209 protein-coding genes, 1 tRNA gene and 3 pseudogenes (2 of these 213 cut by a window edge) are annotated in these 225,925 nt (G+C 66.4%); 130 read left to right on the forward strand and 83 right to left on the reverse strand.

From position 1 onward, the window contains the following. The 5 genes and pseudogenes from C3B78_RS00525 to C3B78_RS00545 all read left to right on the forward strand — a co-directional run. On the forward strand, positions 1-94 hold the 3' end of the coding sequence (locus C3B78_RS00525; protein WP_104996334.1) for a methyltransferase. It extends 536 nt beyond the left edge of the window; 94 of the gene's 630 nt are visible here — the last part of the coding sequence; the start codon falls outside the window, past its left edge; the stop codon is at positions 92-94. A 20-nt stretch (positions 95-114) separates the two neighbouring features. Next, complete coding sequence (locus C3B78_RS00530; protein WP_104996335.1) at positions 115-894, forward strand: NAD(P)-dependent oxidoreductase; 780 nt, start codon at positions 115-117, stop codon at positions 892-894. 79 nt (positions 895-973) lie between these two features. Next, a pseudogene (locus tag C3B78_RS00535) lies at positions 974-2,310 on the forward strand (TRAP transporter large permease subunit). Between the two features lie 13 nt (positions 2,311-2,323). Next, on the forward strand, positions 2,324-2,578 hold the full coding sequence (locus C3B78_RS00540) for a hypothetical protein (protein WP_104996336.1): 255 nt from the start codon (positions 2,324-2,326) through the stop codon (positions 2,576-2,578). Then, entirely contained in the window at positions 2,575-3,564 is a 990-nt protein-coding gene (locus C3B78_RS00545) for a cyclase family protein (RefSeq protein WP_104996337.1), read from the forward strand. Before C3B78_RS00540 ends, C3B78_RS00545 begins: the two co-directional genes overlap by 4 nt. Positions 3,565-3,597: 33 nt before the next feature. Here the strand turns inward: C3B78_RS00545 and C3B78_RS00550 are convergent. The 5 genes and pseudogenes from C3B78_RS00550 to C3B78_RS00570 form a co-directional block, all read right to left on the reverse strand. After that, positions 3,598-3,802 (reverse strand): annotated as a pseudogene (locus tag C3B78_RS00550) (short-chain dehydrogenase); the annotation flags it as partial. Positions 3,803-3,978: 176 nt separating this feature from the next. Further along, positions 3,979-4,551: an MOSC domain-containing protein gene (locus C3B78_RS00555; protein ID WP_104996338.1), complete on the reverse strand. Its 573-nt coding sequence runs from the start codon at positions 4,549-4,551 to the stop codon at positions 3,979-3,981. Positions 4,552-4,557: 6 nt separating this feature from the next. Then, positions 4,558-6,948, reverse strand: coding sequence for an ATP-binding cassette domain-containing protein (locus tag C3B78_RS00560; RefSeq protein WP_104996339.1), 2,391 nt, complete (start codon positions 6,946-6,948; stop codon positions 4,558-4,560). 24 nt (positions 6,949-6,972) lie between these two features. After that, entirely contained in the window at positions 6,973-7,395 is a 423-nt protein-coding gene (locus C3B78_RS00565; protein WP_104996340.1) for a VOC family protein, read from the reverse strand. Further along, on the reverse strand, positions 7,383-7,841 hold the full coding sequence (locus tag C3B78_RS00570) for a helix-turn-helix transcriptional regulator (protein ID WP_104996341.1): 459 nt from the start codon (positions 7,839-7,841) through the stop codon (positions 7,383-7,385). Before C3B78_RS00570 ends, C3B78_RS00565 begins: the two co-directional genes overlap by 13 nt. 263 nt (positions 7,842-8,104) lie before the next feature. On the opposite strand from C3B78_RS00570, the gene C3B78_RS00575 reads away from it, so the two are divergent. Further along, a complete protein-coding gene (locus tag C3B78_RS00575) occupies positions 8,105-8,479 on the forward strand; it encodes a CBU_0592 family membrane protein (RefSeq protein ID WP_104996342.1) in 375 nt (124 codons plus the stop codon). A 35-nt stretch (positions 8,480-8,514) separates the two neighbouring features. Here the strand turns inward: C3B78_RS00575 and C3B78_RS00580 are convergent, their stop codons facing one another. The 7 genes from C3B78_RS00580 to C3B78_RS00610 are packed head-to-tail and all read right to left on the reverse strand — an operon-like array spanning position 8,515 to position 15,788. Next, the gene (locus tag C3B78_RS00580) at positions 8,515-9,642 is read right to left on the reverse strand and encodes a Gfo/Idh/MocA family protein (protein WP_104996343.1); all 1,128 of its coding nucleotides are present in this window, start codon (positions 9,640-9,642) and stop codon (positions 8,515-8,517) included. Next, on the reverse strand, positions 9,627-10,325 hold the full coding sequence (locus tag C3B78_RS00585) for a ThuA domain-containing protein (protein ID WP_104996344.1): 699 nt from the start codon (positions 10,323-10,325) through the stop codon (positions 9,627-9,629). The genes C3B78_RS00580 and C3B78_RS00585 overlap by 16 nt, the downstream gene beginning before the upstream one ends. Positions 10,326-10,379: 54 nt before the next feature. Next, positions 10,380-11,384 carry a sugar phosphate isomerase/epimerase family protein gene (locus C3B78_RS00590; RefSeq protein ID WP_104996345.1) on the reverse strand — a complete coding sequence of 335 codons (1,005 nt, stop codon included), beginning with the start codon at positions 11,382-11,384 and terminating at the stop codon, positions 10,380-10,382. Positions 11,385-11,411: 27 nt separating this feature from the next. Beyond that, on the reverse strand, positions 11,412-12,602 hold the full coding sequence (locus tag C3B78_RS00595) for a Gfo/Idh/MocA family protein (RefSeq protein ID WP_104996346.1): 1,191 nt from the start codon (positions 12,600-12,602) through the stop codon (positions 11,412-11,414). A gap of 12 nt (positions 12,603-12,614) precedes the next feature. Next, a complete protein-coding gene (locus C3B78_RS00600; RefSeq protein WP_104996347.1) occupies positions 12,615-13,520 on the reverse strand; it encodes a carbohydrate ABC transporter permease in 906 nt (301 codons plus the stop codon). A 1-nt stretch (position 13,521) separates the two neighbouring features. After that, a complete protein-coding gene (locus C3B78_RS00605; protein WP_104996348.1) occupies positions 13,522-14,460 on the reverse strand; it encodes a carbohydrate ABC transporter permease in 939 nt (312 codons plus the stop codon). Beyond that, entirely contained in the window at positions 14,457-15,788 is a 1,332-nt protein-coding gene (locus tag C3B78_RS00610) for an extracellular solute-binding protein (protein WP_104996349.1), read from the reverse strand. Before C3B78_RS00610 ends, C3B78_RS00605 begins: the two co-directional genes overlap by 4 nt. Before the next feature lie 230 nt (positions 15,789-16,018). Between C3B78_RS00610 and C3B78_RS00615 the strand changes: the two genes are divergently transcribed. Further along, positions 16,019-17,062 carry a LacI family DNA-binding transcriptional regulator gene (locus tag C3B78_RS00615; RefSeq protein ID WP_104996350.1) on the forward strand — a complete coding sequence of 348 codons (1,044 nt, stop codon included), beginning with the start codon at positions 16,019-16,021 and terminating at the stop codon, positions 17,060-17,062. A gap of 42 nt (positions 17,063-17,104) precedes the next feature. Here C3B78_RS00615 and C3B78_RS00620 read toward each other — a convergent pair whose 3' ends face one another. Both C3B78_RS00620 and C3B78_RS00625 read right to left on the reverse strand, forming a co-directional pair. Next, the gene (locus tag C3B78_RS00620; protein WP_104996351.1) at positions 17,105-18,211 is read right to left on the reverse strand and encodes a GTP pyrophosphokinase; all 1,107 of its coding nucleotides are present in this window, start codon (positions 18,209-18,211) and stop codon (positions 17,105-17,107) included. A gap of 174 nt (positions 18,212-18,385) precedes the next feature. Continuing rightward, positions 18,386-18,712 carry a GYD domain-containing protein gene (locus C3B78_RS00625; RefSeq protein WP_104996352.1) on the reverse strand — a complete coding sequence of 109 codons (327 nt, stop codon included), beginning with the start codon at positions 18,710-18,712 and terminating at the stop codon, positions 18,386-18,388. Between the two features lie 118 nt (positions 18,713-18,830). Between C3B78_RS00625 and C3B78_RS00630 the strand changes: the two genes are divergently transcribed. After that, on the forward strand, positions 18,831-19,631 hold the full coding sequence (locus C3B78_RS00630; RefSeq protein WP_104996353.1) for an alpha/beta hydrolase: 801 nt from the start codon (positions 18,831-18,833) through the stop codon (positions 19,629-19,631). Between the two features lie 25 nt (positions 19,632-19,656). Here the strand turns inward: C3B78_RS00630 and C3B78_RS00635 are convergent, their stop codons facing one another. Next, a complete protein-coding gene (locus C3B78_RS00635) occupies positions 19,657-20,382 on the reverse strand; it encodes a GntR family transcriptional regulator (protein WP_104996354.1) in 726 nt (241 codons plus the stop codon). 149 nt (positions 20,383-20,531) lie between these two features. On the opposite strand from C3B78_RS00635, the gene C3B78_RS00640 reads away from it, so the two are divergent. From C3B78_RS00640 to C3B78_RS00670, 7 genes are all read left to right on the forward strand, one after another. Then, on the forward strand, positions 20,532-21,914 hold the full coding sequence (locus C3B78_RS00640; protein WP_104996355.1) for an MFS transporter: 1,383 nt from the start codon (positions 20,532-20,534) through the stop codon (positions 21,912-21,914). Then, entirely contained in the window at positions 21,911-22,948 is a 1,038-nt protein-coding gene (locus C3B78_RS00645) for an L-idonate 5-dehydrogenase (protein ID WP_104996356.1), read from the forward strand. Before C3B78_RS00640 ends, C3B78_RS00645 begins: the two co-directional genes overlap by 4 nt. Before the next feature lie 93 nt (positions 22,949-23,041). Continuing rightward, the gene (manD, locus tag C3B78_RS00650) at positions 23,042-24,253 is read left to right on the forward strand and encodes a D-mannonate dehydratase ManD (RefSeq protein WP_104996357.1); all 1,212 of its coding nucleotides are present in this window, start codon (positions 23,042-23,044) and stop codon (positions 24,251-24,253) included. Between the two features lie 35 nt (positions 24,254-24,288). After that, on the forward strand, positions 24,289-25,245 hold the full coding sequence (locus tag C3B78_RS00655; RefSeq protein WP_104999554.1) for a PfkB family carbohydrate kinase: 957 nt from the start codon (positions 24,289-24,291) through the stop codon (positions 25,243-25,245). A gap of 77 nt (positions 25,246-25,322) precedes the next feature. After that, positions 25,323-26,702: a mannitol dehydrogenase family protein gene (locus tag C3B78_RS00660; RefSeq protein WP_267895236.1), complete on the forward strand. Its 1,380-nt coding sequence runs from the start codon at positions 25,323-25,325 to the stop codon at positions 26,700-26,702. Beyond that, positions 26,695-27,318 carry a bifunctional 4-hydroxy-2-oxoglutarate aldolase/2-dehydro-3-deoxy-phosphogluconate aldolase gene (gene eda, locus C3B78_RS00665; RefSeq protein WP_104996358.1) on the forward strand — a complete coding sequence of 208 codons (624 nt, stop codon included), beginning with the start codon at positions 26,695-26,697 and terminating at the stop codon, positions 27,316-27,318. Before C3B78_RS00660 ends, eda begins: the two co-directional genes overlap by 8 nt. 55 nt (positions 27,319-27,373) lie before the next feature. Continuing rightward, positions 27,374-28,315: a carbohydrate kinase family protein gene (locus C3B78_RS00670; RefSeq protein ID WP_104999555.1), complete on the forward strand. Its 942-nt coding sequence runs from the start codon at positions 27,374-27,376 to the stop codon at positions 28,313-28,315. A 174-nt stretch (positions 28,316-28,489) separates the two neighbouring features. Here C3B78_RS00670 and C3B78_RS00675 read toward each other — a convergent pair whose 3' ends face one another. The 4 genes from C3B78_RS00675 to C3B78_RS00690 form a co-directional block, all read right to left on the reverse strand. Next, positions 28,490-29,671, reverse strand: coding sequence for an ABC transporter substrate-binding protein (locus C3B78_RS00675; RefSeq protein WP_104996359.1), 1,182 nt, complete (start codon positions 29,669-29,671; stop codon positions 28,490-28,492). A gap of 171 nt (positions 29,672-29,842) precedes the next feature. Then, positions 29,843-31,141 (reverse strand): Y-family DNA polymerase, encoded by a 1,299-nt coding sequence (locus tag C3B78_RS00680; RefSeq protein ID WP_442778251.1) that lies wholly within the window; start codon positions 31,139-31,141, stop codon positions 29,843-29,845. Next, positions 31,134-31,565: a LexA family protein gene (locus C3B78_RS00685; protein WP_104996360.1), complete on the reverse strand. Its 432-nt coding sequence runs from the start codon at positions 31,563-31,565 to the stop codon at positions 31,134-31,136. Before C3B78_RS00685 ends, C3B78_RS00680 begins: the two co-directional genes overlap by 8 nt. Positions 31,566-31,643: 78 nt before the next feature. Next, positions 31,644-31,838, reverse strand: coding sequence for a three-helix bundle dimerization domain-containing protein (locus C3B78_RS00690; RefSeq protein ID WP_157239914.1), 195 nt, complete (start codon positions 31,836-31,838; stop codon positions 31,644-31,646). A 311-nt stretch (positions 31,839-32,149) separates the two neighbouring features. Here C3B78_RS00690 and C3B78_RS20270 point away from each other — a divergent pair, with 311 nt between their 5' ends. After that, positions 32,150-32,635, forward strand: a complete 486-nt coding sequence (locus tag C3B78_RS20270; protein ID WP_324778320.1) for a hypothetical protein — start codon at positions 32,150-32,152, stop codon at positions 32,633-32,635. Positions 32,636-32,674: 39 nt separating this feature from the next. Beyond that, complete coding sequence (locus C3B78_RS20275) at positions 32,675-33,097, forward strand: endonuclease domain-containing protein (RefSeq protein ID WP_324778321.1); 423 nt, start codon at positions 32,675-32,677, stop codon at positions 33,095-33,097. An 18-nt stretch (positions 33,098-33,115) separates the two neighbouring features. On the opposite strand, the gene C3B78_RS00700 is transcribed toward C3B78_RS20275, so the two are convergent. The 8 genes from C3B78_RS00700 to glyA all read right to left on the reverse strand — a co-directional run bounded on the left by C3B78_RS00700 (position 33,116) and on the right by glyA (position 43,237). Next, positions 33,116-34,150 (reverse strand): AAA family ATPase, encoded by a 1,035-nt coding sequence (locus C3B78_RS00700; protein ID WP_104996362.1) that lies wholly within the window; start codon positions 34,148-34,150, stop codon positions 33,116-33,118. A 204-nt stretch (positions 34,151-34,354) separates the two neighbouring features. Further along, positions 34,355-35,251: a formyltetrahydrofolate deformylase gene (gene purU, locus C3B78_RS00705; RefSeq protein WP_104996363.1), complete on the reverse strand. Its 897-nt coding sequence runs from the start codon at positions 35,249-35,251 to the stop codon at positions 34,355-34,357. A 3-nt stretch (positions 35,252-35,254) separates the two neighbouring features. Then, a complete protein-coding gene (locus tag C3B78_RS00710) occupies positions 35,255-36,628 on the reverse strand; it encodes an L-serine ammonia-lyase (RefSeq protein ID WP_104996364.1) in 1,374 nt (457 codons plus the stop codon). After that, positions 36,629-37,267, reverse strand: a complete 639-nt coding sequence (locus C3B78_RS00715) for a sarcosine oxidase subunit gamma (protein ID WP_104996365.1) — start codon at positions 37,265-37,267, stop codon at positions 36,629-36,631. Beyond that, complete coding sequence (locus tag C3B78_RS00720) at positions 37,260-40,205, reverse strand: sarcosine oxidase subunit alpha family protein (protein WP_104996366.1); 2,946 nt, start codon at positions 40,203-40,205, stop codon at positions 37,260-37,262. The genes C3B78_RS00715 and C3B78_RS00720 overlap by 8 nt, the downstream gene beginning before the upstream one ends. Continuing rightward, the gene (locus tag C3B78_RS00725; protein WP_104996367.1) at positions 40,202-40,627 is read right to left on the reverse strand and encodes a sarcosine oxidase subunit delta; all 426 of its coding nucleotides are present in this window, start codon (positions 40,625-40,627) and stop codon (positions 40,202-40,204) included. Before C3B78_RS00725 ends, C3B78_RS00720 begins: the two co-directional genes overlap by 4 nt. 37 nt (positions 40,628-40,664) lie before the next feature. Further along, entirely contained in the window at positions 40,665-41,885 is a 1,221-nt protein-coding gene (locus tag C3B78_RS00730; protein ID WP_104996368.1) for a sarcosine oxidase subunit beta family protein, read from the reverse strand. Further along, complete coding sequence (gene glyA, locus C3B78_RS00735; RefSeq protein WP_104996369.1) at positions 41,882-43,237, reverse strand: serine hydroxymethyltransferase; 1,356 nt, start codon at positions 43,235-43,237, stop codon at positions 41,882-41,884. The genes C3B78_RS00730 and glyA overlap by 4 nt, the downstream gene beginning before the upstream one ends. A gap of 155 nt (positions 43,238-43,392) precedes the next feature. Between glyA and C3B78_RS00740 the strand changes: the two genes are divergently transcribed. Together C3B78_RS00740 and C3B78_RS00745 are read left to right on the forward strand one after the other, a co-directional pair. After that, the gene (locus C3B78_RS00740; RefSeq protein ID WP_104996370.1) at positions 43,393-44,064 is read left to right on the forward strand and encodes a GntR family transcriptional regulator; all 672 of its coding nucleotides are present in this window, start codon (positions 43,393-43,395) and stop codon (positions 44,062-44,064) included. 150 nt (positions 44,065-44,214) lie between these two features. Next, complete coding sequence (locus tag C3B78_RS00745; RefSeq protein WP_104996371.1) at positions 44,215-45,498, forward strand: M20 family metallo-hydrolase; 1,284 nt, start codon at positions 44,215-44,217, stop codon at positions 45,496-45,498. 61 nt (positions 45,499-45,559) lie between these two features. On the opposite strand, the gene C3B78_RS00750 is transcribed toward C3B78_RS00745, so the two are convergent. The 3 genes from C3B78_RS00750 to C3B78_RS00760 are packed head-to-tail and all read right to left on the reverse strand — an operon-like array spanning position 45,560 to position 49,840. Continuing rightward, positions 45,560-46,825 (reverse strand): ArgE/DapE family deacylase, encoded by a 1,266-nt coding sequence (locus tag C3B78_RS00750; protein ID WP_104999557.1) that lies wholly within the window; start codon positions 46,823-46,825, stop codon positions 45,560-45,562. An 8-nt stretch (positions 46,826-46,833) separates the two neighbouring features. Beyond that, complete coding sequence (locus C3B78_RS00755) at positions 46,834-48,159, reverse strand: MFS transporter (protein WP_104996372.1); 1,326 nt, start codon at positions 48,157-48,159, stop codon at positions 46,834-46,836. 1 nt (position 48,160) lies between these two features. Then, positions 48,161-49,840, reverse strand: a complete 1,680-nt coding sequence (locus tag C3B78_RS00760) for an amidohydrolase (RefSeq protein ID WP_104996373.1) — start codon at positions 49,838-49,840, stop codon at positions 48,161-48,163. Between the two features lie 125 nt (positions 49,841-49,965). Here C3B78_RS00760 and C3B78_RS00765 point away from each other — a divergent pair, with 125 nt between their 5' ends. After that, positions 49,966-51,165, forward strand: a complete 1,200-nt coding sequence (locus tag C3B78_RS00765) for a PucR family transcriptional regulator (RefSeq protein WP_104996374.1) — start codon at positions 49,966-49,968, stop codon at positions 51,163-51,165. A 39-nt stretch (positions 51,166-51,204) separates the two neighbouring features. Here C3B78_RS00765 and C3B78_RS00770 read toward each other — a convergent pair whose 3' ends face one another. The 5 genes from C3B78_RS00770 to C3B78_RS00790 form a co-directional block, all read right to left on the reverse strand. Further along, positions 51,205-52,296 (reverse strand): LacI family DNA-binding transcriptional regulator, encoded by a 1,092-nt coding sequence (locus tag C3B78_RS00770; RefSeq protein WP_104996375.1) that lies wholly within the window; start codon positions 52,294-52,296, stop codon positions 51,205-51,207. A 38-nt stretch (positions 52,297-52,334) separates the two neighbouring features. Next, the gene (locus C3B78_RS00775; RefSeq protein WP_104996376.1) at positions 52,335-53,240 is read right to left on the reverse strand and encodes a carbohydrate ABC transporter permease; all 906 of its coding nucleotides are present in this window, start codon (positions 53,238-53,240) and stop codon (positions 52,335-52,337) included. Beyond that, positions 53,237-54,118, reverse strand: a complete 882-nt coding sequence (locus C3B78_RS00780) for a carbohydrate ABC transporter permease (RefSeq protein ID WP_104999558.1) — start codon at positions 54,116-54,118, stop codon at positions 53,237-53,239. Before C3B78_RS00780 ends, C3B78_RS00775 begins: the two co-directional genes overlap by 4 nt. 91 nt (positions 54,119-54,209) lie before the next feature. Then, positions 54,210-55,541 carry an ABC transporter substrate-binding protein gene (locus C3B78_RS00785; RefSeq protein WP_104996377.1) on the reverse strand — a complete coding sequence of 444 codons (1,332 nt, stop codon included), beginning with the start codon at positions 55,539-55,541 and terminating at the stop codon, positions 54,210-54,212. Positions 55,542-55,594: 53 nt separating this feature from the next. Beyond that, positions 55,595-57,031, reverse strand: a complete 1,437-nt coding sequence (locus tag C3B78_RS00790) for a GH32 C-terminal domain-containing protein (protein ID WP_104996378.1) — start codon at positions 57,029-57,031, stop codon at positions 55,595-55,597. 277 nt (positions 57,032-57,308) lie between these two features. Here C3B78_RS00790 and C3B78_RS00795 point away from each other — a divergent pair, with 277 nt between their 5' ends. Next, positions 57,309-58,865, forward strand: a complete 1,557-nt coding sequence (locus tag C3B78_RS00795; RefSeq protein ID WP_104996379.1) for a glycoside hydrolase family 32 protein — start codon at positions 57,309-57,311, stop codon at positions 58,863-58,865. Between the two features lie 92 nt (positions 58,866-58,957). Here C3B78_RS00795 and hxlA read toward each other — a convergent pair whose 3' ends face one another. Together hxlA and hxlB are read right to left on the reverse strand one after the other, a co-directional pair. Continuing rightward, complete coding sequence (hxlA, locus tag C3B78_RS00800) at positions 58,958-59,581, reverse strand: 3-hexulose-6-phosphate synthase (RefSeq protein ID WP_104996380.1); 624 nt, start codon at positions 59,579-59,581, stop codon at positions 58,958-58,960. A gap of 46 nt (positions 59,582-59,627) precedes the next feature. After that, the gene (gene hxlB / locus C3B78_RS00805) at positions 59,628-60,245 is read right to left on the reverse strand and encodes a 6-phospho-3-hexuloisomerase (protein ID WP_104996381.1); all 618 of its coding nucleotides are present in this window, start codon (positions 60,243-60,245) and stop codon (positions 59,628-59,630) included. A gap of 193 nt (positions 60,246-60,438) precedes the next feature. On the opposite strand from hxlB, the gene C3B78_RS00810 reads away from it, so the two are divergent. Then, a complete protein-coding gene (locus tag C3B78_RS00810) occupies positions 60,439-61,662 on the forward strand; it encodes a helix-turn-helix transcriptional regulator (RefSeq protein ID WP_104999559.1) in 1,224 nt (407 codons plus the stop codon). Between the two features lie 94 nt (positions 61,663-61,756). Continuing rightward, on the forward strand, positions 61,757-62,569 hold the full coding sequence (locus C3B78_RS00815; protein WP_104996382.1) for an IclR family transcriptional regulator: 813 nt from the start codon (positions 61,757-61,759) through the stop codon (positions 62,567-62,569). Positions 62,570-62,593: 24 nt separating this feature from the next. Here the strand turns inward: C3B78_RS00815 and C3B78_RS00820 are convergent, their stop codons facing one another. Beyond that, positions 62,594-63,280, reverse strand: a complete 687-nt coding sequence (locus C3B78_RS00820; RefSeq protein WP_104996383.1) for a GntR family transcriptional regulator — start codon at positions 63,278-63,280, stop codon at positions 62,594-62,596. A 107-nt stretch (positions 63,281-63,387) separates the two neighbouring features. Here C3B78_RS00820 and C3B78_RS00825 point away from each other — a divergent pair, with 107 nt between their 5' ends. The 4 genes from C3B78_RS00825 to C3B78_RS00840 are packed head-to-tail and all read left to right on the forward strand — an operon-like array spanning position 63,388 to position 69,077. Continuing rightward, a complete protein-coding gene (locus tag C3B78_RS00825; protein WP_104996384.1) occupies positions 63,388-64,146 on the forward strand; it encodes a LamB/YcsF family protein in 759 nt (252 codons plus the stop codon). Between the two features lie 58 nt (positions 64,147-64,204). Then, positions 64,205-65,557 carry an MFS transporter gene (locus C3B78_RS00830; RefSeq protein ID WP_104996385.1) on the forward strand — a complete coding sequence of 451 codons (1,353 nt, stop codon included), beginning with the start codon at positions 64,205-64,207 and terminating at the stop codon, positions 65,555-65,557. Between the two features lie 15 nt (positions 65,558-65,572). Continuing rightward, positions 65,573-67,291 (forward strand): 5-oxoprolinase/urea amidolyase family protein, encoded by a 1,719-nt coding sequence (locus C3B78_RS00835; RefSeq protein ID WP_104996386.1) that lies wholly within the window; start codon positions 65,573-65,575, stop codon positions 67,289-67,291. A gap of 7 nt (positions 67,292-67,298) precedes the next feature. After that, positions 67,299-69,077, forward strand: a complete 1,779-nt coding sequence (locus C3B78_RS00840; protein ID WP_104996387.1) for an ATP-binding protein — start codon at positions 67,299-67,301, stop codon at positions 69,075-69,077. Between the two features lie 57 nt (positions 69,078-69,134). Here the strand turns inward: C3B78_RS00840 and C3B78_RS00845 are convergent, their stop codons facing one another. Then, positions 69,135-70,067 (reverse strand): LysR family transcriptional regulator, encoded by a 933-nt coding sequence (locus C3B78_RS00845; RefSeq protein ID WP_104996388.1) that lies wholly within the window; start codon positions 70,065-70,067, stop codon positions 69,135-69,137. Positions 70,068-70,226: 159 nt separating this feature from the next. Between C3B78_RS00845 and C3B78_RS00850 the strand changes: the two genes are divergently transcribed. The 7 genes from C3B78_RS00850 (at position 70,227) to C3B78_RS00880 (ending at position 80,681) form a co-directional block, all read left to right on the forward strand. Further along, on the forward strand, positions 70,227-71,531 hold the full coding sequence (locus C3B78_RS00850; RefSeq protein WP_104996389.1) for an aromatic ring-hydroxylating oxygenase subunit alpha: 1,305 nt from the start codon (positions 70,227-70,229) through the stop codon (positions 71,529-71,531). After that, entirely contained in the window at positions 71,528-72,943 is a 1,416-nt protein-coding gene (locus C3B78_RS00855; RefSeq protein ID WP_104996390.1) for a ferredoxin reductase, read from the forward strand. Before C3B78_RS00850 ends, C3B78_RS00855 begins: the two co-directional genes overlap by 4 nt. A 255-nt stretch (positions 72,944-73,198) precedes the next feature. Next, positions 73,199-75,175 (forward strand): BCCT family transporter, encoded by a 1,977-nt coding sequence (locus tag C3B78_RS00860; protein WP_234005479.1) that lies wholly within the window; start codon positions 73,199-73,201, stop codon positions 75,173-75,175. Positions 75,176-75,184: 9 nt separating this feature from the next. Continuing rightward, positions 75,185-76,162 carry a formyltetrahydrofolate deformylase gene (gene purU / locus C3B78_RS00865; protein WP_104996391.1) on the forward strand — a complete coding sequence of 326 codons (978 nt, stop codon included), beginning with the start codon at positions 75,185-75,187 and terminating at the stop codon, positions 76,160-76,162. A gap of 35 nt (positions 76,163-76,197) precedes the next feature. Beyond that, positions 76,198-78,705 carry a GcvT family protein gene (locus tag C3B78_RS00870; RefSeq protein ID WP_104996392.1) on the forward strand — a complete coding sequence of 836 codons (2,508 nt, stop codon included), beginning with the start codon at positions 76,198-76,200 and terminating at the stop codon, positions 78,703-78,705. Positions 78,706-78,819: 114 nt separating this feature from the next. Next, a complete protein-coding gene (locus C3B78_RS00875; protein ID WP_104996393.1) occupies positions 78,820-80,265 on the forward strand; it encodes an HNH endonuclease signature motif containing protein in 1,446 nt (481 codons plus the stop codon). 203 nt (positions 80,266-80,468) lie between these two features. After that, complete coding sequence (locus C3B78_RS00880; RefSeq protein ID WP_104996394.1) at positions 80,469-80,681, forward strand: hypothetical protein; 213 nt, start codon at positions 80,469-80,471, stop codon at positions 80,679-80,681. A gap of 86 nt (positions 80,682-80,767) precedes the next feature. On the opposite strand, the gene C3B78_RS00885 is transcribed toward C3B78_RS00880, so the two are convergent. The 3 genes from C3B78_RS00885 to C3B78_RS00895 all read right to left on the reverse strand — a co-directional run bounded on the left by C3B78_RS00885 (position 80,768) and on the right by C3B78_RS00895 (position 84,955). Beyond that, positions 80,768-83,122 (reverse strand): FdhF/YdeP family oxidoreductase, encoded by a 2,355-nt coding sequence (locus C3B78_RS00885; protein WP_104996395.1) that lies wholly within the window; start codon positions 83,120-83,122, stop codon positions 80,768-80,770. A gap of 112 nt (positions 83,123-83,234) precedes the next feature. Continuing rightward, a complete protein-coding gene (locus tag C3B78_RS00890) occupies positions 83,235-83,855 on the reverse strand; it encodes an MBL fold metallo-hydrolase (RefSeq protein WP_104996396.1) in 621 nt (206 codons plus the stop codon). Beyond that, positions 83,855-84,955, reverse strand: a complete 1,101-nt coding sequence (locus C3B78_RS00895) for an S-(hydroxymethyl)mycothiol dehydrogenase (protein ID WP_104996397.1) — start codon at positions 84,953-84,955, stop codon at positions 83,855-83,857. The genes C3B78_RS00890 and C3B78_RS00895 overlap by 1 nt, the downstream gene beginning before the upstream one ends. A 476-nt stretch (positions 84,956-85,431) precedes the next feature. Here C3B78_RS00895 and C3B78_RS00900 point away from each other — a divergent pair, with 476 nt between their 5' ends. The 6 genes from C3B78_RS00900 to C3B78_RS00925 all read left to right on the forward strand — a co-directional run bounded on the left by C3B78_RS00900 (position 85,432) and on the right by C3B78_RS00925 (position 91,235). Continuing rightward, positions 85,432-86,802: an MFS transporter gene (locus C3B78_RS00900; RefSeq protein WP_104996398.1), complete on the forward strand. Its 1,371-nt coding sequence runs from the start codon at positions 85,432-85,434 to the stop codon at positions 86,800-86,802. 60 nt (positions 86,803-86,862) lie between these two features. Then, positions 86,863-88,116 carry an aminopeptidase P family protein gene (locus C3B78_RS00905; RefSeq protein ID WP_104996399.1) on the forward strand — a complete coding sequence of 418 codons (1,254 nt, stop codon included), beginning with the start codon at positions 86,863-86,865 and terminating at the stop codon, positions 88,114-88,116. 82 nt (positions 88,117-88,198) lie between these two features. Then, positions 88,199-89,038, forward strand: a complete 840-nt coding sequence (locus C3B78_RS00910) for an IclR family transcriptional regulator (RefSeq protein WP_104999560.1) — start codon at positions 88,199-88,201, stop codon at positions 89,036-89,038. 131 nt (positions 89,039-89,169) lie between these two features. Next, entirely contained in the window at positions 89,170-89,988 is an 819-nt protein-coding gene (locus C3B78_RS00915; RefSeq protein WP_104996400.1) for an HAD family hydrolase, read from the forward strand. 120 nt (positions 89,989-90,108) lie between these two features. Next, positions 90,109-90,357 carry a hypothetical protein gene (locus C3B78_RS00920; RefSeq protein WP_104999561.1) on the forward strand — a complete coding sequence of 83 codons (249 nt, stop codon included), beginning with the start codon at positions 90,109-90,111 and terminating at the stop codon, positions 90,355-90,357. 74 nt (positions 90,358-90,431) lie between these two features. Continuing rightward, positions 90,432-91,235 (forward strand): glycerophosphodiester phosphodiesterase, encoded by an 804-nt coding sequence (locus C3B78_RS00925; RefSeq protein WP_234005480.1) that lies wholly within the window; start codon positions 90,432-90,434, stop codon positions 91,233-91,235. 19 nt (positions 91,236-91,254) lie between these two features. Here the strand turns inward: C3B78_RS00925 and C3B78_RS00930 are convergent, their stop codons facing one another. Next, complete coding sequence (locus C3B78_RS00930) at positions 91,255-91,683, reverse strand: hypothetical protein (RefSeq protein ID WP_104996402.1); 429 nt, start codon at positions 91,681-91,683, stop codon at positions 91,255-91,257. 140 nt (positions 91,684-91,823) lie between these two features. Here C3B78_RS00930 and C3B78_RS00935 point away from each other — a divergent pair, with 140 nt between their 5' ends. After that, positions 91,824-92,090, forward strand: a complete 267-nt coding sequence (locus tag C3B78_RS00935; protein WP_104996403.1) for a DUF6480 family protein — start codon at positions 91,824-91,826, stop codon at positions 92,088-92,090. A gap of 75 nt (positions 92,091-92,165) precedes the next feature. On the opposite strand, the gene C3B78_RS00940 is transcribed toward C3B78_RS00935, so the two are convergent. The 3 genes from C3B78_RS00940 to C3B78_RS00950 all read right to left on the reverse strand — a co-directional run bounded on the left by C3B78_RS00940 (position 92,166) and on the right by C3B78_RS00950 (position 96,596). Then, positions 92,166-93,227, reverse strand: a complete 1,062-nt coding sequence (locus tag C3B78_RS00940; RefSeq protein ID WP_234005481.1) for an EAL domain-containing protein — start codon at positions 93,225-93,227, stop codon at positions 92,166-92,168. Positions 93,228-93,392: 165 nt separating this feature from the next. Further along, positions 93,393-94,934, reverse strand: coding sequence for a putative bifunctional diguanylate cyclase/phosphodiesterase (locus C3B78_RS00945; protein WP_104996404.1), 1,542 nt, complete (start codon positions 94,932-94,934; stop codon positions 93,393-93,395). Positions 94,935-94,952: 18 nt separating this feature from the next. Further along, positions 94,953-96,596 carry a sensor histidine kinase gene (locus C3B78_RS00950; RefSeq protein WP_104996405.1) on the reverse strand — a complete coding sequence of 548 codons (1,644 nt, stop codon included), beginning with the start codon at positions 96,594-96,596 and terminating at the stop codon, positions 94,953-94,955. A 246-nt stretch (positions 96,597-96,842) separates the two neighbouring features. On the opposite strand from C3B78_RS00950, the gene C3B78_RS00955 reads away from it, so the two are divergent. The 4 genes from C3B78_RS00955 (at position 96,843) to C3B78_RS00970 (ending at position 100,637) form a co-directional block, all read left to right on the forward strand. Continuing rightward, the gene (locus C3B78_RS00955) at positions 96,843-97,607 is read left to right on the forward strand and encodes a class I SAM-dependent methyltransferase (RefSeq protein ID WP_104996406.1); all 765 of its coding nucleotides are present in this window, start codon (positions 96,843-96,845) and stop codon (positions 97,605-97,607) included. A 575-nt stretch (positions 97,608-98,182) separates the two neighbouring features. Beyond that, a complete protein-coding gene (locus tag C3B78_RS00960) occupies positions 98,183-98,602 on the forward strand; it encodes a hypothetical protein (RefSeq protein ID WP_104996407.1) in 420 nt (139 codons plus the stop codon). A 20-nt stretch (positions 98,603-98,622) separates the two neighbouring features. Further along, positions 98,623-99,432: an SDR family oxidoreductase gene (locus tag C3B78_RS00965; protein WP_104996408.1), complete on the forward strand. Its 810-nt coding sequence runs from the start codon at positions 98,623-98,625 to the stop codon at positions 99,430-99,432. Positions 99,433-99,512: 80 nt separating this feature from the next. After that, on the forward strand, positions 99,513-100,637 hold the full coding sequence (locus tag C3B78_RS00970; protein WP_104999563.1) for a glycerate kinase: 1,125 nt from the start codon (positions 99,513-99,515) through the stop codon (positions 100,635-100,637). A 93-nt stretch (positions 100,638-100,730) separates the two neighbouring features. Here C3B78_RS00970 and C3B78_RS00975 read toward each other — a convergent pair whose 3' ends face one another. Together C3B78_RS00975 and C3B78_RS00980 are read right to left on the reverse strand one after the other, a co-directional pair. Next, complete coding sequence (locus C3B78_RS00975) at positions 100,731-101,396, reverse strand: DUF6766 family protein (protein ID WP_104996409.1); 666 nt, start codon at positions 101,394-101,396, stop codon at positions 100,731-100,733. A gap of 2 nt (positions 101,397-101,398) precedes the next feature. Next, on the reverse strand, positions 101,399-101,920 hold the full coding sequence (locus C3B78_RS00980) for a DUF6328 family protein (protein ID WP_104996410.1): 522 nt from the start codon (positions 101,918-101,920) through the stop codon (positions 101,399-101,401). A 210-nt stretch (positions 101,921-102,130) separates the two neighbouring features. On the opposite strand from C3B78_RS00980, the gene C3B78_RS00985 reads away from it, so the two are divergent. The 5 genes from C3B78_RS00985 (at position 102,131) to C3B78_RS01005 (ending at position 106,023) form a co-directional block, all read left to right on the forward strand. Further along, positions 102,131-103,030 (forward strand): SDR family oxidoreductase, encoded by a 900-nt coding sequence (locus C3B78_RS00985; RefSeq protein WP_104996411.1) that lies wholly within the window; start codon positions 102,131-102,133, stop codon positions 103,028-103,030. 79 nt (positions 103,031-103,109) lie between these two features. Further along, the gene (locus tag C3B78_RS00990; protein WP_104996412.1) at positions 103,110-103,448 is read left to right on the forward strand and encodes a hypothetical protein; all 339 of its coding nucleotides are present in this window, start codon (positions 103,110-103,112) and stop codon (positions 103,446-103,448) included. Between the two features lie 198 nt (positions 103,449-103,646). Beyond that, positions 103,647-104,138, forward strand: a complete 492-nt coding sequence (locus C3B78_RS00995) for a glycosyltransferase family A protein (protein ID WP_104996413.1) — start codon at positions 103,647-103,649, stop codon at positions 104,136-104,138. Positions 104,139-104,230: 92 nt separating this feature from the next. Then, complete coding sequence (locus tag C3B78_RS01000) at positions 104,231-105,133, forward strand: GAF domain-containing protein (RefSeq protein WP_104996414.1); 903 nt, start codon at positions 104,231-104,233, stop codon at positions 105,131-105,133. Then, entirely contained in the window at positions 105,130-106,023 is an 894-nt protein-coding gene (locus C3B78_RS01005; protein WP_104996415.1) for an SGNH/GDSL hydrolase family protein, read from the forward strand. Before C3B78_RS01000 ends, C3B78_RS01005 begins: the two co-directional genes overlap by 4 nt. Here the strand turns inward: C3B78_RS01005 and C3B78_RS01010 are convergent. Beyond that, positions 106,020-107,372, reverse strand: a complete 1,353-nt coding sequence (locus C3B78_RS01010) for a uracil-xanthine permease family protein (RefSeq protein ID WP_104996416.1) — start codon at positions 107,370-107,372, stop codon at positions 106,020-106,022. The two genes, C3B78_RS01005 and C3B78_RS01010, sit on opposite strands and share 4 nt — an antisense overlap. A gap of 206 nt (positions 107,373-107,578) precedes the next feature. Here C3B78_RS01010 and C3B78_RS01015 point away from each other — a divergent pair, with 206 nt between their 5' ends. Next, complete coding sequence (locus tag C3B78_RS01015; RefSeq protein ID WP_104996417.1) at positions 107,579-108,184, forward strand: malonic semialdehyde reductase; 606 nt, start codon at positions 107,579-107,581, stop codon at positions 108,182-108,184. Between the two features lie 171 nt (positions 108,185-108,355). Further along, positions 108,356-108,868, forward strand: a complete 513-nt coding sequence (locus C3B78_RS01020; RefSeq protein ID WP_199775382.1) for a 2'-5' RNA ligase family protein — start codon at positions 108,356-108,358, stop codon at positions 108,866-108,868. Here the strand turns inward: C3B78_RS01020 and pgm are convergent. Then, the gene (gene pgm, locus C3B78_RS01025) at positions 108,858-110,531 is read right to left on the reverse strand and encodes a phosphoglucomutase (alpha-D-glucose-1,6-bisphosphate-dependent) (RefSeq protein ID WP_104996419.1); all 1,674 of its coding nucleotides are present in this window, start codon (positions 110,529-110,531) and stop codon (positions 108,858-108,860) included. The genes C3B78_RS01020 and pgm overlap by 11 nt on opposite strands. A 243-nt stretch (positions 110,532-110,774) precedes the next feature. Between pgm and C3B78_RS01030 the strand changes: the two genes are divergently transcribed. Then, the gene (locus C3B78_RS01030) at positions 110,775-111,683 is read left to right on the forward strand and encodes an NERD domain-containing protein (protein ID WP_104996420.1); all 909 of its coding nucleotides are present in this window, start codon (positions 110,775-110,777) and stop codon (positions 111,681-111,683) included. 52 nt (positions 111,684-111,735) lie between these two features. Continuing rightward, a complete protein-coding gene (locus C3B78_RS01035; protein ID WP_104996421.1) occupies positions 111,736-112,284 on the forward strand; it encodes a DUF4190 domain-containing protein in 549 nt (182 codons plus the stop codon). A 108-nt stretch (positions 112,285-112,392) separates the two neighbouring features. Here C3B78_RS01035 and C3B78_RS01040 read toward each other — a convergent pair whose 3' ends face one another. Together C3B78_RS01040 and C3B78_RS01045 are read right to left on the reverse strand one after the other, a co-directional pair. Then, positions 112,393-113,823 (reverse strand): FAD-binding oxidoreductase, encoded by a 1,431-nt coding sequence (locus tag C3B78_RS01040; protein WP_104996422.1) that lies wholly within the window; start codon positions 113,821-113,823, stop codon positions 112,393-112,395. Positions 113,824-113,995: 172 nt separating this feature from the next. Beyond that, a complete protein-coding gene (locus C3B78_RS01045) occupies positions 113,996-114,694 on the reverse strand; it encodes a FadR/GntR family transcriptional regulator (RefSeq protein ID WP_104996423.1) in 699 nt (232 codons plus the stop codon). Positions 114,695-114,827: 133 nt separating this feature from the next. Here C3B78_RS01045 and C3B78_RS01050 point away from each other — a divergent pair, with 133 nt between their 5' ends. From C3B78_RS01050 to C3B78_RS01060, 3 genes are read left to right on the forward strand one after another with little or no spacing between them, the layout of a single operon-like run. After that, positions 114,828-116,192, forward strand: coding sequence for an SLC13 family permease (locus C3B78_RS01050; protein WP_104996424.1), 1,365 nt, complete (start codon positions 114,828-114,830; stop codon positions 116,190-116,192). Positions 116,193-116,246: 54 nt separating this feature from the next. Further along, positions 116,247-117,458 carry a CaiB/BaiF CoA transferase family protein gene (locus C3B78_RS01055; RefSeq protein WP_104996425.1) on the forward strand — a complete coding sequence of 404 codons (1,212 nt, stop codon included), beginning with the start codon at positions 116,247-116,249 and terminating at the stop codon, positions 117,456-117,458. A gap of 1 nt (position 117,459) precedes the next feature. Then, entirely contained in the window at positions 117,460-118,968 is a 1,509-nt protein-coding gene (locus tag C3B78_RS01060; protein WP_104996426.1) for a carboxyl transferase domain-containing protein, read from the forward strand. Positions 118,969-118,985: 17 nt separating this feature from the next. Here the strand turns inward: C3B78_RS01060 and C3B78_RS01065 are convergent, their stop codons facing one another. From C3B78_RS01065 to C3B78_RS01080, 4 genes are all read right to left on the reverse strand, one after another. Next, positions 118,986-119,426, reverse strand: a complete 441-nt coding sequence (locus C3B78_RS01065) for a LapA family protein (protein WP_104996427.1) — start codon at positions 119,424-119,426, stop codon at positions 118,986-118,988. 236 nt (positions 119,427-119,662) lie between these two features. After that, positions 119,663-119,875 (reverse strand): hypothetical protein, encoded by a 213-nt coding sequence (locus tag C3B78_RS01070; protein WP_104996428.1) that lies wholly within the window; start codon positions 119,873-119,875, stop codon positions 119,663-119,665. A 116-nt stretch (positions 119,876-119,991) separates the two neighbouring features. Further along, positions 119,992-120,219 (reverse strand): hypothetical protein, encoded by a 228-nt coding sequence (locus C3B78_RS01075; RefSeq protein WP_104996429.1) that lies wholly within the window; start codon positions 120,217-120,219, stop codon positions 119,992-119,994. A 136-nt stretch (positions 120,220-120,355) separates the two neighbouring features. Further along, positions 120,356-121,831 carry an amidase gene (locus C3B78_RS01080; protein ID WP_104999564.1) on the reverse strand — a complete coding sequence of 492 codons (1,476 nt, stop codon included), beginning with the start codon at positions 121,829-121,831 and terminating at the stop codon, positions 120,356-120,358. Between the two features lie 194 nt (positions 121,832-122,025). Between C3B78_RS01080 and C3B78_RS01085 the strand changes: the two genes are divergently transcribed. The 3 genes from C3B78_RS01085 to C3B78_RS01095 all read left to right on the forward strand — a co-directional run bounded on the left by C3B78_RS01085 (position 122,026) and on the right by C3B78_RS01095 (position 123,644). After that, positions 122,026-122,352, forward strand: a complete 327-nt coding sequence (locus C3B78_RS01085; RefSeq protein ID WP_104996430.1) for a rhodanese-like domain-containing protein — start codon at positions 122,026-122,028, stop codon at positions 122,350-122,352. A 13-nt stretch (positions 122,353-122,365) separates the two neighbouring features. Next, complete coding sequence (pheA, locus tag C3B78_RS01090; protein WP_104996431.1) at positions 122,366-123,304, forward strand: prephenate dehydratase; 939 nt, start codon at positions 122,366-122,368, stop codon at positions 123,302-123,304. 136 nt (positions 123,305-123,440) lie between these two features. Continuing rightward, positions 123,441-123,644: a hypothetical protein gene (locus tag C3B78_RS01095; RefSeq protein WP_104996432.1), complete on the forward strand. Its 204-nt coding sequence runs from the start codon at positions 123,441-123,443 to the stop codon at positions 123,642-123,644. A gap of 3 nt (positions 123,645-123,647) precedes the next feature. On the opposite strand, the gene C3B78_RS01100 is transcribed toward C3B78_RS01095, so the two are convergent. Beyond that, positions 123,648-124,703, reverse strand: coding sequence for a diacylglycerol/lipid kinase family protein (locus tag C3B78_RS01100; protein ID WP_104996433.1), 1,056 nt, complete (start codon positions 124,701-124,703; stop codon positions 123,648-123,650). An 89-nt stretch (positions 124,704-124,792) separates the two neighbouring features. On the opposite strand from C3B78_RS01100, the gene serS reads away from it, so the two are divergent. Continuing rightward, on the forward strand, positions 124,793-126,073 hold the full coding sequence (gene serS, locus C3B78_RS01105; protein ID WP_104999565.1) for a serine--tRNA ligase: 1,281 nt from the start codon (positions 124,793-124,795) through the stop codon (positions 126,071-126,073). 72 nt (positions 126,074-126,145) lie between these two features. Here serS and C3B78_RS01110 read toward each other — a convergent pair whose 3' ends face one another. Further along, positions 126,146-127,141 (reverse strand): hypothetical protein, encoded by a 996-nt coding sequence (locus C3B78_RS01110; protein WP_104996434.1) that lies wholly within the window; start codon positions 127,139-127,141, stop codon positions 126,146-126,148. Between the two features lie 258 nt (positions 127,142-127,399). Here C3B78_RS01110 and C3B78_RS01115 point away from each other — a divergent pair, with 258 nt between their 5' ends. Together C3B78_RS01115 and C3B78_RS01120 are read left to right on the forward strand one after the other, a co-directional pair. Further along, positions 127,400-128,257 (forward strand): HAD family hydrolase, encoded by an 858-nt coding sequence (locus tag C3B78_RS01115; RefSeq protein ID WP_104996435.1) that lies wholly within the window; start codon positions 127,400-127,402, stop codon positions 128,255-128,257. Positions 128,258-128,282: 25 nt separating this feature from the next. After that, the gene (locus C3B78_RS01120; RefSeq protein WP_104999566.1) at positions 128,283-128,867 is read left to right on the forward strand and encodes a histidine phosphatase family protein; all 585 of its coding nucleotides are present in this window, start codon (positions 128,283-128,285) and stop codon (positions 128,865-128,867) included. A 15-nt stretch (positions 128,868-128,882) separates the two neighbouring features. Here C3B78_RS01120 and C3B78_RS01125 read toward each other — a convergent pair whose 3' ends face one another. Next, on the reverse strand, positions 128,883-129,482 hold the full coding sequence (locus C3B78_RS01125) for a hypothetical protein (RefSeq protein WP_104996436.1): 600 nt from the start codon (positions 129,480-129,482) through the stop codon (positions 128,883-128,885). Between the two features lie 135 nt (positions 129,483-129,617). On the opposite strand from C3B78_RS01125, the gene C3B78_RS01130 reads away from it, so the two are divergent. Next, the gene (locus C3B78_RS01130) at positions 129,618-132,026 is read left to right on the forward strand and encodes a phosphoketolase family protein (protein ID WP_104996437.1); all 2,409 of its coding nucleotides are present in this window, start codon (positions 129,618-129,620) and stop codon (positions 132,024-132,026) included. 131 nt (positions 132,027-132,157) lie between these two features. Here the strand turns inward: C3B78_RS01130 and C3B78_RS01140 are convergent, their stop codons facing one another. Both C3B78_RS01140 and C3B78_RS01145 read right to left on the reverse strand, forming a co-directional pair. Then, the gene (locus C3B78_RS01140) at positions 132,158-133,486 is read right to left on the reverse strand and encodes a carboxylesterase family protein (protein ID WP_396136698.1); all 1,329 of its coding nucleotides are present in this window, start codon (positions 133,484-133,486) and stop codon (positions 132,158-132,160) included. 87 nt (positions 133,487-133,573) lie between these two features. Next, the gene (locus C3B78_RS01145; RefSeq protein ID WP_104996439.1) at positions 133,574-134,062 is read right to left on the reverse strand and encodes an inorganic diphosphatase; all 489 of its coding nucleotides are present in this window, start codon (positions 134,060-134,062) and stop codon (positions 133,574-133,576) included. Positions 134,063-134,216: 154 nt separating this feature from the next. Here C3B78_RS01145 and dacB point away from each other — a divergent pair, with 154 nt between their 5' ends. From dacB to C3B78_RS01235, 18 genes are all read left to right on the forward strand, one after another. Next, complete coding sequence (dacB, locus tag C3B78_RS01150; protein WP_104999567.1) at positions 134,217-135,767, forward strand: D-alanyl-D-alanine carboxypeptidase/D-alanyl-D-alanine endopeptidase; 1,551 nt, start codon at positions 134,217-134,219, stop codon at positions 135,765-135,767. Between the two features lie 400 nt (positions 135,768-136,167). Continuing rightward, the gene (locus tag C3B78_RS01155; protein WP_234005482.1) at positions 136,168-137,148 is read left to right on the forward strand and encodes a hypothetical protein; all 981 of its coding nucleotides are present in this window, start codon (positions 136,168-136,170) and stop codon (positions 137,146-137,148) included. Positions 137,149-137,234: 86 nt separating this feature from the next. Continuing rightward, positions 137,235-138,368, forward strand: coding sequence for a zinc-dependent metalloprotease (locus C3B78_RS01160; protein ID WP_104999569.1), 1,134 nt, complete (start codon positions 137,235-137,237; stop codon positions 138,366-138,368). A gap of 54 nt (positions 138,369-138,422) precedes the next feature. Next, complete coding sequence (gene tilS / locus C3B78_RS01165) at positions 138,423-139,505, forward strand: tRNA lysidine(34) synthetase TilS (RefSeq protein WP_311217095.1); 1,083 nt, start codon at positions 138,423-138,425, stop codon at positions 139,503-139,505. Positions 139,506-139,535: 30 nt separating this feature from the next. Next, positions 139,536-140,087, forward strand: a complete 552-nt coding sequence (gene hpt / locus C3B78_RS01170; RefSeq protein ID WP_104996440.1) for a hypoxanthine phosphoribosyltransferase — start codon at positions 139,536-139,538, stop codon at positions 140,085-140,087. Positions 140,088-140,324: 237 nt separating this feature from the next. Then, positions 140,325-142,388 carry an ATP-dependent zinc metalloprotease FtsH gene (ftsH, locus tag C3B78_RS01175; RefSeq protein ID WP_104996441.1) on the forward strand — a complete coding sequence of 688 codons (2,064 nt, stop codon included), beginning with the start codon at positions 140,325-140,327 and terminating at the stop codon, positions 142,386-142,388. A gap of 10 nt (positions 142,389-142,398) precedes the next feature. Beyond that, the gene (folE, locus tag C3B78_RS01180) at positions 142,399-143,043 is read left to right on the forward strand and encodes a GTP cyclohydrolase I FolE (protein ID WP_104996442.1); all 645 of its coding nucleotides are present in this window, start codon (positions 142,399-142,401) and stop codon (positions 143,041-143,043) included. Between the two features lie 10 nt (positions 143,044-143,053). Further along, entirely contained in the window at positions 143,054-143,974 is a 921-nt protein-coding gene (gene folP / locus C3B78_RS01185; RefSeq protein ID WP_104996443.1) for a dihydropteroate synthase, read from the forward strand. 8 nt (positions 143,975-143,982) lie between these two features. Continuing rightward, positions 143,983-144,390, forward strand: a complete 408-nt coding sequence (gene folB, locus C3B78_RS01190; protein ID WP_104996444.1) for a dihydroneopterin aldolase — start codon at positions 143,983-143,985, stop codon at positions 144,388-144,390. Further along, complete coding sequence (gene folK / locus C3B78_RS01195) at positions 144,387-144,932, forward strand: 2-amino-4-hydroxy-6-hydroxymethyldihydropteridine diphosphokinase (RefSeq protein ID WP_104996445.1); 546 nt, start codon at positions 144,387-144,389, stop codon at positions 144,930-144,932. Before folB ends, folK begins: the two co-directional genes overlap by 4 nt. Beyond that, on the forward strand, positions 144,929-145,501 hold the full coding sequence (locus tag C3B78_RS01200; protein WP_104996446.1) for a DUF3180 domain-containing protein: 573 nt from the start codon (positions 144,929-144,931) through the stop codon (positions 145,499-145,501). Before folK ends, C3B78_RS01200 begins: the two co-directional genes overlap by 4 nt. Beyond that, positions 145,482-145,994, forward strand: a complete 513-nt coding sequence (locus tag C3B78_RS01205) for a PH domain-containing protein (protein ID WP_104996447.1) — start codon at positions 145,482-145,484, stop codon at positions 145,992-145,994. Before C3B78_RS01200 ends, C3B78_RS01205 begins: the two co-directional genes overlap by 20 nt. Continuing rightward, complete coding sequence (locus C3B78_RS01210) at positions 145,991-147,571, forward strand: PH domain-containing protein (RefSeq protein ID WP_104996448.1); 1,581 nt, start codon at positions 145,991-145,993, stop codon at positions 147,569-147,571. The genes C3B78_RS01205 and C3B78_RS01210 overlap by 4 nt, the downstream gene beginning before the upstream one ends. Then, entirely contained in the window at positions 147,564-148,457 is an 894-nt protein-coding gene (locus tag C3B78_RS01215) for a Rossmann-like and DUF2520 domain-containing protein (protein ID WP_104996449.1), read from the forward strand. The genes C3B78_RS01210 and C3B78_RS01215 overlap by 8 nt, the downstream gene beginning before the upstream one ends. Positions 148,458-148,459: 2 nt before the next feature. Next, the gene (gene panC, locus C3B78_RS01220) at positions 148,460-149,377 is read left to right on the forward strand and encodes a pantoate--beta-alanine ligase (RefSeq protein ID WP_104996450.1); all 918 of its coding nucleotides are present in this window, start codon (positions 148,460-148,462) and stop codon (positions 149,375-149,377) included. A 171-nt stretch (positions 149,378-149,548) separates the two neighbouring features. Beyond that, positions 149,549-149,815 (forward strand): hypothetical protein, encoded by a 267-nt coding sequence (locus C3B78_RS01225; protein WP_158677164.1) that lies wholly within the window; start codon positions 149,549-149,551, stop codon positions 149,813-149,815. Between the two features lie 117 nt (positions 149,816-149,932). Next, positions 149,933-150,628 carry a GAF and ANTAR domain-containing protein gene (locus tag C3B78_RS01230; protein WP_104996452.1) on the forward strand — a complete coding sequence of 232 codons (696 nt, stop codon included), beginning with the start codon at positions 149,933-149,935 and terminating at the stop codon, positions 150,626-150,628. 9 nt (positions 150,629-150,637) lie between these two features. Then, positions 150,638-151,348 (forward strand): GAF and ANTAR domain-containing protein, encoded by a 711-nt coding sequence (locus C3B78_RS01235; RefSeq protein WP_104996453.1) that lies wholly within the window; start codon positions 150,638-150,640, stop codon positions 151,346-151,348. A 49-nt stretch (positions 151,349-151,397) separates the two neighbouring features. On the opposite strand, the gene C3B78_RS01240 is transcribed toward C3B78_RS01235, so the two are convergent. Beyond that, positions 151,398-151,661 carry a hypothetical protein gene (locus C3B78_RS01240; protein ID WP_104996454.1) on the reverse strand — a complete coding sequence of 88 codons (264 nt, stop codon included), beginning with the start codon at positions 151,659-151,661 and terminating at the stop codon, positions 151,398-151,400. Between the two features lie 124 nt (positions 151,662-151,785). On the opposite strand from C3B78_RS01240, the gene C3B78_RS01245 reads away from it, so the two are divergent. Then, complete coding sequence (locus C3B78_RS01245; protein ID WP_104996455.1) at positions 151,786-152,406, forward strand: TetR/AcrR family transcriptional regulator; 621 nt, start codon at positions 151,786-151,788, stop codon at positions 152,404-152,406. Here C3B78_RS01245 and C3B78_RS20280 read toward each other — a convergent pair. The 4 genes and pseudogenes from C3B78_RS20280 to C3B78_RS01255 form a co-directional block, all read right to left on the reverse strand. Beyond that, positions 152,403-152,903 carry a LacI family DNA-binding transcriptional regulator gene (locus C3B78_RS20280; RefSeq protein WP_324778344.1) on the reverse strand — a complete coding sequence of 167 codons (501 nt, stop codon included), beginning with the start codon at positions 152,901-152,903 and terminating at the stop codon, positions 152,403-152,405. The genes C3B78_RS01245 and C3B78_RS20280 overlap by 4 nt on opposite strands. After that, a complete protein-coding gene (locus C3B78_RS20285; protein ID WP_324778443.1) occupies positions 152,878-153,327 on the reverse strand; it encodes a hypothetical protein in 450 nt (149 codons plus the stop codon). Before C3B78_RS20285 ends, C3B78_RS20280 begins: the two co-directional genes overlap by 26 nt. Positions 153,328-153,354: 27 nt before the next feature. After that, positions 153,355-153,432: pseudogene (locus tag C3B78_RS20290) on the reverse strand (LacI family DNA-binding transcriptional regulator); the annotation flags it as partial. After that, complete coding sequence (locus C3B78_RS01255; protein ID WP_104996456.1) at positions 153,411-155,171, reverse strand: glycoside hydrolase family 13 protein; 1,761 nt, start codon at positions 155,169-155,171, stop codon at positions 153,411-153,413. The gene C3B78_RS01255 and the pseudogene C3B78_RS20290, both read right to left, overlap by 22 nt. A 234-nt stretch (positions 155,172-155,405) precedes the next feature. Here C3B78_RS01255 and C3B78_RS01260 point away from each other — a divergent pair, with 234 nt between their 5' ends. The 6 genes from C3B78_RS01260 to C3B78_RS01285 all read left to right on the forward strand — a co-directional run bounded on the left by C3B78_RS01260 (position 155,406) and on the right by C3B78_RS01285 (position 163,454). Then, positions 155,406-156,686 carry a sugar ABC transporter substrate-binding protein gene (locus C3B78_RS01260; protein ID WP_104996457.1) on the forward strand — a complete coding sequence of 427 codons (1,281 nt, stop codon included), beginning with the start codon at positions 155,406-155,408 and terminating at the stop codon, positions 156,684-156,686. A 79-nt stretch (positions 156,687-156,765) separates the two neighbouring features. Next, entirely contained in the window at positions 156,766-158,382 is a 1,617-nt protein-coding gene (locus tag C3B78_RS01265) for an ABC transporter permease subunit (protein ID WP_104996458.1), read from the forward strand. A gap of 119 nt (positions 158,383-158,501) precedes the next feature. Next, on the forward strand, positions 158,502-159,311 hold the full coding sequence (locus tag C3B78_RS01270; RefSeq protein ID WP_234005483.1) for a sugar ABC transporter permease: 810 nt from the start codon (positions 158,502-158,504) through the stop codon (positions 159,309-159,311). Further along, positions 159,308-161,137: a glycoside hydrolase family 13 protein gene (locus C3B78_RS01275; RefSeq protein ID WP_199775303.1), complete on the forward strand. Its 1,830-nt coding sequence runs from the start codon at positions 159,308-159,310 to the stop codon at positions 161,135-161,137. Before C3B78_RS01270 ends, C3B78_RS01275 begins: the two co-directional genes overlap by 4 nt. Positions 161,138-161,274: 137 nt before the next feature. Then, a complete protein-coding gene (locus C3B78_RS01280) occupies positions 161,275-161,841 on the forward strand; it encodes a type 1 glutamine amidotransferase domain-containing protein (protein WP_104996460.1) in 567 nt (188 codons plus the stop codon). A 137-nt stretch (positions 161,842-161,978) separates the two neighbouring features. Next, positions 161,979-163,454 carry a DHA2 family efflux MFS transporter permease subunit gene (locus tag C3B78_RS01285; RefSeq protein ID WP_104996461.1) on the forward strand — a complete coding sequence of 492 codons (1,476 nt, stop codon included), beginning with the start codon at positions 161,979-161,981 and terminating at the stop codon, positions 163,452-163,454. Positions 163,455-163,535: 81 nt separating this feature from the next. On the opposite strand, the gene C3B78_RS01290 is transcribed toward C3B78_RS01285, so the two are convergent. Together C3B78_RS01290 and C3B78_RS01295 are read right to left on the reverse strand one after the other, a co-directional pair. Further along, a complete protein-coding gene (locus C3B78_RS01290) occupies positions 163,536-164,372 on the reverse strand; it encodes an alpha/beta fold hydrolase (RefSeq protein WP_104996462.1) in 837 nt (278 codons plus the stop codon). 88 nt (positions 164,373-164,460) lie between these two features. Beyond that, positions 164,461-165,129 (reverse strand): TetR/AcrR family transcriptional regulator, encoded by a 669-nt coding sequence (locus C3B78_RS01295; RefSeq protein WP_104996463.1) that lies wholly within the window; start codon positions 165,127-165,129, stop codon positions 164,461-164,463. A gap of 218 nt (positions 165,130-165,347) precedes the next feature. On the opposite strand from C3B78_RS01295, the gene C3B78_RS01300 reads away from it, so the two are divergent. The 5 genes from C3B78_RS01300 to atzF all read left to right on the forward strand — a co-directional run bounded on the left by C3B78_RS01300 (position 165,348) and on the right by atzF (position 174,134). Beyond that, complete coding sequence (locus C3B78_RS01300; RefSeq protein ID WP_104996464.1) at positions 165,348-166,850, forward strand: amino acid permease; 1,503 nt, start codon at positions 165,348-165,350, stop codon at positions 166,848-166,850. Positions 166,851-166,940: 90 nt separating this feature from the next. Continuing rightward, positions 166,941-167,825, forward strand: coding sequence for an urea amidolyase associated protein UAAP1 (locus C3B78_RS01305; RefSeq protein WP_104996465.1), 885 nt, complete (start codon positions 166,941-166,943; stop codon positions 167,823-167,825). Next, on the forward strand, positions 167,822-168,499 hold the full coding sequence (locus C3B78_RS01310) for an urea amidolyase associated protein UAAP2 (RefSeq protein WP_104996466.1): 678 nt from the start codon (positions 167,822-167,824) through the stop codon (positions 168,497-168,499). Before C3B78_RS01305 ends, C3B78_RS01310 begins: the two co-directional genes overlap by 4 nt. Before the next feature lie 14 nt (positions 168,500-168,513). After that, complete coding sequence (gene uca, locus C3B78_RS01315) at positions 168,514-172,278, forward strand: urea carboxylase (RefSeq protein ID WP_104999572.1); 3,765 nt, start codon at positions 168,514-168,516, stop codon at positions 172,276-172,278. Then, positions 172,275-174,134, forward strand: a complete 1,860-nt coding sequence (gene atzF / locus C3B78_RS01320; protein WP_104996467.1) for an allophanate hydrolase — start codon at positions 172,275-172,277, stop codon at positions 174,132-174,134. The genes uca and atzF overlap by 4 nt, the downstream gene beginning before the upstream one ends. On the opposite strand, the gene C3B78_RS01325 is transcribed toward atzF, so the two are convergent. Beyond that, positions 174,131-174,985, reverse strand: coding sequence for an alpha/beta fold hydrolase (locus tag C3B78_RS01325; RefSeq protein ID WP_104996468.1), 855 nt, complete (start codon positions 174,983-174,985; stop codon positions 174,131-174,133). The genes atzF and C3B78_RS01325 overlap by 4 nt on opposite strands. Before the next feature lie 74 nt (positions 174,986-175,059). Between C3B78_RS01325 and lysS the strand changes: the two genes are divergently transcribed. The 11 genes from lysS to C3B78_RS01375 all read left to right on the forward strand — a co-directional run bounded on the left by lysS (position 175,060) and on the right by C3B78_RS01375 (position 188,221). Beyond that, entirely contained in the window at positions 175,060-176,592 is a 1,533-nt protein-coding gene (gene lysS / locus C3B78_RS01330) for a lysine--tRNA ligase (protein WP_104996469.1), read from the forward strand. 2 nt (positions 176,593-176,594) lie between these two features. Next, on the forward strand, positions 176,595-176,771 hold the full coding sequence (locus C3B78_RS19805) for a hypothetical protein (protein ID WP_199775304.1): 177 nt from the start codon (positions 176,595-176,597) through the stop codon (positions 176,769-176,771). Between the two features lie 133 nt (positions 176,772-176,904). Next, entirely contained in the window at positions 176,905-177,234 is a 330-nt protein-coding gene (locus tag C3B78_RS01335) for a histone-like nucleoid-structuring protein Lsr2 (RefSeq protein WP_104996470.1), read from the forward strand. A gap of 237 nt (positions 177,235-177,471) precedes the next feature. Then, the gene (locus C3B78_RS01340; RefSeq protein ID WP_104996471.1) at positions 177,472-179,319 is read left to right on the forward strand and encodes a PxKF domain-containing protein; all 1,848 of its coding nucleotides are present in this window, start codon (positions 177,472-177,474) and stop codon (positions 179,317-179,319) included. A gap of 143 nt (positions 179,320-179,462) precedes the next feature. Continuing rightward, positions 179,463-181,955 (forward strand): ATP-dependent Clp protease ATP-binding subunit, encoded by a 2,493-nt coding sequence (locus tag C3B78_RS01345; RefSeq protein WP_104996472.1) that lies wholly within the window; start codon positions 179,463-179,465, stop codon positions 181,953-181,955. Positions 181,956-182,357: 402 nt separating this feature from the next. Then, positions 182,358-184,481: a S9 family peptidase gene (locus C3B78_RS01350; protein ID WP_104996473.1), complete on the forward strand. Its 2,124-nt coding sequence runs from the start codon at positions 182,358-182,360 to the stop codon at positions 184,479-184,481. A gap of 407 nt (positions 184,482-184,888) precedes the next feature. After that, positions 184,889-185,398: an amino-acid N-acetyltransferase gene (locus C3B78_RS01355; RefSeq protein ID WP_104996474.1), complete on the forward strand. Its 510-nt coding sequence runs from the start codon at positions 184,889-184,891 to the stop codon at positions 185,396-185,398. Positions 185,399-185,624: 226 nt separating this feature from the next. Then, a complete protein-coding gene (gene dhaK, locus C3B78_RS01360; protein WP_104996475.1) occupies positions 185,625-186,626 on the forward strand; it encodes a dihydroxyacetone kinase subunit DhaK in 1,002 nt (333 codons plus the stop codon). Between the two features lie 2 nt (positions 186,627-186,628). Continuing rightward, entirely contained in the window at positions 186,629-187,261 is a 633-nt protein-coding gene (gene dhaL, locus C3B78_RS01365; protein ID WP_104996476.1) for a dihydroxyacetone kinase subunit DhaL, read from the forward strand. After that, on the forward strand, positions 187,258-187,950 hold the full coding sequence (dhaM, locus tag C3B78_RS01370; RefSeq protein ID WP_104996477.1) for a dihydroxyacetone kinase phosphoryl donor subunit DhaM: 693 nt from the start codon (positions 187,258-187,260) through the stop codon (positions 187,948-187,950). Before dhaL ends, dhaM begins: the two co-directional genes overlap by 4 nt. A gap of 94 nt (positions 187,951-188,044) precedes the next feature. Then, the gene (locus tag C3B78_RS01375) at positions 188,045-188,221 is read left to right on the forward strand and encodes a hypothetical protein (protein ID WP_158677165.1); all 177 of its coding nucleotides are present in this window, start codon (positions 188,045-188,047) and stop codon (positions 188,219-188,221) included. 46 nt (positions 188,222-188,267) lie between these two features. On the opposite strand, the gene C3B78_RS01380 is transcribed toward C3B78_RS01375, so the two are convergent. Both C3B78_RS01380 and C3B78_RS01385 read right to left on the reverse strand, forming a co-directional pair. Further along, a complete protein-coding gene (locus tag C3B78_RS01380; RefSeq protein ID WP_104996479.1) occupies positions 188,268-188,756 on the reverse strand; it encodes a hypothetical protein in 489 nt (162 codons plus the stop codon). Between the two features lie 157 nt (positions 188,757-188,913). Further along, positions 188,914-189,849, reverse strand: coding sequence for an A/G-specific adenine glycosylase (locus tag C3B78_RS01385; RefSeq protein ID WP_104996480.1), 936 nt, complete (start codon positions 189,847-189,849; stop codon positions 188,914-188,916). Positions 189,850-190,023: 174 nt separating this feature from the next. On the opposite strand from C3B78_RS01385, the gene C3B78_RS01390 reads away from it, so the two are divergent. Then, a complete protein-coding gene (locus C3B78_RS01390; RefSeq protein WP_104996481.1) occupies positions 190,024-190,716 on the forward strand; it encodes a hypothetical protein in 693 nt (230 codons plus the stop codon). A gap of 69 nt (positions 190,717-190,785) precedes the next feature. On the opposite strand, the gene disA is transcribed toward C3B78_RS01390, so the two are convergent. Continuing rightward, positions 190,786-191,862 carry a DNA integrity scanning diadenylate cyclase DisA gene (disA, locus tag C3B78_RS01395; RefSeq protein WP_104996482.1) on the reverse strand — a complete coding sequence of 359 codons (1,077 nt, stop codon included), beginning with the start codon at positions 191,860-191,862 and terminating at the stop codon, positions 190,786-190,788. Between the two features lie 271 nt (positions 191,863-192,133). After that, positions 192,134-192,349, reverse strand: a complete 216-nt coding sequence (locus C3B78_RS01400) for a hypothetical protein (protein WP_104996483.1) — start codon at positions 192,347-192,349, stop codon at positions 192,134-192,136. A 261-nt stretch (positions 192,350-192,610) separates the two neighbouring features. Between C3B78_RS01400 and C3B78_RS01405 the strand changes: the two genes are divergently transcribed. Then, the gene (locus C3B78_RS01405; RefSeq protein WP_104996484.1) at positions 192,611-194,224 is read left to right on the forward strand and encodes a peptide chain release factor 3; all 1,614 of its coding nucleotides are present in this window, start codon (positions 192,611-192,613) and stop codon (positions 194,222-194,224) included. Between the two features lie 6 nt (positions 194,225-194,230). Next, positions 194,231-195,475, forward strand: coding sequence for a beta-ketoacyl-[acyl-carrier-protein] synthase family protein (locus C3B78_RS01410; protein ID WP_104996485.1), 1,245 nt, complete (start codon positions 194,231-194,233; stop codon positions 195,473-195,475). A gap of 108 nt (positions 195,476-195,583) precedes the next feature. On the opposite strand, the gene C3B78_RS01415 is transcribed toward C3B78_RS01410, so the two are convergent. Continuing rightward, positions 195,584-196,057 carry an NUDIX domain-containing protein gene (locus C3B78_RS01415; protein WP_104996486.1) on the reverse strand — a complete coding sequence of 158 codons (474 nt, stop codon included), beginning with the start codon at positions 196,055-196,057 and terminating at the stop codon, positions 195,584-195,586. A gap of 118 nt (positions 196,058-196,175) precedes the next feature. Between C3B78_RS01415 and C3B78_RS01420 the strand changes: the two genes are divergently transcribed. Next, entirely contained in the window at positions 196,176-196,445 is a 270-nt protein-coding gene (locus C3B78_RS01420; RefSeq protein WP_104996487.1) for a hypothetical protein, read from the forward strand. Here C3B78_RS01420 and radA read toward each other — a convergent pair whose 3' ends face one another. Beyond that, complete coding sequence (radA, locus tag C3B78_RS01425; protein WP_104996488.1) at positions 196,446-197,819, reverse strand: DNA repair protein RadA; 1,374 nt, start codon at positions 197,817-197,819, stop codon at positions 196,446-196,448. Between the two features lie 231 nt (positions 197,820-198,050). On the opposite strand from radA, the gene C3B78_RS01430 reads away from it, so the two are divergent. From C3B78_RS01430 to C3B78_RS01440, 3 genes are read left to right on the forward strand one after another with little or no spacing between them, the layout of a single operon-like run. Next, a complete protein-coding gene (locus C3B78_RS01430) occupies positions 198,051-199,967 on the forward strand; it encodes a beta-glucoside-specific PTS transporter subunit IIABC (protein ID WP_104996489.1) in 1,917 nt (638 codons plus the stop codon). 43 nt (positions 199,968-200,010) lie between these two features. Further along, positions 200,011-201,432 carry a glycoside hydrolase family 1 protein gene (locus tag C3B78_RS01435; RefSeq protein WP_104996490.1) on the forward strand — a complete coding sequence of 474 codons (1,422 nt, stop codon included), beginning with the start codon at positions 200,011-200,013 and terminating at the stop codon, positions 201,430-201,432. Between the two features lie 26 nt (positions 201,433-201,458). Next, the gene (locus C3B78_RS01440; RefSeq protein WP_104996491.1) at positions 201,459-202,337 is read left to right on the forward strand and encodes a PRD domain-containing protein; all 879 of its coding nucleotides are present in this window, start codon (positions 201,459-201,461) and stop codon (positions 202,335-202,337) included. A gap of 13 nt (positions 202,338-202,350) precedes the next feature. Here the strand turns inward: C3B78_RS01440 and C3B78_RS01445 are convergent, their stop codons facing one another. Beyond that, on the reverse strand, positions 202,351-203,478 hold the full coding sequence (locus C3B78_RS01445) for an FUSC family protein (RefSeq protein ID WP_104996492.1): 1,128 nt from the start codon (positions 203,476-203,478) through the stop codon (positions 202,351-202,353). Positions 203,479-203,735: 257 nt separating this feature from the next. On the opposite strand from C3B78_RS01445, the gene pstS reads away from it, so the two are divergent. From pstS to C3B78_RS01470, 5 genes are all read left to right on the forward strand, one after another. Beyond that, the gene (gene pstS, locus C3B78_RS01450) at positions 203,736-204,857 is read left to right on the forward strand and encodes a phosphate ABC transporter substrate-binding protein PstS (RefSeq protein ID WP_104996493.1); all 1,122 of its coding nucleotides are present in this window, start codon (positions 203,736-203,738) and stop codon (positions 204,855-204,857) included. A gap of 107 nt (positions 204,858-204,964) precedes the next feature. After that, entirely contained in the window at positions 204,965-205,897 is a 933-nt protein-coding gene (pstC, locus tag C3B78_RS01455; RefSeq protein ID WP_104996494.1) for a phosphate ABC transporter permease subunit PstC, read from the forward strand. Next, positions 205,898-207,010 carry a phosphate ABC transporter permease PstA gene (gene pstA, locus C3B78_RS01460; protein ID WP_104996495.1) on the forward strand — a complete coding sequence of 371 codons (1,113 nt, stop codon included), beginning with the start codon at positions 205,898-205,900 and terminating at the stop codon, positions 207,008-207,010. It abuts the gene before it with no gap. Between the two features lie 81 nt (positions 207,011-207,091). Continuing rightward, positions 207,092-207,871 carry a phosphate ABC transporter ATP-binding protein PstB gene (gene pstB, locus C3B78_RS01465; protein ID WP_009357830.1) on the forward strand — a complete coding sequence of 260 codons (780 nt, stop codon included), beginning with the start codon at positions 207,092-207,094 and terminating at the stop codon, positions 207,869-207,871. Between the two features lie 173 nt (positions 207,872-208,044). After that, positions 208,045-208,365 carry a hypothetical protein gene (locus C3B78_RS01470; protein WP_158677166.1) on the forward strand — a complete coding sequence of 107 codons (321 nt, stop codon included), beginning with the start codon at positions 208,045-208,047 and terminating at the stop codon, positions 208,363-208,365. A gap of 1 nt (position 208,366) precedes the next feature. On the opposite strand, the gene C3B78_RS01475 is transcribed toward C3B78_RS01470, so the two are convergent. The 4 genes from C3B78_RS01475 to C3B78_RS01490 form a co-directional block, all read right to left on the reverse strand. Next, positions 208,367-208,774: a hypothetical protein gene (locus C3B78_RS01475; RefSeq protein ID WP_104996497.1), complete on the reverse strand. Its 408-nt coding sequence runs from the start codon at positions 208,772-208,774 to the stop codon at positions 208,367-208,369. Positions 208,775-208,976: 202 nt separating this feature from the next. Next, positions 208,977-209,990: an inorganic phosphate transporter gene (locus C3B78_RS01480; RefSeq protein ID WP_199775305.1), complete on the reverse strand. Its 1,014-nt coding sequence runs from the start codon at positions 209,988-209,990 to the stop codon at positions 208,977-208,979. Between the two features lies 1 nt (position 209,991). Beyond that, positions 209,992-210,609: a DUF47 domain-containing protein gene (locus C3B78_RS01485; protein WP_104996498.1), complete on the reverse strand. Its 618-nt coding sequence runs from the start codon at positions 210,607-210,609 to the stop codon at positions 209,992-209,994. A gap of 316 nt (positions 210,610-210,925) precedes the next feature. Next, positions 210,926-211,585: a hypothetical protein gene (locus C3B78_RS01490; RefSeq protein ID WP_104996499.1), complete on the reverse strand. Its 660-nt coding sequence runs from the start codon at positions 211,583-211,585 to the stop codon at positions 210,926-210,928. A gap of 189 nt (positions 211,586-211,774) precedes the next feature. On the opposite strand from C3B78_RS01490, the gene C3B78_RS01495 reads away from it, so the two are divergent. Further along, positions 211,775-211,847 (forward strand) — tRNA-Lys (locus C3B78_RS01495). A 632-nt stretch (positions 211,848-212,479) separates the two neighbouring features. Then, positions 212,480-212,866 (forward strand): DNA-directed RNA polymerase subunit alpha C-terminal domain-containing protein, encoded by a 387-nt coding sequence (locus C3B78_RS20195; RefSeq protein ID WP_267895237.1) that lies wholly within the window; start codon positions 212,480-212,482, stop codon positions 212,864-212,866. 297 nt (positions 212,867-213,163) lie between these two features. Here the strand turns inward: C3B78_RS20195 and C3B78_RS01505 are convergent, their stop codons facing one another. Further along, positions 213,164-213,469, reverse strand: coding sequence for a metal-sulfur cluster assembly factor (locus C3B78_RS01505; protein WP_104999574.1), 306 nt, complete (start codon positions 213,467-213,469; stop codon positions 213,164-213,166). Between the two features lie 768 nt (positions 213,470-214,237). Here C3B78_RS01505 and C3B78_RS01510 point away from each other — a divergent pair. The 7 genes from C3B78_RS01510 (at position 214,238) to C3B78_RS01540 (ending at position 219,901) form a co-directional block, all read left to right on the forward strand. Beyond that, on the forward strand, positions 214,238-214,441 hold the full coding sequence (locus C3B78_RS01510) for a (2Fe-2S)-binding protein (RefSeq protein WP_104996501.1): 204 nt from the start codon (positions 214,238-214,240) through the stop codon (positions 214,439-214,441). Then, a complete protein-coding gene (bfr, locus tag C3B78_RS01515) occupies positions 214,428-214,919 on the forward strand; it encodes a bacterioferritin (RefSeq protein ID WP_104996502.1) in 492 nt (163 codons plus the stop codon). The genes C3B78_RS01510 and bfr overlap by 14 nt, the downstream gene beginning before the upstream one ends. Before the next feature lie 698 nt (positions 214,920-215,617). Next, the gene (locus C3B78_RS01520) at positions 215,618-216,643 is read left to right on the forward strand and encodes a LacI family DNA-binding transcriptional regulator (protein ID WP_104996503.1); all 1,026 of its coding nucleotides are present in this window, start codon (positions 215,618-215,620) and stop codon (positions 216,641-216,643) included. Positions 216,644-216,740: 97 nt separating this feature from the next. Next, positions 216,741-217,574 carry a DUF4397 domain-containing protein gene (locus tag C3B78_RS01525; RefSeq protein WP_104996504.1) on the forward strand — a complete coding sequence of 278 codons (834 nt, stop codon included), beginning with the start codon at positions 216,741-216,743 and terminating at the stop codon, positions 217,572-217,574. 116 nt (positions 217,575-217,690) lie between these two features. Then, on the forward strand, positions 217,691-218,464 hold the full coding sequence (locus C3B78_RS01530) for a class F sortase (protein ID WP_104996505.1): 774 nt from the start codon (positions 217,691-217,693) through the stop codon (positions 218,462-218,464). 50 nt (positions 218,465-218,514) lie between these two features. Beyond that, complete coding sequence (locus C3B78_RS01535; RefSeq protein ID WP_104996506.1) at positions 218,515-219,093, forward strand: RNA polymerase sigma factor; 579 nt, start codon at positions 218,515-218,517, stop codon at positions 219,091-219,093. After that, on the forward strand, positions 219,080-219,901 hold the full coding sequence (locus tag C3B78_RS01540; RefSeq protein ID WP_104996507.1) for an anti-sigma factor: 822 nt from the start codon (positions 219,080-219,082) through the stop codon (positions 219,899-219,901). Before C3B78_RS01535 ends, C3B78_RS01540 begins: the two co-directional genes overlap by 14 nt. On the opposite strand, the gene C3B78_RS01545 is transcribed toward C3B78_RS01540, so the two are convergent. Continuing rightward, on the reverse strand, positions 219,863-220,402 hold the full coding sequence (locus C3B78_RS01545; RefSeq protein ID WP_234005486.1) for a hypothetical protein: 540 nt from the start codon (positions 220,400-220,402) through the stop codon (positions 219,863-219,865). The genes C3B78_RS01540 and C3B78_RS01545 overlap by 39 nt on opposite strands. 140 nt (positions 220,403-220,542) lie before the next feature. On the opposite strand from C3B78_RS01545, the gene araB reads away from it, so the two are divergent. Genes araB through araA form a run of 3 tightly spaced genes read left to right on the forward strand, consistent with a single transcriptional unit; the run spans position 220,543 to position 224,578 of the window. Then, a complete protein-coding gene (gene araB, locus C3B78_RS01550) occupies positions 220,543-222,300 on the forward strand; it encodes a ribulokinase (protein ID WP_104996508.1) in 1,758 nt (585 codons plus the stop codon). Beyond that, a complete protein-coding gene (locus C3B78_RS01555) occupies positions 222,297-223,010 on the forward strand; it encodes an L-ribulose-5-phosphate 4-epimerase (protein WP_199775306.1) in 714 nt (237 codons plus the stop codon). Before araB ends, C3B78_RS01555 begins: the two co-directional genes overlap by 4 nt. 47 nt (positions 223,011-223,057) lie before the next feature. Next, on the forward strand, positions 223,058-224,578 hold the full coding sequence (gene araA / locus C3B78_RS01560) for an L-arabinose isomerase (protein WP_104996509.1): 1,521 nt from the start codon (positions 223,058-223,060) through the stop codon (positions 224,576-224,578). A 24-nt stretch (positions 224,579-224,602) separates the two neighbouring features. On the opposite strand, the gene C3B78_RS01565 is transcribed toward araA, so the two are convergent. Next, positions 224,603-225,547, reverse strand: coding sequence for an ANTAR domain-containing protein (locus tag C3B78_RS01565; protein ID WP_104996510.1), 945 nt, complete (start codon positions 225,545-225,547; stop codon positions 224,603-224,605). Between the two features lie 233 nt (positions 225,548-225,780). On the opposite strand from C3B78_RS01565, the gene arfA reads away from it, so the two are divergent. After that, on the forward strand, positions 225,781-225,925 hold the 5' portion of the coding sequence (gene arfA / locus C3B78_RS01570; protein WP_104996511.1) for an arabinosylfuranosidase ArfA. It continues 1,382 nt past the right edge of the window; only the first 145 of its 1,527 coding nucleotides appear in the window; its start codon is at positions 225,781-225,783; its stop codon lies beyond the right edge, outside the window.

Consider the following 225,925-nt stretch of genomic DNA (forward strand, 5'->3'; position numbering starts at 1 on the left):
CAGGGAGCAGGCAGCCGCCGTCGCCGAGGCCGCCGAAGCAGTGTTCGCCGATGAAACCAACCGCCGCCAGGCCATCGTCGCCGCCCGCGGTTAAGCAAGAAAGACAGGAAAACCATGACAGCGGTAACCGTTATTGGCCTCGGCGAAGCCGGGGCCACCTATGCCGCGGCGCTCCACGCCGCCGGCCACAAAGTCACCGGATTTGACCCCGTAGCACCCACCACCCCTGCAGGTGTCACCCGCGCAGCCACTGCAGCCGAAGCCTGCGCAGGAGCGGACCTCGTCCTGGTGATGACGGGAGCAGCCGCCGCGCGCGGCGTCGCCGGGGAGTGCCTTCCGGTCCTCGAAGAAGGCAGCTGCTACGCGGACTTCACCTCCTCCTCGCCCGGAGTCATGCAGGAACTCGGACGGCTGCCAAGCAAAGCCGACTTCGCCGACGTCGCCATCCTCGGGCCGGTCTCCGCGCTGGGGGAGAAGACGCCCCTGATGGTCAGCGGACCCGGAGCCCGGGCGGTGGCGGACCTCCTCTCCCCGCTGGGGGTCGACGTCGAAATCGCCGCAGGTGAACCCGGCGCCGCCATGGCCCACAAGCTCCTCCGGAGCGTCCTGATGAAGGGGCTGGCCTCGGTGGTGGTGGAGGCCGTGGCCGCCGGCCGGGCAGCGGGCCTCGAAGAGTGGATCCGGGCCCAGATCGCAAGCCAGCTTGCCGGTGACGGGCAGGCCGTCATCGACCGGTTCCTCACCGGAACTGCAAAGCACGCCCTCCGGCGCTCAAAGGAAATGCAGGACACGGCCAGCTACCTTGGCGACCTTGGAGTGCCGGCCGAGATGACCGCCGCCTCAGCCGCCGCCCTTGGCCGCATCGCCCGGGAACCGGCGCCGGCCTTGCGCTGAGCGCAGAGTCGGGCAGAATCAGGAACAGATCTTAAGTGACCCACCACATCACCGGCGTCCCGCCGTCAGGAGCAGCAGCATGACCGGCATCTGGGCACTCGGCGCCTACCTTGCCGTCATCCTGCTGTGGACAACCGTGCTCAAGCGCAGCGTGGGGGAGGCCATGATCCTCGGCTTCCTGGCGGTGCTGCCGTTCACGGGGGCGGCCGCGGCGCGGATCGGCTGGGATGCGCTGTACTCGGCCATTACAGACGAGATTGTCTACGCCACCATGGCCTTCGTTTTCATGGGCTACATGCTGGACAAAACCGGCGTGCTGGACCGGCTGATCGACCTGCTGAATTCCCTGATCGGCGGGGTCAAGGGCGGTCCGGCCTGGGTCTCCACGGTGGCCTCGGCCGGACTGGGCAGCGTGGTGCACAACCAGGCCGCCATTGCCGCCACCGTGGGGTCGGTGACCATCCCGTGGATGGAAAAATCCAAACTGGACAAGCCCTCCGCGGCCACGCTTGTTGCAGGGAACGCTGGAATGGGCATCACGTTTCCGTTCAGTGCCTCGATGTTCGTGCTGGTCGGTTCCACCACGGTGGGGCCCCTTCTGGACATCAACGCGCTGATCCTCCCGTTGCTGTTCGGCGGGCTGTGGTGCTTCCTGCACCGGCTGATCGTCACTTGGCTGCTGGTCCGCAAGAGCGGCATGGCACCGCTGGACGCCGCGCACCGGCTGCCGGTCCCGGCCGCGTTCGGCCGCGGCTGGGCCACACTGCTGCTGTTTGTTATGGTGGCCATCCCGCTGCTCATCACGTCCGGGGCCATCGCCGCGGGGCTCTCGGACTGGACCGGGAGTGATGTCACCAAGGCCGTCAGCGTCATCATCTGGATCCCGGTGGTCCTGATCATCACAGGCCTGCTGCTGGGCCGGAAGAAGCTGCCCGCCGACGGCCGGGGGTGGTGGACGCTGCTGGAGAACTCCGCGCCGCGCTTCGGCATCGTGGGCGTCACCGTGGTGTTCGCGTTCGCCGGCGCCAATGCCCTCGCCGCCACCGGCCTGCCCAAGCAGATGACCGAACTGCTCAACGGGATGAACCTCCCGCTGTGGCTCCTGGCCATCCTGATCGGCCTGATTGTCATCGCGGTGGCAGCGCCCCTGTCCGCAACGGCCACCATGGCTGCCGTCGGCACCGTGGGCGTCGCCGCGCTGGTGGCAGCCGGTGTCCCGGCCACCACGGCAGCCGTCGCCGTCCTGGTCTTCTCCTCCTGCGAGGCGGCGGTCCCGCCGGGAGGGCCCCGCTGTACGTGGCATGCGGCATCGCGGACGTGGACCCGATCACTACGTTCCTCCGGCTGCTGACCCACTACGCCCTGCCGCTGCTGGGCATCGGCGTCCTGATCATCCTCGGCATCCTGCCCATCTAAAGGAAACAGACACATGCACACCATCCGAAGGGCCATCGAAGTCCTCTTCGTCCTGACCCTGGCAGCGCTGCTGGCCGGCGGGGTCGTGTTCGTGGCCGGGCAGGCCATCGCTCTGGCGGCCGGCCAGGGAGAGTGGCTCACACTGCTCAACGGCACCATCAAGGCGCCCATCTGCATCGCCGCCTCCATCTGTGCCGTCGCCGGGTTCCTGCTCAGCTACAAACGCCGCCAGGACCAGGATCAGCCGCAGGAAGCGGGGGCACGGTGAGTCCGGCCGCCAAAGGCGGAAGCTACCCGACGTTCGCCGGACTCCTCCGCCGGGAGGGCGCATTGGCCGGGACCTCCTGGGGCCTGTTTCCGGACCCAACCCGGGGGACGCCGTCGTTCATCACTCCCCAAACGGTGCGGGACGCGCGGGACTGCATCCGGACCGGAACTGCCTTTGGCCTGGACTATCCGGCCGATGCCTTCGACCCGGGCATGTCCCTTAAGCGCAGCGCCCCCCGGCACACCATCTACTCCTCGCACCCGGCCCACCGCGACGATTATCTTGACGGGTACTACCTGCAGGGATCCAGCCAGATCGACGGGCTGCGCCACCGCCGGGCGGACGACGCCGGCTTCTACAACGGCACGCCCGATGACCGCATCAGCGAGGGCACGCCGGACCTCGGCATCCAGGAATGGGCGGACAGTCCCATTGTGGGGAGGGGAGTGCTGGTGGACCTGGCCGGGTACCGTGAGGGGAAGGCCGCTCCGATCGACCACGCCGCCGGTGAACCCTTGGGACTGGACTTGATCGAGGGGGTACTGGACGCCCAGGCCGTGAGCCTCCGGCAGGGCGACATCCTCATGCTGCATACGGGCTGGTGCGAATGGTTCCTTGGCCTGCAGCCGGAGGAGAAGCAGCGCATGCGGGACAGCAGGCGGGCCACGGGCGTTGCCCAGTCGAGGGAATTCGTCGCGTGGGCCTGGGACCAGCGGCTCGCGCTCCTGGCGGCGGACAACTTTGCCCTCGAATGCCTGCCCGCCCTGCCGTCCAGTCCTTACCGCGATTCAGCACCGAACGACCACGGCATGATGCACCAGCAGCTGCTCGCCAAGCTGGGCATGCCGCTGGGGGAACTGTGGCGGCTGGGTCCGCTGGCCCGGCACATGCGGGCTGCCGGCCAGTGGGACGCCTTCATCAGCATCAAGCCGCTGAACATCATCGGGGGAACAGGTTCACCTGCCAACGCCATTGCGGTGATGTGATGCCGGGGCGGGCTTGTTGGGTCAGGCCAGCCGCCCGCCGCTGGTGAGGGCCTCCGGGTCGTGGCTGGTGGCCAGCCACTCCTGCGTCAGGTGGCCGAGCCGGAGATCGTCCGGGGACCCGGCGCCGCCCATCCTGGTGGGCACCCAGCCCGGATCCGACGGCATTGCTGCGGACGTCCGGCCACAATCGGCCGACGGCGGACGCCAGGGCCGTGAGGTAGAGCTTGCCGTCGGAATAGGGTGGCCCTGCCAGCACCCGTTGTGCAATCAGGTGTGCTTGCGCTGGCCAGCTCTCAAGGCGTCACGCAAAACACGCTTTTGGGGAACGGCCGACGGCGGCGGCGCGGATTTCCGGGGGCCCGCGGCCGAAGGTGGGCCAAAAGCGTGCTGTATGTGACGCCGTCGGAAGTGGAGCTACGGCAGCCGGCCGGGCCGCAGCAGGGAGGGAACGCCCGCCTGCCCGGGATCCAGCGGAACAGGGCTGACCAGGACCGCCGGGCCCCGGTGCAGGACGCCACCCGATACAGCGCGGCAGCGGACCCCGCCCCTGCCGCGCATGGCGGCATGGCCCCCCGGAGCCAGCACCTCGTTCATCCAGGCGCAGGGATGCGCCGGGCGCCCGCCATGGAGCTGGACCCGGGACCCGCGCGATTCCAGCACAAAATCCTGCCCCAGCAGCGGGGCCAGGTGCGCTCCCCGGAGGATAACGTTCCGCCGGGTGGCCAGAGGATCGAACGGCCCGGCGCCGAGTTCTGCCGCCATTGCTTCGAGGGCCTCGACGGCGAACAAAGTCACCGCGGCGTCCATGTGTGCGGCCTTGCCGAAGAAGCGGTCACCCACGATGCCCTTGCCCGCCACAACCTCCGCGCTCGCCGCGTCGGCGGTGGGGACATTGGCGGCACCGTCCCGTGCCCGCCCGAAGTAGGCGTGCCCCGGCGACACCAGCAGGTGCAGGATCTCGACGTCGTAGCTATAGGTTTCGCCCATTCCAGCCTAAGAACTCACATACGCGGCCAGGTGCTTGCCGGTGAGCGTCGAGGCATCAGCCACCAGCCCAGCCGGCGTGCCCTCGAAAACGATCCGGCCGCCGTCGTGCCCTGCTCCCGGACCCAGGTCGATGATCCAGTCCGCGTGCGCCATCACGGCCTGGTGGTGCTCGATCACGATCACGGACTTGCCGGAGTCAACCAGCCGGTCCAGGAGGCCCAGCAGGTTCTCGACGTCGGCAAGGTGCAGGCCGGTGGTGGGCTCGTCCAGCACGTAGACGTCGCCCTTCTCCGCCATCTGCGTGGCGAGCTTGAGCCGCTGGCGCTCGCCGCCGGAGAGCGTGGTTAGCGGCTGGCCGAGGCTGAGGTAGCCCAGCCCCACGTCGTCGAGCCGGTCCAGGATGGTCCGGGCCGCCGGCGTTTTGGCCTCGCCCTCCGCGAAGAAGGCGGCAGCTTCCGTCACGGACATGGCCAGCACGTCGGCAATGTTCCGGCCGCCCACCTTGTACTCCAACACCGCGGCCTGGAAACGGCGGCCCTCGCAGTCCTCGCACGGTGACTCCACCGTGGCCATGACGCCCAGCTCGGTGAAGATGACGCCGGCGCCGTTGCAGGTGGGGCAGGCGCCCTCGGAGTTGGAGCTGAACAGTGCCGGCTTGACTCCGTTGACCTTGGCGAACGTCTTGCGGATGGGCTCCAGCAGGCCGGTGTAGGTGGCAGGATTGCTGCGGCGGGAGCCGCGGATGGCGCCCTGGTCGATCACCACCACGCCCCCGCGCCTGGCCACCGAGCCGTGGATCAGCGAACTCTTGCCCGAGCCGGCCACCCCGGTGACCACCGTGAGGACGCCCAGGGGGATGTCGACGTCGACGTTCTGGAGGTTGTGGGTTGACGCGCCGCGGACCTCCAGGGCCCCGGACGCCGTCCGGACCGTCTCCTTCAGGGAGGCGCGGTACCCGAGGTGGCGCCCGGTGATGGTGTCGCTGGCCCGCAGACCATCCACCGTGCCCTCGAAGCAGACCTCGCCGCCTTTGGTGCCGGCCCCCGGACCGAGGTCGACGGCGTGGTCCGCGATGGTGATCATTTCCGGTTTGTGCTCCACCACCAGGACGGTGTTGCCTTTGTCCCGCAGCTGCAGCAGGAGCTGGTTCATCCGTTGGATGTCGTGGGGGTGGAGCCCGATGGACGGCTCGTCGAAGACGTAGGTGACGTCGGTGAGCGAGGACCCGAGGTGCCGGATCATCTTGGTGCGCTGGGCCTCGCCGCCGGAGAGGGTGCCGGCGGGCCGGTCCAGGCTGAGGTAGCCCAGGCCGATGTCGGAAAAGGAGTCGAGCAGGTGCTGGAGGCCCTTGAGCAGGGGAGCCACGGAGGGGTCCCTCAGGTCCCGGATCCACCCGGCGAGGTCGCTGATCTGCATCTGGCACAGCTCGGCAATGTTCTTTCCGTTGATTTTTGAGGACAGCGCCTGATGGGTCAGCCGGGTCCCCTTGCACTCCGGGCAGGTCTGGAACGTCACCGCGCGTTCCACGAACCGGCGCACGTGCGGCTGCATCGCCTCCGGATCCTTGGACAGCATGGACTTCTGGATCTTGGGGATGATCCCCTCGAAGGTCAGGTTGACGCCCTCCACCTTGATCTTGGTGGGCTCCGCGTAGAGCATCGTGTCCAGCTGCTTCTTGGTGAACTTGGAAATCGGTTTGTCCATGGGCAGCGCCATGCCCTCGAACAGGCGCCCGTACCAGCCGTCCATGGAGTAGCCCGGAACAAGCAGGGCGCCCTCGCTCAGGGACTTTTCGTCGTCGTACAGCGCTGTCCGGTCAATGTCGCTGACGTTGCCCATCCCCTCGCACCGCGGGCACATGCCGCCGAGGTAGACGGCCTGCTGGACCACGGCCCTTTCCACCCGGCCGCCCTTCTCCGTGGACATCACGCCGCTGGCCTTGCGCGTGGGCACGTTGAAGGAATAGGCGGTGGGCGGGCCCACGTACGGCGAGCCGAGCCTGCTGAAGAGGATGCGGAGCATTGCATGGGCGTCGGTGGCCGTCCCCACGGTGGAGCGCGGGTTGGCGCCCATCCGCTCCTGGTCCACGATGATGGCCGTCGTGAGCCCTTCCAGGAAGTCCACCTCGGGGCGGGCCAGCGAAGGCATGAAGCCCTGGACGAAAGCGCTGTAGGTTTCGTTGATCAGGCGCTGGGACTCTGCGGCGATGGTGGCGAACACCAGGGAGCTTTTGCCGGAGCCGGAGACGCCGGTGAATACGGTCAGCCGGCGCTTGGGCAGCTCGACGCTGATGTCCTTGAGGTTGTTTTCCCGCGCGCCCTGCACGCGGATGAGGCCGTGGGTGTCAGCGATGTGCACGCCGTTTGTTTCAGTATGGGTCCCGGTGTCCGTACTCATGCGTCTCCCTAGGCTTGCTGCGACTTACGGCTGCTGGTTGATGCGGACGGTGTTTCCTGCCGGGTCGCGGAACGCGCAGTCGCGGATTCCGTACGGCTGGTCCACCGGCTCCTGGACGACGTCGGCCCCGCTTGCCTCCACTTTTGCGAAGGCTTCGTCCACGTCCGGTGCGGAAAGGATGACGGTGGCGTAGGTGCCCTTGGCCATCATCTCCGCGATGGTGCGCCGCTCGTCGTCAGTGATGCCGGGGTCAACGGCCGGCGGGTGCAGGACGATGGACACGTCCGGCTGGCCCGCGGGGCCCACGGTGATCCAGCGCATGGTGCCGCGCCCAACGTCGTTGCGGACTTCGAAGCCCAGGGCATCGCGGTAGAACGCCAGTGAGGCGTCCGGATCGGTGTGCGGAAGGAAGCTTGAGGAAATGCTGATGTTGTTCATGGCAGCCATGCTAGTTGCGGCTCCGGCGCGGTTGCTTCTCGATTCCTGACCGGTCTGGTGACCTGTTTCGCCACGCACGCAGGGATGCCCGCCGTCGTCATCGCCGCCTCCTGTTTGTACACGCTGGGCGGCATCCCGACGAGTTCCGTGAAGCGGGTGCTGAACGTCCCCAGTGAGGAACAGCCGACGGCGAAGCATGCCTCCGTGACGGAAAGGTCGCCACGGCGAAGGAGCGCCATGGCCCGTTCGATGCGCCGGGTCATCAGGTAGCTGTAGGGGCTTTCCTGGTAGGCGAGCTTGAATTGCCGGCTCAGGTGCCCGGCCGACATGTGGACTCCGCGTGCCAGGGATTCGACGTCCAGCGGCTGCGCGTACTCCCGGTCGATCCGGTCCTTGACGCGGCGGAGGTCCCTGAGTTCGCGCAGGCGGGCATCGGAGACGGGGCTGGTGGTCACCTTTCAGATGGTGCTACGGAGCTGGGGAGTTGTCCAGAGGGCGAAAGCCCGGGCTGCGGGCGACAAAGAGCAGGCTCCCCTGCAGAGTATGATTATCCCGCCGACCAACAAATGAGGTCCTCGCCCGCTTGCGGGCTCGAGTAAACGGTTTGTCCGGCAGCCTGATCCAGCCAGCAGTGGCCTCCGGCAAAAGACACCCCGAAAACCCCGTCAACAATCTTGCCCGGCCTCTGCCTGCCGGGCGCCACCCTTGAGAGGTCTCCATGGAACTGCTGTGGGAAATCGCCGGCTGGGCCGGTGCGGTTGCTATCCTCAGTGCCTATCTTGCCGTTTCCATGGGCTGGATGAAGGCCGGCAAAGGCTTCCAGACTGCCAATCTTTTTGGCGCCGTTGCCTTCATCATGAACGGCACGGTCCACGGGGCCTGGCCTTCCGTGGTGACGAACGTGGCCTGGTTCCTCATTTCCGCCGTCGCGCTTGTCCGCATGCGGCAGGCGGGCCAGCCGCCGGTGATGCCCGAAGACGCTCCGCAGGTCCAATTCCCGGGCGTCCCGGACACCACCGGCCAGCTCGCTGTTGTTGAAGTACTTACTGGTTCCGTCCACGGCGACGACGACGGGCGCCGCCCCCTTCGCTGACGGCACGGCACTCGCCGGATGAACAACGGAAAGGCCTAGGAAGCAGCTTCCTGGGCCTGGAGTGCGTCCACGTCATTGGCCAGGCCGGCCAGTTCCACGCTCGCCGGCCGCTCAACGGTGCTGTTGATGCGTACTGCCGTGCCGCTGTGCGCTGACTCGAGCACGGATTCCATGACGTCCAGGGCGTGGTAGGCCATGGCCCCGCCCGCCCGGGGCTCAGCGCCCTCAGGGGTGGAAGCCAGGTCTGCGATGCCGAAGCCTCTGCCGGAATCGACGTAGCCGGCGGACACCGGAAGGGTCTCCCAGTCCTCTGCCCCGAGCGAAAACAGCTGGACGTCGCCGTCGAAGTGGTTCGGGTCCGGCACCACCAGGGACCCCAGCTCCCCGTGGATCTCGATGTTGGGCGACTTGGACTTCACGGCGTCGAAGCTCATGAACAGGGTGGAGAGCGCACCGGAGGCGTGGACCAGGACGCCGGTGACGTGGGAATCGATGTCAACGGGGACCTTCTCGCCCTGGCGGGGTCCGGAGCCGATGGTTCGTTCGTTCCGTGTGTGGCTGGCGGCGCCGATGACCGAGACGACGGGGCCCAGCAGGGTAACGAGGGCGGTCACGTAGTACGGGCCCATGTCCAGGAGCGGGCCGCCGCCGGGCTGGTAGTAGAAGTCCGGGTTGGGGTGCCAGCGCTCATGCCCCGGGGTGACCATCGTGGCGCTCGCCGAGATGGGTGCGCCGATCAAGCCGTCGTCGATTGCCTTGCGCGCGGTCTGGATGCCGGTCCCCAGTACCGTGTCCGGCGCGCAGCCGACGGCGACGCCCGCCTCGCGTGCCGCGTCCAGCACCTGGCGTGCCTCGGCAGTGGTGGCGGCGAGGGGCTTCTCGCCGTACACGCTCTTGCCGGCGGCAATGGCCTTCAGCGCCACCTCGGCGTGGGCGGCGGGGATGGTCAGGTTCAGCACAAGTTCGACGTCGTCCGCGGCGAGGAGTTCGTCCACGGACATGGCGCGGACACCCTCGTACTCCTCCGCCACGGCCTGGGCGCGTGCGGGGTCCAGGTCCGCCACGGCCACCAGGTCGATCTGTCCGAGTTTGCGGAAGTTGGTGAGGTACTGCGCGATGATGGCTCCGCAGCCAATGATTCCGACTTTCAACGGCTTGCCCACAGCAGGCCCCTTTCGATGATGGTGCGGACGTTGGCGTCCTGGAGGATTTCGACCCGGTGGCCGGGGGTGGCGACAAAGATGCGGCCTTTGCCCCACTGGCGGGTCCAGATGGCCGGTGACGTGACTTCGCGGTTCCAGGGGTCCCACTCCCGGACCTTCTGGGTGGTGGTGGCCAGGACGTCGATGTAGTCGTCGGAGAGCACCCAGTACTGCTCGGTGACCAGGTCGAAATCGGAGATGCCCATGGTGATCGGGTGTTCCGCGGCGGCCGGGAGCATGTTGACCGTGTAGGGGACGTAGTTGTCCGACTGCTCGCCGACGCACTCGTCCGGGTGCTTGCCGGGATGGCAGGCGAACTGGCCGCCGATCAGGTGCAGGTAGTCAGAGTTGTTGCGGTATGAATCGGCGATGCCGCCGTGCCAGCCGGCCAGGCCGGTGCCGTTTTCGACGGCGGTCCGCAGCCCGGCGAACTCGTCCTTTTCGATGGTGGTCATGGTCATGCACTGCATGATCAGGTCCACCCCTGCCATGTATTCGGCGTCGGCATAGACCTTGGGGGATTCCTCGACGCGGACGTCGTAGCCGTTGTCCTTGAGGTAGGGGATGAAGAGTTCCGTGGCCTCGTACGGCTGGTGGCCATCCCAGCCGCCGCGGACCACCAGGGCGTTCTTGCGTTCTGTCATGTCGGGGTTTCCTTTTGTTTGGCTGCCGGCACCGGAGGGCCGGGGAAAAATGGGTCAGCGGCTGGCGAAGGCGGCGTCGAAAGCGGCTGCAGGAGGCGCGATCCGGGCGAGTTCCTTGACCATGGCCAGCGCCTGCGGTGCGCCGACGAGCCGGTCCATCCCGGCGTCCTCCCACTCGATGCTGGTGGGGCCGTCATAGCCGATGGCGTTAAGGGTCCGGAAGATCCGGTTCCACTGGACGTCCCCGTGCCCTGCGGTGACGAAGTCCCAGCCCCGCCGGGGATCAGCCCAGGCCAGGTGGGAGCCCAGGCGCCCGTTGCGGCCATCGAGCTGGCGGACCGATTCCTTGACGTGGACGTGGAGGATGTGTTCCGCGAAGTCCTGCAGGAACATCACCGGGTCCAGGTCCTGCCAGATGAAGTGGGACGGATCGAAGTTAAGCCCAAAGCTCTTGCGGTGCCCGATTGCCTCCAGGGTGCGCTGGGCGGTCCAGTAGTCGTAGGCAATTTCGGACGGGTGGACCTCCAGCGCGAAACGGACCCCCACCTCGTCGAAGACATCCAGGATGGGGTTCCACCGGTCAGCGAAGTCCTGGTAGCCGGCGTCGATCATTGCCTGGGAGGCGGGCGGGAACATGGCCACGGCCTTCCAAATGGAGGAGCCGGTGAACCCAGTCACGGTCTTGACGCCCAGGCGCGCGGCTGCCCGTGCTGTGTCCTTCATGGATTCTGCGGCCCTGCGGCGGACCCCTTCAGGATCTCCGTCGCCCCAGATTTCAGCGGACAGGATCCCCTGGTGCCGTTCGTCGATGGGGTCATCGCAGACGGCCTGGCCGGTGAGGTGGTTGGCGATGGCGAAGACCCTAAGGTGGTTCTTCTCAAGGATGTCCAGCCGGCCCTGGAGGTAGTTGTCGTCCTCCGCAGCCCTGCGGGGGTCCAAGTGGTCTCCCCAGCAGGCGATTTCCAGCCCGTCAAAGCCCCACTCGCCGGCAAGCCGCGCCACTTCTTCAAAGGGCAGGTCGGCCCACTGGCCGGTAAAAAGCGTGATTGGTCGTGTCATGGTGTTCCTTCTCCTGTGTTCACGTTCCTAGACCTTCTGCCACTGGCTGGAGTTCGCGGCGCTGGACTCCACCGCCGCGAGGACCCGCTGAACCTGCAGGGCATCGGCAAAGGACGGTTCGGGCTGGCGGCCTTCACCGATCGCGGTGACCAGGTCCACCACCTGGTGGGTGAAGCCGTGCTCGTAGCCCAGTCCGTGGCCGGTGGGCCACCAGTTGCCGACGTACGGGTGCTCGGGTTCGGTGACGAAGATTTTCCGGAAGCCGGCGTCCGGGGATTCGGCGGCGTCGTAGAAGGACAGCACGTTCATGTCCTCGAAATCGAAGGCGAGGGAGCCTTTGGTGCCGTTCAGTTCCAAACGCATGGCGTTCTTGCGTCCCAGCGCGTACCGCGTGGCTTCAAAGACGCCGATCGCACCCGCGGAAGCGCCGCCGTCGAACTTTGCGCTGAAAATGGCGGCATCGTCCACGGTGACCTTCCCACGGGGCGCGTCACCACTGAGGTCGCCGTGGCCGCCCAGGCCCACGAGGTCGCCGGCCAGCGGGCGTTCCGGGACAAACGTTTCGAGCAGCGCCGAGACGCCGGTGATGCTCTGGCCGGTCACCCACTGGGCGGCGTCAATGCTGTGCGCCCCGATGTCGCCGAGGGACCCTGACCCGGACTTGCTCTTGTCCAGTCGCCAGGTCATGGGCGCATTGGCGTCGGAGAGCCAGTCCTGTAGGTACTGGGCCCGGACGTGGCGGATCTCGCCCAGCCTGCCCTGCTCCACGAACCGTTTGGCCAGCGCCAGCGCGGGGGTGCGGCGGTAGCTGAAGCCGCACATGGACATGACTCCCTGCTTGGCAGCGGTCTCCGCCGCGAGGGCCATCCGCTCGGCTTCCTCCACGGAGTTCGCCAGCGGCTTCTCGCACAGCACGTGCTTTCCGGCCTCAAGGGCTGCGATGGCGATCTCGGCGTGGGTGTCGCCGGGGGTGCAGATGTCGATCAGGTCGATGTCGTCGCGCTCGATCAGGCGGCGCCAGTCCGTCTCCACGGAGTCCCAGCCCAGCTTGTCCGCGGCTGCCCTGGCGGCGTCTGCGTTCCTGCCGGCCACGGCGGTGAGTTGGGGCTGCAACGGCAGGTCGAAAAACCGGGGGGCGGTGCGCCAGGCGTGCGAGTGGGCTGCGCCCATGAAGGCGTAACCCACCATGCCAACACGCAGGGGCTTTGGTTGTGTCATCGGAAGTCCTTTCTATTTGCTGAAGCCGGCGGTCAGGCCGCTGAGCAGCTGCCGGCGGCCCACTACATAGAGCACCAGGATTGGCAGCGTGCTGAGCACCACCGAGGCAAGCACAGCCGGGATGTTGACGCTGTATTCGCCCTGGAAGGTCCACAACGCCAGGGGAAGGACGCGCAGTCCCGGGCTCTGGGTGAGGACCAGCGGAAGCAGGAATCCATTCCAGACGTGCAGGCCGTTGTAGATCGCGACGGTCACAATCGCGGGGCGGGTCAGCGGCAGGGCAAGCCGCCACATGGTCTGCCATTCACTGCAGCCATCCAGCCGCATCGACTCGAACAGTTCGTTCGGGACGTCGCGGATGAAGTTGGACAGGATCAGTACGGTCAGCGGGATGGCAAAGGCTATGGAGGGAAGCATGAGCGCCAGCAGGCTGTCGTAAAGGTTCAGCCGGATGATCATCAGGTAGATGGGGATGATCGTTGCCTGCAGCGGGATCGCCAGTCCCATCAGGAACACACCGTTGACCAGCTTGAGGAACCGGCCCTTGCCCCGGACAATCGCGAACGCGGCCATAAAGGAGACCAGTACCGTCGGAATGACAGCACCCAGCGTGACGAGGGTGCTGTTCATGAAGTACTTCGCGAAATCCGCCTCGAGGACCAGCTGGTAGTTTTCCAGGGTCGGTGATGTGGGAAGTGCAAGAGGATTCTGGCCGAAGTACCCTTCCTGGGTCTTCAGGCTGGTGATGACCACGTAGTAGACCGGAATGATGATGATGGCCAGCCAGATCCAGCCGCCGAGGCCTGCCGGGACGTTCAGCCTTCTCATCCGGGATCCCAGCCCCCGCTTTGGCGCGGTGGAGGTGACCCGGGAGCCGGCGGGAACTTCCTCAGTGGTGCTTTTCAGGACGGTGCTCACCCTACATACCTTCCAATTGGCTGCCCTGCTTGTCCTTGCCTCCAAGGCGCTGGAGGAACAAGGCGAGTGCAAGGCCGATGAGTACGAGAATGACGGCGATGACGCTGGCCGGGCCCATAAGGTTGGCCCGGAAGCCCCGCAGGTACATGTCCAGGGCCAGGATCCGTGTGGAGTTGCCCGGGCCGCCGCCGGTGAGGACGAAGATCAGGTCGAAGTACGTCAGGGACCCCACGACCATCAGGGTTGACGACGTGATGATGGTGTACTTCAACTGGGGGAGGGTGATGTGGAAGAACTGCTTGATGGTTCCTGCCCCGTCGATCTCGGCCGCTTCATAGAGCGACTTGGGAATCTGCCGTACTCCACCCTGGTAGATGAGGGTGTGGAACGGCACGAATTGCCAGGCGATCACAAAGATGACCAGCCCCAGGGCCAGGTGGGGGACACCCAGCCAGTCCTGCGCCAGGAAGGGCAGCCCCAACCCGGTGGCCAGGCCGAAGTTCGGATCCAGCAGGGCCTTGAAGGCGATGGCGACTGCTGCCGATGACAGCAGCAGCGGCAAGAAGTACAGCACGGCCAGGGCGGCCCGGTAGCGCTGGCTTCCCGCGGTGAAGACCCCCAACAGGAGGCTGATGGGCGTCTGGACCAGCCAGGAGGCGATCATGATCAGGAAGGTCAGTCCCAGGGCGTTGTACAGCCCGGGGTCCGCGAGCACGGAGAACCAGTTGCCGAGCCCTGCTGACCCGATGGCACCGATGCCGTCCCAGCTGGCGAAGCTCAGGATGAGGACGCCGGCCAGCGGGACGACGGCGAAGACCAGGAAGAAGAACAGAGCAGGAACTGTCAGCCACGCGAGGGCCGCATTCCGCTGTCCGCCTTGCCCAGCAACGGTTCTGGCGCCGGCCCCAGTCCTAGGGGCTGTGGAGACGGTGTTACTCATTTCCCGAGGGTGCCATTCATGTTCTCAGCGAACTGCTGCGGGGTGATGGACTTCAGGAACAGCTGGTCGATGTTGTTCAGCAGGGTTTCGGCGGCGGTGGGGCTTAGGGCCTGGTCCCAGGACTGCTGGAAGTTCGGGGCGTTCTTGGCCAGATCGTAGACGAAGTTCAGGAAGTCCTTGTCTGAGGATGTGTTGAGTTTGTCTTCGATGCCGTTGACGATCGGGACGGAGCCGGAATTGATGTAGGTATCGATGACCGTCTCGGTCAGGATCCCGTCTTTGAGGAACTTCTTCGCCGTCTCCTTTTCCTTATCTGTGGCCTTAGAGGAGATCGACATGTACGCGGCCGGGTTTCCCACGCCGTTCTTTGGGTCGCCCTTGCCGCCGGCAACGGTCGGGAACTGGACGAAGCCCAGTTTCCCGTTCTGGACGAAGTTCTGGCCGCCCTTCTTCATGGCGCCGTAGGTCCAGGAACCATGCAGCATCATGGCTGCCTTGCCTGTGAAGAGGAGTGCCTGGTCGGCGTTGGAGTCTGCGGCGATGGAGGAGAAGCCCTTGATGAATCCGTCGGCGGAGACGAGCTCCTGGATCTTGGTGCCGGTCTCGATCACTGCCGGATCCATCCAGGCATTGGGCTTGCCTTCGAAGATGGCGGTGAATACTTCGGCGCCCCCGATGCGGTCAAGCAGGTATTCAAGCCACATCATAGAGGTCCAACGCGACTGTCCACCGAGTGAGAAGGGAGCCACGCCCATGTCGTTGAAAGTCTTGACCAGAGACATGACGTCGTCCCAGGTCTTTGGCGGCTGGACGCCGGCCTTCTCGAACAGTTCCTTGTTATAGAACAGGACGATCGGGGCGACGTACTGGTTGGGCACGGCGTAGATCTTCCCGTTGACGGTGGCTGCGCCGAATGAGGCGGGGAAGAACTTCTTCTTCAGATCCGGATTGTCATTGAGCCAGCCGGTCAGGTCCTCTACCTGGTTGGCCTCGGCATACGTCTTCAGGGTGCCGCCGCCCCAGCCATAGATGATGGTGGGGGCCTGGCCGGCGCCGATGGCAGTTTTGATCTTCGTCTTGTAAGCGTCGTTCTGGAAGTATGTAACGGCGATCTTGTCGTCCGGGTTTGCCGAACTGAAGGTGTCCACGGCCTTCTGCATGGTGGTCTGGTTCGGCTCACCGGACAGGTACCACATGCTGGCGCCGCCAGCCGCGGCACTTGAGGTACCCGGTCCCGACGTCCCGCACGCGGTGGCAGTCATGGCGGCAAAGGGAGTAAGGGCAGCAAGCGCGAGGAAAGAGCGGCGGGAGGTCTGGGATTGCTTCATTGCTTCTCCATCTGAAATTGCTTCGTTGCAAAGGTTGAGGGTTCGTGAACGGTACAAGTTTCGAAATATTTCGAATCGGTGATTTAGGTCACGCTCTAAACTAAAGGCCACGATCATGGGAGTCAAGAGGCGTATGAAAGTTCTTTATGCCTACTTCGGGAGTTCCTTGACCAGGCGAGCGCGATTCTAGAGACTGTATTCACCGAAACTTTTCGAAAGGCTGCAAACCTATGGCACCGAAGATCGCTGAGCGGACGAGGCCAACGCTCGCCACCGTGGCCCGGCAGGCCGGTGTTTCTGCGCCTACGGTATCCAAGGTTGTTAACGGCCGCGAGGATGTGTCGCCGGAAACCCGGGCCCGCGTGCTTGCCGTCCTGGAGCAGGCCGGGTATCAGTCCCCGCTGCAGCGCCGTGCCGCCGGGGAGACCGGCACGGTGGTTGAGGTGGTCATCGATGTCCTCGATTCCGCGTACACCATCCAGGTGCTCAACGGCGTGCTGCAATCCGCGGCCGATGCCGATGTCGAGATTCTCGTCAGCGTCACCGGTCCGGCGAGCCAGGGCCGGCGCAGCCCCGAGCGCCGCGCACAGCGCATGATGGACGAGGGCAGGGCCGGAATGATCGTGGTGACGTCAGCCTTCAGCGAGACGCAACTGCACCCTTTCCGGCGCCGTCAGATTCCCGTCGTCGTGATTGATCCGCTGAACCCGCCCTCCGCTGACGTGGTCAGCATAGGTGCCACCAACTGGGCAGGCGGCAAGGCGGCCACGGAGCACCTGCTGGAGCTGGGGCACCGCCGCATCGCGTACATCGGCGGCATAGAGAAGGCCGAATGCAACCAGGCGCGGCTGCACGGCTACATGGCCGCGCTCATGGCGCACGGCGTGCCGGTGGACCCGCAGTACATCCATTCCGGCGGCAGTTTCCGCCGGGAGAGCGGCGTCAAAGGCCTGAAGGCGCTGATCGAGCTGGACAAGCTTCCGACGGCGATCTTTGCCGGCAGCGACACCATCGCCCTAGGCATTCTCGGCGAAGCAGGCCGGCTCGGTATCCGGGTTCCCGACGAGCTAAGCCTTATCGGTTTTGACGGTACAAACCAGGGCGAGGAGTCCGTGCCGTCGTTGAGCTCCGTAGCCCAGCCGCTGGAGGAGATGGGGCGGGCAGCGCTTCGGTCTGTGCTGCGCCAGGCACGGGGGGAAGTCCTGGATTCGCACCGCGTTGAGCTGGCCACGCATCTGATAGTCCGCGATTCCACGGCGCCGCCCGCGGCCTGAGCTGCGGGGTGCCCGGCGCCAAGCCCCGGCGCGCGCCGCGCCCTACTTTTTCGTCAGCCTGTAGCGCTCGATCTGCCTCAACCGCCGCAGCAGGCTGTCCCGCCGGGGGTGCGGTACGGCGTCGGCCGCTTCTGCGGTGAGGTCGATGTGCCTGGTGCCGTACTGCCACAGCAGCAGGTCGTCGAGCAGCCGGTCGGGCCCGGGGGAATAGCGGTGGTCCAAGGCTTTGCGGACCTCGGTGATGCGGTTGGCGCTGAGGAGCCCGGCCAGCTGCATGGTCTGGTTCAGGCCGTGGGCTGCGAGGAGTTCGGCGGCCCAGCCCCAGTCGTCGTCCACCTTGCGGTCAACGTGGGGGAGCAGGGTGCGCCAGACGTCGCGGATCCGGTTGGGTGTCAGCGGAGCAGCACCTTCGCCGTCGGCGTCCCAGAAACTGCGGACTTCCTCGTAGCGCTCGTGCAGGTCGGCGAACGCGGTTTCCACTGTTTCCAGCATGGCTGCGGTGGCGGTGAACTGCCGGTCGAAGTGGGGTGTCCAGGCCCGCGGGTCCTCGGCCTTGAACCGGATGTCATGCTCGATCTCGCTCCACGCGTGGGCGAAAATGGTCCGGATCTGGCATTCGAAGAAGTAGCTGCCGTTGGGCACGGCATCCGGGTTGAAGACCGACTGGTACTCCTTGACGGCCTCGTTCTGGATGGTGCGCAGGATCAGGTGCCGGCTGGAGTATCCGTAGGTGCCCGATTCAATGGAGCCGATGTCCTTTTCCCGGTCCCCGCGGCAGTCGAAGAGCTGCCGCTGGTGTTTGATGATGTTGGCCACCAGGGCATTCTCTGCGGGCAGTTTGGTGATCACGCGGATGCCCACCATGTCATTCAGGGTCCGGAACGGGTCCGGGAACTTGAGGGCAGGGGGCGCGCCAGGCTCCAAGGGTTCCTCGATCCGGGAGATCTTCTCCTTGAACGATTCCACGGTCTTGGTGCGGCCCGTGACGAACAGGGGCGTGACCTCGGAGTCCTTCAGCATGTCCCGAAGGGTCAGCAGGACGTCGCGGGTGACCAGCTTCAGGGCAGGGCGGACCCGCTCATAGATCTCCACGTTCTGCTCCACGGATTCGCGGAGGCTCGCGTCCAGGCTGTCCCAATGACTCGGCATGGTTCCAGCTTACGGCGGAGGCCCGGTCGTGATCCGCGCACCGCCTTCGCGCCATCATTATGTTGCCTGGTGCCGGCTTGCGATTCCATCGAGTGCTCCGTACCTGCCGTTTTCACGTCCCAAAAGGGCCGGTACGGAGCACTCGATGAAGGGGAGGCGTGCCCGGTGGGGTTCTCAGGCGCCCGGAGGCTGGTATTTGATCTCGGCCGCCTTCTGCAGGGCCTCCATGGTCTCTTCGACGCTCATCAGCACCGTGGTTTGGAACGAACTCAGGGCCCCGCCCCCGCTGATGGCCAGTGCCACCGCCGCCATGGACACGTTGTCCGGCGCCTCCCAGAGGTTGTAGCCATCGTGGCTGCCGAAGGCGTACCAGAACCCATGGAGCTTTCCGCCCACCGATTCGATGTACGCCTGCGCGGCTTTCCGCCGGTCCTCCGGGTTGTTGATCAACCGGCCCCAGGTCTCCGGCGTGTAGCTGAACCTTGACAGATAGAGCGGCATTTTCCCATCCTTTCGGTCGGTGGCGCGGGGTAAGGTCCACCCAGAATGGCACTGTGCTGTCCGCCCGGCAACGGCCTGTGCTGAGGCCCGGCAATGCACTGCGCGGTACGCTCGGCAGATGGCAACGCGGCATAGGTATTACTACGGCGATGACCCCAGCCAGTGGGGCGAGCTGTTCCTTCCCGGGCAGCCAAGAGCCGCCGCCCGCCGCGGCGTGGTGGTGGTGATCCACGGCGGCTACTGGCGGTCGAAGTACGGTGCCGGCCTGGGGGAGCCGCTGGCCGGGGACCTTGCCGGGCACGGGTTTGCCGCCTGGAACCTCGAGTACCGCCGGGCGGGCAACGGCGGGGGCTGGCCGCACACTTTCTCGGACATCCTTGCGGGCATCGACAAACTGCAGGAGCTCGCAGGGCCCCACGCCCTGGACTTGGCCAACGTGGTGGCCCTGGGCCATTCCGCCGGCGGCCATCTCGCAGTGTGGGCGGCGGGCCGGGACCGCCTGGGCCGGCTGGGGCTGGAGGCCGAGCACCGCGAGGCCCGTGGCAGCCGCGACGGCGTCCGCCTCACCGGTGTGGTCAGCCAGTCCGGCGTGCTCAACCTCGCGGCAGCGGAGGATCTGAACCTCAGCGATGGTGCGGTGGCCAACCTGCTGGGCGGGCCGTCGTCGGACTTTCCCGGCCGGCACAGGTACGCGGACCCGATGGCCGCGCTGCCGCTCAGCGTCCCCGTCTACGCCGTGCATGCAACGGACGACGCCGACGTGCCGCCGGGCATGTCAGTGTCCTATGTGGAGGCGGCCAGGTCCGGACCGGTCCCCGCGCAGCTGGTCATGGTGCCGGGGGACCACTTCGCGCTGATCAATCCCACAACGGAGGCGTACGCGAAGTGCCGGGAGCTGGTGGGGGAGCTGCTCGGCTGAAACAGCGCGCTGCCGGCAGGCGGTGCTAACCCAGCCGCGCGACGCTCCGCCTGGTGGGGCGTGCTACGGCGCCGTCGGAAAAGAGCTCGGGGGTGGATTCCTGGATGCGCTGCACATCCTCGAAAACGCCGCGGAGGTGGAGTCGGAGGGAGCTGTCGGCATCCGCGAGGTTGTTGGCTTCCAAGGCGTCCACCACGGCCGTGTGCTGCTCAATCAGCGTGGACACCGGGCGGGTGTCCAGCAGGCTCAGGCGGCGGGCGCGGTCCAGATGCGCCTTGGCCGAATTGACGGCCGCCCAGGCCGATTCATGCCCCGCCAACCGCAGGAGCTCCCGGTGGAAGTCCTCGTCGAGCCGGAAGAATTCCTCCACATCGCCGTCGGCGTCAGCCCGGGACTGGGCTTTCAGGATGTCCCGGAGGCCCGCAAGGCCGGAGCTGTCCACTGCAAGGTCGCGGAGGGAGGCGCACTCAATGGCCTCGCGGACGAACTGGGCCTCCGAGACCCGCCCCAAATCCACCAGTGAAACAAAGGAACCGATCTGCGGGAAGACCTGCACCAGCCCCTCTTCGCGGAGCAGGATCAAGCTCTCGCGGACCGGCGTCCGGCTGACGCCCAGTTCCTGCGCCAGTTCATTCTCGGAGAGCGGCTCACCGGGCGGCAACTGAAGGGAGATGATGCGGCGGCGGATTGTCTCGAGCGTCTGGTCCCGCACGGAGAGCCGCGGTGCTGAGGATCTCTTTTCGGTTGCCATGACTCCAGTGTAATTGGTTGACACACTAGAATGGTAGTGCTTGTATGGTAGTGGTGACGGGGTCCTGCCGATCATATTTGCGATCCTCCGCCCCAGCTTCTTCCGTTCACTCTCCCCTTCGTTTTTCATCGCCTGCAAAGGAGCATCAGATGACTGAGAGCATCGCGCCGCCCACGACCAAGCCGGAAGCCAAACCCACCCGCGAACTGGCCAAAGTCGCCGTCTCCGGCTGGCTGGGGACGGCCATGGAGTTCATGGACTTCCAGCTGTACTCGCTGGCAGCCGCCATCGTGTTCAACAAGCTTTTCTTCCCCGATGTCAGCCCCGTCATCGGCCTCATCGCCGCCATGGCCACCTACGGCGTGGGCTATGTTGCCCGCCTGGCAGGCGCCGTCTACTTCGGCCGCATGGGTGACAGGATCGGCCGCAAAAAAGTCCTCTTCATCACCATCGCCCTGATGGGCGCCTCCACAACGCTGATCGGTGTCCTCCCCACCTACGCGATGATCGGCATCTGGGCCCCCATCCTCCTGGTGGCACTGCGCCTGGCCCAGGGCTTCGGTGCCGGTGCTGAGATCGCGGGCGCAACCGTGATGCTCGCAGAGTTCGCCCCGGCCCGCCGCCGCGGCCTCATCGCCTCCCTCGTCTGCCTGGGCACCAACTCCGGAACCCTCGCCGCCTCCGCTATCTGGGCCATCCTCGTGTCCACGCTGTCCGAAGCGGACCTGCTCAGCTGGGGCTGGCGCATCCCGTTCCTGTTCAGCTTCGTCCTGATGATCTTCGCCGTGTGGGTCCGCCACCACGTCAAGGAAAGCCCCGTCTTCGAGGAGCGGGCAGACGTCGTCGACGGCGTTGCGCTGTCCAAGCGCGAAATCGCCGCTGCCGAGGAACTGGCCAGGACCAGCACCATCGAGGCTGCGCTGCACCAGCGCAAGGGCAAGGCGTTCCTGATCGCCCTGGGCCTGCGCTTCGGCCAGGCAGGAAACTCCGGGCTGGTCCAGACCTTCCTGGTGGGCTACCTCGCCACCGTCCTCCTCGTCGATAAGAGCGTGGGCACCACCGCCATCATGTTCGGCTCCATCCTGGGCTTCCTGACCATCCCGGTCATGGGCATGCTCGGTGACCGCTTCGGCCGCCGGCCGCTCTATCTCGCCCTGAGCTCCCTCACCGCCCTGTTCGCCATTCCCATGATGCTGATGGTCACCAGCGGCAACACCGTCCTCATCACGGTCGCCATGGTCATCGGCCTAAACCTGGGCGTGCTCAGCCTCTTCGCCATGGAAAGCGTCACCATGGCCGAATTCTTCGGAGCCCGCACCCGCTTCACCCAGCTCGCCCTGGCCAAGGAAATCGGCGGCATCCTCGCCACCGCCATCGGCCCCCTGCTGGCAGCAACCCTCACCGCCATCACCGGCCACTGGTGGCCGCTGGCCGCGATGGTCATCGCCTACTCGCTGATCACCCTCATCTCGGCCTTTGTTGGACCCGAGGTCCGTGGTCGCGACATGGTCCGCCTGGAAGACGCCGTATGAAAGCCGTTGTCGTCCACGGCGTCAATGATCTCCGCATCGACGAGCGGCCGGAACCCGTTGCCGGCCCCGGGGAAGTAGTGCTCGACGTCGAATGGGGCGGCATCTGCGGATCCGACCTTTCGTACTGGCGCCACGGTGCCTCGGGGACCGCGGCACTGAAGTCGCCGCTGGTCCTCGGCCACGAGGTTGCCGGACGCATCGCCCAGCTCGGTGCCGGCGTCGTCAACCTGGAAGTTGGCCAGCCGGTCACCGTCCACCCCGCGGAACTCGTGGGGGACGGCACCATGCCGGAACGCCTCACCGGCCGCACCAACCTCTACCCGCAGATCCGGTACTTCGGATCCGCAGCCTTCGATCCGCACACGGACGGCGGCTTCAGCGAACGCAAGCTCGCCAAGGCGTCCCAGATCCGGGTGCTGCCCGACGGCGTGGACACGCTCCGCGGGGCACTGGCCGAACCGCTCGCCGTCGCCATGCATGCGGTCAGCCGCGCCGGTGACCTCACCGGCCGGGACGTCCTGGTCAACGGCGCCGGGCCTATCGGCTCCCTGGTGGTGGCAGCCGCCAAGTACGCGGGAGCCAGGACCGTCATTGCCGCCGACATCAGCGATGCTGCCCTGAAGATCGCCGCGGCCATGGGCGCCGACGAGGTCCGCAACGTCTCCACCGGCGGAAGCCTGCCGGCGGACATGGAGCTCGTCTTCGAGGCGTCCGGCATCCCCGCCGTGCTGGGCGGAGTCCTCCGCGCCACGGCCCGTGGCGGGACCCTGGTCCAGGTGGGGAACCTTCCGGGTGCCCCGGCCCCGGCTGCCCTGGGGGACCTGGTCACCCGGGAGATCACCTGGGTCGGCTCCTACCGCTTTGTGGATGAAATCACCGATGCGCTCCGCGCCATGGCCGGTGGCCTGGACGTATCCCCGGTCATCACCCATAAGTTCGGCATCGACCAGGCAGCCGAGGCCATGCGGGTCTTCGGCGATCCGACCTCCGGCAGCAGCAAGGTCATGCTCAACCTCACCCCGCCTACGGCCTGACCCAACTAAGTAGCAGTAAGTGTCGTTTTGAGGGCTCAAAACGACACTTACTGCGACCTACATTTCCGCTCAACACACCTGAAGGACCAACCAGTGAAGATCACCGACGCACGGGTAGTGGTTTCGTCGCCCGGACGAAATTACGTCACGCTCGTTATCGAAACCGAGGACGGTATCACCGGCATCGGCGACGCCACCCTTAACGGGCGCGAGCTGGCTGTGGCGTCCTACCTGTCAGAGCACCTGTGCCCGCTGCTGATCGGCCGCGATGCGCGCCGGATCGAGGACGCCTGGCAGTACTTCTACAAGGGCGCCTACTGGCGCCGCGGACCGGTGACCATGACCGCGATCGCCGCCATCGACGTCGCGCTGTGGGACATCAAGGGCAAGGCCGCCGGCATGCCGGTCTACGAACTCCTCGGCGGTGCGGCCCGCGAGGGCGTTATGGTATACGGGCACGCCAGCGGGTCCAGCCTCGAGGACCTCAGCGCCGACTTCCAGCACCACCTGGACCTCGGCTACAAGGCAATCCGCGCCCAGGCCGCTGTACCCGGGCTGGAGAAGACCTATGGCATCGCCCCCGTGGACGGCAAGCTTTACGAGCCTGCCAGCGGCAACGTGCCCCAGGAAGACATGTGGGAGACGACGGCGTACCTGGACTTCGCGCCGAAGATGATGGCCCATGTGCGCGAAGAGTTCGGTTACGGCGTGCACGTCCTGCACGACGTCCACCACCGGCTGTCCCCGATCGAGGCGGGCCGTTTAGGCGCCTCGCTGGAGCAGTACCGGCCGTTCTGGATCGAGGACCCGACGCCGGCCGAAGACCAGTCGGCGTTCCGCCTGATCCGCCAGCACACCACCACGCCCGTCGCCGTGGGTGAGGTCCTCAACTCCATCTGGGACTGCCAGCAGCTGATCACCGAACGGCTGATCGACTACATCCGCACCTCGGTTTCACACGCCGGCGGCATCACCCACCTGCGCCGGATCTTCTCCCTCGCAGACCTCTACGGCGTGCGCTCGGGCTCGCACGGCGCGGGCGACCTCTCGCCCGCCTCCTTCGCCGCTGCCCTCCACGTGGACATGAGCATCCCCAACTTCGGCATCCAGGAATACATGGGCCACCGGGAGCCCGCCAACGAGGTGTTCAGCACGTCCTACACCTTCAGTGACGGCTACATGCATCCAGGGGACGCGCCCGGCATCGGCGTAGAGTTCAACGAGGAAGCCGCCGCCCGGTTTCCGTTCGACCCCAAATACCTGCCCGTCAACCGGCGGCTCGATGGATCGGTGCATGACTGGTGAGTGAGGCAGTGCAGCAACAGTTCGACGTACTGGTGATGGGCGAGATCCTCGTCGAGGTGGCCACCGACCAGGCCTTCGGCCACGGCGTGCCGGCGCAGCTTGGCATCTCGGGTGACGCGCTTAACGTTGCGGCGTCGGCCGCGGCGGCCGGCGCCCGCGTGGGCCTGCTCGCGGTCCTGACCGACGACGACCTTGGCCGCGCCATCGCCGCCCGGATCGTGGAACTCGGCGTTTCCCCGGAGCTGCTCAGGTTCCGGCCGGGACAGCAGGGCGTGTACCTGGTGCACTGCGACCCGGACGGGCAGCGGGAGTTTTCCTACGCACGCAGCGGCAGCGTCGGGTCCACGCTGGGGCCGGACGACGTGGACCCCGCAGTCTTTTCGGCCGCGGGCGCCGTGGTGGCCGGCGGCATCGCCTGCGCCATTTCGACGACGGCGCGCGCCGCCGTCGTCAAGGCCGCCTCCGTGGCCCAACGCTTTGTCTTCGATCCCAACTTCCGCCCCCGGCTCACGTCCGTGGAGGATGCGACGGCGGCCCTGCTGCAGCTCGCGCCCCGTGCGTTCCTGGTCACCCCCTCCTTCCCCGGCGAGACGGGCGCCCTCCTGGGCACCTCCACCCCGACCGAGGCCGCCGCGCGGCTGCGCGGCCTTGGTGCCCGGAACGTCGCGGTCACCTGCGGCGCGGACGGAATCCAGCTTGACGGTGAGGGCCGGGACGGCGCAGCCGAAACCGCCTGGATCGACTCCATTCCGGCCCCCGCCGTGGTGGACCAGACCGGCGCCGGAGACGCTTTCGTAGGCACCCTGACCGCACGGATGATCCTCGGGGACGGCTTCGCCGAGGCCGCCCGTTGCGGCGCCGCCGCGGCATCGCTGGTGGTTGGCGGCAAGGGAGGCACCGGGTTCATCCCCACGCTGGAACAGACCCGGGCCCACGCAGCGGGATCTCCCGCCCGCCTTGCCCGCGAAGGAGCAGCGCCATCACACGCCTGAATGCCGCGGCCCTCCCCGCGCACGGCAAGCACCGCGCACCCCTGGCAGGCTCTCCCATCAGCCCCGGCATCGTCCACCTGGGCCTCGGCGCTTTCGCCCGCGCCCACACCGCAGTGTTCACCGAGGACGCCATGCTCGCCACCGGCTCAGCGGACTGGGGAATCATCGGGGTGACCCAGCGCTCGGACACCGTGGCACGCCAGCTGGCACCGCAGGACGGGCTGTTCTCCGTGGCGGAACGGGGCACTGGCGCCGCTCCGCTGCGCGTGGTCTCAAGCATCGTGGAGGCCATTTCCGGGAAGGACCGGCCGGATGCAGTGGTGGACCGGATCGCAGCCGAAACCACCAAGGTAGTGACGCTGACGGTCACCGAAAAGGGCTACCGCATCGACCCGCACACCGGCTCGCTCAACACCGCCGACGAGCAGGTTGCGGCGGACCTCGCCGGCAGGCCGCCGCTCACCGCCGTCGGACAGATAGCCCGTGGCATCCAGAAGCGCGCCCGTTCCGGGGGCGGTCCGCTGACCGTCGTCTCCTGCGACAACCTCCCCGGCAACGGTGAGCTGACCGGCAACCTGGTGCGGGCATTTGCCGGGGCCCTTCCGGACGCGGAGTCCGCGCCGCTGCTCGCCTGGCTGGGGCAAAACGTCACGTTCCCCAACACGATGGTGGACCGGATGGTGCCCGCCACCACGGAAGGTGACCTGGCCGCCGTCGAACGTGACCTGGGACTCCGGGACGAGGCCGCCGTGGTGGCTGAACCCTTTATGCAGTGGGTGATCGAGGACAAATTCGCGGCGGAGCGCCCCGCCTGGGAGCGCGCCGGCGCGCTGTTCAGTGAGGACGTCGCGGCCTGGGAGGCAGCCAAGCTGCGGCTGCTGAATGCGAGCCACTCGATGCTTGCATACCTGGGCCTGGCAACGGGCAAGGCGACCATCAGCGGCGCCGTGGGGGAGGACGCCTTCCGGACTGCCTGCCGCCTGATGATGGCTGATGACGCGCTCCCCACCATCAGCCTTCCAGCCGGCCTGGACGGCGACGAATACTGCGGCCAGGTGCTTGAACGGTTCGCCAACCCGGCGCTGGGCCACACAACGGCCAAAGTGGGCAGTGACGGGTCGCAAAAGATCGGCTTGCGGCTGCTGACCACCGTGAACACAAACCTTGAAACCGGCCGCGAACCGCGCTGGGCTGCGCTTGCCGTCGCTGCGTGGATGCACCACGTGGCCTCGACCCCGGCGTCGGAGCTGAACGATCCCCTCGCCGCGGAACTCCAGGCGGCCCTGCCGGCCGGACGCACGGCGGAAGCCGTTGTCCCTGCGCTGCTGGGCATGCGGAGCATCTTCGATCCGGCGCTCGCAGCCAACACCACCTTCGCGGACCTGCTGACGCACTGGTACCGCACCATCGACATCGACGGGCTGGACGGCCTGAGAAAAGAGATCATCCATGGCTGACGCAACCAGCGTCCTGCACGTTTCACCGGTCATCCCGGTGGTCACCATCGCCGACCCGCAGCACGCCGTTCCGGTGGCGCGGGCACTGGCCGACGGCGGGGTCCGGATCATCGAGCTCACGCTGCGGACCGGCAGCGCCCTTGAGTCGATGAAGCGCATCGCCGCTGAAGTGCCGGAGATCCTGCTGGGTGCCGGAACCATCCTTACCCCGGCCCAGGCCGATGCCGCCGTGGCCGCAGGTGCGCAGTTCCTGGTCAGCCCGGGAGTGACGCGTTCCCTGCTGGACCACATGCTGCAGCTTGGCGTGCCGGTGCTGCCCGGCGTGGCCACGGTCGGCGAAGTGATGGCCGTCCTGGAGCGCGGACTCAGCGCCATGAAGTTCTTCCCGGCCGGCCCGGCGGGCGGACCGAAATACCTCGCGGCCATCGGCGCGCCGATCCCGGAGGTGCAGTTCTGCCCCACCGGCGGGGTGAGCCTGGAATCCGCCCCCGGGTATCTGTCCCTGCCCAACGTCACCTGCGTGGGCGGCAGCTGGCTCACACCGCGGGCCGCGGTTGAGGGCGAATACTGGGCGGAGATCACCCGGCTGGCACGGGGAGCGGCTGCACTGGGCTAAGCGTCATCGTGCTTAGCAACGTGCCGGTTAGCCTCTCCTCTGGCAGAGTATGAGCATGCTCACAGTTATAGGCGAAGGCCTCGTCGACGTTGTCCAGCGCGCCTCCGGAATCGAAGCCCACGTGGGCGGCAGTCCCCTGAATGTCGCAGTGGGCCTGGCCCGCCTCGACCACCCGGTGCAGTTCATCGGCCGGTACGGCCGGGACGCCTATGGTGATTCCGTCGCGGCGCACCTGCGCGCCAGTTCCGTGATGCTTCCCATGGGGCCGGACGACCTGCCCACCAGCGTGGCCACCGCGCTGATTGACGACGACGGCGCCGCCACCTACACGTTCGACCTCACCTGGCAGCTTCCCGGCATCGCCGACCGGCTCGCGTTCATGCTGCAGGGAACCACCCTGCTGCACACGGGGTCCATTGCCACGATGCTGGCGCCGGGCGCCACCGAGGTGCTTGCCGCCGTCGAATTCGCCCACCCGCACGCCACCATCAGCTTCGACCCCAACTGCCGGCCCAGCATCATCACCGATGTGGATTACGCGCGCCGCCACGCGGAGAAGTTCGTGTCCCTGGCGGACGTTGTGAAGGCGTCCGATGAGGACCTCGCCTGGCTCTACCCGGACCTTGACGTGCTGGACGCCGCGCGCCGCTGGCTGTCCCTGGGCGGGGAGGAAGGGCCGGCGCTGGTGGTGGTCACGCGCGGAGCAGACGGGCCGTGGGGTGTGTGCCGGGCGGGCGAAGCCCAGGTGGAGGCTCCCAAGGTTGAGGTGGCGGATACCGTGGGCGCCGGTGACTCGTTCATGGCGGCGCTGCTCTCCGGCCTGGTGGACCGCGGCCTGGACGGAGCCCAGAACCGGAAGGACCTGCGCGAACTCCCGGCGGAGGGACTGGAGGGACTCCTGGCCCATGCGGCGAAGGCGGCGGCTGTTACGGTGTCCCGGCCGGGCGCGAACCCGCCCACGCGGGCTGAGTTGAACGGGGCGCCTGCTGAGGGGTAGCCAGGCTAGTTCGGCTGCTCCGATGCGACGCTCTCTCACTTAACGCGCTTAAATGGCCAGCGCTCTCTCATTTAATGCGCCTAAACCGCCAACGCTCTCTCCCTTTCTAAAGAAAAGTGAGAGAGCGTGCGGCCAGGATGGCGCATTAAGTGAGAGAGCGTGTTGGCTGGGGACCTATTCCTTGCCGAGCCCCGCGGCCGAGGTCTTATCGCCGGCGACGCCGTTGAGCGCCCGCAGGTCGAAGATGCCGTTGATGTCCGCCTGCTTAGTGGTTCCGGCGGTCACGCCGTCGGCCAGGAGCTTCTGGTAGGTTCCGGCCAGCGGGTCCACGGTGAACACGATGTTCTTCAGGGACCGGTCGATGACGTCGGGTTTCAGCTCGGCGCCCGCGGCTTCCTTGAGGGCGGCGTTGATGACGCTGGCCTTCTCGCCGTCGGCTGCTCCGTTCAGCCACTCGACCGACTTCACGTGCCCTTTCAGGAGGGCCTTCACTGTGTCCGGGTGGTCCGCGGCGAACTTCTGGTTCACGATCAGGATGGTGGTGGGGAACTCGCCCGGCTTGCCGGACAGCGCGCCGTCCCACAGGTCCTTTTCGTCCACCAGCACCTTGGCGCCGGCGGTCAGCACCAGGCGGGAGGCCCAGGGCTCGGGCAGCCACGCGCCGTCGAGCTTTCCGTCCTGGAACAGCTTCAGGGTCTGGGCGTTCTCCGTGGGGTTGATGGCAACGTCGCCGCTGCCGTCAACGTTGGTCTTGTAGCCCTGCGAAGCCAGCCAGGCGCGGAGGGCGACGTCCTGCGTGCCACCGAGCTGCGGGGAGGCGAGGGTCTTGCCCTTGAGGTCGGCGACGGAGTTGATGTCCGACTTGACCACCAGCTGGGCACCGCCGGCTGCAGCGCCGGCGATGATGTTGATCGACTCGCCGCCGCTCTTGACGAACGAGTTGATGGCCGGATTGGGGCCGATGTAGGTGGCGTCGATGGCGCCGGCATTAAGTGCCTCAATGGCTGCCGGCCCGGCGTTGAATACCTGGGTGCTGAGCTTGGTGTCGCCCAGTTCGCCGGCGATGTAGCCCTGGCTGACGCCCACCAGGGCGGGCGCGTGGGTGACGTTGCCGAAGTAGCCAAGCTTCAATTCGGCGGCGGGGTTCCCGGCGGGTGCGGTTTCCTGCACGGCAGCGGGAGTGCCGCCGCTGTTCACCGCCGCCGCGATGGCGGCGCCTCCGCCCAACAGGGCGAGCAGTGCAGCGCCGATGCCGATCTTCCTGCCGAGGGAGCGCTTGGGAGCGGCGGACTGTCCGGCCACGATGCGCGTGGAGGCGGGCTGGTTCCTGGGGCTCTTGTTCGAAGGGTCTGACATGGGAATTTCCTTTGCTGGGGGCGGATGCTGAGACGAGATTACGGAGCGCCCGGCAGCCCCACAATCATTCCCGTAGCGGGCGTTCACGGAAGGTCGCGAACGCTCAACAGGGCGTAGCGGGGCGTCAAGAAACGTCGCGGGGCGTCTTTGGGGCGGCCCCGGCAGGAGCGTCTACGCAGCCCTGACGAGGGGGAGCTCGTCCCAATGCGTCGTGTACCGGGGCGACCGCATGGTGCGCTTCATGGTCCAGTCCAGGCCGGACCTGATGCCGGCGTGCCCCAACCCGATGGAGGCCCGGCCAAAACGGTTGCTGACGTCTTCAAGCAGGGTGCCGATGTGGCGTTCCTCGTGCGGGTTCTCGAACAGTTCCAGCGGGGACTGGTTGCCGGAGGGGCGCAGGTCCGTGAGCATAAGCCCCACTTTGACGTACTTGAGGCCGTCCCGGATGGTGGGCAGCAGGGCGTGCGCCGCCTTGGTGAGCAGGAGCGGATCCGCCGTGGGCATCGGCAGTACGACGCACACCGACGGGTGGGCCTGTTCGTGCCCGCTGAAGGGGGACGTGCCAGCGGATGCGGTGAGGACTTTGGCCTGCAGCCCGTGATTCGCGAGCCGGGCGCTCGCATGCTGGCCGTAGACGCTGAGGACCTGCCGCAGCCCGGCCGCGGTGGTGACCGGAGCGGAGAAGGAGCGGGAAAAGATCAGCTGGTCCCGGCCGATGCGTTCCTCTTCCATGGGGATGCAGGGCGTGCCGTTCAGTTCCAGGACGGTGCGCATCACCACAACGGAGAACTTATCCCGGATGGCAACAGGGTGGGCCCGGCTGAGGTCCAGGATGGAGTGGATGCCGATGGCGTTCAGGCGCCTGGTCAGGCGCCCGGCGATGCCCCAGATCTCCTCCACGGGCAGGCGCCTCAGCAGTTCCTCCCGCAGGGGCGCCGGGACGCTGTCCCAGTGGCAGACCCCCGCAAACACGGGATTGTTCTTGGCCCACTTATTGGACAGCTTGGCCAGCGTTTTGGTGGGCGCAATCCCGACACACACCGGCACGCCAACGTTCCGGCGGACTATATCCTTCATGGTCCTGCCCAGCGCCAGCAGCTGCTCCGGGCTGCCCTTCACTCCGAGGAAGGCTTCGTCGATGCTGTAGACCTCAAGCCACGCGGAATACCTGGCCAGCAGTTCCATCACCCGGGCGCTGATGTCGCCATAGAGCTCATAGTTGCTGGACCTGGCCACCAAGCCCCATTCCTTGGCGCGGGGTGCGAGCTTGAACCAGGGCTCTCCCACGGCAATGCCTAAGGCTTTGGCTTCGGGGGAACGGGTCACCGCGCAGCCGTCGTTGTTGGACAGGACCACCAGCGGCTTGCCCTCCAGCGAGGGATCGAACGCGCGCTCGGCGGAGGCGTAGAAGCAGTTCACGTCCACATGGGCGATCTGCGGCATCTGCCGCATGAGGCCCGGCCTAGACATGGTGCAGGCACCTGGTTGCAACGCCCCAGATGGTCAGTTCGGACAGCGCCTGGACCCGGATATCCGGGTACCTCGGGTTCTCGGCCTGCAGCACCACCCCGGTCCCGGTGAGGCGCAGGCGCTTGACGGTCAGCTCGCCGTCCAGGACGGCGACGACGACGGATCCATCCTTGGGTTCCAGTGCCCGGTTCACGATCAGCTCATCCCCGTCGCTGATCCCCGCGCCTTCCATCGAGTCGCCGGTCACCCTGACAACGTAGGTGCTGGTGATGTCCTTGATCAGGTGGGCATTGAGATCGATCCGGCCATCGAAGTAGTCCTGTGCCGGTGACGGAAAGCCCGCGGCCACCGGCACGGGCGAGATCAGCACCGAGAATAATGAGACGCCCGCATCTATCACGCGGGGACCGACAATTACGCCCACAACACACCCTAATTCGAATATATGTTCGATCAGTTCAGTGTAGTCCCTGGCCCGGACAAAGCTTAAGAGCGATGTCCGCTAATGCTGGGTCAAACGGAGCCTTGCAGCCCGTTCCACCAGGACCGGCACGTAGTCCCGGATAGGGCCGTCATCGAGGACGCGGTGTTCTTCGGCGACCACGTTTTCAATGACGGAGCGCGGTTCCTCGGGGAAGCGCTCCGCCAGCCGATCGACAACAGCCATGAGGGCCCGCACTTCGGGTTCGTTTGTCATTCCCAAAGCTTCGGCCTGGCGGGGAGGAGAGTCAACCATCACTTAGTCGTCCCACGTCAGCGCCCTTTGGGTATCGTTCCTCGGATTCCGTTCTGTGCGGGTTCAGCCGGCGGCAGCCACCGGCCACGACTCGCGGACGGCCGACGGCGTGAACCTCGCCCCGGTGTTGGGGAAGCGTGATGTCGGTTTTTTGACAACGCTCTCTCACTTAATGTCGGTTTCGGGGCATCCCTCTCTCACCTCCCGCGCCGCGACGGCAGGCCTGTGGATAACTTCTGCAGCGTCCTGCCGTATCGGGGCACAATGCCAGCATGCGAAAGCAAGTCCTGCCCCTGCCGTTGGCAACGGCTCCCTTCACCTTCGGCGCTGCCCGGGCTTCCGGCGTCACCGTAAACCGGCTCCGGCGCAAGGATGTGATTAACGTGGGCCGCGGCCTCTACCGCCCTGTGGACTGGGACTTTGATTTGGAAGGCGCGGCCAGGGCGTTGTCGGCTGCGTCGCCGGGAGCCTGGATCTCCCATGTGACCGCCGCCCGGCTTCGCTGCCAGGTACTGCCTCCGTGGCTTGCTGATTCCACGGAACTGCATCTCAGCAAGCCGCGTTCGCTGCCATCAGTCCGCCGGAAGGGCGTGTTCGGCCATACCGTGCTGGCACGTGAAGACGAGATCGAACTTGTCGACGGCATCCGCCTGAGCACGCGGTCCCGCACCTGGCTCGACTTGGCACGCGTGCTGCCGCTCCATGACCTGGTCAGCATGGGTGACCAACTGGTCCGCGTCCCGCGGGTGGATTTCTAGGGGAGGACGGAGCCCTATGACACCATCGCGGGCCTTCGGATGCTGGTGGGCCGCCACCCGAATTTGCAAGGCGTCGTCCGCGCCCGTGAAGCGCTGGATCTGATCCGGGTGGGTGCAGACTCCGCGCCGGAAACGTTGCTTCGCTTGGCCATTGCCGACGCCGGGCTGCCGGAGCCCGGACTCCAGGTGCCGTTGCGCGCGGGAGACGCGCGGTCGCCGTCGGCCGATCTGGGCTACCGTCATCGCCGCCTTGCGATCCAGTACGACGGCGGACATCACCTCGGTGAGGCACAGATCCTCAGCGACAGGAGGCGGGACAAGGCCTTCGAATCCGCCGGCTGGACCGTCCTGGTCTTCGATAAGGACGATCTTGCGGACGAATTTCAGCGCGCAGTACAGAGGATTAAGCGGGCGCTCCGGAATAGCTGGCTTGATCACCCTCAGGCGTCCGGGTTCGCCTGACAGCCGCCGTAGATGCGGTCAGGCCAGCCAGCGCCACCAGCGTGGCTGTTCCGGTTCGGGCCTCGGTTCCGGTTCCGGCTCCTCGCCCAAGGCCAGCGCGGCCTCAACGATGTCGTCCGCGGTGAGCGTCATGACGGCCTCACGATCGAGCGCGTCGAGACTTTGTTCCTCGTCGCGCGACAGTCTCAGCGCCTGACGGTTGAGTGCCTGCTCGAACAGCGTGCGGGCGAACCGTGCATTACCGGAGTCCTCGCCCGCGTGGAGCCCGGTGAAGATGCGGCGCAGCATCTGGTCCGCACCCGGCTCCAGCCTGTACTCGTGCTGGGCCAGCATCCGGTGGAAGATCGTCTGTAGGGCGTCAACGGAGTAATCGGGGAACGTGATCTCGCGGGCGAACCTGGAGCGCAGTCCGGGGTTCGAGAGCAAGAAGGACTCCATCAGCCGCGGGTACCCGGCCACGATCACGACCAGGCGGTGGCGGTGGTCCTCCATCCGCTTGAGCAGGACCTCTATCGCCTCGGGGCCGAAGTCCATCCGGCCGTCCTCCGGGGCCAGTGCGTAGGCCTCGTCGATAAACAGGACGCCGTCCAGCGCACGCCGGATCACCCGGTCCGTTTTGATGGCGGTCGTGCCGACGTACTGCCCCACCAGGCCTGAACGGTCTACCTCGACCAGGTGTCCTTTCTGCAGCAGACCGACCGCGCGGTACATCTCGGCCAGGAGCCGCGCGACGGTGGTCTTGCCCGTGCCCGGGTTTCCGAGGAACACCAGATGCTGTGACGTGGCCACCTCCGGCAGGCCGTGCGCCTTACGGCGGGCCTGGACCTGGAGCAGTGCGACGAGCGCCCGCACCTGTTCCTTCACTGTCTCCAGCCCGACCAGCGCGTCGAGCTCGGCCTGCACCTCGGACAGCGGCCGGGCCGGCCCGGGCCTCGCAGCCATGAGATCGCCGACCAGGTCGTCGACGCGTTCCGAACCAGGCAGCTTGAGCTGATCGGCCAGACGGCCGATGGTTTCGCGCAGGTCGTCGAGCGGATTGCGGCTGGCAGCCATGCATCCACTGTAGTACTCGATTCCCGGCCGGGGAGGGGGCTCCCAGAACAGCTACGGCAATGATCCCCCAAGGTGAGAGAGGGTCGCCCGAAAACCCACATCAAGTGAGAGAGGGTCACCCGAAAACGCACATCAGGTGAGAGAGGGTCGCCCGAAAACCCGCGTTAAGTGAGAGAGCGTCGGGTGGGGAGGGCGGGTCAGCGGCTACCGCAGCACCACGGTGCGGTTGCCCTGCAGGATCACCCGGCCCTCGCAGTGCCACCGCACGGCGTTGGACAGGGCCTTGCACTCGGTGTCGCGGCCGGCGGCCACCAGGTCCTCGGGCCCGTAGGTGTGGTCCACCTCCACGGTCTGCTGCGAGATGATCGGGCCCTCATCCAGCTCACTGTTGACGTAGTGGGCCGTCGCACCAACGGTCTTCACACCGCGCGCGTACGCCTGGTGGTATGGCTTGGCGCCCTTGAAGCTGGGCAGGAACGAGTGGTGGATGTTGATGGCCTTGCCGTCGAGTTTGCGGGTGAGGTTGTCGCTGAGCACCTGCATGTAGCGGGCCAGCACCACGAGCTCCACGTCGAACTCGTCCACGAGCTCCAGCAGGCGCGCCTCGGCCGCAGGCTTGCTGTCGGGCGTGACGGGCACGTGGAAGAACGGGATCCCGTGCCACTCCACCAAAGCCTGGTGGTCGGTGTGGTTGGACACCACCGCCACCACGTCCACCGGCAGTTCGCCGATCCGCGCCCGGAACAGGAGGTCGTTGAGGCAGTGCCCGAACTTGGACACCATGATCAGCACCCGCCGCTTGGAACCGTGCGGCTCCAGCCGCCAGCGCATCCCAAAGCGCTCCGCAACGGGACCAAACGCGGTCCGCAGCGTGTCCGCGGTGGAGGCATCGCCGTCGGACGCAAAATGCACCCGCATGAAGAAGTGCCCTTCGGAACGCTCGCCGAACTGCTGGTTGTCGATGATGTCGCAGCCGTGCTCCAGGAGGAAGCCGGACACGGCGTGGACGATGCCCGGCGACTCGCTGCAGTCCAGCGTGAGGACATGCTCCACTGTGGTCACCGGCGTGGAAAGGGAAGTTTCAGTCTCAATGGCAGTCATGGCTCAGCACTCGATCACATTCACGGCAAGGCCCCCTCGGGACGTTTCCTTGTACTTGGTTTTCATGTCGGCACCCGTCTCGCGCATCGTTTTGATGGCCTTGTCGAGGGAAACCTTGTGGCTGCCGTCGCCGTGCAGGGCAAGGCGGGCGGCGTTGATGGCCTTGACGCTGGCGATGGCGTTGCGCTCGATGCAGGGGATCTGCACCAGCCCGCCCACGGGGTCGCACGTCAGGCCCAGGTTGTGTTCAATGCCCACCTCGGCGGCGTTCTCCACCTGGGCGGGCGTGCCGCCCAGGACCTCGCAGAGCCCGGCGGCGGCCATGGAGCAGGCGGAACCCACCTCGCCCTGGCAGCCCACCTCGGCACCGGAGATGGAGGCGTTGATCTTGAACAGGATTCCGACGGCGGCCGCGGCCAGCAGGAAGCGGACCACGCCGTCGTCGTTGGCGCCGGGCACGAACTTCACGTAGTAGTGCAGCACCGCCGGGACGATGCCGGCCGCGCCGTTGGTGGGCGCGGTGACGATCCGGCCGCCTGCGGCGTTCTCCTCGTTCACGGCGAGGGCGAACAGGTTCACCCACTCCATCGCCCGGAGCGGATCGGTCACGCCGGTGTCCGCCGTCAGGGTCTGGAACAACGACGGCGCGCGGCGGCGTACGTTGAGGCCGCCCGGCAGGATTCCTTCCGCGGCGCAGCCGTTGTCCACGCATTCGCGCATGACGGCCCAGAGCTTCAGCAGTTCTTCCCTCAGTTCCGCTTCCGTCCGCCAGGTCAGCTCATTGGCGAGCATCACGTCCGAGATGGACATGCCTTCACGGCTGCAGATCTCCAGCAGCTCGTCCGCCGTCGTGAAGGGATATGGAAGGACCGTGGCGTCAGCCACCACGCGGTCGCCGGCGTCGGCGTCCCCGTCCACCACGAAGCCGCCGCCAATCGAATAGAAGCTCCGTTCGCTCAGGACAGCCCCGGTGTGGTCCAGGGCGCGGAAGGTCATGCCGTTGGGGTGGGCCGGGAGGGACTTCCGCCGGTGGAGGACCACGTCCTCGTCCCAGTTGAAGTCCACCCGGTGGTCGCCGCCCAACCACAGTTCGGCGTCGAGGGCGGCCGCAGCCACCTGGTCATCCGCTGTCGACGTATCCACGGTTTCGGGGTCCAGGCCCTTGAAGCCCAGGACCACGGCCTTGTCCGAACCGTGGCCCCGCCCGGTGGCGCCCAGCGAACCGAACAGTTCGGCCTGCACGCGCCGGGTGGAGCTCAGGAGTCCGTCGCCCTTGAGTCCGTCGGCGAACAGCTTCGCCGCCCGCATCGGGCCTACCGTGTGTGACGACGACGGCCCGATGCCAACGGTGAACAGGTCCAGGACGCTGAGTGCCATTTAGGGGACCTCAGGCGAGGCGTATTCGCGCATGGCGTCCAGGAGCCAGCGGCCCAGGAAATCGGCGAACGAGGCGCGGGGGAAAATCCGGTAGCTCTCGTCGCCGGTCTTCCACAGGACCACGGGGATGTTGCCGACCTCCGTCGAGAGGGCTGTTCCGGCCTTCAGGACGCGCGGGTGCAGGTCCAGCGAGCAGCCCTTTTCCAGGACGGCGCGGGCCCGCGGCCCGGTGAGCTCGAACGTGGTGCGGTTTGCGGAGAGGTCCACCACCTGGCCAGCGCCATCGCCGAGCGCTTCCCGGAGCGCCTGGATCAGGTCGCCGCCAAGGGATTCGTGCGCTTCCCTCGGAGCCACCACCAGGAACTCTTCCGGGCCGAGCCACAGCACGGACGTCTCACCGGCGCCGGCCACGCTGCCGCACTTTTCGGGCAGGCCGCCGGTGACGGAGGCGATGCGCTGTCCGGCGTCGCTGTCCCGGTTGGCCCGGAGGCCCACCATGGTCAGGAATGCCACTTCGCTGATCTCCACCACGCCGGGGACGGACCCGGTTTCAAAGTCTGCCCGGAGCCGGGCGGCAGGGCTGACGCGGAGTGAGAGGTTCTTCTGGTAGGAGGTTGCGGGTGCTGCTGTTTCAGCCATCTTTGCGGGTCCCTTCGGGGTCAAAAAGTACGGTTTCGGCGACGACGACGTCCACCAGCTGGTCGCCGGCAGCAGCCACGAGGGTTTCGCCGATGCGGTTGCGGCCGTTCTTGATCAGGGCCAGGCCGAAGGACCTGCCGAGTGCCGCGCTGTGGTAGCTGGAGGTGACGAAGCCTTCCATCGGGACCGGCCCGTAGGCCGGGTTGGTGGAACGGCCCTTCTCAACGAGCTGGGTGCCTTCGGGCAGCCGCAGCGTCCCGTCCACCGGCAGCACGCTGACCAGGTGCTTGCGGTCCTCGCGCTGGCCGTCGGCCCGGGCGTAGGAGCGCTTGCCGATGAAGTCCTTGGCCTTGGAGACGATCCATTCCATGCCCGCGTCCTGCGGGGTGACGGTGCCGTCCGTGTCCTGCCCGACGATCGGGTAGCCCTTCTCGGCGCGGAGCACGTGCATGGTCTCGGTGCCGTAGGGGGTGATGTTGAACTCGGCCCCGGCGGCGGCCACGGCTTCCCAGGTGTTCAGCCCGTACCAGGACGGCACGTTGATTTCGTAGGCCAGTTCGCCGGAGAAGGAGATCCGGCAGACCCGGGCGCGGACGCCGGAGGCCAGGGTGGTTTCGCGGAAGGTCATGAACGGGAAGGCTTCGGCCTCCAGTCCGCCGTTGGCGGCCAGTCCCGGCGCCACCTTCGCGAGGACTGCGCGGGATTTGGGTCCGACGACGGCAATGGTGCTCCACTGTTCGGTCACCGAGGTGCAGTGCACGTCCAGTTCCGGCCACTCGGTCTGCAGCCATTCCTCCAGCCAGTCCAGCACCTTGGCGGCGCCGCCGGTGGTGGTGGTCATGAAGTAGGTCTCCTCGTCCAGGCGCAGGGTCACGCCGTCGTCGAAGATCATGCCGTCCGCCATGCACATCACGCCGTAGCGGGCGGAACCCGGGGCGAGCTTCTTGAAGGCGTTGGTGTAGATCCGGTTCAGGAACTCGCCGGCGTCCTTGCCCCGGATTTCGATCTTGCCCAGGGTGGTGGCGTCCATGAAGCCCACGGAGTCGCGGACGGCAGCGCACTCGCGCAGCACGGCCGTGTCCATGTCCTCCCCGTCCTGCGGGTAGTACCAGGGCCGCTTCCACTGCCCGACGTCCTCGAACAGGGCACCCTTGGCCACGTGCCAAGGGTGGATTGAGGTCTTGCGGGCGGGATCGAACAGCTCGCCCCGCTGGCGTCCGGCCAGTGCCGCGAACGCCACCGGGGTGAACGGTGCGCGGTAGGTGGTGGTGCCGATGTCGCCGATGCCGCGGGATGCTTCACCGGCGGTCCGGAGGGCGGCGGCAATGACGCCGATCGCGTTGACGCCGGAGGTCTTGCCCTGGTCGTTGGCGGTGCTGATGGAGGTGTAGCGCTTGATGTGCTCCACGGACCGCATGCCGGCTCCGGTGGAACGCAGCACGTCAGCCACGGACTGGTCGCGCTGGAAGTCGACGTAGTGCTGGTGCCAGTCATCCGGGGTCCCGGTCTCGCCGGGGACGAGCCACAGCTGGCGGGTGGGGGCGGAGGCCTTCGGCTCCGCCAGGACGAGAGGAACGACGGCGGACGCGAACCCGGCAGCGATGGCTGCGGAAGCGCCGGCGGAGACGCCCTCGGCGAGGCAATCCTCCAAGGCGAAGCTCCCGCGGCCCGAGCCGATGGTCTGCTGGTTGGGAACCACGGTGCTCGGCACAAAGGCGGCCAGTTCGTCGTCCCAGCGCAGCTTGCCCTGCCGCTGGGAGTGCAGGTGCACCAGCGGGCTCCAGCCGCCGGAAACAGCCAGGAGATCGCAGGCGATCTGTTCGACGCCCGAGGTGAGCTCGCCGTCGGCGTTAATGCTGCGGACGGTGACGCCGTCCACGCGGCCGTCTGCCGACTGCGAAGACGTGTTGGCCACGGCACTGCCGATCAGCACCCGCGTGCCGGCTTCGACGGCGGCAGCGGCCACCGCGGTGAGCTGCGGACGGGCGTCCACCACGGCGGCGAGCTTCACGCCGGCGGCGCGGAGGTCCGCGGCCAGGGCGTAGGCGCTGTCATTCGTGGTGCTGATGACCACGCGCCGGCCGGCGGCCACTGCATAGCGGTTGAGGTAGCTGCGGACTGCGGAGGCGAGCATGATGCCGGGCCGGTCGTTGTTCTCGAACACCAGCGGGCGCTCGTGGGCGCCGGGGGCCAGCACCACCTGGTTGGCACGGATGTGCCAAATACGCTGCCGGGAGACCCCGGGGGCGGCGGGGGAGGACAGGTGGTCCGTGCGGTTCTGCACGGCGATCACGTAGTTGGCGTCGTAGGCGCCGAAGGCCGTGGTGCGGTTCAGGACGGTGGACTCGGCACCGGAGACGAGCTCGGCTTCGACGTCCGCCACCCACTCCAGGGCGGGCTTGCCCTCGATGGTCTCAGCCAGTTCGGGTGCCGTTGATCCGGAGAGGAGGGATCCGCCCAGCTCGGGCTGGTCGTCCAGGAGCATCACGCGGGCGCCGGAACGGACCGCTTCACGGGCCGCGGCCAGGCCGGCAGGGCCGCCGCCGACCACCAGGACGTCGGTGTGGACGTACTTCTTGTCGTACTCGGCGCGGTCCTCGGCCGGGTCGAGCTTGCCCAGCCCGCTGAGGAGTTCCGCCTTCAGGCCGTCCACCAGGGTGACGGTAGTGGCGGGAAGCATGGATTCGGCCACGTCGCCGGGGAAACGCGCGGCGATCTTCACCATCGCGTTGGATTCCTCCACGCCGGCGGACATGATGCCGCGGGGCCGGTCCTCGTAGAGGGAGTTGCCGGCGTTGATGCGGCCGTTGGCGATCAGGGCCGAGGCGAGGGTATCGCCGGGGTGGCCGGTGAACTCCTCGCCGTCCACGGTGAAACGCCAGGAGATGGTGCGGTCGATGCGTCCGCCGGCGGCGAGGCGGGCGTTCTGGGAAGTCACTTGGTTGCTCCTTCCGGGGCGGTGGTGCTGGCGGAGGTTGTGCTGGTGCCGGACATGCTTGTCCCTGAAATGCTGGGTGCCGCGGTCCCGGTGGTTGTGCTGTCCGGGGCCAGGCTGGCGGTGCCCGTTTCGGCGGTCAACTGACCGGCGGCATCCGGCCGGGGCGTGCCCATCGGGTAGATCGCCTGGATCTCGTACGTGACGGTATCGCGGAGCATGTTGAACCACTGGCGGCAGCCGGTGCTGTGCAGCCAGCGTTCGGCGAAGGCGCCCTTGGTGTTATCCCGGTAGAACAGGTACTCGGCCCATTCGCGGTCGTTCAGCTCGTTCGGGTTTTCCGGGTACGGCACGTGGGCCTGGCCGCCGTAGTGGAACTCGGTCTCGTCACGGGAGCCGCAGTTGGGGCAGGAGATGAGCAGCATGTGCGTCTTCTTTCTAAAGTGCAGTGTTCGCTGGCGGCTAGTGGGCCACGGCGGCGGCGCCGTGTTCGTCGATCAGCGCGCCGGTTTCGAAGCGTTCCAGCGCAAACGGCTTGTTCAGCTTGTGCGGAGAGCCCGTGGCGATGTTGTGCGCGAAGGTAAGCCCGGCCGCGGGGGTGGCCTTGAAGCCGCCGGTGCCCCAGCCGCAGTTCACGAACATGTTTTCCACCGGCGTATTGCCCACGATGGGGGAGGCGTCCAGCGTGGTGTCCACGATCCCGCCCCAGGTCCGGAGCACGTGGGCCCGGGCGAAGATGGGGAAGAGCTCGACGGCGGCGGCCATCTGGTGCTCGATCACGTGGAAGGAGCCGCGCTGGCCGTAGCCGTTGTAGGAGTCAACGCCGGCGCCCATCACCAGTTCGCCCTTGTGGGCCTGGGACACGTAGACGTGCACGTGGTTGGACATGACCACCGTGGGGTGGACCGGCTCGTGCAGTTCGGAGACCAGCGCCTGCAGCGGGTGGGACTGGATGGGGAGCCGGAAGCCGGCCATTTCGGCCAGGACCGAGCTGTGTCCGGCGGCGGCGAGGCCCACCTTTTCGGTGTTGATGGTGCCGCGGTTGGTCTTGACGCCCACTACGCGGTTGCCGTCCTTGACGAAGCCGGTGACTTCGCAGTTCTGGATGATGTCCACGCCCATTTCGTCGCACTTGCGGGCGAACGCCCAGGCCACGTGGTCGTGCTTGGCGATGCCGGCGCGGGGCTGGTAGGTGGCGCCCATGACGGGGTAGCGGATGTTGTCATTGATGTTCAGGATCGGGCAGAGTTCCTTGACCTGCTTGGGGTCCAGCCACTCGGCGTCCACGCCGTTGAGCTTGTTGGCGCCCACGCGCCGTATGCTTTCACGGACGTCGCCCAGCGTGTGGGCCAGGTTCATGACGCCGCGCTGGCTGAAGAGGAAGTCGTATTCCAGCTCCTCGGGCAGGACTTCCCAGAGCTTGAGCGCGTGCTCGTAGATGGCGGCGCTCTCGTCCCAGAGGTAGTTGGACCGGATGATGGTGGTGTTCCGGGCCATGTTGCCGCCGGCCAGCCAGCCCTTTTCCAGGACGGCGATGTTGGTCATTCCGTGGTTCTTGGCCAGGAAGTACGCGGTGGCCAGGCCGTGCCCGCCGCCGCCCACAATCACGGCGTCGTAGGAGGACTTGGGCTCCGGGTTGCGCCAGAGGAAATCCGGGTGCTCGGGGAGGAGGTCTGCGCTCACTGGGCTGCTCCAATCAGGTCTGCTTCAAGGGCGGCAACTTCAGTGCCGTTGCTGAGGTGGGGGTAGAGGGGGAACTTCTCCGCCAGGGCGGTGACGCGGGCGCGGAGTTCGACGGCGGTGTTGTCGCCCAGGGACGTGGTCCCGGAGGCGGCGTTGCCCGCAGCGGCGATGAGCGCCGTCGCAATAACGTCGGCTACCTCCGTGAATTCCTCGGCGCCGAAGCCGCGGGTGGCCAGGGCCGGAGTGCCGATCCGCAGTCCGGAGGAGACCATCGGCGGGCGGGGGTCGAAGGGGACGGCGTTGCGGTTCACCGTGATGCCGATGCGGTGCAGGGCGTCCTCGGCCTGCTGGCCGTCCAGCTCGGAGTTGCGGAGGTCCACCAGGACCAGGTGCACGTCGGTGCCGCCGTTGACCACGGAGATTCCGGCCGCGGCGACGTCGTCGCGGAGGAGCCGTTCGGCCAGGAGCTTGGAGCCCTGCAGGACGCGTTCCTGGCGTTCCTTGAATTCGGGGCTGCCGGCGAGCTTGAAGGCCACGGCCTTGGCGGCGATCACGTGCTCCAGCGGGCCGCCCTGCTGGCCGGGGAAGACGGCGCTGTTGATCTTCTTGGCGTACTGCTCCTTGGCGAGGATGACGCCGCCGCGCGGTCCGCCGAGGGTCTTGTGGGTGGTGGTCGTGACGACGTCGGCGTAGGGGACCGGGTTCGGGTGCAGGCCCGCGGCCACGAGTCCGGCGAAATGTGCCATGTCCACCATGAGGTACGCGTCCACCAGGTCCGCGATGCGGCGGAACTCTGCGAAGTCCAGCTGGCGGGAGTAGGCGGACCAGCCGGCCACGATGAGCCGCGGGCGGTGCTCAAGGGCCAGGGCTTCCACCTCGGCCATATCGATCCGGAGGTCGGATTCGCGCACGTGGTAGGGGACTACGTTGTAGAGCTTGCCGGAGAAGTTGATGCGCATGCCGTGGGTGAGGTGGCCGCCGTGGGCCAGGTCCAGGCCCATGATGGTGTCGCCCGGGTTCAGCAGGGCGAACATGGCGGCTGCGTTGGCCTGCGCGCCGGAGTGCGGCTGGACGTTGGCGAACTCGGCACCGAACAGTGCCTTCACGCGGTCGATGGCAAGCTGCTCCACCACATCAACGTGCTCGCAGCCGCCGTAGTAGCGCTTGCCCGGGTAGCCCTCCGCGTACTTGTTGGTGAGGACGGAGCCCTGCGCCTCCATGACGGCGGACGGGGCGAAATTCTCCGAGGCAATCATTTCCAGCGTGGACTGCTGGCGCACCAGCTCCTGGGCAATGGCCTGCTGGACCTCTGGATCGACTGCGGAAAGTCGCTCGTTCAACTGCTCAACCACGGGTGCTCCTTTGAAATACCACTTGTTCAATGACTGATATATCAGTGTGGGAACAATGGTATGATTGGAATCACAGCAGAGTCAATAGCTGCACGGAAAACGGCTTTTAGCTACCGTTTGGGGATCCGGCGGGTATCAAAGATTGGAGCGGCGCCTTGAATGCACTTCTTGCCCTGACCCCTGCGGAGGAGGAAGCTCCGTCCCAGGCCGAGGCAGCGTACCGGCAGCTGCGGGACAAGTTGATCATGCTGGAGATCCGGCCCGGGGAGCCCATCAATGACGGGCAGCTGGCTGCGGAGCTCGGCTTCAGCCGCACTCCCGTGCGAGAGGCAATCAAGCGCCTTGAGGTGGACCACCTGGTGATCTCGTATCCGCGCCGGGGGACTTTCGCCACCAACGTCGACTTCACGGAGCTCGCCGACGTCTCCGAAATCCGGGAGTTGCTGGAGCCCCTCGCTGCCCGCCGCGCGGCGGACCGGGCGAGCGAAAGTATGCGGCGGGAACTGCTGCAGGTGGCTGATGCCATTGCCGGGCTTGAGCCTAGTCCGGGGGAGTCCCGCGACCTGATGCGCTACGACCTCATGGTGCACCGGCTGATCTACAAGGCCGCCGCCAACCCCCATTTGGAAGACACCCTGATCCGCTACGACAACCTGGCCACCCGAATCTGGTGCGTGGTCCTGGACAAGGTGCCCTCGGTAACCGGCCACATCACCGAGCATGTGGACCTGCTCAAGGCGGTGGCCGCCGGCGACGCCGATAAGGCAGGCGAGCTGGCCCTGCACCACGTCACCAGCTTCGAGGAAACCATCCGCAAGGTGCTGTAGCCCAAGCCGCGCTACCGCCATTGGTTCCTTGCCCGATGTGCAGATTCACAATGCCCCGGGCTGAAATGGTTGTCCGGTCCCAGTGCCTCCGGCACCCCGTCCTGAGACGATTGTGTACATCATTAATCCAAGCGTGAAGGACAAGCAGTCATGAGCAACGGAGCCGTGCCCGAACCCGATCCCACGAAGTTCACGGGAGCTGACGCCGTGTTCCTCCAGGACTTCGCCACACTCAGCGCCTTTGGTGCCACTCCCGGCGGGGGTGTGGAGCGGCAGGCGGGTTCGCCGGCAGACGGGAAACAACGGGCCTGGCTGTCCGCCATCCTTCGCGACAAGGGGTTCAACGTATCCTTCGACCAGGTCGGAAACCAGTTCGGCCTGCTGGACGTGAACCCCGGTGCGCCATACGTGCTGGTTGGCTCCCACCTTGATTCGCAGCCGACGGCGGGACGGTATGACGGTGCCTACGGCGTGCTCGCCGCCGCCCATGCAGCATTCAGCCTCGCTGCCGAATGGCGTGCCGCAGGGACAATTCCCCGGTACAACCTGGCCGTCGTGAACTGGTTCAACGAGGAAGGTGCCCGCTTCAAGCCGTCCATGATGGGCAGTTCCGTCTACACGGGAAAGATGACACCCGAGGAAGCCCTGGCGACGGCGGACCATGGCGGCACAACCGTTCGCCAGGCCTTGGAAGCAACCGCATCGCTGGGCGAGGGCACAGGGCCGAACGCAGCCTATGCCGCCGAAATCCACATCCAGCAGGGCCGCAGCATGGAACGCGACGGCGTCACCGTCGGCGTCGTCGATTCCAACTGGGCGGCCAACAAGTACCAGTTTGAGGTCCGCGGCGAGCAGGCGCACACCGGCTCAACGGTCATCGCTGACCGGCGCGACGCCCTCCTGGGCGCGTCGATGCTCGTGGTCGCCGCGAGGGAAATCGCAGACCACTTTCCAGGCGGGGCCGTCCACACCTCGGTAGGCCAGCTTGACGTCTATCCCAACTCGCCCGTCGTCGTCCCCTCGCTGGTTTCCTTGCTCCTTGACCTGAGGTCGGCCGACGAGGAACTCCTCGCCGACGCCGACCAGATGCTCCACGACCGCATCGGCCAGATCGAGCGGGCTGCCCGGGTGGAGATCAGCAAGACGGGATCCCACTGCTGGCCGGTTACCCCTTACCAGCCGGAAGGAGTGGCACTGGCCGAAAAGACCGCTGCAAACCGCGGATTGGCCTATTCGCGGGTCAAGACGCTGGCCGGACACGACTCCACCAACCTGAAGGACATCGTTCCCACGGTGATGCTGTTCGTCCCGTCGGTGAAGGGCATCTCCCACAACGAGCACGAGTACACCACGGACCAGGACATCATCAGCGGCCTGCACGTGCTCACCGACGTTGTCCGCAGCCTCTGCCTCGGGGAACTCGACCCCCGGTAGGCACCACAACACGCAGAAGGCGCCCGGCCAATGGCCGGGCGCCTTCTGCGTACCGTAAGGATCATGGTGCCTCGGTGACACCACACCAGTCGGCGATGAACAAGGCGATGGTCTTGGTCACCTGGCGGACGGACTCGATGTTCACACGCTCATCGAACCCGTGAATCGCCTCTGAGACGGGCCCGTAGACCAGCGCCGGGATCCCCGCGTAAAGGGTGAAAACCCGGCCGTCCAGGTAACCGGGCGTCGTGAAGCTCTGCAACGCCGAACCGAAGACAGCCTCGTGCGCCGTGGCCAGCGCCGCTTCCGCTTCCGATCCCTCCTCCAGGACGTAGCCCTCGGAGAAGAAGCCCGTCCGTTCGGCCGAGACAGATGCGCCCGCCCCGGCCGTCTGCAGGCACTCCAGGATCTCATTCCACGCATCCACGGCCGGGACCCCCGGATACAGGGCTGCCCGGACATCGAACTCACACCAGGCCGGCACGCTTGAAGGCCAGTCGCCGCCGGAAATCATGCCGATGTTGACGTTGATCGGATGGTCGGTGTCCTCGAAGTGCGGGTGGCTGCCCTTATCTGCGTTCCACTTGGCTTCGAGCTCCCGCAACGCACCCATGACGGTGTAGGCGGCGTCGATGGCGTTGAAGCCTGACGCCATCTCCCGTACATGGGTAGGCCTGCCGGAAACACGGACCCGGAACCAGATCACCCCCACGTTTGCCCGGACCAGCATGTTCTCTTCCGGCTCGGGGATGATGACAGCATCCGCGGTGTAGCCGCGCTGCAGCGCAGCCAGCGACCCGTTGCCTGTGCACTCCTCCTCCACAACTGACTGGAAGTGGATGGTCGAGGCCGGGGCGAAGCCGGCGGCCCGGACGGCGTCGAAGGCGAACAGGTTGGCAGCGAGCCCGGCCTTCATATCACCGGCCCCGCGGCCGTACATCCAGCCGTCCTTCACCACGGCATTCCAGGGGCTGCGTTCCCACACCTGCTCAGGCCCGGTGGGAACCACATCGACGTGCCCGTTCAGGATGAGCGAACGGCCCTTTTCCTCCGGGGGAGTGTAGGTGCCCACCACGTTGGTCAGGTCCTCGAAGGCGACCGTGCTGGGACCGTAACCCACATGCGAAGCGAGGGCTTCGCCGTCGAGCGTCCAGCGGTCCATGGCAAGTCCGCGGGCCTCAAACTCTGCGAACATCAGGTCCTGCGCCCCGGCCTCGGCTGTCCTCAGCGAGGGATGCCTGACCAGTTCCGCGGTGAATTCAAGCTGGCGGTCAAAAGCTGCATCCACGGCGTCGGTAATACGGCGCGCGGTTTCCGGGTTCAGCATGGGGCTCATTACCGTACGATCGCTTTGTCCTTGACGCGGAGGCGCTCGCCGAAGAATCCACCGGCTGCGGTAATCAGCGACACGACGATCAGCAGCAGGGAAGCGGTCCAGGACGCTCCACCGGAAACACCGAGCAGGGCGACGGCGATCAGCGGCAGGAACCCGCTCAGGGCACCGGCCAGGTTGTAACCCAGCGCGACGCCGCTGTAACGCAGCTGGGGCGGGAACATCTCGGTCAGCAGGGCTCCTGTGACCGAGTAGGCCACGGAAAGCAGAGCGATGCCGAGAGTGACGGCGAGGACGATGGCGAACGGATTGCGGGAGTCGATCATCCAGAAGAGCGGGAACGCTGCGGCAGCGGTCACGAGGCCGCCGATGAAGGTCATCCGTCCCGGGCCGACCTTCTCACTGATGCGGCCGATGACCAGGATGACGCCGATCTGCACGACGGCGGCGACCAGGGTGGCGTTGACCATGAGTCCACGGTCCAGGCCGAGGGTTGCGGTGCCGTAGCTGATGACGAAGGTAGTCATGATGTAGAAACCGCCGACGCCGAGGAAAGCGGCGGCGATAGCAACGATCAGCCGGCCCCACGCCTGACGGAAGACATCGACTGCCGGAATCTTGGCGCGTTCCTCCAGCTTGACCAGTTCACGGAAGATCGGTGATTCCTCAACCTTCAGCCGGATGTACAGTGCGACCAGCAGCAGCGGGAATGCCGCCAGGAACGGCAGGCGCCAGCCCCAGGAATCGAAGACCTCGGAGGGCATGAGCAGTACCAGTGCGAAGGCGCCGGAGGACATCAGCGTGCCCACGGGCGAACCGACCTGCACCAGGGCGGCATACCGTCCACGCTTCTCAATGGGGGCGTGTTCGACGGCGATGGTCATGGCGCCGCCCCACTCACCGCCCACTGCGAGGCCCTGCACCAGGCGCAGGATGGCCAGCATGATGGGTGCGGCGAGGCCGATGGTGCCGAAATCAGGCAGCACCCCGATAAGGCCCGTAGCCACGCCAATCGCGACGATGGTGATCAGCAGCGCCGGACGCCTCCCGACGCGGTCACCGATGTAGCCGAAGAGAACGGCGCCGAGCGGACGGGCAGCGAAACCGACACCGAATGTGGCGAAGGCTGCCAACGTTGCAGCCGTCGGATCCAGCGATGTGAAAAACAGCCGGTTGAAAACGATGGCTGCAGCGGTGCCGAAGAGGAAGTAGTCGTACCATTCGAGCGCAGTGCCTACGAAGGCCGCGCGGGCGATTTTGCCGGCGTCGGCTCCGCTGACAACTGGTACGGCTGCTTCTTCTTCCTGGGTGGCGTCATGTGGTTGCATGCTAGGTGCCTCTCAATGTGGGAGTGGGGTGGGACGATGCGGTGCTTTGGAGTTTCTCGATGTAGCCGTGCCCGAAAACGCAGGCGCCGTCGAGCAGGGTCGCCAGCACGCTGATCTGGCCGATCTCGTGGGGCGGTACGTCTGCGGGGTGGGCGGAAAGGAACACGAGATCGGCGAACTTTCCCGGTTCCAGCGTTCCCCGGCGGTCTTCCTCGCCTGCCATCCACGCGGTGTCGACCGTGTAGGCGCGCAGGGCGGTCCCGGCGTCGACCCGTTCCTGTGGGCTCAGCGTTGCGCCGCCGGAACTGGCGCGCGTCACCATGGATTGCATGCCCAGCAGCGGCGCCCCGGCCGCTACCGGCCTGTCCGAGCTGCCGGGAACGCGTACGCCGGAGTCCAGGAAGGACTTGTGGCGGTACAGCCACGGCGTCCGCTCCTCGCCCACCGCGTCCACCATGGTCTCGCCCACCTCATACAGGAAGTGCGGCTGCGGAACGGGTGTGACGCCCAGCGCTGCGAACCGGGGAAGCTGGTCCGGACGGACCATGCCGGCGTGCTCGATGCGGTGCCGCGCGTCGGGCCGAGCCAGCTTCCGGTGCGCGGCCTCAAAAGCGTCCAGCGCGACGTCGACTGCCGAATCCCCGATTGCGTGCGCTGCGACGTTCCAGCCGGAGCAGTGTGCGTCGATAATGCGCTGGGCCAGTTCCCCGGGGGAGAGCTGGAAGCTGCCGCTGCCGTGATCATGGTCGCAAAACGGCTCGCTTACTGCTGCAGTGCGGCCGATCAGGGAACCGTCGATGAATATTTTCATGGCGCCCAGCCGGATGTGGTCGTCCCCAAAGCCCGACGTGATGCCGAGGTCCAAGCCGAAGCTAATCCCGTCCGTGGCATTGGACTGGAGCGGGTGCAGGGCATCGCTGACGGCCATCATCTGGACCCGGGTTTTCAGCAGGCCCCGGCGTCGTGCTTCAACATAGGCAGCGAGTTCAACAGCGCTACGGCCGATCCAGCCCGACCCGATGCCGGCCTCCACAACATGCGTCAGGCCTTCGGAAGCGTAAACCTCGCTTGCTGCGCCAATCGCGTCCGCGAGGTCCGTGACCGGGTAAGGCACAACAAGCGCAGTGACCAGTTTCTGGGCCTGCTCCTCAAGCAATCCGGTAGGCCCCCCGGAATCCTCCACCACCGTGCCGCCCTCGGGAACAGTCGCCGAGCCGTCCAGAACGCCCGTGCGATCAAGCACCTCGGAGTTTACGGCGCACATGTGCCCTGAGCGGTGCTTGAGCCATACGGCACGGCCGGGAGCGGACCGGTCCAGGCCGCTCCGGTGCGGATGACCCCCCAGGACGGTGTCGTCATAACCCGATCCCACCACCCACGCGTCTTCAGGGAGACCGCGCGCGAAGCGGGAGACTGCGTCGTACAGTTCCTCGAGGGTCCGGCAGCCGGACAGATCGAGTTCGGCGAGGGACTGCCCAAACCACGCCATATGGTTGTGCGAATCACCAAAGCCGGGGACGACGACGGCTCCGCCGCAGTCAAGCGTCCGCCGAGCCGGGAGGTCCAGGACGTCGTCGTCAAACCCGATGATCCGTCCGTGGAGCACTCCCATGGCGTGGGCTGTTGAACGGGCATCGTCCATCGTGAAGATGCGGGCCTTGACAAGTTTCAGATCGAGCATGGGCCTCGACGGCGGTCCTTTCCGGATACGGGCGCGAACTTACAGAACACCTCCTTCAATGGTGGGATGGATCACGTGGGGAAACAATGGACGAACACAGTGCAGTCCGGTCCTAGAATGGGCATATGCCCAATACAGCGTCCGCGGACAGGACCCCGGCGTCTGCTGGAGCCGCCAGCCGCTCGGTGGTGTCTGACCTGGTGTCCGACTGCCTCGCCGACATCGACCGGATCGCGCACGAGTACCTTCTCGAGGTGCAGAAGATTGACGATTATGCAGCCTCTGCGGTGACTGCCCAGGATCTGGAAGAGACAGCCGTAGCCTCGATAGAGCTATTGCTGCGGCTGGTGGGAAGCCTTCCAATACCCGACCGGCTCGCGGGTATGTCCGACGCACTGGGACACCGCCGCGCGCAGCAGGGCCTGCCCTTGGAATCCCTGCTGCGCGCAGTGCGCATGGACTTCCGGGTGCTCTGGACGGCAATGCTGGAGAAGGTTCCACCGTCGTCCCTGCCGGAGTTGACCAAGGATGCAGTGCGCGTCTGGGAAGCGGTGGAGTTCCACACCATCCGGGTGCACGCAGGCTACCTCGATGAGCTCGCCAGCATGGCGCAGGAAAAAGAGACGCAGCGCGCGTTCCTCCTGTCGCGGCTGCTCAATTCGGACGGTAAGGATCCGCAGGTGCTGGGACAGGCTGCCCGCGCGCTCGGCGTGGCGCCGGAGAGCAACTTCATCGTTGCCGTTGCCGCCGAATACGCCCAGAAGGCATTCCGTGCGGAGGCGCTTCGTGCCGGTGCTGAACACTTCCTCCACGAGCGCGACGGCGCACTGATCCTCATTCTTGAGGACGTTCCCGCCCGGGCCGGACGGGAGCCGGAGGGCACCCGCCCGTGGTTGTCCCGGCTGGACTGCTTTGTGGCGCCTCCCGCCCGCTCCTTGGCCGACGTGCCCCGGATGCTTCGGATCGCCCTGGAATCGCTACCGGTGGTGACGCCGCAGCGCCCAGGTCAGCGGACGGTGCGTGAGGCATGGGGGCATGTTGCCATGACCCGGCTGGGAGAATACGGGACCGTCCTGGCGGACACCGTGCTGGGCCCGCTTGCTACGATCTCCACGCATGAACGTGACCGGCTGATCGAGACGGTCCAGGCGTACCTCCGTACCGGATCGGTGTCAGAAACTGCCGGGGAGCTGTACTGCCACCGAAACACTGTGCTGAACCGCCTTGCCCGGTTCGGGCAACTCACCAGCTTCGATCCCGCTAATCCCCAGGACGCCGCTACGGTAATTGCCGCTCTCCACGTCCTCTTCCCGGCATCAAGCTAAGGAAAGGCGGACGCCGTCCGGGGCTGTAGCAGCTCTGGTTCAGGCGTGCGCCTGGGCCCGGACGGAGGCCCGTTCCACGGCGGGGCAGTGGATTTTCGCCACCCCGTCTGCCGCAGTCGCGGGTGCGTTGTCCGGCCCCAGCAGCATCCGGACACCCGCCGCACCGAGTTCATAGTGGGGGAGTGAGACGGTGGAGAGCGGGGGGCGCAGATGGGCGGCAATGACTTCCTGGTTGTCGAACCCCACCACAGCCATGTCCTCAGGAATGGACAGGCCGTGCTCGCGCAGGCCGTCGTAGAGGCCCATTGCCATCCGGTCGTTGTAGCAGTACACCGCAGTCACGCCGCGCCTGAGGAGTTCCGGAGTGGCCCCGTAGCCGCCTTCCTGGTCCGGATAGGCCTCCAGCACCAGCTCCGGGTCAAACGGAACACCTGCCTTCTCCAGTGCTTCGCGGTACCCCTGGAGCCGCCCGTCCTTGGCCGGGGCGGGGATGGTGGCATTGATGAAGGCGATCTTCCGGTGGCCGTGCCCCAGCAGGATTTCGGTGGCCGAGCGGCCGCCCTGCACCTCGTCGGGCACCACGGCCCGGGTGCCGGGCTCCTTGGAGAAGCAGTTGACCAGGACGAAGTCGGCTTCCCGGAGCGGCGTCGGAATGTCCGTCTGGCGGTGGAACCAGGTGGAGTAGAGGATGCCGCGGACCTTGTATTCGAGCATCATCTGGATTGCGTCCTGCTCCAGTTCGCTGTTGCCTTCGGTGTTGGCGATGAGGAGGGCGTATCCGTGCTTCCAGGCCTCGTCCTGTGCGCCGTGGATGATCTGGCCGGCGAAGGGCGTGGTGGCAACTCCGTCAGCCACCAGTCCGATGAACCGGGACGTGCCGCTGACCAGCGTTTTGGCCATCGCATTGGGGCGGTAGCCCAGCGTCCGGATGGCGTCCTGCACCCGCCGGCGGGTATCGTCGGCAATCCGGGCGGCCTTCTTCTTGTTGACCACCAGGGACACCGTGGCCGTGGAAACTCCGGCCGCTTCCGCCACGTCGCGAAGGGTGACCGGGTGCGCGCGCTCCGGGGTTTTTGCTGCCGCGGAGGCTGCCGGGGCAGGCATGTCCGCCCCATTCTCCATTGAACTCATCTGCCCTCCTTGAGGAGTATATCCACCCGCTGTTGCCGTCATCCCTTCGTCGCCCCGCTTTCAAGTCCCTGGATCATGGCCTTGTTGAGCACCAGGAACACCAGCAGCAGCGGGGTGATGGTCACGCACACTGCGGCGAAGGTTGCCGTCCAGTCCACCTTGCCCATGGCGCCGATGTAGTTTTGCAGGCCCAGCGGAATGGTCTTCAGGTCCTCGGACAAGACGAACGTGTTGGCGAAGATGAAGTCGTTCCAGATGAAGATGCTGTTGACCAGGACCACCGTGACCACCGTGTTCAGGGACAGCGGCATGGTGATCAGCCCGAAGATCCGGTACGGGCCGGCGCCGTCCAGGGAGGCTGCCTCATACGTTTCCTTGGGGATGTACTCGTAGAACGAGCAGAAAAGGTAGATGGACATGGGCAGCGAGAAACCGGCCAGCGGAATGATCATCGACTGGTAGGTGTCCAGCAGGTTCACGGCCGAATAGTCGATGAACAGGGGGACCAGGGCGATCTGGACCGGGACGATGATGCCGATCAGGAACAGTCCGCGGACCAGTTTGCTGAGCCGGAAACCGAGGACCTGGATGGCGTAGGCGGCCATCATGCCCAGCAGGACAATCAGGATGTTCGCCCCCATGGTGACGATGAAGCTGTTCAGGATGTTCCGCCCCAGGTCGCCCGTTTCGAACGCCCGGGCATAGTTCTCCCAGGTCAGGGAGCCGGGCAGGGCAAAGGGATCACCGGTGGCGAAGTCCTGTTCCGTGCGGAGGCTGGTCAGGAAGAGCCACGCCAGCGGGTAGACCTGCATGATCACGATGAGCATGACCAGCACGCGGGACAGCGTCCGGAACAGGTCGGGCCTGCGCCGGCGGCGCTTTCCGGACGGCCGGACAGGTACGACGGCGGCGGGCGGGGTGGGAGGGGCTGCCTGGGTGATCATGAGTCTGCCTTCCGCTTCAGCAGGAACAGGATGAGGCCGACGGCCACGAGGCACTCAACCACGATGAACACGGAGATGGTGCTGGCGTAGCCGAAGTCCGTGCTGGTGAACGCCGTCTTGTACATGTAGGTGGTGAGCAGTTCCGAGGACTGCCCCGGACCGCCGTTGGTCATCAGGTATGGGATGTCGAAGCCGCGCAGCCCGTAGGTAGTGGCCATGATGGTGGTGGTGATCCACACCGGGCGGATGTACGGGAAGCGGATCTTGGTGAACAGCGTCCACCGGGACGCGCCATCCAGGACGGCGGCCTCCTCAAGCTCCTTGGGCACTGCGAGCAGGGCGGCGTAGATGATGAGCATGTACAGCCCGGTGAAACGCCAGCCCTCCGGTGCTGACACCGCCGCAAGGACCGTGTTGACGTCCGAGAGCCAGGGCCGTTCCAGGCTGCCAAGACCAAGCCAGTGGAACAGCTGGTTGAGCAGGCCCACGGGCTCCAGGGAGTAGATCCGCACGAAGAGGAAGGCGATGGCCACCGTGGAGATAACGGCCGGTAGCAGGTAGAGGGTTTTGACCAGCTCGCGTCCGCGGCGGAGCGACGTGAGGAGGCTGGCCACCACCAGGGCGCCGCCGAGCTGCAGTACCAGGCAGATGGCCAGGTACACAAGGGCGTTCAGGAACGCCCGCCAAAAGATATCGTCGGCTGCGAACATCCGGACATAGTTGTCCAGCCCCACGAATTCCATGTCGCTGATGCCGTTCCAGGAGAAGAAGCTGAGGAACAGGGACTGGACGATGGGGAAGAGGACTGCTGCGCCGTAGAGGAGCAGCGGTGGAAGCAGGAAGACCAGGACCGAGGTCCGTGACCTGTTGGGCAGCATCCTGTTGGATTGCATGGCGGGGCCTTTCGGGGCCTTGCGGCGGGGGACCTCTGAGTTCCCCCGCCGCGTTGGTTTCGTGAGGAAGCAGTGCTTACTTGAAGAACTTGGGGGCGTTCTGCGCGATGGTCTTGTCCATGGTTTCGGTGAACTGCTCAGGCGTGATGTTGCCCTGCACCAGCAGGACCAGCTCCTGCTGCAGCCGGCCGTTGGTGGTCGGGTCCAGCTGCGTGTCCCACGGCATGGCCTGCTTGGAACCAAGTTCCTTGGCCTGGTCCAGTGCCTTCCGGTACAGCGGCGTGGCGTTGGCCGGGACAACGGTTTCGACGTCGGTGGTGGGGGACAGTGCGCCGGTGGCGGCATATTCGGCCGGGTACTTTTCCAGGGCGAACTTCAGGAAGTCGCTCACCAGGGGATCGTAGGTTTTGGCGTTCACCGCCATGCCGATGCCGGACGGGGACACGAATTCGTTGGCCGCCGTCACGGAGTTGGCCGTGGTGGGCAGGGTAAAGAAGTCGATGTCGTTGCGGACCGCAGGATCCAGCTTCTCCGTGGCCAGGCTGGGCAGTTCCCACGTGCCGATGTTGTACATGGCGGCCTGTCCGGAAGTGAACTGGTTTTGCGCGTCGGAGTAGCCCTGGGCGGAGAAGCCGTCCTGGAAGCACTTGGCCTTGCCCAGTTCCGCCATCCAGTTCACAGTCTTCTGGCCGGCGGGATCGCTGAACTTCGCCTCGCCCTTCTTCAGCTTCTGGACGAAGTCCGGGCCGGCTTCCCGGAAGGGCTGGTAGGCGACGTAGCGTTCCAGCGGCCACTGGTCCTGGCCGTCGATGGCGATGGGGGTGATGCCGGCGCTGCGCAGGGCAGTGCACATGGCCGGGATGTCGTCGAGCGAGGTGGGTACTGCGACGTCGGCCTTCTGCAGCAGTGCCTTGTTGTACCAGATGAATTCCAGCTCGAACTGGAACGGGATCATGTACAGGGAGCCGTCGTCGAAGCGCTGGTAGTCCAGCGCGCCCGGACGGTAGTCGTCGTAGACGTTGAGCGACTTCAGCAGCTTTTCGGCGTCCACCATCTTGCCCTGCTTGGCCAACTCCTGGGCGAAGGGTGTGGCGTCGGTGTCGAACAGTTCGGGCAGCTTGTTGGCTGCCGCCAGGGTCTCGAGTTTCTGGATGTAGGAGGGACGGTCCGGGGTGGTGATCAGGTTGAGCTCAAAGCCCGGGTGGTCCTTGGCGTAGTCGTCGGCCAGCTTTTTCATGATGTTGATGACCGCGCCGTCGGCGGGCCGGGAGAGCAGCCACGAGATCTCGCGCGGCTTGACCTCACCGGTGGGGCTGACGTTGGACGGATCGGTGGAGCTTGCGCCGCCACAGGCGGTCAGCGCCAGGGCGGTAACGGCTGCGGCGGCAGCGCGGAACAGGTTCTTCATTGGTCAATCTCCCTTGATTGGAACGGAGGATGGGGGTTGCGGGGGGGGGGTATTCAGTTGTCGGTGCGCTTGCGTACTTCGAAATCTGTGACGGTGACGGATCCTTCGCCGGCGAACACGCCGATCCCGCCCGCGGGGAGGTCGTAGATCCGGGCGCTGAGGGCCACCTGGCGGTCCACGACGGCGACGCACAGGTCGCCGTCGACCACCACTTCCAGCGTGTGGCTGCCGGGCGGGAGGTGGCAGGGGCGTTCCAGTTCGATGGCGTAGGGAACGTCGCCGGAAACATGCCACTGCGCCTCGCCGGTGACGGTCCGGGGCCACCGGTCGAACACCAGGCGTCCACGCTTCGGTTCGAGGCGGAGGACGTAGGAGTGGTCGCCGTCCGGGCTGGAGCGCAGCAGGATCCCGCATTCCGTGGTGCCCGGCTGGATGTCCAGCACCGCCTTGGCATAGAACTGCGTGGGCAGATCGTTTGCTGCCACGGCGGCGCTGTAGGAGTCCGGCACGTCCAGGCTGATGGGCAGCAGGCTCGCCAGCTCGAGCGGGACCCCGTCCCAAAAGCTGTCCACAAGCTCGTCCACGAGGCCGAACGCCAGGGTCCCGTCGGGGTTCTGCCGTGCCTCCAGGACGGACATGGTGCCCGCCCACTGCCAGGCGCCGTCGTCGCAATTGCCTTCCTTGCTGGCAATCCAGCCGAAGAAGAACCGACGGCCGTCCCGCTCCGCCGTCTTGGACGCGTAGAACGCACGCCCGTCGATGCTGTCCAGGCAAGGAACTGTCCACGGCCCCGTGGGGCTCTTGGCCATCCGGTACCGGGTGGTGAACGTTTCGGAAAACTCGGAGTAGACCATGTACCACCAGCCGCCCCATTCGAACACGTCAGGGCATTCATGCGTGATGTACCTGCGGGGATCCCAGAAGGGGTCCGTGTGCTCCCACGTCATCAGGTCTGCGGAGACGCACTGGGCGATGACCCCCCGGCGGCGTTCGGGGCCGTCGGAGTGCCGGGCCGCCAGGAGCATCCGCCACAGGCCGGCCGCCTCGTCACGGAAGACGAAGGGGTCCCGCCAGTCCGCGGACTCAAAACCGTCCGGCGCACCGAACGTAAGCTCCGGGTGCTTGACCCACGTGTTCATGCCGTCCGTGCTGGTGGCGTGCATGACCAGCTGCAGGGGCAGGCCGTCTTTTCCGAGGTTGCCCGGGTTCTGTCCCGTGTAGAACAGGTGGTGGACGCCTGAGTCGTCAGCAATGACGCTGCCTGTGTAGCAGTTGAAGTCAAGGTCGTCTGTGGTCCCGTGGGGGAGGGCCACCCCGTGGTCCTGGAACTGGGTGAGGTCCTTGGTGGTTACCAGGTTCCAGGCCGTTCCGGGCTTCGGGTCGGCGCGGACCTCGGAGAGGTAGAAGAGCCAGAACTCCCCGTCCTTCTGGAAAGGGATAAGGTCTCCAACCCAGGCATCGGCGGGCTGGAAGAAGACTGGGTAGCTCATCGGCGTTGATGTCCATTCTGCTAAAGCGTTTGATCACATGAAGCTAGCGTGGTTTTAATTAGCGATCAAGCGTTTTAGCAAAAATAATCCCGGCACTCTTTCCCGGCCCGTTTATGACGGCAGCAATTTTGCTGAAACGCTTGACCGCACCGTTTGCCGTTGGGTATCTTCTTCTGCTAAAGCGCTTAAGCAACCGGTGATCCGATCAGCGAACCACCGAAGGTTCCATCACTCCGAGCGCCCGGCGGAGCAGCCGCCCCCTGAGAGGAAGTCAACGATGACATCTGCCTTATCCCGACGACATGTCCTGCAGGGCACCGGAGCAGGAGCACTCGCCCTGCTTATGGGCGGCACTATCCCTGCCGCTCCGGCCTGGGCCAAGCGCTCACTGCGGGCGGCCTATCACATGACACCGCCCTCCGGTTGGCTGTGCGATCCGCAGCGCCCGGTGTTCCTGGGCGGTAAGTACCACCTCTACTACCTGCACTCCACGCAGAACAACGGCCAAGGCTGCTGGGATCACGCAACCACAATCGACGGGGTGGCCTTTAGCCATCACGGCGACGCGCTGCCGCTGCAGCCGGACTTCCCCGTGTGGTCCGGATCGGCAGTGGTGGACACCGCCAACACGGCGGGCTTCGGCGCGGGGTCCATCGTAGTCCTTGCCACCCAGCCCACCGGCGGCATCCGCAAGTACCAGGAGCAGTACCTCTACTGGTCGACCGACGGCGGCTACACGTTCACTGCGCTGCCGGACCCGGTCATCGTGAACACGGACGGAAGGGCGGCCACCACGCAGGCGGAAATCGACAATGCCGAATGGTTCCGGGACCCGAAGATCCACTGGGATGCGGTGCGCAACGAGTGGGTGTGCGTGATCGGGCGCGCGCGGTACGCAGCGTTCTACACTTCCCCGAACCTGCGTAACTGGCAGCTGAAGCGCAACTTCGACTTCCCCAATCCCGCGCTGGGCGGCATAGAGTGTCCTGACCTCTTCGAGATGACAGCCGACGATGGCACCCGCCACTGGGTGCTGGGCGCCAGTATGGATGCCTACAGTGTCGGGCTGCCCATGACCTACGCCTACTGGACCGGAACCTGGGATGGGGAGCAGTTCCTCGCCGACGACGTCAGCAATCCCCAATGGCTGGACTGGGGCTGGGACTGGTACGGCGCGGTGACCTGGCCGGCTGCAGAGGCGCCGGCAACCCGGCGGTACGCCATCGGCTGGATGAACAACTGGAAGTACGCCGCCCGCGACGTTCCCACGGATGCGTCCGACGGGTACAACGGGCAGAACTCGATCGTCCGCGAACTGCGCCTCGAACGCCAAGGCGGCGGCTGGTACAGCCTGCTCAGCAGCCCGGTCGGGGCGCTCGCGAATTACGCCGGCTCCACCACCACATTCCCGGACCGCACGGTCAACGGCAGCACCGTAATGCCTTGGTGCGGCCGCGCCTACGAGCTGGAACTCGATATTTCCTGGGAGGCAGCCACGAACGTGGGGATCTCCGTGGGCCGCTCCGCTGACGGCGCCCGCCATACAAACATCGGAAAGTACGGCAACGAGCTCTATGTGGACCGCGGGCCGTCGGACCTGGGCGGCTTCTCGCTGGTGCCGTACACTCGTGCGGCAGCGCCCATCGACGCTGCCGCGCGGTCAGTGCACCTGCGCATCTTCGTGGACACCCAGAGCGTTGAGGTGTTCGTCAACGCCGGTCACACCGTGATCTCCCAGCAGGTGCACTTTGCGGAGGGAGATAACGGGATCTCCTTCTACACGGACGGCGGCCCGGCCACCTTCTCAGGCATCACCATCCGGTCCTTCCAGTAGCCGGCCACGCGAAGCGGCGGCCCCCACGCGTCAGTGGGGGCCGCCGTCGTGAGTGCGGCCGGCTCACCCGCCGGCCGCAGCTGGCGGAGCTGCTAGATGATCGCGGCCCGCAGTTCCTTGGCAGCGACGGCGGGATCGTCGGCGCCGTAGATGGAGCCGCCGACGACGGCCACGTCGGCGCCTGCGCGCTGTACGGCTTCGATGGTGGACAGGTTCACGCCGCCGGCGACGGAGAACGGCACGCGGGCCTCTTCGCCGGCGTTCAGCAGCACGTCCAGGTTGTAGCCGGGCTTGGCCTGCTCATCCAGGCCGGCATGGAACTCGATGAACTTTGCCCCCAGGGCACGGGCTTCCCGGGCGCGGGCCACCTTGTCCGCAACGCCGATCAGGTCCACCACGATGCCCTTGTTGTGGGCCTTGGCAGCCTTGACGGCCCCGGCGATGGTGGAATCGTCGGCGCTGCCCAGGACGGACACCAGGTCTGCGCCCGCGTTGAAGGCGATTTCGGCTTCGAGTTCGCCGGCATCCATCGTCTTCATGTCCGCGAACACGATCTTGTCCGGGTGGGCGGTCTTGACGGCCGTGACGGCGGACAGCCCGGCGTTCTTCACCAGCGGCGTGCCCAGTTCGATGATGTCCACGTACTCGGCGACTTTGCCGGCCAGGTCCAGTGCGGCTTCGACGGTAAGGACATCCATGGCTACTTGCAGTTTCATGTTCTATCTCTTTCGGTGGGAATCGGATTTGTTGGGGGACGCGGGCTTACTCGAGGTTCGCGTGGCGCTGCCAGAGGTCCTCCGGGGCGGCGGCGTCCTCGTCCCACAGGCTTTGGAACACCGCCTCGGTGGTGGCAAAAAGCACCTGCTCGAAGAGGCTCCCGGAGTACTGCCGGGTCACCGCCGAGCCGTGGTCCGTCTTCTGTGCAGCCGGGATGAGGACGACTGCGGCGGCAGCGGCCGCGAGCGGGGAACCAGTGCTGGTGGTGTAAGCGGCCACGCGGGCGCCTTGGGCGACGGCGGTTTCCGCCGCTGTCACCACGCCGGCGGTGGTGCCGGAGCCTGAAGCTGCGAGCAGCAGGTCCCCGGCGCGAATGGCCGGTGCCGTGGTTTCGCCCACCACATGCACCGTCAGGCCGAGGTGCATCAGCCGCATCGCCGCCATTTTCAGGACCAGGCCGCTGCGTCCGGCGCCGGTGACGAAGATCCTGCCGGCCAGCCGAAGCTCGGTCACCAGGGCTGCGATCTCTGCGGCGTCCACGTGCTGGAAGACGCTGCTGACCTCGTCCAGGACCAGGGCCCGGTTGTGGTCAAAGGCCCGGGCTGTGCCGGTCAGGGCTGGACCAGCCAGGGCTGCAGGGCCTGCTGGTGCGGTGGTGCTCATGCTCGTACCTCCTTGGACGTTGTGACCCTTCAATGCTCGCCCGTCCGTTGGGTGGGCCCAACGCCATGAATGGGCGGTCGTGGCTACCCAAAGAGGTAGGTCTCCTGCGTCCGGCCAGTACACTGGGCAGGTGGAACGCGCGAACAACACTGACCTTCTCGAAGCAGTCGCCGCCCTGGCCACGGCTCCCCTGATGGATACCGCCCACCGGCTGCGGGCGGCCCTCGGCCCCTACTGGGAATCGAGTGCCCTGGTGATTTTCACGGAAGACTGCACCGGCCGGCCGCAGAAGAAGGCCGGCGCCGAGGCCGTCATCAGCCGCGTGTCCACCGCGGAACTGGACGCCATCCGTACCCCGCTCACCGCTGACGGGTCCGGGGCGGACGGCGCCGCCTGGCACGGTGAGGCCGTGTTCGGCGGCGAACTGCGCCCGGTCCTCGCGGTCTCCTCACCCAGCAACGCGCTGCTGGTCCTCTCCGACCCCCGGCCAATCCCGCCAGCCGGGGCCGGTCCGGACCCGCAATGGGTCCTCCACTACCTCTGGGCGCTGGCAGCCGAGCGGATCCGCGAGAAGGTGGCTGATGCGCCGCCGTCGTACCTCATTGAGTCCCGCGCGGCCTCGGCAGAGCGCCTGCGGGTGACCGCCGAGCTGGTGGACCGGCATTCCACCACCCTGGAAACACTGCTCGCCGCGCTGAGATCGCCTGCGCTGGCTGACGGCGCCGCCAGGACGGCGGCAACCGACGTCGCGGCCAAGGCCCTGGTGGGGCTCCGTACGCTCAGCGACCGCACCACGGACCTGGTGGAGGAGCCCGTTGCGTCCGCGTTCCAGCGCCTGCGCGAGGACCTGCGCCCGCTGATGAACTTCAGCGGCATCGACGTACAGTTCGTCGAGCCGCCGGTTAACGGCCGGGCACTTCCCGGCGAGGTGGCGCACGCCGCCAGGGCGATCGTCCGCGGCCTGGTGCTGGCCATGGTGGACCAGCAGGGAGTGCGCCGGATCCGCACTCAGTGGGATTGCGACGGCGTGAACCTCCTGGTCAATGTGCGCGACGACGGTCCCGGCGAACTTTCCGCCACCGCCCCCGCCGTGGCACGCCTCGTCCAGCGAGTGGAGGCCCTCAACGGCAGCATGGGCGTGGATGTCATGCCGGGCTGGGGCGCCGATGTGGCCGTCACCCTCCCGCTCGACCCACCCAGCCGCCCGCCGGCCGACATTGCGGGCTGGAACCTGGGGGAGCGGGAGCTGGAGGTCCTCCAGCTCCTGGCGGCCGGCCAGCGGAACCGGGGCATCGCCGCGAAGCTCCACATCAGCGAAAACACCGTGAAGTTCCACCTCCGCAACCTCTACCGGAAGATCGGCGCCTCCTCCCGCACCGAAGCCATGGCGCTCGCGCACAGCAACGGCCTGCGCTGACCTCCAGTTCGCTGGATGCCCGTGCGCCAGTCCTCGCCCGGCGGGTCCCGGTGCGGTGATTTCACGCTGCGCAGGCTACTTGAGAGTATTAGTCATGGCTTCGAACAAAGATCGCGAACCCGACGTCGATGCTGAGGCGGGCCAGCACGGCGGCGTCCAGTCCGTTGACCGCGCCCTCGCCGTCCTGGAGATCCTGGCGCGGGACGGCCATGCCGGCGTGAGCGACATCGCCGAGGAGATGGGCATCCACAAGTCCACCGTCTCCCGGCTGCTCGGTTCGCTGGTGAGCCGCGAAATGGTCCACCAGAACAGCGACCGCGGAAAGTACCAGCTGGGCTTCGGCATCCTGCGGCTGGCCAGCTCCATTCCGGGGCGGCTCAGCCTGGTCCGGGAGGCCCGGCCGGTCCTTGAGGCCCTGGCGGAGGAATTCAAGGAAACGGTGAACCTCGCGGTCCTTCGCTCCAACTTCGCCGTCAACGTGGACCAGGCCATGGGCCCGTCCACCCTGGCCACATATGACTGGGTGGGCAACCTGACGCCGCTGCATGCCACCTCCAGCGGGAAGGTCCTGCTGGCCGCCTTGCCGGCGGAAGACCGGGACCGCATCCTGAAGGAGACGGGACTCCCGGCGCGGACGCCCCGGACCATCACCAACCGGAAGGAACTCGAAACCCAGCTGATCGACGTCGCCCGCGAGGGCTACGGCGTGGTGCGGGAGGAGTTCGAGATCGGGCTGACTGCGGTTGCCGTTCCGGTCTACAACCACCTGGGTGCCGTGATCGGGGCCATCAGCATTTCCGGGCCGGCATTCCGCTTTGATCCGGAAACGGCCCCGGGGCTTATCGAGGCGCTAAAGCAGGGCGGGCTCCAGGTCAGCGCCAGGATGGGTTACACCGGGCGCCGGTGATTGGCGCCGCTGCGGCGGCCTAATTCACTCCGGGTTGTCCCCGTGCACGTTGCTGAGGTTGTCCTCGGAGCGGTCCAGGTACGCCAGCAGGAGATCCGCGGCGCGGTCCAGTTCGCCGGACTCCAGCGCCGCGCAGATGGCCTCGTTGTCAGCCAAATAGTGCTGGTAGAACTGCGCGTCCACCGTGGCTTTATGGAAGAACAGCCGCATCTCCGCCAGGACCTGGCTCATGATGCTGTTTAGCCGCGGACTCCTGGCCATGGCAACAATGGCGCCGTGAAAATGCTGGTTCGCGGTGCCCAGGGCTTCATTGTCTCCAGCCGCGGCGGCGCGTTTTCCTTCCTCGACGGCGGCCCGGACGGCGGCGACGTCTTCCGGACTCCCGCCCGCCCGCAGGGCGCTGACCTCGATGGCGCGGCGGACCGTGTAGACGTCATGGACGTCCGCAGCCTCAAGGCTGGCCACAAAAACGCCCCGGTTGGGGTGCCGGACCACCAGCCGCTCGCTGGCCAGTTCCGCGAAGGCCTCCCGCACCGTGTTGCGGGAAACGCCCAGGTCCTCCGCGATGGTGGATTCGGTGAGGCGCGCCCCGGGAAGCAGGGCCCCCTCCGCCAGTTGCAGGCGGAGTTCGTCAGCCACCCGTTCAGCCACGGAGGGGACGGCCACCCGGAGGCGGCCTGCGGAGCGGAGTGTGGTCTCTTGAGCGGGCATACTTCAGAATTTACACGATCGTCACATCGTGGAATCGAAGGATTGTTGAACAATCTGTAGATTTAGTGCATCCTAGTAGGGACCGCTCAATGAGATGGAGATCACAAGTGGCAAGCATCGACCTGAACAGCGACGTTGGCGAGTCGTTCGGACACTGGACGCTCGGTGACGATGCCGCCATGTTCCGTTCCGTCACCAGCGCAAACGTGGCCTGCGGATTCCACGCCGGCGATCCCAGCGTGATCCGCCGCACCTGCCGCGAAGCGGTTGCCGCCGGCGTAGCCATCGGTGCGCACGTCGGCTACCGGGACCTCGCCGGTTTCGGCCGCCGCTTCCTGGACATCCAGCCCAATGAACTGGCCAATGACGTGGTGTACCAGATCGGTGCGCTACAGGCGCTGGCCGCCGCCGAGGGAGCCCAGGTGCGTTACGTTAAGCCGCACGGCGGCCTTTACAACGCGATCATCCACCACACCGCCCAGGCCCGGGCCGTCGTCGACGCCGTGAAATCGGTTGACCCGGGCCTGCCGATCATGGGCCTTCCCGGTTCCGAAGTCCTGCGGCTTGCAGGGGAAGCGGGCCTGCGGGCGGTTCCCGAGGCGTTCGCTGACCGCGCGTACAACCCGGACGGAACGCTCGTCTCCCGGTCCCAGCCGGAAGCGGTCCTATCCGACCCCGCCGAAGTGGCGGAGCATGTATTACGGATGGCCACCGAGGGGTCCGTCAGGACAATCGACGGTTCCATCCTGAAGATCCGCGCGGAAAGCATCTGCGTGCACGGTGACTCGCCCGGGGCCGTAGCCATGGCCGCTGCAGTGAAGTCCGCTCTCAAGGACGCCGGTGTCAGCATCGGTTCGTTCCTCTAAACCCGTTCCCGGCCGTTCACCGGCCTCCGCACCACCCCCTCACCCCCGGAGGAAAGACATGACCAGCACTAACAAGGCAGCAAGGACCGCGGCAAGGAAGCCGCCGGCCGGCGCGCTCAAGGCCTACATCGCCAGCCTCACCGGCACCTCGCTCGAGTACTACGACTTTGCCATCTACTCCGTCGCCTCGGCGCTGGTGTTCCCCAAGATCTTCTTCCCCTCAAATGACGAGTTCGTTGGGCTGCTGCTGTCCTTCTCGGCTTTCGCGGTGGGGTACCTGGCCCGTCCCATCGGCGGCGTGATCTTCGGCCGCCTCGGCGACAAGATCGGCCGCAAGTACGTCCTCGTGTTCACCCTGGTACTGATCGGCGTCGCCACCGTCCTCATCGGTGCCCTGCCTGACTACTCGGTCATCGGCGTCGCAGCCCCCACCATCCTGGTGCTCCTGCGCCTGGCCCAGGGCATCGGCGTTGGCGGTGAATGGGGCGGTGCGGTACTGCTGTCCAGCGAATTCGGCGATCCCAACAAGCGGGGCTTCTGGTCCTCGGCTGCGCAGATCGGCCCGCCGGCCGGCAACCTGATGGCCAACGGCGCCCTGGCTGTCCTGGCGGCCACGCTCAGCACCGAAGCCTTCCTCTCCTGGGGCTGGCGCGTAGCCTTCCTCGCCTCGGCCATCCTGGTGGTCTTCGGCCTCGTGATCCGCCTCAAGCTGGAGGAAACCCCTGTCTTCAAGGCCATCCAGGCCAAAGGCGACCGCCCCAAGGCCCCCATCAAGGAGGTTTTCACCACCGAACCCCGGGCCCTGGTTTCCGCAGCCCTCTCGCGCCTCTGCCCTGATGTCCTCTACGCGCTGTTCACCGTGTTCGTGGCCGTGTACGCCACCAAGGAACTGGGCATGACCACGGGCAACGTCCTGGCGGCCATCCTCATCGGATCCGCCTTCCAGCTCGTCCTGATCCCGGCCGCCGGCGCCCTCACCGACCGCCTCAACCGCCGATGGGTGTACGGCGTAGCTGCCGCGGCTACTGCCGCCTACATTCCGTTGTTCTTCCTGATGATCCAGGGCAAATCCGTAGTGATGCTGACCATCGGCGTGGTGATCGGCCTGGCCCTGCACGCCTTCATGTACGGCCCGCAGGCCGCCTTCATCACCGAGCAGTTCCCGGCCCGCCTGCGTTACGCCGGCAGCTCGCTGGCCTACACCCTGGCCGGTGTCATCGGCGGCGCAGTGGCCCCGCTGATCTTCACCGCCCTGTACGGCGCAGCAGCCGGCGGCTGGCACCTGATCGCCGGGTACATCCTGCTGACGGCCATCATCACCATTGTGGGCATGCGCCTGGGCCGCGACCCGCAGCCGGAAGCCGACCTCCGCCTGCTCCACAACGGCCACGCGCAGGAGAGCCACGCCTGACCGGCGCGGATTGCCATGGAAACAGTCACCAACCCCACCACCGCGCGCGTCCTCGCCGGCCGTGTGCTGTCCGTCAAGCCGGTGGGTACGACGGCGGTGCTCGCCGAACTCTCGGGGCTCCATGACGTGCTGGCGCTGCAGGCGCTCCTGCTGGAGCACCCGCTGCCCGGCCAGGTGGAGGTCCTCGCGGCCGCCGAAACCGTGATGGTCACGGCGGATTCGCCCCGGGCCGCACGGCGGATGCCGGCCCGGCTGCTGGAGCTGGACCTGGCGGTCCGAGCGCAGGCGGAGGGCAAGCTGGTGGTCATCGAGGCCGTGTACGACGGCGAGGACCTCGCCGACGTGGGACGGATCACCGGCCTCGGCGTTGAGGGAGTCGTGGCAGCCCACACGGGGCAGGTCTGGACCGTGGCCTTCGGGGGCTTCGCCCCCGGCTTTGGATACATGGTGGGGGAGAACCAGCTGCTGGAAGTCCCGCGCCGCAGCTCCCCGCGGACTGCGGTCCCCGCCGGATCCGTAGCCCTTGCCGGCAACTATTCCGCCGTCTACCCCCGGCAGTCCCCGGGCGGATGGCAGCTGATTGGCCGCACCGCCGCCCGAATGTGGGACCTGGCCCGCGAACAGCCCGCTTTGGCTGCCCCCGGAGACCGGGTGCAGTTCCGGGCGGTGCGGGAACTGGTGGAGCTTTCCGGCCCGCAGGCTGGTGCAGCGGATCCGGAAGTGCCGGCCACCCGGGAGCAGGCCGTCCGCTCCGGACTGCGGATCCTGTCACCGGGGCTCCAAAGCCTGGTCCAGGACCTTGGCCGGCCCGGCTACGGCGGCCTCGGCGTCTCGGCTGCCGGTGCCCTGGACCGTTCCTCCCTGCGCCGCGCCAACCGCATCGTGGGCAACGAGCCGGCTGCCGCCGTGGTCGAAACCGTTGCCGGCGGCCTGCGCGTGCAGGCCGTGGGAGACCAGGTGCTTGCGGTCACCGGGGCGCCCTCGGCACTGACTGTTGCCACGCCGTCGGACGTTCCCGCCGGTTCCGATGCTGAAAATGCGGACGACGCCGGCCGGCCGGAGCGCGTACGCGAGGTGCCCATGGCCACGGCATTTGCCCTGCTGGATGGCGAAATCCTGACCATCGGCGCACCCGAACGGGGCTTCCGCACCTACCTTGCCATCCGGGGCGGCGCGGACGCCGAAGCCGTGCTCGGCAGCCGGTCCACGGACACGATGTCCGGGATCGGGCCTGCGCCGCTGGCCCCGGAGCAACTGCTTGCCGCCGGAGCCGCCACGTCCTCCAACGTGGTGGGCAATCCTGAGGTGCAGCCCGACTTCCCGGACACGGGAGTGACGGTCCTGGATATCGTTCCCGGTCCGCGGGATGACTGGTTTGATGATGACGCGCTGGAATCGCTCTGCACCCAGGACTGGACGGTGACTCCGCGCTCCAACCGGGTGGGCATGCGCCTGGACGGTCAGCCGCTCAAACGGAGCCGGGACGGGGAACTGGCCAGCGAGGGGACCGTGTCCGGAGCCATCCAGGTCCCGCCGGAAGGGGAGCCCGTACTGTTCCTGGCGGACCACCCCATTACGGGAGGCTACCCCGTGATTGGCGTGGTGGTGGACCACCAGCTGGACATCGCCGCCCAGGTGCCCATCGGCGGCCGCATCAGGTTCCGCCGGGCCCCCGGATACGCCCGGCCCCTTGAACCGTCCAGCACTTCCCTCAACGTTTCCCTGAAAAAGTGAGCAGCACATGCGCAAGATCCTGATTGCCAACCGCGGAGAAATCGCCGTCCGCATCGCCCGCGCCTGCGAGGACGCCGGCCTGGAGTCCGTCGCCGTGTACGCGGACGTGGACGCCGACGCCCTGCACGTCGGCGCCGCCACGGAGGCCTACAGCCTCGGCGGCAACGCGCCGTCGGAAACCTACCTGGATATCCCCAAGCTGCTGGCTGTCGCCAGGGAGTCCGGAGCGGACGCCGTGCACCCGGGATACGGGTTCCTGTCCGAGAACGCCGACTTTGCCCAGGCCGTCCTGGACTCCGGCCTGACCTGGATCGGGCCGGCACCGCAGGCCATCCGGCTGCTCGGCAACAAGATCACCGCCCGCGAAATCGCCGTCCGGGCAGGTGCGCCTTTGGTGGCCGGCAGCGACGGACCGGTGGCCTCGGCTGGTGAGGCACGGGCCTTCGCAGAAGAACACGGCCTGCCCATCGCCATCAAGGCAGCCTTCGGCGGCGGCGGACGCGGGCTCAAAGTGGTCCGTGAAATGGACCAGATCGGGGAAGCCTTCGACTCGGCGGTCCGCGAAGCGGTGGTGGCCTTCGGCCGCGGCGAGTGCTTCGTGGAGCGGTACCTGGACCGGCCCCGGCATGTGGAAGCGCAGGTCCTGGCGGACCGGCACGGCAACGTGGTGGTGGTGGGAACGCGCGACTGCTCCCTCCAGCGCCGGCACCAGAAGCTGGTGGAGGAGGCCCCGGCGCCCTTCCTCACAGAACAGCAGACGCGCCAGATTTACGCCGCCGCCAAGGCAGTCTGCCGCGAAGCCGGCTATACGGGGGCGGGGACGGTGGAGTTCCTGGTGGCCGCCGACGGCACGGTGGCGTTCCTCGAGGTGAACACGCGCCTGCAGGTGGAACACCCCATCACCGAGGAGACCACCGGGGTGGACCTGGTCCAGGAGCAGCTGCGGATCGCTGCCGGTGAGCCGCTGCGCCTCGCAGCCGATCCCGAACCCCGCGGGCACTCGTTCGAATTCCGGCTCAACGCCGAGGACGTGGGGCGGGGGTTCCTGCCCTCCCCTGGAACCATCACCACGTTCAGTGGCCCTACGGGCCCGGGCATCCGGCTGGACTCCGGAGTCCGCGCCGGCTCCATTGTTGCGCCGCAGTTCGATTCGCTGCTGGCCAAGCTGGTCGTCACCGGCGCCGACCGTCAGCAGGCGCTCCGCCGGGCCCGCCGCGCCCTGGCGGAGATGGAGGTTACCGGCGTCGCAACCGTCCTGCCGTTCCACCGCGCCGTGGTCCAGGCGCCGGACTTCACCTCGGAAACCGGGCTCCGCATCCACACCCGGTGGATCGAAACGGACTTCGCGGGATCCATCCCGGCGGATCCGGAGTTCAGCACAACCGCTCCGGACGGTTCCAGGCGCACCATCACCGTCGATGTCGACGGCCGGCGCCTCGCCGTCGGTCTTCCCGCGGCCCTGCTGGACGGCTGGGCACGTTCCGGCGCGGGCCTGCCGGCAGGCGTTTCGATGGCCGGGCACACTTGGAAGGGGGAGCACGACGGCGGCGCCGCGGCTCCCGCTGTGGACCCCGGTGAGCTGCGGGCGGACATGGCGGGAACGGTGGTGAAGTGGCTCGTGGAGCCGGGCGCCGAAGTGGCGGCGGGGGACCCCGTCGTCGTCCTTGAAGCCATGAAGATGGAAACCCAGGTTGCCGCCCACCGCGGCGGCACCGTCACGGAGATCCGGGCGGAAGCGGGCGGCGTAGTGGGTGCCGGGGCAGTCCTGGCGACGATCGCGGGTTAATCGAGGAACATACGCGGAACCGTGGGAGGCCAACCCGCGGCTGCGCTTTCGCAGCGCTCAGAGGTTCTCTTCGGGCCGGGCGGTGAGGATCCGATTGGCGTTGACCTGCAGGATGCCGAGCGACTCCTGGATCAAGGGTGAGGCGATGCTGCCCCTGCGCACCGCGGCGACAATGCGGCGCGTGGGTTTCGCCTGACCGGTGATGCGCAGCCGAACCACGTTTTCGGCACCATGCAAAGGCGCCAGCCGGGGCAGCAGGCCGACGCCCAGCCCCGCACCCACGAACGCGATGTGGGTTTCCCATTCAACGGCCTCATGGGCAATCCGCGGTGTCACCCCGAGCGCCGTGAACGCCGCGGTGAAGAGGGAATGGTAGGTGGAACCGGCGGCCTCCGTGATCCAAGGTTCCGATGCCAGCTCTTCAAGCGTCGCGCTTTGGCGTGATGCCAGCGGATGGTCACCGGGAATGATCACGTCCAGTGGATCGTCGAGCAGGACTCTCTGCTCAAAGCGCGGATCGTCCTCACCATAACTGTCGGACTGCATGGCGACAATGACTGCAAGGTCGATTCGTTCCGCAACCAACAAGTCGAAGCAGCGGGCCGGATCAGCCTCAAGAACCTGCACCTCCAGCAGGGGGCGTGTCGAGCGCAGGGTGGCGGCCAAAGGCGCGAGCAACTGGGCGGCTGCAGAGGAGAATCCGCCGAGGCCAAAGTGGGTCTGCACCTGGTCGCCGGCCTCCATGGCTGCGGCGCGCAGGCTCTCCCACTGGGCAATGAGGGGATCCGATCCCGCCACGAGGAAGCGTCCCGTGGCGGTAAGCCGGACCCCCCGGCCGTCTTTCGTCAGCAGCTGCATTCCAAGCACGCGCTGGAGCTCCCGCAATTGCGCGGAGACGGCAGACGGAGAATAGCCCGTGAGCTCCGCGGTCGCGCCGATTGTGCCGCAGCGGGCGAACACACGGAGTGTGGTGAGCCTCGGATCTATCATGCATCAATTCTGCATGGTTATCTTCAAAATCTTGCGCTTTTGTTGCAGTTGATGTGTCCCTAATCTCATCATTACAAGTTCTCCGACCATGCCGTTAGCACCCGCGCACCCGTGGTCAACACGCAACACCCACTACCCATGCCTCCCGGGAGGAAACCCATGACCGCTCCAGTGAACGTGCCCCTCAATTCACGCGGAAAACTCGCTGCATCATTGCCTGCCGAGCAGCTGGCAGAAATTACCGCGTTGTTCGAGTTCCGGCGCACCGGCTACTCCCTCGATGCACCCTTCTACACCGATCGCTCAATCTTCGCCATCGACATGGAGGCTATTTTCGGCCAGCACTGGATCTTTGCTGCCAGCACCGCCGAACTGCCGGAACCGGGCGACTACGTCACGGTCGACTACGGGCCTTACTCCCTGATTGTGCTGCGCAACGACGACGGCGGCGTGAACGTGCTGCACAACGTATGCCGCCACCGCGGCGCCCGCGTTCTGACCGAAGCTGCCGGCTCCACCGGAAACCTGGTATGCGGCTACCACTCCTGGACCTACTCCCCGGAGGGCAACTTGATCCATGCCTCGTCCCCGGGGGAGACGAAGTTCGACAAGAACTGCTTTGCCCTCAAGCGCGCCCACGGCCGCGAGGTCGCCGGACTTATCTTCGTCTGCATTGCGGACGAACCGCCGGCGGACTTTGACGAAACCGCAAAGATTTTCGAGCCCTACCTGGCGCCCCACGATCTCTCGAAGACGAAAATTGCCTACCAGCAGAACATCATCGAAGAGGGCAACTGGAAGCTCGTCATGGAGAACAACCGCGAGTGCTACCACTGTGACGGCCACCCTGAGCTCGCCTGCTCCCTCTTCCCCACCTGGGGCCTCACGGAGGGGCTGATCCCGACCCACCTTGAGGAAGTGTGGGACCGGAACAAGGAGGCCCAGTCCTCCCTTGAGGAGCGTTGCCGCCGCTACGGCCTTCCCTACGAGGTGGTGGAGCAGCTTGACACGCGCATCGCGGGAATCCGCATCTCACGGGAATCACTCGATGGAGAGGGGGAATCGTTCTCCGCGGACGGGCGCAGGCTTTCCAAGAAGCTGCTGGGTGACTTGCCCGACTTCCGCCTTGGCCGCTGCTCGATGCACCTGCAGCCCAACAGCTGGTTCCATTTCCTCGGAGACCACGTCATCACGTTCGGCGTCTTCCCCATCAACGAACACCAGAGCCTGGTACGCACCACCTGGCTGGTGGCTGACGACGCCGTGGAAGGCGTCGACTACGACCTGGAGAAGCTCACCTACACCTGGAAGCAGACGAACCTGCAGGACAAGGCGTTCGTGGAGCTGTGCCAGCAGGGAGCCGGCAGTCCCGCCTACGAGCCCGGGCCCTACATGAAGAGCGAATACCAGGTCGAGGCATTCATCAACTGGTACGTGCAGCGCGTGCAGGAGCACTTGGCGTGATTGAACTCCTCACTGAAACGGCAATCCAGGAACCACAGCGTATCCGCGGTCTTGAGATGCCGTGGAACAGGGTGATGGGAAGCACTGAGACACCCGCCCGGGCAGCCCGTGCACTGGGTCCATGGCATCCGCAGGAGTTCATGGCCGAATGCGTCGAGACCGTTCCCGAGGCCGGCGCCATGATGACCTTCGTGTTCCGCCGATGCGACGGTGCGCCCCTGGCGTTCCGTGCCGGCCAGTACGTGAACGTCGCATTTCCCGTGAATGGCGAGGACCAGGAACCGGTGGACCGCAGCTACTCGCTGTCCAGCTCGCCCACCGAGCCGTGGACCTTCAGCATTACCGTCAAGTGCGACCCCACGGGACTGGTTTCGCCCTGGGTGCACGAGAACGTCAAACCCGGCACCGTTCTTGAGATGCTGGGACCGGTGGGAGCATTCCACCTGCCCGACGCCGACCGGCGGGCACGGTATCTCTTGCTTGCTGCAGGGGCAGGCATCACTCCCATCATGTCCATGGTGCGGACCATCCACTCCCTGCCCGGACACGCCGATGTTGTGGTCCTCTACCACGGCTCGGATGCCGGAGGCTTCGCCTTCCACCGGGAATTGGCCTACATCGCCTCCGTGGACTCGCGGGTCCAGGTCTACTACTCCCTGGGCGACCGCAGCGTGCCGGAGGGGTGGGGAGGGCTGAGTGGAAGGCTGACGGCGGCCATGCTCGAGGAGGTGGCTCCCGACGCCAACGGCCGCCAGGTGTACGCATGTGGTCCCGAGGGTTACCTGAACACGGCCACGGAGCTCCTCAAGAAGGTCGGTGTCGACGACACTTCCATTTACATGGAGTTCTTCTCGGGAGACCGCCAGACGCTCCTTGAATACCAGGCGGAGGTGGCGCTTGCAGCCGACGTGGCGGAGGAAATCGCCGAGGAAATCGCCGAATCCGCCGAGGACTACTTTGAAAGCCAGCCCGCCGCATTCGGGCTCTACGAGCCTGGCTACGACGCTGGCGGGACACTGCAGGCCTCCGGCCTGCCGCTGGAAATCGCCCACCCGGACACGCCCGGCTCCGACCCCTCCGCCGACAGCCCGGGAGGGGAGCCGGAAGCCGGTTCCCCTGATGCCTCGAGCTTCGACACGGTGGGAACGGGCAGCCTCACCATGTCCTTCATGCGTACCGGCATCAATGTGCGGATCGACCCCACCGAGCGCATCCTCGAAGTGGCCCAGCGCGCGGGCGTCAGGATCGGCGCGAACTGCAAGGAAGGCATGTGCGGCTCCTGCAAGGTCGTCAAGCTGTCAGGGGAGGTCGAGATGAACCATCAGGGCGGGATCCGGGCGCGGGAAATCTCTGCAGGCAAGTTCCTGCCCTGCTGCTCCGTGGCCCAGACGGACCTGGTGATCGATGCCTAGCCCCTGTTCCGGCCGGCTGTCAAGGCGCAGCCGGAACCCCTGAAATAGGGCTTAAGACTTCACAAAAACCTTGACACGCGACTGTGATACAGGCCACGCTGTTGCTTATTACGAGACGTGTTGATCTTTACGGAACAACCGCCAGTCAAAGAAAGCTGACTCTGATTACCGAATGCCAGGAAGTTCAACCTTCCGTCCGGCCCGGGGACGCCGGAGTACAACGCCATCCCATGAATTCAAACCAAAGGACTTGACATGGCTTTGAACAGCGACATCCGCCCGGATGCCCAACCCCCCCTTGAGCTGGAGGAGCCCACACTCGTTCCTGCACCGGAGCACGCTCCTTCCTCCCACGACTCCCACGACGCGGAGGACACCGAACAAATCATGCAGGAACTCCGCCAGACCAAGGCCGAACAGGCTGTGGCAGAACGGCGGAACCGTAGGCTTACCCTCGACAAGGCTACTTTCGGCATCACTGGTGTCCTCGCCCTTGCCTTTGTGGCCTGGGGCTTCCTGGGCCGGGACAGCCTGGCCGCCACCTCAACACTCGCCCTGGACTGGGTCATGGAGTACACCGGCTGGCTCTTTATGGTCCTGGCCTCGCTGTTCGTTGTTTTCGTCCTCTGGCTGGCCCTGGGCAAGTGGGGCAACATCCCCCTCGGCAAGGACGGCGAAAAGCCCGAGTTCCGCACCGTTTCATGGATCGCCATGATGTTCGCGGCCGGAATGGGCATCGGCCTGATGTTCTACGGTGTTGCCGAGCCGCTCTACCACTACATTTCGCCGCCGCCCGGCACCGTGGACGGACGGACCCCCGCAGCCATCCAGACGGCCATGGCCACCTCCATCTTCCACTGGACGCTGCACCCGTGGGCGATGTATGCGGTCGTTGGCATCGCCATGGCCTACGGCACATACCGCCTGGGCCGCCGGCAGCTGATCTCGGCAGCGTTCACGTCGCTGTTCGGCATCAGGACGGTGGAAGGCCCGGTGGGCAAGTTCATCAACATCCTGGCGATCTTTGCCACGCTGTTCGGCACGGCCGCTTCCCTGGGCCTCGGCGCACTCCAGATCGGCAGCGGACTGACGTCCAACGGGTGGATCGGCGAGATCGGCACACCTGTCCTGGTGGCCATCGTTGCCATCCTGACCGCCTGCTTCGTCGCCTCGGCAGTGTCCGGCATCAGCCGCGGCATCCAGTGGCTGTCCAACATCAACATGGTCCTCGCCGTGATCCTGGCGCTGATCGTCTTCGTGGCCGGGCCCACCCTGTTCATCCTCAACCTCATTCCAGCCGCAGTGGGCGACTACGCCAGGGACCTGGCCGAAATGTCCTCGCGGACCGAAGCAGTGGGGGACGAGGCGCTGCGCACCTGGATGTCCGGCTGGACCATCTTCTACTGGGCCTGGTGGGTTTCCTGGACGCCGTTCGTGGGCATGTTCATCGCCAGGATCAGCCGCGGCCGCACCATCCGGCAGTTCGTCACCGGCGTCCTGCTGGTTCCCAGCATCGTGAGCGTCATCTGGTTCGGGATCTTTGGCGGCTCGGCCTTCAAGGTCCAGGAAGAGGCGGACAAAGCGGGCACCCCGGGCCTGGTGTCCATGGCCAGCGGAACACCCTCCATCGACTTCGACGGAGCCCTGTTCGACCTGGTCCGGAACATGTCCATGCCTGCCTGGCTGACCGCGGCCGTTATTGTCCTCGCCATGGTCCTGGTGGCCATCTTCTTCATCACCGGTGCCGACTCGGCGTCGATCGTCATGGCGTGCCTGAGCTCCAACGGGTCCTCCGACCCGAAGCGCGGACTGGTCATCTTCTGGGGGCTGCTCACAGGCGCAGTAGCCGCCGTGATGATGCTGGCCGGCGGTGATGAGCCTTCGGAGGCGCTATCCGGCCTGCAACGCATCACCATCGTGGCCGCCCTGCCGTTCGTGCTGGTCATGCTGCTGCTCTGTTTCGCCCTGGTCAAGGACCTGCGGCGGGACCCGCTGTCCCTGCGGCGGCGGTTGGCCGACTCCGTAGTGGAGCGCGCCATCCGTACCGGGGTAGACCAACATGGCGGCGTCCAGTTCGACCTCGTCACCAAGCATGAATGCGGCGAACGCTGCCCGGACGGCACCTGCCGGGGAGACAGTCCGGGCAGTGATGCAACCAGCAGCGATTCCCCGAAAGCCGGCACCGCCGCCGGCGAACCCGTCGACGCCATTAAACCGGCACCCACACTTTAGGAGCACACCATGACCATCGTTATCGAGAACATCCCGTCAGTCAGCGCCACTGCTGGCGCCCCCGCCGGCAGTACCGCCGCAGCCGCCGCTGCAACGGCGGGCCCCACCACGCGCCAGGCCCAGTTCGTCCTTACCCTGTCCTGCCCGGAGCAGCCCGGCATCGTCCGGGCAGTCACGGCCTTCCTGGCGGACCGCGGCTTCGACATCGTGGAGCACCAGCAGTTCGACGACCACGTCAGCGGCAAGCTCTACCTCCGCACGGCCTTCACTCTTGGCTCCGACATCCACCAGGAGAACGGGCTCAACCACCAGGACGTGGAAAGCCTCAGCTCGGCCTTTGCGCCCATCGCCGGGGAGTTCGCCATGGACTTCACCATCAACGACGGACGGCCGCAGCGGCTGCTGGTGATGGTCTCGAAGTTCGGCCACTGCCTTAACGACCTCATCTTCCGGTGGCAGGCCGGGAGCCTTGGTGCGGAGATCGCCGTCGTGGTTTCCAACCATGAGGACCTGCGTCCTATGGCGGAAGCCGCCGGGCTGCCCTTCATCCACGTCCCGGTGACGTCGGCCACCAAGCCCGAAGCCGAGGCCCGGCTCCTGGAACTGGTGGCCGAGTACAACGCGGACCTGGTGGTCCTGGCCCGCTACATGCAGGTCCTGTCCAACGATCTGTGCGAGAGCCTCCGTGGCCGCGCCATTAACATCCACCATTCCTTCCTCCCCGGCTTCAAGGGCGCCAAGCCGTACCACCAGGCCTATGACCGCGGAGTGAAGCTCGTCGGGGCCACCGCCCACTACGTGACGGCAGACCTGGATGAGGGACCCATCATCGAGCAGGAGGTGTTCCGGGTGGACCACAGCCTCGACGCGGACGCCCTGGTGACCGTGGGCCGTGACGCCGAAACACAGGCGCTGGCCCGGGCCGTCAAATGGCACTGCCAGCACCGGGTCCTGCTCAACAACACCCGCACCGTCGTCTTCCGCTAACGCCAACGCCCGCAAGTTAAACAGGAGAACTACTTATGAGCGCATCACCACGCGTTGTCATTATCGGCGCCGGCATTGTCGGAACCAACCTTGCCGACGAACTCGCCACCCGCGGCTGGACCAACATCACGGTGGTGGAACAGGGCCCGCTGGAACTTGCCGGCGGCTCCACGTCTCACGCTCCGGGCCTGGTGTTCCAGAACAACCCGTCACGGACCATGACCGAATTCGCCACCTACACGGTGAACAAGCTGCTGGCCCTGAGCAAAGACGGCCAGTCCTGCTTCAATCAGGTGGGCGGCCTGGAACTGGCAACCACCCCCGAGCGCCTGGCCGACCTCAAACGCAAGATGGGCGTCATGACTTCCTGGGGCGTCGAAAGCCGGATTGTCGACGCCGACGAATGCGAAAAGATCTACCCCCTCCTGAACACCGGCAAGCTCACCGGCGGCCGCGAAGTCCTGGGCGGCCTGCTCATCCCCACCGACGGCCTGGCCCTGGCCGCCCGTGCGGTGCAGCTGCTGATCGAGCGCTGCAGCGAGCGTGGCGTGAACTTCCTCGGCTCCACTACGGTGACCGGCATCGCCCAGGAGGGCGGCAAGGTGACCGGGGTCGAGACCGGCAACGGATTGATCCCGGCGGACATCGTGGTGTCCTGCGCAGGTTTCTGGGGCCGTGAACTCGGAAAGATGGTGGGGCTGGAAGTCCCGCTGCTGCCGCTGGCCCACCAGTACGCCATCAGCGAGCCGCTGCCCGAACTCGAGGGCGTCAACGAGCTCCCCAAGGGTGCCAGCAAGCCAATCCTGCGCTACCAGGACAAGGACCTGTACTACCGCGAATGGGGCGACCGCATCGGCATCGGCAGCTACGCCCACCGCCCCATGCCGGTGGACATGTCCGCCCTGCCGAAGGTCTCCGCAGAGGAGATGTCGGACCACCGCATGCCCTCCCGCCTGGAGTTCACCCTGGAAGACTTCCTGCCCGCGTGGGAGGACAGCCAGGACCTGCTGCCGGCACTGCGCAGCTCCTCGATCCAGGACGGCTTCAACGGCATCTTCTCCTTCACTCCGGACGGCGGCCCGCTCATGGGTGAGGCGCCTGAGCTTTCCGGCTTCTTCGTGGCCGAGGCTGTGTGGGTGACGCACTCCGCAGGTGTGGCCAAGGCGATGGCGGAGCTGCTGGTGGACGGCCACCCCCAGACGGACCTGCACGGCTGCGAGCTCACCCGCTTCGAGAAGGTGCAGACCTCCGATGCATACGTCAGCGAGACATCCCAGCAGAACTTTGTAGAGATCTACGACATCCTGCACCCGCTCCAGCCCAAGGAATCTCCAAGGGACCTGCGCGTGAGCCCGTTCAACGTCCGCCAGAAGGAACTGGGAGCGTTCTTCCTGGAGTCCGCCGGCTGGGAGCGGCCGCACTGGTTCGAGGCCAACCGCGGCCTGCTTGAGGAGCTGCCGGCCGAGTGGCAGGCGCCGGAGCGCGACCCCTGGTCCGCTATGTTCTCTTCCCCCATCTCCGCCGCCGAGGCGTGGAAGACGCGTACCGCCGTCGCACTTTTCGACATGACGCCGCTGAAGCGGCTGTCCGTGGTGGGCCCGGGCGCGCAGGCGCTGCTGCACCGGCTCAGCACGGGCAACATTGCCAAGAAGCCGGGTGCCGTGACCTACTGCCTGCTGCTGGAGCACGACGGCGGCATCCGCAGTGACGTGACGGTCGCACGGCTGGCGGAGGAGGACTTCCAGCTGGGTGTCAACAGCAACGTGGACTTCGACTACCTCCGGGTGGAGGCCCGGAAGCAGTCCGCTGCCGACCCAAGCCAGTGGGTGCATGTCTCCGACATCACCGGCAGCACCTGCTGCATCGGGCTGTGGGGCCCGCTGGCACGCGAAGTGATCGGCAAGGTCAGCTCGGACGACCTCACCAACGACGGCCTGAAGTACTTCCGGACCAAGGAAATCTCCGTGGGCGGCATCCCGGTCACCGCCATGCGCCTCTCCTACGTGGGTGAGCTCGGCTGGGAGCTCTACACGACTGCCGAGTACGGGCTGAAGCTCTGGGACCTGCTATTCGAGGCGGGCCAGGAGCACGGCATCATCGCCGCCGGCCGCGGCGCGTTCAACAGCATGCGGCTCGAGAAGGGCTACCGGCTGTGGGGCACGGACATGACGTCCGAGCACCACCCGTACGAGTCCGGGCTGGGCTTCTCGGTGGCCAAGGACAAGACCGGCTTCGTGGGTTGTGACGCCCTTGCGGCACGCAAGGAGCAGCCGGGCACGCGTGCGCTGCGCTGCCTGACGGTCGACGACGGCACGTCCATCGTGCTGGGCAAGGAACCGGTGTACGTGGCCGGTTCTGCTGCCGGGTACGTGACGAGCGCCGCCTACGGCTACTCCGTCCACAAGCCGATCGCCTACGCCTGGCTGCCCGCCTCGGTGTCCGTCGGTGATTCGGTGGAGATTGAGTACTTCGGGAAGCGCATCGCTGCCACCGTCACCCCCGAGCCGCTCTTCGACCCGGGCATGGAGCGCCTCCGCGGCTAGTTCGGAACCTGGATTGAGGTCTCAACCGGGGGCTGCCAGACTGGCAGCTCCCGGTTTTCCGCGTGCCCGCTCCTTCCCCGCAAAAATGTCACACCCTCCCACCATGATGGGTATATGGCGAAAGCGGCGGTGGTGAAGGCGTTTGAGGACATCACTGCCGCTCTTGCCGTGCTCAATGCGGAGGCGGGTGGGTGCGGTTCCGAGCTGTTCTCGGCTGCTGATCCCTTGGCCGGGCTGGCCGATGGCTGCTTGGACATCCTTGCCGGGGCCGCCGGCGTCCAGGCCCGAATCGCTGGATTGGTGGCCAACGCTGCAGGGACATACGCCAATACTGCACGGGCGGCCGCTCCTTCGGACATGCCCGCCCAGGCGCTCGAAATGGCTATCGCCGCGGAGATCAGCTCTGTCATGGCCATCGGTGACCGGGCGGCGGGCGCCCTGCTGGCCCGGTCCCACGCCCTGGCCACCTCCCTGCCCCGCACGTTTGCAGCCCTTCACAACGGGACGGTCTCCTGGCAGCACGCCACAGTCATGGTGGACGAGGCCGCCACCCTTGACCCCGCAGGCGCCGCCGCCCTGGAAGCCCACTTCCTGGACCCGGACACACCAAGACCAGCCACGGCCGCCCCGATCGGCGAGATGCCCGCCTACCGGTTCCGGGCCAAAGCCCGGACCTGGCGGGAACGCCACCACGCCGACTCCATCGAAAAACGCCACGCCAGGGGTATGGCTGACCGGCGGGTCGAATACCGGCCCGACCAGGACGGCATGGCCTGGCTCGCCGCCTACCTGCCCGCCCACCAGGCCACCGCGATCTGGAACCGGCTCACCGCCATCTCCCGGGGGATGCAGGGACCGGACGAGGCCCGCACCCTGACCCAGCTCCGCACTGATCTCTATGCCAAGTGGCTCCTCGCCAGCGGAGGCAGCGGGACTGCCTCGCCCCGGGCCGAGGTCCTGGTCACCGTGCCCGTGTTCTCCCTGCTGGGCCTCACCGGAGAACCGGCCATGCTGGACGGGTACGGGCCCATCCCGGCGTCCATGGCCCGGGATCTCGTCGCCGGCGGTGCGAACTCCTTCTACCGGGTGCTGGTGGACCCGCGGGACGGGGCGCCGCTGGAAATCGGCCGTACCAGCTACCGGGTGAGCAAGGCGATGCGGAACTGGCTCAGGCTGCGGGACGGCAAATGCCCCTTCCCCGGCTGCAGCAACCACTCCATGGACAACGAGGCCGACCACCTCCTCGCCTGGCACAACGGCGGCACCACCGGGGTATCGAACCTCGGACAGCCCTGCCCGAAACACCACAAACTCCGGCACACCAGCGGCTGGAAACCCACCCCCGCCACCAAGGACGAACCACCCGGCTGGACCTCACCCACCGGCCGGCACTACAAAAGCGAACACCAAGACTGGGAACCACCCCACTGGCCCCAACAATCAGGGTCCGTGACTAGCGAATCAGAAGCCGTGACCGGCGGGCCGCCGGACTATGCCTACATCGGGCTGTCCCCGGGAGAAGAAGCCCTGGAACGGTTCCTGCACGCCCCGCCCGCCTGAACGGACACGGATCCTGCCTGAGTTCTGAAAGCCGGACCAAGCGGGGCTCACCCCCCCCGTGCCCCGGGGTGTCATGCGCTCATTTGCCGCTGCGCTGCGCTGCAACTGCGCTGCGCTGCGCGGCACTGCGCGGCACCTGCGCCGCCTTGCACCTGCGCCGCCCTGCCCTTGCCGTTGCTTCCTGCCAGTGCTTGGCTGTTGGGATGGCTGATGAAGAGATTTCCAAGAACGTTCCTTCCGACGAGCACCTGCGGAAGGATGTCGCGCCCGACGCTGCGGAAGAACCTCAAGGTTCCAGCGGCTTTACGCCCGGGCAGACCAACGCCGGGCAGCAGGTGGCCGGGCTGGCATCGGCCGGCGGCTACGGCAAGGACCTGGATCCCGAGGCCGAGCCTGACGGCACCAACCCGGTGTAGGCACTAACCAAAGAAATGGCGACGGCGACACCCGGCACGTGCCGAATGTCGCCGTCGTCGTAATGCCTGTAGAGGCGGCCGCGCGACTACAGCGCTGCGGCCGGCTCCAGTTCCTCTGAAGAAACCTGGGCGGCGTCTTCGGCACGGTGCGGTTCAAAGCGGACGAACATGGCTTTGAAGCCGGGGGTATTGGAGACGCGGGCCACGTTTTCCTTGTGGACCAGGGCGTTGGCCTCGGGGAAGTACGCGGCGGCGCAGCCCTTGGCTGTGGGGTAGGCCACCAGCCGGAACTTGTCCGCTTTCCGGTCGTGGCCGCGGAAGGTGCTGACCACGTCCACCAGGTCCCGGTCCTCGAAGCCGAGCTCGGCCAGGTCTTCGGGGTGGATGAGGATGACGCGGCGGCCGCCGGAGATGCCGCGGTAGCGGTCGTCCAGGCCGTAGTAGGTGGTGTTGTACTGGTCGTGGCTGCGGATGGTCTGCAGCACCAGGTGCCCGTCCGGCGGGGTGAGGTACTCCAGCGGGCTGACCGTGAACCGGCCGCGGCCAATGTCGGTCTTGAAGGAACGGGTGTCGCGCGGCGGGTTGGGCAGCACGAACCCGTTCTTGGTGCGGACCCGGGCGTTGAAATCCTCGAAGCCGGGCAGGACGCGGGCAATGTGGTCGCGGATCACGTCGTAGTCCTCGGCCATGGCCTTCCAGTCCACGGAATGGTCCGGGCCGAAAGTGGCTTCGGCCATGCGGGCCACGATGACCGGTTCGGAGAGCAGGTGCTCGGAGACAGGCTTCAGCCTGCCCTGGGTGGAGTGGACCACGGACATGGAGTCCTCCACGGACAGGAACTGGGCGCCGTTCGGGTGTTTGTCGTCCTTGTCCGTCCGGCCCAGCGTGGGCAGGATCAGAGACGTGCGGCCGTGGACGATGTGGGAGCGGTTGGGCTTGGTGGAAATGTGCACCGTCAGTCCGATCCGCTGCATCCCGGCTTCCAGCGTTTCCGTGTCGGAGCAGGCCAGCGAAAAGTTCCCGCCCATGGACACAAACACGTCCACCTCGTCGCGTTCGAAGGCTTCCATGGCTTCGACGGCGTCGTAGCCGTGGTGCCGCGGGGAAGTGATCCCGAACTCCGTATCCAACGCCTCGAGGAGCCATTCCTTGGGTTTTTCCCAGATGCCCATGGTCCTGTCGCCCTGGACGTTGGAGTGCCCGCGGACGGGGCAGGCGCCGGCGCCGGGCTTGCCGAAGTTGCCCTGCAGGAGCAGGACGTTGACCATTTCCTTGATGGTGTCCACCGAATGCGGCTGCTGCGTGACGCCCAGGGCCCAGCAGAAGATGGTGGCCTTGGACTTGATGAGCATCCCGGCCACGGTTTCGATCTGTTCGCGGGAGAGGCCGGTGGCCTTCTCGGTCTCCGCCCAGTCCAGCTCCCGGCGGGCCTGGCGGTAGGCATCGAACCCGTCCGTCTGCGCCTCCACGAAGGAACGGTCGACGACGGTCCCCGGGTTGCGCTCTTCCTCGGCCAGCAGCAGGTGGCCGAGCGCCTGGAAGAGGGCGAGGTCCCCGCCCACCTTGATCTGCAGGTACTCATCGGCCAGGGGCGTGCCGCCGCCCACCACGCCGGAGACGGTCTGCGGGTCCTTGAAGTTGAACAGGCCGGCCTCGGGCAGCGGGTTGACCGCCACTACCTTGCCGCCCTTGTCCTTGCATTCCTTAAGCGCGGACAGCATACGGGGATGGTTGGTTCCGGGGTTCTGCCCCACGACGAAGATCAGCTCGGAATCATGGATGTCATCCAGCGAGACGGTGCCCTTGCCGATGCCGATCGTGGGATTCAGGGCCGAACCCGAGGACTCGTGGCACATGTTGGAGCAGTCCGGCAGGTTGTTCGTGCCGATGGCCCGTGCGTAGAGCTGGTACATGAACGCGGTCTCGTTCGCGGTGCGCCCGGAGGTGTAGAAGACGCAGCGGTCCGGAGTTGAAGCCCGGACGTGTTCTCCGATCAGCTCGAATGCCTCGGCCCACGAGATCGGCGAGTAGTGGGTCTCGCCGGCCCGGATCACCATCGGCTCACTCAGCCGGCCCTGGTTGCCCAACCAGTACTCGGTCTTGGTAGAGAGCTCGGCGATGGAGTGCTTTGCCCAGAATTCGGCACCCACGGTGCGGAGGGTGTTCTCCTCGGCCACGGCCTTGGCGCCGTTCTCGCAGAACTCGGCCGCCTTGCGCTTCTTGTCCGATTCCGGCCACGCACAGCCGGGGCAGTCGAAGCCGCCGCGCTGGTTCAGCCGCAGCAGCGAATGGGCCGTACGCGCCACCCCGGCCTGGGCCACGGCGCGCTCCAGTGCCACCATCACGGCCTTGACGCCCGCTGCCTCTGCCTTGGGTTTGTGGACCTCGAGGTTGTCCTCATTGATGTCCGCGACGGGGGCGGGCTGTTTCCCGAACTTCATTGTCCCAACTTCCTTACCGGCATTCTTGGTGTTTGTTCTGTGTTGCCTGGGCGTCATGAAGGCGCGCCGGCATTCCAGGCGCGCCAGTTGGCACCTTAGCCGATTTCGACGGTTACTGCGCGATCCCGCCCAGGGTGTCCTGCTCTGCGGCAATGGTGGTGTTGTCGCCGTGGCCGGTGCGGACCACTGTCTCCGGCGGGAGGGTGAGCAGCCGTTCGCGGATGGAGGCCAGGATGGTGGGGTAGTCGCTGTAGGAGCGCCCGGTGGCGCCGGGGCCGCCGTTGAACAGCGTGTCGCCGGTGAAGACGGTCCCTTCGCTCTCCAGGTAGAAGCAGGTGGAGCCGGGGGAGTGCCCGGGGGTGTGGATCGCCCGCAGGGCCGCCCCGCCCACCTCGAAGAGGTCGCCGTCGTTCAGTTCCCGGTCCGGCTTCGTGTCCGGGTAGACCTGTTCCCAAAGGACAAGGTCCTGGGGGTTGAGGTAGATCGGGGCGCCGACGGCGTCAGCGACCTCGCGGGCGGCGCCGATGTGGTCGTTGTGGGCATGGGTCTGCAGGATGGCAAGGACCTTGCGGCCCCGGACCTGGTTGATGATCGCGGACGCATCGTGCGGGGAATCGATGATCACGCATTCTTCGTCGTTGCCCACGATCCAGACGTTGTTGTCCACGTCCCAGGTGCCGCCGTCGAGCGAAAACGTGCCCGAGGTGACCAGGTTCTCGATCCGGACGCCCATCAGGAACCCGCCACCGGCAGTTCGACGACGGAGCGGAGCACTTTGCCTTCGTGCATTTTCTCGAAGGCTTCCTCTACCTGGTCGATGCTGATGCGCTCGGAGACGAAGGCATCCAGGTCCAGGTTGCCCTGCTTGTAGTGGGAGACGAGCATCGGGAAGTCGCGGGAGGGCAGGCAGTCGCCGTACCACGAGGACTTCAGCGATCCGCCCCGGCCAAAGACGTCCAGCAGCGGCAGTTCCAGCTGCATGGCCGGCGTCGGGACGCCCACCAGCACCACGCGGCCGGCGAGGTCGCGGGCGTAGAACGCCTGCTTGTAGGTTTCGGGACGGCCGACGGCGTCAATCACCACATCGGCTCCGTTGCCTCCCGTGAGGGCGCGGATGGCCTCGATGGGATCCTCCTTGCTGGAATCAATCCCGTGCGTGGCGCCCAGCGACTTGGCCATGTCCACCTTGTTCGCGTCAATGTCCACAGCGATGATCGTGGTAGCGCCGGCCAGCTTGGCGCCGGCGATCGCGGCGATGCCCACGCCGCCGCAGCCGATCACCGCTACGGACTCGCCCCGCTTTACCTCGCCGGTGTTGATGGCGGCGCCGATGCCTGCCATCACGCCGCACCCCAGCAGCCCAACGGCGGCAGCATCAACCTCGGGGTCCACTTTGGTGCATTGTCCAGCGGCAACGAGGGTCTTCTCGGCGAAGGCGCCGATGCCCAGGGCAGGGGAGAGTTCGGTGCCGTCCTCGAGCGTCATTTTTTGGGTGGCGTTGGCGGTGTTGAAGCAATACTGCGGCTGGCCCTTGGCACAGGCACGGCATTCACCGCACACGGCGCGCCAGTTCAGGATCACCCGGTCACCGGGGGCGATGGATGTGACACCGTCACCCACGGCGGACACAACACCCGTGGCCTCATGGCCCAGGAGGAAGGGGAAGTCATCGTTGATGCCGCCCTGCTTGTAGTGCAGGTCCGTGTGGCAGACGCCGCAGGTCAGGATATCGACGAGCGCCTCACCCGGGCCCGGATCCGGAACCAGGATGGTCTCCACTGACACCGGAGCGTTCTTTTCCTTGGCTATGACGGCCTTGACTTTGTGAACCATGTTTCCCGTGTTCCTTTCGTTGGGCCGGACGAACGTCCCGGCCCGACTATCAATTCTAGGAGCTGCGGCTCCTCCGGGCGGCTACCCAAAGGGGTGGGTGCGACCCCCAAAAGGATGGTTTGCTGCCCGCCTAATCCTTCTGGCATATCCCTAAATCAATTGCGTATTACACAACATGATGCGTATAGCGCCTATTCGAAATATGTCATTGGGCCTGAAAAGTGTCAACAGAGCACTTGGCTGCGCCGCGCTGCCCACGCCCGCAGGGGCAGCGCGGGCACGTACTGCAACCCTATTGCATTGCGAGCAACGCACCGTCATGGACCCTCAGGACCCAAGCTTTTCGTATTGTAACGCCTCAGCCAGAAGAACAGAGATATCGCACGTGCTGAAAACCCTTGACTGTGGTGGCCGTCACGCCTATTCTGGTGCAACAGCGTTGCGCTGAATGCAACCACAAACACTTTGGTGGATACATGAGTAACGAAACTTCTTCCCCCGCCCGTGAGCGGGATGCTGGCCCGGAGTCGAATGGAAACCCTTCCCTCAACCCCAGGCCTGCTGACAATGCCGTCAGCAAGGAAACACGCCGCCGCGTCATTGCGGCCAGCTTCATCGGCAACTTCGTTGAATGGTTCGACTACGCCGTTTACGGTTACTTGGCCGTCACCATCGCAACAGTCTTCTTCCCGGAATCCGACCCCCAGACCGGGCTTCTGCTGACCTTCGCCCTGTTTGCCATTTCATTCCTGGTGCGCCCGCTCGGCGGGTTCGTCTGGGGCCACATCGGCGACAAAGTTGGCCGGCGGACAGCCCTCTCGCTGTCGATCCTGATAATGTCCGGCGCAACTTTCTGCATCGCGCTGATTCCGGGATACGGCACCATCGGCATCTGGGCGCCCATCCTGCTCCTGGTCATCAGGGTGATCCAGGGCTTCTCTGCCTCGGGCGAGTACGCGGGAGCATCGGCCTTCCTGGTGGAGTACGCCCCCGCCAACAAGCGGGGCCTGTACGCCGCGGTCGTTCCCGCCAGCACCGCAGCCGGCCTGCTCCTCGGTTCACTGATCGCCGGCCTGCTGACCACGCTGCTCGCTGCCGACGCGATGCAGAGCTGGGGCTGGCGGCTGCCGTTCCTCCTGGCCGCCCCGATGGGCCTGATCGGCCGGTACATCCGGACAAAGCTCGAGGACACTCCGGTGTTCCGCGATCTGGAGGCCCACGACCACGCCGCCAAGGCGCCCGTTTCCAGCCTCTTCCGCAACCACTGGCGGCAACTGCTCCAGGCCGTCGGGGCCGTACTGCTCAACGCCGTCGGCTTCTACGTGATCCTCAGCTACATGCCCACCTACCTGTCCTCGGAACTGGGCCTTGGCGAAACCGAATCATTCCTTGCCACAACCATCGCGCTGGTCACGTACATCGGCTTCATCTTCCTCACCGGCATGCTCTCGGACCGGTACGGGCGCAAGAAGGTGCTGATCACCGCATCAGTCGCCTTCATCGTCCTGACCGTTCCCGCGTTCGCACTGCTCGGGACCGGCAACTTCCTGGTGATCGTCCTGGTCCAGATCCTGCTGGGCGCCATGCTCACCCTCAATGACGGAACGCTCCCCAGCTTCCTGGCGGAAATGTTCCCCACCCGGGTTCGCTACAGCGGCTTTGCCGTCAGCTTCAACCTCTCCAACGCCCTCTTCGGCGGCACCGCCCCGTTCATGGCGACGCTCCTCATCGCCGCAACCGCAAACGACCTGGCGCCGGCCTGGTACCTCGTCGCTGCCGCCGTCGTTTCCCTCATCGCCGTGGCACTCTCCAGGGAAACCTGCAAAGAGCCCCTGCGGCATGAATAGCTTCCGTCCCTACCGAACCACCTGCACATCGAAAATGCACCAGAGAAAGGCATCGCCACGATGACCATCACCACCGAGAACGCCACCACCGTCGCCGAACTCGAGCGCACCAAGATCCTCAAGAACGGCGAGAAGGTCAGCCTCACGTTCTCCGACGCCGAGTTCGAACGCCGGCTCGCAGGGCTCCGGCGGATCATGGCGGAGAAGGAACTGGACGCCGTCGTCCTCACCAGCTACCACTCCATCAAGTACTACTCGGACTTCCTGTTCACCACCTTCGGCCGTTCCTACGGCATGGTGGTCACCAAGGATGACACCGTCACCGTTACCGCCAATATCGACGCCGGCATGCCTTGGCGCCGCAGCTACGGCGACAACATCGTCTACACGGACTGGCGCCGGGACAACTACATCTTCGCCATCCAGGAAGTCCTGCGGAGCCGCGGCATCAACCCCCGCCGCCTCGGCGTCGAGGATGATTCGCTCCCGCTGGACAACCGCAACAAGATCCAGGCAGCCTTCCCGTCCGCAGCCCTGGTGGACGTAGCCCAGGCCGCCATGCGCCAGCGCATGATCAAGTCCGCCGAGGAAATCGAAGTCATCAAGCACGGTGCCCGGATCGGTGACCTGGGCGGCGAAGCCATCCGCAACGCCATCACCGCGGGGATCACCGAGTACGAGGTCGCGCTGATCGGCACCGAGGCCATGGTCCACGAGATCGCCCGGACCTTCCCCGACTCCGAAATCCGCGATACCTGGGTCTGGTTCCAGTCCGGCATCAACACCGACGGCGCCCACAACTGGGCCACCACCCGCAAGATCCAGGAACACGACATCCTGTCCCTGAACTGCTTCCCCATGACTTCCGGCTACTACACCGCCCTGGAGCGCACACTGTTCTACGGCGAGCCGGACGCCCGGTCCCTGGAACTGTGGAACATCAACGTGGAAGTCCACAAGCGCGGCCTCGAACTGATCAAACCCGGCGCGGTCTGCAAGGACATCGCCGCCGAACTCAACGAGATCTACGTCGGGTACGGACTCCTGGCCAACCGCACTTTCGGCTACGGACACTCCTTCGGCGTCCTCAGCCACTACTACGGCCGGGAAGCCGGGCTGGAACTCCGCGAGGACATCGACACCGTCCTGGAGCCGGGCATGGTGGTCTCCATGGAACCGATGATCACCGTCCTGGACGGCCAGCCGGGCGCCGGCGGCTACCGCGAACACGACATCCTGGTGGTAGGTGAGGATGGCGCGGAGAACATCACCAAGTTCCCGTTCGGCCCCGAGTACAACATCGTCGGTGCCTAGCCTTCCAGGAACGAAACCCCGGAAGCGGCGCCATCCGCGTGGCGCCGCTTCCGGCCTCCCTTAGGGAATGATGGGTACCACCATGAGTGCAACAGAACCCGAGACCACAGGCAACGGCGACAGCAAGGGCGCGTCCGTCATCGTCAACGCCATCGCCGTCCTTCGGACCTTCTCGGCGGACGAGCCGCTGCTCGGCGTCACCGAAATTGCCAACCGCGTGGGGCTTCACAAAAGCACCGTCTCCAGGATCCTGGCCACCTTTGAACAGGAGCACCTGGTGGAGCGGGACCCGGAGACGCGCCGCTTCCGGCTGGGCCTGGGCTTGATTGCCGTCGCCGGGCCGCTCCTCGCCGAACTTGAGGAGCGCCGCGTCGCCTACCCGGTTCTCCGGGAGCTGTCCGAGCAAACCGGCGAAACCAGCGCGCTCATGGTGTGGAGCGGTGACGAATCCATTTGCGTGGAGCAGATCGCCAGCCACCACCAGATCAAGCACACCACCCCGCTGGGAGCCCGGTACAGCGACGCCCTCAGTTCCTCGGTTCAGGTCTTCCTCGCCCAGGAACCGGAGGAAAGGGTCCGCTCCCTGCTCAGCAGCGGGACGATCAGTTACCCCGGCCTGGACGAATCCAGCCTGGATGCCTACCTGGTCCGGCTGAAGGACGACCTCCGTCGAGGCTGGGCCGTCAACTACGGGGAAACCTCCATCGATGAAGTGGGACTGGCGGCCCCCGTATACGACCACCGCGGTGAGGTGGTGGCTGCCGTCCTCATTCCCGCGCCGCGGTTCAGGGTTTCCGCGGAGCGGCTTCAGGCCTTGGGGGAATCGTGTGCGGCCGCGGCCGCCAAGGTCACTGCACGCCTGGGCGGCAGGCCCCGCGAAGCCTCCGGGCACATCCCCGGCCAGCGGCAGGGCAGACAATAAAGCTTGCAGTTTCAAGTAACCAAAAAGCGGGCAGGCCCGGGGCTCCTGGGCCTGGGCCTGGCTGTCGTCAGTTTCCGGCAGGCCCGCCTACGACGGCGCCAACCCCCAAGGCCGCCACGTAGACTGGCAGGATGCGGTTGGTAGCAAGCGACATTGACGGAACGATCCTCGGCCACGACGGAAAAATCAGCGACCGTACCGTCCGCGCCTTCCACGCTTGCCGGGACGCCGGCGTCGAACTCGTTTTTGTCACCGGCCGTCCGCCGCGCTGGCTGCACCCGCTGCAGGACCGGCTCGGCCACACGGGAACCGTCATCTGCTCCAACGGCGCCGTGGTCTGGGACCTTGAGGCGGACAAGCTGGTCTCTGCCCGCACCTTGACCATCGATGCCGTGCTGGAGGTGCGCCGCGTCATCAAGCGGCTGCGCCCCGCCGCCCTGTTCGCCGCCGAAACGCTGACCGGGTTCCATCTGGAGCCCGGCTTCATCGAAAACGGCTCCAGCGAGCTGCTCTCCGAATTCACCCCGGCGCCGCTTGCCCAAACGCTGGCAGCGGACGACGCCGTGGTGAAGTTCCTGGCCATTGTCCGCGAGGGCACCGCAGATGACTTCCTCGCGGAGGTGGCTCCCGCCGTCGAACACCTCGCGTCCGCCACGCACTCATCGCCGGGCGTGTCCATGCTCGAGCTCGCGGTTCCCGGGGTCAACAAGGCTGTCACCCTGGCCGAATACGCGGCCAGCCTGGGAATCGGCGCCGCGGACGTGGTGGCATTCGGAGACATGCCCAATGACATCGAGATGCTCCGCTGGGCAGGCCAGGGCTACGCCATGGCCAGCGGCCACCCTGAAGCAATCCGCGCGGCAGGGCAGCAGGCCCCGCATTTTGACGACGACGGCGTGGCCCAGGTCCTGGAAGCACGGCTCGCCTCGCTGGGTGTCCACCTGTCCTGATTCCCGCCGGCGACGCCTGCCGCGCCGTTTACACAGCTGGCGCTCACCTCGCGTTCATCTTTGCTCCTTAACGTAGGTGGCGGAGAGCCCAACCTCTCCGATCTGGCACAGGGGGAAGCAATGGGAAGAAAAGCGAAGCTTGGAAATACTGAGGCGCCGCTCCGCGAGGCCGCGCCTGCTCCGCATTGGAAGAAGCTGCGGCAGGGCGACCCCGTCCGCGTCCTCCTGGCCCCGGGTTTTGAAGCCAGCGGCGTGGTGGATGCAGTCACCGCCGACCATGCGGCGGTATGGATCGATTTCGACGGCGGGCGCGGCCGGACGCTGCTGCACTGCAGCGACGGCGTGGACATAGTCCTTCAGGAGGGCTGACCCTGCCGCGTGCGCCCCTGATCGGCCCCACGCGCGCGCCGCCGGGCCGGCGTCGGCCGGGGTACGCTCGCATTGTGGCCCTCCCCTTCTTCGTACACGCTGACGCCGACGGGTCGCCGCTGCCCATCGCGATGGCGCACCGTGGATTCTCACGCGAAGGTCTGGAGAACTCGATGGCCGCGTTCCGCGCCGCCGTCGACCTCGGCTACCGGTACCTCGAGACCGATGTCCACACCACAGCTGACGGCGTGGTGTTCCTCTTCCACGATGAGACGCTGGACCGGGTGACGGACGGCAGCGGGAAGGTGTCCGAGCTTCCCGCCCACAGGATGGCCGAGGTGCGGATCGGCGGACGCGAGCCCATCCCGCGGTTCGACGAACTGCTCGTTGAGTTGCCTGACGTAAAGCTGAACGTGGACGTCAAGGACTGGAATTCCGTGCGCAGCGTCGCCGCCGGAATTGAAGAACACCAAGTGCATCACCGGGTGCTGCTGACCAGCTTCTCGGACCGGCGGCGGCGGGCGGTGCTGAAGCTGCTGAGCCAGCCGGTGGCAGCATCCGCCGGAGTGGTTTCAGTGGGCTTGTTCACCGTGCTTGGCCCGCTGCTTCCCGGACCGGTCTTTAGGTGGGGCATGCGCCGGAACCTGCGCGGGGTCCATGCCCTGCAGGTTCCGGTGCGTTACGGCAGGGTGGAAGTGGTGACGCCGGGCTTTGTCCGCCGCGCCCACGCCCTGGGCCTGGTGGTCCATGTCTGGACGGTCAACGATCCCGGTGAGATGCGCCGGCTCCTTGACATGGGCGTGGACGGGCTGGTGACCGACCGCGCGGACCTGCTCCGCGAGGTCCTGATGGAACGCGGGAAGTGGCCGGGCGGCTGAGGTTACCAACCCCCGGCGCCTACCCCCGGCCCGTGCTGGTGGACGGGTCCTGGTCGCCTTCGGAAGGATCCGCCCGCAACTCGTCAGGATTGGACTCGGGGAGCCCCCCGGAGCCTGGGACGCCGCGTTGGGAGGCGGGGGATCCGCCCACTGGTGCGGTCGCATCGCCCGCCAGCCCTTCGTCGTCGTTCGCTTCATCCGTTTCCGCGTCCCCGCCGAAGGGATTCTCCGATACCGGCCCGGGGGCTGCGCCGGTCTTGAGTCCCGGAGCCTTTTCCTTCTCCGCTTCCATCGCGTTGGAGCCCTCGCTCAAGGAGGAGTGCAATTCCACGTCATCGTTGGGATCCGTGGGATCAGGATCATGTGCTTTCTCCGTGGACTTTGATGTCCCTGCCAGATCTTCCATGGCGTTTTCTGCCGCCTTGCCGATGCTGTCGCCGATACCCATGTGGCTGCTCCTTCCGACCTTGCGTGCCGGGCAACCCAGCGGATGCCCGGAGCATTACCCTTCCAGAATTATCAGCATGCTTACAATTAGTCCAGAGCCGGGGCAAGGAACCCCGGCCGGGCAGGAAGGACGCATGCACCATGAGCAGCTACCATCCGGAAAATGATCCCGCGAACCCTGACCAGCCGGGCAAGGACCAGCCGGGCCATGAGGAGGCTGGCCAGGCGGGAGCCGGCAGCACCCAGCCCGGGGCCGGTCGGCAGGGGAACGGGGACTCGGCCGGGTCGCCGAATCCGGACCCTGCCGAAGGCAACGTCACCGGCCTGGAGCCGGGCGGGGGAGTGCCTCCCGGCGAGACGCCGCCGGCTGAGGGCCAGATGAGCCGCGACCAGGGCCACAGCGAATAGCGCCGCTGGATGAGGATCCGCCGGGCTGCCCCGGCCTGAGCGGCCGGGCGGCGCCTGCCGGACCACAAGCCTGCGTCAGTGCGGTTCGTTTGTGTGCGGCGTGCCGGCGGCGTGCCCGGGTTCCCCCAGGTGGCGGCTGATCCCGTCCAGGTCCAGCCGGCTGTTCCAGCTGGCCCAGTCCTTGGGCCGGACGGAAGGCCTGCCGAGGAGATAGCCCTGCCCGGCAGTGATTCCCAGTTCGGTGAGGACCTTGAGCTCCCCCACGGTCTCGATGCCTTCAGCCACGAGGGACGTTCCGATCTGCTCCGCAAAATCCACCAGGCATGCGGCCAGGGCGCGCTGGAGGCCGTCCTTGTCAACGTCGCCGATGACGTTCCGGCCCACCTTCAGGAAGTCGGGGCGAAGGTGCACCATGCGGCTCAGCGCTCCAGCCCCGGAATGGGTGTCATCCACTGCGATCCGCAGGCCTTGGTCGCGCAGGGGGTTAATGGCGGCGATGAACTGCGGGTATTCCTCATCCTTGACGGTTTCCGTCAATTCGAGCACCACGCGGCTGACGGGAAGCTCGATGTGCTCGAACAGTTCCGGCAGCCTGGGGTCAAGGCAGGAATCGGGGGAGATGTTGAGAGACACAAACAGGTTCTCGGGAAGCATCTTCGCTGCGGCCGCCGCAGATCCCAGTGCCGAGAACTCGAGGTTCGCTCCCAGACCCACAGCGGCTGCCTCGGCGAACCACAGTTCTGCGGCCGCGCCGTCGTCGCTGACGAACCTGGACAACGCCTCGACTCCCACCACGATCTTCTCTTCCAGTCCGTAGATGGGCTGGAAGGCTGTCATGAGCATCTGGCTCTCAAGCAGGGCGCTGATGCGTGACATACTGCGGATCGCGTCGATTTGCTCCGCCACTTTCGGCGGGACGGCGGGGGCGAGGCGCATCTGCCCGGCAGTCTCCAGCGTTCCCGGCGTATTGGCGTCACTACGCCGGGTTTCAAGGAGGTATTCGAGGAGCGCGCGCTCGGGCACGCCGGGATTTTCATCCAAGCGGGTGCTAAGGCGCTGCCGGACGGCCGCTCCGGCCGGATCCGTGTCCGCCAGCACAGCAGCGATAATTCCCCATGCCTGTATTCGAACCGACATTAGCTACGCCCCCAGTTGACGAAGTAATGACCCAATGGCCCTTTGTTGTTCAATTTGTAAACGCCTTTAAAGTCCGGTGCCCTGTCCAACACTGATTTTCGCGGCGACGAAAACCCACACACCGCATCATGATCGTATATCGCAGGAAACAAATGCGCAGTAGTTTCAGCCTTGCCGCTTTGCGCGCTCCGGCTGTTTCGCCAGTAATTCGGGAATTTGTTCCGGCGGGACCGGCCTGCTGAAGAAATAACCCTGGGCACTGAGGCAACCCAGGCCGCGAAGGAGCTCAGCCTGCTCAGCTGTTTCCACGCCTTCCCACACCGCTTCCAGCCCGCATGCCCGGACCAGCTGCAGGACCGCCGCAATCAGGGCAGGCTGGGTGGGATCGGTTCCCAGCCCGGCGATCAGCGACCGGTCCACCTTGACCCGGTCCACGGGAAGCCGGCGGAGGTAGCTGATGGACGAGTAGCCGGTGCCGAAATCGTCGATCTCGATCCCCACGCCCAAGCCCCGGAGCCCGCCCAGCGAGTACCGGTCAAGATCGTTGCCTTTGACGATTGCAACTTCCGTCAGCTCCAGCACCACCTGGTCGGGCTGAACGCCGGTTTCCTTCAGGACACTCCTGACATCCTCGATGAACTGCAGGCTCTGCAGGTCTGTAGCGGAGATATTGATGCGGACGGAGAACCGGCTGTCCACCACGGAGGCCTTGACCCAGTCGCGGAGCTGGCGCACTGCCGCCCGGAGCACCCACAGCCCCAGCTCTGAGATCAGCCCGGCTTCTTCCGCCAGCGGAATGAACTCATCCGGCATGATCAAGCCGCGGGTCGGGTGGTTCCAGCGGACCAGGGCCTCCACGCCCTCGACCCGGCCTGTACCCAGCTCCACCACCGGTTGGTAGTTGAGCGTCAGGCCGTCGCTGCTGATCGCGGCACGCAAATCCTCCACAAGCTGGCTGCGGAGCCTGCGGACCAGCAGTAGTCCCGGCTCAAAGCGGTGCAGCTTGTTCTGGCCTTCCGCCTTGGACGCGTACATGGCGACGTCGGCCTCCATCAGCATGTCCTCCGGCGTCTTGCCCGCCTCGCCGGCGCTGAGCCCGATGCTGGCACCGCAACGGACGCTCCGTCCCGGCAGCTCGATGGGCTCACCTACGGCTGCCAGGATGCGGTGGCCCACGAAGCCGGCCTGGTCGGGGGTGGCCGAGGGCAGGACGATGGCGAACTCGTCGCCGCCGAGGCGGGCAACGACGTCGGATTCGCGCACGGCGCCGCGGATTCGTTCCCCCACGGTGATCAGGACGTGGTCACCGGCGGAATGGCCCAGGCTGTCGTTGATGGTCTTGAAGGCGTTCAGGTCCATCATGAGGAGGACAGGGCTTTCGCCCGATTCGGTGTCGGCCTCAAGGGCTGCGTTCAAAGCGTCGATCAGGGCGGAGCGGTTTGCCAGGCCCGTGAGCGGGTCCTGCATGGCCATCTTCTGCATCTCGAGATGTGCCTCATGCAGGAGCTGGGTCCGGACCTGCACCCGCTGCTCAAGCTCCTCGTAGATGATCTGCAGGTCCTCCGCCAGCAGGTTGGTGCCCATAATGATGGCATCGAGCTCATCACGCGCCGGCGAAATCTCGATCCGGGAGGTAAGGTCTCCGGACGCCAGCCGCACGATGCCTTCCAGGAGCCGGGAGAGCCGCGGATCGTTATCCGCAAACATCAAAGTCCTGCATCCCGCTCAGTTTTCCTGGCTGCGTTCAGCGTCAAGGGGGAGGCTGACCGTGACCGTGGTGCCTGCGCCCAGGATCGAGGAAACGTCGATCCTGCCGCCGTGGCGGGACACGATGTCCTTGGTGATGGCCAGCCCCAGTCCCGTCCCGGGGATGGCCCCGGACATGGCATTTGATGCCCGGTAGAAGCGGGTGAAGACGTGGTCTATCTCGTCGCTCGAAATGCCGATGCCGGTGTCCGCAACACTGACGGTGGCCCACCGGGTACCGTCAGCTGCGGCATGCGACTCGCTCCCCACCTGGATGCGCCCTCCGCTGGGGGTGAACTTGATGGCGTTGGAGACCAGGTTGGTGAACACCTGCTGCAGCTGTACTTCGTCGGCAAGGATCTCCGGGTCCTCCGGAACCTGCTCCACGGCGATGGTGACGTTTTGCAGCGTAGCCAGTGGCCGAAGCGCCGCTGCCACGAGATCCAGGGTCTGTCCCAGCCGCACTGGGGTGAGGTGCATCAGGCTGTCATCAAGGCCGTTGCGGGAGACGCTCAGCATGTCCTCAATCAGGGTCCTCAGCCGCTCCGTGTTCCGGACCACGATGTCCAGCATCTGGTGGACTTCGGGCGAGACAGGCTGCTCGGTGCTCTCCTGGATCATGTCCAGGTACGCCATGATGGAGGTCAGTGGCGTCCGCAGCTCATGGTTGACGGTGGCAAGGAAGTCTGTTTTGGCCTTGTCCAGCTGCTGCAGTTGCTTCACCACCTGCTGCTGGCTGCTGATCAGGTGGCTCTGGATCAATCCGTGCGCCGCGTTGCCCGCCACGTGTTGGATGAGCCCTAGCTCGGTCCCGGACCAGGTCCGCGGCTGGTCGATCATCGCAATCCAAATAATGCCCAGCGAAGAGCTTCCCTCGCCCATGGGCACTGCCAAGGAGGAGACGGCGTCGCCGATGCCCGGCGAAACGGCCTCGCCGGCCGCCGGTTCCTCCGTCCCGGGTGAAGACGAGGTCTCGGCGCCGGCCCACAGCAGGTCCGCTGCCCGGCGGGCGTCCTCCTCGTCCGGCAGGGCCTGCTCGCGGAGCGGCGCCAGCCCGGGCCTGCTCCAGGCGGCGTTGATGCGGGGAACCCGGCTGTCCTCGAAAGTAGTCAGCCAGACGTGGTCGGCCCTGAATGTCCGGCCAAACCCGGCCACCACGTGGTTCGCGATCTCCTCCGGGTCGTTCGTGGCCCGGACAGCGGCAGAGACCTGCCGAAGCTGTTCGCGCAGCGCCTCGGTTTCCTGGCGGGCGGCATTGCGGCGGGCCACCATGTCGATCAGGGCAGTGGCGCGGTAGGCCAGTTCCCGGGGGGCGGGTGGCTTGGCGATGCAGTCGTGGATGCCGGACGGCTTCATGGCCGCGAGCTCTGCCGGATCGTCGAGGTCCACCACCACAAGGACTGGCGCGTCTGCCTTGATGGCGGACAGCGACGTATCAACCACGACGACGGAAGGGCGGCTCTCCTCCAGGGAAGCGGCAAGTTCGTCAGCATCCCCTGCGCACAGGACCGAGTAGCCGGCATCCCGCAACGCCTTGGCATATGACGCGAGGCGCGCGTCGTCGGGGTCTGCCACGACGGCGGTGCGCGGCGCGCGCAAGTCACTCGGCGTGTCAGCCGCCACAGTGTCCCCTTCCCTCCCAGTTGAGTACATTGTATGGTCACGCCGGGCGGGCGGCTCCATGGGAAAGAAAAGGAGCACTTTTACCACTATCGCTGGCCACGAAAATAGCCGGCAAGGGGTCATGCAGCCCCCACTCGGGCGGCAGATCGCGCTGCGGGTTGTCCGGCCCCCTATATTTGATCCGTGCCCTCCCCCTCGAAGTCCTTCCCGGCAAAGTCACTGCGGTCCACCCTGCAGAAGTATTTGATGGTCCCTAAGCTCATCCGGCTGTCCCGCTCGGCCCCCAAGGACCGGCCGCTGGCATGGGACACGTACTGGGCCGGCATCAGGGGCGCCGGAGCCGGAGGCGAAGTTCTCTGGGATTCCGGGACTGACAATGAATTCCTCGGCTACAAGGACGTGCTGCTCCGCCACCTGGACCCGGACCTGCCCGTGGTGGACGTGGGCTGCGGCCACGGCAGGTTCACCCGCGCGTTGGCCGGAGTCTTCCCCGAGGTCATCGGCGTGGACGTTTCGGGGCAGGCCATAGCCCACGCCGGCGCCCAGGCATCCACGCCTGCCGGCACCGTACGCTATGCGGCCCGGGACATGACTGAGCCCGGCGCGGGCACGGGATTGGCCGGCAGCACGGACGCAAACGTCTTCATCCGGGGAGTGCTCCACGTGCTGGATCAGGCAGATCAGGCGGCGCTGGTGGAAAACCTGCGGCTCCTGACCGGAAGCCGGGGCACCGTGTTCCTCGCCGAAACGAACTTCCAGGGCACTCCTGTTGAGTACGTTTCCCACCTCGGTGCAACACTCCGGGGCATCCCGGCCCCTCTCGAGCGTGCCATCCGCGGGCTGCCGATGCCCGGCCATTTCGGTCCCGAAGAGCGCTCGCGGGTACTTCCGCCGGAGAAGTGGGAGCTCCTCGAAGACGGGGAAGTGGACATCGAAACACATCCAATGACGGGCGTCGGCGGGAAAAGCCGGGTCCCGGGGTACTTCGCCGTGCTGCGCCCGAGGCAATAGCCAGGGCTCAGCCGCTCCCGCCCGGAGGATGTCCGCCCGTCCGGGACGGCTTGCGTCCGAAGATGCATGACGCCGCCGCCAAGCCCTTGACACGCAGGCTGATCGGGATGCTGAATGGTAAGTACGCTTAGAAAGGCCGGGGCCCGGAGACCTAAATCCCTTCAGTATTCGCAGGAGGCCACCTCAACGCAGGACGAACGGAGCGCGGGGGCCGCAGCCCGGCCACCCTGCACCGCGAAGTGATCCGGCAGTGGGCCGAAGAGCGCGAAGGCGTTCCGGCAACGGAGAAGGCGCCGGTGACGGTGGCCACCCGGGGAGTACTTCGGATTGACCTCGACGGTGAACAGAGGCTCCGCCACACCAGCCGGGAGGAAGCGTTTGCGACCTTCCGCTCCCGGGGCTCAACGTCATCTACCAGGAACAGCGCAGCGACGGCCAGCAGTCACACTTTTCCGGCTGGAGAATCCGGCCCCGAAAATGCCTGAGCAGCGTAGCGTTACACCGCCAGCCCGGCACCGGCCCTTGATACCGGCGCCGCTTCGCCGACGGCGGACGCAAAACATACAGGAAAGACCATGCGCGAACTCATTCCCTCCGGTTCCCTCCGCGGGATGCTTCTGCCCCCCACCTATGGGCAGCATGTCACCCGCTCCACGGAGTTCACCGTCCTGTCCGTCGAAATCTGGTCCGCGGGATTGGTGGTCAACATCCAACTGGCCTCCGACGGCGCTCCGGAGCCACGCATCATCCTCCAGGACCACTTCGGCACGAAGTACTCGTTCCGGGATTCCGCCACCCTGGGGTCGCGAAACCTCCAGGTGTTCACCCCAACGGTGCCCGCCGGAACCAGGAGCCTGACCATCAGGTCCGCCGACGATCCGGACGGCCGTCCGGTGGTGACCTTTGCGGTCCCCCTGATGGCCGTGCCGGAAGAACCTGAAACTTTACAGGACGGCGAATATCCCTCGGCGCCGGAACTCCGCCGCCCGGCTTGACCCAACGAAAGGCTGCCACCATGCAGGACACCGCAGGATTTGCCCCAAGCACCGCCATCGTTACCGGCTCGGACTCCGGCATTGGCAAGGCCACCGCCGTCGCCCTTGCCAGGGCGGGCATGGACGTGGGTGTCACCTGGCACTCAGACAAAGCCGGCGCCGAGGACACTGCAGAGGAAGTGCGCCGGCTGGGGCGCAGGGCGGTGGTGCGCCGGCTGGACACAACTGAGCTTCGCGATGCCGGGGCTGTCATCGACGAACTGGCGGACGAGCTGGGCGGTGTGGACGTCTTCGTCAATAATGCCGGGACCGGCGACGGCACCAAATTCCTGGACCTTGACGTCGGCACGTGGATGCGAACACTGGACACCAACCTCAACGGGGCTTTTGTTTGCCTGCAGGCCGCCGTCCGCCGAATGGTGCAGGCCGGCAAGGGCGGACGCCTGATTGCCGTCACCAGCGTGCATGAATTCCAGCCGCGGGTAGGTTCGTCCGCCTATGACGCGTCCAAGCACGGCCTGGGCGGCCTGATGAAGACGCTGGCGCTCGAGCTTGCCGAACACGGCATCACGGCCAACAGCGTGGCGCCTGGCGAGATCGCCACTCCCATGACAGGGCAGGAAAACGAGGACCCCACCGCCAAGGACCGGCCCGGCGTGCCCCTGGGCAGGCCCGGTGACGCCCGGGAAATTGCCGCCGTCATCGCCTTCCTCGCTTCTGCCGGGTCCAGCTACGTCAACGGGGCATCGTGGGCGGTCGACGGCGGAATGCTGCAGATGGGGCCGCAGGCCGGCTCGCACATCACCAGCCACGAGTGGCGCGAGGGCTAGGCCGGAGTGCTGGCCGGGCTCCGGTCCGCATTTCGGGCCTGGCAAGCCCTTTCCTGTTGCCTGCTGGCATGATGGAACGCATGCGCATTCTTATTGCTCCGGATAAGTTCAAGGGTTCCCTGACCGCGGCCGAGGCGGCTGCTGCCATCGCCGAAGGTGCTTTGCGGGTCTACCCGGAGGCCGTCGCCACGCAGTTCCCCATTGCCGACGGGGGCGAGGGAACCTTGGAGGCGGCGGTGGCGGCGGGCTATGAAGAGCGCCTCAACGCCGTCGTGGGCCCCATCCTTGCGCCAATCGGCGCCGCGTGGGCCATCAGCAAGGCCGACGACGGCAGGGTCACCGCCGTCATTGAAACGGCCAAGGCCTCCGGCCTTGCGGAGATGGATCCCACCCCGGCCAATGCCCTCCGGGCTCACAGCTACGGGTGCGGGCAGCTCATCGCGGCAGCCCTGGATGCCGGTGCCAACGAGATCGTGCTGGGCCTCGGCGGCTCGGCCATGACCGATGGCGGCAGCGGGGCATTGCGTGCCCTGGGCCTGAAGCCGCTGGACTCCGCAGGGAACGTGGTGCCCCTGGGCGGCGGTTCACTCGCGGACGTCGCCGCGCTGGACACGAGCGGGCTGGACCCCCGGCTTGCCGCCACAACCTTCCGCATCGCCGTCGACGTGCGCAACCCCCTTTATGGTCCCGAAGGTGCCGCGCACGTCTTCTCACCGCAGAAAGGCGCGGACGCGGACACCGCGGAACTCCTCGACGCCGGCCTCCGCAACTGGGCCTCCGTCCTGCGCGAAGCCACGGGCCGGGACGTTAACGTCCCCGGGGCGGGCGCCGCCGGCGGCTTCCCGGCGTCGTTCCTTGCCTTCACCGACGCCGCGCTCGAAGGCGGCTTCTCGCTGGTTGCCGGGCTCACCGGGCTGGCCGGACAGCTACGTGAGGCGGACCTGGTCATCACCGGCGAAGGATCCATGGACTCGCAGTCCCTGACCGGAAAAGCACCCATTGCGCTCGCGGATGCAGCCCGGGAGCGCGGGATTCCCGTGATCGTAGTGGCCGGCAGGATCCTGGTCACGCCTGAAGAACTCGCCGAACACGGTGTGGTGGCTGCCGCGCAGCTGCTGGACGTGGCGCCCAGCCCGCAGGACGCGATCGGAAACGCCGCCAAGTACCTGGCCTGGGCAACCAGCCAGGTACTCGAAGGCGCCTAAGGGCGAAACGATGGTGTTGTGCGGTGCCGGCGCAACCAGCAGGGGCGGTTCCCATGATGGTTCGCCGGCGGGTTCCTTTCGGTGCTGCCTGGCTTAGGTGCCGGTCTCGTAATGCGGCTCGGCAACGGGTTTAGACTCGGGTGATCCCTTTTCCCGCAGGTAGACGGATGCGCCTACCAGGACGGCGACGGCCAGGAACTCGCTCTGCCAGTTCTGGAAGGACTCAAACCAAAAACGGCTGGTGCCTACGTATTGAAGCACGCTGATGCCGGCCTCCCCGTGGCTTTGCTGTTCCTCGTTGTAGGCCGCGGCGCCGCCCAGGGCGTGCGCGGTGAACGAGGCCAGGAACAGCAGGAACAGGAGGATGGACAGCGAGTGCTCATAAATCTTGAGGACTGCGCCGCCGCGCTTCACCGGCCAGGGGGTGGCCTTCTTGATGGCCGCCTGGCGCGGGTCCTCATCCTGGGGCGAATCCTTGCCCACGGGCTTGGATTCGGAAGAGCCCTTCTGGAACAGGAAAACAGTCAGGACCACGTACATGGCCATTTGCAGGAACTCCGATTCCCAGTTCTCAAAGGTGGCCTCGACGAATTCGCCCGTAGCCAGGAATTCGAATACTGAGACTGCGGCTTCCCCGTGCGCCTGCTGCTCCTGGCTGTAGTTCGCCGCCCCAGTCAGGATCATGCCGCTGAAGAAGACGAGGAAGAGGCCGGCATTCGCCAGCAACAGCCCGTGTTCCCTCATCCATTTGGTGCTCATTGTCAGCCTTCCTTCAAGCCATGAGGCGCCGTGTCTTCGGTGGCGCGCCTGTTCAGGTGGATGGGGATGTAGACCAGCAGGACCACCATTACTGCCATCAACGCCCCGCCGGCTGTAAGGCCGGCCGAGCGGCCGGCGGCCACATCGAAGACCAGCGCAGCCGTACCTGCGCTCAGGAGCGCGATTCCGGCAAGGGTGATCTTGGCGATCGAATCCCCGCTGGACACGAGCGTCTCCTTGAGCCGCTTCCGGAACAGCCGGCGGTGCACGCTCACCGGCAGGAGAATGAGTGCTGTGGTCAGCGCCGCGATCACCACGTTGCCCAGGTAAAGGGTGACCTGGAAATCGTCGAGATCCGCAAACCGCTGCTGGAAGGGGAGGGTCAGCAGGAAGGCGGCAAGGATCTGCACGCCCATCTGCAACACCCGCAACTCCTGCAGCAGTTCTGCCCAGTTGCGGTCCAGTTGTTCCTCGCGGGTCTCGTTCCGGCCCGATGGGCCTGTGTAATCCTCCACCCCTGACATTGCCTCTCCTTCCCCTGCTAGCCTCCTTGTTCTCTTTCTACTCTTCCCGTATCCAGAAACAAGGCCGGCGTTGCACCCGTCCCGGCATTTGGTAAGTTTACTGATTATATTCGCACCGAACGGTGGACTTTGCTCCTCCGGCCGGGATAGCTTCGAAGGACCGGTGCATAGCGGGGCTCTTCGAAAACCGACACAGTAAGCAGGCGGACTATGAGCGACACAGGCAAGCAGACAGACCAGCCAAAGGATCCCCGCGGCGGCTACCACTCAGGCCCGTTCCCGGAGCAGGAACAGAAGCAGCCCGGCCTCACGGCGCCGATGGAACCCAAGCCTGACCACGGCGAACTGAGCTACGAGGGACACGGGAAGCTCCAGGGCAAGGCGGCCCTCATCACGGGCGGTGATTCCGGAATCGGCAAGGCCGCGGCCATCGCCTTTGCCCGTGAAGGCGCTGATGTGGCCATCTCCTACCTGCCCGAAGAGGAGGAAGACGCGCAGGACACCGCGGACTGGATCCGCAAAGCCGGGCAGCGGGTCCTCCTGTTTGCCGGAGACGGCCGGGAAGAGGAATTCAGTACGCGCATTGCAGAGGAGACCGTGTCCGGGTTCGGGCGGCTGGACGTGGTGGTGCTCAATGCGGCCTACCAGAAGAACCGCGAGAGCCTGGAATCCCTGCCCACCGAGGAGTTCGACCGCGTCTTCAAGACCAACCTGTACTCGCTCCTCTGGACCGCGCGGGCAGCCGTCCCGCACCTCAAGCCGGGGGCGTCCATCATCACCACGGCATCGATCCAGGCCTTCAACCCGTCGCCGGGCCTCATTGACTACGCCATGACCAAGGCCGCCCAGGTGGCGTTCACCAAGGCGCTCGCGCAGGAACTCGGTCCCAAGGGCATCCGCGTTAACGCCGTGGCTCCCGGCCCCATCTGGACCCCCTTGATCCCGGCAACGGAGTGGCCGGAGAAGCTCCCGAAATTCGGCCAGGACACCCCGTTGGAGCGGGCCGGCCAACCGGCCGAGCTTGCCGCGGCGTATGTACTGCTGGCCTCCGAGGACGGCTCCTACATTTCGGGGGCAGTCCTGCCGGTAACCGGGGGCAAGGGGCTCTAGGCTAGGGCCCCACGGCGTACGTGACCAGTAAGCCAGCTTCATCAGACCACTTCATCCGAACAGACAACAGGAGGAAACCATGACGCAGGAAAACCAGCACGCGCAGCCCGAAACGGACCCGGGCGGCTACGGCACGCCCACGGCCGAGCAGGAAATGGGCGGGGCCCAGGCCGCTTCAGGCGACGCCGAAACCAACGAGCCCCAGGCGGATGCCGGCGGGGATCCGGTACCCCACGACATGGACCTTCCCTCCAGCGCCGCTGAGATCGACGAGTCCAACGATGACTCCCAGGGGTCCGCTCCGGTCTCGTCCGAACCGGGGCAGGAAGCTGCCGGAATTCCGGACGGCAGCGGCAATGACCTGCCCCGGGAAAAGTCGCCGAAAGACGACGACGGCGAGGAGTTCAGCGCCGGATAGCACGTTCCGAGGCCGTCCGCGGCGGCTGCCCGGAGCCTTGGGAAAGTTCGTTTGAATGGAGGCCTCCGCCCCGTGGTTCCCCGGGAACCGCAGGGCGGAGGCCTCCCGCGTGCCGGGCATAGATCCGCATGATGTGGGTACAGGACAGAGCGGACCCCAATCGCCAATTCATGCCGGGTGCAGGCCAGGAGGTGGGCTGTGAGCAGGAGATCATCAGAACAGTGGGCACGGCGCGTTGACGGGCAGGCTGGCGTGGAAGTGGACGTCCTGCTGCCCACATGCAACCGTCCGGCGGAACTTGCCGTAACCCTTGCGGGCCTTGCCGCGCAGGCCGAGCCCGCGTTCGCCGTCGTCATCAGTGACCAATCAACCGGCAGCCCGGGCTGGGAGCATCCTGCCGCTGCAGCCATGGTGCGCGTACTCCAGGCTCAGGGCCGGTCCCTCACCCTCCTCCGCCACCTGCCGTGCCGTGGCCTGGCAGAACACCGCCAGTTCCTGCTGGATCACTCCACTGCCGAAAAGTGCCTCTTCCTTGACGACGACGTGTGGCTGGAACCCGGAGCGTTGGAGCGGTTTGGAGGTGCCGGCATCCTGCCCTCCGGGGCTGTCCATCTGGAGTCGCCCACCACGGTGACCGAGAGGCAGGTGGAGGCGTACGACGTCGTGCTGGGGGAGGAGCAGGCAGGCTGACTACGCATGCACCCCCTTTCAACCGGGCGGGGGAGTATTCTTAGAAGACAGGTTTTGCAGTAGGCCGGAGCGCTTCAACCAAGGCGTGGATCATGGCCGCTGAACCCACAGGACAGCTCGGCTGGGGACCCTTTCCAGTACCCCCGGAACAGGTATTTGACAGTAAGGACGTCGAAACCTACCTCTGGGACGTCACCCGTGACTTCATGGCGGACATCAAGGGTGAACAGCGCGGCATCAGCTGGGCAGCAACCCTTTTCCGCCTGGGCCAGGCCCGCACCGTCGCCGCAGGAACGGAAAAGGCGCGCGAGGCTGACCTGGAACAGTGCTCATTCGCCGACGGTCCGGTCATGGAGGCCATCCGCAGCGGGGAGTTCGTGCTGTTGTCCGATGTCAGCCGGGACCGGCGCTGGCCAGGGTACTCGAATGCGGCCGCCGGCCACGGGGTGCAGTCGCTCCTCGCCATGCCCATCGCGTCCGAGGGCGCAACAAGCGCCGCCATCAACCTGTACGCGGCCTTTCCCCACACGTTCACAAGTGACGACCTCCTCCGCAGCAGGAACTACGCCCGTCAGGTGGCGCGGGCGCTGCGCGTAGTGGTGCGGGTGGCCGAGCGCGCCGAGGCGACGGCGGGGATCGCCGTCGTGCAAAGTTCCCTGGTCCTGGTGGACCTGGCGGTGCGCAGCCTCATGGATGAGTACGGGCTAAGCCGCGAGGGGGCCCTTCGATTCCTGCAGACACAGGCCCTGCACCATGAACTTGACCTGCGCGATGCCGCCCTTAGCGTTGTTGCACCCGGCTCCGCCCGGGAGAGCCCCAGGGCCGGGGATTCCGGCAGGGAGCCCACGGGGCTGAGGCAGGGAACGCCCGACGGCGTAGCGGACTTCCGCCTGCTGCCTCCTGCCGAGCTGGACCAGCAGGCGGAAGCACCCCATGGCCGGCAGGCCGGACGGGGTGAGGACACACCTCATCCCGCGGAAGGGAGGACGGCATGACCGCGCAGAAGCACGAGGAGCCGGCGTCGGGAGCCGTACAGCATCCCTGGCACCGCTTTGTGGCGCTCGGCGACTCGTTCACCGAGGGGGTGGGGGATCCCGAGCCGGAGAACCAGGGCGGGCTGCGGGGCTGGGCCGACCGCGTGGCCGAGGAACTCAGCGTTGGCCAGCCGGGTTTTGCCTACGCCAACCTCGCGATCCGGGGCCAGCGGCTGCGGGAGATCCTGGATCAGCAGGTGGGCCCGGCATTGGCCGCGAAACCTGACCTGGTGACGCTCTCCGCAGGTGGAAACGACATTGTGTTCCGCCGCAGCGACCCGGACAAGCTGGCCGAGAAGATCGACGCCGGGGTGGAGCAACTCGCCCGCTCCGGGGCCACCGTGGTCCTTTTCGCCGGTCCCGATTGGGGCGCCACCCCGGTCTTCGGCCAGATACGCGGCAAGGTGGCCATCTTCAACGAGAACCTGCACATAGTGGCCGCCCGGCACAACGCCGTCATGGTGGACCTGTGGTGCCTGCGCGACCTCACGAAACCAGGCATGTGGGATCCTGACCGCCTGCATTTCTCTCCGCTGGGCCACCACACCATAGCCATAGGGGTGCTGGAGGCCCTGGCCGTTCCCCACAGCCTTGAACCGTTGCGGCCCAAGGCGCTCCCGCCCCGCAGCTGGAAGGAAGCCCGGGCCGAGGACCTGGCCTGGGCACGTGAATACCTTGTTCCCTGGGCGATCCGCCAGGTCAGGCACCCAGCGGCGGTCCCGTTGGCTCCCAAACGGCCCCAGCCAGGACCGGTGTTCGGGCACGGGCGTTTCCCTGCCGGCCATCCGGCAGGCCTGCCCGCCGAGCTCCTGTCCCTGAAGGCCGGGCCCCTTCCCGTGAAGAAGGCCTAGCGCTTCTTGGGCGTCCGCTTGGCGGCGGCGTTGACGGCTGCCTTCACGGCGGGCGGCAGGCCGGCCTGTTCCGTCTCGGGCTCGGCCACCGTACCCCTGGCCTTCGCTATGGCCTTCATGCCGTGGTAGATCACCAGGGCTGCTGCCGAGCCCAGGGCGATGCCCGTGAACTTGAGGTCACCGATGGTCCAGGTGTAATCCGCGATGCCGATGATCAGGGCCACGGCGGCGGTGGTCAGGTTGACCGGGTTGGAGAAATTGACCTTGTTCTGGACCCAGATCTTCACGCCCAGGATGCCGATCATCCCGTAGAGCATGGTGGCCGCTCCGCCCAGGACGCCCGGCGGGACGGTGGCAATCAGTTCGCCGAATTTCGGCGAGAAGCTCAGCAGGATGGCGAAGATGCCGGCAACCCAGTAGGCCGCCGTCGAATACACCTTGGTGGCGGCCATGACGCCGATGTTCTCGGCGTAGGTGGTGGTGCCGGAGCCGCCGCCGAAGCCTGCCAGGACGGTGGCGGCGCCGTCGGCCATCAGCGCGCGGCCGGACACGTCGTCGAGGTCCTGCCCTGTCATGGCGGCCACCGACTTCACGTGGCCGATGTTCTCCGCCACGAGCACCAGCACCACCGGCACGAAGAGGCCCAGGACGCCCACATGGAACTCAGGGGTCTGGAACTGCGGGAGGCCGATCCACGCTGCGGCGTCCATCTTGTCGTAGCTCACCTCGCCGCGCAGCATGGCCACGAGGTAGCCCACTACTACGCCTACCAGGATGCTCAGGCGGCCGAGGATTCCGCGGAACAGGACGCTGACCAGGATGATGGTGGCCAGCGTGACGACGGCGGTGACGGGCGCGGCGTCAAAGTTGTTCTTCGCAGCGGGGGCAAGGTTGAGGCCGATCAGCGCCACGATTGCGCCCGTGACGATGGGCGGCATCAGCCGGTTGATCCAGCCTGCGCCGAACTTCTGCACAATGGCGCCCACCAGGGCCAGGGCGGCCCCGGTCAGCACCACGCCGCCCAGCGCCCCGGGGACGCCGAACTGCTGCTGGGACGCCATGATGGGCGCGATGAAGGCGAAGCTTGAGCCCAGGTAGCTGGGAACCCGGCCCTTGGTGATCACCAGGAAAAGCAGCGTGCCGATGCCGGAGAAAAACAGGGTGGTGGCAGGCGGCATGCCTGTGATGATGGGCACCAGGAACGTGGCGCCGAACATGGCCACCACATGCTGCATGCCTACGCCGACGGTGAGCGGCCAGACCAGCCGCTCATCCGGGGCCACCACGTGGCCGGGCTTAATCGACTTTCCGGTGCCGTGCAGCTTCCATTTGATTCCGAGCATGCTCATGGGCGGAGGCCTTTCGGGGGCTTTCGGAGGGTGCCGCGGAGGGCGGAGATTAACTGGGACAAGGATACCGCCAGCGTCGCCTTGCGGCCTGCTGTGGTGGACGTCACCTGCCGTCACGGGAAGAGGGAGGGGCTGGTTGAAGTTGCAAGTATGGAAGGCAACAAGGCCGCCCCGGTAAGCGGGGAGGCGCAGCGAAAGGTAAGCCCATGACCATTGCCCACGAAGAAGCGGTTATCGATTCGGCCGCTGTCGACGCCATTTTCGCCCAGGCCCGCACCGCCAACTCCTTCACCGGAGAGGTGACCGAGGAGCAGGCGCAGGCAATCTACGAGCTGACCAAGTTCGGCCCCACCGCTTTCAACTCCCAGCCGCTGCGCGTGACCTACGTCCGTTCTGATGAGGCCCGCGCCAAGCTGGTGGAGGCCCTGATGCCGGGCAACCGCGCCAAGACGGCTTCCGCCCCGCTGGTGGCAATCCTCAGCTACGACACCGACTGGGCGGGGCAATGGGACGCCTTCCTCCCCGGCTACAACGCCCCCAAGGCCATGTATGACGCCAACCCGGAACTCGCCGCCGCCACTGGCAACAACAACGCCCACCTGCAGGCCGGCTACTTCATCCTGGCTGTCCGCTCCCTCGGGTTCGCCGCCGGACCCATGACGGGCGCCGACTTTGGCGCGATCGACGCAGCGTTCTTCCCGGCCGGGGACCAGAAGAGCTTCCTGGTGGTCAACATCGGCCAGCCTGCCGAGGACGCGTGGGGCGAAGCCAAGCCCAAGTTCGCCTACGAGGACGTCGTCCGCACCGTCTAACCCCCAACCCCCGGGACGCTCTCTCACTTAATGCACCTTTTTGGCCGACGCTCTCTCACCCCTGAGAGAGCGTTGGCGGTTAAGCCGCGTTAAGTGAGAGAGCGTTGGCGGTTAAGCCGCGTTAAGTGAGAGAGCGTCGGCAGGGGGTGGTGGCAGACTGGGGCTATGCCGATGCGGAACCTCGTCCTGGTGGCCTTCGTCGAGCCGGTGGCGGACGGGCTGGTCTTCCCCCGCAGCGAATGGCCGCTGCACATTACCCTGGTGAGGTTCGACGCCGGAGGCCCGGACAGTGCTGACGTAGCCGAGCGCGTCGCCGGCCTTGCAGAAGGCCCGGCGATGGACGCCCTGGGCGCCGGACTGACCGTGGGTGAGGATGCAGGCTTCGGCCGGAACGGCTCCGTGCCCGTGAACCTCATCAAACCCCAGCCGGAGCTGCAATTCCTGCACGAGCAGCTGGTGGCTGCAGCGGGCCGCCTGGGGGGCACAATCCTGACGCCGGCCCACACGATGGCAGGCTACCGGCCCCATGTCTCGCACCACGGCGGCAAGCGGCTGAACCCGGGCGACGCCGTAGTGCTCAACCGTATTGCACTGGTGGACATGGCGCCGGACGGTGACCGCACCGTCCGGCGCATCCTGCGCCTGTGGACCCTGCCGGAAACGGACGAGCCGCCTAGGAGATAACGCTGTCCACCAAGGCCTTGGCTTCCGCCTGGACCTGCTTGAGGTGTTCCTCGCCCTTGAAGGACTCGGCGTAGATCTTGTAGACGTCCTCGGTGCCCGAGGGGCGGGCGGCAAACCAGGCGTTCTCCGTGACCACCTTCAGCCCGCCAATGGGCGCGCCATTGCCGGGGGCCTCGGTCAGCTTGGCCAGGATGGGTTCCCCGGCCAGGGACGTGGCGGTGACGTCCGACGACGACAGCTTGCCGAGTGCCGACTTCTGCTCCCGCGTGGCTGCTGCGTCAATGCGGGCATAGACGGGCGCGCCGAACTGGTCCGTCAGGCCCTTGTACAGCTGGGAGGGCGACTTGCCCGTGACGGCGGTGATCTCCGAGGCGAGCAGGGCCAGCAGGATGCCGTCCTTGTCCGTGGTCCAGACGCTGCCGTCCTTCTTGTTGAAGGAGGCGCCGGCGGATTCCTCGCCGCCGAACGCGCCTTCGCCGGACAGGAGGCCGGGCACGAACCACTTGAAGCCCACCGGAACCTCAACGAGCTTCCGGCCCAGGCTTTCTGCCACGCGGTCGATGATGGAGGACGAGACAAGGGTCTTGCCCACCACCGATGCCGGGTTCCAGCCGCTGCGGTTCCGGTACAGGTAGTCGATGGCGACGGCGAGGTAGTGGTTCGGGTTCATCAGCCCGCCCACTCCATCGACAAAAGGAGTGACGATGCCGTGCCGGTCCGCGTCCGCATCGTTGCCGGTGGCGACGTCGTAGGCTGCCGTCCCGTCCGCACCGGCAGCCATCCGCTTGATCAGCGACGCCATCGCGGACGGCGAGGAGCAGTCCATCCGGATCTTTTCGTCCCAGTCCAGGGTCATGAACGCCCACTGCGGGTCCACCGTGGGGTTTACGACGGTGAGGTTCAGCTGGTGGCGCTCGCCGATCTCGCCCCAGTAGTCAACGGAGGCCCCGCCCATGGGGTCAGCGCCGATCTTGACTCCGGCCGCGCGGATGGCATCCAGGTTGAGCACGGACGGGAGGTCGTCAACGTAGCTGCTGAGGAAGTCGAACTTGCCGGTGGTGTCAGCGGCCAGTGCATCGGCGACCGGAATCCGCTTCACCCCGCGCAGGTCGTTCTCGAGCAGCTCGTTGGCACGGTTGGCAATCCATCCGGTGGCGTCGGAGTCCGCGGGGCCGCCATGCGGAGGGTTGTACTTGAAGCCGCCGTCTGCGGGCGGATTGTGGCTGGGCGTCACCACGATGCCGTCAGCCTGCGGGGCGCCGGCGCCCGCGTTCCGGTTGTAGGTGAGGATCGCGTGGCTCAGTGCCGGGGTGGGGGTGTAGCCGTGCCGGGCGTCCACGAGGACCTGGACGCCGTTGGCTGCCAGCACCTCAAGCGCAGAGTTCTGTGCAGGTTCACTCAGGGCGTGCGTGTCCTTGGCCAGGAACAGGGGGCCGGTGATGCCCTGCCCGGCCCGGTATTCCACGATCGCCTGGGTGATGGCAACGATGTGCTTCTCGTTGAAGGACGCCTTGAGGCTGGATCCGCGGTGCCCGGACGTGCCGAACACAACGCGCTGGCCCGGATCAGCCAGATCCGGGGTGATGTCGTAATACGCGTCGAGGAGCGCAGTGATGTCAACAAGGTCCTGGGGTTGGGCAAGTGTGCCCGCGCGGCTAGCCATGGCACCAGCATGCCAGACAGGAGCTGTAGTCAAAACGACCCGGCCGGAATGCGGGCCGTGTGTCCGGCCTGTGACGAAATGACGTCATCAAACGAGTAGTCAAACTGAGTACTGCCCCGAAAAGTACTTATATACCGCCGCCTGCGCGCCCTGTTACCTTCGAAAAATCCGGCAAAACGTACGTAAGCAAGGCACGACGGCGGGCGGCCGCCGTCGTCCTTCCAGCAGGGAAGCAGGGACGCCATGGGGGCAGGAGACGGGGCAGCCGAGCAGTCCAGGCTGGCCGCGGAAAGGGTGGCCAGGCTCAAGCGCCGGCTCGACGAAGCCGAACGCTCCACGAAGCCGTGGGACGCAGGCGCCGAGGGCGCGACGGCAGTGGCCGAGAAGCTGGGCGAGCTGGTGCCGCGGGGCTGGTATCTGCTGAATGACGTCCACTGGCCCGGCCGACCGAAGGCAAGCCTGGACCATGTCCTGGTGGGGCCCGGCGGCGTGGTTGTGGTGAATTCCAAGAACTGGACAGGGGAGGTCCGTGTTGCCTCGGGAGTGCTGTGGCAGGGGCGCTACGCCCGGACCCAGGCGGTGGAGGGGGCCCTGGCCCAGTGCGCAGCCGTGACGTCCGTGGTTGCGCCGATGCACCGGAGGCTGGTGCGTCCGTTGATCTGCATGGCTGCCCAGCCGGACCTCCTTGGCGTAACGAATTCGGATGTTGCAGTGGCCGGAACCGGACGCATCGTGGGTGCAATAGAAGCCCTGCCCCCGGTCCTGGACCAGCAGGCCGTGGCGGGTCTGTACAAGCATCTCGGCCAGGAGCTGACCCACGAACAGGAACCCGGCATCACGGCGCTGCGGAGCGTGCGGCCCGTACCCCCGGTCCCGCCCGGCGGAACCGCAGAAAGCGTCCCGGCAGGTCCTGCAGGCGTTGTCCGAAGGATGGACTCCCCATCCCGTCCGGTGGTCTCCGGGGACCCCTCCCGGACCGCGCCCGCGGAGCTTAGCCCGGTCCGGAGGCACAACCGGGTTCGGCGCAATTCGGCTCGGTACGGTGCCGGCTCGGCGGCGCGCCAGCATGGTGCCGCGGGCGCAGGACGGCTTGCCCTTCTTGCCGCTTTTGTGATTTTTGCGGTGTACGTTCTGCCCTACTGGGGACAATAGATGCCCCGACCCGCCGGGGGTAGGCTGGAACAAAATCCAAGGGGGAAGAACCATGTCCGACCAGCCCAGCCAGCGTCCCGAATCCGGGCAGCCCGAGTCCCCCGCGCCGCCGGGCTTTGAGCCGCCCCGTTTCGCTGCGCCCTCAGGCAGCGGCACAACGTCGCAGCCGCAGTATGGGCAGGGCGGCTACGGGCAGGGCGGTTCCGGGCAGAACGCCTTCGGCGAGCCGGGCCAGTACCGCACTCCGTACGGTCAGCCAGCCGGCCCCTATGGCCAGCAGCCGGGCCCCTACGGTCAGCCAGCCGGCCCCTATGGCCAGCCGGCGTACTACGGCATGCAGGCAGAGCCGAAAACACTGAGCATTGCCAGCATGGTGTGTGGCATCGCGTCGGTCATCATGGGCTGGATCCTGCTGCCGCAGGTCGCCGCGATCATCACCGGACACATGGCGCTGAAGCGGGAACCGGCGGGCAGGGGCATGTCCATCGCCGGCCTGGTCCTGGGCTACCTGTGTTTGCTGGGCTACGGCGCGCTCTGGCTTCTGGCCATCATCGGGCTCACCATAGCCAGCACCACCAGCGGTTCGGGCTACACGTACTGAACCCACGTCCTGGACAGGCTAACCCGCCTCAGCCAGCCGCTGAGACGGTCCGGCGCTCCGGCGCCCGGACCGCCGTCGTGCGTTTAAGTTGTGTGTTAAGCCCGGCGTTCAGCCTCGCGGAGCCTGTGTCGGCGGGATGTTGTGGTTAAGGCGGAAGATGTTGTGGGGGTCGTACCGGTCCTTGAGGGCAACGAGGCGCTGGAACTTCTCCGGGCCGTACGCCGCCCGGGCAGCGTCCGGCTCCTTCAGCCCGATTTCCGCGCCCAGGAAATTGACGTACTCCCCGTGCTCGGCGAAGGGCTGCATGAGCCCGTAGGCTTTGCGGGCGAATGCGGTCAGCCGCTCGTCCTCGGAAGGATCGCGCCAGAACCCATAGACATTCAGCCAATACCGGGCAGACCGGTTCGGGAACGCCGTTGCATGGTCAGGTACCCGTCCGAACGCCCCTTCCATGTGGTGGACATCAATGCCGGTGCCTTCCCACGCAAGCTCGGAGGCGAAACCAAGCAGGACATCCACCGACTCCTCATCGAGGCGGGAAAAGGAGACGTTCTTCCAGTAACCGCGCGAGCCTTTGGGAAAGACGCTGTCCATGGCGCTTTGCCAGTCCAGCCAGGAGGTGGGGCCAACTTCCTCTTCGTCGGGCGGAGCGCCGGCCCGGAGCCGGTCGACAAGGGCGAGCCCGGCCTCGTGGTCCTCCGCGACCCACGCAAACCCGATGATCATCCACGGGTCACTGCCCATTCCGAATTCCGCAGGGAAGATCAGGAACGAGACGATCGGGTTCATTTCATCGGGCAGGCCACGGGTCCAATCGGCAAAGGCAAGCAGGGCCGCGCGCCAGTGTTCCCGCCGGTAGAACAGGTTCCCGCCCAGCGGGGCCGGCGGCAGCGCGCGGGCATGGAAGGTAAAGGACGTCACCACGCCAAAGTTTCCGCCGCCGCCGCGCAGGCCCCAGAACAGCTCCGGGTTCTCGTGGGCGGCGGCGTGCAGGTGTTCTCCGGTGGCGGTGACGATGTCCACGCATTCCAGGTTGTCCAGGCTCAGGCCGCTTGACCGCGTCAGCCAGCCCACGCCCCCGCCGAGCGTTAGTCCTGCCACGCCTGTTCCGCTAATCACTCCCAGCGGGACGGCAAGATTGTGGACGGCAGTTTCGCGGTCGACGTCGGCAAGGGTGGCTCCGGGTTCAACGGTCACCAGCTTGCTGCCGGCGTAGACCTGGACGCGCTTGAGCTGGCCCAGATCCAGGACCAGTCCGCCGTCAACAGTGCCGTGCCCCGCAACATTGTGGCCGCCGCCGCGGACGGCCAACGCCAACCCCGTGCGCCGCACGGCGTCCAGAACGGCGTCAATATCCGGCAGGGCCCCGGCCCGGACGACGGCTCGTGGCCGGAGATCGACCATGCCGTTCCATACCCGCCGGGCTTCCTCGTACAGGGGGTCACGGGGCTCGATCAAGGATCCGGACAGCTTTCCGCGCAACTCGTGCAGTGCCTGCTGTATCGCCAGTTCCCTAGTGTTCTCATGGACTGTGGACATCGTTGGTGCTCTTCCGCTTAAGGGGCTATGCCCTTGGGGATAAGGAAGATATGGAAGGCGTCAGGCGCCTGTGATGAGGAACTGCCGGCGAATTTGCGCCGAAAGCGGCATGCGATGTCCAGAGTTTAAAACCGCCGCCTGGCGGGGTCAATACGCGCCCGTTACCCTCGCGTCAACGGAGCAACTCCACGTCCGAGACCAGCTCGATGTGGGCAAGCATGGCTTCGGCGGCTCCTTCGGCGTCCTGCGCGCTGACGGCATCGGCGATCTTGCGGTGGGAGGCGAGGGACTGCTCCGGCCGGCCCGGCTGGCCGAGGGATTCCATCCTGGTCTCCAGAATCATTTCGGCGATGAAGGCCATGAGCTGCGCCAGCACCGGGGAATGCGCTGCCGCCGTAATGGCCTCATGAAAGAGCTCATCGCCGCGGGTTCCGCGGTCGCCGTCGCTGATCTCCTTCGCCATGACCTCAAGGGCCTCGTCGATGGCAGCCAGGTCTTCATCTGTACGCCTGGCAGCGGCGAGGGCGGCAAGCTTCACTTCTAGGGTGCTGCGCGCCTCCACGATCTCCGGCAGCCTGCTGCGGTGCTCACGCAAGCCCTTGATCACCGAGGCAATGCTCGGCCGGCGGGCCAGGACGGCTCCGGTCCCGTGCTGCACGTCAATGACCCCGAGCACCTCGAGGGCCACGAGGGCCTGGGCGAGCGTGGCGCGGGAAACGCCAAGGCGCTCGGCAAGGTCACGTTCCGCGGGCAGCAGGTCCCCGGGCTTCAGTTGGGCAGATTCGATGTACGTCAGGATCTGCTCCACCAGCTGTTCATAAAGCCGGGGGCGTGTAACTCGCTCCAGTCCCAGCCGTGATGCCTTCTCCACAAAGCCCTCGCTACGTCGTCGGTTCCTCCAGAATACAGGGCCCGGCTATTGACAGATAGACTCACTGTCTAAGAGGCTAGTCCAGTGAGCCAGTAACTCACATCACACTTTTCATTCCAACGGAGGACCAACGATGTCCGCTCCTGTTCTGTCCATCATCATTCTTGCGGCGATGTTCCTGCTCGCCACCGTCCTGCCCCTGAACATGGGCGCCCTTGCGTTCGTGGGCGCCTTCCTGCTGGGTACCGTTGTGCTGGGAATGTCCACCACCGACATCCTGGCCAACTTCCCCGGCGGCCTGTTCCTGACCATCGTCGGCGTCACGTACCTCTTCGCCATCGCCCAGAACAACGGCACCATCGACCTCCTGGTGCGGGGCGCCGTGCGGCTGGTGGGTAACCGCGTAGCCCTGATTCCCTGGGTCATGTTCGCCATCACCGCCGTCATCACGGCCGTCGGCGCGCTGTCTCCGGCCGCCGTCGCAATCATCGCCCCGATCGCCCTCAGCTTCGCCGGGAAGTACAAGATCAATCCCCTGCTGATGGGCATGATGGTGATCCACGGAGCGCAGGCAGGCGGGTTCTCCCCCATCGCCGTGTATGGCGTCACGGTGAACGGCATCCTCGCCAAAACCGACCTGGACTTCAGCCCCACCGCTTTGTTCCTGTCCAGCCTCCTTTTCAACCTGGTCATCGCACTGGTGCTCTTTGTGGTCCTTGGCGGCCGCGCATTGCTGTCCTCCAAGGTGGGCCACTTCGTGGAGCAGGCTGCCGAAGCGCGGATGGCGGTCAGCGTCGGGGCCAAGGCCGGCGACGTCCCCTTCAAGGGCTTCGGCTCGGGCATGTACGGCCCCCGGGATCCGGCAGGCGACGGCGTGGCAGCCACCAAGGAGCGCTCAGAGCGCGTCCCGCAGCTGGTGACCATCGCCGGCCTCATTGCCCTGGCCGTCATCGCCCTCGGCTTCAAGATGGACGTCGGATTTGTCTCCATCACCATTGCCATCGTGGTGGCACTCGTCTCGCCCGCTGCCCAGAAGGGCGCCATCAACAAGATCAGCTGGTCCACCGTGCTGCTGATCTGCGGCATGCTGACGTTCGTCGGAGTGCTGGAGGAAGCCGGAACCATCGAGTTCGTCTCCAACGGCGTGGCCGGCCTGGGCATGCCGCTGCTGGCAGCCCTGCTCATTTGCTTCATCGGTGCCGTGGTCTCCGCCTTCGCTTCGTCCACTGCCATCCTCGCGGCCCTCATCCCGCTCGCGGTGCCGTTCCTGTCCACCGGCGAAATCGGAGCGGTCGGCGTGATCTGCGCCCTGGCGGTTGCCTCCACCATCGTGGACGTCTCACCCTTCTCCACCAACGGTGCGCTGGTCCTGGCCAATGCTCCGGAGAGCGTCGACAAGGACCGGTTCTACAAGCAGATCCTGGGCTACAGCGGCATCGTGATCGTCGCCGGGCCGGTCCTTGCCTGGCTCGCCCTGGTGGTCCCCGGATGGCTCTAGCCACGTAACCGCCGCACCTGCATTCCCGTAGCCATTCAGAAAAGGAACCAGCGCATGAGTAGAACCGACAGCACGCAAGGACCCTTGTCGGGCCACCTCGTGGTGGACCTGAGCCGGGCCCTGGCCGGACCGCATGCCGGCATGATGCTGGCCGACCTGGGCGCCCGCGTCATCAAAGTGGAGAACCCCGGCACCGGGGACGACACCCGCGGATGGGGCCCGCCTTTCGTGGGCCCCGCCGAGGACCCCCAATCCACCTACTTCATGTCCTGCAACCGCAACAAGGAATCCATCAGCCTGGACCTGAAGAGCGGAGATGGCCAGTCGGTGCTGAGGGGGCTACTGGAACGCGCCGACGTGGTGATCGAGAACTTCCGTCCCGGCGTGATGGACAGGTTGGGCTTCTCCACGGTTGCCATGCACGAACTCAACCCGCGCCTGGTGGTCCTCTCCATCACCGGCTTCGGCCATGACGGGCCGGAATCGCGGCGCAGCGGCTATGACCAGATCCTCCAGGGCGAAGCGGGGCTGATGTCCCTGACGGGCTCCGGACCGAACGATCCCCAGCGCGTCGGCGTCCCCATCGCGGACCTCCTCGCCGGCATGAACGGGGCATTCGGAGTGCTCGCTGCGCTGGTTGAGCGGGACGGGACCGGCCGCGGCCAGGTGGTGCGGACTTCGCTGCTGGCATCACTGATCGGGGTGCACGCCTTCCAAGGCACCCGCACCACCGTGGCAGGGGAAGTTCCGCAGGCGCAGGGCAACCACCATCCGTCCATCGCCCCCTACGGCCTCTTTGCCTGCGGGGACGGCATCGTGCAGATCAGCGTCGGCAGCGAAAAACTGTGGTCCTCATTTGCCGCGGCCTTCGGCCTGGATCCGGCGGCGCCCGGCTTTGCCAGCAACGCCGAAAGGGTGCGGAACCGCGCCGGCGTGATTGCCGCCGTCGAACGCGTCTTTGCCGGCTACGGGGCAGTGGAGCTTCTGCAGAAGCTGGACGACGCCGGGATCCCGGCAGGCAAGGTGCGCTCGCTTGACGAGGTGTACGCGTGGGAGCAGGTTGCGTCCCAGGGCCTGCTAGTGGACGTCGACCACCCGCTGCTCGGCAAGGTCAGCCTGCCCGGGCCGCCGCTGAGGTTCTTCGCCGCCGGTGACGCTGCGGAAACCACTGTCACCGAACACGACGCGCCGCCCTTGCTGGACGAGGACGGGCAGGCCATCCGCGAGTGGCTGGGCCTGGGTGCCGTAGCCGCCGGGGCGAAATAGCATGGCGACGACGGAAAAGGTGCGGCACCTACGCGCCGCCGAACTGCTGGACAACGTGGTGGACCGGGGCTCCTTCGTCTCCTGGGATACGCCGGTACAGGAGCCGCCGCTGACCGGGGAGTACTTCCGCGACCTCGCCAAAGCAAGGGAACGGAGCGGCACGGACGAGTCCGTGATCACGGGCGCCGGGCTCATCCGGGGGCGCCGGGTGGCGGTGATCGTCAGTGAGTTTTCCTTCCTGGCGGGATCGATCGGACACGCGGCGGCCCAGCGGATCGTGGGCGCCGTCGAGCGGGCCACGGCTGAGGGGCTGCCGCTGCTGGCCGGCCCTGCGTCCGGGGGCACCCGGATGCAGGAAGGGACGCTGGCCTTCCTGTCCATGGTGAAAATCACCGGGGCTGTGCGGGCGCACCGCCAGGCCGGCCTTCCCTACCTGGTCTACCTGCGGCACCCCACCACCGGCGGCGTCATGGCCTCGTGGGGATCCCTCGGTCACATCAACGTGGCAGAGCCCGGCGCCCTCCTGGGATTCCTCGGCCCCCGGGTTTACGAGGCCCTGCACGGCGAAGCCTTCCCGGAGAACGTGCAGACAGCGGAGAACCTGTTCAGCAAGGGACTGATCGACGGCGTGGTGGAGCCGGCCCACCTCGCCGACCTGGTGGCCAGGGCCTTGGACATTCTGTGCGCGAAGCGGGCAGGCGTTCCGGCGAAGCCCGCAACGATCGGTGTCCGGCCCGCTCCCGTGGACGCGTGGACATCGATCGGCATCTCCCGGCGTCCCCGGCGTCCTGACCTGCGGCAGCTCCTGAAATACGGGGCGGCGGACGCCTTGCCCCTGAACGGAACGGGCCAGGGGGAGAAGGACCCGGGGCTGCTGCTGGCCCTGGCCCGCTTCGGCGGCCAGTCCTGCATCGTCCTGGGCCACGCCCGGCCGCTCCGCAAGGACGCTGCCGGCATGGGGCCCGGATCCCTGCGGGAGGCGCGCCGCGGCATGAAGCTCGCCGAGGAGCTGCGTCTGCCGCTGCTCACGGTCATCGACACGGCGGGTGCGGCCCTCTCGCAGGATGCGGAGGAAGGCGGGCTGGCGGGTGAGATTGCGCGCTCGCTGCACGAACTGATTGGCCTGGCCGCTCCGTCGGTCTCCGTGCTGCTCGGCCAGGGCGCCGGGGGAGGGGCGCTGGCGCTGCTGCCGGCGGACCGGACCATTGCGGCGCATCACAGCTGGCTCTCGCCACTGCCTCCCGAGGGTGCCAGCGCCATCGTGCACCGCACAACTGCGCATGCCCCCGCGATGGCCCAGGCGCAGGGCGTGAACGTCGCATCGCTGTACGCCAACGGCCTGGTGGACCACATTGTAGATGAGCGGGACGACGCCTCCCTGGAGCCGCGCGAATTCTGCCAGCGCATGGCAAAGGCCATCGAGTATGAGCTGGGTTCACTCGCTGGCCTTCCCGTTCCAGATCTCGTTGCCGCGCGGTCCGCGAAGTACCGGAGCCTGGGCGCGGGGTGACCTGGCCCCTACGCGCGCTACCTGCGCTGTTGGACCCTGTCGCGGTGGGCGTTCCTGCGCAGCTGGAGGATGCGGGCGCCGCCCGCCATTGCAACGAGGACGCCGCCGGTCACGCTGGCGATGAACAGGGCCATGCCCAGGGGGACCATTCCTTCCAGCCCCAAGTAGCGGACCACCACCTGCTCCTGGTTCTGCAGGATGAAAATGATCAGCAGGATCAGGATCACCAGGGCTGCCACCACGGCAGCCCACACCACCCCTGCGCGCGTCACCCGGGGCTGATCCGGGGTCTGTGGTGTCGGGCCGGGGGTAGTTGTCGGACCGGGGGTGGCGGGCGAGTCGCTGGCCGGCCGCACATCCGGCACAGCCGAAGTACGGGTCCGGTCCGCCGGCGTCATACCTTTACTGCTCGGCTCCGGCGGCCCCTCATTCCCCGGCGTGTACTGTCCAGTACTCATTCGCGTCCCCTTCCAAAATGCTAAGCATGCTTACAATGCCACCTTAGCGGGCTGGCTTCGGCACGCACAACGCCAAGGCCGCTAAGTCCCGGCGCCCAGGCTCGCGCTCCGCCGTCGTCAGCTCACCTGAAGCCCGCGCACGGACACGGCGCCTGAAAGCCGCCTCCGGACAGAGCGGAAGGGCCTTCAGCGAAGACCCTTCCGTTGATTTTGCCAACGGACTTTGCGCGCCGGCGTCAGACCCTCTCCCTACGCCGTTGGGCAGAGGTGGTGCCGGGCTTTGGTGTCTTCCACCAGGCCGGGAAAGCCCAGAACGTGAAGTCCTGCGCCTTGACTGTCTTCTCCGGCATTTCTGCCGGGGTTTCCGGGGTGTCCTGCTTGGCTTCAGGCCGGCGGCGGGTTTCCTTCCTATCGCCCCACCCGAAGTCCTTGCTGGATGAATAGCACATCACAGACCTCCTCACAGTGACTGCCCTTTAATCGTCCTCCCGTTTCCGCGGAGAGTCGACACCTTTTGCGCAGAGCCCTCGTTGCGGCATCACGTGCGGTCGTGCCGGAAGGATGGTTATTCGCCCGTGATTACGTCCTCGGCTTCCTGCGGGCGGTGGAACTCGCACGGGCCATGGTGCCGGAAGGGAAGGAGGCAGGTCCGTCCAGTGGGCAGGTGGACCATGCCGCAGCGGCCCCTCTCGGCCAGGTCTTCCCTGATATTGGCGTTGTTCAGGTCCGGCCTGGCCGGGTTCGCTTCGTGGAGTGTTTCGTTGGCAGCGGCGCGGGAGTGTTCAGCATTCATGGTCGGCAACTCCTCGTTGAGTGATAGCCAGATAGGGGAAGCGAAAGCTGCGCGGACCCTGTCAGTCTGGCCCCACCCGGTTACGGGAGCATTAAGCGGGTGTTAGATCCTGGCCAACAAGCCCTCCAGAAGGCCCTTAGTATCCCAACTGATTGGCCACCTGCAGCAGGAGGGCCTCTGAACCAGCCGGCCCCACCAGTTGGATGCCCATCGGCAATCCCTGGCCGGGCGCTCCTCCGGTCCAGTGGACAGGAAGGGTGATGGCCGGCAGGCCACAGACATTGACCATCGAGGACCATGGCGCGTATTCGCACTGCTTGCGGTAGTCGCCGTCGGCGTCTCCCGGCCAGGGGGCTGCAGGCCACCGGTCGCCGCCGTGCATGCCGGTGAACCAGCCCACCGGACGCGGTGTCTGCGCGAGCGCCGGCGTCAGCATCAGGTCCCACCGCGCGTACTGCGCCACCGTATCGTGCTGGAACTGCCGCAGGAAGGCCAGGGACTCAGCGAGTTTCGCCGGGCTGCGCTGATGTGCCCGGCGCCGGAAGGTGCGGGTCAGGGGAGCCAGCAGCGCCTCACGGTGCGGGCTGATCCTGGCCGTCCCCACTGCCGCAGTCCATGCCGTGGTGAAGGCATCCGGGTAGCGGTTGTCATAGCGGATGGAAGCCTCACCGAGGGCATGCCCGGCATGTTCAAGCAGGCCGATGCCCGCATTGAGGGCATCCAGCGCTTCCTGCTCGGGGCTGAAAGGAAACGTCCCGGACCACGGGCTGTCCAGCGTAATCCCGATTCGGAGCTTCGGGGGTTCTTGCTTCACCGCGGTGAGGTAGCCGCCGTCATTGTCGGGAACAATCCCGGGCATGCCACGCCTGTGGGCAGCGGGCGTGGACATTGCGGAGGGGGGCCCAGCGGGCACCAGGGCGTCCATCATAAGCGCCGCATCGGCTGAGGTCCGTGCGATAGGTCCGGCCACCACCAGCCGGGCGGGATCCCCCAGGCTTTCCCCGGCCGGGACCAGGCCGCGGCCGGGCTTGAGGCCCACCAGCCCGCAGGCAGCAGCGGGAATCCGGACAGATCCGCCGCCGTCTGTCCCTGGAGCGAAAGGAAGCAGCCCGGCAGCCACAGCAGCAGCGCTTCCGCCGGAGGATCCCCCCGAGCTCCGGCTCAGGGCATGGGGATTGCGCGACGGCGGCGCGATCCGGTTTTCGCTGTAGGCAGTCAGCCCGAACTCGGGCACCTGGGTCTTGCCCAGCGAAACAGCCCCCGCTTTCCTGAGCAGGGCCACCAGTGGTGCGTCGCAAAGGGCCGGCTTGTGGTCCAGTGCCGCGCTGCCATGCGTGGTTGGCACGCCTTCCACGTCGGTCAGGTCCTTATAAGCCACAGGCATGCCGTGCAGCAGGGGCAACTCCCCGGCCGGAGTCCGGGCCCGCCGGGAGTCGGCGGAGTGCGCCCGCTCCATCGCCTGGTCCGCCGTCACCGTGATGAAAGCACCCAGCGGGACGTTCTGCCGGTCTATCCGCTGCAGGAAATGGGCTGCCACCTCCGCCGCTGACACCTTTCCCTGCCGCAGCTGGTTCCGGAGCGCCACCGCGGACAGTTCATGGAGTTCAGCCACGGGAGCTCGCGGCCACGGCACCACGGCCGCCGGCCCCGCGGCCACGGCCTCCGGCGGCGGCCAGGACATGGTGTTCAGGAAGCAATTTTCCTCCTTGCGTTCACACAAAAGGGTAACTCGGCTGCACGCAAGCCCTCCGGGAGGTAAAGCACTACGCTTAAAGCGACCCCCGATCCGCGAAGGCAGGAATCACCATGAGCGATTTCGATAACGTCCCCGTCAACGACATCCCCGATGACGCTGTCATCCTGGACGTCCGTGAGGATTACGAATGGGTGGCCGGCCATGCAGAGGGCGCCCTCCACATTCCCATGGACCAGCTTCCGGGGCGCCTGGAGGAACTCGATCCCGACGAGGACGTCTACGTCATCTGCCGCACCGGCGGCCGGTCCTATCGTGCGGCGCAATGGCTAACGGGACAGGGCTACACCGCCATCAACGTTTCCGGCGGCATGGACATGTGGCTGGAAGCTGGCAAGCCCCTCGTCTCGGACAACGGGCTGAAACCCATGGTGCTGTAGGCGAGGAACACTTATGTCCGCGTCCTCCGTGACCTATGCCTTCCTCGGGCCCGAGGGTACCTTCACCGAGGCTGCCCTCATGCAGGTGCCGGATGCCTCGCAGGCTACCCGCGTGCCGTCGTCGAACGTCAATGCTGCCCTGGACGCAGTGCGCGAAGGTTCGGCGCATGCCGCCATGGTGCCAATAGAGAACTCGGTGGAGGGCGGCGTTACCGCCACACTCGACGCAATCGCCGGCGGCAAGGAACTGCGGATAATCCGCGAGGTCCTGGTGCCCATCAGTTTCGTGCTGGCGGGCAGGCCCGGGGTCCGGCTGGATGACGTGCGCCGGGTGTCAACGCACGGCCATGCCTGGGCGCAGTGCCGGCTGTGGATGGACCAGAACATCCCGGCTGCGGAATACGTACCCGGCTCATCCACCGCTGCGTCGGCCATGGGGCTCCTTGATGAGGCCTGCCAATATGACGCTGCCATCTGTGCTCCGCTGGTAGCGCAGGAACAGCCCGGCCTGAGTGTCCTGGCGGAGGACATCGGTGACAATCCGGAAGCCGTGACGCGCTTTATCCTGGTCAGCCGCCCCGGCCCGCTGCCCTCGCGCACGGGAGCGGACAAGACCACAGTGGTGGTGCCGCTTCCGGAGGACCGCCCAGGAGCCCTGATGGAGATTCTGGACCAGTTTGCCAGCCGCGGCGTGAACCTCAGCCGCATCGAGTCCCGGCCTACAGGGCAGTATCTTGGGGACTACTTTTTCAGCATCGACGCCGACGGGCACGTTGGTGATGAGCGGGTGGCGGACGCCCTGGCGGGGCTCCACCGCATCAGCCCCGCCACGCGCTTCCTCGGGTCATATCCCCGCGCGGACATGCAACGCACCGTGGTGGAGCCGCACACCGCTGACCAGGCGTTTCGCGCAGCGCGGGCGTGGGTGGAAGACATTCTCCGGCCTGCATAGCAGGGCGCCGAAAACGGTTACGCCGCTTCGCCCAAAGCGTACGCAAATGCCCCCTGAAGTACTTTCGCGCGCTGTGGACAATGCGTATGCTTGCTTGATCCACATGGGGGAGGGCCCCTAGCGAAGGGATCGCGTCATGACTACCAGCAGCACCGAAAACGATGGCCAGGGGATGATCGTCAACCCCCGGCCCACTGCCGACAACCAGGACTGGGACGGCGACGAGGCCGATCGTGCCGACCGCCTCCGCTTTGAAGAAGAGCAAGCCATGATCCGCGAGCAGTCCGAGGCCCACGCCGCCGCAAAAGCTGCCGAGGAGAACAAGCGCAGCCGCAACTGACCGCTAAGCCTCCCCTTTGACCCTGACCAAAAGAGACCGCGGCTCAACCTGGACGGTGAGCCTGGTGGCCTCGCCGGCGGTGTCGCCGTCCAGCTGGATGGGCATCGGTTCCGGACACTTTATGACCACTTTCCTGGAGCGGTAAACGGTCATGTCGGGCAGCTTCCCGCTGTGCTTGAACATGATCTTGACGTACATCAGCAGCCATCCGAAGGCGCTGCGGGGGCTCATCACGACGACGTCCAGCATGCCGTCGTCGATCATGGCCTGGGGTATGAAGTCGATGCCGCCGGGGATCAGGCCGCAGTTGGCGAACAGCACGCTGCGGATGTTACGGACCTGCCCCGGGCTGCCGTCCAAGGAAATCGAAACCTTCTTCCGGCGTCCCGGCAGGTGCCGCATGCCGGCCTCGGTATAAGCGAGCCAGCCGACTGCCTTTTTCAGGCCGGCATTGGTATCGGCCAGGATCTCGGCATCCATGCCGATGCCCGCGATCACCAGGAACGAATGTGCGGATGATTCCTCGGTGAGTGAGTTTTCAATATCCATCCGCGCGGTGTCGATGTACCGTTGCCGTCCGAAAAGCGCAGTATTGACGCTGGCATGAAGGTCATTGACGTCCAAGTCAACGTTCCGGGCAAGCAGGTTGCCGGTACCCAGCGGGATGAGGCCCATGGCCACATCGGTGCGTACGAGGGACTCAGCCACCACACGTACCGTACCGTCGCCGCCGCCCACCAGGACGACGTCGGGCCTATACGCCAGGGCCGCCCGCACCTGCGAATAGCCGGGATCCTCCGCCGTCGTCTCGAAAAAGACGGGGTTCTCCCAGCCTGCCGCGAGGCAGCCGCGCTGGATGGTGGCCCTGGCTTCTTCCGAGCGTGCCTTGATGGGGTTGAGGATGACAGCCACGCGCTGCCGGGCCAGTCCGGGTTCGTGCGCGTCGGTACCCACGGTACTGCGGATATGCAGGGCCTTGAGCTTGCGCACGCCCCACCAGCTTGAGATGGCAAAGGCGAGGGCCACCCCAATCAGCAGGTACAGGATCCAGTCGCTCATGGTGGTTCAACAGTAGCCCGGCGAAGCCTTCCGGTCCGGCACGCCCGCTGCCGCCCGCCGTCTTCCGCGGGATTGGATACCCTTGTGTGGTGATCGACGTAAAAGACCTCAGCGAAAACCCGGATAAATACCGTGCCAGCCAGCGTGCCCGCCGTGCGGATGAATCCGTGGTGGACGCGATCATCTCCGCGGACGCCGCCCGCCGCGCGGCGCTGATCCGCTTCGAGAACCTCCGTGCCGAGCAGAACGCTTTCGGCAAGAAGGTGGCACAGGCCAAGGGCGACGAAAAGAAGGCGCTGCTGGCCGAGGTCAAAGAGCTGGCCAACTCGGTCAAGGCCGCCTCCGCCGAGGCCGATGCCGCCCAGACGAAGCAGGAAGAACTGCTGCGCACCATCCCAAACCTGGTTGAGGACGGCGTTCCCGAGGGCGGCGAGGACGACTACGCGGTGCTCAAGACCGTCGGCACGCCGCGCGAATTCCCGGACTTCGAGCCGAAGGACCACCTGGAAATCGGCGAGCTGATCGGCGCGATCGACATGGAGCGCGGCGCCAAGGTTTCCGGCGCGCGCTTCTACTTCCTCCGCGGCGTGGGCGCCCGGCTGGAGATGGCTCTGCTGCAGATGGCCATGGACCAGGCCATCGAGGCCGGTTTCGTCCCCATGATCACGCCCACTTTGGTGCGCCCGGAGACCATGCAGGGCACCGGCTTTGACGTAAAGCACGACGCCGAGATCTATCGTCTCGCCGAAGACGACCTTTACCTGGTGGGCACCTCCGAGGTTGCCCTGGCCGGGTACCACGCGGACGAGATCCTGGACTTTGCCGCCGGCCCCATCCGCTACGCCGGCCAGAGCTCCTGCTACCGCCGCGAAGCAGGTTCGCACGGCAAGGACACCCGCGGCATCATCCGCGTTCACCAGTTCAACAAGGTGGAGATGTTCATCTACACCACTGTTGAAGATGCCGCCGCCGAGCACCAGCGGCTGTTGGCATGGGAAGAGGAGATGCTGGCCAAGTGCGAGCTGCCGTACCGGGTGATTGATACCGCGGCCGGCGACCTCGGCATGTCCGCGGCCCGGAAGTTCGACTGCGAAGCGTGGGTTCCCACCCAGGGCGCGTACCGCGAGCTGACCTCGACGTCCAACTGCACCACCTTCCAAGCCCGCCGGCTGAACATCCGCGAACGCGCGGTGAACGCCGAGGGCGTAGCGAAGGGCACCCGGGCCGTGGCCACCCTGAACGGGACGCTGGCCACCACCCGCTGGATCGTGGCGCTGCTGGAGCACCACCAGAACGCCGACGGCTCGGTCAACGTGCCCAAGGCCCTGCAGAAGTACCTGGGCGGCCTTGAGGTCCTCCCGGTCCTCTAGCTTCGCCTGCTTCCCGGGGCATCGCACCCTCTGACGGACTTTGCACCAGGGCATTCCCGGGTGCAAAGTCCGTCAGAGGGTTCTTTTTGCCCTGGTGCCGCTGTTAGGCAGCCCCGCATTCCGCAGCACAGCGCCCAGCCTGGCTGCATCCGAAGCAGTCGCCCAGTCCCAGCGCACCACACTGAATCCGGCCGCACGGAGTTTGTCTTCGCGCTTCTTTTCGGCCAGGACGGCTTGGCGGGACGTCTGGTCGCCCAAGTACTCATCGCGCAGGTACTTCGCGTCGCCGTCGAACTCGCCAATAAGTTTGAACTGCGGCCAGAAGAAGTCGGTCCGGGCAATGAAGTGGCCTCCCGCGCGGAAGTTTGCCTGCAACAGGGGCGCGGGGAAACCCAGGAGGTGCATCTGTGCCCGGCTGAGTGATTCGCCTGCTGATCCGGAGTTGGCAACGGCGAAATTGAGCACCTGGGTGACCCATCGCCGGCGTGCGCCCGACTCCAGGCGCGCGGCGTGCCCCAGCAACTCGTCCTTGCTCACCCGGGGGCCTGAAGTACGACGCATGCCGATAGCATGATCGGCCAGCACTGTTCCGGCCGCAAAGTTCTCTCTTGCGATGACCGCCACCACCGTCTCGGGCAATGGCGTTATCTGTAGCCCTCCGAACGCGATGGTTGGTCCCCGGGAAGCATGCCGGGCGACACCATAGGAGGTGAGTCCCTCAAGTCCGCACAATCCGGATGGCATTCGAGCAGCGGACGTAGTGGGGAGGCTCCGGCCCCTATGGCCCCGTGATGCACCTGCAAGGTGGACATGGTTGGGGACAGCGAGCATCTCCAGGTTCCACAGGACAGCAGCTGTGTTGAGGCAGAACTTTGACGAAGGCAGTTCAAGGTTCACGGCAAGGATTGTCTGCCGGTACCTTTCCCATGGTGGCAGTGAGATCCACTCGTCCTTTGCCGCGTACACTCCCTTGCGGACACGGACCAGTTCGCCGCGGGCATACCGCCTGCGGAGCGAGCGCGAGTCTCCGGTACTGCGGTGCAATGCGGCGGCATCAATCAGCTGCATGCCTCCATGGTCGCCGCACCACCGAGGGAAGGGCAGTACGGTTCCGCCCCATGTGGACAACGGCGGCACCCGAGCTGCACCGGGAAACGGTCCCTGCACCGGGGCGTGCGCGGGTGCTTTGTCCGTGGGAGGGTGCACACCTCAGAACACGGAGGTTAACACTCACACCGGGGACAACCTGTGGGTATTAACCAACTGTTCAATAACTCTGTGGCGCGAGTCCTAGCGGCGTTTGGGGGCGTCTGGTTCACTATTGGAATGACAACGCTGACTGAAACCTCAGTCGCCGGCAACGATGACCGGCGAGATAACGACAACAACAACGGCCGCAAGCTCATGGTCGCCCTGGACGTGGACGGCACGCTGGTGGACCACGACGGCCACATGTCCCCGGGTGTGCGTGAATCGGCGCAGGCCGTAGTGGCAGCCGGACACGAGGTAATGATCGCCACGGGACGTTCGCTCAACGCCACCCTGCCCATTATCGAGAAAATCGGGATTGAGCGCGGCTATGCCGTCTGCTGCAACGGCGGCGTGACGCTACGGCTCCATCCAGCACTGGACAGCGGCTACGAGGTCATCCATAAGGCCACGTTCGACCCCGCACCCGCACTCCGGGCACTCCGCGAGCGGCTTCCCTCTGCCAAGTACGCGCTGGAAGATGCGGACGGCAACTTCCTGTCCACCGAGCGCTTCCAGGACCCGAGTTTCGGCGTCGAGGCCATCGGCGTGGATTTCCACACCATGCTTGAAGCCACGGCAGTGCGCGTGGTGGTCTTCAGCACCGAAAACACGCCGGAAGAGTTCAATGAGGCCATTGAGCACGTGGGCCTCGCCGGCGTCACCTACTCCGTGGGCTGGACCGCATGGCTGGACATCGCCGCCGCCGGCGTGACCAAAGCCAGCGCGCTGGAAAACCTCCGCGGCAGGCTCGGCATCGAACGTCACCTCACGGTAGCCATCGGCGACGGCCGTAACGACATCGAGATGCTCACCTGGGCAGGACGCGGGGTGGCCATGGGCCAGGCGCCGGCGGAAGTCATCGCCGTCGCCGACGAGGTCACCCACTCAGTGTTCGACGACGGCGCGGCCCACGTGCTGCGCAGCCTGCTCTGACGCAGTACAAGGCAGAATGGAAAGCATGACCCTCACGACCTTCGCCCTCATCCGCCATGGCCAGACCGACTGGAATGCGCAGCGCCGGCTGCAGGGCGCCACGGACATTCCGCTGAACGACGTCGGCCGGGCCCAGGCGCGTGACGCCGTTGGGGTTTTGTCCGCGTACGAATGGGACGCCATTGTGTCCTCGCCACTGAGCCGCGCTGCCGAAACCGCAGATGTGATAGCCCACGGACTCGGGCTGGGCGAGGTCCGCCGCCTGCCGGAGCTCACGGAGCGGAGCTTCGGACCGGCGGAGGGAATGCAGGCGGGCCCGGAACTGGACGCACTCCGCATCCCCGGCGGTTTCCGTGGCGCCGAAAGCGAGGACGAGGCAGCTGACCGTGGACTGGCCGCCCTGGAGGCTCTCGCGGAGGAGTACCGCGGCCGCCGCCTCCTCGTCGTCGCGCACGGCACGCTGCTCCGGGTGAGCCTCAGCCGGGCCGTCGGGACCGCTTTGGCCAGCATCGACAACGCTGTGCTGAACCTGGCGCACCACCATGCAATCGACGGCTGGCAGCTCGAGTACTTCAACGGCGAGCCGGTGATGGCGGCAGCCCAGGCCTGAGCGGGGCCGCAGCCCCTACCGGACTTCGAGGATCAACCCCAGCAGCCGGGCCGCCGCAGGCCGGGCCGCGTGCTCCTCGTTCCACTGCGCCCGGGCCACCGCCTTGCTGACCGCCTGCGTGGTGATTCCGAGTTCCTGGGCCACAGCCTTTTGCTGGCCCCGCACGCCGGGCGTCAGCAGGTCGAGCACCCGCCACTCGGCGCCGGAGCGGTCGCGCACGATATGCCCCAGCAGGCGCAGCACCGCCTCGGCGTCGTGGGCCACGTCAGCCAAGGGTCCCTCCACTGCAACCGGAACCCGGTCCTTGCTGCTCCGCAGCCGGTCCACGGCGCGCCGTGCATACACGAGTCCGTGGCCGGAAGCGTCCTTGATCTGGTTGGGCAGCGGTTCGTTGACGGGCCCGACGCCGATCCCCACGTACCAGGAGCCGTCCCGGAGTGCGATCAGGGCCGCCTCCACTGCCTGGTGCGGGCAGTCCACAATGCCCTGGACCTCGTCCTCGACGGACCGGTCGAAATCAAGGCGTGCGGGAATATGCCGCAGGTCCTTGAGCAGCTGCGGTACCCGGTCGCCATCGCGCCGGCTATCGGTCTGGTTGATTGTCAGCGTGAACATCTGAATCCAAAGACTACCCGCAGGTAGCCGCGGCAAGGCAAGCGGGGTTGCCTCCGGCCGGCCCATCTGGTGCGATGGGGGAACGGCCGCACCTGACGGATCGAAAGGGTGGGCGAACGCGACGTGAGGATGGTTATGGCCGGCAGCATGGGGCAGGACGAGCTTGAACTTGTGGACCGCTGGTGGCGCGCCGCGAACTACCTGTCGGTGGGACAGATCTACCTCCGCTCCAACCCGCTGCTGCGCGAAGAGCTGAAGGCCGAACACACCAAATCCCGGCTCCTGGGCCACTGGGGAACCACCCCCGGGCTGAACTTCATCTACGCCCACCTGAACCGCATCATCCGCCGCGACTGGGCCGAGATGCTCTTTGTGGCAGGTCCCGGCCATGGCGGCCCCGCCGTCGTCGCCAATGCCTGGCTGGAAGGCACCTACTCCGAGGTCCACGGCCACGTGGGCAACGACGGCGACGGGATGGCCGAGCTGTTCCGCCAATTCTCGTACCCCGGCGGCATCCCCAGCCACGCGGCGCCGGAAAGCCCCGGATCCATCAGCGAGGGCGGCGAACTCGGGTATTCCCTCGCCCACGCGTACGGCTCGGTCCTGGACAATCCCCAGTTGGTCACCGCCGTCGTGATTGGCGACGGCGAAGCGGAGACCGGCCCCCTGGCCGCCAGCTGGCACTCGCACAACTTCCTGGACCCGGCCACTGACGGCGCGGTGCTGCCCATCCTGCACCTGAACGGGTACAAGATCGCCAACCCCACCATCCTGGCTCGGATGCCCGAAGAGCAGCTGGAGCAGTTGCTGCGCGGTTACGGGCATGAGCCCTACTTCGTGACCGTGAAAGACCCGGAGAACACGGAGCAGGCGCACCGCGACTTCGCGGATGCACTGGAACGCTGCATGGCCGGGATCCGCGCCATCCAGGACAGCCGGCGTGGGCCCCAGGCGGACGCGGATACAACTGGCGGGGCGCAGACTGGGGCGGCCCGCTGGCCCATGATCGTGCTGCGCTCGCCGAAAGGCTGGACCGGGCCCCGCGTGGTGGACGGGCTGCAGGTTGAGGGGACGTGGCGCAGCCACCAGGTTCCGCTCTCCGAAGTCCGCACCAACGGAGAGCACCTGAAGCAGCTGGAAGAGTGGCTGCAGTCCTACCGCCCGGCGGAACTGTTCGACGGCGACGGCAGGCTCCGGCCCGAGGTCGCCGAGGCCGCGCCCACGGGCGCATTCCGGATGAGTGCAACGCCGCACGCCAATGGCGGACTACTGCGGAAGGCGCTAAGGCTGCCTGCCTACCGGGACTACGCCGTCGAGGTCCCGAAGCCGGGGACCGAGCGGGTCAGCCCGATGATCACGCTGGGCTCGTGGATGCGGGATGTCATCTCGCAGAATATGGAAACGTTCCGGCTCTTTGGCCCGGACGAGACCGCCTCCAACCGGCTGCAGGACGTCTACGAGGTCACGGACAAGGTATGGCAGTACAGGATTGACGACGCCGACGAGCACCTTGCGCGGTCCGGCAGGGTGATGGAGGTGCTCAGCGAACACCTGTGCCAGGGCTGGCTGGAAGGGTACCTCCTGACCGGACGCCACGGCGTCTTCAGCTGCTATGAGGCCTTCATCCACATCGTCGACTCCATGTTCAACCAGCATGCCAAATGGCTGAAGGTGCACCGGCAGCTGCCGTGGCGCCAGCCGGTGGCATCGCTGAACTACCTGCTGTCCTCACACGTGTGGCAGCAGGACCACAACGGCTTCTCGCACCAGGACCCGGGCTTTATTGACCACGCCGTGAACAAGAAGGCGGAGGTCATCCGGGTGTACCTCCCGGCGGACGCCAACACACTGCTGTGCGTGATGGGCCACTGCCTGGCCTCCACCGATTACGTGAATATTGTGGTCAGCGGAAAGCAGCCCTCGCCCACCTGGCTGGGCCCGGCCGATGCCGCCAACCACTGCCGCCGGGGGCTGGGGATCTGGGAGTTCGCGGGTTCCGAGGTTCCCGGCGAGCAGCCCGACGTCGTCATGGCCTGCGCGGGTGACGTGCCCACGGTGGAGACTGTGGCGGCAGCCGAACTGCTCCGGGAAGGCGCGCCGGGCCTGAAGATCCGGGTGGTCAACGTGGTGGACCTGATGCGGCTGCAGGACGTGAGCGAGCACCCGCACGGGCTTCCGGCAAGGGATTTCGACGGGATTTTCACGGCGGACAAGCCCATCATCTTCGCCTACCACGGCTACCCGGCGCTGATCCACCGGCTTGCCTACCGCCGCTCCAACCAGGATGGGCTGCACGTGCGCGGCTACAAGGAAGAGGGGACCACCACTACGCCGTTCGACATGGCCATGCTGAATGGGATCGACCGCTTCCAACTGGCCATCGACGCGATCGACCGAGTGCCCGGGCTGGCCGAGAGGCACTCACTCCTCCGGCAGCACCTCCAGGACCGGCGGATGAGGGCCAGGGAACACACCCGGCTGCACGGGGAGGACCCGGAGGAGATCCGCAACTGGACCCTTGGCGGCGCGGATCCCGCCAGCTGACGAGTTCCGCCAGCCCGCAAGAGGGCAGGTGGATCCACCCCTCGTCGCGGGCGGCTGCGGCGTGCGCGCCGTCAGGGAACGCGGTAAGGCCGACGGCGGCCAGGTCGACGCCTAAAGCCCGCATGGGTCCCTCACGCTGCACGGTAGTGCAGCGTTCCCGGGATGGTGCCGTGTTTGCCGAGGTCATCGCCGCGGGCAAACCGTGCCCAGAGCGCCCGCAGTTCGCGTCCGGCCGCGCTAACCTCTTCCCAGTCGGCGCCGGCAATCAGGCCCACGCCGTCCCACGTGTTCCGGTTGCCGAAAAGCAGCGGGAGGTCAACAGTGTGGGCAGCGCCAAAGATGTTTCCCGGGGCGTGCCAGCCCAGGACGTAGCGGTGGGCCTTCCCTCCAGCCCGGGCGTGGCGCCGCGCGAACCTCCGTGCCGCCCGTCCATAGACGGTTTCGGTGACCACCCAGTCAATGGCGCGGACGGCCGCGGGCCCCACCAGCGGGACGCGCGCCAGCCGGCTGAGGTTTGGGCTGCGGGGCAGGAATAGCCGCGCTTCCTCGGACGTATGCCCGATCAGCACCTCGATGCCGGACGCGGTGCGGTTCCAGGCGGCTTCAATATCGGGTTCCTCCGGCAGCGGTGCATGGCCATACTGGGTTCCGAACGGCATGGCGGCCAGCATGCCGAATTTCCGGGCTACCTGGGCCACGTGGTCTTCTCGTTCGACGACGTCCATGGCGGGGGTATCCTCGTCCACAGCCTCGGCAACGATGCCCATGGCATGGTTCATTTTTGCCCTGCCGCGTGAGATTCCCAGCGGGGCGCTTTGGATGATGGCCCGCTGGAAGAGGGACGGTGCTTCGGCTGTGGCCATGAGGTGCGCGATCGCGTCACCTCCGGCGGACTGTCCGAAGGCGGTCACCCGGCCGGGGTCGCCGCCGAATGCGGCAATGTTCCGCTGGACCCAGCGGAATGCCTCGAGCTGGTCCAGGAGGCCCAGGTTCCCCGGCCGGCCGGTGCGGGTCCCAAGGAAGCCGAACAGCCCCAGGCGGTACGTCACTGAGACCACCACCACCCGGTTCTCGGACACCAGCGCCGCGGGGTCGAAGATGGCGAGGTCGCCCGAACCGGTGGTGTAGGAGCCGCCGTGGATCCAGACCATCACGGGGAGCTGCTCGCCGGGGGCCAAGCCGGCGGGCATGGTGATGGAGAGGTTCTGGCAGTCCTCGCTCCCCGGCAGTTCCCCGTAGCGGGTGCCCAGGACGTCATCGAGGAACGGCACCGGCCCCTGCGGGCAGGCGGGCGCGGGGGAGGTGGCGGCAAACGGGTCGGTCCAGCCAGGCGCGGGGGCGGGAGGCTGGAACCGTCCGGCGGTGGCGTAAGGGATCCCGGTTGCGCGGACGACGTCCCCGTCCCGCCAGCCGGTGACGGGCCCGCACGGCGGGTTGAAGACTGGCGCTGAGCTCACCAATTCACCTTAAACCACAACGCGGGGTCACTTCCGGCCCAATTCTGGCGAAGAATTGGGCGCGGAGTGACCCCGCGTTGCTTTAGGACATCAGTGCGCGGTGGGCACGTAACGCTTGATGGACGCTTCCAGCTCGGCCTCGGCGGCAGCGCGGTCGCCCCAGCCCTCGGCCTTGACCCACTTGCCCGGCTCCAGGTCCTTGTAGCGGGTGAAGAAGTGCTCGATCTCCTTGATCAGGAAGTCGTTGACGTCGCTGACCTCCTGGATGTGGTCGAAGCGGGCGTCCACCGGCACGCAGAGGATCTTCGCGTCTCCGCCGCCGTCGTCCGTCATGTTGAAGACGCCGATGGGGCGGGACTCGACGATGACGCCCGGGTGCAGGTCGAAGTCCTGCAGCAGCACCAGCGCATCCAACGGGTCGCCATCCTCGCCGAGGGTGTTCTCGAAGTATCCGTAGTGCGTGGGGTACTGCATGGAGGTGAAGAGGACGCGGTCCAGGCGGACGCGGCCGGTCTCGTGGTCAACTTCGTACTTGACGCGTGATCCCTTGGGGATCTCGATGGTCACGTCATGCTTCATGGAATGCTCCTCGGCAATTGCAGGGGGTTCGCGGCACTTCTGACGGGCAACAAAAAGCACTGTCGGTGCCGCCGACTATTATTGAGGATATAGCGAGAGGCCCTGGAATCAGGAACTTGTGGGGAAATTTCAGGACTTGAGGACCGGCACCGGCATGACCAAAACAATAGGCACGGACCAGCAGCACGGCCGTGTCCGGCAGGCAGCGCTGGGGGCCATCACCGGGCTGCGGCGCGCCTGGCCCCTGGTCCTGCTGTCGGCGCTCCTGGTTGCCCTTGCCGTCCCGGCGGCCCTGCTGGTGGCTCCCGGCTTCCTGGGTCCCGAGGCCCCTGCCCCCGCCCCTGCTGCGCCCGGGTGGCAGCAGGCGCCCGCCACGCTCTCGGCCCGGCAGGGCCTGCCCACCCTCGATGCTTCGGCTGCCGTCCCGGCCCAGCCGGCAGTCACGGCGCGGCTGGATCCGCTGTTAAAGGCCGACGGCGGCGGAACGTTTACAGCGCTGGTCCAGGATGCGTTGACCGGCCAGGTCCTGTTTGACCGCGGTGGATCGGAAGGCCGCGTTCCGGCGTCCAACATGAAACTGCTCACTGCGGTCGCCGCCCTGCGGTCCCTGGGGCCCGGGCACCGCTTCAGCACAACAGTTGTTGCCGGCGCGGCGCCTGGACAGGTGGTGCTGGTGGGCGGCGGCGACGTTCTCGTGGGGCCGGGCGAGTCGAACCCCGAACGGACGATCGGCCACGCCGGCCTGGCAACCCTGGCTGCCGGCACGGTGGAGGCGCTGAAGGCGGACGGCGCGTCCGGGGAGCTCAAGGTCCTGGTGGACGACTCCCTTTTCTCCGGACCCGCGCTGAACCCTGCCTGGGACAGCGGGGATGTGGCGGCCGGCGAGGTGGCGCCCTTGTTCCCCCTGGCCCTGAACTCAGCCCGTTACGATCCCGCCGTCACCACCGGTCCGCGCCCGCAGGACTCCGCCATGACTGCAGCCGAGGAGTTTGCCGCCCGGCTGCGAACGGCAGGCGCCGACGCGGGACTCACTGTGGCAGCCGGCGTCGAACGCTCACCCCAGCCGGCGGGAGCAGGCGCGGCGGCAGCACGCACGGCGGCAACGGCCGCTCCCGGGGAGGGCTCCAGTGAACCGCGCGTGCTGGCGGAAGTGCAGTCCGCCACCGTGGCCGAGCAGGTGGAAGTGATGCTGCAGGACTCGGACAACTACCTGGCGGAAGCATTGGGCCGGCTCACGGCACTGGCGGACGGCCTGCCCGGCAGCAACGACGGTGCCACGGCAGCAGTCCGGGCGCAGCTCTCTGCAGCCGGCCTCGCCACGGATGCCATGAAACTGGTGGACGTCTGTGGACTGGCCATGGGTAACCAGGTCTCGGCCCGGCAGTTTGCCGAGGTGGTGCGGGCCATTACGTCGGGCACGGACACCAGGCTGCGGGCGGCGCTGGACGGATTCCCGGTGGCCGGCCTCACCGGAACGCTCGACACGCGCTACGGCGGTGACGCCACCGCCGGCGGTGCTGGCCTGGTGCGGGCCAAGACCGGCACGCTGAACACGGTGCTCGCACTGAGCGGCTATGTGGTTGACGCCGATGGCAGGCTCCTGGTCTTTTCCTTCATCGGCAACGGGCTGACGCCCGGGGCTGCGGGGAACAAAGAGGCGCTGGACCGCGCGGCCACCGCACTCGCAGGCTGCGGCTGCCGTTGAAGTACCAAGTGCGGCGGGCCGAAAAAAACAAGTAGGGGCTACCCGTGACGCTGGACTGCGGCGCATCCTACACTCGACCTCACATTGGGGCAGGGCAGCGAACCGCCGCCCCGGGCTGTCAAGGGGGTGGGGCAGGTGTCGGTATCCCGTCGAACCACGTGGCAGCCCCCGCCTGTGCCTGCCAGATCACGCCACGGACCACCCTGTCCTGGATGCTGCAATTTGGCGGATCGCCGCGTTCTGGTGCGGGCAGTCACCCGGATCGCCCCCGGCCCGACGCTGTTTGCGACGCGCTGCCTCCCGGTGAGCTCCGCAACGGAGCGCCAAGGCAGCTTCTGACAGTAGTAAAGCCTGACAAACAAAGGGCACCATCATGTCCCACTCATTTAAACGATTCTCAATGCTCGGTTCCGCCGTCACGCTGCTTCTGGGGATGGAGGCCATAGTGTCGTGCGCAGACCCCAAGGCCGGACGGGCGACGCCCAATTCCACCGGCACTTCGGCGCCGGTTTCGCCTTCCGGCGCGCCGCAGGGGCCGCCCACGCTGGCGCCCGCAGCCGTGCCGCCGGCGCCGGAGCTGTGCGGGCCAGGGTCTGCCATCAAGTTCGACAAGGCCGCCTTTCCGGAGTCTCCCGTCATTGATAACAAGTGGTTTCCGCTGAAACCCGGCATGAAGTACACCACCACCGGCACGGTCGAAAGTGAAGATGGAACAACTGAGCGGATTGTCACGCACACCGTAACCGGCCTGACCAAGGTCATTGACGGCGTGAAAACCCAGGTGTTGTGGGACCGTGATTACCAGGACGGGACGCTGGTGGAATCGGAACTTGCCTTCTTCGCGCAGGACAACGCCGGAACGGTTTGGCTGTTCGGCGAGTATCCCGAGGAGTTTGAAGAGGACAAGTTCATCGGGGCGCCCAATACGTTCATCCACGGCATCTCCGGTAGCCAGGCCGGAATTGCGATGCAGGCTGCGCCCCGGACCCGTACGCCGGCATATGTCCAGGCTCACGCCGCTTCCGTGGGTTTCCTCGATTGCGGGAGTGTTTTCGAAGAAGACATCGCGCTTTGCGTGCCCACAGGCTGCTACGGAGACGTGTTGGTGATCGATGAGCACAATCCGCTGGAACCGCATATCGGCCACCAGCGCAAGTACTATTCAGCAGGAACCGGGCTGGTTAAAGTGACGGCTGAGAGCGGGGTAAACCAGGAAACCCTGGACCTCGACAAAATTGAAAACCTCACGGACGGCCAACTGGCGGACATCAACAAGCAGGCGCTCGAGCTCGACCGGCACGGCTATGAAGTCAGTAAGGAGGTCTACGCCCAAACTGCCCAGGCCGAGATCACCACGAAGACTTCGGGAGGCCGGAAATAGGAGCGGCCGGCCCGGATGCCTCCGAGGGGTTCGCCGGTCAGCGAACTTAAGGACTATCCACAGCATGCTGTGTTCTGATGGGAACCATGGAGCCCACTGCACGCGAGTCGTCAGCCCAGACGTTGTCCGCCACGGCACAGTCCCTGATCAACTGGGACCTCGCCGCCTCCACCGCCGCACGCCTGGCCCCGGCCGGGCCCGTGCTCAGCGAGGCCGCCATGGGTGAGGCCGTGGACAGCCTGCGCCGCTTGGCGGATGTGTCCGTTGAACACGTCCACCAGATCACCGGGCTGGAGGCGGCGCGCGACCTCCGGGACTCCTCCGTGCTGGTGGTGGACCGGGCGTCATGGGCCAAAGCCAACACCCAGAGCTTCGCCGTGATGCTCAAGCCCGCCATGGAGAAGATGCTGGAAAACCGGCGCGGCACGCTGAGCCCCGGCGCCGCCAGCGTCAGCGGGGCCATCACCGGAAGCCAGCTCGGCGCCGTCCTGGCATTCCTGGCCAGCAAGGTCCTGGGACAGTACGATCCCTTCGCCGCGCTCGCGGAGGGGTCCACCGCCCCTCCCGGCGGAAGGCTCCTCCTTGTTGCCCCCAACATCGTGGCCGTGGAGCGCGAACTCAACGTCGCCCCTGAGGATTTCCGCCTCTGGGTGTGCCTGCACGAGCAGACCCACCGCGTGCAGTTTGCCGCGGCCCCCTGGCTGCGGCGCCACATGCTGGAGCAGATCGACGAACTCAGCGTGCACCTGCTTGGCAACGTCGACTCCCTGATGGAGCGGGCCACCGCCGCCGCACGCTCGCTGAAGGACCGCACCGCCTCCGGCAACACCCCCGGCCGCGGTGCCATCCTGGACCTACTCCAGGACCCGGAGGAAAAGGCGGCCATCTCGCACCTCACCGCCGTGATGAGCCTGCTCGAAGGCCACGCGAACGTGGTGATGGATGCCGTGGACGCGAGCATCATCCCGTCCGTGAAGACCATCCGGCAGCGGTTCAACGACCGCGGCAAGGACCGCGGCGTGATCGAAAAGTTCATCCGCAGCCTCCTTGGCCTGGACGCCAAAATGCGCCAATACTCGGACGGCGCCAGGTTTGTGCGTGCGGTGGTGGACGTGGCCGGCATGGAAGGCTTCAACAAGGTGTGGGAGTCCGCAGACCACCTGCCCACCGAACCGGAGATCCACGACGCCAAGCTGTGGCTTGAGCGGATGGGACTCTGATTGCCGGGCACTGATTTGCCCGGACGTCCAAGCGGACGACGACGGCCCGGAAGGCTGGCGCCCGTCGTCGGCAAAGCGCGGAAAGCGGTCCAGGACGCCTTGGCGCAGGCGGGTTACCCGCGGCATGTCCTGGTAGCCTGCAGCGGCGGACCCGACTCCCTGGCGCTGGCCGCCGTCGCCGCCTACTTTGCCCGGCGCGGGCACGTGGACGGCCACCCGGTCACGGTGGGAGCGGTGGTGGTGGACCACCAGCTGCAGGAAGGGTCCGCCGGCGTGGCCGCGGAAACCGCGCGGGCACTGCGGGACCTGGGGCTTGCCCCCGTGGAGATCCGTGCCGTGAGCGTGGCAACGGCCGGCATGGGTCCTGAGGCAGCGGCCCGGGAAGCCAGGCACCAAGCGCTCGAAGCCGCCGCCGCCGGTCAGGGCGCCGGAGCCATCCTGCTGGGCCACACCCTGGACGACCAGGCTGAACAGGTGCTCCTTGGCCTTGCCCGCGGCTCCGGCACACGCTCCCTTGCCGGCATGAGGCCGGAGCGGGGCCTCCTGCTGAGGCCGTTCCTGGGGCTCCGGCGGGCGGATACGGAAGAGATCTGCGAGGTGGAGCAGCTGCAGCCCTGGCATGATCCCACCAATTCGGACCCGGCCTTCGCGCGTTCCCGTACCCGGGTGGAGGTGCTCCCGCACCTGGAAGAAAAACTGGGCCCGGGCGTGGCCGAATCCCTTGCCCGGACCGCTTCAATCCTCCAGCTGGACGCCGACTACCTTGAAGACGTGGCGGAAACCACGTTCGCAGCGCTCGTTGAACGGAACGGCGCCGAAGTGAGCCTCCCGGAGGAGGCGTTGCGCGCCCTGGCCCCGGCCATCAGGTACCGCGTCATCGCCAAGGCGGCGGCCGACGTCGGCGGGCAGCAGCCCGGCTACCAGCGCCTTTTGGCGGCGGAGGCGCTGCTGAGGCGAAAGGGCTCCGCCGGACCGGTTGAGCTGCCCGGCGGGGTGGGCGCCTACCGCCTGTCCCTGGCACAGCTGGAAGCGGCCGGAGCCGTTGACGGGCCGGCTGCATCCGATAACCCCGTTCCCCGCGAAGCGGCCCGCTGTGGGAAGCTAGTATTCCGGCCTCAAAAACCGCCCGCAAAATAGTCGCACCCCGCATCTACACAGGAGCCATTGGTGGATTCAAACGACGTCCAGGCAGACCTCAAGCACGTTCTCTACACCAAGGAACAGATCCAGCAGCGCATCACGGAGCTGGCTGAGCAGATCGACAAGGACTATGAGGGCCGCGAAATCCTCATCGTGGGCGTGCTCAAGGGTGCGGTGATGGTCATGGCGGACCTGGCCCGGGCACTGCACAGCCACATCTCCATGGACTGGATGGCTGTGTCCTCCTACGGCTCGGGCACCCAGTCCTCCGGGGTGGTCCGGATCCTGAAGGACCTGGACACGGACCTGATGGGCAAGGACGTGCTGATCGTCGAGGACATCATCGATTCCGGCCTCACCCTGTCCTGGCTCAAGACCAACCTGGAATCCCGCGGCACCGCGTCCGTGGAGATCTGCACCGCCTTCCGCAAGCCCACGGCCGCCAAGGTCGAGATCGACGTCAAGTACGTCGGCTACGACATCCCCAACGAGTTCGTGGTGGGCTACGGCCTGGACTACGCGGAGAAGTACCGCAACCTGGACTTCGTGGGTACCCTGGCCCCGCACGTCTACGAGTAGGCCGCCCAGCCCGAACCCGTCGCCTGCGCCGCCGCCGGCCTTGACCTACAAAACCCCGCCCCTTGGAACAGGTCCTCCGCTGTCCTGGCGCCGCTACGCCCACAGGGAACTTTTGCCGTCCATCATGCGTGATCTACTCCGGACGGTGTATAGCTAGAAGCTGACGCAGCACCATCACGCGCGCAGACTACTCGCCGTGCAGCACTACCAGAAGGGACGGGGCCTGCCCCCGAACAGATGAAAGCTAAGAACTTCTTCAAAGGCCCGGGCATCTGGATCGTCGTTGTGGTCGGTCTGCTCCTGGTGGCCTTTGCAACGCTAGCCCCCGGCGGTGCCGCACGGATCGACACCGACAAGGGCCTGGAACTGCTCTCCGGAAACCAAGTGGAGCAGGCCAAGATCTTCGACGGCGAAAACCGCGTGGACCTGACTTTGAAGGACAACCTGCAGCTTGACGGGCAGGACAAGGGCAAGAGCGTCCAGTTCTTCTTCGTGGACGCCCGTGCGCTGGACGTGGTCAAGGCGGTAACGGACGCCAAGCCTGCCCAGGGCTACACGGACCAGCCCATCGAGAGCAACTGGTTCTCCGGCCTGCTCTCCCTCCTGATTCCCGTCATCCTCCTGGGCGCCCTGTTCTGGTTCCTCATGACCCGCATGCAGGGCGGCGGCTCCAAGATCATGCAGTTCGGCAAGTCCAAGGCCAAGATGGTCAGCAAGGACATGCCGCAGGTGACGTTCGCCGACGTCGCAGGATCCGACGAGGCAGTTGAGGAACTCCAGGAAATCAAGGAATTCCTGCAGGAGCCCGCCAAGTTCCAGGCCGTTGGCGCCAAGATTCCCAAGGGCGTGCTGCTGTACGGCCCTCCCGGTACCGGCAAGACCCTCCTGGCTCGCGCAGTCGCGGGTGAGGCCGGCGTCCCCTTCTTCTCCATCTCCGGCTCCGACTTCGTGGAAATGTTCGTCGGCGTAGGCGCCTCCCGCGTCCGCGACCTCTTCGAGCAGGCCAAAGCCAACTCCCCGGCCATCATCTTCGTTGACGAGATCGACGCCGTGGGCCGTCACCGTGGCGCCGGCATCGGCGGCGGCAACGACGAACGCGAGCAGACCCTCAACCAGCTGCTGGTGGAGATGGACGGCTTCGACGTCAAGACCAACGTCATCCTCATCGCCGCCACCAACCGGCCCGACGTGCTGGACCCCGCACTGCTGCGCCCGGGACGCTTCGACCGCCAGATCGGCGTGGACGCACCGGACATGATCGGCCGCGACCAGATCCTGCAGGTACATGCCAAAGGCAAGCCGATGGCACCGGGAGTGGACCTCAAGGCCGTGGCGAAAAAGACTCCCGGCTACACCGGCGCGGACCTCGCCAACGTCCTGAACGAAGCCGCCCTCCTCACCGCCCGCTCCAACGCGAACCTCATCGACGACCGCGCGCTGGATGAAGCCATTGACCGCGTCATGGCCGGACCGCAGAAGCGCAGCCGCGTCATGAAGGAGCACGAACGGAAGATCACCGCCTACCACGAAGGCGGGCACGCCCTCGTCGCAGCCGCACTGCGGAACTCCGCCCCGGTCACCAAGATCACCATCCTTCCCCGTGGCCGCGCCCTGGGCTACACCATGGTGGTGCCGGACAACGACAAGTACTCCGTGACCCGCAACGAACTGCTTGACCAGATGGCCTACGCCATGGGCGGCCGCGTGGCCGAGGAGATCGTGTTCCACGACCCGTCCACCGGAGCTTCCAACGACATCGAGAAAGCCACCGGCACCGCCCGCAAGATGGTCACCGAATACGGCATGAGCGAGCGGGTTGGCGCTGTCCGGCTTGGCCAGGGCGGCGGCGAGCCGTTCCTGGGCCGCGACGCCGGGCACGAGCGCAACTACTCGGACCAGATCGCCTACGTGGTGGACGAGGAAGTGCGCCGCCTCATAGACCAGGCCCATGACGAGGCCTACGCCATCCTTACCGAGAACCGGGACGTCCTGGACCGGCTGGCCCTGGAACTGCTGGAACGCGAAACGCTGAACCAGGCCGAGATCGCCGACATCTTCAGGGACATCCGCAAGCGCGACTTCCGCGAGGTGTGGCTGTCCAAGGAGAGCCGCCCGGTCCAGATGGCGGGCCCCGTGGAGTCCCGCCAGGAAAGGGCGGAGCGGGAGGCCCAGGAAGAGGCCAAGAAGGCGCGCCTGGATGAGCCGTTGGACGCGCAGCCGCCGCACCCGCAGGGTGTCCCCGAGGACGCCCCGTTCCAGGGCGGGGTAACGGACGCGGGGCCCGACGCCCTTCGCGGCTAAGCTTTCTTACGTGACCCACTTCGACGACGACGACGTTTCCGCCTCCGCCGGCTACCCGGCGGAGGGCGGCGCCCACCACTCAAAGCACCACAAAGTGGACCGGCCCCGGATCGAGGCAGCCGTCCGTGAGATCCTCCTGGCTATCGGAGAGGATCCGGACCGCGGCGGCCTCATAGACACCCCCAAACGGGTGGCCAAGGCCTACGCCGAGGTGTTCGCCGGGCTGCACCACGATCCCGCGGACGTTTTGTCCACCACCTTTGACCTGGACCATGAGGAACTGGTCCTGGTCAAGGACATCCCCTTCTATTCCACGTGCGAGCATCACCTGGTGCCGTTCCACGGCGTGGCCCACGTGGGCTACATCCCGTCCCATGAAGGCAAGGTGACAGGGCTCAGCAAGCTCGCCCGGCTCGTGGACATCTACGCCCGCCGCCCGCAGGTGCAGGAGCGCCTCACCACTGAGATCGTGGAAGCGATGGTCCGCCACCTCAAGCCGCGTGGCGCCATCGTAGTCGTTGAATGCGAACACATGTGCATGTCAATGCGCGGTATCCGCAAGCCCGGAGCGAAGACCGTCACCAGTGCGGTCCGCGGGCAGCTTCATGACCCGGCCACCCGTGCCGAAGCCATGAGCCTCATCCTCGGAAGGTAATCAACAGACCATGGATTCACTAGCTGCAGCGCCGGGAACCGGCCCCGCAACCTCGCCACTGCCCGTCCTGCGCAAGCCGCGCCCGGCAGCCCGGTTCGAAGACCTGCCCACCGGGCGCACCCTGGTGATGGGCATCCTGAACGTCACCCCGGATTCCTTCAGCGACGGCGGCAACCACCCCACGGCGGACACCGCCATCGCGGCGGGGCTCCGGATGTTCTACGCGGGAGCGGACATCATTGACGTCGGGGGCGAATCCACCCGCCCCGGCGCCGAGGACGTCAGCCCGGAGGAAGAACAGCGGCGCGTGGTTCCCGTCATCGAGGCGCTGGTGAAGGCCGGCGCCCTGGTCAGCATCGACACCACCCATGCCGCCACCGCCGCTGCCGCCCTTAAGGCCGGCGCCGCCATCATCAACGACGTCTCCGGGCTCACCATGGAACCGGAAATGGCCGAACTCGCGGCCTCCTCCAAAGCGCCTTACATCCTTACGCACCGCCGCGGCGACGCCCGCACCATGAACTCGCTGGCCGAATACAAGAACGTGGCGGCGGACGTGGCAGCAGAGCTCGCCGGAGTTCGCGACAAGCTGTACGCCGCAGGCGTCAGCCAGGAACAGATCATCATCGATCCGGGCTTGGGCTTTGCAAAGAACGACGCCCAGAACTGGGAGCTCCTGCAGAACCTGGACCAGTTGGAAAGCCTGGGACACCGGATCCTCGTCGGGGCTTCCCGCAAGCGGTTCCTGGGCACACTGCTCACCGTGGCCGGCAAGTCCGCGGCCCCGGAGGAACGTGACGGGGCCACCGCCGCCATCACTGCCATCAGCGCCTACCGCGGCGCCTGGGCCGTCCGCGTGCACGACGTCGGCCCCAGCCTTGACGCCGTCAAGGTCGCCGCGCGTATGGCCGCACCCCGCGCTGACAGCTAAGCGCACCCATGGACAGGATTACGCTGAGCGGCGTGACCGCCGTCGGCCATCACGGCGTGTTTGATTTTGAGCGCCGTGAGGGCCAGCCTTTTGTTGTGGACGCAGTGTTGTACCTGGACTTCGCCAAGGCGGCCGAGTCGGACGACGTCCGGGACACCGCGCACTACGGCGAGGTGGCGCAGCGTATTACCGAGTGGATCGCCGGCGAGCCGCTGAACCTGATCGAGGCGCTGGCAGTGCGGATCGCGGAGGGCCTGCTGGCTGGATTCCAGCTTCAGGCCGTGGACATCACCGTGCACAAACCGCAGGCGCCCATCGAGGTTCCCTTCGGCGATGTGTCCGTCAGTGTCCACCGCGCCAGGCACGGTAAGGCCCGGAACGGCGTGGAGAGGCAAACCCAGGGGGAGGGGCCATGAACAGCGGTTATACCAAGGCGGTCCTTGCGCTCGGCAGCAATTTGGGCGAGCGCAATGACACCCTGTCCGAGGCCGTCGCGGACCTCGTAGACCCGCCGGAAGTACGGCTGCTGGCGGTATCGCCGGTGGTGCAGACGAAGGCCGTAGGCGGACCGGCCGGGCAGCCCGACTTCCTGAACATGGTCATCACGGTTGAAACCAGCCTCACTCCGCGGCAATTGCTGGAACACTGCCAAGCGGTGGAAAACAAGCACCACCGCGTGCGGGAGGTGCGCTGGGGGCCGCGGACGCTCGACGTCGACATCATCACCTACGGCGACGTCCGCAGCGACGACCCCACCCTGACCCTGCCGCATCCCCTCGCGGCCAGCCGGGCATTCGTCCTTTATCCGTGGTCCCTTATTGAACCCGGCGCCGTCCTGGACGGAGAGCGGGTCAGCGCCCTGGCCGCCAAGGCAGGGGACTTCGACGACCTCGCCCCCTTTGACGGCTTCGGGGACTTCAACGGCATGCCCACGGCAGGGGCGGTGGAGGAACGATGAAGCCCATCAACCCGCTGCGCCTACTGCTCATCGGCTTCATCCTGGCCGTGGCGGGCTGGTCCGCCACCGTGGTGACCAGCCGGTACAGCATGTCCACCCCGGTCCTGCCGCCCACGGCACTGGCAACCATGGGCGTGATCGTGGCCATCACACTGATCCTCGGAATCAGGGTCCTTAGGTGGCGCAACAGCATCAGCGCCAACAACGCTAAAAACGGCGGCAAGGGCGGTGCCGCCAGGAAACGGCCGGTGCTGGATCCGCTCCTCGCCGCGCGCACCCTGGTACTTGCCCAGGCCTGCGCCTACGCCGGGACGGTGCTGCTGGGCTGGCATGTGGGCATCTTCCTGGACCAGTTGCGCATCTGGAGCCTGCGCAGCGACCAGGGCATCACCTGGCTCGCGCTTGCCATGGCCGGCGGGGGACTGGTGATGATCGTGGTGGGCCTGCTCGTGGAACGGTTCTGCAGGATCCCGCCGGAGGACGGCGAGACCAAAGGCCTCGACGGGAAGCCCGGCCGTGCCGTTGGCGAGGCGTCCGGGGAAGGCGAGTATGCATACCGGGGCGATTGATCCTCCCGGCATCACCTGGCAGCGGGTGTCCCCCAAATATGTCACCGTGCGGGTGGTGCAGTGGGCCCTGGGAAACCTGGCTGCCGTGCTGGTTCTCTCCCTGCCGCTGGTCCTCGTCCTCGCGGGTGCGTGGGCGTGGCCGCCGCTGTGGGTTGCCGCCACCGTGCCGGCTGCCATGCTGGTGGCGGCCCTCTGGCGGCTGGCGCTCATCCCGCGGCAGGTCCGCGCCATCGGCTATGCGGAGCGGGACGATGACCTCCTGATCCGGACCGGCATCTTCTTCCAGCGCACCATGGCCGTCCCCTACGGCCGGATGCAGTACGTGGACATCGGAGTGGGCCCGGTGGAGCGCGCCCTCGGGCTGTGCACGCTTAAGCTGCACACCGCAGCGCCGGGCACCAACGCCCGGATCCCCGGCCTGCCCGCCGCCGAAGGCGCCCGGCTCCGCGAACAGCTGGCGGCGCGCGGGGAAGCCAGGCTGGCAGGACTGTGACGGCAGAGGGACCCCCGCAGTGGCCCGGCGCCCCGGCCACTGCGCCCGGCAACGGCGCCCTTGAACCGCTGCCGGACACCGCGCCCGACGGCGAATGGCTGCGCGTGCACCCGGCGTCGCCGTTTGTCCGCGGCTGGGTTGCCCTGGCCGCCATCGGCTTCGTCCTCGGCCGTGACGTCTTTGAACGCGCGCTGCAGGGCCGGCCCGTTGTTGACGGGGACTTCGCCGGCCGTGCCCCCTTGCTGCTGGTGGGCGGCGGCGCAGTACTGCTGGCCTCGGTGCTGGGGTTCGTCCTCACCTGGTACTTCACCAAGTACCAGGTGTCGGGCGGCTACGTGCGGGTGAATACCGGCTTCCTGTTCCGGCAGCAGCGCCAGGCAAGGCTGGACCGGGTCCAGGCAATCGACATCGTGCAGCCGCTGCTGGCCAGGATCTTCGGCCTGGCAGAGCTCAAGTTCGAGGTGGCGGACGCCGGAGAGTCAGCGGTGCGGCTCGCCTACCTGAAGATCGACGACGCCCGGCAGCTCCGTGCCACCATCCTGGCCCGGGCCGCCGGTGTCACCACAGGCCCGGACCGCCCCGGTGAGCCCGCACCCGAGGCGCCGGAATATCAGGTACTTGCGGTGCCGCCGTCGCGCCTTGTCGGTTCCCTGCTGCTCAGCGAGCAAAGCTTCTTCGTGGTGCTTGGCGGCATTGTTTCCGTGGTGCTCGCGGCCATCACCGAACACCAGGGGTTCTACTTTTACCTGATTCCGGCCGCCGTGGGCCTCGCGGCAAGCTACTGGGGACTGTTCAACAAGGGCTACAACTTCAGCGCCGCGATCTCGCCGGACGGCATCCGCCTGCGCTACGGCCTGCTGGACACCCAGGCGCAGACATTGCCGCCGGGACGCATCCAGGCGTTGAAAATCACCCAGCCGCCGTTGTGGCGGCCACTCGGCTGGTACCGGATGCAGGTCAACGTGGCCGGTTACGGCATTGTGGAGAGCGCCGGCGAGGGCTCGGCCCGGACCACGTTGCTGCCCGTGGGCAGGCTGGGGGACGTGATGGCCATGCTGGCGCTGGTGCTGCCGGACCCCGGCACCGCGGACCCCGCTGCAGTTTTCGGTGCGGGCCTCACCGGCCTGGATTCAAACGGCGGCTTCGTCACCAGTCCGCGCAAAGCACGCTGGCTTGCCCCCTTGGGCTGGCGGCGGAACGGGTTCACGGCCACGGACACCGCCCTGCTCCTCCGCTCCGGCCGCTGGTGGCGCCAGCTGGTGGTGGTTCCGCATCAGCGCACCCAGTCCATGGCCCTGCACCAGGGTCCGCTGGCGCGCCGGTTCGGCGTGGCAGACCTGGTACTGCACACCACGCCAGGGCCGGTTGCGCCCCGGCTCACCCAGGCCGGCACCGCCCAGGCGCTGGCACTGTTCGACGAACAGTCCGCACGCGCCCGGCTGGCCAGGAAGCGGCAGACTACGGAACAGTGGCTCCGGCAGGTAGTCCCGGATGCCCCGGCGGGGGAGCCCGGGCCGCCGGTGGAGCCGGCCGAAACCAGGACGCCCCAACAACAGGAAGGCGGGCAGCATGGCTAAGCCCGGACGCCTCGGCGTCGGAATCATTGGTGCCGGCAAAGTGGGGGCGGTGCTCGGTGCCGCCCTGCGCGCTGCCGAACACGCCGTCGTCGGGGTCTCAGCTGTATCCGAGGCGAGCCGCGAGCGGGCCGAGGCGCTGCTTCCCGGCGTGCCTGTCCTGGAGGTCCAGGAAATTGTGGAGCGCGCGGAACTGGTGCTCCTGGCCGTGCCGGACGACGCCCTGCCGGGTCTGGTGGAAGGGCTGGCAAAGCTCGGCGCCTGGCAGCCGGGCCAGCTGGTTGCCCACACGTCGGGCCGGTTCGGCGTGGGGGTCCTGCACCCGGTGCGCGCTGCCGGCGCTGTCCCGCTCGCCCTGCACCCGGCCATGACGTTCACGGGGATGAGCCTGGACCTGACCCGGCTGCTGGACTGCACGTTCGGCGTGACGGCAGATGCCGCCATGCTCCCCATCGCCCAGGCGCTGGTGGTGGAGATGGGCGCGGAACCGGTGGCCATCGCCGAGGCGGACCGGACGCTGTACCACGCAGCCCTGGCGCACGGTTCCAACCACCTTGTGACCCTCGTTGCCCAGGCATCAGAGCTGCTGCGGGACGTGGGCGTGGAGCTGCCGGAACGGATGCTCGGCCCGCTGCTGCGGGCAACACTGGAGAACGCCCTGGCGTCGGGCGAATCCGCCCTGACCGGGCCGGTGGCCCGCGGCGACGTGGGAACCGTCGCCGCGCACGCTGCAGCGCTGCGGGAGTTCGACGACGGCGGCCACGGCGATGTGCTCGAGGCCTACCTTGCGATGGCGCGGGCCACGGCCCTGCGCGCCGAAGGGCGGGGGCTGCTGAAAGCCGACCAGCTGGAGGGCCTGCGCCAGGCCCTTGAACCGAAGGAGGACTGAAGATGCCCATTAAGCTCGTCACCACGGTGGCTGGCCTGCATGCTGAGGGTGCCCGGCTCCTGGCCTCCAAACAGGGAACCTCGCAGGGGCTGGTCCCCACGATGGGTGCGCTGCACCAGGGCCATGCCGCCCTGGCGCGTACCGCCGTCGAACAGAATGACGTGGTGGTGGCCACCATCTTCGTCAACCCGCTGCAGTTCGGGGACGCCGCGGACCTGGACCGCTACCCCCGCACCTTGGACGCCGACCTTGCGCTGCTGGAAGCCGAGGGCGTGGACCTGGTTTTTGCGCCGTCGGTGGATGAGGTCTACCCTGGCGGCGAGCCGCTGGTGCGCGTCACCTCCGGCCGGCTCGGGGAGAAATGGGAGGGCACATCCCGGCCGGGGCATTTCGACGGCGCCCTGACCGTGGTGGCCAAGCTGCTTCACTACGGGATGCCTGCCGCAGGGCTCCCTGACCCCGGTGCGACTGGTGCCGGCCTCCCTGCCTACCGTGCCTACTTCGGCCAGAAGGACGCCCAACAGCTGGCGCTGGTCAGGCGCATGGTGGCTGACCTTGATTTCCCGGTGGAGATTGTGGGGGTGCCCACGGTGCGCGCCGTTGACGGACTGGCGCTGTCCAGCCGCAACCGCTTCCTGTCCGATGAAGAACGGGAGGCGGCGCTGGTGCTTTCCAGGGCTCTTCGCCTGCTTGAGGAACGGGCCCATGCCCGGCAGCCGCTGGACCTGGAGTCCGCGCAGGCGATGGTGGAGTCGCAGCCGCTGGTGGCTTTGGACTACTTCGACGTGGTTGACCCTGGCACCCTGGAGCCGCTGGCCGAGAACTGCCGGGAGACCCCGTTCCGGGGGGAGGCCTTGGCGCTCATCGCGGCCAGGGTGGGGCCGGTCCGGCTGATCGACAACGCGCCGCTAAGTTCCTGACCGGGTGCTGCGGCCGGCGCCCGCTGCCCTCGCCGGTGTTGAGGCGGCATTAATGGGGGTGTTGACAGGGGAGCGGAGGCCTGTTGGGCCGGCAACTGATCCGATATGCTCAAATTGTTGCCCCGGACCCTGGCACCGGCCCATCACGGCTATCCAGGAGGACCAGATAAAGTGGGCAAAAGTCTCTCTACCCCTATCCGCGGGCCCGTGGACCGGACCCGGTATCCCACGGCACCTGACGCAAGTCCCATTGCAGCGCAGTCGCTGGACATCATCTCGTCCATCCTCGAGGACCCGTCGCCCGGGCTGGTGGAAATAAAGCTCCGGCTCCGTCAATGCGTGGCCGCTTATCCGCGGCACCCGGAGCTGGCGCTGCTCGCCCATCTGCTGAAGACATCCAGCCTGGTGAATCCGAAGGGCGGCGAAACGCTGCCGTGATTTCGCGGGTGAACTGACCGCCAACGGTGGGTATCCTTAGGTGACTACACCGCCGTTCCGGTCCAGCCAGCAGCCAACTCGGCGACAGCGGAATGAATCAGGAAACAGGGGCCCACCATGGATGTTGCACCCGGGCTGGCGGGTGAAGAGGACCTGTGTGGCCCCTACCTGGAGAAACTGCCCGTCACCGGCGCCGCCGTATCCCTTTTTGGCGGCGCGACAGCTGAAACCCTGGTCTGTGCCACCGACGCTTTGGCTGCCCGGCTTGATGAACTTCAGTTCAGCCTGGGCGAGGGGCCGCGCTGGAGGGCAGTCCGGAGCCGGTTGCCCGTACTGGTCCCTGACGCGCAGGGGGTTCCGCACCCGGAGTGGCCAATGTTCCATCAAGCGATCAACGGCACGGAAGCCGCTGCCCTGTTTGTCTTCCCGCTGACCATCGGTGCTGCGGACCTGGGCGTCGTGGAGCTGTATCACTCTGTACCGGGAACGCTGAGCAGATCCCACCAGGCAACGGCGGCTACGCTTGCCGGCCAGACCTCTTGGCATCTCCTGCGACAGATCCTGACGATCAGCTCGCCGGACACGGACCCTGCCCTCGATCCGGCCCTCATGCCGCGCCGTGAAATCCACCAGGCAACGGGCATGGTGCTCGCCCAGTCCGGCACCACGGCCACGGATGCGCTGCTGCTGCTTCGCGCCCACGCCTTCGCCCACGACCTTACATTGCGGGAGACTGCCCAGGCAGTCCTCGACGGCCGGCTTAGCTTCAGCCCGGGCGGCGGCCGCAGCCCGGAGAGCAGGTCACTGAAGTAAAATAACGCCATGGCAACGACTACCCGCGCCGAGCGCGTCAGTGGGGCGTTCGTGAAGCTCACGGACACCTTGGTTGCGGACTACGACGTCCTCGACCTGCTCCACACCCTGGTTGAGGAATCCGTGGGGCTCCTCGACGTCGCGGCGGCGGGCCTGGTTTTGGCTGATCCCAGCGGGGAGCTCCAGGTCCTGGCTTCCACCAGCGAGGAAAGCCAACTGGTGGAAGTGCTCCAGCTGCGGGCCGGGGAAGGGCCCTGCGTCGAATGCTACATAACCGGCAACCCGGCAGCAGTAGACGACATTCGGACCCTTGACCGGTGGCCGGACTTCAAGGCGGCGGCGCTGTCCCAAGGCTTCCGCTCCGTGCACGCCGTCCCAATGCGTCTTCACGGCCGGACCATCGGCGCCATGGGGCTCTTCGGATCCACTCCGGGTTCCCTGACTGCGGAGGATTCCGCCATTGGGCAAGCACTGGCCGACGTAGCCACCATTAGCCTCGTGCAGGAACGCACCATCAGGGAGGCGGCCCTGGTCAATGAACAGCTGCAGCGGGCCCTGAACAGCCGCGTGCTGATTGAACAGGCCAAGGGAGTTATCGCACACACCGCCGGAGTGGACATGAAAGAGGCCTTCAGGCTGCTCCGGAACCATGCCCGCGCACACAACGAAGGACTCCATGAGGCGGCAGGCCGGATCGTGGACCGCAGCCTCACGCTTTAGCCGGGGCCGGTCCTGATCGTGCCTGCCCCCCCGGAATCGTGGCTGAATTTCAGAGTGGCAGGTGGCCGCGGTACATGAGCTGTTCCAGCAGTGCCTGCTCCGGCTCGCCTGGATGCCGTGCTACGCAGCGGCGGAGCCGGGCCCGTGCCAGCTCCTCGCCGGGTGACTTGCCGCAGAGCACTTCGTCGATGACTTCCTGGGCCTGCCACCGGAGGGACTCGATGGCAAACTGCCGGATCTCGGCCGGCGTATCACTGGCCATCCATGGCTCCGGATCCGAGGGCACGGCTGGGAACATCCGCTCTGCTGACATAGGGGCCTCCTTGCACCAATCCGAGGGGGCCGGTCAGGGCCTCCGCGGCGTCAAAAGCATGTTGGAAAAACATTACAACGGGAAAGACCGGTCTGTCTCCCCTCCGGAGTAGACTTAGGGTCCTATGAGTCCAGAGGCAGAAGTCCCTCCGTCCCCGGTGTCAGCACCGGTGGTGTCACCTGAGGGCCATGCACATTCCGTGGACCGGATCATGGCCGTGGCCTATGAGCTTTTTTCCCAGCGGGGCGTGCGGGATGTTGGCGTCAATGAGCTGATTGAACGGTCCGGGGTTGCCAAGGCGACCTTCTACCGGCACTTCCCCTCCAAGGACTCGCTGGTCCTGGCCTTCCTGGAACAGCGGGACAGGCAATGGACAGTGGGCGCCATCGTGTCGGAGGCCCGCCGCCGGGGAAGCACGCCAGCCGATCAGCTGCTGGCCATCTTCGATGTGTTTGGCGACTGGTTCCTCCGGGAGGACTTTGAAGCCTGCTCCTTCATCAACATCCTGCTCGAGATGGGCCCGGCCCATCCGCTGGGGCAGGCAAGCATCGACTACCTGGCGAAGATCCGCGGGCACGTGCAGGCCCTGGCCGAAGAGGCGGGGCTCCAGCGGCCGGAGGAGTTTGCCCGGTCCTGGCACATCCTCATGAAGGGCTCGATCATCTCGGCCACCGAGGGCGACATGCAGGCCGCCAAACGCGCACAGCAGATGGCGGGCTGGCTGATCCAGCACCACCGGGGCTAGAAGCCGCGCTCGGGCTTCCGGGGAGCGGAAGTGCTGGACCGCACCACCAGTTTGGTCTGCATCAGCTCATCGGCCGGCCCTGCGGCCTCCGCGTCATCCTGCACCAATGCCAGCAGGCGCTCCACCGCCCGCATTCCCTGGTCCCGGGGAAACTGGTCGATGGTGGTCAGGCCCAGGATTTCGCCCATCTCGTGGCCGTCCACACCAATGACGGAAAGATCGTCGGGGATCCGGAGCCCGAGGTCGCGGGCGGCCAGCATCGCGCCGAAGGCCATTTCGTCGGAGGCGCAGAAGATCGCGGTAGGCCGTTCACCGGCATCCGCCAGCAGATGCTTTGTCTGGCTGTACGCATCGTTCGCCGAGTAATCGGAGATCAGGGACCACGCCTCGCGAACCGGCAGGCCGGCTGCCTCCATTGCTTGTTCGTAGCCGGCGTGCCGTCCGCTGGAGATCTCGAAATGCCGCCCATACTCATGCTCGCCGCCGAGGTGGGCCACCCGGGTGTGTCCCAGGCTGATCAGGTGGTTGGTTGCGCGGCGGCCCACCCTCCACATCGTCGATCCGGAGGGTGGGAATCTCCGGGAGCGGGCCACCTACGCCCACCACCGGGATTCCGGCAGCGAGGATCTGTTCGGTCTCGTGGGCGTTGAGCTGCAGCGAGACTGCCAAGACGCCGTCAAGCCGTTTGCGCAGCAGGAAATCCCCCAGCACCGATTCCCGGTATCGGTCGCCCTGGAAGTCGTAGAGGGTGAGGTCGTAACCGGCATCCATCAGGGCGGAATTGGCGCCTTCCAACAGCGTGGCGAAGTACCACCGGTTGACGAAGGGCAGCACCACTCCAATGTTGTGGCTGCGACCGCTCGCCAGGCTCGAGGCATGGTAGGACATAACGAAGCCAAGCTCACTGGCTGCCTCGGTCACGGCCTGCCTGGCCCGGCTGGAAACACTGCCCTTGCCGCTCAACGCACGCGACGCCGTCGCCTGCGAAACCCCCGCCAGACGCGCTACGTCCCTGATTCCTGCCACTGACCCTCTGCTGTTCCGCTTGGCGCCATGCGCAGCCAGATGCACTGCGCAGGACCCAGCTTACGCTGGTCAGCAGCGTCCCCATCCGTGCTAAGGAGGATCTCCAGGCGGGGCAGCTCAACCGGCTCTTCGCCCATGTTCATCATCACCAGGACGCCATTGTTGGCAAACGAGATGCAGCCAGGCGAAGTGAAACCGTCAAGCCAGGCCAAAGATCCGGCACCCAGCTTGAGGGCACGGCGAAGCCCCAGTGCGCGGGTGTACAGCGACAGCGCGGAGGAAGCGTCCTGCCGCTGCACATCCCTGGACAGCGCTGCCCAGGCCCGGGGTTGCGGCAGCCACGACTCGCCCGTGCTGTTGAAGCCGAAAGCCGGCGCGGCCGCCTCCCATGGCAGGGGTACCCGGCAGCCGTCGCGGCCGATGCGTTCCCCCGCGGTCCGCCGAAATGAAGGGTCCTGGCGGAAAGTGTGGTCCATAGTGGTGTGGTCCGGCAGGCCCAGTTCCTCACCCTGGTAAAGGTACACGCCGCCAGGCAGCGCGAGCATAAGCATCGAGGCCGCCACCGCACGGCGCAGCCCAAGCTCAGCGTCGGGCTGGACGTCTTCCGCGCCCAGGCCGTCACCGGGGCGGGCCGGCGGGTCGATGATGCCGAAGCGCGTGGCATGCCGGACGACGTCATGGTTTGAAAGCACCCATGTGGTGGGCGCACCCACGGAATCGAACATCCGCAGTGAGCTTTCAATCACTGCACGCAACCTGGCGGGATCCCACGGGGTGCCCAGGTACGCGAAGTTGAAGGCCTGGTGCATCTGGTCCGGCAGGACCCAGTTGGTCAGCCGGGACAGGGGATCAATGCTTGCCTCGGCACAGAGGATGCGCTCGCCGTCGAACTCGGCAAGGACCTCGCGCCACCGGCGGTAGATGTCGTGGATTTCCGGCTGGCCGAACATCGGCGCCAGATGGCCCGGGAAGTCATCGGTGCTGACGCCGTCGGGCCGCCCATGCCAGTCCGGCAGACCCTCCGCCTTGACCAGGGCGTGGGCCACGTCCACCCGGAAACCGGCGACGCCGCGGCTGAGCCAGAAGCGCAGGATGCGCTCAAATTCGGCCTGTACCGCCGGGTTGTCCCAGTTGAAGTCCGGCTGGGAGGAATCGAAGAGGTGCACGTACCACTGTCCCGGCTCGCCGGACGGCTCCGTGACGCGGGTCCAGGCCGGTCCGCCGAAGTGGGACTGCCAGTTGTTGGGCGGCAGTTCACCGGCATCCCCGAGCCCGTCCCGGAAGATGAACATGTCACGTTCGGGGCTTCCCGGGCCGGCCTGGAGCGCTGCCTGGAAGAGCGCGTGGTCCGAGGAGCCGTGGTTCGGGACGAGGTCGATGATGACCCGGATACCCAGGGAATCTGCCCGGGCAACAAGGGCGTCAAAATCGTCGAGGGTGCCGAACACGGGGTCTACGTCGCAGTAATCGGCAACGTCGTACCCGCCGTCGCGCTGCGGCGAGACATAGAAGGGCGACAGCCAGACGGCGTCGACGTCGAGTTCAGCCAACTGGTGAAGCTCGGCTGTGATGCCCGGAAGATCGCCTTGCCCATCGCCGTTCAGGTCCCGGAACGAGCGCGGATAGATCTGGTAAATCACCGAGGACCGCCACCACTCCGAGCCTTCGTCTGCCGGGTGGACGGGCACCAGGCGGGCGGCGGAGACGTCAGGCTCTGCAGGGGAAAGTGTGTTCGTCATCGTGACATCGTAGCCGCAGTTGCACCAAAAATGGAAAGGCTTCCAAGAAATTGATACCGATGCTTTCCGCGACAAGGGCGGGTCTTTAGCCGCCTACCGTGTGAATGGCGGTGCATGTGACGCCATTTTCCTAAGGGGCTGGACAATCAAAAATGGAAGCGCTTACAGTTGGGTGACGCAAATCACCAGCCGGCTCCCTTCCGCGGAGAAACGGCACGCTTTCAAAGGAGAAACATGAGTAGGATTCAGGGTGCTCTCGCAGTTACCGCTACCGCGGTGCTGCTGCTTACGGGGTGCGGAAACGGTGCCGAACCAAAGCAGGCAGCCTCGTCAGCACCGGCCGCGGCGGGGTCCACCGCCGCCCCCGAGCGGGCGGATGCCGACCTGGTGATCTGGACGGACAACCTGAAGGCCGATTCGATCCGCGCATTCGCCGAGGATTTCGCGGCTGACAACGGCATCAGCGTGGCCGTCCAGGTCATCTCAGGCGAGTTCCAGACCGCCCTTGTGACAGCAAATGCTGCAGGCAATGGCCCCGATGTTTTCACCGGCGCGCACGACATGATCGGCAATCTCGTCCAGAACGGCTCCATTGATCCGCTGCAGATTGCCCCGGACCAGCTCAAGGGCTACGCCGAGACGGCAGTGAAGGCTGTGACCTATAACGAGTCGGTGTACGCACTGCCGTATGGAATCGAAACCCTCGGCCTTTTCCGCAACACAGACATCGTCCCTGAGGCGCCGCTGACCTTGGAGGATGCCTTCGCCAAGGGACAGGAGGCTGTGGCCGCCAAGAAGGCGGAAGTTCCTTTCAGCCTGCCGCAAGGGAACAGCGGCGATGCCTACCACATGCAGCCGCTGTACACATCCATGGGCGGTTACCTCTTCGGTTCGACACCACAGGGTGACCCCGATCCCGCGGACCTGGGCGTGGGCGCTGAAGGCTCGGTCGCTGCAGCCAAGAAGATTCACGCCCTTGGGGAAGCGGGCAGCGGCATCCTGAAACGCTCCATCAGCGTTGACAATTCGATCTCTTTGTTCGCTGACCGCAAGGCGCCGTACCTTGTTGCCGGTCCTTGGGCCCTGAACCAGGTTGAAAAGGCGGGAATCCCCTTCGAGGTGACACCCATTCCCGGTTTCGAGGGACAGGCCGCTGCCCAGCCCTTCGCCGGCGTTCAGGGCTTCTACGTTGCTTCGAAAGGAAAGAACGAAGCCTTCGCCCATGAGTTCGTGGAGAACGCGATGAACACCGAAGAGGGCATGACGCAGATGTTCGAAGGCGCAAAGCTGCCGCCGACCATGACCACGGTCCGGGACAAGATCGCAGGCCAAAACCCCGCCATAGAGACGTTTGCCTCCGCAGCGGAGTCCGCCCGGCCCATGCCGGCCATTCCTGAAATGGCTGCCGTCTTCGCCCCCCTCGGCCAGGCTTTTGCGGCCCTCGTGGGCGGCGCTGACCCGGAAAGCACGATGCGCTCCGTGCGGGAAACCATCGCTGCTGCAATCGGCAAGTAGCAAACCGGCCCAGGGGCCGTTGCATAAGTCTTCGGCCCCCTGGGCCCTGCTGCCCGGATTGACCTCCAGGAGAACCCCCATGATCAAAACACTCACGCGCCTGCAGCATCCCTCGTCGGCTGCCGCAAACGATCCCGGCACCCGCCGTGACATCACGACCAAACCGGTGTCCCTCTTTGCCAAAATCCTTGCACTGGGTACCGTGGCCGGTTCAGCCGCGGCACTTACCCCGGCCCTTATCGCCACGGGAAGGTGGGGTTTCCTCGCGGCAGTCTGGGGCATCGCCGGCATCCTGCTGCTGACATACATCACCGGCCGCGGTGTGCCTGCCAAGTACCTTGTGCCCGGCACCCTCCTGCTGGTGGTCTTCCTGGTGTACCCCATCGTGATGACGTTCCAGATGTCCACAACCAACTTCGGTGACGGAACCAGGACGTCAAAGGAAGAAACCGTCTCGCAAATAATCGGTTCTTCCGTCGTCCAGAGCCCTGACTCGCCGCGCTACAACCTCTCCGTGGCAACTGAAGGGAATCCCGCCACCGGACCGTTCGCTTTTCTGCTCGTGGAGCCCAAAAGCGGATCAGTCTTCCTTGGCACCCCCGGGGATGGGCTGCAGGAGCTTGAACCGGCTGACGTTACCGTCAGCGGCGGGTTCGTCACCAAAGCCGAGGGCTACCAGCTCCTGACGCCCCAAGAGGTCAACACCGCCAGCGACGCGCTGAAGGATCTTGCTGTGCCGACGGACCGTGGCGCCATCCGGCAACTTGGCATCCGGCAGGCGTTCGAGGGCGCCTCACCGCTCAAATACGACGAAGCCCGCGACGTCATCTCAAACACAGTGACCGGCGTGGACTACGCACCTGTGCTGCAGGGCGACAAGGAGTACTTCGTCGACGCAGAGGGGAAGCGGCTGTCCGACCAGTCCTGGCTGGCAGATGTGGGGTTTGCCAACTATCAGCGCATCTTCACGGACACGAGAATCAGCGCCGATTTCCTGCAGATATTTGCATGGACCTTCATCTTCGCAACAGTTTCGGTAGCGGGAACGTTCCTGCTTGGGCTGGGCCTCGCTGCCGCACTCAACGATCCGCGGATCAAGGGCCAGCGCTTCTACCGGGCCATCCTCATCCTTCCCTATGCCATCCCGGGATTTATCGCCCTGCTGGTCTGGTCCAGCTTCTGGAACAAAGACTTTGGCCTGATCAACAACGCCTTGGGCCTGGACCTGAACTGGCTCGGCGACCCCTTCCTGGCCAAGGCAGCCATCCTGCTGACCAATTTCTGGATGGGATTCCCCTACATGTTCCTGGTTTGCACCGGAGCCCTCCAGGCCATCCCCGCAGACCTGAAGGAAGCATCGCGCATCGACGGCGCCAGCGGATTCCTGGGCTTCCGGAAAATCACGTTCCCGCTGCTCCTGGTCACTGTCGCCCCCTTGCTGGTATCGACCTTCGCCTTCAATTTCAACAACTTCAACGCCATCTACCTGCTGACGGAAGGCGGGCCCTTCGATCCCGCCAATCCGACGGCGGGAGCAACTGACATCCTGATCAGCTACACCTACCGCCTGGCCTTCGGAGGGCAGGGCGCACAGCTTGGTTTTGCTGCAACCGTGTCAGTGCTGCTGTTCGTCATCACCGGCATCATCGCCGCAATTCAGTTCCGTTTCACGCGCACCCTGGAAGAGGTGAACTGATGTCGTCTGCCCACACACGTCTTGCTGAGGTACCCCTGCAGGAACCGGAAAAGATCCCGGAGTCCCGACGCAAGCACCAGCGAAACCGATGGTTCACAGAAGTCGGATGGCGTCACCTTGTGGCAATCGCCGCGGTGTCAGTAGCCCTGTTCCCCGTGCTGTTCATTGTCTCGGCGGCACTGAACCCGCTGGGCACGGTGGCGTCCACCAGCCTGATTCCTCGTGAAGTGAGCTTCGTGCATTTCGAAGCGCTCTTCACCGACCCCAACCGGCCCTACCTCCGCTGGTTTGCCAACACGCTGATCATCAGTACTGCCGTCACCCTTGGCCAGATTCTGTGCAGCGCCCTGGCAGCATACGCCTTTTCGCGCTTCCGCTTCAGCGGCCGGCGAATAGGCTTGCTCAGCCTTCTCCTCATCCAGATGTTCCCCCAGTTCCTCGCCGTAGTGGCGCTGTACCTCATGTTCACTGCCATCGGCGAGATAATTCCCCAGTTGGGCCTCAACACGCTCCTGGGCTACGGACTCCTGCTCATGGGTGGCGCGCTCTCGCAGGTGTGGCTCATCAAGGGATTCTTCGACTCGGTGCCGAAGGAGCTGGACGAGGCAGCAATCATGGATGGAGCCGGCCACGCCACCGTGTTCTTCCGCGTCATCTTCCCCCTGATAACCCCGATCCTGGCAGTCACCGGCCTGCTGTCCTTCATCGGCGTGCTGGGCGAATTTGTCCTGGCATCGATCTTCCTCACCGATAACGACGTCAAGACCCTGGCTGTCGGACTGTACGCCACCATCGACGCTGACCGGTCCGGGAACCTCGGCGTGTTCGCCGCCGGAGCCCTCCTCACCAGCCTGCCCGTGGTCCTGCTTTTCCAGTTCCTGCAAAAGTTCATCACCGGAGGACTCACCGCCGGGGCGGTCAAGGGATGAGCGCCATGCAGCTGTGGGACCAGCCGCATCATGACGGTTCCGCAATGTACGTTTCCAACCCCACTCCTGAACTGGGGGACGCAGTCACGGTGTTCCTTCGGGTTCCCCGCGCCAGCGGCGTAACGAAGGCACTGCTGCGCGTATGCATCGATGGCGAACAGGCGCTGCTTGAGACGAGCATCGATCGTCAAAACGCGGACGAGTTCTGGCTGAAGGCTGGTTTCCTTCTGGAGAACCCGGTGGTGAACTACCGCTGGCTGCTGGATGGATCCCCGAGCGGGTACCAGTGGTTCAACGGGACCGGCCTGCACACCCGCGACGTGACGGACGCCTGCGACTTCCGCATCACTGCCTACTCCCCGCCTCCCGCCTGGGCAAACAGTGCCGTCCTCTACCAGATCTTCCCGGACCGGTTTGCAAAATCAGTCGACCGGCCGGCACCGGACTGGGCCATCCCCGAGGACTGGGAAAACAAGGTGATCGGGCGGGGACCCGAAACTCCGTATCAATACTTCGGCGGAGACCTCGACGGAATCACCACCCGCCTGGAACACATTGCCTCCTTGGGGGCCGACACCGTGTATCTGACACCGATATTTCCCGCCCGTTCAAACCACCGGTACGACGCATCCAGTTTCGACCAGGTGGATCCGTTGCTTGGCGGAGATGCAGCTCTGCGCCGCCTCTCCGGGGCCTTGCATGACCGCGGCATGCGCCTGCTTGGCGACCTGACGACCAACCACTGCGGGGACGCCCACGAATGGTTCAGGACAGCGGTTGAGGATCCGCAAAGCGTCGAAGCGGGATTCTTCCTCTTCACCGACCACCCTGATGAGTACGTGTGCTGGTTCGGGCATAAATCGCTGCCGAAGTTCAACCACAGCGATCCGGAATTGCGCCGGCGCCTGTACGAGGGCAAGGATTCCGTGGTGGCCCGCTGGCTGGGACCGCACGGATTCGACGGCTGGCGCATCGACGTCGCCAACATGACGGGGCGGCACGGCACCACCGACCTCAACCACATGGTTTCCACAACGCTGCGCCGGACCATGGCTGAAGCGGATCCGGAGGCGCTGCTGCTGGCCGAACATAACCACGACGCATCGCAGGACCTGCAGGTGGATGGCTGGCATGGCGTGATGAATTACGCCGGATTCACGCGCCCGGTATGGCAATGGCTGAAGCCGCCAGCCGCCGTACCGCTGGAGCCAGGGCCCTTCGTGTCCATCCCCCGGCTCTCCGGAAAAGACGTGGTTGGCTCAATGCGGGACTTCGCTGCGGCCGTACCCTGGCGCGCGGCCGCGCACGCCCTCAACCTTGTCGGGTCCCACGACACCTTCCGGGTAAGCACCCTGCTCGGGGACCCGCGGTTGGTCACGGTGGCATTTGGACTGTTGGCCACTATGCCAGGGATCCCCATGCTGTGGGCGGGTGATGAGATCGGACAGGAAGGCGTGAACGGTGAAGATGGCCGCCGCCCCTTCCCCTGGGACAATCCGGATGAATGGGACCATGAGAGGCTGGCCACCACCCGTGCTCTTTTCCAAACGCGGAACCAGTCGGAAGCCCTTCGACAGGGCGGACTGCGGTGGCTCGCAATTGGAGATGATGCTTTTGCCTTCCTTCGTGAATCAGCCAACGAAACGGTGCTGATCCACGCCTCCCGGGCCGACCATGCCGCCATCAGGATTCCCGCCCGGGTCGTCGGAACCCGCCTTCGCGGCCTCGCAGGGACCCCGGACGTTCACGCAGAGGCAAGTGGAGTGGTCACCCTGCCCAGCGCAGGGCCGGCCTTTGCCATGTGGAGCTGTGATCCGTCCGCTTAAGGCCGCTGTGCCGCGGAGGAAATGCTCAGCTTGCTTATGACTTTTCCACTTCCTAGGCTGGAAACGTCAGGCAATAGCTTCCGGGGCGCGGTCCGGTGCCCGCAAGGCGCCGGACCCGCCTCAGTCGAGGAGGAACAATGTCAGAACAGAGCATCGCAGGCAAGAAGGTGGCATTCCTGCTGACGGACGGCGTCGAGCAGGTTGAACTCACCAGCCCGTGGCAGGCAGTCAAGGACGCCGGCGGCCAGCCCACGCTCGTGGCCCCGAAGAGCGGCAAGCTGCAGGGTTACAAAGGCACGGAGAAGGGCGACACGTTCGACGTCGACCTCACCGTTGCCGAGGCCAACGCCGGTGACTTCGACGCGCTGGTCCTTCCCGGCGGCGTCGTCAACGCCGACCACCTCCGCGTGGACAAGGACGCCCAGGCGTTCACGCGCAGCTTCTTTGAACAGCACAAGCCGGTGGCATCCATTTGCCACGGGCCCTGGCTCCTCATTGAAGCCGGCGTGCTGCGCGGACGGAACGTCACCTCGTACCACACGCTCCAGACCGACCTGAAGAACGCGGGCGCCAACTGGACCGACGAGGAAGTGGTGGTGGACCAGGGCCTGGTGACCAGCCGCAAACCGGACGACCTCCCCGCCTTCAACGCCAAGCTGGTGGAGGAAATCGCGGAAGGCCGGCACGCCGGCCAGACCGCCTAGTTCCGCACCCAACCCCGGCAGTTCCCTCAGGCTTTAGAGAAAGTTCCGGTGTGGAGGAATTACTCCACCCGGTAGAGTGTTGGCACTTGCAGCGGCCATGTCCGCGCATCATCCATACACTCCCTGGGGGAACACCCATGTCTACCGAACTCTCTCCAAACGCCAAGGGCCAGTCCGTCCAGGCCGCAGGATCCAAGCCCGCCGCACCGGAGAAAATGTCCCGGGAGTCCGTGACCATCATCAGCACGCTGCTGGTGGCCACCTTCGTGGTGATCCTCAACGAAACCATCATGAACGTGGCCCTGCAGCGGCTCATGGTGGACCTCCGGGTGGATGCGCCCACCGTCCAGTGGCTCTCCACCGGCTTCATGCTCACCATGGCCGTTGTCATCCCCACCACCGGGTTCATCCTGCAAAGCCTCTCCACACGCGCCGTCTTCATGCTCGCCATGGGGCTCTTTGCCGGCGGTACCGCGCTCGCCGCGGCGGCTCCCGGGTTTGAGATCCTCCTGCTGGCGCGTATCGTCCAGGCGGGCGGCACCGCCATCATGCTGCCGCTGCTGATGACCACCATCCTCACCCTGGTTCCGCTCGCCAAGCGCGGGGCCGTCATGGGCAACGTCAGCATCGCCATTTCCGTGGCTCCGGCCATGGGCCCCACGGTGTCCGGGCTGATCCTTGAGCATTTCACCTGGCGTTTTATGTTCGTGTTCGTCCTCCCGGTGGCCCTCGTGGCGCTCGCCATCGGCGCGAAGTACCTGACCAACGTGGGGGAGACGGAGAAGACCAGGCTCGACTTCCTCTCGGTCCTCCTGACCGTCCCCGCGTTCGGCGGGCTGGTCTACGGGCTCAGCCAGATCGGCGGCGGCCACGGCGGCCAGGCCGGTCCGGGCGCGCCCGCCATCGCCGCGCTGGTGATCGGCGTCGCCAGCCTCGCCGTCTTCATCCTGCGCCAGGTGCGGCTGCAGAAAGCCGAAGCCCCGTTGCTTGACCTGCGCGCCTTCAACTTCCGCATGTTCACGGTGTCCGTCCTGCTGATGGTGGTGGCCATGATGGCGCTGTTCGGCGGCGTGATCCTGCTGCCGCTCTACCTGCAGGAAATCCGCGGCCTCGGCTCCCTTGAAACGGGACTCGCGCTGCTTCCCGGCGGCCTGGCGATGGGCTTGCTCGGCCCGGTCATCGGCCGGCTGTTCGACAAGGTAGGGCCCCTGCCGCTGACCGTCACGGGTTCCATCCTGATGGTTGTGTCCCTCTGGCAGTTCTCAATGCTCGACGCCGGCACGTCCGTTGCGTGGATCGTCACCTTGCACGTGGGGCTGAGTTTCGGGCTGGCGCTGCTGTTCACTCCGGCGTTCACCACCGGTTTGAACCCGCTGCCGCCGCACCTCTACTCGCACGGGTCCGCGATCATGAGCACGACGCAGCAGGTTGCGGGCGCAGCCGGCACGGCCCTGCTGGTGTCGATCTTCGCGGTGGTTTCGGCAGCGTCCGGCCTCGTGGCGGGGATGAGCGCCGCGTTCCTTACGGCAACCGTCATAGCCTTTGCCGCCGTCGTACTTTCCGCCATGATGCGCAAGACCGAAGGTGCCGGGCCGGGTCACGCGGCCCACTAACCGGCCCCCGGCCTGCCCAACTGAGTAGCGCCAAGTGTCGTTTTGACCGCTCAAAACGACACTTGGCGCTACCTACTTGGGCTAGCCGGCGAAAAAGTCCGCCAGCTCCTTGATGAGCCTGTCCGGGGCTTTGATGACGCCGTCGTGGCCCAGGCCCGGGAGGATCGTGTAGCTGGAGCCGGAGAGGACGTCGTGGATCTGGCCGCAGGCCACGCCGAAGTACGCCGGGCTCTTTTCGCCCACCACGATCAGGGTTTCCAGCGGCAGTTCCAGGAACGGCTCGGCCGGCATGTCCGCCGCGATGATTGCCTTGATTTCCCGGACGCCCGTGCGCATCAGCTCGCGCTGCTGCTTTCCCTCGCTGGTGCCCGCGGTGAGCTTGTTGGCGAGGGTCAGCATCGAGAGCGGCATGCGGGACGAAAAGGAGCCGCCTGCTTCAAGTCCGCGCTTCAGGACGGCGAGGGCGCGGTCATCGTCGCCGGCGGCAACTGCCCGCTCGTATTCCGCCGTCCAGTCGGCCTTGACGCTGTGGTTCACGGAGACTGCGGGATCATACACGGCCAGCCGCTCCACCGGCAGGGTCCGCGCCGCGTGCAGGGCAACGGCCCCGCCGAAGCTGTGGCCGAACACGTCCGTGCTCGAGGTGTGCTTCATGACCGTGTCCAGGTCGCGGATGTCCACGTCCAGGGTGTAATCCTCCGGCTGGGGGGATGACGAACCGCGGCCGCGGCGGTTGAACGTGTGGACCGGACGGCCCAGCGCGGCGCTGAGCTTCTGCGCAAACTTCGTGTAGTCCGCGGCGGTCACCATGGAAGGCGGGACAATAACAACGCCCGAACCGGCGGAAGCGAGTTCCGTGCCTGTGGAGAAGAGCTCCAGCGTGCCGCCGTCGGGGGTCCTGATGTTCTCACGCGTCATGTTCCGAGCCTAGCTGAGCAACCTGAAGGCAACCATCACGCGCGCTGCACCCCCGGAGACATTTTGGCCGTGGCCGGGCTCGGGATGGTCAGCCCAGGCGTGCGATGAGCGCCGTGCTCTGTTCCCGGATGGCCGGCAGTTCTTCGGCGAGTCCGCAGAGGATGAGCCCGGCGTCAGCCGCCTGCAGCGGAGATTCCGATGTTGCCAGTCCGTCTGCCCGCAGGTTGACCAGGGATTCGACGAGGCGGAACGCCAGGTCGCCCGGGTTCCCCGAAGCTGCGGCGGGACCCGCCGGGGACACGGCGGCGCCCAGTTCCCCGTACAGGTTCCGCAGTTCCTGCCGGTCCGCCAGGAACCGCGCGAACCGGCCGCCGCGGGCTTCGGGCAGGTGGTACAGGATTCCAAGGTTCCAGCGGGAGCTGCACAGTTGCGTGCCGTCATAAAGTGCGACGGCGTGAAGCCGGCCTCCCGGAGTCCCCTCGCCGTGGGGCAGGGCGGCCACCGCGCGGGCAAATGTCAGCCCGCCGAGCACGGTGCCCTCCAGCAGGTCCTCGAGGAGGTCGTCCTTGGTTTTGAAGTGGTGGTACAGCGAGGACTGCCTGATCCCCACGGCGTCGGCGATGGACCGGGTGGAGGTGTTGGCGAAGCCGTGCGTCGTGAAAAGCTCGGCCGCCGCATCCAGGATTTCCTCCCGGGCAGTCGCCCCGGGCCTGGAGGGCTGTTGGCTGCGGGGGCGTCCTGGTCCGGCTGAAGTCACCGCATCATTCTTGCACCCGGGCGGGCACGCCTTCGTCTCCGGGGCCGGGGTGAGGAGCCGGAAATGCCGTGGAAACAAGATGTCTTTGAGCCTTTTACCGAGGCGAAACTAGCTGGGGACATCGCGCTGGAAAACTATCAATTGACCGGTATTCCGCAGCTTTCGGCCGAGTGCTGCAGAACCGGCGGCCCCCGCCATTCCAGCCCCTGGAGAATCCGATGACCTCAACCATTGCTCCCGCCGTCCACGCGGACGACGCGGATCTGACGTCCCTTGGCTACGAACCCACCCTCCACCGGAAACTCGGCCGCTACGCTTCCTTTGCTGCCGGCTTTTCCTTCGTCTCGATCCTGACCACCATCTTCCAGCTGTTCGCCTTCGGCTACTCCTTCGCGGGGCCGGCCTTCTTCTGGACCTGGCCGGTGGTACTGGTGGGCCAGCTCCTCGTTGCCCTCAACTTCGCGGAACTCGCCGCCCGCTACCCGCTGTCCGGAGCTGTGTACCAGTGGGCCCGCCGCGTCGGGGGAGAGGGCGTGGGCTGGTTCGCCGGCTGGTTCATGGCCATTGCCCAGGTGGTCACAGCCGCAGCCGCCGCGATCGCCCTGCAGGTGGTGCTGCCCCAGCTCTGGGACGGCTTCCAGATAGTAGGCGGTGACCCCGCGCTCAACACCGTCAGCGGAGCCGCCAATGCAGTGATCCTCGGAGCAGTGCTCCTGGTGGCCACCACCATCCTCAACTCGCTCGGCGTCAAGCTGATGGCCCATGTGAATTCGGTGGGTGTCACCTGCGAGATCGTCGGCGTCGTGGCCGTCATCCTCGCCCTGATCAGCGCAGCCCAGCGCGGACCGGATGTGGTTGCGGACACCACGGTGCTCCAGACGTCCGACCTCGGCGCCGTGGGAGCCTTCCTGGTCTCCGGACTGATGGCCGCCTACGTGATGGTGGGCTTCAACTCCGCCGGCGAACTCTCGGAAGAAACCAAGGACCCGCGCCGGACAGCTCCGCGCACCATTCTTTCCGCGCTGCTCATCTCGGGCATCGGCGGGGCGCTCATGATCATCACGGCCCTGATGGCCGCGCCGAGCCTCGACGACGGCCGCCTCGCCACCGAGGGCCTGCCCTACGTCCTCACCGCCGTCCTGGGCACGTTCTGGGGCAAGGTCCTGCTGGTGGACGTGGCCATCGCCATCTTCGTCTGCACCCTGGCCATCCAGACCGCCGGTTCCCGGCTGGTGTTCTCCATGGCGCGCGACGGCAAGCTGCCCGCGTCCGCCCTGCTGTCGACAGTCCACCCCACCCGGGGTACGCCCATGTGGCCGTCGATCGCCATCGGCGCGCTGGCCGTCGGCGTCCTTGCCATCAACGTTGGCAACGCCGCCCTGTTCACCACCCTCTGCAGCGTCTGCATCGTCATGGTCTACATCGCCTACCTCCTGGTCACCGTGCCGCAGCTCCTCAACAGGCTCCGCGGCGACTGGAACCGGGTGGGGCAGGCGCTGCCTGAAGGACTGTTCTCGCTGGGCCGCTGGGGGCTTCCGGTGAACATCCTCGCGGTCCTCTACGGGGCCGTCATGGTGGTCAACCTTGCCTGGCCGCGTCCGGAGGTCTACGACCCCTCCGGCGAAAACGGACTCCTCCTTTACTCGGCGCCGCTGATGGTCGCCGTCGTTCTGCTCCTGGGGATGTGGGTCCGACGCCGGAACCTGGCTTCGAAGGACTGAGAGGCCGGAGCTTCACCCCGGCTTGCGGAGCAACAGCTCCGGAAACAACCACGCGCAACGAACCGCGCTCCAGAACAACACGGGATAGACATGACACAAGTAACCGCAAGCCCGGCACCGGCCGGCACCGCCACCACGGCAGGTGCCCGCGCCCACGCCCGGGAGCAGCACGGCAGGACCGTTGACACGATGCGGTTTGTGCCCGCCGCCTCCGCCCCCGACCGCCTGACCGCCGGCCTCACCGGGGACGCCGCCGCCCAGCCCACCTGGGCCGAATCCCTCGCCTTCGGGCGCTACACCACCATGACCTTGGCCCGGGGCACCAGGATCAGGCTCACGGACACCTCCGGCGACGCCTGCGTGCACGCCCTCCTCTACCGCGCCGGAGCCCTGCACGAACGGCTCAACATCGCGGACACCGTCAAGGTGCCCTGGCAGGCCTACCCCTCAACAGGCCACCCGCTGCTTTCCGACGCCGGCCGCCTGATGGCCACGATCGTCGCCGATGCCTCCTCCCGCCACGATGCCTTGACGGGCGCCACCACCTTGGAGGGAAACACGGCACGGTACGGTGCGGGCACCGCCCACAGTGCGTCCCCTGCCGCCCGCGAGCTGCTCACCCTTGGAGCGCTCAAGAGCGGCCTTGGCCCGCGTGATGTGGCGCCCTCGCTGACCCTTTTCAAGGGCATCACCGTGGACCCCGCCGGCAGCATCACCTTCACCGGGAGCGCCGGGCCGGGTGCCGCCGTCGAACTCCTGCTCCAGCTGGACACCGTGCTGGTACTGGCCAACACCGCCCACCCGCTGGACCCGCGCCCTGACTTCACCGGCACTGCCGTGGACATCGTGGCCTGGTACGCGCCGCAGGACCTGGCGGCACTGGAATCCGGCGCACTCACCGGGCCGCTGGCTCCCGAACACCTGCAGGCCCTGCGCAACACCGAACACGATCTGACCGCGAGGAACTCCCGATGAACACCGCCACCTACGCCTCTCCCGCAGCAGGCGCCCGCGACATTGCCCTGGTTTCCGGCGACGTGGTCCTCGACGAGCTGGTCGAGGCGCGCGGCCCCTGGTCCGCCGTCGTTTCCGCCGGCGATGTGCTGACCATTGTGGACCTTGAAGGCAACCAGGCCGTGGACTGCCTCCTGTACGCAGCAGGCGACACCTCCGTGCGGTACTCCGCCGCCGTCACCATTGCGCATCAGCAGTCGATTGTCCTGACCACGGGTTCCGTCCTGAGGGCGGAAACAGGCGCGCCCCTGATGACAGTCGTTGCGGACGAGGTGGGCGTTCACGACACCATCGGCGGCGCCTGCTCCCAGGAGTCCAACACCCTCCGCTACGGCCAGCACACCCGTGAACAGCACGCGTGCGTGGAGAACTTCCTGATTGAGGGCTCACGCTGGGGCCTCGGGAAGGGGGACCTGGTGTCCAACATCAACTGGTTCATGAACGTGCCCGTGGACCCGGACGGTGCCCTGGGCATCGTTGACGGGCTGTCCGCGCCCGGAAAGCGCGTGGCACTGCGGGCCGAGGTGGATACCCTGGTACTGGTTTCCAACTGCCCGCAGGTCAACAACCCGTGCAACGGCTTCAACCCCACCCCCGTCCGCATGATCGTCACCCGGCCGGAGGCTGCACTGTGAACTCCTTTGACACGCTGAACACATTCGACACCCTCCTGGTCGCCAACCGCGGCGAGATCGCCTGCCGCATCATCGAATCTGCGAAGAAGCTGGGGCTCCGGACGGTCGCCGTATTCTCCGAAGCGGACCGGGGCGCCAAGCACGTCCGCCTGGCAGACGAAGCGGTGCTCCTGGGACCCGCTCCGGCCAAGGAGTCCTACCTGCGGGTGCACGCAATCCTGGCGGCGGCAAAGGCAACCGGCGCCGGCGCCATCCACCCCGGCTACGGCTTCCTCTCCGAGGACGCCGCCTTCGCCGAGGCCGTGGAAGCAGCCGGGCTGGTGTTCGTGGGGCCCACACCCGAGCAGCTGCGCATCTTCGGCACCAAGCACACAGCACGCGACGCCGCCCGGGCAGCCGGGGTGCCGATGATCGCCGGTTCAGGGCTGCTTGAGGACGTCGACGACGCCGTTGCGGCCAGTACCGCGATCGGCTTCCCGCTGATGCTCAAGGCCACCGGCGGTGGCGGCGGGATCGGCATGACGGTCTGCCGCAACGAGGCCGAGCTCGTGGACAGCTTCCCCCGCGTGGCCCGCCTGGCCGGTGCCAGCTTCGGCACCGCAGGGGTTTTCGCCGAGCGGTACGTGGAGAACGCCCGGCACGTCGAGGTGCAGATCTTCGGCGACGGCAAGGGCAGGGTGGTCAGTCTTGGCGACCGCGACTGCTCCCTGCAGCGCCGCCATCAGAAGGTCCTCGAGGAGGCCCCCGCGCCGGACCTCCCGGAGGAACTGCGGGAAGAACTCCACCGCAGCTCCCGCGCCCTGTGCGCCTCCCTCAACTACCGCTCGGCCGGCACCGTGGAATTCGTCTACGATTCGGCCCGCCGCGAGGCGTCATTCCTCGAGGTCAACGCCCGGCTGCAGGTGGAGCACCCGGTCACCGAGGCCGTCGCCGGTGTAGACCTGGTGGAGTGGATGCTCCGCCTGGCCCAGGGCGGCGGCGAGGCGGAAACCGTCCTCGCCGACGTCCCGGACAGCCTGCCCGTAACAGGCCACGCGGTGGAAGCCCGTGTTTACGCCGAGGACCCCGCCCGCGGCTTCCAGCCCAGCGCCGGCACCGTGACCAACACCGCCTACCCCGCCACGGAGATCGTCCGGGTGGACGCCTGGGCCGAAACCGGAACTGAAGTCTCCACCAACTACGATCCGCTCCTGGGCAAGATCATCACCTCGGGCGCGAACCGCACCGAAGCCTTCGACAGGCTGGCCGCCGCGCTCGCCGGCACCCGGATCGACGGCATCGAGACCAACCTCGGGATGCTCCGCGCCGCCACCGCCCTGGACGTGGTCCGCAGCGTCCAGCACTCCACCAGCACCCTGGACAACGTGGGCGACCCCGAACCGCGCATTACCGTGAGCCGCCCCGGCCTGCAGACCAGCGTGCAGGACTGGCCCGGCCGGACCGGACTGTGGCAGATCGGCGTCCCGCCGAGCGGGCCCATGGACGATCTGTCCTTCCGGCTCGGCAACACCGCCCTGGGCAACACGGAAGGTGCGCCCGGCCTGGAATTCACCATGTCCGGCCCCAGCCTGGCCTTCACGCACGCCACCACTGTCTGCGTCACCGGCGCGGAGGTAACGGTGACGGTGGACGGGACAGAGGTGCCGGCCTGGGCGCCCGTGACGGTTCCGGCCGGAGGAACGCTCGACGTCGGCACGGCCGGCGGCAACGGCCTGCGCGGCTACATCCTGTTCCAGGGCGGCCTGGACATTCCGCAGTACCTGGGCAGCGCCTCCACCTTCACGCTGGGCCAGTTCGGCGGGCACGCCGGACGGGTCCTGCGCGCCGGTGACGTGCTCCGCGCCCTTGCCCCCGCCGCAGGCACTGCAGGTAAGGAAGTTTCCTCGGCGGCAGTCCCGCTGGATAGCCGCCCGGCACTCACTTCCACCTGGGAGCTCGCCGTGACGGAGGGCCCGCACGGTGCCCCGGAGTTCTTCCAGCGCGAAGACATCGAAGAGCTGTATGCCTCCGAGTACGAGGTCCACTTCAACTCCGCCCGCACCGGCGTCCGCCTGACCGGCCCCAAGCCGCGCTGGGCCCGGACCGACGGCGGCGAGGCCGGACTGCACCCGTCCAACATCCACGACACCGCATACTCGGTGGGTGCCCTGGACTTCACCGGCGACACCCCCATCCTCCTGGGCCCGGACGGCCCCAGCCTGGGCGGGTTTGTCTGCCCGGTGACCGTGGTGACCGCCGACCGCTGGAAGCTCGGCCAGCTCCGGCCGGGGGACAAGGTCCGGTTCGTTCCCGTCCGTGTCAGCCAGGCGCCGTCGGCCAAGGACCTGGGACCCGGCCGGCAGCTGGTCCTGCCTGGCGACGCCGGCTGGTCCGGGGACATGGCGAAGGTGACCGCCGCAGCGGCCTCCGCCCCCGCCGTCGGCACCCCGCGCGGGGATGGCGACGACGGCGTACTGGGCCGGGTGCCGGAAGGTCCCGGCCGGCCCGCGGTCACCTACCGCCGCTCCGGCGACGACAACCTGCTCGTCGAATACGGCGAGATGGTCCTGGACCTCGGCCTCCGCGCCCGGGTGCATGCCCTGCACCAGCACCTCGAACAGCTCCGCGTGCCGGGCATAGTGGACCTCACCCCGGGCATCCGCTCCCTGCAGGTCAAGGTGGATCCCTCGGTCCTGTCCACCAAGCGCCTGCTGGGCCTGGTCCGGGAGATCGAGGCGGCACTGCCGGCGAGTTCCGAGCTGGTGGTCCCCAGCCGCACCGTCCGGCTGCCGCTGTCCTGGGACGACCCAGCCACCCGCGAGGCAATCGAACGCTACATGGCGGGCGTCCGCGACGACGCCCCCTGGTGCCCCTGGAACATCGAATTCATCCGGCGGATCAACGGGCTGGACTCGGTCAATGACGTGTTCGACACCGTCTTCAACGCCGAATACCTGGTCCTCGGACTGGGTGATGTGTACCTCGGCGCCCCGGTGGCCACCCCGCTGGACCCGCGCCACCGCCTGGTCACCACCAAGTACAACCCCGCGCGCACCTGGACCCCGGAGAACGCAGTGGGCATCGGCGGCGCCTACATGTGCATCTATGGCATGGAAGGGCCCGGCGGCTACCAGTTCGTTGGCCGCACCACCCAGGTATGGTCGCGCTACGCGGATTCCGCCCCGTTCGAGTCCGGGTCTCCCTGGCTGCTCCGTTTCTTCGACCGGATCTCCTGGTACCCCGTCAGCCCGGAGGAACTCCTGGGCCTTCGCGCGGACATGGCCGCCGGACGGGGACGCGGCGTGGAAATCGAGGACGGTACCTTCTCGCTGGCCGAGCACGAAGTGTTTCTTGAGGAAAACCGTGAATCCATCGCGGCATTCCGGGAAAAGCAGGGCGCCGCGTTCGCCGTGGAACGCCAGGCATGGGCCGACGCCGGCGAGTTCGACCGTGCCGATGCCCTTGCCACTGTCATCTCACCGGTGGCAGATGAGGTGACCGTTCCGGACGGCGGGTCCCTCGTGGCCGCTCCGTTCGCCGCGAGCGTATGGAAGGTTGACGTGTCGGAAGGTGACAGGGTGGTGCAGGGCCAGGCTCTGGTCTCGCTGGAGGCGATGAAGATGGAGACCGTCCTGGAAGCTCCCTGCGACGGCGTGGTGCTGCAGGTCCTGCCGGCCGCCGGTTCGCAGGTGGTTGCGGGAGAGGCAGTGGTGGTGCTCGGCAGCGTGGGCGCGGAGTCCGTGTCCGTTATCGAAGCACGGGAACCGGAAGCACAGGAACTGGAAGAGGCAACAGTATGAGCACCGTAACCACCGGTAAGGCCGCCACGCGGGTCAAGGCGGCGCTGGCCGCCTTGGAAGCAGTGGATCGTCCGGAAATCTGGATCAGCCTGCGCACTGCGGATGACCTGCTGGCGGAGGCCGCCGCCATCGACACGGCTGTGTCGGGTGGAGCCCACCTGCCGCTGGCCGGGCTCCTGCTCGCCGTCAAGAACAACGTTGACGTCGCGGGAATCCCCACGACGGCGGCGTGCCCCGGCTTCGCCTACCTGCCGGAGAAGGACGCCGAAGCGGTGGCCCGCCTCCGTGCCGGCGGAGCCCTGGTGCTGGGCGCCACCAACCTGGACCAGTTCGCCACCGGCCTGGTGGGCACCCGCAGCCCGCACGGGGCGGTCCGGGATTCCCGCCGTCCGGACTATATCTCCGGCGGCTCAAGCTCCGGCTCGGCAGTCGCTGTGGCCCTTGGCCTGGCGGACATCGCCATCGGAACGGACACCGCCGGCTCGGGCCGTGTGCCCGCAGGGCTGCAGGGGATCGTAGGCATCAAGCCAACGCTGGACGTTGTGTCCACCGCCGGTGTGGTGCCCGCGTGCCGGTCCTGGGACGCCGTCACCATTTTCGCCCGCCGCCTGTCGACGGCGGAGCTCGCCATGGGGGTGATGGCTGGAGGTTCCCGCGCCTGGCCGGCAGACATCCGGCTGGCGGCCCCGGAAAAGCCGCGGGTGGCCTATCCCGCAACGCTCCCGGCGCTCCCGGAGGCCTGGGCAGCCGAATTCCACCGCAATGTGGACCGGCTCAAGGGGTTGGGCGTTGAGGCGGAAGCGATCGAATTCGATGCCTTCCTCAAGGCCGCCCGGCTGCTGTACGACGGCGGGCTGGTGGCGGAGCGCCACGCCGCCGTCGGCGGTTTCCTGGAAAAGTACGACGGCGGCGCGCACAGCCAGGCGGGCATCGATCCCACGGTGGAGCGCATCATCCGGGCAGCAGGCAGTGTGCCCGCCCACCGGTACGTGGCTGACTCCGCCAAACTGGAAGCACTGAAGCAGCAGGCGATGGCGCGGCTGGAAGGGTTTGACGCCCTGCTGATCCCCACCACCCCCTTCCACCCCACCCTTGCCGATGTGGCCGCGGACCCGGTGGGAGTGAACTCGCTGATGGGGACTTACACGAACTTCTGCAACCTGTTTGACCTCAGCGCTGTTGCGGTGCCGGCTGGCGCCGTGGACGGCGCGCAGTTCGGGCTGACCGTGGTGGCACGGACGTTCGACGACGCCGTTGCCGCCGACATCGCCCGGCTCCTTGAGGTGACCCCCGAAGCGCCTGCCCTCTTCGCTCGTGCCCTTCACGCGCCGGGCGCGGCGCCGGCGGCTGCCGGCGAAGCTGCCCACCCGTCGTCGTCCGTTCCCTGGCCGGTGGCTGCAGGCGCAGCCGCCGTGCCGCTGGTGGTGGTCGGCGCGCACCGGAAGGGGCAGCCCCTGGCCCGGCAGCTGGAGGAGCTCGGCGCCGCCTGGGACGGCCCCGTCCGCACTGCGGCCCGCTACCGGATGGTGTCCCTGGACACAGAACCGCCGAAGCCCGGGGTGTACCGCGCGGAGGACGGCGGAGCCGAGCTTGTGGGTGAACGGTGGCTCGTGTCCCAAGCCGGGATGGGCGCGTTCCTGGCTGCCCTGCCAGAACCCATGCTGCTCGGATCAATCCAACTGGCCGACGCTTCCCGCGCCGTGGGGTTCGCCTGCGATGCGGTGGCCGCCACACAGGGGGAGGACATCACGCACTACGGCGACTGGCTGGCTGCCAAGGACCGCGTGCCCCGGCCCAAGACCGCGGGGCAGGACCTCGGGGACGCCGCGCTGGCAGGGTCCAGCCGCGGAGCCTAGCCCTTGAAGTACTTGGAAATGTCGGCGACCAGTTCGTCCACGGCGGCCGGGATGGAACCGTGGAAGCACTTGGGGGAGAGCTCGTAGGTGCTGCCGGGGACCGCAGCGTGCAGCCGCTCTGCCGTTGCCTTGTAATAGCCGGGACTCTTGCCGCCCGCCATGAAGTGGGTATTGGCAGGAAGCACGCTGAAGTCCCTGGCATGGTCCGCTTCCTTGTAGGCGGCCCGGAGCTCGCCCACCCCGCTGGGCATGACTTCCTGGAACATCCGGTTCACCTTGGTCCGCGACAGCACGGCCATCAGCCCGGCAAGGACGGGCTCGGGGATCCTGGCCATCGCCGAACCCGGTTTGGTGGCCTTCTTCATGTGGGCCAGGGCATGCCCCACCTTGCCGTTGTTCACGGCGTCCTCGAACCCGTCGAGCCAGCCGGTGTCGATGCTGCCGTCGATGTTCACTGCGGCGTCGTACACCGCAAGCTTGTCCGGCACGTACGCGGTTCCGGTGAACTCCTGGACCGCGTTGAGGGCCACGGATCCGCCCAGGCTGTGGCCCAGGATGTTCCGGGCGCCGCTGGCGTCCAGGACCGTCCGCACATCCGCGATCTCGGTGGCCATGGAGTAGTCCGCTGGCTGTTCCGATGAGCTTCCGCGCCCGCGGCGGTCATACACGTCAACGGCCCATCCCTCGCCGAGTCCCTTCGCCAGGGCCACGGAAAATGGCCGGTAAATCAGCGCGGTGAGGAAGGCTCCGCCGATCAGCAGCACCCGGCGTTCTCCCGGCGCATCTTCGGTGCCGTAGCTGTACAAAGCCAGCCGGCCGCCGTCGGGCGTTGGAAGTACCTGTTCTTTCACCACCCCATCCTAGGCAGGCGCCTGCCGGGCAGCCGCGAAGCCGGTCTGTCCAACTCCCGGTAAACTTGGGGATTGTGACTTCCCAAAACACCCCCGCGCCCAAGAACGCCCCAGAGCCCCTCGACGCCAGCGAGCAGATGCGGATCCGCATGGAGAAGCGCGCCAAACTGATCGAGCGCGGCACCGAGGCGTACCCGGTGGGCGTGGAACGGACGCACTCCCTCGCCGAGATCCGCGAGAAGTACGCCCACCTTGAGGCGGACGACACCACGGGGGACACCGTGGGGGTCACGGGCCGCGTGGTGTTCATCCGCAACACCGGCAAGCTGTGCTTCGCCACCCTCCAGGAGGGCGGCACCGACGGCAAGGGAACCCGGCTCCAGGCCATGCTGAGCCTCGCCAACGTGGGCGAAGAGGCGCTCGCCGACTGGAAGGCCCTGGTTGACCTGGGCGACCACGTCTTCATCAAGGGTGAGGTCATCTCCTCACGCCGCGGCGAACTGTCCGTCATGGCAGAGTCCTGGTCCATGGCCTCCAAGGCGCTCCGCCCGCTGCCGGTGCTGCATGCGGAACTGAACGAAGAGACCCGCGTCCGCCAGCGCTACGTTGACCTGATGGTCCGCGACGAAGCCCGCGAAATGGTCTACACCCGCGCCGCCATCACCCGTTCCATCCGCGAGACACTCTTCCGCCACAGCTACGTGGAGGTGGAGACCCCCATCCTGAACCTGGTCCACGGCGGCGCGCTGGCACGTCCGTTCGAGACCCACATGAACGCCTTCGACCAGAAGATGACCCTGCGCATCGCCACCGAGCTCTACCTCAAGCGCGCCGTGGTGGGCGGGATCGACCGTGTCTACGACATGGGTCGCGTGTTCCGCAACGAGGGCGTGGACTCCACCCACAGCCCCGAGTTCACCACCCTTGAGTGCTACGAGGCGTGGGCTGACCAGTTCGTGATGGCCGAGCGCATCAAGGAGATCATCCTCGACGCCGCCGACGCCGTGGGTGCCGGGCGCGTCCTCCAGACGGAGGCAGGTGAGATTAACCTCGACGGCGACTGGGCCTGGCTTGCCGTGTACCCGGGGCTTTCCGACGCCGTTGGCCGGGAAGTCACGCCGGACACCCCGCTGGAGGTGCTCCGCGACATCGCCGCAAAGCACGAGGTCAAGGTGGATCCGAAGTGGGACGCCGAGAAGCTGGCTGTTGAGTTGTTCGGCGAGATCGTGGAGCCCACGCTGCTGAACCCCACCTTCGTCTACGACTACCCGCCCTCCGCCCAGCCGTTGGCCCGTCCGCACCGCGAGGACGGCCGCCTGATCGAGGCCTGGGACCTCATCATCGGCGGAATGGAGCGCGGCACGGCCTTCTCCGAGCTGATCGACCCCGTTATCCAGCGCGAACGCCTGACCGAGCAGTCACGCCACGCGGCCGCCGGCGACGACGAAGCCATGCAGCTGGACGAGGACTTCCTGCGTGCCCTTGAGTACGGTGCTCCTCCGATGGGCGGAATCGGACTGGGGATCGACCGGCTGGTCATGCTGTTCACGGGAGCCGGAATCCGCGAAACGATTCTCTTCCCGCTGCTCAAGCCGGAAGGCCACTGACCGTGGAATACGTAGCTGTCCTTCTTCCTTCCCTTGTGGTGGGCCTGCTTTTTTGGTTTGCCATGAAGTCGATTTTCAATGCGGACAAAGCAGAGCGCCAGGCGGAAGCGCGGGCCCAGGCCGAGGCTGAAGCCAAGGCGGCATCAACCGGGGACCGGACGGACCCGAAATCGAATTGATAAACCCCGGCCTTTTCCCGATATCCCCCGGAACCATTTGGCGTTTTGACGCGTTGCCATAATGAGAGTCATACTTTAAAGGAAAACATCCTGCTTTTCTGAAAACCGAACCCTTTCCAAAAGGAAGTCTTGAATGGCACAGAAAGTAAACATCATCCTCGTTGATGATCTGGATGGGGGATCCGCAGACGAGAATGTGAAGTTTGGCCTTGACGGGGCGAACTACGAGATTGATCTTTCAGCAGCAAACGCCGCTGAACTCCGTTCTACGCTGGAACGCTTCGTTGCAGCCGCACGGAAGACTTCCGGTGGCCGCCCGCCCCGTGCCAAGGCGGCATCGGGGGGACGCAGCCACGACTCCGCTCAAATAAGGCAATGGGCCCGCGAAAACGGCTACACGGTTAACAGCCGCGGCCGAATTCAGGCCGAAATCCAGGAAGCCTACCAAAAGGCCCACTCCTAGCTTCGCATCCCATTCCGCATAAAACCCTGCCTTCGCCATCCGGCGGCGGCAGGGTTTTCAACTTAAACCAGCAGCGGGCAGCTGGAGAAATGCTTGGAAGTCCGGGGTGGTGCGCGTATCGTTGACCTACTTGCCGATTCGATTGCGGGTATTGATGGGCGGGGAACGCGCTGGGCTACCGGTCTGGGATGCCGGCTTTATCCGGCCGTTTCAACTTCTGTGCGGTGGAGGACAATGATGTCTGGAAAACTTACGCCCCGTCGGTTTGCGGCTGTCGTCGGCGCCCTTGTGGTGCTCCTGGCGGTGCCGCTCGGTCCGGTGGCGTTTTCGGACCACGCCTCCGTTTCGGTGGGTGCGGTGCCGCACTCCACCGAATTGGTCGCCATGGTCGATTCCGGAACTGAACCGCTGACTGAAATTACCTACGACGTTTTTGCGGCAGACGGCGATGGCTCCGCACCGCTGGCCACAAACAAGGCGGAACATATCTTCGGTACCGTTCCTTTCCACCTGCCGGATGGCCGCTATAAGATCCGGGCCACCGCGCCGGGATTCCTGGAAGGTTGGTACACGTCCACCGCAGGGGCCGGAGAATTCTCCATCTCCGAATTGATCACGTACCAGGACAGCAGGACCTTCGCCACGGCGGACGTGATTGTTGTGGACTCCCTCACCCCTGCCAATTCCAGCTGGACCCATGCGGGGTGGACGGTTCTCCATTCGGCCGCGTCCTCCGTTTCCGGGGCTGTCGCCAGCAGCTCCGGAGGGGAGGCAGGGTCACTGCTCAGCGGCATCGGCGTCGAGTTGCATGATGCGGCAGCTGCACCGGAAACCAGCCTGGTTGGCGAGGCGCTGCGTACCGACGCCAACGGCTACTACACCTTTGAGGGCGTGGCGCCGGGCACGTACAAAGTGCGGTTCGTCAAGGAAAGTCCCGAAGGGGGAATCACTGAGCGCTGGTGGCCGGAGACGCCGCACCGTGCTGAGGCGGAGGTTATCACCCTTACCGGCGGCAACCACTTCAATCTGGCCTATGCAGTTTTCCCGCCGTCAGTGCCTGTTGATGCGGCGCGCGTCCTGACTCTGTCCGGCCAGCCGGCCCTGGGGGCAACCCTCACCGCCGCTCCGGATTTCGTTGAGGCGGGACCCTTCGGGGAGCCCTGCCTCCAGCGGTACACCTGGTTCCTCGGCACCGACCTGGTGGAAGATGCATACGGCCCCACCTTCGTTGTTCCCCTCGACGCCGGGGGGAAATCTGTGTCTGCGCGGCTCGACATTGCAGGTATCGGCTGCACCTACACGGCCCTGGCCAGCAACTCCATCGGGCCGGTGGACCCCGGCCTCACTGCGGTAGGAAATGACGTCGTCGCCGCGCCCGTGGACAATACCGGCCAAGCCCCCGCCACGCTGGAGTTCGGACAAGTAACGACGGCGGGAAACACCACCGTCACCCGTCTCGGTTCTGAAGCTGCCCCGCCTGCCGGCAGCTTCTCATCCCTTACCGACCCGCCTCTGTACTACGACATCGAAACCAGTGCGGTCTTCGACGCCGCACTCGGCGTGGAAGTCTGCATCACCTTCGACACCGCCGGCATGACCCAGGCACAGGCGGCGGGGCAGCACCTGTACCACTACGTGGATGGAGCGTGGGAGGACATCACGGTGAGCAGCAGTACGGGAAGGGTCTGCGGTGTGACGCATTCCTTCTCACCTTTTGCCGTCGGCCAGCCGCATTGGCCGTTCACCGGATTCCTGCAGCCGGTGGACACCGGCGCTGTCCTGAATGCAATGACCGCCGGGGCTTCGGTGCCCCTCAAGTTCGGCGTGGGCGGTAACCGGGGGCTGGACATCCTGGCCGGCGGAGCGCCGTCGTCGTCTGCGATCGCGTGTCCGGGCGGCACCGCGCCGGACGATATCGAGCAGACTGTTGCCGCCGGAACCAGCCTGCTGAGCTACAACGCGGCCAGCGATTCGTACACTTTCGTCTGGAAGACCGAGAAGGCATGGGCCGGTTCCTGCCGCCAGTTGGAGCTCAGGCTCAATGACGGCACGGTTCATACGGCGCTGTTCCACTTCCGGAAGTAGGAAGCCTGCTCCGGGCAATACGGTAGCCGCACCCCGAACACTCCCTGCGGATCCGCACCATGTTTCCCCTGTGGCGAACACGCTCCACAACCAGGGGCCAGCCACGTAGCATCAAAGTACGTCGTAGCTAGGAGTGTGGCGAAATGTTTGAGCGATTTACGGACCGTGCCCGTCGCGTAGTTGTGCTTGCCCAAGAAGAGGCACGCATGCTGAACCACAATTACATCGGTACCGAACACATCCTCTTGGGTCTTATCCATGAGGGTGAGGGTGTTGCCGCCAAAGCTCTTGAGTCCTTGAGCATTTCGCTCGACGGCGTTCGCGAGCAGGTGCAGGAGATCATCGGTCAGGGCCAGCAGGCGCCCTCCGGCCACATCCCCTTCACGCCCCGTGCCAAGAAGGTGCTGGAGCTCTCGCTGCGCGAAGCCCTCCAGCTGGGCCACAACTACATCGGCACGGAGCACATCCTGCTGGGCCTCATCCGCGAGGGGGAGGGTGTTGCAGCCCAGGTGCTGGTCAAGCTCGGCGCCGACCTGAACCGGGTCCGCCAGCAGGTCATCCAGCTCCTGTCGGGCTACCAGGGCAAGGAGACCACCGGCGCAGGCGTCGGCTCCGGGCAGCCCGAGGGAACGCCCGCAGGGTCTGTGGTCCTGGACCAGTTCGGCCGCAACCTCACCCAGGCTGCGCGCGAGAACAAGCTGGACCCCGTCATCGGACGCGAGCAGGAGATGGAACGCGTCATGCAGGTCCTCTCCCGCCGCACCAAGAACAACCCGGTCCTGATTGGTGAGCCGGGCGTCGGCAAGACGGCCGTCGTCGAGGGCCTCGCCCAGGCGATTGTCCGCGGCGATGTCCCTGAGACCATCAAGGACAAGCAGCTCTACACGCTGGACCTCGGTTCCCTGGTGGCAGGCTCGCGTTATCGCGGTGACTTCGAAGAGCGCCTGAAGAAGGTCCTCAAGGAGATCCGTACCCGCGGCGACATCATCCTCTTCATTGACGAGATCCACACCCTGGTGGGTGCGGGCGCCGCTGAAGGGGCCATCGATGCTGCCTCGATCCTGAAGCCGATGCTGGCCCGCGGCGAACTGCAGACCATCGGTGCAACCACGCTGGATGAGTACCGCAAGCACATCGAAAAGGATGCCGCTCTTGAGCGCCGCTTCCAGCCGATCCAGGTCAAGGAACCCTCCGTGGCGCACGCCATCGAGATCCTCAAGGGCCTGCGCGACCGCTACGAGGCACACCACCGCGTCACCATCACCGACGGTGCCCTGGCCTCAGCAGCCAGCCTCGCTGAGCGCTACATTTCGGACCGCTTCCTGCCGGACAAGGCGATCGACCTGATCGACGAAGCCGGTGCCCGGCTGCGCATCCGCCGCATGACCGCTCCGCCGGAGCTCAAGGCCATGGACGAGCGCATCGCCAAGCTGAAGATGGAAAAGGAGTCCGCGATTGACGCGCAGGACTTCGAAGGCGCAGCCGCCCTCCGCGACAAGGAACAGAAGATGATTTCCGAGCGCTCGGAGAAGGAGCGCCACTGGAAGTCCGGGGGCATGGACGACATCTCCGAGGTGGATGAGGATCTCATCGCCGAGGTGCTGGCGAACTCCACGGGCATCCCCGTCTTCAAGCTGACCGAGGAAGAGTCCTCGCGACTGCTGAAGATGGAAGACGAACTGCACAAGCGCGTGGTGGGCCAGAACGAGGCCATCAAGGCCCTGTCCCAGGCCATCCGCCGCACCCGTGCAGGGCTCAAGGACCCCAAGCGTCCCGGCGGCTCGTTCATCTTCGCCGGCCCCACCGGCGTCGGCAAGACCGAGCTCGCCAAGGCACTCGCCGAGTTCCTGTTCGGTGAAGAGGATGCCCTCATCACGCTGGACATGTCCGAGTACTCCGAGAAGCACACCGTTTCCCGGCTGTTCGGTGCCCCTCCGGGCTACGTGGGCTACGAGGAAGGCGGCCAGCTGACCGAGAAGGTCCGGCGCCGTCCGTTCTCCGTGGTGCTGTTCGACGAAGTTGAAAAGGCCCACGCGGACCTCTTCAACTCGCTGCTGCAGATCCTGGAAGACGGCCGGCTGACCGACTCCCAGGGCCGCGTGGTGGACTTCAAGAACACCGTGATCATCATGACCACGAACCTCGGCACCCGTGACATCTCCAAGAGCGTCGCTACCGGCTTCCAGTCCGGCACTGACACGCAGACCGGCTACAACCGCATGCGTGCCCGTGTCACCGAGGAGCTCAAGCAGCACTTCCGTCCCGAGTTCCTGAACCGTGTGGATGACGTTGTGGTGTTCCCGCAGCTCACCCAGGACGAGATCATCGAGATCGTGGACCTCTTCGTCTCCCGGCTGGAGAAGCGCCTCAAGGACAAGGACATGGGCATCGAGCTCACGCCCGCGGCCAAGGTGCTCCTCGCAACCCGAGGCTACGACCCCGCCATGGGTGCCCGGCCGCTGCGCCGCACCATCCAGCGCGAGATCGAGGACCAGCTCTCCGAGAAGATCCTGTTCGGCGAGATCCACGCCGGCGACATCGTCGTTGTGGATGTGGAAGGCGATGGCGACGACGCGAAGTTCACGTTCGCCGGAAACGCCAAGCCGCGCATCCCGGAAATCGCCCCGAGCGTCTAGTCTCGACAGCCAAAGCCCCGCCACTCCGCAAGGAGCGGCGGGGCTTTCGCTTTGCCCTCGGTCCCGTCAAAGTGTTGGCATCCGGCGGTCACCCGTGGCTAAGTCGCTGCGGCACCGGAGTCATTTGCCGCTTGCTGCTCCTCCGTCGCTTTGACGCAAGCTACACAAATGACCCCGGCCCCTCCGCTTCGCGTGAGGCGCGCCTATGCACGAGGCGACGGACATCAGGCATTTATGTAGGCGCCGTCAAAGCGAGGAACGAGCAGGCGCCGGGAAATGTCTGATGGTCGTCGCCGGAGCGGACCCGGGCGCCCTGCCTCCCCTTTGAACTTGAGCGCCGGCGTCGTTCCGTGGGTAGGTAGCGGTTTGTGATGTAGGACACGGTCCGGTTGAATCGGGGGCATGGCTAACTTGGAACCGGCGATCCCGGATGAGCGACCTTTGACCCCTTTTCATGATTTGGACCATTACCTGTCGATCCCGCGGGTTAGTGGTCTGGCGCTGAGCCCCGACGGACGTCGGCTGGTCACCACCGTGGCCACCCTTAACGGCAAGGGCACCGAATTCGGTACCGCCCTGTGGGAGTTGGATCCCGCGGGGCAAAAGCATGCCCGCCGGATCACCCGCAGCGCCAAGGGCGAGGCGGGGGCGGCGTTCGCCGCCAGCGGGGACGTCTACTTCACTTCCGCGCGGCCGGATCCGGACAGCCCCGAGGAGGAGCCCGTCAACGCGCTCTGGCTCCTGCCCGCGGACGGCGGTGAAGCCCGCGTGGTGTTGAACCGGGCCGGCGGAGTGGGCGGCGTGCTGACGGCCAGGAACGCCGATGCCGCCTTCGTTACCGCGGAGGTGCTGGCCGGTTCCGCCGACGAAGAGGAGGACGCCGAGCGCCGAAAATCACGGAAGGACCGCAAGGTATCCGCCATCCTGCACAGCGAATATCCGGTCCGGTACTGGGACGCTGACCTGGGACCGGGCCAGCCGCGGATCTTCGCTGTTGAACGCGGCGAAGAAAAGGACGGCGGCAAGCCGGCAACCGTGGATGCCACCGCGCCGCTGGTCCTGCGGAACCTCACGCCGGATGCCGGACCCAGGCTGCGGGAAGCGGAAACCGTGGTCAGCCCCGATGGCAAGACCATCTACACGAGCTACACCAAGCCGCTGGCCAAGGCTGACAGCAGGTCCATCCTGGTGGCCGTGGACGTGGCCTCCGGCAGCACCAAGGTGCTGCTGGACGAGGAAGGCATGAGCTTTTTCCCGGGCCCCGTCAGCCCCGACGGCAGCATCCTGGCGGTGGTCAGCGAAAGCGACACCACCCCGCAGGAAGCCCCGCAGGTCAAGCTCCACCTTCTGGAGGTAACGGGGGAAGGCGGAGAGGCCCCCGGCGGGCTGGTGCCGTTGGCTCACGACTGGGACCGTTGGCCTAAGCCGGCTGCCTGGCTTCCGGACGGGTCCGCCCTCCTGGTCACCGCGGACGACGACGGCGCGTCGCCGGTTTTCCGGATCAGCGTCCCCGCCGCCGCGGCTGAAGTCAGTGTCACCCGGGTGACCCAGGACGCTGCGGCATACTCCGACGTCGTGGTTTCGCCGGACGGACGCAGCGCCTACGCCCTGCGGAGCTCCTACGAGTTCCCGCCTGAAGCGGTCCGCCTGGACCTGCGGACGGGGGAGGCCACGCGGCTGCCCGCCCCCGCGGAGCGGCCGGTCCGCCCCGGCAGGCTGGAACGCATCGCTGCGACGGCGGCGGACGGGTCCCGCGTCCCGGCCTACCTGGCGCTGCCGGAGGGCGCGTCCGCGGAGTCTCCGGCGCCTATGCTCCTGTGGATCCACGGCGGACCGCTCGGGTCCTGGAACGCCTGGACCTGGCGGTGGAACCCGTGGCTGATGACTGCCAAGGGCTACGCGGTCCTCCTGCCGGACCCTGCGCTCTCCACCGGGTACGGCCAGGCCCACATCCAACGCGGGTGGGGAGCCTGGGGCAAGGCGCCGTTCGCGGACCTGATGGCGGTCACGGACGCCGCGGTCCAGCGGCCCTACGTCGACGCCGGCCGCACCGCCGCCATGGGAGGTTCCTTCGGCGGCTACATGGCCAACTGGGTTGCAGGGCAGACGGATCGGTTCAGGGCAATCGTGACGCACGCCAGCCTGTGGGCCCTGGACCAGTTCGGCCCCACCACGGACGCCTCGCAGTACTGGCTGAAGGAAATGACAGAAGAGATGGCGCTGGACAACTCGCCGCACCTTCACGTTGAAAACATCGGCACGCCCATGCTGGTGATCCACGGGGACAAGGACTACCGGGTGCCCATTGGCGAGGGGCTGCGGCTTTGGTACGAGCTTCTGTCCAAGTCAAAGCTCGCCGCGGACCAGGACGGGCAGACGCCGCACCGGTTCCTGTACTTCCCGGACGAGAACCACTGGGTGCTCCAGCCACAGCATGCAAAGGTCTGGTACCAGGTTGTGGAGTCATTCCTGGCCAGGAATGTCCTTGACCAGGACGTGCCACTGCCCCCCGAGCTCGGGCTCTAGCTTCTCCGGCAGGTATAGGCAAAACCTTTTTCAGGCATTTTCCCGCCCGCTCCGGAAAGGGGCGGGCGGGGCCTGCAAAAGCCTTTACGGACATTGCCCTCATCATCGAAAAGAAAAGCGGCCCGTCAAGAGAAAAACCGGCACCAGCTCCCGGCCCCGGCGCGGATGACGCTCACCGGGAGTGCCACGAATGACGGCAAGCACAGCTGCGGAGTCCCGCAATCCCTGTGGGAAGCAGTCCGGTGGGCGTTTCCCGGCCGCGTGGCCAAATGTACCGGGTGCTTGGCAGCACGGCATTTGTACTGGCGCGGATAAAAGCCGGGACCCTGTCCCGTGGACAGCGAGGACATGCCAGCAGAAGGAGTGCGCGGTGGGGCGCCGTCGGCTGTGCGAACTAGGATTGCCCTGTGACTGACTCCTTCCATATTCGTCCTGCCCGCACTGGTGACGTCCCCGCCATCAAGAAGCTGGTGGCGCCGCTGGCGGAGCAGCGGATCCTCATGGCCAAGGAGACGGTGGCCTACTACGAAAGCCTGCAGGAGTTCCGGATCGCTGAATCCAGCGACGGCGAAGTCATTGGCTGCGGGGCGCTGCACGTCATGTGGGAAGATCTTGCCGAAGTTCGTACCCTCGCTGCTTCCCAGGACTGGCGCGGCAAAGGCGTGGGGCACGTGCTGGTGGAGAGCCTCCTCGATGAAGCCCGGGCCCTTGGCGTCTCCCGCGTTTTCTGCCTGACGTTCGAGGTGGACTTTTTCAAACGCCACGGGTTCGACGTCATGGCCGACCAGTCCGCGGTTGACCCGGTGGTGTATTCGGAGCTCCTCCGTTCGCATGACGAAGGTGTTGCCGAGTTCCTGGACCTCGCACGGGTGAAGCCCAATACCTTGGGCAACACACGCATGATCAAAGTGCTGTGACTGCCGGCTGACCTGACCTGCCAGGATTCCCTTTCTTCGATTTGATGGATAAACTGGCTGCGGCCGGGATGGGGGGCCTACAGGGAAGGGACAGTCATTTGGGGGCTGTCCCTTTTCTGCCTCCGCCACCGGAGTTGATTGCCGGGCGGCGTCCCTACCGTTGTCCGGCCTGCCGGTAGTAGGGTCAAGGTGACATTCTCCAGGAAGCAGAACCAGGAGCGCCGCCATGAAAAAACTCATTAACGATCCTCGGGCCGTAGTGGATGAATCCGTGCGGGGCTTTGGTTTGGCCCACGCCGACTTGGTTACCGTCAGCTCAGATCCAACGTTCATCACGCGCAAAGACGCGCCCGTGAACGGCAAGGTGGGACTGGTCTCCGGAGGCGGCAGCGGGCACGAGCCGCTGCACGCCGGCTTTGTGGGACCGGGAATGCTCGACGCCGCCGTGCCGGGGGCGGTGTTCACCTCGCCGACGCCGGACCAGATCCTTCCGGCGACCCTCGCGGTCAACTCGGGGGCCGGCGTCGTGCATATCGTGAAGAACTACACCGGCGACGTCCTGAACTTTGAGACGGCAGCCGAACTGGCGGAAGCCGAGGGCGTCAGCGTCCGCACGGTCCTGGTGAATGACGACGTCGCCGTCGAGGACTCCCTGTACACTGCAGGCCGCCGCGGTGTGGGCGGGACGGTGCTGGTGGAGAAGATTGCCGGTGCCGCCGCCGAAAGGGGCGATGACCTGGCGGCTGTGGCCGCCGTCGGCGAACGGGTCAACGCCAATGTCCGCACCATGGGCGTTGCCCTGTCCGCCTGTACCGTCCCGCACGCAGGCTCGCCCAGCTTTGACCTCACCGAGGACGAGATTGAAATCGGCATCGGCATCCATGGGGAGCCCGGACGCCACCGCATCCCCATGGAGAACGCGGACGGCATTACAGACCGGCTGCTGGAACCCGTACTGGCGGACTTGGGAATCACGCAGGGGGATAGAGTCCTGCTGTTCGTCAACGGCATGGGCGGCACGCCTCTGAGTGAGCTGTATATCGTTTACCGGCGTGCTGCGCAGGTCCTGGCCGAGCGCGGCGCCACCGTGGAGCGTTCGCTGGTGGGCGACTACATTACGTCCCTGGAAATGCAGGGCTGCTCCATCTCAGTCCTGCGGCTGGATGACGAGCTCACGGATTTGTGGGACGCGCCGGTGCACACGGCAGCGCTGCGCTGGGGTGTGTAGCAGTGGCACTGGACGTCACCTGGGCGGTGAAGTGGCTGACGCTCTCCGCGCAGGCACTGGCAGAAAACCGGGTCTACCTGATTGAACTCGACCGCGCCATCGGCGATTCGGACCACGGGGAAAACATGGACCGGGGTTTCCAGGCCGTCCTGTCGAAGCTGGCGGAGGCGCCCCCGGAGACACCCGGGGCTGCCTTGAAACTGACCGCCATGACCCTGATGTCCAAGGTCGGCGGGGCTGCCGGCCCTCTGTACGGCACGGCCTTCCTCCGTGCGGCCACGTCCCTGGGGGACTCCGCGGAAATCGCTCCGGCGGCCTGGGCAGACGCCCTGACCGCCGCCCGCGACGGCATTGTGGCGCGCGGGAAGGCCGAGTCCGGGGACAAGACAATGGTGGATGCGTGGACTCCGGCGGCCGAGGCAGCACAGAAGGCTGTGACGAACGGCGGTTCGGATGTCCTGTCGGTCCTGGTTGCAGCAGCCGAGGCCGCCGAGGCCGGGGCCGTCGCCACCGATCCCATGGTGGCGCGCAAAGGCCGCGCGAGTTACCTCGGGGAGCGCAGCGCCGGTCACCGCGATCCCGGCGCCGCCTCCTCAGCGCTGATTCTCCGTGCAGCCGTGGGGGCAGCTGCGTGACCGTGAGCCTCGTGGTGGTCTCCCACAGCGGAAAGATTGCCGACGGCGCTGCCGAGCTTGCCGCCCAGATGGCACCCGACGTCGTGGTCTTTACCGCCGGGGGCACCTCTGACGGCAGGATCGGCACCAGCCTTGAAAAGGTCCTTGCCGCGCTGGACAAAGCGGGCAACGGGGGCACCGTGATCCTCACCGACCTGGGGTCCGCGGTGATGACGGCCGAGTCCGCGCTGGAGTTCGCGGAAAACGCCGAAGACGTGGTGCTGGCCGATGCGCCGCTCGTGGAGGGGCTCGTGGCAGCAGCCGTGGCGGCCCAGGGCGGTGCGGACATGCAGGCAGTCAGGCGGGCGGCCGAAGCCGCGGGCAGTCGGTTCCGTCACCAGGAAGAACCTCCCCGCAGCAGCGTTGAGGAAGGACGAGGCACCGGAGGGGGCCCGGACTTCACCGGGGACTTTGAGCTGGTCAACCTTGCGGGGATGCACGCGCGCCCGGCGGCGAAGATCGCCGGCGGCCTGTCCGCGCTGGACGCCGAGGTGACCGTCAACGGGGTGGACGGGGCATCCATGACGGGACTGATGACGCTCGCCGCGGGGAAGGGGTCCGTGCTGCATGTCGAAGCGTGGGGCGCCGACGCGGAGCGGGCCGTGAACTATGTTGGCGGGCTGGTGCAGGCCGGGTTCGGGGAACCCTGACACTGGCTGCAGCTGAAAGCCGGCCTGGTCCAAATCAGCGCGTGGCGGTGTGTTCCAGAGGGTCACGGCCGGTCCTGGCAATATGCTCGATGCCATGGAAATGCCCCAGCTCGAAGACAGTTCCGCGGATATCGAAGTACTGGACGGGCAGACATCCGTCGAGGAACTGCTGGCCGAGCTGGGGTTTGAGTGGCGGCCCGGCACTCCTGCCCAGGAGCCGGCACCCGCGGCGGCTGGCGGCAACGCCTTCGGCCAGCCGGCACTGTTCTAAGGGCCGTTCTCACCAGGGCCCTTTCGAAGGATCAGCCGTCCGGGAGTCAGTCGCTCTGGTGCAGCCCTTCGGCATCCAGCACCAGTGACGCCGTAATGAACCGGCCGCACTGCTCCCCAAACGGATACTCACCCCGCGGGCGGAATTCCAGCGTATGCACCGGCAGCGCAACACCGTCCGGGCCCGTTCCGGCAGCGGTCACCGTCATCGGCGATTCGGTCAGGGCGCCCAGGAACAGCGTGGCAAGTTTCGTGCCGTCGGGGGAAGCCGTGGCCGAGCAGACGCCATTGGTGCAGCCTTGGTCGATCGACGCGCTTCCGGGCCGGAGCTCCACGTTATCCTCCTTGCAGGTGCCGTCCTGGCAGGCCTTCAAGTGGAGGGCTGCAACCTGCGGGGCGTAGCTTGCCGGCACGGTTACCGAAACGGCAGTGGCCTGGGCGATGGCAGGGCACGGGGCGGCGCCGGGGCCCGGCCCGCAAGCCGTGGCGAGTCCCGCGGTCGTCAACAGTGCCAAGAGCAGCCCATGCTTGCGCATACTTTCAGCGTAGGCGCGGGCGGCTGCGCTGCCCCGCGCCGGGGCCAACTGATGCCCGCATTGTTATTTCCGGGGCGGCGCTGACTGCCAAAAGGAGACCATGGCGCGGCGAGTCCCTGAACGGCCGCCGTTCGCCGAGCCCCGGAAAGTGGTGCGCTTAGGCAGGAAGCCGGTAGCCGCCGTCGTGCATCTCCGCCAGTCCGTCCGCGAGCAACCCTGCCAGCGCCCGCTCCAGCTGCTCCGGAGCGGAATTAAGCCTGTGCAGGGCCGCGAGCGGGACGCCCATCCCCGCCGGTGCGAAACCCAGGTCGGCGGGTTCCCGATAAAACATCTCCGCAGGCACCGGAGCCTCCGCCAGCCGCAGCACAGCCACCACGGCGCCCCGGACCTGGCGGTCCGTCCCGTGCCAGGCCTGGCCCTTGGGGACGTACGACGGCGGCGGCTCACCTGCCGCCCGCCAGGCACAGAGATCGTTGACCGGGCAGGCGGCGCATTTGGGGGTCCGCGCCGTGCACACGAGCGCCCCCAGTTCCATGACGGCCGCGTTCCACCGGACTGAAGAATAGTCCGCGGCCGGCAGGAGCGAAGCAGCAAGGCGCATCTCCGCCGCCGTGAGGGCCGGGGCCGGGAGGGCTGTGCCGGAGACCAGCCGGGCATGCACCCGCCGAATGTTGGTGTCCACCACGGTTTCCCTCCGCCCGTACGCGAAGGCAGCAACAGCGGCAGCGGTGTAGCTGCCCACACCGGGAAGGGCCAGCAGGTCCGTGTAGGTGTCCGGGACCTTGCCGTTATGGTCCTGCGTTATGGCCGTTGCCGCCGCATGCAGCCGAAGCGCGCGGCGGGGATACCCGAGCCGGCCCCAGGAGCGGACGGCTTCCCCGGCAGGTTCTCCGGCGAGGCCTGCCGGGGTGGGCCAGCGGCCCAACCACTCTTGCCAGACAGGCAGCACCCGCACCACGGGCGTCTGCTGCAGCATGATCTCGCTGACCAGGATTCCCCAGGGGGAGCAGCCGGGCTCACGCCACGGCAGATCACGGGCGGTTTCGGCGAACCAGCCGTTGATGCGATCGTGCAGCGTGTTGAGTTCTGCCACGCCTCCGGCGGGGCGGCCGGAGGCGGCGGAAAAGGCGGCAGTGGGGGATGCAGTGTCGATGCCAACACTGTAATGGATGTGTTCGGGCAGGCCGAAAACAGGATGTGACCAGAACGTTGGCGGCGCGGCGGCGTGGTGGTTAGCAGAAGCGGTGCAGTTCCCTAGCCTAGAAGTATGGGCAGGCAAGGCAATTCATCAACACGCGGCGGGGCACCGGCATCCGGGTCCACTGCCGTCCGCAGGCCAAGCGCGGCGGTTTACCGCCGCCGTCGGCTGTTTGTGGGCGGGGCGCTGCTGTTGGTCATCGCGCTGGTGACTGGATTCGCGGTTGCCGGTGCATTCAGCGGCAGGTCGGAGCAGGCTTCCTCCACCGACTCCGCAGCCGGAGCCACGGCATCCGCCGGTCCTGCCGCCGGGGAGTCACCTTCCCCCTCCGCCACGGAACCTGCCGCGACGCCAACGCCATCGGCCAGTCCAACATGCAACCCGAACCTGGTGACGGTTTCAGCCTCCACGGACAAGGCGGCCTACGGGCCGGAGCAGAATCCGATGCTCACGCTTAAGGTGACCAACGGCGGCACCATGCCGTGTGAGGTGAACATCGGCACATCGCAGATGGAGTTCCTCGTGACCAGCGGCGCGGACCGGATTTTTTCCTCCCGCGACTGCCAGGCAAAGAGCGAGGACCTGCTGAAGGTGATCGCGCCCGGTGCCAGCGAGACCGCCAATTTCCCGTGGTCGCGCAACCGGAGCGTGGAGGGCTGCCAGCCTGTCGAAGCCAAACCGGGCGGCGGCGGGGCGTACTACATCTTCACGGCGAAACTCGGCTCCAAGGCCAGCCCCAAAGCCGTTTTCCAGCTGCTTTAGCATCGAGTGCTCCGCAGTTGTCCTTTTGAGCCTCCAAAACGACAACTGCGGAGCACTCGATGGCGGTTGTTAGAGGAAGCGGTCCAGCAGGCTTGCTTCCGCCATCCGGCTGAGGCCTTCACGGACGGTGCGGGCGCGCTGGTCGCCGATGCCGTCCACCGTCATCAGGTCATCAATCGTGGCCGCCATCAGGAACTGCAGCCCGCCGAAGTGGTCAACAAGGCGGTCCGCAACAGCCTTGGGAACTGCCTTCAGCCCTGACAGCAGCCGGTAGCCGCGGGGCTGCACAACGGCATCGAGGTTGGCTTCGCCGCCCGCAAACCCCACGATTCCGGAAATCTTTCCGAGGTCGATCAATTCCGTGGGGCCGAGGTTGACCAGGGCGCTGACGGCTTTTTCGATGTCTTCGGGGGTGGCGTCCGGGGAACCGTAGTCGCGGATGATCACGTCGCTGCCGGGGCCGCGGCCCACCGTGAGTTCATCCAGCTGAAGGGACAGGAGCCTGCCGTCCTCGCCGAGCTCCAGCACGTACTGGGCGATTTCCTCGGAGATTCGGCGGACCATTTCCTGGCGCTGCAGGGTGACGGCCACGTCCCGCACGGTGACCATGGCTTCGATTTCCAGGGCGGAGAGCGAGCTGGTGACCTGGTCCAGGCGCGAGCGGTAGCGCTCCAGGGTGGCCAGTGCCTGGTTGGCGCGTGCCAGGACTTTCTCCGAGCCCTCGAGGACATGGCGCAGGCCGTTGACGTAGAGGGCGATGATCTGCATGGACTGGCTGACGGAGATGACGGGCACGCCGGTCTGGATGGCTACTCGTTCGGCTGTGCGGTGCCGGGTGCCGGACTCCTGGGTCTCGATGCTGGAATCCGGGACCAGCTGGACGGCGGCGCGCAGGATGTTGCCGGCGTCCTTGTCGCAAATGATGGCGCCGTCCATTTTTGCGAGTTCGCGGAGCCGTGTAGGGGAGAAATCAATGCCGATATCGAAGCCGCCGGAGCAGATGGAGTCGATGGTCCGGTCCGAGCCCAGGACGATGAGCGCGCCGGTCCGTCCCCGCAGGATCCGCTCAAGGCCGTCGCGAAGGGGAGTGCCGGGCGCCACTCTGCCCAGGGTGGCCCTGAGTGATTCTTCGGGGCTCCGCGCCATAGGTGTTCCCTTCAAAGGTGCAGGCCGCCGCCCGCAAGAATGCCGGCTTCAGCAGGTTGCCGGCAGGACCAGAAAGTGCTCTGTTTCCCGCAAGCTCAATGATAGGGGTAAGGAACACCCTCTTCCGCACAGCCAAGCCCCAAAGTGCCCCATTAGGGGGTGCCGCGCAACGGCTTGGAAAGCGTTCGGCGGCGGGTGCTTGAGCGGGTACTTTGGCGGCCGGCGTCCTGGCCGGTTGCTTCAGCTATCTCCACGTAGTCCCTAACGATGGTCAGCTCATCCGTTCCCGCAGCATCCGCTCCAGGTCCTTGCTGACCTTCGAAAGGGACGCCGCCCGGAGGGCCTTCTGCTCGGCCGGACTCTGGGTTCCGCGGCGGGGGCGCTGCACTGCGTTCCCGCGCGAATCCGGATCCTGCATCCGGGCAGGGGCCAAGCCGGTGGCCAGGGGATCGAAGAACAGGTTGCCGGAAAAGGAGAGACCCTGCACAGCCGCTCAGATCCTTGCCATGCGGCGCAGGGGGCATCCGTGCGCCGGGTTGTCGTTGGTGTTCATGCGGTCACGCTAGCCGGGCGTCATTTCGCGGCCTTGAACGTGCCGTTTCGCGGGCGTTAAGCGCCGCCGCCGCCGGTTTGCCGCCCTGCGATAAACTGGAACTTGGCTGTTTGCCAGCCCCGTTTCCCCGGCCCCACCGCCTCAGTGCCCCGCGAGGCAGCGCCCGGGCAGTCCCACCGCAGCGAAAGTAGCACCGTGTCCCAAGATGTCCTGACCCCCGCCCGGATCTCCGGTATCCACAAAGAGGCGGGCCGTCGCCGGACCTTCGCTGTCATTTCGCACCCCGACGCCGGCAAGTCCACGCTCACCGAAGCGCTGGCCCTGCACGCGAAGGTGATCGGCACCGCCGGTGCCTCCAGCGGCAAGGCCAACCGCAAGGAAACCGTCTCCGACTGGATGCAGATGGAGAAGGACCGCGGCATCTCCATCAGCTCCGCGGCGCTGCAGTTCTCCTACCGGGACACCGTCATCAACCTCCTGGATACCCCGGGCCACGCGGACTTCTCCGAGGACACCTACCGCGTGCTGGCCGCCGTCGACTGCGCCGTCATGCTCGTGGATGCCGCGAAGGGCCTGGAAACCCAGACCATGAAGCTGTTCGAAGTCTGCAAGCAGCGGAACCTGCCCATCATCACCGTCATCAACAAATGGGACCGGCCCGGCCTGGACGCGCTGGCCCTGATGGACGAAATCACCGAGCGCACCGGCCTGCAGCCCATGCCGCTCACGTGGGCAGTCGGCATCTCCGGCGACTTCCGCGGCGTCTGGGACCTCCGCAATGACCGGTTCGCCCGGTTCCAGCGCAACAACGCCGGCGCGCAGATCGCCATCACCGAGTACTTCACTCCTGAGGAAGCTGCGGAAAGCCAGGGCAGCAACTGGTCCAACGCCGTGGACGAGGCCGGCCTGGTCATCGAATCGAATCTGGAGTTCGACGTCGAAAGCTTCCACGCCGGCAAGGCAACCCCCATCCTGTTCAGCTCCGCCGCGCTGAACTTCGGCGTCAAGGAACTGCTGGACGCGCTGGTGGACTTCGCCCCGCCGGCAGCCCCCCGCCCGGACATCGAGGGCAATCCCAGGCCGGTCGAGTCCCCGTTCTCCGGCTTCGTCTTCAAGGTCCAGGCCGGCATGAACAAGGCCCACCGGGACCACGTAGCCTTCATCCGCGTCTGCTCCGGCGTCTTCGAGCGCGGCATGGTGGTCACCCAGACCCGCACCGGCAAGTCCTTCGCCACCAAGTACGCCCAGCAGGTGTTCGGCCGCGAACGTGAAGTGATCGACGAGGCATACCCCGGGGACGTCGTCGGCCTTGTCAACGCTTCATCCCTGCGGGTGGGGGACAGCCTGTTCCTCGAGGGCCCGGTGGAATACCCGGCCATCCCGCTGTTCGCCCCCGAGCATTTCCAGGTGGCGCGCTCCAAGGACCCCAGCAAGTTCAAGCAGTTCCGCCGCGGCATCGAGCAGCTCGAACACGAGGGCGTCATCCAGGTGCTCCGTTCCGACGTCCGCGGCGACCAGGCTCCGGTGCTTGCCGCCGTCGGCCCCATGCAGTTCGAAGTGGTGGAGGACCGCATGGCGCACGACTTCAGCGCGCCCATGCGCCTGGAACGCCTGCCCTACTCCCTGGCTCGAATTTCGACGGCGGACGCCATGCCTGCCCTGGCCAACGTCCCGGGCGCCGAGGTGCTTTTGCGGTCCGACGGCGAATACCTGGCCCTGTTCAACGACGTCTGGGCGCTCCGCCGCATTGAAAAGAACCACCCGGACCTCACCCTCGTGCCCATCGGCACGCACAACCCAGCAAAGTAGCGAACCATGAACGCAGTTCAAGCCGGTGCAAAACAGCCCCGCGCGCTGGTCACCGGCGTCGGCACCATCAACCCGGTCGGCTCGTCCGTGCCCGAAACCTGGGCCGGCCTTGTGGCCGGAAAATCCGGGATCGCGCCGCTTGAGGATGCGTGGGCCGAACAGCTGCCGGTGAAGATGGCAGGACAGGTCACCGCTGATCTTTCCGCGCACCTCAGCACCCGCGAAATGAAGCGCATGGACCGCTGCGGGCAGCTGGCGCTCATCGCGGCGCGCGAGGCCTGGAAACAGGCGGGCGCACCGGAGGTTGATCCCGAGCGCTTCGCCGTGGTGATCGGCTCGGCGTACGGCGGGCTTGGCTCCACCCTGGAGCAGGACCGGACGCTGGCGGCGTCGGGCCCGCGCAAGGTTTCGCCGCACACCCTCACCCGGCTTATGGTCAACGGCCCGGCCGCCTGGGTGTCCATCGACCTCGGCGCCAGGGGCGGCGCCCGGACGCCGGTCAGCGCGTGTGCCTCCGGGGCTGAGGCGATTGTCCAGGCAGCCGAGATGATCCGCTCAGGCGCTGCCGACGTCGTTATTGCCGGCGGCGTTGACGCCTCGGTCAACGACCTTGTGGTCACCGGCTTCTCCCAGATCCGCGCACTGTCCACCCGCAACGACGACCCGCAGCGGGCATCGCGCCCGTTCGACGGCGGCCGGGACGGGTTTGTGCTCGCGGAGGGCGCCGGCGTGGTGGTGCTGGAGAGCGAAGAGCACGCGCGCGCACGCGGCGCAGTGGTGCTGGGGGCAGTGGCCGGGGGAGCGGTCACGTCCGACGCGAATGACATCGTGGCGGCCGATCCTGCCATGCAGCGGCGGGTGATGCAGAAGGCGCTTGAGTCCGCCGGCATGACCGCCGGGGACATCGGCTTCGTCCACGCGCATGCCACGTCCACGCCCGTCGGGGACAGGCTCGAGGGCCAGGCCATCAACGCCATCTTCGGCGGCGCGATCCCGGTGACGTCCACCAAGGGGCACACCGGGCACCTGCTCGGCGGCGCGGGGGCGCTGGCCGCCGTCGTGGTGGTGGAAGCCCTGCGCACCGGGATGCTGCCCGGGACACTGAACGTTGAGGCGCAGGACCCCGAGGTGGACCTAAACGTGGTCACCGAAGAAGTCCGCCAGCTCCAGCCCGGAACTCCTCCGGCCGGGCTGGTGGACGCCTTCGGTTTCGGCGGGCACAGCGTTGCCCTGGTGATCACTGGCGCTTAGGCCCTGCAAAACGGACTTGTCCGGCGCAATACGCACCCTGGCGCTCGCAGGTGCAGAGACCAGTAGCGGGTGTCCGAAGCGCAGCCATCGGAAGAGGCAGGGCAAGCCTTAGGCCTGCGCGCGGACGAGCTTCACCAGGGCCTCAAGGACCGGCAGTTGGCCCTTCACCAGCTTGAGCCTGGCTTCAACTTCCGGGAACCAGCGGGCATCGTCGATTTCCGGGTATTGCTGGATGCGGCCTGAACCTTTGGGCCACTCCAGCGGAAAGGTGTTGCTGACGATCCCTTCCGGTTGGAAGTCATGCTCGGCTGCAAATACGGTGATGAGTTTGCCCGAGGGCTGTTTGAACTCGCCGAGTAGCCGGTAGTCCGCAGCGGGCGCGGGAGTTCCCATCTCCTCTGCGAACTCGCGCAGGGCCGCGTCCAGCGGGTCCTCGCCTGCGGAGTATTCACCCTTGGGGACGGACCAGGCCTGCGCGTCCTTGCGGGCCCAGAACGGGCCGCCCATGTGGGCAATCCACACCTCCAGCAGGCCCGGTGCCGCCTGCCTGTACAGCAGGATGCCTGCACTCGTAACGGGCATTTGTCCTCCCGGGGATGGATGTTCCATAACGAACAGAAGATGCCGTCCAACGTTAACCTGCAGTTCACGGCCCTGGTTTAGGTTATTCCTTCAGGCACTCTGCTCGAAGGGACCCGTCATGGCCAGTATCGCTGAGGTTTTGGGTCGGCTTACGCCGGAAGAACTTGAAGAGCTTCGCAGCCTTGGTCCGCAGGGCCACTTGCCGCGGCACCTGGTGGATGCCCTGGACCGGGCAGCTGGCGGGCCGGGCTCCGGCCGCGGCTACTACGTACCCACCGGAAATGTCACTGCCACGGGCGGGCCGCTGCTGGTGCTGCGCAGCGACGTGTCCGGGTGGCTTTTCAATGTTCACCGGGACGACCCCGATTCCTTGCCGCAGCACGGCTAGTTACCCGATCAGCAGGCTCAGGGCCTCGGTCAGGTGTTCAACTTCGCGCACTGAAAAACCGGCCGGTATGGGGCCGGGCCCCGCATGGCTCGCGGGGACCACGGCGTGCGTAAACCCGAGGCGGTGGGCCTCCTGGATGCGCTGGTTGATGCCCGGAACCGGACGGACCTCGCCGGCCAGGCCCACTTCTCCAAAGGCAATGAGCCGGATGGGCAGCGGTTTGCGGGCCTTGGCCGAGGCCACGGCCAGGGCAATGGCAAGGTCCGTGGCAGGTTCGCTGAGCTTCACCCCGCCCACCGTGGCCACGTAGGAGTCGTCCTTGTGCAGGAGTGTTCCCGCGCGCTGCTGCAGCACGGCGAGCAGCATGGAAACCCGCGAACTGTCCAGCCCGCTGGTGGCCCGGCGGGGCTGCGAGTTGGGACTTTCCGCGAGCAGTGACTGAACCTCGGCCAGCAGGGGCCGCCGGCCTTCCATGGTCACGGTGATGCAGGTTCCGGAAACCGGGTCCTTGGTGCGGCTGACAAAAAGCCCGCTGGGGTCGGCGAGGCCTTCAATGCCGTTCTCGTTCAGGTCGAAGCAGCCGACGTCGTCGGTGGGCCCGTAACGGTTCTTGACCGCGCGCAGCATACGCAGCCGGGAATGGCGTTCGCCCTCGAACTGGCACACCACATCCACCAGGTGCTCCAGCAGCCGCGGCCCGGCGATGGAGCCGTCCTTGGTCACATGTCCCACCAGCAGGGTTGTCATGTTCCGGCGCTTGGCCGCGGCAATGATGGACGCGGCAACCTCCCGGACCTGGGACACGCCTCCGGCGCTGCCGTCAACATCGGCGCTGCTGAGGGTCTGCACCGAGTCCACGATCAGGAGCCGCGGCTCGATCTTCTCCACCTGCCCCAGCGCCTGGCCCAGGTCCGTTTCCGCGGAGAGATAGAGCGATTCAGCCACGGCGTCGATCCGCTCCGCGCGGAGCTTCACCTGCGCCGCGGATTCCTCCCCGGTCACGTACAGCACGTCCTGGGCCGTCCGGGCGAACTTGGCGGCCACGTCCAGCAGCAGCGTGGACTTTCCGACGCCGGGCTCCCCGGCCAGCAGGATGACGGCGCCCGGAACCAGGCCTCCGCCCAGCACCCGGTCCAGTTCATCAACGCCCGTGGGCAGGAACGCGGCCGTGGTGGCGTCCACCTCGGCAATCCGGCGGGCGGGCTCAAGGACTGTTGTGGCCGCCGTCGTACGCGCCACGGCGGTGCCGGTTTCCTCAACGGTGCCCCACGCCTGGCACTCGCCGCAGCGGCCAACCCATTTGACCGTGGTCCAGCCGCACTCGGCGCACTTGTAGGGGGGCGCCTTGGATGCCCGGGAAGTCTTCGTAGCCATGCGTCCAACCCTAGCGGCGGGCTCCGACATTCCAGGCCGCCGCCCTGCGGCAGGGCCACCAACTCCAGCCGGGAAAGCACTTGCCCCGAATCCGCTGCCGCCTGTATAGTCGATCCCCGAAGGCAATTTCGCCTACAGGATTGTTACTCGGAAACGGGGCAAGACCTGAGAAGCACACTACGTGCGTCTCGGGTCTTTTTTTGTGCCCAAAAATAGACAGAGAGGTCTGACATGGCAACTGTGGACTACCGGTCGCTGGCCGGAGATATCCTGCAGGGGGTGGGCGGTGAAAAGAACATCACCAGCGCCACCCACTGCGCAACCAGGCTCCGGCTCAAGCTGCGGGACGATTCCCAGGCGGACCAGGCGGCCATCGAGAAGCTGCCCGGCGTCATCACCGTGATGAAGGCCGGCGGCCAGTTCCAGGTGGTCATCGGCAACAACGTCCCCACGGTCTATGCCGAACTGGGCAAGATCACCAAGCTCACCGGTGACGACGCGGGCAGCGATGAACCCGTCCAGCACGGCAACCTCTTCAACCGCTTCATCGACCTGATTTCCTCCATCTTCTCGCCGGTCATCTGGCCGCTAGCTGCAGCCGGCCTGCTCAAGGCGTTCCTGAGCATGGCCACCCAGTTCGGATGGCTGGATCCCGCCTCGCAGACCAACGTGATCCTGGCAGCAACCGCGGATGCGCTTTTCTACTTCCTGCCGATCTTCCTGGCGGTCACCGCCGCGAAGCGGTTCAAGACCAACCAGTTCACCTCCATGGCCATCGCCGGGGCGCTGGTCTACCCGAGCATCGTGGCGCTTGCGGCCCAGCCGGAACCGGTCAACTTCGCCGGCATCCCCATGGTGATGATGAATTACACCAGCTCGGTCCTGCCGATCATCGTGGCGGTCTGGCTCCAAGGCTATGCGGAGCGTTTCCTGACGCGCGTGCTGCCGTCCGCCATCCGGAACTTCACCACGCCGCTGCTGACGCTCCTGGTCATGGTGCCGCTGGTCCTTCTCACTGTCGGTCCCGTCACCACGTTCGCCGCGCAGGGCCTGTCCGCCGGGATCAACGCGGCCTTCACCTTTGCGCCGTGGCTCGCGGGCGCCGTCATGGGCGGCTTCTGGCAGGTCTTCGTCCTGTTCGGCCTGCACTGGGGCCTGGTTCCGGGCATGCTGAATGAAATCGCCACCCAGGGCTACTCACTGCTTCTCGGTCCGCTGCTCGCCGCAGTGCTGGGCCAGGCTGCCGCGACGCTCGCCGTTATGTTCCGGACCCGCAACAAGGCCCGCCGCACCGTTGCCGGACCCGCGGCACTGTCCGGCTTCCTCGCCGGCATCACCGAACCCGCCATCTACGGCGTCAACCTGCCCCTGAAGAAGCCCTTCTACTTCGGCATTGCCGGCGGCGTGGCGGGCGGCGCCATAGCAGCCGCCGGCGGCAGCGGCGCTTCGGCGTTCGTGTTCCCCTCCCTCCTCGGACTGCCAGCCTTCAGCCAGGTGGGCAACTTCGCACTGCAGCTGCTGGGCACCGGCATCGCCGTCGCCATCGCCTTCAGCCTGACCTTCTTCTTCGTGCCGCGTGAGGAAGCAGCGTCCGACGCCGGCACGTCCGTTCCGGAAACCCCTGCGGAGACGGAGGCGGCAGCTGCGCCCGTCCCTGCTTCTGCGCCCGCCGGCACCGCGGCCGCCTCCGCCGGCACTGTGAACGTCCTGGCACCAGTCGCCGGGCAGGCCGTGGCTTTGGCCGACGTCCAGGACAAGGTGTTTGCGTCCGGTGCCATGGGCAAGGGCCTGGGCATCATCCCGGCCGACGGCCGCATCTGCGCACCCATTTCGGGCTCCATCAAAGCGGCCATGAAGACCGGCCACGCCTTCGGCATCAAATCGGAGGACGGCGTCGAGGTCCTGGTCCACATCGGCATCGATACCGTCCAGCTGCAGGGCCGCGGTTTTGATTCCGCCGTCACCCGCGGCCAGCAGGTCCGCGCCGGTGACCTGCTCGCCGTCGTCGACCTCGACGTCGTCAGGGAGGCCGGCTACGACACCACCACGCTGGTGATGGTTACCAACACTGCCCAGCTCGGCAGCGTTGAACCGGTGACCGGCGGGACGTTCGCCCAGGGCGACACCGCCATCACCGTCCAGGCCTGACGCCCGGATCCTGGCCCCACTTTGCAGTCCTACCGATGAAGGAATGATTTTTGTGACCACCACTTTCCCCGACGGCTTCCTTTGGGGCGGCGCCACCGCCGCCAACCAGATCGAAGGCGCCTATGACGAAGGCGGAAAAGGCCTGTCCATCCAGGACGTGATGCCCAAGGGCATCACCGAGACACCCACGGAGGGTCCGACGCCGGAGAACCTCAAGCAGGTGGCAATCGACTTCTACCACCGCTACGAGGAGGACATCGCCCTCTTCGCCGACATGGGATTCAAGGTGTTCCGCTTTTCCGTCGCGTGGAGCCGGATCTTTCCGCTCGGTGACGAGGAAACCCCCAACTCAGAGGGCCTGGCCTACTACTCCCGGATCCTGGACGAACTCGAAAAGCACGGCATCGAGCCGCTGGTGACCATCAGCCACTACGAGACCCCGCTCCACCTGGCCCGGAAGTACAACGGCTGGACCAACCGCGAACTGATCGGCTTCTACGAACGTTACTGCCGCGCCCTGTTCGAGCACTTCGGCGGCCGGGTGAAGTACTGGCTCACGTTCAACGAGATCAACTCCGTGATCCACGAGCCGTTCCTTTCCGGCGGCATCCCCACGCCCAAGGAACAGCTCACCAAGCAGGACCTCTACCAGGCGATCCACCATGAGCTGGTGGCGTCCGCCCGGGCAACCAGGCTGGCGCACCAGCTGATGCCGGGTGCGCAGGTGGGCTGCATGATCATTGCGCTGCCCACCTACCCGCTGACCCCGGACCCCTCCGACGTCGTGGCCGCCATGCACACCGCGCAGGACAGCTACGCGTTCGGCGACATCCACTGCCGTGGCGAGTACCCCGGCTACCTGCTGCGGTACTTCCGCGACAACGGGATCGAGCTGGCCATCACGGCCCAGGACCGCGAGGACCTGAAGAACACGGTGGATTTTGTCTCCTTCAGCTACTACATGAGCATCTGCGAGACCGCCGACCCGGCCAGGAAGACCAAGGGCCCCGGCAACATCATGGGCGGCGTCCCCAACCCCACGCTCACGGCTTCCGAGTGGGGTTGGCAGATCGATCCGCAGGGCCTGCGGGTTGCCCTCAACGACTACTGGGACCGCTGGCAGAAGCCGCTCTTCATCGTGGAGAACGGCGTGGGCGCCAAGGACCAGCTGGTCGAGGTGAACGGTGCACAGACCGTCCTTGACGATTACCGCATCGGCTACCTCAACGACCACCTGGTGCAGGCCCGCGAGGCGGTTGAAGACGGGGTCCGGCTGATGGGCTACACCTCCTGGGGATGCATCGACCTGGTGAGTGCCTCCACCGCGCAGATGAGCAAGCGGTACGGTTTCATCTACGTGGACAGGAATGACGACGGTACCGGCTCCATGGAGCGCTACCCCAAGAAGTCCTACGGTTGGTACAAGGAAGTCATTGCCACCAATGGCGCCAGCCTGAAGAAGTAACCGCTCAACGACGAAAGGAGGACGACGTGGAAGTCTTGCGCGTTTTCAACAACAACGTCGTCCTCGCCCGCGCCGCCAATGGGGGAGAGGTCATCCTCACCGGCCGGGGCCTCGGTTTCCAGGCCAAACCCGGCCGGAAGGTGGACGAAGCCAAGGTGGTGCGGGTGTTCGTCCCGGAGGATGGCCGCAACGCGGACAACTTTGGTTCACTGGTGGCGGCCATCCCGCCCGAACACCTGGCCCTAGCCGACCAGGCACTGGAAATCGCCCGCGGCGGGATGGACGGGCCGCTGAACTCCACCACCGTGGTGGCGCTTGCGGACCACCTGAGCTTCGCCATCAAGCGGCTGCGGCAGGGCCTGAACATCGAGTACCCGCTGCGGGCCGAAGTGGCCCACCTTTATCCGGACGAGCTGCGGATGGCGCAGCAGATCGTGGATTTCGTGAACGCCCGGCTGGAGGACCCGTTGCCCGGCGACGAGGCAGTGGCAGTGGCACTGCACTTGGTGAACGCGGGCTTTGCCAGCGGGGACCTGTCCTACACGTATCAGATGACCGGCGTCTTCGCGCAGCTCTTTGAGGTCCTGGAGCAGGCCTATGGGCGGGCCTTTGACCGGGAAACCGTCAACGCTGCCCGCTTCATCACCCATCTGCGCTACTTTTTCGTCCGCGCCCACACCGGCCGGCAACTGGCCGAAGGGGCAACGGGGCTGGGCTCTGCCATCCGGCAGGCCTACCCCGATGCCTTCGGCACCGCCCTCAAGCTGCAGGCCGTCCTGGAACTGCGGCTCGGCGAGCCGCTGACTGAGGACGAGGTGACCTACCTGACCCTGCACGTCGCCCGGATGGCCGACGACCTGCGGCTGCAGGACGCAGCATTGCAGGCCCGTCCCCCGGCCAAATAGGGCCACCGGGGCGCTACAGCGCGGGCAGCACGTCCCGGGCCTCGCGCGCGTCCATGCCCGTGGCCTCCAGCAGGTCCACCATCAGCGGCCGGTACAGCATCACCACCGTTTCGCCCTCCAGCCGCTGCACTTCCAGGAGCTTGGGGTGCAGGCGCAGGGCGATCTCGCTGAGGTCCCCGCGGGCGGTGCGCATGTGGGCGCGGCGGACGCCGTCGTGCGTTTCCGCCAAGCCGAGCGAAAGCTCCTCAATGGCGGCAGCGGTTTCCTGCAGGACCTCCGCGATGTTCTCCGTGGCTTCATCCGAAAGCGCCGCATGGTTGATGGCGCTGGTCAGCCGCCGCGCGAAGACGCGGCTGTTCCGGAGCGCCAGGTCGATGAAGTCCAGCGACTGTTGCAGCTGGTCCAGTTCCTCCCGGTGCCTTCGGTAGGCGGGCGCCAGCCTGGCCACCTCTCCGGAGGTGCGCAGCGACTGGCGCATGGCGTCCACCAGCGGCTGGCAGTTCCTTCCCCGGATCAGGGCGTGCCAGGCCTGGGTGGAATCGCTGTTGTCCAGGGCGTTTGCGCACTCGCGCAGCACCTCGGCAAGCTCGTGGAGGAGTTTCTTCACGTCCTTGCGGGGTTCGCGGCGCGGATCCTTGGGGACGAGGATGGTTACCAGCAGGGCGAACAGCCCGCCCACCACGGCGTCGATGCTCCGCGTGAACGGCCCGCCGGCCGGTGCGGGGAGCAGGACAACCAGCAGCGACTGCAGCCCCAGCTGGGTGGTGAAGATATTGCCGCTGTCCAGGAAGCGGGCCAGCAGGATGGAGAAAAGAAGGACGACGGCGGCCTGCCAGATCCCGGGGCCCAGCCAGTGAAGGAGCAGGTCGCCCACCGCAATGCCGATGGTGCAGCCCAGGCCAACCTCCACCACCCGCCGCAACCGCGGCTCCCGGGAGAAACCGAGGGCAATAAGGGAGGACGTGGCCGCGAACAGGGGGCCGGAATGTCCCAGCACATACTCCGCGAAAGCGTAGGCTCCCACGGCGCACACGGTCATCTGGACCGCAGGGAGCAGGGAGTTCCGGCTGCGGATCAGGCCTGTGCGGAAGCGCCCGCGCAGGAACCGCCTGCCTGCTGAGAGTCCTGCTGCGGGAGCCATGCCGTCCAGTGTATTTGCTGCCCGCCCCGTTTTATTTCCGGTGCGCAGCGCCTTACGGTGGAACATGTGATCTGCGCAATGGTGACCGGGCATTTGTAAACGAATATCCCGCCGCCGTTAATCCTCCGTTAACCTTGGGCAGCCCATCCCGTTACCTGCGGACCCTAACTTCGATGAAGGTACAAAAAGTACGCATCGCGCAGCAGGGTTCTCCGTCCCTGACCGCAACTGAAAAAACCCTGGAAGGGGTACATCTAGTGAAGGCACTCCGCTTCGGCCGCCACGCGGCTATCGCTGTTATCGCAGCCGGCGCTCTCGCGCTTACCTCCTGCGGTTCAGACAACGCCACGAACACCTCGCCCACCGGCAACCAGACTTCTGCAGGCCCCAAGGTCACCGGCACCCTGACCGGCATCGGCGCATCCTCCACAGGCGCAGCCATGGACGCGTGGAAGGCAGGCTTCGCCTCCGCAAACCAGGGCGCCACCGTGCAGTACTCCCCGGACGGCTCCGGTGCGGGCCGCAAGGCCATCATTGACGGCTCGGCCCAGTTCGCCGGTTCGGATGCCTACCTCAAGGACGAAGAGCTCGAGGCCTCCAAGGCTGTATGCGGTCCCGACGGCGCCATCAACATCCCGGTCTACATCTCCCCGATCGCCGTGGCCTTCAACCTCCCCGGAATCACGGACCTGAAGCTGGACGCAACCACGGTTGCCAAGATTTTCCGCGGCGAAATCGCCAAGTGGAACGATCCCGCCATCGCCGCCCTGAACGAGGGCGTCAACCTGCCGGACCTCAAGGTCACCCCGGTAAACCGTTCGGATGACTCCGGCACCACCACCAACTTCACCGACTACCTGGCCTCCGCAGCACCCGAGGTCTGGACGGACAAGTCCTCCGGCGTGTGGCCTGCCACCCTGCAGGGCGAAAACGCCAAGGGCACCTCCGGTGTAGTCAAGACCGTCACCGACACCCCCGGCGCCGTGACCTACGCTGACGACTCAGCTGTGGGCGGCAAGCTCGGCACCGCCTCCATCAAGGTGGGCAACGAGTTCGTCAAGATCTCCTCCGACGCCGCAGCCAAGGCCGTCGAGGCAGGCAAGGCCGTTGAAGGCCGTTCAACCAATGACGTCGCCATCAAGCTGGACCGCAAGACCACCGCATCGGGTGCCTACCCGGTGGTGCTGGTTTCCTACCACGTGGTCTGCAGCACCTACGACAAGCAGGAAACCGTTGACCTGGTCAAGGCCTTCGAAAACTACGTAGTGTCCGAGGAAGGCCAGCAGGCCGCCGCGGATTCCGCCAAGTCGGCCCCGCTTTCCTCTACCCTTGCAGAGAAGGCAGCAGCGGCTATCGACTCCATCAAGGTCAAGTCCTAATAAGCCGCTCTGAAACCGGGTTCCCCGCCTGCCGAAAGGCAGTGCGGGGAACTTGGCATTGGGCAACGCATCTTTCCTGAATCAGCTACCGACCGAAGGGCCGTCGAATGACCGCCACCCCCCTGACAAGTACCCAGAGCGCCGGGCGCGCCGGGGACAAAATCTTCTCGGGCGCCGCGCTGGCCGCTGGCTGCCTCATTCTTGCCGTCCTCTTCGGCGTCGCACTCTTCCTGGTTGTCCAGGCAATCCCCGCGCTGACCGCCCCGGCCGACAAAATCCAGGGCGGCGCCGGCTTCTTCGCCTACATCTGGCCTATCGTGATCGGCACGCTCATCGCTGCGGTCATCGCCTTGGTCATTGCCACACCCATCGCCATCGGCGTCGCACTGTTCATCTCGCACTTCGCCCCCCGCGGACTCGCTTCCGGCCTGGGCTACGTGGTGGACCTGCTGGCCGCCATCCCGTCCGTCATCTACGGCGCCTGGGGCGCGGCCTTCCTGGCGAGGGAAATCTCGCCCGCCTACAACTGGCTGGCCGCCAACATGGGCTGGCTGCCGATCTTCCAGGGTCCGGCTTCCGCAACAGGAAAGACCATCCTGACCGCCGGCATCGTCCTGTCTGTGATGGTCCTCCCTATCATCACCTCCCTGTCCCGCGAGATCTTCCTCCAGACCCCCAAGCTGCATGAGGAAGCTGCGCTCGCCCTGGGCGCCACGCGTTGGGAAATGATCAAGATGTCCGTCCTGCCGTTTGCCCGGCCGGGCATCATCAGCGCCGTCATGCTGGGCCTGGGCCGTGCACTCGGCGAGACCATGGCCGTTGCCCTGGTGCTGTCCTCCGGCGCACTCACCGCCAGCCTGATCCAGTCCGGCAACCAGACCATCGCCGCGGAAATCGCCCTGAACTTTCCGGAGGCCAGCGGCCTCAAGGTCAGCACCCTCATCGCTGCCGGCCTGGTCCTCTTCGTCATCACCCTGGCCGTGAACATGATCGCGCGCTGGATCATCACCCGGCACAAAGAATTCTCGGGAGCCAACTAAATGACCTCCACGCTTACCCCTGTGCGCAGCAAGCGTTCGGCACTTACCAAAGGCCAGTTGCCCAAGTATGCGCCATACGTCGTCCTTGCCGCTGCGCTGATCCTGGGTGCTGCCATCATGGCCTTGGTGGGCTTCAACCCCGTCGGCTGGGGCATCGTCTCGGCGTTGCTGTTTGCCATCGGGCTGGTGTCCTGGAGTGCAGCCGTGGAAGGCTCCCGCAAGGCAAAGGACAAGCTGGCCACCTGCCTGGTGGTGGGGTCCTTCCTCATCGCCCTTCTGCCGCTCATTTCAGTGATCTGGACTGTCCTGGTCAACGGTGTTCCCGGACTCCTCAACCCGGGATTCCTGACAAGGTCCATGAACGGGGTCACCGGTGTCTACGACAACCGGGCAGTGGAGGAAGGCGCCCCGGTCCTGGGCGGTATCTACCACGCGCTGATCGGCACCATCCAGATCACCATCCTGGCCACGGTCATTTCGGTGCCGGTGGGCCTGCTGACTGCCATCTATTTGGTGGAGTACGGCAACGACGGCCGGCTGGCCCGCGCCATCACGTTCTTCGTTGACGTCATGACCGGCATTCCGTCCATCGTGGCGGGCCTCTTTGCGGCGGCCTTCTTCTTCGCCGTTGTGGGCCCCGGCACCAAAACCGGCGCCGTTGCCGCCGTCGCGCTTTCCGTGCTCATGATCCCCGTGGTGGTGCGTTCCAGCGAGGAGATGCTGAAGATCGTTCCGAACGAACTGCGTGAAGCCGCGTACGCCCTGGGCGTGCGCAAGTGGCGGACCATCGTCAAGGTTGTCATCCCGACGGCGATCTCCGGTATTGCCTCGGGCGTCACCCTGGCGATCGCCCGCGTCATCGGTGAGACGGCACCCATCCTGGTTACCGCGGGGTTCGCCACCAGCATCAACTCCAACGTGTTCAGCGGCTGGATGGCTTCGCTGCCCACGTTCATCTACACCCAGATCCTGAACCCCACATCGCCGGCCAACCCGGACCCGTCCTCCCAGCGCGCCTGGGGGGCGGCCCTGGTGCTGATCATCCTGGTGATGGTCCTCAACCTCGGCGCCCGGCTGATCGCCCGGGTCTTCGCCCCCAAGACGGGCCGCTGACTGTTTTCAGGCCACCGTCCCTTCCGGTCCTTCCCGCCGGAACCTAGACTTCAATTCATACCCAGTTAGTGAAGGAACACCATGTCTAAGCGCATCGACGTCAAGGACCTGAACGTGTACTACGGCGATTTCCTCGCCGTGGAGGACGTCACCATCAACATCGAGGCCAAGTCCGTCACCGCGTTCATCGGACCCTCGGGCTGCGGAAAGTCCACCTTCCTGCGAACCCTGAACCGCATGCACGAGGTCCTTCCCGGCGCGCGCGTGGAGGGCGAGGTCCTGCTCGACGGCGACAACCTGTACGGCCCGGGCGTTGACCCCGTGACTGTCCGCTCGCAGATCGGCATGGTGTTCCAGCGGCCCAACCCGTTCCCCACCATGTCCATCCGGGACAATGTGCTGGCAGGCGTGAAGCTGAACAACAAGAAGATCTCCAAGGGCGAGGCCGACGTCCTGGTGGAGCGCTCGCTGAAGGGCGCAAACCTGTGGAACGAGGTTAAGGACCGCCTGGAGAAGCCGGGCTCGGGCCTTTCCGGCGGGCAGCAGCAGCGCCTGTGCATCGCCCGTGCCATCGCCGTGGAGCCGCAGGTGATCCTCATGGACGAGCCGTGTTCGGCGCTGGACCCCATCTCCACCTTGGCCATCGAGGACCTCATCAATGAGCTCAAGGACCAGTACACGGTGGTGATCGTGACGCACAACATGCAGCAGGCAGCCCGCGTCTCGGACCGGACCGCTTTCTTCAACATTGCAGGCACCGGAAAACCCGGCAAGCTGATCGAGGTCGGAGACACGCACACCATCTTCAGCAACCCCACCCAGAAGGCCACGGAGGACTACGTCTCCGGCCGCTTCGGATAACCCGCCGGCATAAACAAGGCGCAACAAGAAGCCCGGGCGGGAATCCATCCTGCCCGGGTTTCTGCTTTCTCCTGCCGGGGCGGCTTCAGAACGCGTGTTGTCCAAGGCCCCGCCATTTAGTAAGCTCAGCTAGATACTTGTCTAACTAGTAAATTGCAGGCTTAGGAGCTTTCTTGACACAGACGGGGCATGGCCTTGTGGGCCATCACTTCAAAGTTTCCGGAAATCCCGGACGGGAAGATCCGGCAGGGATGGCCGTCAGGAGAGAAGCAGCAGGCGGGGAGCACCTCTCCGCGGTCTGGCGCACCAGCTCCTACCTGGAGAGCGTCCAGTGGGAACTCGATGCCGCCCACGAATCCCTTAGGGAAGCTGTCCAAGAGGCAGCCAGCTCCGGAGTGGACCACGGCGCGCTCCTCCAGGCGGCGAACATGACGTCCCAGGAACTGGAAGCGGCCCTGCTGGACGCCCCGTCCGCCTGGCCGGCAGGGATTTAGCCTACTCCGGAACTTCAAGCTGGAAACCGCACCGGCAGCGCAGGACCCGCGTGGGCAGCGAGACCATGTTCAGGGCACCTCCGTTGTTGCTGCTGCGGTAGCAGAGCCGTTCGACCTCGAACTCGGCTTCTTCCATGGGAAACCCGCAGTGGATGTACTCATCGCCGAACAGGATGACCTGCGCCATCCAGCGCACCTGGTGCAGCGCCGCCGCCACATCCCGTGCATAAGCGAGGTGTTCCTGGAACAGCCGGCAGTCGTTGCAGGTGTAGGCAACGGTGACCAGGTCCCCGTTGGCTGCCCCCATCGCCCTGATGGCGTGGATGGTTAATCGATGTTCGGTCCCGCAGGTTTCGCAGCGCAGCTGCCGCGGCTGGGGCAGGGAACGCCGGGGATTCGAAGTAGACATGATGCCTGATCATTTCCGCGAGGTGCATCCATGCCGCCGATATGCTGCAGCGGCCCAGTCCGCGGCCCTGCACCCGGCGGCGGATGTCCGGCCCCGGAAATCGTGAGCACGGGATTCCGGAGACTTACTCTCGAATCTACGTCACCGTGATCAGCGTGTACAGGGGAACCTAAAACCCGCATGACGCCGGGACGTACCAGGTTCAGCCAGCCACCGGGGTGAGCGCCAAAGCCAGCACGAATGCCAGTGCAGCCGTGGCGGCGGGGGTGAGGACCCAGAGCCCCACGATCCGGATCACCAGCTTCCGGTTAGTCACGGAAAAATGCTGGTTCTCTCCCGCCCCGAGGACCGCCGAAGTCACAGTGTGTGTGGTGGACAACGGCCAATGGAGCCCAATGGCACCCACAAAAAGCATTACGGCGCTGAAAGTCTGGGCCACAGACCCGCGCAGCGGATCCACCCGGGTAATTCTGTACCCGATTGTGTGCGAGATCCGCCAGCCGCCGAACATGGTCCCGGCGGCGATCATCACCGCTGTCAGCAGCATCACCCACAGGGGCAACGAGCCGCCGTCGGCATACCCGGCCGCCAACAGCGCCAGCAGCAGCACGGCGCTCACCCGCTGCCCGTCCTGCAGGCCGTGTCCGAAAGCCACGGCCCCGGCCGCCACTGCCTGGCTCCGGCGGAAGCGGTGGTTGACCACATTGGGCTGGGAGTAGCGGGCGGCCCAGGTGGCCGGATACACCAGCATGAAGGCGCCGCTGTACGCGACGAGCGGGGACAGCACCAGCGGAAGTACTACCTGGAAGAGCAGGGACTGGTCCACCCCTCCGACGCCGGTGCCGCCCACCGCCAGGCTGGCCAGTCCGGCGCCGGCAAGTCCGCCCACCAGGGCATGGGTGGATGAGGCGGGGATGCCGCGCCACCACAGCAAAATTCCCCATGCGCACGCGCTGGCCAGCCCGGCCACCAGGATGCTGAGGCCCTGCGGCCCCGGAGGAAGGCTGATCCATGCCCGGCTGATGGCCACAGCCAGGCCGGCGCTCAGGAGGGCGCCAACGAAGTTGAAGAAGGCTGCCAGCAGCACTGCGACGCTGGGGGTGAGTGCCCTTGTGCGGACCGCAAGCGCGACCGAGGTGGACGCGTCACGGAAGCCGTTGAGGAAGGCGAACGCCGCAGACAGCAGGACCACCATGCCGAAGATGACCGCTGTCACCTCAGGATTCCTTGACGATGAGGCTGCCTACCTGGGTGGCGATCCGCCGCATGTCCTTGGTGACTTCCACCAGCTGGTTGGCGATGTCCCGGTTACGGGAATACTGCGCCCACTTCATGTCCGCGATCATGTCCGCCACCCATACGCGGTGGGTGCGTTCGGCGCGCTTGGTGAGGCGGAGGATTTCGATCCAGTAATCCTCGAGGTCATCGAGGTTGTTGAGCCGGCGCATGGCATCCACGGTCAGTTCAGCCTGCCGGCTGATGATCTCCAGCTGGTCTGCGGCCCGCTTGGGCAGCCGCTCCAGCTTGTAGAGGGCCACCAGCTCCGCAGCCGCGTCCATCTTCTCCATCGCCTCGTTGAGGTAGCGGGAGAGCGCGTACATGTCCTCGCGGGGTAGGGGATTCACGAAACTGGACCGCATATGCGTCAGGAGGGCGAAGTGCAGCTCCGCGGACTTCGCCTCGTGGTTGTGCATGTCCTCTACCAGCTTGTCGTGTTCAGCTGCAGGGACGCCAAGAATTTCAGCCAGGGTGGCGGCTGCCAGCACAATCTGCTGGGCCAACTGGGAAAGGAGGTCCAGCCCGGCGGGCTCCTGGGGGAAAAGGCGCAGCTTCACGTGTTTACCGGTCTCCGGGGAAAAGTACGGGCGGGGTGTTGCTGCCGTGTGACTTGACCCCGGCGCGCAACTGAGCCAACTCTACCGGCCCGTAACTTGGCGCCTGGAAACAGGCCCGGAATGTCCGGAAAGACGGGAGGAAAAGTGGCAGAAAAATGGTGCCGAACCGGATACGCCTCTCGGCGGTAGGCCGCTCTAGGCGGCTAATTGTTGAAGCCCGGGGGTTTCGCGGCTCGGCACCGATTTCAGTTTTCTACTTTGCCTGGCGCAAGTCAATCTTGACAGATTGGGCAACGGCGGGGCAGGCGGGCCGGTTTCAGTCGAGTTCGCCCAGCCGCCACGCATTCGCCGCATGCTCCAGGTCCTCAGCGGTTTTCACAAGCTGGTGCGAGTTCCGGGTGAGTTTGCTGGCGTGTGCTTCGTTGCCGTGCTCGGCACCGTCGGCGATGGTCGCCTGGCCGAGTGCCACAACCCGGCAAAAGGCTGCGGAACGTTCCAGCGCGACGTCGAACTCGCCGTCGAACGCGCCGGAGAGGATGGCATCCGCCATGGCCCGCATCTCATCGGCGCCCGGCGGTTCGGCCGCTCCGGCCACCACGTTGGACACCTGGGCTGTGTCCTTGCCGGCCCGGAAGTACACGGAAATGCGCTCGGGGTCCTGGACCGTGGCGGCACGCAGGGCGTAGAGGCGCCATAACGCGCCGGGCAGTGAACGCGCCGGACTTTCGGCCCACATTTCCGCGATGGCCTCCAGCCCCTGCTCGTCGGCGAGCTTCACCAGGCGCTCAGTGACCACGGGATCGTCACTGTCGCGGCCGTGGCGGACCAAGGCCTGGGCCGCGAGGTGGGCCGCCTCAGACACCCGCGCGGGATCCGCGCCCCCGGTAAAGGGCTCGAAGTCGATGGGAGCGAAGGGCTTGGGCTTATGGTGCCGGTTCGCGCCGCCGTAAGGACTGGATCCTGCTTGCTCACTCATGCCCCCACGCTACTCCTGTGCCAAGGCGGAAATCGAGCATCCGTTGCTGTTGGCGGTCGCAGGATTCCGCGGCCGACGGCGGACGGGCAGCTTCGTGCGAACGCGCCGGAACCATGGGTTAGAGTATTAACGTCCAGAAATGGATTGGGCCGAGTTGGCCAGCGCTTACGGCGTTGCACCATCCGGCGGGGGCCTTTAGCTCAGTTGGTAGAGCATCGGACTTTTAATCCGTGGGTCGTGGGTTCGAGCCCCACAGGGCCCACTCTTCTAGCGAAGAGTGGAAACCCCCGGTTCCTTGCACCAGCAGGGAACCGGGGGTTTTTCCTTGACTTCATGCAGGATTCGAGCATCAGGGGCCGGTGTCATTATCAGAAGTCGTTCGCACTGAATGTCCGGAATCGGAACGCGCCCAGGCTCGTTCAGGCATCCTCAGAAGTGGAGATCAATTCCGGCAGATGAGTGTTTTACCGTAGGGACACCTGGGCTGTTGGCCACGTTGAATGTCGTGAAATTGATTTGGGTGACTTTCAGGCCGCACCGGACCTTGGCGTTGATCCGCATGACCGTCTTCCGGCAATCGGATGTCAACAGTCCCGTGCAGCAGGGGGCTTGGAAAACCGCCCACAAGGTCCTCGTGCCGTCCTGGCACGGAAGGTCCGCCGGAAGTCAATCGGCGCCCGAATATTCAAATAAGATTATGCACGCATTCAGAGTTATGCCCGTCACACTTCGGGTGGAGCTCCTGCGACGTGGTGCGGATCGATGACCCGATTGCCGCCGCGCGCTTAGGGAAAGGGAGAACGTTATGTCCGAAACTGCCGCCTTGGACGTCATGGCCGTTTCATATGGATCTGCAGCCATTCATCACCTTGGGTGCCGCCTGGTTTGGACAAAATGTACTGGCTTCGGGATCACGGCCGGGGAAAGCCTGTGAACGCCTCACCCCGGGAACGGGAGCTCGCCCGGTTTCGCCCTGTCACTGAACTCGCCCTCCCCTCAAGAGCAACAAATGCTCTGCTTCGGAACGGAGTGCGCTCGGTGGGACAATTGATCGCCCGGTCAAAAGAGGACCTCATGACAGAGATCATGGGTCTTGGGGAAGGAATGCTTAAGGTCATCGAGGCCTCACTCGCCCTGGAAAACCTTTCGCTCGCACCAACGGATAAACCTTCTGTGGCGTTTGCCCAGGTACCACCACGCCGCGGTCGGAGCCGATCCAAGACCGATCGCCACGTCACCAACCACAAGGCATGGATCGGGCCAAGGGACGACAATCCCTGACCTGGGAGGGAGGTCTTTCACGCTCCGGCCCGGGCGGTCCAGCCTGCACACCCACAGCGTGTCACGTTCGCGCAGATTGTCCAGCGCCTGGTTGAGGCGGGGGCATTAGGGCTTGGCGCCGCTGATCGTGTCTTTGTAGACCTTGTCGCACCCGGCCTTCTGTAGGGCGTCGCTCGACTGTCCCCGCATGGATCAACCAACCACGGGAAACCACCAAGGAGAAGCAGACCAGCTCCCGTTGGTGCCGTCCAGCCTGAAAAATTCCGCCGTCAAACCCCGGGAGCTTGCACCGGGATCCTAGAGTTGTAAGCCAAAGGTACGCATCTGTTCTCGGCCTTCTTCGGTGATTCGATCCGGTCCCCAGGGCGGCATCCAGACCCAGTTTAAACGCCATTCCTGGACAACGCCGTTCATCGCTCTGCCAACCTGCTCCTCGATGACCTCGGCCAAAGGGCAGGCCGCCGAGGTCAACGTCATTGTGATCACCACTGCGCTGCCCTCCCCATACTCAAGACTGTAAAGGAGCCCGAGATCGACGACATTGGCTCCCAGCTCCGGGTCAAAGACCTCCTTGAGGGCTTCCTCCACATCCTCAAGGGGCATCGGGGCGGAGTTTGCTGCAGTTCTCGGGCTGATCTCTGTCTCAGACACTGTTCCTTCTTATGCCGTGGCACACCGCTACCGCCCAGCGACCGCAGCCCGGCGGACGGCTACGCAAGGCGCCGGCCGCCCACTTCTGCAGTTCCTGCAGTCTGAACCTGAAATTGAGCAGCTCCCAGCAGGGTGTCCGCCCCGCGAGAGTCGTCTGCACGGCGGGGACAAGATCCGCGTCGAGTGTCTTCAAACAGGCACTTCCATTACGTCATGCGCTTGTTCATGTAGCTCAAAGACTCCTGCTACAGTCTACCGCGGAAGCAAGGTAAGCCTTACCTAAGCAACCGCTATCCTGTGATCATAGTTTGAAAGCGGCTCCTTGAAAACACGCATCTGACGCTTCGTTAATGGGGCCGACGCAAGTAACCGGGACAAGCCGGGCGGATATGGCCTACCCGTAGCCGGTGGGGCCGAGTTGGGCCAGTTCACCACGGTGACGGCCCCGAATGGTGCCTTCCTGGGCGTACACCATGGCAATTTCAGGCGTCCCTGGGTCCCATCCCTACTGCAGTCGCGTTTATGGGGCAAAGCCGCGTCGCCGGAATGGTGTCCTCCGGCGGTCTGTTGACGTCTTCGTCCCCAGCGTGCACGGCGCAGGACGTGCGGAGATGGCCTCGCAGAGAGATCGACGGCTGCCCCGCCGAGCGCGTGCCGCATCCCCGAATGGACAAATAGGTAAGGCTTCCCTAACCTTGAACTCCGAGGAAGGAGGGCGCCATGATCGTCTGTCACTGCAAGGTAGTCAGCGACCGTGACATCCAGGCTGCCCTCGCTGACTGCGCCGGCTCGGTCGGGGCCGTCTGCCGCAGCACCGGGGCCGCCCAGGACTGCGGTTCCTGCATCTTTACGGTGAAGGCACTGGTGTGCCAGTATCGAGAGCAAGAACAAGCATTCCTGGAGGTCGACGGTGCAGCCAGCTAGCCCACGGATCACAGAGCTCCTCAACGACGCGCTCACCTTGGAGCTCACCGTCACGAACACCTACTTCCTCCACGCCCGGATGCTCGACAACTGGGGCCTCAGCGCACTCGGCAAGGTCTTCTATGAACTGTCCATCGACGAGATGCGCGACGCCGACGACCTGATCAACCGGATCCTCATGTTCGACGGCCATCCCAACGTGCAGAAGCTGGGAGCCATCACCGTCGGCGAGACGGCGCAAGAGATGCTCTCCCTCGCGCTCGTCAGCGAGAAGGCGGCCGTTACGCAGTTCAACGCCTCGGCGAAGGAGTGCCGCGAGCTCGGTGACCATGGCACCGCCGCGGTTTTCGAGGACATGGTCCGCGACGAGGAGAAGCACGCCGACTGGTTTGAGGGGCAGCTCGACGCGATCGAACGCGTCGGCGTCGAGGCGTACCTCGCCCAGCACATCGCGGCCGGCACCGGCCCGCAGGGCTGACCCGGCCGGCTGCCGGTCACTCGACGCGGGAATCGGCGCGAAGTTAAGACCAAGCAGCGCCCTCTCTCTTTATGCCGAAGTATTCGCCATCAACACGACGCTGACCAGCAATTTCACGGAACCATCGGCATAACCCGGACATCAAGATAATCGATGTGCAGACGTCTGCATAATATCGAGCAGGTCAATGCCGACCTGAAGGACAGCGCGCTGGCACATATGCCCTCAAGCGTTTGTGCCGTTAAAACGGCTTGGTTCGTTGCCGCGTCATGGCCTACAACCTCCGCCTGCGCCGCCGGGATCCCCGCTGCCGGGCCCTTCGGCAAGGCCCGTACCGGAACGATCCGCCGCAAACCCACCCACATCCGGCCAGGATCGCCGCCGCGCCCGACGCATCCGGATTCACCCGGGCGGATCGGTGGATCAAGGCTTAGTGCAGAGGACTTTGGACATTCAGTGCAGTCTGCTTCTGAAAGTGACATCCCGGCGTTCCCAAGCTTCTTCGCGGTTCCTAACCCTGAGGGCGCGGATTCGCGAACAAGCCCAGGACTGCCTGCCTAGTCGCCCACGGCCTCAGCGGCCTCGGTGCCAAGCTTGGCTCGGGCGGGGTGGGATCATCTGTCCTGTTTGTACCCGCTCGGGGTGTTTGTCAGTCGTGCCGGAAGCTGCAATCCTCTCCGCGCAGGCAGAATAGGCACATGGCAAAAAGCAGCAAGGGGCGGATGCCGCGCCTTGAAGACGTGGCGGACAGGGCCGGGGTCTCCCACCAGACGGTCTCCCGGGTGGTCAACAACCATCCCAATGTCAGCAGAGCGACGCGAGCGAAGGTGGAGGCCGCAATCGCCGAGCTGGGGTACCGCCGGAATACCGCCGCCCGTAGCCTGGTGACCCGGCGATCGCAGACCATCGGCGTCCTGGCCAATGAACTGTCCCAGTACGGTCCGGCCAACACGCTCCTCGGAGTTGAACAGGCCGCCCGGAACGCCGGCTATTTTGTCAGCATCGCAGCCCTCCGCGAGGTCGGCAGGGATGCCATTTCCGCCGCCGTCAACCACTTCATGGACCAGGCCGTCGACGGAATCGCGGTGCTGGTGCCGCACGCCGACACCCTGCTGGCCCTGGAAGAAATGCGGCTGACCGTGCCGGTGGTGGCGGTGGGATCCCTCGGCAGCAGCAGCGTCAGCGGCGCCATGGTGGACCAGCGCCGCGGCGCCCAGCTCGCCGTCGAGCACCTGATCAGCCGGGGCCACCGCCGGATCGGCCACATTGCCGGGCCGCAGGACTGGACGGACGGTTCCGAGCGCGCCGAAGGCTGGCGCGAGGCACTCAGGGCTGCCGATCTGGCCGACGACCTCCTGGTGCAGGGCGACTGGAGCGCCGGCAGCGGATACGAGGCCGGCCGGCAGCTCGCGGCCGGGCGGACCGCGACGGCGCTCTTCGTGGGCAACGACCAGATGGCCCTGGGCGTACTGCGCGCCTTCGCGGAAGCGGGGGTCCGGGTGCCCGACGACGTCTCCGTGGTGGGGTTCGACGACCAGCCGGAATCGGGGTACTTCACCCCGCCGCTCACCACGGTGCGGCAGGACTTCGAGGAGCTGGGCCGGCGCTGCATGGACATCATGCTCAAGGAGATCGAAGCCGGCGCCGGCGTCAGCTCCACTGTGGTCACGCCGGAACTGGTCCTCCGGGCGAGCACAGCCCCGCCCGCGGCCAAAAAATCCTGAACAAATTTCCATGCAAGTGCATCCAACCTTGATGCTGCGCCGGTAGTAGGGGTGTAAGCAAAAACGCCCGTACGGCGGGCCGATCAAGGAGAAGGACATGCGCAACAGGATTTTTACAGCAGGCGCCGGTGCGGCGGCAATCGCGGCAGCCATAGCTCTCGCCGGCCCTGCCCACGCTGCGGAGGGGGATGCACAGTTGTCCGTCCTCCACGGCGTACCGGGCTTGACCGTGGATGTCTGGGTCAACGGGGACCGGACCCTGGACGACTTCACCCCCGGCAGCCTGGCCGGCCCGCTGGCACTGCCGCCAGGGGCCTACGAACTCGCCATAACCGCCTCGGATGCCGCCGACGCGTCCGCGGCCGTCATAGGCCCGGTCAGTGTCACGCTGGCCGCCAACGGCAACTACACCGCCGTCGCCAACCTCGACGCAGCAGGCAACCCCACCGCCAACCTCTTCACCAACAACGTTTCCCGGATCGAGGCCGGCAAGGGCAAGCTGACCGTCCGGCACACCGCCGCAGCTCCCGCCGTGGACGTCCTCGCCGGCGGCGCCGCGGTAGTGTCCAACCTCGCCAACCCGAACGAACAGACCCTCACGCTTGACCCCGGCACCGTTTCGGCTGCAGTCGCTGCCGCCGGAACCACGGCACCGGTCATCGGTCCGGCCGACGTCACGATCGCCGAGGGTTCGCACACCATCGTGTACGCCTGGGGCAGCCTGGCGGACAAGAACCTCCAGCTGGCCGTGCAGACCATCGAGGGCCTGCACTCCGCTCCCGCCTCGGTGCCGGGAGCCCGTGACGGCTCCGGCGATGCTGCGTCGACTGACCCGGCGGCACTCACGGTTGGTTTCGGCGCCGCAGCGCTGGCCCTGCTCCTCGGCGGCCTAGGCGTAGCCCGTACCGTTGCCGCCCGCCGGGCAGGGTAAATCCCCACTGGCGGCCGCCCGGTGGAAGCCGGGCGGCCGCCCCCTTGTCCCATCAGTTGCTTGTTCCATCAGCTGCAGGTTCCCGCCCGGGCGCGGACATGAGAAAGGCCGGAAAGATGGACCCGAGACAGCACGGTGGCAGGGCAAACGCCGGCCACGCAAACGTTGCGCAGGCCAACGCCGGACAGATAAAGACAGCCACGACGACGGCAGGCGAGTGCCGCCGTCGTCCTTCTGTTTTTTCTGCGGCCGGGATCCTGTTCGCGGCCGCACTGCTGCTTGCCGGCTGCGCAGCGGGCTCCTCCAAGCCCGCCCCATCCTCCCCGCCGGCCGCCAGCCAGGCAGCTGCGCCGGGGCCGGCCCAGCCGGAAACCCCGGCGGCCGCCGGGGCTGCGCCGGTTCCGGACCTTCCTGTGCGGCCCGCCATTCCGGAATCAGCGGCAGCGGAGCCTTACCCGGCCTGGTTCACCGTGGCAGGGACTTCCATCGACATGCCCCTGGTGCCGGTGGGAGTTGCGAACGGCGGGGCGATGGAAATCCCGGACGCCTTCGACCGGGCGGGCTGGTACCGGTTCGGCCCGCCCCCGGGATCCGCGGCCGGTACTGCCGTCATTGCCGGGCACATCGACACGAAATCGGACAACGCACCGTTCTCGCAGCTGAAGACGGTGGCCCCAGGAACCCTGGTGCAGGTGGGGCGCCAAGGTGCCCCTGCCCTGAACTACCGGGTGGTCACGGTGGAGTTGATGGCCAAGGACAAATTTGACGGAGATTCCGTGTTCCGGCGCACGGGTCCGCATGAACTCAAGGTGGTCACCTGCGGCGGCGAATGGCTGGACGAACGAATGGACTACAGCGACAATGTGATTGTCACCGCGGTCCTTGAGTGAACGGTGATGCTGCCTTGAATCTCGCCACCGACGCCGCGAAGGAGCCACGTTTGGCAACTCCCGACCAGGCTTCGCGGGGTTGGGAAGATGAGCTCACATCCTCCTTCCTGGCCGGAGACGAACGCGCCCTGGCCGCTGCCTACCGTGAATTCGCGCCGCTGGTGCACACCCTTGCAGTGCGTTCCCTGCCGGACCGCTCGGCGGCGGACGATGTCACCCAGGAGGTCTTCATCCGCGTATGGCGCTCCCGGAGCACCTTCAATCCACAGGTTGCCAGGCTTCCCGCCTGGATCGTGGGCATTACCCGGAACGTCATCTCGGACACCCTGTCCGCCTCGGCCCGGGAAACGCGGAAGGCCCTCGCGGTGGCGGGAGCCGGCCTGGCGGATGAAGCCGGGAGCGGCCTTGAAGATGCAGAACTCCTGGCTGACAGGATTCTCCTGGACGGGGAACTGGACAGGCTCGGCGAACCCCAGGGCTCCATCATGAAGCTTGCCTTCTACGATGACCTGACCCATGAGCAGATTTCGAGGAAACTTGGCCTGCCCCTTGGTACCGTCAAAAGCCACATCCGCCGCAGCTTGTCCCACCTGAGGAACAGATTGGAGGTAAACCATGCCGCACCTTGATCCGGAAGAGTTGAGCCTCCTTGCCCTGTACGACGACTGGGACGACGGCGGCAGCCGGGAACACCTGCGGGTCTGCCCTGAGTGCGCCGCAGACTTCGCTGCCCTTCGCCGGGCTGTGGAGGCGGTAAAGACGACGCCGGACGCCGGCAGCCTGGAGCGCCCCGGCCCCCACGTGTGGGCCGGGATCCATCGGGAACTGGGCCTGTCCGAGTCCGTGCAGGAGGATCCGCTGGCCAGCGCCGGGCCGGCGGCGGCGGAACGCCCGGCTCCTGCCGAACGTCAAGCAGTTGCCGGCCGTGAGGAGACAGCCCGCGGGCAGTCTGCGGCGGAGCCTGTTTCCCTGCAGGACAGGGCTGGAACCCGCCCCGCCGAGCGCCGAACCACAGCCTGGTGGCAGCGCCCGGGAACCTGGATGGCCGCTGCCGCAGCGGCAGTCCTGGTCACCGCAGGTGCTGTGTGGTCGCTCAACCAGGCGCCCCGGCCGCTTGCGGAGGCGGACCTGGCGCCACTTGCCCAGTTCTCCGCCGCCGGTTCGGCAAAGGTGGTGGAGGCGGCGGACGGCTCCCGTGCCTTGGAGATACAGCTCAGCAAGGACGAGGCGAAGGGCTACCAGGAAGTCTGGCTGATCGCCCCCGACCTCTCACGGCTGGTGAGCCTGGGCGTGCTGAATTCCGAATCGGGGACCTTCCAACTGCCTGCCGGCCTGGAACTCTCGGAGTACCCCATTGTTGACGTCTCTGACGAACCCGTGGACGGCAACCCGGCCCATTCAAGCGTTAGCATCGCCAGGGGCACGCTCAATACCTGAGCGGCCTCTCCGCTGCGCCGCGGACAGCAAGGTGGTCCCTGTGGTGGCCAAAACCGTGGCCACCAGTGCGGCTGCCACGTGGAGGTGCAGCATCAGGTGCGGGGAGTGGGTGGCGGCGGCTCCTTCCGCGGCAGGTGCTGCGGGGGCCGGCACCTGCGGGGTTGGCGCCCCGCCATGATGGCCGGGAAGGGAAAAGCCGCTGGCCGTTGAGAACGCTTCGAAGGCCACGTGCAGCAGCTGCTGCACCAGCCCTGCGGCGAGCAGCACAGCCCACCCGGGCGGCCGGCGGCCGCGGGCAATCGAGGCGGCCATCGACCCGGCCATGCCCAGCAGGGCAGCCAGAGCGGTAACGATGAGGAGCCCGGGCGCCTGTCCGCCGGCCGCCAGGTGGGCGGACAGTCCCAGCCCGGCAGAGAGCGGGCCGGAGAGCCACGCAGGGGAGCTGCCCCGGGCGGCACCGACTGACCCCGCCATCTCCGGCGCCGTTTGTGCACCCTCCATGGCGCCCCTCCCATAGTTCCTTTTGCAATCTTCCTGCCCTTACCCCGTTTCGCAGGGTCTACGCTGTTGACTTCGTTCTTGTTAGCGCTCACAATTGTGCTCAGGCCGCGAAACTGCGGCAGCTATGGAGGAAGCTTCTTATGGACGCAGTGGGTGCCCCGGACACATTTGTTGTCGGCGTAGACTACGGAACGCTCTCGGGCCGCGCAGTAGTGGTGCGGGTTCGCGACGGCAAGGAACTCGGCAGCGGTGTGTATGACTATCCGCATGCCGTGGTGACGGATCGCCTCCCGGAGGATGTGACGGGCCGCGGCGCGGACGGAAGAACCGTGCGGCTTCCCGGCGAATGGGCCCTCCAGGTGCCCAACGACTACCGGGAGGTCCTGCGCAAAGCTGTTCCCGCAGCCCTTGCCGAGGCGGGGATTGACCCGGCCGCCGTCGTCGGAATTGCCACGGACTTCACCGCCTGCACCATGGTGCCGGCTACAGCGGACGGTACACCGCTGAACGAGGTGCCAGGGTTTGAAAACCGTCCGCACGCCTACGTCAAGCTCTGGCGCCACCACGCGGCGCAGCCACAGGCGGACCGCATCAACCGGCTGGCAGCCGAGCGCGGCGAAGACTGGCTGTCCCGCTACGGCGGGCTCATTTCCTCCGAATGGGAGTTTGCCAAGGGCCTGCAGCTCCTTGAAGAAGATCCGGAAGCCTACGCGGCAATGGACCACTGGGTTGAGGCAGCCGACTGGATCGTCTGGCAGCTGTGCGGCCGGTACGTCCGCAACGCGTGCACCGCCGGCTACAAGGGCATTTACCAGGACGGGCGCTACCCGTCACGGGATTTCCTGGCCGCGCTGAACCCGGCGTTCAAGGACTTTGTCAACACCAAGCTCGAACACACCATCGGCCGGCTGGGTGAATCCGCCGGGTACCTGACTGCCGAAGCCGCTTCCTGGACCGGCCTGCCGGAGGGCATCGCCGTGGCCGTGGGCAACGTTGACGCCCACGTTACCGCCCCGGCGGCGAAGGCAGTTGATCCCGGCCAGCTGGTGGCCATCATGGGCACCTCCACCTGCCACGTCATGAACGGGGCCGAACTACGTGAAGTGCCCGGGATGTGCGGGGTGGTGGACGGCGGCATCGTGGACGGACTCTGGGGCTACGAGGCCGGCCAGTCCGGCGTTGGGGACATCTTCGGCTGGTTCACCAAGTACGGCGTGCCGCCGGAATACCACCGGGCGGCCGAAGCGGCGGGCCTGGGAATCCACGAATACCTCACTGAACTGGCTTCTCGGCAGGCCATCGGCGAGCACGGACTGATCGCCCTGGACTGGCACTCGGGCAACCGCTCGGTCCTCGTGGACCACGAGCTCTCCGGCATCGTGGTGGGCCAGACCCTGGCCACGCGCCCGGAGGACACCTACCGCGCACTGCTGGAAGCCACCGCCTTCGGCACCCGCACCATCGTGGACGCTTTCCGCGACGCCGGCGTCCCCGTGAAGGAGTTCATCGTGGCCGGCGGCCTGCTCAAGAACCCGCTCCTCATGCAGATCTATGCGGACGCCACCGGCCTGCAGCTTTCCACCATCGGGTCCGCCCAGGGCCCGGCACTGGGATCGGCCATCCACGCGGCCGTGGCCGCCGGCGCCTACCCGGACATCCGGGAAGCGGCAGCTGCCATGGGCTCCGAACCAGGCGAGGTGTACACCCCAATTCCGGAAAACGTGGCTGCTTACGAGGAACTGTTCCAGGAATACAAGACCCTGCACGACTACTTCGGCCGCGGCGCAAACGACGTGATGCACCGGCTCAAGGCCATCCAGCGCAGGGCTGCCGGAGCAGTGCTTCCCGGCACCACGGCAGGACCCGCTGTCCGCGCCACGGCAGGGGTTTCCGCGTGAGCGCCGGGAAGGCGGCGGGAACCGGAATCCTGGAAACCATCGCCCGCGTCAGGGAAGAAGTCTGTGCCCTGCACGCCGAGCTGACCCGGTACGAACTGGTGGTATGGACTGCGGGCAACGTCTCGGCCCGCGTCCCCGGCCACGAGCTGATGGTCATCAAGCCCTCCGGCGTCTCCTACCAGGACCTCACCCCGGACCAGATGGTGGTCACCGACCTCTACGGCGCACCCGTGGATGGCGATGCAACAGGCGCGTGGGTCAATCCGCCGCTCTCGCCGTCGTCGGACACTGCTGCCCACGCGTACGTCTACCGCCACATGCCCGAAGTGGGCGGGGTGGTGCACACGCACTCCACCTACGCCACCGCGTGGGCGGCCCGCGGCGAGGCCATCCCCTGCGTGCTCACCATGATGAGCGATGAATTCGGCGGGTCCATCCCGGTGGGGCCGTTCGCGCTGATCGGCGACGATTCGATCGGCCACGGCATCGTGGAGACGCTCAAGAACTCCAACTCCCCGGCCGTTTTGATGCAGAACCATGGCCCCTTCGCCATCGGCAAGGACGCCCGCTCCGCCGTGAAGGCCGCCGTGATGTGCGAGGAAGTGGCCCGCACCGTCCACATCGCCCGGCAGCTGGGCGAGCCGATCGCTATCGACCAGGGCTCCATCGACTCCCTCTACGCCCGCTACCAGAACGTTTACGGCCAGTAACAGCCAGCGGCCACACGATGGCCCCCACACGTATTTCAGGAGAACCCATGAGCACCGCAGCAAACACCTCCCTTGACGGCTTTGAGGTCTGGTTCCTCACCGGCAGCCAGCACCTCTACGGCGAGGACGTCCTCAAGCAGGTGGCCGCGCAGTCGCAGGAAATCGCCAACCAGCTCAACGCTTCCTCCGTAGTTCCGGTGCGGATCGTCTGGAAACCGGTCCTGACGGACCCGGACGCCATCCGCCGCACCGCGCTGGAGGCCAACTCGGACGATTCCGTCATCGGCGTCACGGCCTGGATGCACACGTTCAGCCCGGCCAAGATGTGGATCCAGGGCCTGGACCTCCTCCGCAAGCCGTTGCTGCACCTGCATACCCAGGCAAACCGGGACCTGCCCTGGGCGGATATCGATTTCGACTTCATGAACCTGAACCAGGCCGCGCACGGAGACCGCGAGTTCGGCTACATCCAGTCCCGCCTGGGCATCGCCCGGAAGACCGTCGTCGGGCACGTGTCCAACCCGGAAGTGGCCCGGCAGGTGGGGTCCTGGCAGCGCGCCGCCGCCGGCTGGGCAGCCGTCCGCACGCTCAGGCTGACCCGCTTCGGCGACAACATGCGCAACGTCGCCGTCACCGAAGGCGACAAGACTGAGGCGGAGCTGCGCTTCGGCGTCGCGGTTAACACCTGGTCCGTCAACGAGCTGGCCGAGGCCGTGCACGGCGCGGCGGAGTCCGACGTCGATGCCCTCGTGGCCGAATATGGGGACCTTTACGACGTGGTGCCGGAGCTCCGCGCAGGCGCACCGCGGCACGATTCCCTGCGGTACGGCGCCCGGATCGAACTGGGCCTGCGCAGCTTCCTGGAAGCCAACGGCTCAGCGGCGTTCACCACGTCCTTCGAGGACCTCGGCTCCCTCCGCCAGCTCCCCGGGCTGGCGGTGCAGCGGCTCATGGCCGCCGGGTACGGCTTCGGCGCCGAGGGCGACTGGAAGACAGCCATCCTGGTCCGGGCCGCGAAAGTGATGGGCGCGGGCCTGCCCGGCGGCGCCTCGCTCATGGAGGACTACACCTACCACCTGGAACCCGGCGCAGAAAAAATCCTGGGCGCGCACATGCTGGAGGTCTGCCCCTCGCTGACCGCCGGCAAGCCCAGGCTGGAGATCCACCCCCTGGGCATCGGCGGCAAGGAAGACCCCGTGCGCCTGGTGTTCGACGCCGATGCCTCCGCGGGCGTCGTCGTCGCCCTTTCGGACATGCGGGACAGGTTCCGCCTGGTGGCCAACGCCGTCGAGGTTGTGCCCCTGGACCAGCCGCTGCCCAACCTGCCCGTGGCCCGCGCCCTGTGGCAGCCCAAGCCGGACTTCGCCACCTCCGCCGCCGCCTGGCTCACCGCCGGCGCCGCGCACCACACAGTGCTCTCCACCCAGGTAGGCATGGACGTGTTCGAGGACTTTGCCGAAATCGCAAAGACCGAGCTGCTTACCATCGACGAGGGAACCACCATTCGCCAGTTCAAGAAGGACCTGAACTGGAACGCCGCCTACTACAAGCTGGCCGGCGGCATCTAGCGGGTCCTTGGGCTGCCGGCCTGGCTAGTGGCCGAAGTGGGCACGGGGCGGACCCTCGGGCAACCGCTCGAGGATGTCCTCCGCCACCAGGCGTACCTTGATGTTCCGGTGGCTGGACGCCTTGGCGAGGATGGCAAATGCCTCGTGGTAGGAGCACCGGTTCTGCGCCATGATCACTCCGCAGGCGACATTGATTGATGTCCGGCTGTCCAGCGCCGAGCGCAGGTCGGTGGCCATTGACCTCGCCGAGTGGAGGCTGATGGCCATTCCGAGGCTTTGCGCGGCAAGCCCGGCGAAGGTGCGGGCTTCGGCGATGACCTGCAGCGGGAAGGCCTTGGCGTCCTGGGCGAAGAATGCCAAGGCCGCGCCTATGCCCCCGTAAGCGGTTCCGTCCGCAGCCCCGCTTTCCGCATAGTCGGTTGCCACCCGGAGCCGTACCCCCATTGCGCTGCCGAACCCTGCCAGCTGCAGCTGGGTGGAATACCGCGGCCACCGGAAGTCCCCGTTCCGCTGGAGCACCGCCACGGGATGGCCGCCTGAAAGGACCTCGTTGACCGGGCCCTCCTTGGCTTCCCGCTCCCACTCCAAAAGATGGACCACGTCGTCCGACGTGCCGGTAGCGGCTGGATTCCTCTTGGGCTGGTGCACCAGGACCCCGCACTCTATCCGGAGCCCCGTGGCCCGCACCACTGTCCGGACGGTCGCGGCCGCCAGAAGGTCGAGGGAATCATGCAGGCTGTGGGTGCCGGTCACCAGATCAAGCACCAGCCCGTCCGGGCTGCCGGACTCAGCCGGCCTTCCGGCGGGCCGGGCCGGTGCCTGCCGCTGGTCGACGCCCTGCCGGGAACGAAGAGGGCCGGCGACGGCTGGGGGAGAGGCCTTGGTCTCAAAGGCCTCCTCGTCGCCGGCCCCGCTTAATACCCGCGTCCGATGGACCGGGAAACCCGCGCTTACCTGCTGTGCGTGCATTGCCGTCTCACACCCCCTAGTGAGCCAAGTCCTACAAGCCTGAACACGTCTTGTCTCTGAGAAAAAAGTAGTTGGGCCGCAGGTCCCGGCGAACGCGTAAGAGGTACCCGACTTTGAGATTAGGTACTACTTGGATGGCCGCCTCCATGACCAGGCAGTGCTTGACTCCTGCCGCCGCAGCACGAACAATGATTTCTATAACGTTGTAAAAATGATGAGACAAGGACGTTTTAATGACCGCCACAGAACCTGCCGCAGCCAAAATCACCATGGATCCAGCCTTCGTGGTGGGTCCGGTCCGCCGGCGTACTTTCGGTGCCTTTGTTGAGCACCTTGGCCGTTGTGTGTACACCGGCATTTTCGAGCCGGAACACCGCA

Origin of the sequence: Arthrobacter sp. PGP41 (assembly GCF_002953935.1) — a bacterium.
In the GTDB taxonomy this organism is placed as follows: domain Bacteria; phylum Actinomycetota; class Actinomycetes; order Actinomycetales; family Micrococcaceae; genus Arthrobacter.

What these genes read in the sequence shown, in the direction of transcription:
- C3B78_RS00530 (WP_104996335.1), top strand. Translation starts at nt 115, where the DNA reads ATGACAGCGGTAACCGTTATTGGCCTCGGCGAAGCCGGGGCCACCTAT.
- C3B78_RS00540 (WP_104996336.1), top strand. Translation starts at nt 2,324, where the DNA reads ATGCACACCATCCGAAGGGCCATCGAAGTCCTCTTCGTCCTGACCCTG.
- C3B78_RS00555 (WP_104996338.1), bottom strand. Translation starts at nt 4,551, where the DNA reads ATGGGCGAAACCTATAGCTACGACGTCGAGATCCTGCACCTGCTGGTG.
- C3B78_RS00560 (WP_104996339.1), bottom strand. Translation starts at nt 6,948, where the DNA reads ATGAGTACGGACACCGGGACCCATACTGAAACAAACGGCGTGCACATC.
- C3B78_RS00565 (WP_104996340.1), bottom strand. Translation starts at nt 7,395, where the DNA reads ATGGCTGCCATGAACAACATCAGCATTTCCTCAAGCTTCCTTCCGCAC.
- C3B78_RS00575 (WP_104996342.1), top strand. Translation starts at nt 8,105, where the DNA reads ATGGAACTGCTGTGGGAAATCGCCGGCTGGGCCGGTGCGGTTGCTATC.
- C3B78_RS00585 (WP_104996344.1), bottom strand. Translation starts at nt 10,325, where the DNA reads ATGACAGAACGCAAGAACGCCCTGGTGGTCCGCGGCGGCTGGGATGGC.
- C3B78_RS00590 (WP_104996345.1), bottom strand. Translation starts at nt 11,384, where the DNA reads ATGACACGACCAATCACGCTTTTTACCGGCCAGTGGGCCGACCTGCCC.
- C3B78_RS00595 (WP_104996346.1), bottom strand. Translation starts at nt 12,602, where the DNA reads ATGACACAACCAAAGCCCCTGCGTGTTGGCATGGTGGGTTACGCCTTC.
- C3B78_RS00605 (WP_104996348.1), bottom strand. Translation starts at nt 14,460, where the DNA reads ATGAGTAACACCGTCTCCACAGCCCCTAGGACTGGGGCCGGCGCCAGA.
- C3B78_RS00610 (WP_104996349.1), bottom strand. Translation starts at nt 15,788, where the DNA reads ATGAAGCAATCCCAGACCTCCCGCCGCTCTTTCCTCGCGCTTGCTGCC.
- C3B78_RS00615 (WP_104996350.1), top strand. Translation starts at nt 16,019, where the DNA reads ATGGCACCGAAGATCGCTGAGCGGACGAGGCCAACGCTCGCCACCGTG.
- C3B78_RS00620 (WP_104996351.1), bottom strand. Translation starts at nt 18,211, where the DNA reads ATGCCGAGTCATTGGGACAGCCTGGACGCGAGCCTCCGCGAATCCGTG.
- C3B78_RS00625 (WP_104996352.1), bottom strand. Translation starts at nt 18,712, where the DNA reads ATGCCGCTCTATCTGTCAAGGTTCAGCTACACGCCGGAGACCTGGGGC.
- C3B78_RS00630 (WP_104996353.1), top strand. Translation starts at nt 18,831, where the DNA reads ATGGCAACGCGGCATAGGTATTACTACGGCGATGACCCCAGCCAGTGG.
- C3B78_RS00635 (WP_104996354.1), bottom strand. Translation starts at nt 20,382, where the DNA reads ATGGCAACCGAAAAGAGATCCTCAGCACCGCGGCTCTCCGTGCGGGAC.
- C3B78_RS00640 (WP_104996355.1), top strand. Translation starts at nt 20,532, where the DNA reads ATGACTGAGAGCATCGCGCCGCCCACGACCAAGCCGGAAGCCAAACCC.
- C3B78_RS00645 (WP_104996356.1), top strand. Translation starts at nt 21,911, where the DNA reads ATGAAAGCCGTTGTCGTCCACGGCGTCAATGATCTCCGCATCGACGAG.
- C3B78_RS00655 (WP_104999554.1), top strand. Translation starts at nt 24,289, where the DNA reads ATGGGCGAGATCCTCGTCGAGGTGGCCACCGACCAGGCCTTCGGCCAC.
- eda (WP_104996358.1), top strand. Translation starts at nt 26,695, where the DNA reads ATGGCTGACGCAACCAGCGTCCTGCACGTTTCACCGGTCATCCCGGTG.
- C3B78_RS00670 (WP_104999555.1), top strand. Translation starts at nt 27,374, where the DNA reads ATGCTCACAGTTATAGGCGAAGGCCTCGTCGACGTTGTCCAGCGCGCC.
- C3B78_RS00675 (WP_104996359.1), bottom strand. Translation starts at nt 29,671, where the DNA reads ATGTCAGACCCTTCGAACAAGAGCCCCAGGAACCAGCCCGCCTCCACG.
- C3B78_RS00680 (WP_442778251.1), bottom strand. Translation starts at nt 31,141, where the DNA reads ATGTCTAGGCCGGGCCTCATGCGGCAGATGCCGCAGATCGCCCATGTG.
- C3B78_RS00690 (WP_157239914.1), bottom strand. Translation starts at nt 31,838, where the DNA reads ATGACAAACGAACCCGAAGTGCGGGCCCTCATGGCTGTTGTCGATCGG.
- C3B78_RS20270 (WP_324778320.1), top strand. Translation starts at nt 32,150, where the DNA reads ATGCGAAAGCAAGTCCTGCCCCTGCCGTTGGCAACGGCTCCCTTCACC.
- C3B78_RS20275 (WP_324778321.1), top strand. Translation starts at nt 32,675, where the DNA reads ATGCTGGTGGGCCGCCACCCGAATTTGCAAGGCGTCGTCCGCGCCCGT.
- C3B78_RS00700 (WP_104996362.1), bottom strand. Translation starts at nt 34,150, where the DNA reads ATGGCTGCCAGCCGCAATCCGCTCGACGACCTGCGCGAAACCATCGGC.
- purU (WP_104996363.1), bottom strand. Translation starts at nt 35,251, where the DNA reads ATGACTGCCATTGAGACTGAAACTTCCCTTTCCACGCCGGTGACCACA.
- C3B78_RS00710 (WP_104996364.1), bottom strand. Translation starts at nt 36,628, where the DNA reads ATGGCACTCAGCGTCCTGGACCTGTTCACCGTTGGCATCGGGCCGTCG.
- C3B78_RS00715 (WP_104996365.1), bottom strand. Translation starts at nt 37,267, where the DNA reads ATGGCTGAAACAGCAGCACCCGCAACCTCCTACCAGAAGAACCTCTCA.
- C3B78_RS00725 (WP_104996367.1), bottom strand. Translation starts at nt 40,627, where the DNA reads ATGCTGCTCATCTCCTGCCCCAACTGCGGCTCCCGTGACGAGACCGAG.
- C3B78_RS00745 (WP_104996371.1), top strand. Translation starts at nt 44,215, where the DNA reads ATGAGCAACGGAGCCGTGCCCGAACCCGATCCCACGAAGTTCACGGGA.
- C3B78_RS00750 (WP_104999557.1), bottom strand. Translation starts at nt 46,825, where the DNA reads ATGCTGAACCCGGAAACCGCGCGCCGTATTACCGACGCCGTGGATGCA.
- C3B78_RS00755 (WP_104996372.1), bottom strand. Translation starts at nt 48,159, where the DNA reads ATGCAACCACATGACGCCACCCAGGAAGAAGAAGCAGCCGTACCAGTT.
- C3B78_RS00760 (WP_104996373.1), bottom strand. Translation starts at nt 49,840, where the DNA reads ATGCTCGATCTGAAACTTGTCAAGGCCCGCATCTTCACGATGGACGAT.
- C3B78_RS00765 (WP_104996374.1), top strand. Translation starts at nt 49,966, where the DNA reads ATGCCCAATACAGCGTCCGCGGACAGGACCCCGGCGTCTGCTGGAGCC.
- C3B78_RS00770 (WP_104996375.1), bottom strand. Translation starts at nt 52,296, where the DNA reads ATGAGTTCAATGGAGAATGGGGCGGACATGCCTGCCCCGGCAGCCTCC.
- C3B78_RS00775 (WP_104996376.1), bottom strand. Translation starts at nt 53,240, where the DNA reads ATGATCACCCAGGCAGCCCCTCCCACCCCGCCCGCCGCCGTCGTACCT.
- C3B78_RS00780 (WP_104999558.1), bottom strand. Translation starts at nt 54,118, where the DNA reads ATGCTGCCCAACAGGTCACGGACCTCGGTCCTGGTCTTCCTGCTTCCA.
- C3B78_RS00785 (WP_104996377.1), bottom strand. Translation starts at nt 55,541, where the DNA reads ATGAAGAACCTGTTCCGCGCTGCCGCCGCAGCCGTTACCGCCCTGGCG.
- C3B78_RS00790 (WP_104996378.1), bottom strand. Translation starts at nt 57,031, where the DNA reads ATGAGCTACCCAGTCTTCTTCCAGCCCGCCGATGCCTGGGTTGGAGAC.
- C3B78_RS00795 (WP_104996379.1), top strand. Translation starts at nt 57,309, where the DNA reads ATGACATCTGCCTTATCCCGACGACATGTCCTGCAGGGCACCGGAGCA.
- hxlA (WP_104996380.1), bottom strand. Translation starts at nt 59,581, where the DNA reads ATGAAACTGCAAGTAGCCATGGATGTCCTTACCGTCGAAGCCGCACTG.
- hxlB (WP_104996381.1), bottom strand. Translation starts at nt 60,245, where the DNA reads ATGAGCACCACCGCACCAGCAGGCCCTGCAGCCCTGGCTGGTCCAGCC.
- C3B78_RS00810 (WP_104999559.1), top strand. Translation starts at nt 60,439, where the DNA reads ATGGATACCGCCCACCGGCTGCGGGCGGCCCTCGGCCCCTACTGGGAA.
- C3B78_RS00815 (WP_104996382.1), top strand. Translation starts at nt 61,757, where the DNA reads ATGGCTTCGAACAAAGATCGCGAACCCGACGTCGATGCTGAGGCGGGC.
- C3B78_RS00820 (WP_104996383.1), bottom strand. Translation starts at nt 63,280, where the DNA reads ATGCCCGCTCAAGAGACCACACTCCGCTCCGCAGGCCGCCTCCGGGTG.
- C3B78_RS00830 (WP_104996385.1), top strand. Translation starts at nt 64,205, where the DNA reads ATGACCAGCACTAACAAGGCAGCAAGGACCGCGGCAAGGAAGCCGCCG.
- C3B78_RS00835 (WP_104996386.1), top strand. Translation starts at nt 65,573, where the DNA reads ATGGAAACAGTCACCAACCCCACCACCGCGCGCGTCCTCGCCGGCCGT.
- C3B78_RS00840 (WP_104996387.1), top strand. Translation starts at nt 67,299, where the DNA reads ATGCGCAAGATCCTGATTGCCAACCGCGGAGAAATCGCCGTCCGCATC.
- C3B78_RS00845 (WP_104996388.1), bottom strand. Translation starts at nt 70,067, where the DNA reads ATGATAGATCCGAGGCTCACCACACTCCGTGTGTTCGCCCGCTGCGGC.
- C3B78_RS00850 (WP_104996389.1), top strand. Translation starts at nt 70,227, where the DNA reads ATGACCGCTCCAGTGAACGTGCCCCTCAATTCACGCGGAAAACTCGCT.
- C3B78_RS00860 (WP_234005479.1), top strand. Translation starts at nt 73,199, where the DNA reads ATGGCTTTGAACAGCGACATCCGCCCGGATGCCCAACCCCCCCTTGAG.
- purU (WP_104996391.1), top strand. Translation starts at nt 75,185, where the DNA reads ATGACCATCGTTATCGAGAACATCCCGTCAGTCAGCGCCACTGCTGGC.
- C3B78_RS00870 (WP_104996392.1), top strand. Translation starts at nt 76,198, where the DNA reads ATGAGCGCATCACCACGCGTTGTCATTATCGGCGCCGGCATTGTCGGA.
- C3B78_RS00875 (WP_104996393.1), top strand. Translation starts at nt 78,820, where the DNA reads ATGGCGAAAGCGGCGGTGGTGAAGGCGTTTGAGGACATCACTGCCGCT.
- C3B78_RS00880 (WP_104996394.1), top strand. Translation starts at nt 80,469, where the DNA reads ATGGCTGATGAAGAGATTTCCAAGAACGTTCCTTCCGACGAGCACCTG.
- C3B78_RS00885 (WP_104996395.1), bottom strand. Translation starts at nt 83,122, where the DNA reads ATGAAGTTCGGGAAACAGCCCGCCCCCGTCGCGGACATCAATGAGGAC.
- C3B78_RS00890 (WP_104996396.1), bottom strand. Translation starts at nt 83,855, where the DNA reads ATGGGCGTCCGGATCGAGAACCTGGTCACCTCGGGCACGTTTTCGCTC.
- C3B78_RS00895 (WP_104996397.1), bottom strand. Translation starts at nt 84,955, where the DNA reads ATGGTTCACAAAGTCAAGGCCGTCATAGCCAAGGAAAAGAACGCTCCG.
- C3B78_RS00900 (WP_104996398.1), top strand. Translation starts at nt 85,432, where the DNA reads ATGAGTAACGAAACTTCTTCCCCCGCCCGTGAGCGGGATGCTGGCCCG.
- C3B78_RS00905 (WP_104996399.1), top strand. Translation starts at nt 86,863, where the DNA reads ATGACCATCACCACCGAGAACGCCACCACCGTCGCCGAACTCGAGCGC.
- C3B78_RS00910 (WP_104999560.1), top strand. Translation starts at nt 88,199, where the DNA reads ATGAGTGCAACAGAACCCGAGACCACAGGCAACGGCGACAGCAAGGGC.
- C3B78_RS00915 (WP_104996400.1), top strand. Translation starts at nt 89,170, where the DNA reads ATGCGGTTGGTAGCAAGCGACATTGACGGAACGATCCTCGGCCACGAC.
- C3B78_RS00920 (WP_104999561.1), top strand. Translation starts at nt 90,109, where the DNA reads ATGGGAAGAAAAGCGAAGCTTGGAAATACTGAGGCGCCGCTCCGCGAG.
- C3B78_RS00930 (WP_104996402.1), bottom strand. Translation starts at nt 91,683, where the DNA reads ATGGGTATCGGCGACAGCATCGGCAAGGCGGCAGAAAACGCCATGGAA.
- C3B78_RS00935 (WP_104996403.1), top strand. Translation starts at nt 91,824, where the DNA reads ATGAGCAGCTACCATCCGGAAAATGATCCCGCGAACCCTGACCAGCCG.
- C3B78_RS00940 (WP_234005481.1), bottom strand. Translation starts at nt 93,227, where the DNA reads ATGTCGGTTCGAATACAGGCATGGGGAATTATCGCTGCTGTGCTGGCG.
- C3B78_RS00945 (WP_104996404.1), bottom strand. Translation starts at nt 94,934, where the DNA reads ATGTTTGCGGATAACGATCCGCGGCTCTCCCGGCTCCTGGAAGGCATC.
- C3B78_RS00955 (WP_104996406.1), top strand. Translation starts at nt 96,843, where the DNA reads ATGGTCCCTAAGCTCATCCGGCTGTCCCGCTCGGCCCCCAAGGACCGG.
- C3B78_RS00960 (WP_104996407.1), top strand. Translation starts at nt 98,183, where the DNA reads ATGCGCGAACTCATTCCCTCCGGTTCCCTCCGCGGGATGCTTCTGCCC.
- C3B78_RS00965 (WP_104996408.1), top strand. Translation starts at nt 98,623, where the DNA reads ATGCAGGACACCGCAGGATTTGCCCCAAGCACCGCCATCGTTACCGGC.
- C3B78_RS00970 (WP_104999563.1), top strand. Translation starts at nt 99,513, where the DNA reads ATGCGCATTCTTATTGCTCCGGATAAGTTCAAGGGTTCCCTGACCGCG.
- C3B78_RS00975 (WP_104996409.1), bottom strand. Translation starts at nt 101,396, where the DNA reads ATGAGCACCAAATGGATGAGGGAACACGGGCTGTTGCTGGCGAATGCC.
- C3B78_RS00980 (WP_104996410.1), bottom strand. Translation starts at nt 101,920, where the DNA reads ATGTCAGGGGTGGAGGATTACACAGGCCCATCGGGCCGGAACGAGACC.
- C3B78_RS00985 (WP_104996411.1), top strand. Translation starts at nt 102,131, where the DNA reads ATGAGCGACACAGGCAAGCAGACAGACCAGCCAAAGGATCCCCGCGGC.
- C3B78_RS00990 (WP_104996412.1), top strand. Translation starts at nt 103,110, where the DNA reads ATGACGCAGGAAAACCAGCACGCGCAGCCCGAAACGGACCCGGGCGGC.
- C3B78_RS01000 (WP_104996414.1), top strand. Translation starts at nt 104,231, where the DNA reads ATGGCCGCTGAACCCACAGGACAGCTCGGCTGGGGACCCTTTCCAGTA.
- C3B78_RS01005 (WP_104996415.1), top strand. Translation starts at nt 105,130, where the DNA reads ATGACCGCGCAGAAGCACGAGGAGCCGGCGTCGGGAGCCGTACAGCAT.
- C3B78_RS01010 (WP_104996416.1), bottom strand. Translation starts at nt 107,372, where the DNA reads ATGAGCATGCTCGGAATCAAATGGAAGCTGCACGGCACCGGAAAGTCG.
- C3B78_RS01015 (WP_104996417.1), top strand. Translation starts at nt 107,579, where the DNA reads ATGACCATTGCCCACGAAGAAGCGGTTATCGATTCGGCCGCTGTCGAC.
- C3B78_RS01020 (WP_199775382.1), top strand. Translation starts at nt 108,356, where the DNA reads ATGCGGAACCTCGTCCTGGTGGCCTTCGTCGAGCCGGTGGCGGACGGG.
- pgm (WP_104996419.1), bottom strand. Translation starts at nt 110,531, where the DNA reads ATGGCTAGCCGCGCGGGCACACTTGCCCAACCCCAGGACCTTGTTGAC.
- C3B78_RS01030 (WP_104996420.1), top strand. Translation starts at nt 110,775, where the DNA reads ATGGGGGCAGGAGACGGGGCAGCCGAGCAGTCCAGGCTGGCCGCGGAA.
- C3B78_RS01035 (WP_104996421.1), top strand. Translation starts at nt 111,736, where the DNA reads ATGTCCGACCAGCCCAGCCAGCGTCCCGAATCCGGGCAGCCCGAGTCC.
- C3B78_RS01040 (WP_104996422.1), bottom strand. Translation starts at nt 113,823, where the DNA reads ATGTCCACAGTCCATGAGAACACTAGGGAACTGGCGATACAGCAGGCA.
- C3B78_RS01050 (WP_104996424.1), top strand. Translation starts at nt 114,828, where the DNA reads ATGTCCGCTCCTGTTCTGTCCATCATCATTCTTGCGGCGATGTTCCTG.
- C3B78_RS01055 (WP_104996425.1), top strand. Translation starts at nt 116,247, where the DNA reads ATGAGTAGAACCGACAGCACGCAAGGACCCTTGTCGGGCCACCTCGTG.
- C3B78_RS01060 (WP_104996426.1), top strand. Translation starts at nt 117,460, where the DNA reads ATGGCGACGACGGAAAAGGTGCGGCACCTACGCGCCGCCGAACTGCTG.
- C3B78_RS01065 (WP_104996427.1), bottom strand. Translation starts at nt 119,426, where the DNA reads ATGAGTACTGGACAGTACACGCCGGGGAATGAGGGGCCGCCGGAGCCG.
- C3B78_RS01070 (WP_104996428.1), bottom strand. Translation starts at nt 119,875, where the DNA reads ATGTGCTATTCATCCAGCAAGGACTTCGGGTGGGGCGATAGGAAGGAA.
- C3B78_RS01075 (WP_104996429.1), bottom strand. Translation starts at nt 120,219, where the DNA reads ATGAATGCTGAACACTCCCGCGCCGCTGCCAACGAAACACTCCACGAA.
- C3B78_RS01085 (WP_104996430.1), top strand. Translation starts at nt 122,026, where the DNA reads ATGAGCGATTTCGATAACGTCCCCGTCAACGACATCCCCGATGACGCT.
- pheA (WP_104996431.1), top strand. Translation starts at nt 122,366, where the DNA reads ATGTCCGCGTCCTCCGTGACCTATGCCTTCCTCGGGCCCGAGGGTACC.
- C3B78_RS01095 (WP_104996432.1), top strand. Translation starts at nt 123,441, where the DNA reads ATGACTACCAGCAGCACCGAAAACGATGGCCAGGGGATGATCGTCAAC.
- C3B78_RS01100 (WP_104996433.1), bottom strand. Translation starts at nt 124,703, where the DNA reads ATGAGCGACTGGATCCTGTACCTGCTGATTGGGGTGGCCCTCGCCTTT.
- C3B78_RS01110 (WP_104996434.1), bottom strand. Translation starts at nt 127,141, where the DNA reads ATGCAGCTGATTGATGCCGCCGCATTGCACCGCAGTACCGGAGACTCG.
- C3B78_RS01115 (WP_104996435.1), top strand. Translation starts at nt 127,400, where the DNA reads ATGACAACGCTGACTGAAACCTCAGTCGCCGGCAACGATGACCGGCGA.
- C3B78_RS01120 (WP_104999566.1), top strand. Translation starts at nt 128,283, where the DNA reads ATGACCCTCACGACCTTCGCCCTCATCCGCCATGGCCAGACCGACTGG.
- C3B78_RS01125 (WP_104996436.1), bottom strand. Translation starts at nt 129,482, where the DNA reads ATGTTCACGCTGACAATCAACCAGACCGATAGCCGGCGCGATGGCGAC.
- C3B78_RS01130 (WP_104996437.1), top strand. Translation starts at nt 129,618, where the DNA reads ATGGCCGGCAGCATGGGGCAGGACGAGCTTGAACTTGTGGACCGCTGG.
- C3B78_RS01145 (WP_104996439.1), bottom strand. Translation starts at nt 134,062, where the DNA reads ATGAAGCATGACGTGACCATCGAGATCCCCAAGGGATCACGCGTCAAG.
- dacB (WP_104999567.1), top strand. Translation starts at nt 134,217, where the DNA reads ATGACCAAAACAATAGGCACGGACCAGCAGCACGGCCGTGTCCGGCAG.
- C3B78_RS01155 (WP_234005482.1), top strand. Translation starts at nt 136,168, where the DNA reads ATGCTCGGTTCCGCCGTCACGCTGCTTCTGGGGATGGAGGCCATAGTG.
- C3B78_RS01160 (WP_104999569.1), top strand. Translation starts at nt 137,235, where the DNA reads ATGGAGCCCACTGCACGCGAGTCGTCAGCCCAGACGTTGTCCGCCACG.
- ftsH (WP_104996441.1), top strand. Translation starts at nt 140,325, where the DNA reads ATGAAAGCTAAGAACTTCTTCAAAGGCCCGGGCATCTGGATCGTCGTT.
- folP (WP_104996443.1), top strand. Translation starts at nt 143,054, where the DNA reads ATGGATTCACTAGCTGCAGCGCCGGGAACCGGCCCCGCAACCTCGCCA.
- folB (WP_104996444.1), top strand. Translation starts at nt 143,983, where the DNA reads ATGGACAGGATTACGCTGAGCGGCGTGACCGCCGTCGGCCATCACGGC.
- folK (WP_104996445.1), top strand. Translation starts at nt 144,387, where the DNA reads ATGAACAGCGGTTATACCAAGGCGGTCCTTGCGCTCGGCAGCAATTTG.
- C3B78_RS01200 (WP_104996446.1), top strand. Translation starts at nt 144,929, where the DNA reads ATGAAGCCCATCAACCCGCTGCGCCTACTGCTCATCGGCTTCATCCTG.
- C3B78_RS01205 (WP_104996447.1), top strand. Translation starts at nt 145,482, where the DNA reads ATGCATACCGGGGCGATTGATCCTCCCGGCATCACCTGGCAGCGGGTG.
- C3B78_RS01215 (WP_104996449.1), top strand. Translation starts at nt 147,564, where the DNA reads ATGGCTAAGCCCGGACGCCTCGGCGTCGGAATCATTGGTGCCGGCAAA.
- panC (WP_104996450.1), top strand. Translation starts at nt 148,460, where the DNA reads ATGCCCATTAAGCTCGTCACCACGGTGGCTGGCCTGCATGCTGAGGGT.
- C3B78_RS01230 (WP_104996452.1), top strand. Translation starts at nt 149,933, where the DNA reads ATGGATGTTGCACCCGGGCTGGCGGGTGAAGAGGACCTGTGTGGCCCC.
- C3B78_RS01235 (WP_104996453.1), top strand. Translation starts at nt 150,638, where the DNA reads ATGGCAACGACTACCCGCGCCGAGCGCGTCAGTGGGGCGTTCGTGAAG.
- C3B78_RS01240 (WP_104996454.1), bottom strand. Translation starts at nt 151,661, where the DNA reads ATGTCAGCAGAGCGGATGTTCCCAGCCGTGCCCTCGGATCCGGAGCCA.
- C3B78_RS01245 (WP_104996455.1), top strand. Translation starts at nt 151,786, where the DNA reads ATGAGTCCAGAGGCAGAAGTCCCTCCGTCCCCGGTGTCAGCACCGGTG.
- C3B78_RS01255 (WP_104996456.1), bottom strand. Translation starts at nt 155,171, where the DNA reads ATGACGAACACACTTTCCCCTGCAGAGCCTGACGTCTCCGCCGCCCGC.
- C3B78_RS01260 (WP_104996457.1), top strand. Translation starts at nt 155,406, where the DNA reads ATGAGTAGGATTCAGGGTGCTCTCGCAGTTACCGCTACCGCGGTGCTG.
- C3B78_RS01265 (WP_104996458.1), top strand. Translation starts at nt 156,766, where the DNA reads ATGATCAAAACACTCACGCGCCTGCAGCATCCCTCGTCGGCTGCCGCA.
- C3B78_RS01275 (WP_199775303.1), top strand. Translation starts at nt 159,308, where the DNA reads ATGAGCGCCATGCAGCTGTGGGACCAGCCGCATCATGACGGTTCCGCA.
- C3B78_RS01280 (WP_104996460.1), top strand. Translation starts at nt 161,275, where the DNA reads ATGTCAGAACAGAGCATCGCAGGCAAGAAGGTGGCATTCCTGCTGACG.
- C3B78_RS01285 (WP_104996461.1), top strand. Translation starts at nt 161,979, where the DNA reads ATGTCTACCGAACTCTCTCCAAACGCCAAGGGCCAGTCCGTCCAGGCC.
- C3B78_RS01290 (WP_104996462.1), bottom strand. Translation starts at nt 164,372, where the DNA reads ATGACGCGTGAGAACATCAGGACCCCCGACGGCGGCACGCTGGAGCTC.
- C3B78_RS01300 (WP_104996464.1), top strand. Translation starts at nt 165,348, where the DNA reads ATGACCTCAACCATTGCTCCCGCCGTCCACGCGGACGACGCGGATCTG.
- C3B78_RS01305 (WP_104996465.1), top strand. Translation starts at nt 166,941, where the DNA reads ATGACACAAGTAACCGCAAGCCCGGCACCGGCCGGCACCGCCACCACG.
- C3B78_RS01310 (WP_104996466.1), top strand. Translation starts at nt 167,822, where the DNA reads ATGAACACCGCCACCTACGCCTCTCCCGCAGCAGGCGCCCGCGACATT.
- atzF (WP_104996467.1), top strand. Translation starts at nt 172,275, where the DNA reads ATGAGCACCGTAACCACCGGTAAGGCCGCCACGCGGGTCAAGGCGGCG.
- C3B78_RS01335 (WP_104996470.1), top strand. Translation starts at nt 176,905, where the DNA reads ATGGCACAGAAAGTAAACATCATCCTCGTTGATGATCTGGATGGGGGA.
- C3B78_RS01340 (WP_104996471.1), top strand. Translation starts at nt 177,472, where the DNA reads ATGTCTGGAAAACTTACGCCCCGTCGGTTTGCGGCTGTCGTCGGCGCC.
- C3B78_RS01345 (WP_104996472.1), top strand. Translation starts at nt 179,463, where the DNA reads ATGTTTGAGCGATTTACGGACCGTGCCCGTCGCGTAGTTGTGCTTGCC.
- C3B78_RS01350 (WP_104996473.1), top strand. Translation starts at nt 182,358, where the DNA reads ATGGCTAACTTGGAACCGGCGATCCCGGATGAGCGACCTTTGACCCCT.
- dhaK (WP_104996475.1), top strand. Translation starts at nt 185,625, where the DNA reads ATGAAAAAACTCATTAACGATCCTCGGGCCGTAGTGGATGAATCCGTG.
- C3B78_RS01375 (WP_158677165.1), top strand. Translation starts at nt 188,045, where the DNA reads ATGGAAATGCCCCAGCTCGAAGACAGTTCCGCGGATATCGAAGTACTG.
- C3B78_RS01380 (WP_104996479.1), bottom strand. Translation starts at nt 188,756, where the DNA reads ATGCGCAAGCATGGGCTGCTCTTGGCACTGTTGACGACCGCGGGACTC.
- C3B78_RS01390 (WP_104996481.1), top strand. Translation starts at nt 190,024, where the DNA reads ATGGGCAGGCAAGGCAATTCATCAACACGCGGCGGGGCACCGGCATCC.
- disA (WP_104996482.1), bottom strand. Translation starts at nt 191,862, where the DNA reads ATGGCGCGGAGCCCCGAAGAATCACTCAGGGCCACCCTGGGCAGAGTG.
- C3B78_RS01410 (WP_104996485.1), top strand. Translation starts at nt 194,231, where the DNA reads ATGAACGCAGTTCAAGCCGGTGCAAAACAGCCCCGCGCGCTGGTCACC.
- C3B78_RS01415 (WP_104996486.1), bottom strand. Translation starts at nt 196,057, where the DNA reads ATGCCCGTTACGAGTGCAGGCATCCTGCTGTACAGGCAGGCGGCACCG.
- C3B78_RS01420 (WP_104996487.1), top strand. Translation starts at nt 196,176, where the DNA reads ATGGCCAGTATCGCTGAGGTTTTGGGTCGGCTTACGCCGGAAGAACTT.
- radA (WP_104996488.1), bottom strand. Translation starts at nt 197,819, where the DNA reads ATGGCTACGAAGACTTCCCGGGCATCCAAGGCGCCCCCCTACAAGTGC.
- C3B78_RS01430 (WP_104996489.1), top strand. Translation starts at nt 198,051, where the DNA reads ATGGCAACTGTGGACTACCGGTCGCTGGCCGGAGATATCCTGCAGGGG.
- C3B78_RS01435 (WP_104996490.1), top strand. Translation starts at nt 200,011, where the DNA reads ATGATTTTTGTGACCACCACTTTCCCCGACGGCTTCCTTTGGGGCGGC.
- C3B78_RS01445 (WP_104996492.1), bottom strand. Translation starts at nt 203,478, where the DNA reads ATGGCTCCCGCAGCAGGACTCTCAGCAGGCAGGCGGTTCCTGCGCGGG.
- pstC (WP_104996494.1), top strand. Translation starts at nt 204,965, where the DNA reads ATGACCGCCACCCCCCTGACAAGTACCCAGAGCGCCGGGCGCGCCGGG.
- pstA (WP_104996495.1), top strand. Translation starts at nt 205,898, where the DNA reads ATGACCTCCACGCTTACCCCTGTGCGCAGCAAGCGTTCGGCACTTACC.
- pstB (WP_009357830.1), top strand. Translation starts at nt 207,092, where the DNA reads ATGTCTAAGCGCATCGACGTCAAGGACCTGAACGTGTACTACGGCGAT.
- C3B78_RS01475 (WP_104996497.1), bottom strand. Translation starts at nt 208,774, where the DNA reads ATGTCTACTTCGAATCCCCGGCGTTCCCTGCCCCAGCCGCGGCAGCTG.
- C3B78_RS01490 (WP_104996499.1), bottom strand. Translation starts at nt 211,585, where the DNA reads ATGAGTGAGCAAGCAGGATCCAGTCCTTACGGCGGCGCGAACCGGCAC.
- C3B78_RS20195 (WP_267895237.1), top strand. Translation starts at nt 212,480, where the DNA reads ATGTACTGGCTTCGGGATCACGGCCGGGGAAAGCCTGTGAACGCCTCA.
- C3B78_RS01505 (WP_104999574.1), bottom strand. Translation starts at nt 213,469, where the DNA reads ATGCCCCTTGAGGATGTGGAGGAAGCCCTCAAGGAGGTCTTTGACCCG.
- C3B78_RS01510 (WP_104996501.1), top strand. Translation starts at nt 214,238, where the DNA reads ATGATCGTCTGTCACTGCAAGGTAGTCAGCGACCGTGACATCCAGGCT.
- C3B78_RS01520 (WP_104996503.1), top strand. Translation starts at nt 215,618, where the DNA reads ATGGCAAAAAGCAGCAAGGGGCGGATGCCGCGCCTTGAAGACGTGGCG.
- C3B78_RS01525 (WP_104996504.1), top strand. Translation starts at nt 216,741, where the DNA reads ATGCGCAACAGGATTTTTACAGCAGGCGCCGGTGCGGCGGCAATCGCG.
- C3B78_RS01530 (WP_104996505.1), top strand. Translation starts at nt 217,691, where the DNA reads ATGGACCCGAGACAGCACGGTGGCAGGGCAAACGCCGGCCACGCAAAC.
- C3B78_RS01540 (WP_104996507.1), top strand. Translation starts at nt 219,080, where the DNA reads ATGCCGCACCTTGATCCGGAAGAGTTGAGCCTCCTTGCCCTGTACGAC.
- C3B78_RS01545 (WP_234005486.1), bottom strand. Translation starts at nt 220,402, where the DNA reads ATGGAGGGTGCACAAACGGCGCCGGAGATGGCGGGGTCAGTCGGTGCC.
- araB (WP_104996508.1), top strand. Translation starts at nt 220,543, where the DNA reads ATGGACGCAGTGGGTGCCCCGGACACATTTGTTGTCGGCGTAGACTAC.
- araA (WP_104996509.1), top strand. Translation starts at nt 223,058, where the DNA reads ATGAGCACCGCAGCAAACACCTCCCTTGACGGCTTTGAGGTCTGGTTC.
- C3B78_RS01565 (WP_104996510.1), bottom strand. Translation starts at nt 225,547, where the DNA reads ATGCACGCACAGCAGGTAAGCGCGGGTTTCCCGGTCCATCGGACGCGG.